The organism is Paenibacillus terrisolis, assembly GCF_056171975.1.
In genome coordinates, this window is the sequence record NZ_JBKFGG010000017.1 from 1 (window position 1) to 179,602 (window position 179,602).

The window sequence follows — 179,602 nt, forward strand, 5'->3', positions numbered from 1 at the left end:
GAAGGGATAACTCCGCTCGACTTGCATGTATTAGGCACGCCGCCAGCGTTCGTCCTGAGCCAGGATCAAACTCTCCAATAAAGATGGAAGGAGTCTCGTACCCGGAGGTATGAGGTGTTCCATCGAAAGTGTTTGTCTTGCTCATTTAGAAACTGACGAGAAATAAATTTCTCATTTTAATACTCACTCGTTGTTCAGTTTTCAAAGATCAACTTCGCTTTTCTTCGTCGCTGCGTTTCGTCAGCAACTCTTATAATATATCAGGTTTCATCAATTATTGCAAGAAGTTTTTTTCGAAATCTCTTTACAATCTTATTGAAACCCCGCCGCCTTGAGGCGACTTTTATACTATACCAAGCCCGGAGAATAAAAGCAAATTGAAATACATGGAAATTAAGAGGGGAGAAGTACACTTCTAAGTATTATGAATGCATATATTATAGTAGAATTTTCTTTTTAATAGGCCGCGCTGATACAACCCGGTTGCAAAAAAAGCCCGCAGGCTCCTATCAAAAGGAAGCTGCGGGCTTTATAAATGACTGCGAACCATTTCTTTATTAAGAAAAGAAGTTTGTCCGGTTAACCCTGGCTGCCCAGGAAAATATAACGAAGAATGATCAGTACGAACAGGATCCACATTAACCAGTGGATCTTGTATTTTTTCTTGCCCACCAGATTAGCTGCGCTGGCAAGCACAACGTAGAACACGATACCGAAGGAAATACCATTAGCGATGTTGTAGGTGAACGGCATCATTACGATTGTCAAGAAGGCCGGAATCGCAACAACCATGTCTTGGAAGTCGATTTCGCGAACCGATTGCACCATCAGTACGCCGACCACGATCAAAGCTGCCGCTGTTGCAGAACCAGGAATCAATGCAGCTACCGGAGCCAGGAACAATGCAAGCAGGAAGCAAACGCCGGTAGTAACGGCCGTCAAACCTGTACGTCCGCCTTCAGCAACACCAGCCGCACTCTCTACATAAGCCGTCGTCGTGGATGTACCAAGCATTGCGCCGCCGGTTACGGCAAGAGCGTCAACGATCATGGCTTTACCGACGCGTTTTTTACCTTCCTCAGGGTTCTTCATAATTCCGGCGCGGGAAGCCGTACCCACAAGGGTGCCAAACGTATCGAACAATTCAACAAAGGTAAAGGTAGCAATGGCGGAAATAATCCCCGTATGAACGATGCCCGCCCAGTCGAATTTCATGAAGTTGATTTGCGTGAAATCAGGAGCCCATGGCGTTTGCGGACTCGATAAAGTGCCGAAATCAACGACGCCCATCAGCATAGCAATGACCGTCGTGCCCAAAATCCCGAACAAAATCGCGCCGCGAACATTCAGCACCATAAGAACGCCGATCAAGAGCAGGCCGATGATAGCAAGTTGAACGTCAGTGCTCTCCAGGCTTCCGAGGTGAATAACTGTTTCAAACCCCAGCACGTCGGTAAACTGGTTGGCGGCGATGTCTTTTCCGGCTTCTACGCCGATTGTCATCAAGCCGCTGTTTTTGAGGCCGATGATCGTAATGAACAACCCGATCCCCACAGTAATAGCGTGCTTCAAGGAATCCGGAATAGCGTCAAGCAGCATTTGCCGAACACGAGTTAAGGTAAGAACGATAAAAATCAGACCGGAAATAAATACGGCGGTGAGGCCCATTTCCCAAGTAAAAGCATGATCGGTTGTAGCCGAAGATAGAATAACGGAAGCAAAGTAAGCGTTCAGACCCATACCTGGCGCAAGCGCAACAGGAAAGTTGATAAACAAGCCCATGGCAATCGTAAAAATACCGGCGGCAAGCGCGGTGGCCAAGAAAACAGAGTACCAGCCCATGTCGATCTGACCGAAAGCCGTAAGCGTATTAGGGTTGACCGTCAGGATGTACGCCATGGCCATAAACGTGGTGAGACCGGCCATTATTTCCGTGCGCACTGTCGTACCGTTCTGTTTCAGCTTAAAAAAACGATCCATGTAAAACTACTCCCCCTTATTATGAGTCGGAAACGACAAAAAGCCCGAGGTAAATTGATCCCCGGGTACCGTCTATCCAGAAGAGGTCTGGAAAAAGCATAAGACGCCCTAAAAGGCGGCAAACGCAAATTTCCTAACAGTGGCTTGTTCCTCTTCTCTTCGTAGCCAGATCATTTACGGTGACCTCGTAGAGACTTCCGGGCCAATTCCCGGAATTATACGAAAAGGATGAAATTGTGATTTGTCGAATATCCGTTCAAGTCCTGCAACGAGGACTTTTCCCATGACTTATTCTAGGCGCCGATGTCAGGTTTGTCAACAGAAAAAACGAATATTCGGAAATAAATACCCGGTTATTGTTCGCGATTTGTATAAATTTCTAAAAATCACTACTTGATCCACCTCAGTATTCTCTACATAAGCCGCTATTATTCGACACTTTTCTTGCAAAAAAAGACCGCCAGAGCTCTTACAGCTGATCTGGCGGTTCATTTATTAAGTCTATCGCATTAATCCCGAATGGTCCATTCCGGGCTCTTTACTCCCATTCGATCGTAGCCGGCGGCTTCGACGTAATGTCGTAGACCACGCGGTTTACGTTTTCCACTTCGTTGACGATACGCACCGAAATTTTCTCGAGCACATCCCATGGAATGCGGGCCCAGTCGGCGGTCATCCCGTCGATCGAGGTAACGGCGCGAATGCCGACCGTATAGGAATAAGTGCGTTCATCGCCCATAACGCCGACGCTTTTCATGTTCGGCAAAGCGGTGAAATACTGCCAGATTTCGCGATCCAGTCCGGCTTTGGCGATTTCGTCACGCAAAATGTAGTCTGAATCCCGAACAATCTTCAGTTTGTCATCCGTAACTTCACCAAGAACACGAATGGCCAGGCCCGGTCCCGGGAAAGGTTGTCTCCAGACAATTTCTTTCGGTAGGCCGCATTCTTCGCCGACTTTACGCACCTCGTCCTTGAAAAGGGTTTTGAGCGGTTCGACCAGCTCAAACTTAATGTCTTCCGGCAAACCGCCCACGTTATGGTGGGATTTGATGGTTTGCGCCGTTGCGGTGCCGCTTTCTACAATGTCCGTATACAGTGTGCCTTGCGCCAGGAATTTGAAGTTGTCAAATTTGGCGGATTCTTCATCAAACACATAAATAAACTCGTTGCCGATGATTTTCCGCTTTTGTTCGGGATCGTCAACGCCCGCCAATTTGGACACGAAGCGTTCGCTCGCATCGATTTTAATAACCTTCATATCGAATTTGCCTACGAACGTCTCCATAACGCTTTCGGCTTCGCCTTTACGCAGCAAGCCATGGTCGATGAACATGCAGGTTAACTGATCGCCGATGGCCTTGTGAATCAGCATGGCCACGACCGAGGAATCCACACCGCCGCTCAGCGCGCACAGCACTTTATTGTCGCCAACTTGAGCGCGGATATCCCGAACCGTGTCCTCGATAAACGTCTCCATGCTCCAGTTGCCTTCGCAATCGCAAACTTCATACAGGAAGTTGCGGATCATTTCGTTCCCGTGAACGGAATGGCGCACTTCAGGATGGAACTGCACGCCGTACATTTGACGCGCCAAATTCGCAAAACCCGCGATCGGAGCATGAGCCGTCGATGCGTCAACGACAAATCCGTCGGGCAGCTCAGTAACGTGATCCCCGTGGCTCATCCATACCGTTTGCTTTGCATCCAAACCTTTGGTCAATGCCGAATGTTCGGCAAAATCAACATCGGCTTTACCGTACTCGCGTTTTTCCGCACGTTCCACTTTACCGCCAAGCTGATGGGCCATCAGCTGCATGCCGTAGCAAATGCCGAAAATCGGCACGCCGATATCATAAACGGCCGGATCGATATGCGGCGCATTTTCAGCATATACGCTGGAAGGTCCGCCGGAGAACACAATCCCCTTAGGAGCTAAAGCCTTCAGCCGCTCAACCGGGGTATTGTAGGGCAGCAATTCGCTGTAGACGCCCAAATCGCGAATTCTTCTTGCAATCAGTTGATTGTATTGTCCTCCAAAATCCAGAACCACAATCATTTCATTTGGCTTATTCATACCTGGCCTCCCTCAATTACTGACACTAATTATACGAACGACATAAGGGGTCGTCAAGGAAGTCCATCCTTAGACTCTAGCGGCTCCGCAACGCCAAATTCCGGCATTTATTCAGGAAATGAACGCTCTCTTTCCGGTCCGGCCGCAAACCTCCGTAATAGAGAACTTCCCAAGTGCGGATAAACTCTTCCAAAGTCTTGGATATTCCAGGGTCATTCTTCTTTACGATCGACAAATATTCTCTTGCCGTCATAGCCGCCGGTTTGGGGCCATGGTTCAAATAAAGCTCCCGCCATACCCGGTCGGCAGCTGCCAGCAATTCGGATGATCCGGGGAAATTCCGCCGACGGCGGTTCAAAAACAGCCATAGCCCGATTAAATTTCCATTTCGTGCAATCTCCCGGCTAATCATTGCAGCAAATCCTGCGCCGAGCAAAATCGAAACTGCCAAAAACGGCCTCGAACGCAAGACATCCCACCAATCCGAAACGATCCGCACCGCTTGGGAATTGATCTGTTTCAAAACATCCAAAGCGCCACGAAACTTGGTAAAATCAAAACCCGCTCCGGTTGCATCCCGGGGTACGGCGTTTTCGTTCAAGGAAAGCGCCGCGCCAAAACCAGGGGTAGGATCAAACGGAACCCAACCCGTCTCCGGAAAATAAACCTCGACCCAGGCATGGGCATCGGCGTAAGTCACAGTGTAATGCTGCAGGCCGTCCCCGCTTGCGCTCCCTTCCGCATTTGAACCCCCGGGCGTAAAGCCTTTAACCCAGCGGGCCGGTATCCCGCCGCTGCGAAGCAAAACGGCCATGGCCGTGGAGAAATGATCGCAGTACCCCATCCGGTCCACGAACAGAAACCGGTCCACGAAATCGGCCCCTGGCGGCGGATATTTCGATTCCAGGCTGTAGGTATAATGGCTTTTCAGATAATCCATTACGGCCACCACCGCATCGTACCGGGTGTTTTTTCCGCCAACAAGCTGCTTGCCGAGCTCGCTTACCCGATCGGGCAGCGTACCCGGGAGCTGAAGATAACGCTCTGTAATTTCCGCCGGGTCTTCCCCTTCGTTATTCCGCAAAGATAATCCGGGCGCCGCTTGCAGAGCGGACGTCAATTCATATCCGAAAACCTGCTGCGACGCTGTGGCACGGTCGATGACAAACGCGTCGGCAGCCGTGTCGAAGCGAGGCTTCGGCTTGACCTGCTCATCCCGGTTGCCCGCATAAATTTTGCCGGTTTCTAAAGGAATGCCGCCGGAAAGGAGTGTCACTTTCCCCGTCAGCGGTTCATTGAAAATGAGCGTCTGTTTGATCTCTCCCAGAGAAGCGGTATCTTCCGAATCCCCTCTTACGCCCTCCGATTCGGGAGGATTCGTCCAGCCGCTCCCTGTATACACGCTTTTGCTCTCGCCACGGAAATACGTCCGCCGCGGAGAAATCGCCGTGAAATAAGGATCATGCCGAAGGCGAAGCGGCGCTCCAAGCTGCGTATCATCCTGGCTGTACCCCGAGACGCTAAAGGCCGGGGAGGTTTCGGGCTCCTCGGAAAAAACATGACCGCTCCACTCGGTCAGCGCTTCGGAGATCTGCTCCCAAGAAACCGGACGCGCCTGCTGAACCGGAAGCACGGAACTCAGACCCGCGGCGCCCAATACGCAAGCAAGAGCCACGGCCCCCCCGACGAATGAAGTCAGACTATACCCATTGCGGGATTCGGACTTATTTAGAATAAGTACCTGCAGGAGCAGGCCCAAACCCGCCGAACGGGCGATACCAAGATACAAATCGACTCCTCCCGCAGTTTCCAGGACAACCAAATACACAAGCGTTGCCGCAAAAAAAAGCAGGATGCCATGTTTGCCAAACGCCAGCATTTGCACTGAAACGACAAGCAGCGTCCAACCGACGAGCAGCAGGAGCATCCTGGATTCGGTGCTTAGCCCGGACAGCATTCCCGTATCGGCCAGCCCCGACAAATCGGAGCCCAGCAGTTGCATATACCCGCCGAACCAAGACAAACCCGTCTGCTGTGCAAAAAAATAATACATCGAGCCGGCGATCATCAAAACAACAATAGGAGTTACAATTCCAGCAGGCAACCGGAAACAGCCAACGAGCAGCAAACACCCCGTCAGCACGAAAAAAAGCCCGATCATCTTCGTTTGTCCCTCAGCGGCAAAAGAATACAACGGATAAAGCCACTCCGCAAACAAACCGAACAGCAGCAGCGACAAAATAATCCGCATACCGGCAGACGTTGCGGCTACTCTTTGGGGTTCGAGATCAGTGGAACGAAGCTCGGAAAAAACCTCCGCAGATCGCACGGATCCTTCGGTGCCCAGATTAGGCGCTGACATAACCAGCCCCCTCCTTTCCAAGTTGCTCCTTAATCGCCGTGGAAAGGTTCACCACTCTTATTCCCCGTTCCCACAGCATAGCCGTCATTGTTCCCGCATCGGAAGCCACACCGTCTTCTTCGGCGCCGGCTCGGGCGCACCAAATCTCCGAAAGGATTCCGGTTTCCGCAAGCCGCAGGACATGCCCCGCCAAATCCGGCGTTAACCGTCCGGTAATCAGCGTCAAGCGCGTGCCTGGTGATACTCCGGATGATGATCGAACCAGCTTAATCAGGTTTTCGGCGCCGATTCCCTTACCTTCCCGGACAGCCGCCAATTGCTCCAGACCGTCATAAAGACCTTGATGTCCCGAGATGGAGATGAATTCCTGCCCTTTCAGTTCACCATGGCTAAAGCGCAGTTCGCCCGCTTGTTCGGCTTCCCGGCGCAACCATGAAGCGGCAGCGGAAACCGCCAGCTCGAACGCGTCTTCCCCCGAAGCGGAAAGCGCTAAATAGGAAGCTGCTCCGCTCGCAAACCCAGCGCTGCGTCCCGTATAAGCAGCTAATTCCGTATCAAGCAGCAGAAACCGGCCGTTCTCCTTTCTTTCCTCCGGAACTCGCGTGAGCAGCGTCCCCTGCTTCGCCGAGCTTTTCCAATGGATTCGCCTCAGCGGATCTCCCGCTTCGTAAGCCCTTAACCTGCCGAAAGAAACGGAATCGTTCGCGACCGCTGCCGGCCGGTCATCCGCCCCCGTCGGCTCCTCGGAATCCCGCAGCCTCCATCTGTCCGGATCGGACGGCAATTCGGCCAGCGGCGCCGGAAAAACTACCGGTCCCGAAGCTATGATCCGGGAACTCCTCTTAAACCATCCGAAGGGGTCTCCCCAGGTTAAGCGCACGGCCTCATTATCATATACGCCGCGATTGATTTCCTTTATATAGTAGGTTCCTGTAAAATTTCTTTTCATGCCGGAGAAAATCAATCCCCCGATTTTGACGCCGGAATGATCTCCGGAGACATCCCTGGCGGAATAAGCAAGTTCGTCCTGTACCTTCAGCCATAACGGCGAAATTCCTCCCTTGCAGGTTATCGTAAGGGTCACGCCTAAGGGTTTGCCCGCAACCGGAAAAACGGAGTCCCAGGTGCGCTCGACCCGTATTTTTCGAGGCCCGAACGCCTGAAACAGAAATCCCTGAAGCATGATAAGCAGCATAAGCAGCGCCAGAAAAAAGGATGAAGTCCCGCCTCGCCAAAAATACCACGCGGCAAAAAGTCCCTCCGCGGCAATCGCCAGCACCCAGCTCCACGCCACGCTTTTCATGACGAGGCCCCCGAAGCGCGGGTAAATACCGGCACCACAGCCCGGTTTAGCAGGTCCGCTACGACCGCGGCACCGCTCATCCCCCCGAGCTTTGCTTCGGTTTTCAGTACGAGCCGGTGGGACAACACCGCTTCCGCAACTGCCTTGACATCGTCGGGCGTGGTAAAAGTCCTCCCCTTGAAATAGGCCATGGCTTGGGAAGCCCCCATCCAGGCAAGCGTACCCCGCGGGCTGATGCCAAGCGCAATTTGGGGATGCCGCCTTGAATTATCGGCTACCGATACCAAATACCGCTTGATGGTATCGTCGACCATCACGTTTCTGACCTGGCGCTGCATCGCCTGGATTTCTTCAGGCATGAGCACCGGTTTCACTTCCGAAAGCGAAGGCTGCTCCCGCAGGCGTTCCAGCATCTCGACCTCCTGCTCCGGCTGCGGATACCCCAGCGTCAGCCGCATCAAGAACCGGTCAAGCTGCGCCTCGGGAAGACGATAGGTGCCTTCGTACTCCAAAGGATTTTGCGTCGCAAGCAGCAGGAACGGCCGCGGCAGTGCCCGGGATTCCCCGTCGACCGTGACCTTCCGCTCCTCCATCGCCTCAAGCAGCGCCGATTGCGTACGGGGTGCAGCCCGGTTAATCTCATCGGCGAGCACGATATTGGCAAACACCGGGCCGGGGCGAAACTCAAAATGGCCGCTCTGCGGGTGGTAGACCGTAACCCCGGTCACGTCGGACGGCATTAAATCCGAAGTGAACTGAATTCGGCCAAAGGAACCTCCCAGGCAGGCAGCCAAAGTGCGAACGAGCATAGTTTTCCCGACGCCGGGTACGTCCTCCAGTAATACATGGCCTCCGTACAGCATCGAAACAACCGACAGCTCGATTTCTTTTCTTTTTCCGACAATTACACGATCCACGCGGCTGACAAGTCTCTCGAGCAGATCATGCGCTTGATCCTGATTCATTGCGTTTCCTCCATTCCCAGAGAAAAAATAGCTAATCTATCTAGCATTTTCTCCAGAAACTAGCGGAAATAGACATGAAAGAGAGAATAAATATATTGAAAAGCCTGACGTCAGCTCGCTTTTACCCGGCGTTCCCCGCCCTCCGAGGTCACCGTGATGACCGGATGACCCGTCGACTCCAGCAGTGTCCGCAGGGGGATCCATAGCGACTGGTTTCTGCGTTCGAAAACAGCGGGATACTCCGGATACTCCCATTCGGTTCCGTCCTGAAGATCAGCGGTGACCGTAACGGTTCCCTGTTCATCAGACACGGTGACCCGGCAGTTTCCCCAAATGATGACGGCGGTTTGATCTTCTCCATTCCACCCTACTTCAGCGCCGAGACGCTCCATCGTCATCCGCAGCGGCACCATGTATTGCCCGTCCCGCATTTCGTATTCCCCGGCCGCAAGCTTGGTCTGAACGCCGCCGGCTTCCACGAACAGCGGCTCGCCGGGGCCAAATAGGGCTGCGTTTGGAGTGATGTTCGCTTCCACCCAAGCTAACGACGGGGCCGGTCTGGATGTCTTTTTCTCAGCCGGATCAAGTCTGAATTGAACGGGCGGCTGATCGGGCGACAATGAGCGAAACTCGTAGCCTTTTTGCTTGTAGAACCGGATGATCTCAGGAAGAGCCTTCACCGTCTCGGAATGGCCCGTGCCGTCATGCATCAGCAGCACAACCTGGTTGCTTTGCTTGGCGGAAGTCACGTTGCCGATGATTTCGGAAGCCGGCACATTTTTACGTTTCGAGTCGCCGCTGTCGATGTTCCAGTCGAACACCTCATACCCCGCCCGTTCCAGCAGTTTGAAGTAGGTCTCGTCAAAATGGCCGTACGTTCCCCCGGGAGCGCGCACAAGCGGAGTGCGGGTTCCGGTAATTTCCCTCAGCACTTCTTCCGTGCTTTTGATCTGATTCCAAAAATGGTCAAAGCGGTCGTATAACTGGTCATACTCATGATTATAGGAATGATTGCCGATGGCATGTCCGGCCTCCGCGATCCGCCGGATCACTTCCGGAGACTGTTTGGCATGCTCCCCTACTACAAAAAAAGTCGCGGTTACCTGCTCTCTCTTTAATATATCAAGCACCTGATCGGTTAGTTTACTGGGTCCGTCGTCGAACGTTAGATAGACGATCTTGCCCGAAACATCCGGCTTCTTCCCGGAAGCGGGAGCCGACGAAGCAGACGCTGCAGGTTTGACTGCCGTTGATTTCACCGATGCCGGTTCGGCAGGGGCGGCAGACAACAAGGAAGCCGTATTTGATGCCGCTTGGGAGGATACCGTTTCGCCGGTTTTCGGGACGCCGGCCAAAGGCTCTTCGGGAACATGCGCGGATACTTCGGGCAAAATAATCTGCCGTATGCCAAACGGAAAGCTGATCAACACGATCAGCGCAATGAATAATGAAACAATCCGAACCGTGGCGTAACCTTGAATCCATTTTCTCTTCATCTTCTTTTCTACCTCCGCAGCTAGATACATCCGTTTATATGAATCATTTTGCTTTCTGGTAGATTGTATGAAGCTAGAAAAGAAAATAGACTCGAGAAACGCAAAAAGATCGTCCGCCTTTCTTGTCCTCCCGGGCAATAAGGCGGCGATCTTTAGACCACCGAAAAAATAGCTGCCTATAACGTAACGATCTTCGCTTAACCGAGGGCTTTGACCGCCTCCAGGACCGCCTCCACATGTCCCTTTACCTTCACCCCGCGCCATTCCTTCCGCAGCTTTCCCTCTTCATCGATCAGGAACGTGGAGCGAACGATGCCTTCGTATTCTCGTCCATACAGCTTCTTAAGCTGCCAGACGCCAAACAAGCGGCTGACTTCATGATCCGCGTCAGACAGGAGCGGAAACGTCAGCCCCTTTTTCTCCGTAAACCGGTCGTGGGCGGAAACCGGATCGCCGCTGATGCCGATTACTGATGCGCCGTATTTAGCCATTTCTCCGTTTAAGTCGCGGAAATCGCAAGCTTCCTGAGTGCAGGCGGGCGTCATATCCTTCGGGTAAAAATAAATTACTACCCTGTGCCCCCGTAAATCATGAAGCGCTATCTCCCCCCCGCCGCTTGCGGGGAGCGTAAAATCAGGGACGGGTTGTCCGACCTGAACTAGCTGTTCTGCCATGGAATATTACCTCCTATATTAACTTCTCGTAAAATCGAAAATTGATTGTGTTTACAAAAGAAATTATAATGTAATGATGTGTAGTATATCTATATAATAACCGAATTTATCGCTTTTTCTGAAAGGAACGAACCTAATGACGAAACGCACAAAACGAGCGATCCTTTGGTCCGTCGTCGGAGTCGTGGTCGCAATTGCCGCCGTAGTGGCCTATTACTTCATCTCCATCTATAACCAGGTTGATAATTTTCAAAAATCGGGAGAAGCCTCTCCCTTTTATAATGTTCAGCCTACCGAGACGAAAGTGGAGGAGCCTCCTAAATGGGAGGGCAAAGAGCGGGTTAACATTCTGCTGATGGGCGTCGATGCCCGCGGTTTGAAGAAAGGGGAAGTCCCGCGCTCGGACACGATGCTGGTCGCCTCTATCGACCCCGTGACCAAAAAAGCTTACCTCTTCTCCATCATGCGCGATACGTACACGAAAATTCCGGAGCATGGCGAAGATCGCATCAACACGGCGATCACCCACGGTCCCAACGTCGCGATGCAGGCGGTTTCCGACCTGCTGGGCATCCCGATCCAATACTATGTGTATACCGACTTCCAGGGCTTCATCGAGCTGGTTGACGCGGTGGGCGGCGTTGATTTTTACGTTGAAAAAGACATGCATTACACCAGCAACGCCGACGATCACCAATACGACATCGATTTGAAAAAAGGACAGCAGCACCTGGACGGCAAAACCGCGCTGCAGTACGTACGGTTCCGCCACGACGCGCTGTCCGACTATTCCCGGACGGAACGCCAGCGCAACTTCCTGAAGGCCGTGGCCGACAAGCTGAAATCGACCACTTCGATCATGAAGCTGCCTTCGATTTTGGATAAGGTGAATCCGTACATCGATACGAATCTGTCTGTGCAGGATATGTGGAAGCTAGCCACCGTAGGCTATGACAGCCAAATGACCGCAAGCGAACAGATTCCGCCGATGGAGCTGCTCAAGGAAGAAACGATCGGCGGTTCCTCCGTGCTTGGCGTCAAGAGCGATGAAGAATTGAAGCAATACGTACAGGATGTGTTCAACAAGACCGAAGAGACCGGTACCGATGAAAACGGCCAGAACTCTTCTAACGATAGCGGAAATGCCGGAAACGCATCCGGCGGCGATAATGACGGCTCGGGGACGACCGGAAACGACGGGAACGGTTCTTCCGGGCCATGACCCGGAAAGAGCCCAAAACCATTGGTTTTCGGAAAGAGGCTAGTCCCGAACCTTAATTATCGAAAGGGAGTTATGATTCATGAAACGTAAGAAATCCGAATTATTGTACGAGGAAGCTCTCCAGCATATCGTTGGCGGCGTCAACAGCCCCTCCCGCTCATTCAAAGCGGTGGGCGGCGGGGCGCCCGTTTTCATGAAAAAAGCGGAAGGCGCGTATTTCTGGGACGTTGACGGCAACCGCTACGTCGATTATTTGGCGGCTTACGGTCCGATCATTACCGGACATGCCCATCCGCATGTCACTAAAGCGATTCAAAAAGCGGCGGCAAACGGTACGCTGTACGGCACGCCAACCGAGCTCGAAATCCAGCTTGCCGTCCTGCTGAAGGAAGCGATTCCTTCCATGGATAAAGTCCGCTTCGTCAACTCCGGCACGGAAGCCGTCATGACGACGATCCGCGTGGCCCGCGCTTATACGAAACGAAACAAAATCATTAAGTTCGCCGGGTGCTACCATGGCCACTCCGACCTTGTGCTGGTCGCGGCCGGTTCCGGCCCGTCCACGCTGGGTATTCCCGACAGCGCCGGAATTCCGACGAGCATCGCGCACGAAGTCATCACCGTGCCGTTTAACGATGCCGCGGCGCTGAAGGAAGCGCTGGACAAGTGGGGCGACGACGTCGCCGCCGTCATGGTCGAGCCGATCGTCGGCAACTTCGGCATGGTGATGCCGAAGCCGGGCTTCCTTGAAGATCTCTGCCGGCTGGCTCGGCAGTACGGCGCCCTCGTCATCTATGACGAGGTCATTACGGCCTTTCGCTTCCACTACGGTTCGGCGCAAACGTACGCCGGGCTGGACAATCACGAAGCGATCCGGCCCGATCTGACCGCGCTCGGCAAAATCATCGGCGGCGGCCTGCCGATCGGCGCTTACGGCGGCAGCAAGGAAATCATGGAGCAGGTGGCTCCGCTGGGCCCGGCTTATCAAGCCGGAACGATGGCCGGCAACCCGGCCTCCATTTCCGCGGGGATCGCCTGCCTGGAAGTGCTGCAGGATGCCCATGTCTACGAAGAGATGAACCGTCTTGCGGTGAAGCTGACCGACGGACTGGCCGAATCGGCCTCCCGCCACGGCGTGCCGTTGACCATCAACCGCATCCGCGGATCGTTCTCCACCCACTTCTGCGATCATCCGGTCACGAACTACACGGAAGCGCAGGAAACCGACGGCGAAGTATTTGCCGCCTTCTTCCGCGCCATGCTGAACCGCGGCGTCAATCTCGCTCCGTCGAAATACGAAGCCTGGTTCCTGACGACGGCTCATACGGACGAAGACATCGACTTCACGCTGGAAGCCGCCGAGGCTTCGTTTAAGGAAATTGCGAAATAATTTAACTCATAGAGCGGCCAAACCACCAATTCCCGAAGTATTGGGAAATTGGTGGTTTTCTTTTGTTTCCTGTCCATTTACGATTCCGGCGATGCGGTCTATACTACAAGAAGCTGAACGTAAAGGAAGTATCTTAAGTATGCTGCAATCCTTAAATCGGCGGTTGAACAAAATGATGCCTCTGATTACCCCGACCAGCTTCTTGATCGGTGTATTATGCGGCAGCCGCCTGTCCGGATTTACCTATTTGTCGCCGTGGCTGTTCGCTTTCATGACCTTCGCCGGAAGCATCAGCCTCGGATTCAAGGATTTTTTGAACGTGCTCAAGAAGCCGGTTCCTTTGATCACCTGCCTGTTCATCCTGCACCTGGCGATGCCGGTGATTGCCCTCTCCGCCGGAAAGCTTGCCTTCCCCGGGGACGCATACACGCTGACCGGACTCATTCTGGCCGCCGTCATTCCCACGGGCGTAAGCAGCTTCGTCTGGGTCAGCATCTATAAAGGGAATATCGCGCTGACGCTGTCGATCATCCTGATCGATACGATGCTTGCGCCCTTTGTCGTGCCCGGCGTCCTCTCGCTGCTTATCGGCACAAGCGTGAAGCTCGACGCGGCGTCCATGATGGGAAGCCTGTTCTGGATGATCGTCGTCCCGTCTCTGATCGGAATGGCATTAAACGCCTGGACCCGGGGAGCGATCGTACCCAGATGGGGCCCGAAGTTAAATCCGTTCTCCAAACTGGCCATGGCCGCCGTTGTGTCCATTAACGGCTCGGTCGTTGCGCCGTACCTTACGAATTTCAATTTGCGGCTGGCTGAAGTGGCCGCCGTTATAATCGCGCTGGCTTCAATCGGTTATCTGCTGTGCTTCGGCTTCGCGAGACTGACTCGGCTAAACGATGCCGATAAAGTTGCGCTTGTGTTTAACGGCGGCATGCGCAACATCAGTGCGGGCGCCGTGCTGGCTGTCACGTACTTTCCGGCCCCGGTTGCGTTTCCCGTCGTGCTGGGCATGGTGTTCCAGCAAATGATGGCGTCTCTGATCGGATATTTGCTCGGCCGGCAATCCCGCGATCAAGAGCATTCCCGGGGCGATGATTTCAAAGCCTGACCAAATGACGACGGTAGGTTCTCAGCTTAATAGGCTCTTGGATGACCTGTCCCGGCAATATAAAAAAGCAGCCGGCCCGTGCTTCGGGCCGGCTGCTTTTCTTAGAAACGCTCCTTAGTTCTTCGGAGCCTTGTCAAAGTAGTTTTCTTGTACATATTGCGCGGCTACATCCAATTGTTTCTTGGAATCGGTGCCTTTCTTGGAGAAGGATTCCTGAACAACGTTGGACATTGTCGCATAGTAGTCTTGCGTACCGAACTGAGCTTCCGGCTTGCCTTCCAGCAGGCTGAACAGCTGCGGATCGTATTTGTACACGTTGTCGTACTTGTCGTAAATGGCTTTTACTTTCGATGCATATTCCGAATCGTCGCTGAAGTATTCCAGAGGCGTCGGAACAAAGTATTTGCCTTCGGCTTTACGGGCTTTGATCGTATCTTCCACGGATTTCAAAGCATCATCGGTGAAGTAGTCAAATGTAATATAGCGGAACGCCATTTCTTGTTCATCTTTCGTAGCGTTCGGATTGATAACGAGATAGTTGCCGCCCAGGATACCGTAGTGTTTGCCGCCTTGTTCAGCCGCAGGCATCGGATATGCAACGACATCCTCCGGTTTCATTCCGCCTTCGTTCAGAGCCGCGTTGATGACGTCAAACGCACCGGCAACAACCATGGCCGTCCGGCCTTGTTTGAAGGAGCTGATGGCGTCGCCCCAGCCCAGCGCCCAGTCTTGCGGAATGGCATTAGCATCCCATCTTAATTTTTTGTAGAAGTCAAGCGCTTTAACCCCGGCATCGGAGTTGAAGGTAGCCGTCAACTTGCCGCCTTCATTGCTTTGGATGTCGCCGCCGGCTTCAAACAGGAAGTTGGTCCAGTTCCAGCCTGCTTCGTTGCCTTTACCCATTGGAGCGATCCCGGAGATCCCTTTCTTCGGATCGGCTGCTCCTTTGGCCGTATTGTACATGTCGTCCCAAGTCCAATCCAGTGCCGGTATGGCTACACCTTTGTCGGTAAGCAGTTTTTTGTTGATAACGGTCGAAGTTACATAACCGTTTTGCGTTATCCCGTACACTTTGCCGTCAACGATAAATTGGTTCTGGAGAACCGGGTTGATTTGATCTTTGTACTCCCAGTTATTCCACAAATCCGTGATATCGGCAACCCATCCGCGCTCAACAAGCATTTGTGCTTCGGTAGCCCAAGTATTGAAGAACGTCGGCGCTTCGTTGGAAGCCATTTTCGCGCCAATCTCGTTCACGTCATAATCCCAGTCGTCTTTGATAATCGTAACGTTTGGATATTTTGCTTGGAACCGGGCGATTTTATCGTCTTCCTGCTTGCGCAGCGTCGTTTCGTCCGGCAACGGATAGTGAAGCTTAAGCGTTACTTTCCGCTGCGTGATATCGTCCGCTTCTCCGGAGGATTGAGTGGTGTTTCCGCTATTGCCGCTGTTACCGCTATTGGTAACGGCTCCGTTATTGCTCGTGTTTTCCGCATTGTTCTTGCCTCCGCCGCATGCCGAAAGCAGTGTACCGAACAACATCAGGCACAACAGAATTGTTGTAAACTTGCGCATTGAAACTCCCCTTTTCGTAAAATGTTGTTGTATCTTACATAATCATCATAAAAGAGAATTTTTTAGCAAACGATGTGTAATCGTATTCCTTTCATGTGCAGGCCTACGATAGTCATATTACGTGTTCAAAAAGTCAGGTTTACAGGACCGAGAAGCTTGGATGAAGCTAGGGACTGAGTAGCGGAACATAGGCAGACCTACGTGAGCAACGGAAGGCCCGGATGAATTCAAGCTTCGACGTCGAATCTACTTCATGTACTGCTTCGTTATGGGAAGATGACTTTTTGAACAACCTCTAAACGCTATCCTTTGACTGCGGACAGGCTGACACTGCGCATGATGAACTTCTGGAAGACCAGGAATACGAAGATCGGCGGAATCATCGCCATGAACAGGATCGTGAATTTAACGTTGGTATCCAGGCTTCGGGCGGCGATGACGTATTTGTAAATCGCCGTTGCCAGCGTGTACTTGTCTTCGGTCTGCATAACCAGGGACGGCCAGAACCAATCGTTCCACGCCGAAGAGAAGATAAAGATGGCCAGCGTCGCAAAAATCGGAACCGACAGCGGCAGCGCAATCCGAATGTAGCTGGTCCATTCCGAAGCTCCGTCAATCCGGGCCGCTTCGAAAATCTCCGGGTGGATGCCGTCGAAGAAATTTTTAATAAGCAGGAAATAATACGCGCTTGCTCCGGCCGGAAGCCAGAAAGCCCAATAGGAGTTCAACAGCCCAAGCTCCTTCAGGTTGACGAAGTTCGGAATCATGTAGCTGGACGCCGGAATGAACAAGGTCATCAGAATGAAAAAATATATCCCCTTGCCAAAAGGAACGCGAATTCGCGAAATGCTGAAGGCCGCAAGACCCAGCACCAAAATCGTAATAATCAGATTGCCGACGAAAATCAGCATCGTATTTTTCAGATACGTAGGCAAATCGATGAAATCCCAGCCGCGGGAGAAGTTCTCCCAATGCCATTCCTTCGGGAAAAAATGCGGCGGAAACGAGTTGACCTCCGGATTGCTTTTCAAACCGTTAAACAGCGTCATCGCGATCGGATACAGCATGGTGAAAGCCATGACCGCGATGCACAGCACCATAAATCCGTACACCACTTTATTAAACGGCTTCCGCAAATCGGAAGGCGACAAGATCCCTCTTTCTTTCATGCTAGTATTCCTCCCTGTTCAGCTTGTATTGGACGATGCCAAGGGCGCCGAGCACGATAAACATCAGCACGCCCAGCGCGGTGCCGGCTCCGTAATCGAGCTGCGTGAACGCGTATTTTACCGTCAAGAGAGCATAAGTAAGCGTCGCTTTGTTCGGGCCGCCGTCCAGCATGGCGAGTTGGGATTGGTAGGCCTGCGAGGTCCCGATCAGCTGCAGGATCAGCATGAGCACGATCAAACTGCGCATCGAAGGCAGCGTAATATACCGGATCCGCGCCCATACGCCCGCCCCGTCGATTTCCGCCGCTTCGTACCAGTCCCGCGGAATGCTAAGTACCCCGGCCAAATAAATCAGCATGGCTGAACCAAACTGCTGCCATGTTTCCATGACGACCAGCGACAGCATGGACCACCTGCCGTCGGATACGAACGAAACCGGGTCGCCGCCAAAATAACCGATCACCGCGTTGATCGGGCCGACCGGATCGTACATCCATCTCCACAGTCCGTACAACACGATGCCCGGAACGACGTAAGGCAGGTAAGCCGCGATCCGCGCGAATCCCTGGAAGAACTTTAATTCCGAAATGGCAATGGAAGCCGCGATCGGCACCCAAAACCCGATAACCAGACACAAAAGCATATAATACAAAGTATTTCGCAGCGAGAGCAAAACGTCAGGATTCTTAAGTACTTCAACGTAGTTATCGAAACCGACGAATGTGTTTCCCTTTACGAAATCGATATTATAAAAGCTGTATACCATTCCTTTGATGATCGGAACCCATAAAAAAACAATAAAAATGGCGATGGCCGGAACAAGAAACAAATACCCCATCATGTATTTTTTCCAGTTCGAGCCCCGCCGCAGATTCTTTCGGGTTGGTGTCATCATTTCCGGTTCTTCCTGCATGCTGCCCGGCGAAAAAGCCGTTTCCCCCATCTGTCTCCCTCATTTCTTTAGTAGTGTCTACTCCTAATTGTAGAAAACAGGCTGGAATGCGAACATGTCTAAAACTATGTGAAGTATGGTCGTTCTTACTTCTTCAACTCACTTGGGCTGACGCCGAAAAATTTTTTGAAAATCTTGCTGAAATGCTCCGGCGATTCGTACCCGACCCGCTCGGCGATTTCGTAGCGGCGAAGATCCGTGTTCTGGATCAGCGCCTTGCTTTCTTCCATCCGCAGTTTGATAACGTATTCCCACAGGTTATAACCGGTGTTCTTCTTGAACAGATAGCTCAAGTAATTGGGGCTTACGTGATTTTTCTTGGCGACCTCGTGAATCGTCAGCCCTTTCTGGCTGTAATTTTCTTCGATATACTGCTTCGCATTTTCGACGATACGGTTGTTTTGGGTATTAAGCTCCTCTTGCGAGGGGTCCTGGGCGTAATTATGCCAGTTGAAATCGCCGTAGTAGAACACATGGTAGTCCCCGTGCTCCCCGCTCCACAGCATTGCTTTATCCGCCTGGCGGCTGAGCACGTCAAGAAACTGGATGCCCTTTAAAATCTGGCTGATCCCAACGGTGCACAATATGCCAAGGTATTTGTGGACATGGTGGTGCAGGCTGCGCCCGATCATTTCGAGCTGGTTGATTTTGTTAACGCTGGGCTCCGCATACTCCGTTTCGTTCCACTGCAGGATGATGGCGATCTCCAGGTCCCTCGTATAAAAGGATACGGCATTCCATTCCTGATGCAGCAGCTCCTTGACGATATTCAGCGCCGCATACTGAAACAGCCGCACGTCCCTGTTGTTGTATTTTCCCTTTTCATTCTCTCCGGGAAGCGCAAGCTTCATCTTGATCACGGAAAAATAAGGCCCGTGCAGCCCCAGCCGCTTCATCTCGGGGTCTTCGCCGTCCAGCCCGCTTTCCGCCATTTCGGAGGACTCGGTCAGCAGCCGATTCAGCTGTTCGTGGCTTCCGGGAAGAGGTTCTTCCATTCGAAAGTGCTCCTGATTTTCCTGGGTCAGCCATTCATCCATCTGCGGAACGGGTTTCTCCATCTTAAGCAGGGTATTGCGCACGGAATCGAGGAACTGCTCGCTGTTGAGCGGTTTGATCAAATAATCCTTGGCTCCGAGCCGGATGGCCATCTGGGCGTACTGAAATGTCTCATGAGCGGAAATGATGATGGTCTGCACCCAAGGCTTGAGCATTTTGGCCTGATGCATCAGTTCGATTCCGTTCATCTCTCCCATCTGAATATCGGTTACGACAAGATCGATATTTTCCATTCTTACGTAATCCAAAGCTTCATGCCCGTTATGAGCCGTAATAATCTGATCAATTTCAAGTCCCGAAGACGTTAGTAACCCGGCCAATCCTTTGCAAATGAGCGGTTCATCGTCTACGACCAGGATGTTGTACATGCCCTAATCCCCCTCTTCGTTATAGGCCTGAATTTACGGATTTGGGAAGCGTAATCGTTACGACGGTGCCGCCTTCCGGGCGGCCCGTGTATTTCAAGCCGAATTCCGGTCCAAAATGAAGCCGGAGCCGCTGATGGATATTCCGAATCCCGTATCCGACGGACGGACTTGGGCTTTCGTCATTCAGCAGCTTGTCAATGGCGGCAAAATCCACTGTTTTATAACCGTTATCCTCAATCGTAATTTGCATCCAATCGTCGTATTCCGTAGCGCGGATGGCAATTTCGCCGTCCTCGCCCATATTTTTTACGCCATGGATGATAGCGTTCTCAATTAGAGGCTGCAGCGTGATCTTCGGAATGATGTAAGGAAGCAGCGATTCCGGAATATCCCAAGTAACACGGAACCCGTATTCATAACGGTGCTCCTGGAGCTTGATGTAAGCGGAGGCGTGCTCCAGCTCTTCCCCCAGTGTGATCAGCTCTCTCCCGCGACTTAAACTGATCTTCATCAGTTTGGACAGCTCTTTGATCATTTCCGCGGAAACCGTGTTGCCTTCCATCGTGCTTTTCCAATATATGCTCTCCAGCGTGTTGTAGAGCAAATGCGGATTAATCTGCTGGTACAGGATTTGCAGTTGAGCTTCCTTTTGCTTGATATCCATTTGATATTTGTAATGGATGAGTCCATTCAGGCGTCGGGCCATCTCATAGATCGTCGAGACAAGCACACTGATTTCGTCGTTTCTCCGCCATTTCGGCGTTTCCGGCACCACTTTGCCCGGCTCGTACCTTCTGACGAAATAAACCAGCTTCTGCAGCGGCGTCATCAGCGAGCGCCAGAAATACAAAATCATGCCGAGCCCGACCGCAAAATAAGCTACGGAGATAAAAAGAATAATTCGCTTGATTTCGTTTTGCTGCTGAAGAAGCGCCTTGACCGGCACTTTATAAATCAATTTTTGCTGAAGAACAAAGTTGTAATTAATGACATAAATAAAGTCATCGGTAATGACATCCTTTACCCCGATCAACGAATTTCCGACATCGGCTTCCGGCGGCAAATCGATATCTTCACCGGCCTCCGGAGGCGTCGCATTCAGAATCCGGTTGTTCCAATCGGTAAAATAAAGCTCCCCCTCCGGCACCGACACGGTTTGCATCGAATCGCTGAGCCGCGCGTCAACATTGGAAACGACCAGTACCCCAATCGTACCGCCCTTCGAGATGTTATTGATTGCCCGTATATAAGCGAGCGTTTTTTGGTCCTTTTGCCCGCGAATCGGAGGCGACAAGTGGTTGATCAGCCGCAAATAGCCGTTTCCTTTCTTGGAGACGGCCTCGTCGAACCATTCCGGCTTCTCATGCTCAAGGAAGAAGTACACCCCCGCTTTTCTGGACTCGGGATAATAAGGGGCAAAAAAATAAGAATTGGTCGGATCGTACACATAAAGCGAGTAGTACAAGGGTTCCTGCTGATCCGTTTCTTCGGAATAATAGTTCAGCAGATCCTCCAGCTTCTCATAGTTTTTCACCCGTTCGAGTACCGAAATGTTATCATTCAAGTTCAACTGCTGTACCAGCGGATGTTGAAACACCGTGGAGGCCACTTTGTTAATCGATTCGATATCCCGGCTGATCAGCTTGAAATTTTGCTTGTTCAGCTCGAGGTAGGCGTTGGTTACGGAACGCTTCAAAATTTGGTCGGCCCTATAGTTCCCGTACGTATTCAATGCGAAAAGAGGAACGACCAACACCAGAAATACCAGGATCATTCGCTGCTTCAAACTCATTTGGATCAAGGGGTTCTTGAATCCTGATTTCACTTGCCATGCACCTCCGGCAATTTAACTATAACAATAATAAAAACCCGCAAGTATGCGCGTTTCTACGTAAATCGTGACGGTTCCTAAGATATGGCGCTTAGCCGTCTTACTGCCGATTAAGCATGTTGCCCGCATTATGTAAGCGCTTGTAAGTTTCCGGGTTAACTGGCTGCCCGGTCACTGGCTTGGTGTTTGGTTGCTAATTTGGGATTCCCCGGTTGAGCCCAACAAGAGTCCCCAACAAGAGTCCCCTTCGCTATTAGTTTATAGTATTTCATGTCACTTGCCAGCAAGGAATTTTAGAATTCCCCCGGCTAACGAATCTGAGAGTCGTTATTTTGGACTTTTGGCTTGTTTCATGACTCTAACGGACTCAGGAGCGCTTATCGGGTACAGAAGGCTTGCTTAGGGCAGGTTTTGGGCTAAATAAGAGCATCTGAGTCCGTTAGACTGGCAAAAGGCCCGATTTAACGAAAATAACGACGCTGGAGTCCGTTAAAATTAATGGGCGGAGTGGACGAAGTGGGCGGGGTGTACCAACTGCACAATCAAGCCGTACGTCAAACGGGTGGTTTGCTTGAAGCCTGTTAGGCTCTTTTGCTAGGTTTGCGTCGTAATCTCATATTCCTCGACAAGAAGCTTGAGCTAGTGCCATATTGTAACTTTCCTGCTGTTAAATCGATGTTTCTCGGATCGGGTCGCTTACGTGCAATTGCAAAAAGTCCAACTATTTAGGGTGAATTTCCAAGTCACCGCTATTTAATTGCATAACCTACAGTTAAAATTGCACATTCGGCAGAGCTTGGCCAATATCGATCACTTTAGCTGTAAGTTATGCAACTATTCACTGGACCCTGTTATTTTTGTGCGAAATAATTGTACTCCATGCAGCTACCTGAAGCCACAAGGACCCCGATCATTAAGATCGGAGTCCTTGTGTTCAAAAAGTCACGCGGCCTTTTACCGAACCAACTCGTGCAGTCCGCCGACGACCCGATCGGCCGCCGCCAAAATGTCGGGGCTGCCGATGCCCACGACCCGGCAGCCGGCGGCTTTGCCGGCCTGGACGCCCGCTTCCGCGTCTTCGAAAACGACGCATTCGGAAGGCGGAAGTTCAAGTGCCAACGCCGCGGCCAGGAACACTTCGGGATCCGGCTTAGCTTTGGATACCTTCGTACCGTCGATGACCGCGTCGAACAGATCGGCAATCTCAAGGCGGGATAAAATGAATCCCGCGTTTTTGCTTGCCGAGCCAAGGGCCACCTTCACGCCCCGATTTCGCAGGGCCAGCAGATATTCCCGCGCTCCCGGCAAAATTTCCTCCGGCTGCAGCTTCGAAATGTAATCGACGTACTCTTTGTTCTTATCCTCGGCCATTTGCAGCCGCTCCGCTTCCGACACTTCGATCCCGCCGACCTCCAGCAGAATCCGCAGCGACTCCATGCGGCTGACGCCTTTCAACCGTTCATTGTGCGCTTTGGTGAACTCAAAACCGAGCCTTTGCGCCAGCGCCCGCCAAGCGAGGTAATGGTATTTGGCCGTATCGACAATCACGCCGTCGAGATCGAAGATCGCACCTTTCATCGTGTCCAGCATGGTGAATTTCTCTCCTCTATCAAAATATGCGTATTAGTATGTGGCAGCGGATTCCGTACCGGGTTTCACGTGCATCTCCCGCACATTTCCTCTGGCGTCCGCAATTAGAAACGTTATTTCCTCGCAGTTCGCAGCCGCCGGGATAATCGTGACACTGTCTTTGCCGACCCGGACCCGATATGCGTTCGAGCGAATCCTTACCGGAAATTCCACCGCCTTCCATGACACCGGAAGCGCCGGCCGGATCGTGACCGTATCCCCTCCTCCATAGCGGAGTCCCGCAAAACCAAGCACCGCGGCCATCCATGCGCCTCCGTTTGCGGCCGGATGCGTGCCCCCGATATACAAATCCCCTACGTATTGCTTGGAGTCGCCCGTCAGGTCGATGGTCGCCGTCCGCATAAAGTAAGGATATGCCCAGTCCGGGGAACCGACATCCGAGGCAACCAGCGCGTAAATGCAGGAGCTTAGGCTCGAACCATGCTCAGTGCGCGGCTCGTAATATTCCCAATTAGCCTTTTTTACTGCCTGGTCATAACGGTCCTTGAATAAATGCAGCATCAGCACCACGTCGGCCTGCTTCAGAATTTGCGTTGTCGTGGCCAGCCCGTTGCCTCCGCCGAGATATTCGTGCGGATTCAGAACTCTCGTCTTGAGCTCCGTGAGCGATACGTCTTCCAGCGCATAATACCGGTCAAACTGCTCAATCAACGAGTTATCCGCATCAGGCTGCGGAACATACAATCGATCATGCATATCTTGGATATGCTCCGGCCTGATCTCGCCGGCGGACACGAGCGCCTCGTATTTTGCCGAATCGCGGCTTGACAGAACCTTCATCGATTCCAAAGCGATGCAAAGCGCCTCTTTTACCATCATGTTCGTGAAGGCGTTGTTGTTCACCCGCTCATGGTATTCGTCCGGCCCGGTAACATCGAGAATCTCGTACCGCTGCTTGCTGGCATTGAAATACGCATACGAGTAGAAGAATCGCGCACATTCCCAAGCGACCTCCGCTCCGCCTTCCAACAAGATGCTCTCATCGCCGGTAAAGCTGTAATACTGCCAAATGCCGTACGCTACATCCGCGCTGATATGCACCTGCTTGTCGCGGAAATAAGTACGCATCGGCCGCCCGGTAAATACGTCGTTTACGTTAAACAGCGTACAGGCGTCATCGCCCGTCTCCTGGCTCTCCCAGGCGTAATAAGCGCCCTCAAAGCCGTATTCAGCCGCTTTTCTCCGCGCTCCGTCCAAAGTGTGCACGCGGTACATCATCAGATTTTTCGCGACTTCCGGCTGCGTGTACAGGAAAAACGGCAGCATAAACATTTCCGTATCCCAGAACACCGCTCCTTTGTAAACCTGTCCGGACAATCCCCGAGCCGGAATCGAAACCTTCTCCGACCGGTCCGGAGCGATGATATGCAGCTGATACATGCTGTACCGCAGGGCTAGCTGCGCTTCCTCATCGCCTTCGATCACAATGTCGGACTGGCTCCATTTGCGTTCCCACTGCGCCTTCTGCTCCCGGAGAAGCTCCACGTATCCTGCTTCCCGGGCCTCCCGGCTGAGCCGCGCCGCTTCGGCGCCGGTATCCTTCGCTTCGTCCAATCCGGTGACCACCGATACGTATTTCACGATCGTGCAGGTTACTCCGGCTTGACATGCCAGCCGGATCTCACGGTATGCGGATTTTTCCCCGAGGGTGATCGTCTGCTCCCCCAACCCGCTCCCGTTTTCGGCTGTCGCTTCTACCGTCTCCGCCACAGAAACCGGCACGTTCAATTCATGCGTCCAGCCGGTTACGATCAGGCTTTCGTCCCGCTCCCCAATTTCCAGCCGCTCCAGATGCGGCCCGTTGATATCCCATACGTCTCCGTCGATTCCCGTGCGGATCGTAATCTCACCGTCCGCCCCGCTCCGCACGGAAATCCGGCTGACAATCAGGTTCAGCCGCTCCGCGCTGCAGAAGCGTTCCGCCGTGATCGTCACCACGTTGTCTCCCGCCGTGCCGAACTTCGTCACCCGCCGGTGGACCGCATGGCGGATGTCCAGCTCCTGCACATGCTCCAGCGGCTGCTGCTCCAGAACGCTCAGCGGTGCCCCTTCCCAATACACCGTCGCGGAAAGGCCGTTAGGCGCATTAACCGGTTCGCGCCATTTATCCCCGACTTTGTCGTACAAACCTGCCAGTGTCGTGGCCGTCAATTCCTGCTTCGCAAACTCCTCCATCGTACCCCGGTACCCCAAATGCCCGTTGCCGATCATGAATTTGTTGCCGTTCGTGGCGCTCCGTCCGGAATCGAACCCTTTCTCCGCGATCGTCCAGCTCATTGCAATACCGCCTTTTGCAAAGGCACCGAGATGCCTTCCCCGCCTATGCGGCAAGTCTGTCCGTATACCGCGATTTCCACTTCGTCCCCGGATACGGCTCGGATCAAGGCGCGCTCTTTGTCAACCTCCACGGCCAGCTTCGTGCCGCGAAAGGAAATCGGGAAGCTATAGCTGTCCCAGCGGTCCGGAATACTTGGACTAAGTACGAGCTTTTCCCCATCCGAACGCATGCCGCCAAACCCGTAGACGATGTTCATCCAGGCGGCCGCGATGGAAGTCGTGTGCAAACCCTCACGCGTATTCCGGTTGTAATTGTCCAGATCAAGACGAGTCGCAAACTCGAAAAACTTGTACGCCTCATCCGCTTTGCCGATTTCCGCGGCCAGAATCGAGTGGATCGACGGCGACAGGGACGATTCGTGGATGCAGCGCGGCTCGTAGTAGTTGTAATTGGCCCGTTTTTCTGCAAGCGTGAACTCGCCGCTGTACAGGAACATGAACATCAGCACGTCGGGCTGCTTGATCATGTCGTAACGGTACAGCCGGTCATAAGACCAGTGCGAGTAAAGCGGGAACTCCGTAACCGGAATCGCATGGATATCGAGATGCGGCAGATCGAAAAATCCGTCATGCTCCTCATAAATGCCGCTCGCCGCATCTTTTGGAATCTTCATGCGGTCGGCTTTGTTTTTCCAGTCGGCCCGCTCCGCTTCCGTCAAAGCCAGGCGCTCCGTCAGCTTACAGAAATCCGTTTCGGCATCCTTTTGCATTTCGGCGATGGTCTGAAGCGTGTATTCGAACATTTTTTTCGCCATAAGGTTGATATAGCAGTTGTTGTTGACCATCAGTTGGAACTCGTCAGGGCCCATAACGCCAAAATAACCGTATTCTCCGGTCTTTTGGCCCCATTGTCCCCGGGTGGCGTAAAAACGGCTGATCTGGATCAGCATTTCGAGCCCCTTCTCGTACAGAAAGGCCTTATCGCCCGTGATATTCACGTAATGGCGCAAGCCGTAAGCCACGGCCGTGCCGACGTGAAGCTGCAGATTGGAATGCTGCCACAGATCGCAGCTTTCCGTGCCGTCGATAGTCGCGATCGGGTAAAACGCGCCTTCGCAGTCCAGCTCTTTCGCCCTTTTTAGGGCTTCCGGCAGCGATTTGTAACGGAATTCCAGCAGGCTTTTGGCCGCTTTCGGATTGTTGAAAATATAAAACGGCAAACAGTACGACTCCGTATCCCAGAACGCCAGCCCCCGGTAAGCCTCCCCGGTCAAGCCCTTCGCGCCAATGTTGAAGCCCGGGTTGTCTCCGTGATAGGTCTGATACATTTGAAAAATACAGAAGCGAATACCCTGCTGATTTTCCGGATCGCCTTCGATCGCGATGTCTGAATCGGCCCACACCCGGCTCCAGTATTTCTCCTGCGCCGCGGCGGCCTCGTCGTAACCGACCGACGTATGCTCCACCGCCAGCTTCATTCCGTAATCCCACAAGTCATCATGCCCGCGTTCAAGATCTTTTTCCGCGTAATTTACGGACAACTTATGGAATAATGTCTGTTTCCTCTGCTCCAGCTTCAGCACCAACTCCCGGCCGATAAACCGTTCGTCTTCGAACGGCTTGCTCTCAATCGCCTCTGGCGCATCGATTTTGAACCCGGAGAACAGACGGTTTTTCGTATTCGCCGTTTGCCCGAGAATTCCCGTGATGCCACTTACTTCCCCTTGCTTCAGCGCATCCCAATAACGGCGCTGCTGATCCTCGTGCAGCACCGAGAAATCCAGCCCCGACCGCACATTCACCGTGCCGGAGAAATTCAGCGGTTCGAACGTGATCCGTTGAGCCCCCAAATTCGACACTTTCATGCTGACAAAGCGCTCAAACGTGATTTTGACATCTTTTCCGTTTGCCAAGTGCCATACCAGCTCCCGGCGATAAATGCCGGTTCTGAAATCAAGCTCCCGGCGAAAACCGGAGAACCGGCTTTCCGCCAAATCCAGCGTCTCCCCGTCCAGCGTGATCCGCGTATATAGCCAATCGACCGCGTTTACCATGAACCGCAGCGATTTAATGATTCCTTTATAATGAGCCGTTACCGGGCTCTCTTCGAACAAGCCGTTGAAATAACTGCCCAACAGCGTGTCGCCGCCATAACCTTCCTCCGGATATCCCCGGACCCCCATATATTCGTTCCCCAGCGAAAAAATAGACTCTGAAACCCGGTTGCGCGCGGGGTCGAATCCTTCCTCCACAACCTTCCAAGGATCAACTGACAAATATTTGTCCGCGATTTTCGGCATGCTCCGCCCTCTCCCTATGTGTATGTTTTGGCAAATCCGTTAAGCAGCGATAAGCTGTTCTTATCCAGATTAGCCAAACCCGCGCGGGAACCAAATGTCCATGTCTCAGCACCTTATGTGCATTTATACGGAATTTGGAATGCGGAACGATCCGTGATTGGGGATGCGGCACTAGGGAGTTCTAGCCTTTCGTCGTTGCCGGCCTCTATGGAGTGGTATCCATAGTGAACTCCTCGACCTTTCGCTTGATTTTATTAAATAAATACTTATAATTATGTTTAAGCGATTAAACTAATGAACGTAAAGGACGGATCGTATGAGTCAGCAAACCGAGTATGTTCTGCAACAATTTAAAAAGTGCATCCCTCTATTCGAAGTGCTCACCGATCAAAACCGTCAAGCTATTATTATGCTGCTGGCACAGAACAAATCCGGACTTCATGTTAATGCGATATCTGGCCAAATAAATTTGTCCAGACCGGCTGTCTCTCATCATTTGAAGGTGTTGAAACAGTCCGGTTTTATTAAATCGGAAAAAAAAGGTGTAGAGAATTATTATGTTTTAACGGTCCGCGAACCGCTTGAACAAATCAAATCATTAATTGCCGACGTTGAAGCCGAGTGCAATGGATCTCAGTAATTACAGAAGACTTAAAGAGAGTACCGAAAAGAAAACTTATCATGCGCGATTGGTCGATTAGTTTAAACGAATAATCAAAATAGGAGTGAATTTAGATGAAGGCTATGATCATTGAGAAATACGGAAAAAAAGTTCCATTAGTGTTGACAGAACAACCAATACCTCATATCGGAGAACATGATGTGCTAGTGGAAATTCATGCCGCCAGCTTAAATCCTATTGATTTTAAAATCAAGGAAGGAAAAATGAAATTTCTGTTGAATTACAAGTTTCCTCTTATCTTAGGAAATGATTTCTCCGGAGTTGTAGTCAAGGTTGGCGAACGGGTGAAAACATTTAAACCCGGAGATGAAGTTTACGGGAGACCCCGCAAAAACCGAATTGGAACCTTAGCCGAATTGATTGCTGTCCATGAGGAAGATATTTGGACGAAGCCGCAGAATCTAACCTTTGAAGAGGCGGCATCGATACCGTTGATTGGACTTACGACTTACCAGGCTTTTGCTGACATATTAAATCTTCAAAAAGGTCAAAAAATATTGATCCATGCAGGTTCGGGAGGCGTAGGAACATTTGCCATCCAAATGGCCAAGCTGATGGGCGCTTTTGTTGCCACAACGGCAAGCGACAAAGGCTATGAATTGGTCAAATCGTTGGGGGCCGATCTAATTATTAATTACAAAAAGGAGAATTTTGAAGAAATGCTTGCCGGATATGACGCTGTTTTTGATACTTTGGGTGGAGCAGCCTTGGAAAAATCGTTCCGGATACTAAAACCAGGGGGACAAATCGTATCCATCTCCGGCACGCCGAACGCCAGATTTGGAAAAGAAGCAAACTTGGGTTGGATGAAAACAACCATTTTATCTATCGCTAGCCATAAGATCAAGGGTTTAGAGAAGAAGAGCCAAACGAAATATCATTTTCTTTTTATGAAACCGAGCGGAGCGCAATTGAGGGTTTTAAAGGAATTTATTGAGGAAGGTCGCCTTAAGCCCGTTATTGATAAGGTATTTCACTTGAATGATACCGGGCAAGCCTTTCAATACCTCGAAAGCGGTAGAGCCAAAGGAAAGGTAGTCATCAGGATAAAGTAATGCATCCGGATAAAATTTCAGCTCCGCTGCGCTGCGTAAAAACAAAACCCTGCCGAAAGCTCCCTTTCGGCAGGGTTTGATTCAACATCAGCCGGGTTCCAACTCCCGGTTTACATTTCGTTGATAAACACCGTCTTCGTTTTCCCGCTGTACTGCACGTCAAGCCCCAAACCTTGCACCAGCAGCGCCAAAGGAACGTAGGTTTTGGTCTCCTTGCCCACCTTGCTCAGAAAAGCCGGAGTTGCCGTGGTGCCAGCCACGCCGTCCACCGTAATTTTCTTAGAGCCAACCGGAATGGCGACGGTACGGCCTTTGTAGGTAATCGTCGCGGTGCTTGCCTTGCTGTTCCATTTGCTGTCCGCTCCGACGGCGTCCGTAATGTCTTTGATCGCAACAAAGGTCTGGCCGTTTTTCAGGATCGGCGGGTAAGGCGTTTTAAGTTCCTGTCCCTTCACTACGATAGAGACCGGAACCTTTCCCGTTTTTGCAGCCGTCTCCAGGTAGCTTCCCCATACGACTTTGGCGAACACCCCGGCAATTTCCTCGTATCCCGATTGGTTCGGGTGAATGTCACGGTCCGATAGGATATGGGTCAGGGACATTTCCCTCCCCGCAAAAGCCGAGGCAACGTGGGCCGCTTTTACATGCTTCGATTGAGCGGAGAACTCCGCCGTCAAATCGTCGACCGACTTGGTGAAAGCAGCCGCTACTTGCTGCAGTTCGGCGTACACGGCGGCTCCGGCGATTTGCGGAACCGGCTGGTACTGGTCCGCAAGGACGATTTGCGCGTCCGGATTGATCTCGGTCAGAATGCGGAGAACTTCACGCACATTGTCTCCGTAGCTTTTTAAAACATCGGCCGAACCCGCCTTCAAATCCTCCACGCTTACGTGTGCCACGTCCGGCAGCAGCTTCAGCAGATCGTTTCCGCCGATCGTGATCGTAATCAAATCCGCCTGCTCCAGCGCCGTTTTGGCTTTGCTCGTCTCCGAAGCAAACGAGGCGATTCGCGGATCCCGCAGGCCCTTCTGAATATCGTCCGGGTTCACGGATTTTCCCGCTTCAATGGCGGTTGCGTAGTTTTTCAAACCCTCGCTCGTTAGTCCCAAAATACCATAATTCGCCGCCTGGGTCCGGCCATGAAACAAACCCTGCTCCTTAAGCCGCTCTACGAACCCGTAAGGCACGCTGCTTTCGGTCATCCCCGGCTCGTAACCCGCGCTGATCGAGTCGCCGAGCGCGACGATGACATATCCCTCGGTATCTTTTTGTCCCTCGGCGGCAACATTTCCGCTAAGTCCGATAACAAGCAATAAGACCAGCATGCCAGAAACAATGGCAGCCAAATTAAACCTCAATTTCAACCTTGCCAAGCGATACCGACTCCTCTCTCCATAAAACACACAATTTTAAATAATATTATAACGTGATTATGATCTTTTTCCAGGTTTACGGGTAAAAAAAACGGGACGATTCACCTTCGCCCCATGTCTTTTGTGCTTAAAACTATGTTGTTTGCGCCGGCAGCAGCGAGAATGGCCGCGACAGCTTTAGTCCGAGTCCTTCTCCTTGCGCTCGGCCCTTTTCATGTAGTCATCGTACCGGCCGTCGATTTCCTTTGCCATGCTTCGATAGGAACGGGTTTCCTTCACGATCGGATCAAGCGTCGTTTGAATTCTGACCTCGTATCTGGGAGACAAACGCCGCTGCTCCTCTTTTCGCCGATCTTCCTCATTGCGGTATTCCCCATCGGTTCCTTCCGTCAGCATCTCACTGAGTTCACGTTCCAAATCCTTGCTGTCACTCATTTCTTGACACTCCTTCCGGCCATCGGATTATTGTTTATTGTATTCCCGTTGCATCGGCACGCTTCAGCACGCCAAGCAGTTCGTTATGAATACGACCATTGGTTGCAGCGAGATGGCGTACGCCGATTGTATAAGGGTTGCCCGCAGTATCGGTCACTATTCCTCCCGATTCCTCTACGATCAGGGCTCCTGCGGCCACATCCCAAGCGTTGAGCCCGACTTCATAATATCCGCTAAGTCGGCCTACGGCTACATATGCCAGATGGAGCGCCGCCGATCCGCCGGCGCGAATGCTGCGAACCTCGCCGGCCAACGCCGTCAGGCCCTTCATGTTCACCGGAAGCGCAAATTCCCGGTCCGGATTAAAACCAACCGCCACGATGCTGCCGGCCAAATCCTTTTCCGCGGAAACCTGCCCTTTTTTGCCGTGCAAATAAGCGCCCTTGCCTTTTTCCGCCACGAACATTTCATCCCGGATCGGATCATAAATCACGCCAATGATCACTTCGCCCTTATACGCCAGCGCAATCGATACACAGAAAAACGGGAAGCCGTGTACAAAATTCGTCGTTCCGTCGAGCGGATCCACAATCCACAGGTATTCGGAGGATCTCGCCTTCTCCAGCGCAGCGGTGGAAGCCGCCGCCCCGGGAGCCACCCCTTCCTCCCCGAGGATTTCATGATCCGGAAAGTGAGTCAATATCAGCTTGCGGATCATCGCCTCCGCGCCCTTGTCCACATCGGTCACCAAATCGTGAGGGGATACCTTGGTATTCAGTTCCGCATAAGCGCCTAGCCGGCTTTTGATCCATTCCCCCGCTTTGGACGCGCTGTTAATCGCTACGGCCGTCGGGCTTTTACTGCCTACCACATAAGGGATTTTCAAGTTCGGGTCCAATGATCTCACACTACCTTCTTATATTAATCTTGTAATGATTCTCTTTAAAAACTATACGCCCCGGAAAAAGCAAAGTTGCGTCCTTTTTCCCTATTTTCGTGCACTTAGACTCTTGATGACTATATAAATTGAACTAAGGATTATGCGTATGGAGGCAATCGTATGAAATACTCTTTCGATCGCTGTTGTTCCCGGACTTTTTTGACTCATTAAATTCGAATGGAGTAGAAATCCGGTCACAAAGGCGAACGCAAGCATATGCTCCCGATGCAGCTTTCTTTCAGAAAGCTTTTAGCTTCTGCCAGAACATTTCCCACTTTTGCCATGTTACTTTCTTTTGTTCAATTTATATAGTTTGTCCCAAATAAGCGAAAAGTTCGCGTCCGAAGCGGGAAATCCCCGCCGGATACGAACTTCTCTTTTCAAAAAACAATGGATCAGGCACCGACGATATTGTACCCGCCGTCCACGTAAATGATTTCCCCTGTAATGCCCCGGGACAAATGACTCATCAGGAACATCGCGGTGTCCCCAACCTCCGCAACCTCCGTTGTTCTGCGCAGCGGAGCTTTCTCTTCGACCTGCTTCAGGATCGAGTTGAAGTCGCTGATGCCTTTAGCGGCAAGCGTACGGATCGGTCCGGCGGAAATCGCATTGACGCGAATGTTTTGCGGCCCCAGATCGTTGGCCAAATAACGAACGGCCGATTCCAGGCCCGCTTTGGCGATGCCCATCATATTGTAATTGCGCATGACTCGCACGGAACCCATGTACGTCATCGTTGCGATACTGCCGCCTTTGGTCATGAGCGGAGAAAGACGTTTCGCTACCGCCACGAGCGAATACACGCTGATATCGTTGGCCAGCGCAAAACCATCGCGGGACGTATCGACAAAAGCTCCGGCCAAATCCTCGCCTTTGGCAAACGCGATGCTGTGCACTACGCCATGCAGCACACCAAATTCTCCGCGAAGCGTATCGGCCAGCTTGTCGATCTCTTCATCCACCGTCACGTTGCAGGGCAATACGAGCGAATTCGGAATCGTTTCCGCCAGCTTGCGCACGCGCCCTTCGACGCGCTCGCTTTCATATGTAAATGCGAGGCGCGCGCCTTGCTCCGCCAGACTTTGAGCAATTGCCCAAGCGATGCTGCGCTCGTTGGCGACGCCCATAACAATCATATTTTTTCCTGCCAAAAATTCACCCATTCAAGTACCTCCTCAAAATTACACCCTCATTTTGTACAACTTACCTTATTTTTTACCCTTTTTCAAGGGCGGGATCGATTCAGGATTTAATCCGAGCGCTTGCGCCGTCCAGAATTTCCACGCCTTCGCCGCTGTATTTCGTTAAGTCCTCCATGAGCGCAAACAGCGCTCCGTCCTTCAGCTTAGCCTCCAGCATGACATCGACCCGTTCCGTCAATCCGGCGATTTCCCGCAGGAAAGCGAGCAGCGGCCCGGCAAGAACGTGATCTGCGTGTCCGCGAGGATCGGATTCGCTCTTCGGGCTCGACGCATGGATCTTCGGCGGCAGCGGATCGTCCGCCGGAGAATCGGCTTGGGCGAAGCTTGTCCGCCAAGTGTCCAGGATCCGGGGCCACAGTTCCGCCGGCTTCTCCCCCTCGTTATTCACCCATTGGTGGTGGATGTCCAGAACCATAGGAATGCCCAGCTTCTCGCACAACGCCAGCGTTTCGGGAGCGTTGAAGGTTTTGTCGTCGTTTTCGAAGGTCAGCCGCCGTTTGATGCGATCCGGCAAAGCTTCTACATTCGCGCTGAACCGTTCCGCCGCCGAAGGCTTGTCCCCGTATGCCCCGCCGACATGGATGTTGTTTTTGGCCCGGGCGTCCAGCCCCATGGCTTCAAACATCGCGATATGATGCTCCAAATCACGCAGCGACGACTCCAGCACCTCCGGCCGTGGCGTGCTGAGCACCGTGAAATGATCGGGATGGAACGAGACGCGAACGCCGTGCTTTTTGACGTAATTCCCGACTTCGGCAAACGGCTCCCTCAGCGCTTGATAGGAATTCCATTCTCTAAGCAGTTCGTGAGTCGCAAGCGGAACCAGCTTGGACGAAAACCGGTAGACCCGGATATCGTTGCCGACGTTATGCTTCAGCAGCCGCAGCGTGTTGTGCAAGTTTTGCTCCGCGATTGTCTCCAGTCTACGAACCGCGGCGTCGCGGTCGGGCAGACTCATGAATGTCTTCAGCGTCATCGTCTTGGAAGGCGACGCGTCCGCGATCAGCGCCGACATCGCCACATAACCGAATCGTACGATCACTTAAGCATCCGCTTCCCCAAAAAACATCTCGTATGCCAGCGCGGTCTGCACCGCGGATTCCTCTTCGGTCAGCTTGCGCACCAGATCCAGCTCCACCGAGGTAACTTCTTCCCCGTTAAAGTTGATTTCGGCCACGCACGCCGTGATTTTCACGATCGCCACCGCCTTGTTATCCGGAGTATAGGCGATCACCTTCTGGCCTGTAGGAAAGACGCGTAGTCCTTCCTTCCGCATTTTCCCCCGGCCGTATTCCAAGAGCTCGAACAGTTCCTGTTCCTTTTTGAATTTGCATACCGAATTAAATTCCGTTTGAAAACCCATGACTTTTCTTCCCCCTTCAAGGTTGTTCCAATAGTTGAATAATGGATCAAGACGCCAAATCACGGGCCTCGGCGGATTAATTCACGCTATTTTCGAAATCAAGGCTTTGGCGGGCTTCATACCGTTCAAGAGCCAGTCCGATCAGCCGATCCAGCAGCGATTCATAGCTCAAACCGGTTTCGCGCCACAAGAGCGGATACATGCTGAACGGGGTAAATCCCGGCATCGTATTGACTTCATTGATCCAGATCTTATGATCGGATTTGCGCACAAAAAAATCGGCGCGGCATAATCCGCTGCCATCGATCGCCTTAAAAGCCTTCACCGCTAACTCCCGAATCTCGTCGGCAAGCTCCGCGTCGATCGGCGCCGGAATCAGCATTTGCGATTTACCGTCGAGGTATTTGGCTTGGTAGTCGTAGTATTCTCCGGAAGATACGATTTCTCCCGGTACCGAAGCTTGCGGTTCGTCATTGCCAAGCACGCCGACCTCCACTTCGCGGGCGTCGACGAACTCCTCGACGATAACCTTCACATCGAAACGGAGAGCGAAAGCTACCGAATTCAAAAGCTCATCGCGGTTTCTCGCTTTGGAGATGCCGACGCTGGATCCCAGATTCGCCGGTTTGACGAAACAGGGGTAACCCAGAATTTCTTCAACATTCTGAATCAAAGCGTGGTTGTCCCGCTCCCACTCCGAAGCCGTAAAGTAACTGTATTTGCATTGCTCAAGTCCGGCTTCATCGAACAGCTTCTTCATGATGACTTTATCCATTCCGCCCGCAGAGGCGAGTACTCCCGCCCCAACATAAGGAAGATCGGCCATTTCGAACAAACCCTGGATCGTACCGTCCTCCCCGTTTGTACCGTGCAGCAGCGGGAAAGCAACGTCAATCGCCGAAACTCCGTTCGAAAGCTTGCCGAACAAAAGGGAGATCGCTTCGGAGGTTTCCCCCGCCGCTTTCGCGAGCTTCAGTTCTTCCAAGTCGCCGAACGGAGCCGTCAGCTTGCCGCCAACTCTCCATTTCCCCTGCTTCGTAATATAAAAAGGAAGCAGTTCATATTTATCAAAGTCAAACGCTTGCGATACGGCGAAAGCCGTTTGCAGCGAAATTTCGTGTTCTCCCGATTTGCCCCCATAAATGAGCCCAACGGTTAATTTGTCCTGTCCCATGAGTAACCTCTTTTCTGTAATTTGCAAGCAACGAAGTCTGGGCCGGCTTGTCAGAACCGATCCGGAATGTGGAGAAAACGGTACACGGTTCTATCCGTCCAGGCATAAGAATCCTTGTAATCCCAGTACCGGTGTTTGCTGGGGACCGTATGGGCGTTTACCAGCGGCATGCCTCCGGCGTCAAACGCCGTTACGATGGTGCTGTGCTCAAAGGCTCCGTTTCCGTCCCAGTCATAGATGATGACGTCTCCCAACTGCAGCTGCTCAGCCCGGTCCAATAACTCCGCCCGAAGTCCCAAACGGCTCGAACTCAAATGATTCTGCAGCGCATTGGCTACCGACCAACTGTAGCTCCAGGACTCGCGCCCGCTGACATATCCCTTGTACCACCAGCCCGATTCCCTTTTTCCAGTATAGTTTATCGGGGCACCGCCTGCAAAGAGACTTTGGGAGATATAATTGGTGCAATCGACTTCAAATTCGGCGAATTCCGGATTGAATCCGTCCCACCAGCGATCCGCGTACAAAGCGGCTTCTTCCCGGCGGTAAGCGGTCCTGCGGACGGCTCCGCCGCCCAGTACTTCGCGGTTAAGGTACGGAAGCGGCGTGGTGCGTATCCGGCCGCCGTCAGCGGCAGACTCCAGAGTCGGAAGCACCAGGGCAGGGTGCCGTTCCGGCACGGGCTGAACAACCCTCGAAATGGTCCAACCCGCTCCGTCCCGCTCCAGTGTAAGCCGCTGCTTGTCGATCCGCTCCTCCTGATGCCGCGCCCCGCCTTTTTCATAGTAAATTTTTCGCAAAAGCTGAAGATCCACTTCGATTTCGCCTTCGCGGCTTTCGATCTCACGTATCAGCTTGGCCCGAGTTTCGCAGCGCAGCGGAACCGCTCCCCTGACTCGGTACCATTTCTCGAGCTTTTCTTTTCGTGCGCTGCGAATAAGCTTATACTCCAAATCCGTGACAACAGTCCCATCGTTTCGGGAACGGTAATCGACTTCGTCCTGATTTTGCTCGTTCACGTATATCGACAAAGTTTTTCTCCACTCTTCGGACATATGACCAAACCTCCTTATATGATCCTTACAAATTTATATGAGCGCCGCAGATGGAGTATGAACCAGCCGAAAACGGCGTGGAAAAGATGAGTCGCAAGCCTGCGCTGAAAGCCTATTCATCCGCGTGACAGAGCCGTGAGCGACAATTTTTAGGCGCAAAAAGTTCTTTACTCGCCGCGTCAGGAACGCTATACTTAACGTAATCGATATTTTGAAATTGTGTTTCATACAGTGAAACTAATCAAATGAGGAGGTCCTTTCATGTCTACGAACGATTTTTGGTCCGCGGCGCGCAAGCTGGAAGTCGGCGGCAAGAGCTACCGTTATTTCAGCCTGCAATCCCTGGAGGACCAAGGGCTCGGCAGCATTTCAAAGCTTCCGTTTTCCATTAAGGTGCTGCTTGAAGCCGCTGTCCGCCAATATGACGGAAGAGCCATCACCCAGGAGCATGTCAAGCAGATCGCCGGCTGGAGCGAAGGACGGGACGAAAACAAGGAGATTCCGTTTATCCCGGCGCGGATCGTTCTGCAGGATTTTACCGGCGTTCCTGTTGTGGTTGATCTGGCCGCCATGCGCGATACGGTGAAAAAAGCCGGTGGCGACCCGAAGCAAATCAATCCGCTGGTACCCGTCGATCTCGTGATCGACCACTCGGTCATGGTTGACGCTTTCGGCACGCCGGAAGCGCTCGAATACAACATGGAGGTTGAATTCGAACGCAATGAAGAACGTTACCGGTTCCTGCGCTGGGCACAAACCGCCTTCAATAATTTCCGGGCCGTGCCCCCGGCTACGGGCATCGTTCACCAGGTCAACCTCGAATATCTGGCCTCGGTAGCGGCTACAAAAACGGTGGATGGCGAAACGATCGTCTTCCCGGATTCCCTCGTCGGCACGGATTCCCATACGACGATGATCAACGGCCTTGGCGTCGTTGGCTGGGGCGTGGGCGGCATTGAGGCCGAAGCCGGCATGCTGGGGCAGCCGCTTTATTTTGTCGCACCGGAAGTCATCGGCTTCAAACTGACCGGCTGCCTGAGCGAGGGAGCAACGGCTACCGACCTTGCCCTCACGGTAACGCAAATGCTGCGCAAAAAAGGCGTCGTCGGCAAATTTGTGGAATTCTACGGTCCGGGTCTTTCGAACATCAGCTTGGCCGACCGGGCGACCGTCGCCAACATGGCGCCGGAATACGGCGCTACGGTCGGATATTTCCCGGTTGACCAAGAAACGCTGGCCTACCTGCGCAGCACGGGACGCTCCGACGAGCAGATTGCGCTTGTCGAGGCTTATTTCAAAGCTCAGGGCTTGTTCCGGGCGAACGACACGGAAGACCCGGTATTCTCCGACCTCATCGAGCTGGATCTCGCCACGGTGGTGCCAAGCCTTGCCGGACCGAAACGTCCGCAGGACCGCATTGAGCTGACCGCCATGAAGGAAAGCTTCAACAGCATCGTCCGTACGCCGGTGGACAAAGGCGGTTACGGCCTCAGCGAAGAAAAGCTCGCACAATCCGTGCCGGTAAAGCATCCGGACGGCTCGGCCAGCGAGCTCAAGGCCGGCGCCGTGGTCATCGCGGCGATTACGAGCTGCACGAACACGTCCAATCCTAGCGTGATGGTGGGCGCAGGCCTGCTCGCCAAAAAAGCGGTGGAACGCGGCCTGACGAAGCCGGGCTATGTGAAAAGCAGCTTGACGCCGGGTTCCCTCGTCGTCACCGAATATCTGCAAAAAGCCGGCCTTATCGAGCCGCTGGAGGCGCTGGGCTTCCATGTCGCCGGTTACGGCTGCGCCACCTGCATCGGCAACTCCGGCCCGCTGCCGGACGAGGTCGGCGCGGCGATCGCCGAGAACGATCTCACCGTTGCGGCCGTCCTGTCCGGCAATCGCAACTTCGAAGGACGCGTGCACGCGCAGGTCAAAGCCAACTATCTGGCTTCCCCGCCGCTTGTCGTCGCCTATGCGCTGGCCGGCACGGTCAACATCGATCTGCAAAACGATCCGATCGGATATGATCCAAACGAGCAGCCCGTCTTTTTGAAGGACATTTGGCCTTCTTCCGCGGAAATCAAGGAAGCGATCGCCGCGTCGATCAGTCCGGAAATGTTCCGCAGCAAATACGAGCATGTCTTCACGCAAAACGAGCGCTGGAACTCCATTCCGGTGCCGCAAGGCGAATTGTACGAATGGGATGAGAAATCCACATATATCCAAAATCCGCCGTTCTTCGAAAAGCTGGGCGAAGGCCTGACCGATATCGCCGATATTCGCGGCGCTCGCGTACTTGCCCTGCTTGGCGACTCCGTCACGACGGACCATATTTCGCCGGCGGGAAATATTTCGCCGAGCAGTCCGGGAGGAAAATATTTGAGCGACCATGGCGTGGAGCGCAAGGACTTCAACTCCTACGGCTCGCGCCGCGGCAACCACGAGGTGATGATGCGCGGCACGTTCGCGAACATCCGCATCCGGAATCAAGTGGCGCCCGGCACGGAGGGCGGCGTGACGAAGTACCTGCCAACGGGTGAAGTGATGTCCATCTACGACGCCTCAATGCAGTACCAAGCGAACGGGCAAAACCTCGTCGTGATCGCCGGCAAAGAGTACGGCACCGGCAGCTCCCGCGACTGGGCAGCCAAAGGTACCTACCTGCTAGGTGTCAAAGCGGTCATCGCCGAGAGCTTCGAGCGGATTCACCGCAGCAATCTCGTCGGCATGGGGGTTCTTCCGCTGCAGTTCGGCGCCGGCGGCAGTTGGAAAGTGCTTGGCATCGACGGAACCGAAACGTTCGACATCGATGGACTCAGCAATGACGTGAAGCCGGGGCAAGAGCTAACCGTAACGGCAACTCGTCAGGACGGCAGTACGTTCGAGTTCACGACGATCGCCCGTCTCGACAGCATGGTCGACGTCGATTACTACCATAACGGCGGCATTCTGCAGACTGTGCTGCGTCAGATGATTCAAGCGCACGTTTAATATTCACTTCACTCGCCTGAACAAATTGAAGAGCTGTCCCACATACGGATTCGTTCTTTCCCGGATCCGCTTGGGATAGCTCTTTTTGCGTTTGCTCCGAGTTAACGCCGATCGGTGAAACGTGCAGAAACGGGATCGTACTTCTTGCCGATCGCCATACATCTACACTCAAAAGAAGTTCCTATTGCCTGAGACACACTTTTTTAACGGGAAAAACTCCCACTATTTTGGCGCTTTACCAATTCCTCACCTCACTTAACTGGAAATCCTCCCTTTATTATCGATGAAATTTCGAGTTAACCCTTTATACGGCCAAATTAGCGGGAAAAATTCCAGTTAACTGTTTCGTTTGCAGCAAATTATTATATTTAACTGGAGGAATTCCAGCTAATTTACTACGTGCGTGATTTTATGTGTGGTCCCAGAAAGTCGAACACGACTGCATATAATTTGCGAGTGAACACGTGTCGCCCCATCGCCGCCATACAACGCTGCATCATGCATCGGGGATCTACTCGCGGTGCGAAAAGCCTGGTCTTATAAACCTCCTTCGTTTTCTACTCACACTTTACTTCGTTGAATTTATCTGTTATATTTCATGTATAACAGTTATAACAAGGAGGTGTCTTTTGGTTGATCATCAAGCTCGACATGCAGTCCGACATTCCCATTTACACGCAGTTGGTCAATCAAATCATCGAAGGTATAGCCGGTGGTCTGCTGGAACCCGGCGAACCGCTGCCCTCAGTGCGAAGCCTCGCCTCGGATATCGGTGTAAATTTGCATACAGTGAACAAAGCGTACACACTCTTGAAGCAGGACGGCTTCATTCAAGTGCACCGCCAAAGGGGAGTCGTCGTCAACCCGGACGGCATGCCGTCGGTATCGGATGAATACCTCGACAAGCAACGTAGAGAACTCAAACCGATCGTCGCCGAGGCGATCTGCCGGGGAATGGGCAAAGAAGAACTGCTCCAGGCAGTAACACGTATTTACCAGGAAATTACACAGACCGAAGGGGAGTAAAATTCTTATGCAATGGATCCTTGCCACGACGCTTGTTTTGATGTTTTTACCCGTTGCCGCTATCCTCGCGTTCATCCCTTATTTAACGAGGGAGACAGTCAGCTTCGGAGTTTCCGTCAGCGAAGAGCATTACCGCAGCGAGCCGCTTCGTAAAATGCGCAGAACCTACGCGACTGTAAGTTTGACGATATACGTGCTGCTTCTGATTCCCTGCCTCTACGCCCTTCTTCAATGGAAAACGGAGGCACAGGCGCATATCGTCGGTGCTTACGTTATCGCCATCGTGGTCGTATCATTCATCCTGAACCTGACCTTCTACTTCAGAATGAAGAAGCTTCGTTCCGGTTTGCCCGTTGCTTCGCCAGGCCAAGACGTTCTGGCCGTGGATACCAAGTTCCACCGCCAGAAACTCGTGATTTCGAACAAATGGTTCCTGATCCATTTCGCCATCATCATCGTCAGCACGGTGTTTGTGCTGGTGAATTATGATAAAATTCCCGATCCGATCGCCTTGAAGTTCGACGTTCAAGGCCATGTTGTGAGAAGCGCGGCCAAATCGTACCGGAACGTTTTGTTCCCCGGCGTAATGCAATTGATCATGACGCTGCTGTTTCTTTCCATCAACTGGAGCATCCAGAGAAGCAAGCAGCAGATCCATTCCGGAGATCCGGAGCGGTCGCTTCGGCAAAACGCCGTTTTCCGCCGGAGATGGTCCCTGTTCACCCTGCTGTCCGGGCTGGCGTTGGTTTTGATGCTTACGTTCATTCAATTCAATATGATTTATCCGCAGCGCTCGGAGATCATTTTGCTCGTCAGCGTCATCATGCCCGCTTTTGTGGTTCTTTTCGCCGCGATTTTGTCGTTCTCTACGGGGCAAGGCGGCAGTCGTATTATTCGGCCGGGCGCAGCTTCACCCGCGAGCCCGGTTAAGGACGACGCATACTGGAAGCTGGGAATGTTTTATTTCAATCCGCAGGATCCTTCCATCTTCGTGGAAAAAAGAATGGGCGTCGGCTGGACCGTTAATTTCGCCCATCCGCTGGGCTGGATCCTTCTGATCGGCATCATCGCCGTTGTTGGCGGCGCCAGTTTATTCGGACATTCATGAGTTTTTCGCATACATGAATTTATTTTTAAGGAGGAGTGAAACATGTCAAAACGCAATAAAGTCCTGTGTGCCGCGGCATCTCTATCTCTGACGCTCAGCCTTGCCCTTCCGTCCGCCTCGGCATCCGCCGCAGTCGGTGAGCAAGGCGGAAGCAATCTGGAGCCGGTCCGCGATGCCGCTCAGAAGCTCGGAGCCAGAGTTGACTGGGATCCGGTGAAGCGTACGATTACCATTACCAAAAACAGTGATACGCTGATCCTAAAGCTCGGAGATAAAGAGGCGGTCTTCAACGGAAAAAACCTGGTTCTCAGCCAGCCCGTCAGCGCCGAAGCGGGCCAGGCCATGACGGCCCCCGGCTTGATGGCCAAACTGTTTGCGGCGGCGACCCAAAGCGAAGACACCGCAGATCTGTTCATGCAGCAGCTTCGCTCCGGGAGCGGTGCCAAAGCGGCGGAATTCGTCAGCGATTCCTCGGCCTACGCATTTCCCGCCGCTCTTCTGGATCAACTCTGGAGCAACTATGAAGCCGCGTTTGGCCAAGTCACCGAACAAGTCGGAAAGGTCGAGGGTACCGACGCTCTTCACCGGAACGTGACGTATTCCTTCAAAACCTCCGGCGTACCGTTCGATATTACCGTGAGACTGAATTCCTCCGGAAAAATCGATGACCTGTATGTTGCGGCGGCCTCTTCATCCAAATACCAAAAACCGGTCTACGACAACCCGTCCGCCTACAGCGAAAAAGAGGTCGTCGTAGGGGAAGGTCCGATGGCTCTTCCGGGCACGCTCACCCTTCCCGCCGGCAAGGGTCCCTTCCCGGCCGTCGTTCTTGTGCACGGCTCCGGACCGAACGACCGCGATGAAAGCATCGAAGGCGCGAAGCCATTCCGCGATCTGGCCGTTGGCCTTGCCGCTCAAGGCATCGCCGTGCTTCGCTACGACAAGATCACCTACGAGCATTCATTCAAGGTCGCGGCCGACCCCAAGTTTACGCTGAAACGGGAAACCGTGGATGACGCGATATCCGCCGTGAAGCTGCTGAAAGAAACGGCAAATATCGATCCGTCTCGAATCTTTGTCGCCGGACATAGCCAGGGCGGGTACGCCATGCCGTTGATTGTGGACGAGGACAAAGCCGGAGATATCGCCGGAACGGTTATTATTTCCGGACCCAGCGGCAAGTTCGTCGACATTTTGTCCGAGCAATTGGATGAGCTCATCACACGCATGAAGCAGTTGGGGATTGATACCACGCCGTACGAACCGCAGGTCGCGCAATACAAGGCCATCGTCGCTATAGTGAACGATCCGCAGTATACGGTGGATCATATGCCGCCGCAGTTCCCGCTTCAACCTGCCTATTGGTGGTTCGAGCAAAAGAATTACGTCCCGGCGGAGCTGGCGAAAACACAAAAAGGCCCGCTGCTCATCCTGCAAGGCGAAAATGACTACCAAGTGCCGTTCGACCAGTTTGAAGGCTGGAAATCGGCTTTAAAAAGTCGCACGGATGTAGCTTTCAAATCGTATCCGAAGGTCAACCATTTGCTTGAAGAATACGACGGGCTTTCCGTCGGAGCGGAGTACGCCCAGCCGGCCAATGTCTCCCAAACAATCATCAACGACTTGGCAAGCTGGATCAAAAAAGCAAAATAAAAACCGTTCATGCCATTATCCATGCTTAATAAAAAACAGGCTGTTCCCTCGAGCGGATTCGAAACGCTCTTGGGTGCAGCCTGCTTATTTTCTTCAAGCGTTCATCATCATGCCCATCTCCCGGGCCGCTTCAATCAGCACCGGCCCGTATTCCTCCAGTTTCTGCCTGGTCATGCGGCTGACCGGCCCGGATACGGACAACGCGGCGGCAATTTTACCGCTATGGCCGAAAATCGGCGCAGACACGGCGGAGACCCCGGGTTCGCGCTCCTCGTAACTCGTGGCGTATCCGAACTGGCGAATTTGCTTCAGCTGAGCCGAATAAACTTCCCGGTCGACGAAGGCCGGCCATTCGGGATCGTCAAGCACGGCCTGCACAACCGCCTCGTCGGCATAAGCGACCAGCACCTTGCTCGACGCGCCGACGGACAGCGGCAGCCTTGCCCCGATCGGAGCCACCCGCCGGATCGGCTGATTGCTCTGCACGGCCTGAATGCGCAGCCGCTCGATGCCGTCGCGCAAATACAGGCTCACCGTTTCGCCAAGCCGGTCGCGCAGCCGTTCCATGAGCGGAAGGAGCAATACCGCCGGATCATCATTATGGGACAGGTGCGCCGACAACTCCCAAATTTTCAGCCCGAGACGGTATTTCTCCGTCGCCGCGTCGCGAATGACGAACCCCCGCTCCTCGAGGGTCGTCATCAGTCGGTGAACCGTGCTTTTGTGCAGCCCGATTTCGACGGCGATCTCCGTAAGTCCCAGATCGCTTCCTTTCGTAAAGCACATTAATATATCGAGGGCCCGTTCAACTGCACGGACCGTTAATTTTCGGTCTTCCATCCGGCATCACCTTTCATGGTTTCACCATACGAAACGAAGTTACAATAAATTATAGGTAAGCCGCCGATTTTCGTCAATGAAAACGCCGCTCCTCCAGCGAGAGTTTTTCCAGTTGTATTTCCATTTGACTTTGCCAACGCCCCGTCATACGATAATTTTAGGAGAATCGTCTTATTTCGACATAATCCGATATAGTTCAAGTGGAAGCAAAGATCATATAATCTAATATCCGCTTTAATCTTTTTATAGGAGGGGAGAGCATGAGCCAAGCAGGCCGAAGTGAACTTCCCTTGTCTTCCGGTTTCCAAGGCACCGAAGTTCCCTCGCTCTCGACCAGACGGATCAGTCTTAAAAACATCTTGGTCGCTTTAATGCTGTCCGTCCTTTTCTTTCTTTTGTTCTGCTTCGTTTCTTTGCACGGCTATATTGCCTGGGTGTTGTCCAATCCGACGGTGGCGCCGCTTTATTCCAACCCGAAGCTGTCCAAAAACCTGGAATACGAGAACATTGCTTTTCCTGCGGCCGACGGCAGCCGAATGATGCAGGGATGGTATATTCCCGCGGAAGATTCGGTCAAGACGATCGTGTTCAGCCATGGCTATGGCGCAAACCGGGAAGAATCCTGGATTCCGATGTACGACCTGGCCAACTTCGCGCACCGCCTCAACTTTAACGTCGTGATGTTTGACTACGGTTTCGCCGCACAGAACAGCAAAGAAGTAGCCACCGGGGGCAAAAAGGAAGCCCAGCAATTGCTCGGCGCGATCCAGGTAGCGAAACAGCGCGGCGGTCAGGAGATCGTCGTGTGGGGCTTCTCCATGGGGGCCGGCACGGCGCTGCAGGCTGCCTTGACAAGCAAAGACATCGACGGCATGATTCTCGACAGCACCTTTCTGCTGGAGCCGGATACGATGTACCACAATATCCGGCAGCACATCGATTTGCCGCGGCATCCGTCGCTGGAGATCATCGGCTTATTGCTGCCCGTGCTGAACGGCACAAGCCTGCGGCAAATTCCATACACGCAGGTCAAATCGGAGGACTATCCTTTTCCGACGCTGTTTATTCACGGCACCCAGGATGAAAAGGCGCCTTATCCGATCGCGGAGAAGCTTGCCGCCAATCAGACGAACCCTTATTCGGGAGTCTGGATCGTCAAGGGCTCCCATCATGAACTGATTTTCCGGGAGCACCCCAAAGAATATCTGCGCAAAGTCTCTCTTTTTCTCAGCAACATTAAAATAGCTTCACAAGGCACGTCCAACTGATATAAGGTCCATATCCGGAATAGCCAGGCATAAGCCAAACCTCCTCTCGAATAAGCTGTTAATAATGATTAATGAAGCCGGAGGAGGTTAACCCATGCTGTTCGATTACGGGCCTTATTTGCCTGTGCGCATTTTGGAAGAAATCCGTTTCTGGAAGCAGCAGGAGGCGGAGCATACCGAGGTTATCAAGGCGATCATACCCGGGCTTGAACCCCAATACGTCAAGGTGCTGGATGAGTGGAAGCAGGTGTTTGCGGAAACCGAAAAGGCAGCCGATCAATTGCTGCAATACGGGCTGTCCTCCAAGGAGGCCGCGGCGAACCCCGCCTTTATCCGGCAAACGGAGCAGTTGCTGCAGACGGCTTTCCGGCAGTCCTCCGAATTCGTCCGCCAACTCCAGTTCCTTCTGGATTACAGTCCGGCGGTCAAAGCCGTTCCATTAGCCCCGGTTGTGCTGAAGCACATCATGCGCGAATCCGAATACTTCCTTCATGTTCTAGAGAAGCTTAACCGGCCCGGGGAAATAGCCAGCCGTCTCGCGGACGAAGGCGAGTTTCACGCCTATGACCACACCCTCGACATCCTCGGCAGCGAGGATCGCTCCGATTCCGCCGAACCAAACCTGGAGGGCGAGGAATCGATCTCGCCGGAACTTGCCGAAACCCGGGTCTTCGACCATCCCGTCCCGATCGGCGGACATTCGCTTCCTCCCCTGCCCTACCCCTATAACGCCTTGGAGCCCTATATCGACGAGAAAACGATGCGCATCCATCATGACAAGCACCACAAAACTTATGTAGACGATTTGAACAAAGCGGAGAAAAAACTTCAGGAGGCGCGTAAATCCGGAGATTTCGATCTGGTGAAGCATTGGGAACGGGAACTGGCTTTCAACGGCGCGGGCCATTATCTGCACACGATTTTCTGGAATATTATGAATCCGAAGGGCGGCGGAAAACCGGAAGGCGAACTGCTGGAACAAATCAACCGGGATTTTGGAAGCTACGAGGCGTTTCACCACCAATTCTCTCAAGCGGCCGCCAAGGTCGAAGGCGGAGGTTGGGCCATTCTGGTCTGGGGCCCGCGCAGCCACCGGCTGGAAATTCTCACTGCGGAGAAGCACCAGAACCTATCTCAGTGGGATGTCGTTCCGCTGCTGCCGCTGGACGTATGGGAGCACGCTTACTATCTGAAGCATCAAAACGAGCGCCCGAAATATATCGCCGACTGGTGGAACGTCGTATATTGGCCGGCCGTGGCCGAACGTTTCCAAGCAGCGAAGAAACTAAAATGGCAGCCGTATTGATACGGCTGCTTTTCTTTTTGCCTGGTACGCGAGAAAGGAAAAGAGTCGAAAATAAACCTGCTTTCTCTGCTCGAATAAAACAAGCGGTTCGAAGTTCGCATGAACGCGACTTCGAACCGCTTGTTTGTTTATTCCAAAAATCCGGTATCGGCTGTGGACTATTCCTTGATCAAAGACAAAAATTCCGCCCTGGAGGCGGCATCTTTGCGGAAGCTTCCGCGTACGGCGGAAGTGACCGTCTTGCTGCCCGGCTTCTTGACCCCGCGGGCGCACATGCATAAATGCTCCCCTTCAACGACAACCATGACGCCTTGCGGCTGAAGAACTTCCTCCATGATGTCGGCAATTTGCGAGGTGATGCGCTCCTGTACCTGCAGGCGGCGGGTAACCGCCTCCACCAGGCGGGCCAGCTTGCTGAGGCCGGCGATTCTGCCGCTTGGAATATAACCGATATGCACTTTCCCGAAGAAAGGCGCCATATGATGCTCACACTGGCTGTAATAAACGATATCTTTTACAATAACAAGTTCTTCGTGATTCTCTTCGAACGTAACCCCCAGCACATCCCGGGGATCCACTTCATATCCGGCAAAAATCTCCTCATACATCCGGGTAACCCGCGCCGGGGTCTCAAGTAAGCCTTCCCGCTCCACGTCTTCCCCAATCAGCTTCAATATCTCGCGAACATGATGTTCGATTTGCTCCCGATTGCTGCCAACCTGCTTGTTCACATAATCCTTAACTCCAGCCATTCTTAGCGCCTCCTCCTTTCACAAAAGCATGGCGAACAGAGACGCTTTCAACAAACGACGCCTATGATGTTGTGGACCATACTTTCAAGCTCCTATTAGAGCGTAAAATTATTTTTTCTTACGAGACTTCTGTCCGGTAACTCCCGGAATCTGGCCTTGATTTTTCATCATTTGCTGCGCGCGCTGCATTTGCTTGCCGTTCAAATTGTAACCCATTTGCTTGGCCATCTTTTGCAGCATTTCCGGATTGCTTTGCATTTTCGTCATCTGTCTGCGCAAATAATACACACCGATCAAAAAGCCGCCGATCAGACCGACGATCAAAGTAATAATTGGAATTGCGATTTCCATGATTCAGCCACCCCTGCGATAATCTCCATGCATCTCCCTCATAAAGCTAAGGCGCACTCAGATAATAATAGCATTGACGATGCTGCGATTCAAGCGAGTACGGCCTCGATAAATACGGTTGTCTCAAAGGCCAAATCCACTTCGGTAACATCCAGTTCTTCGCCCGATCCGCGAACGATGCGAATTACGGGCCGACCAGGCAGCCCGCGGTGCTGACGAACGACGACGCCGGTCTCTTTTGTGGATAACCTAACCGCGGTGCCGTTCGGATAAACGGATACGATTCGGGTAAACTCCACTAACACGTCGTGGTCAAGCTCCTGTTCGGAATAAGCCATCAACTGTTCGCATGCCACGTGCGGGAGCACCGGGCGGCGAACATTGCCTCCGCCGCCTCCGATCATATTATCGTACATGTTCGCTACGGCCACGATTTTAGGAAAAAGGTGAATCTCGTCACCTTCCAGACCACGCGGAAGACCGGTTCCGTTCAGCCGTTCGTGATGCTGCAGCGCCGTATGGGCGATCAGCAAATTAAACTCCCGCTTATGCCGGAGCAATTCATATCCTCGCCAGGTGTGATGCGTTTTGCTGCCGTCCAACGATCCCCCCTCAGGCAAAGGAATCGACTTGCCGATGTCATGCAATAGCGCTCCAATGGACAAATCTTTAAGCTGCGAATAATTAAGACCCATATTTAACCCGATCATGGAGGACAAAAGACATACATTCATCGCATGCAAATACGAAGCATTATCGGAGGTTCTGATTTCGGTTAACTGCAGCAGGACCTCTTTATTGTTCAACACATCGTTCAAAAGGGCATCCACGCTTCCGCTGATTTTACGGGTGCTCCACTCCTTGCCCGAACGAACGGCCTCCAGCGTCTCGTTCATCTCCCGGAATACCGCTTGTTTGGTCGATTCTCTAAGGATATCCTCCGGTTCGACATCTTCAAATCCGGGGTCTTTGATGTAGAGCATGGTGACACCGATCCGTTTCAGCGTGTTGATCATGTAAACGGTCAGCTGGATCCCCGACGACAACAGCACGGTCCCGTTGGCCGAATACACCGTTTTACCCAAATATTGCCCCGGTTCGATATCCTCGACATTGATGAATCTCATGATTTAGTCCCCCTTGACGGAATTCGCGCCGTCATACTTCTCTTATATTCGAATTGTAAGTTATTCTGTATATTCGCCCTGGGAAGACCTTAATTTTCGTTCGGCGGCTTGAAGCCTTTCAAGCACTTCCCTATCTTCTTCGGCATCAAGGGCGCGGAGTACTGCCTGCAGCGCCTCAGCCCCGCCTATCCGACTTATTGCCCACGCTGCCGTCCCCCGAATTACCGGTCTCGGGTCATGAGTCATTATATCTATTAATTTCGGTATCGAGGTCTTGTCTTTGAAGTTCCCCAGAGCAATTACCGCATTTCTTTGGATCGGTTTTTTCCCTCTCCACGCCGCGGCGCTGTCGCCGAAGCGTTCTTTGAATTCACGGTTGCTAAGATCCAGCAAAGGCAGCAATAGCGGCTTGACCGTCTCTGGGTCCGGCTGAAGCTCAGGCCGGTGGTTCCAGGACTTTCCCTTGTTTTTGGGGCAGACCACTTGGCACGTATCGCATCCATACAGACGGTTGCCGATTTTGAGCATGAACTCCTCTTCAATGAAGCCTTTGGTCTGGGTTAAAAAGGAGATACAGCGCTGCGCGTTTAAAACCCCCGGACCCACCAAGGCACCGGTCGGACAAGCATCCAGGCATTTCGTACATTCACCGCAATCTTCCGTTACCGGAGTATCTGGGGGAATCGGGAGATTCGTGATAAGCTCGCCAAGGTAGATCCACGACCCCCATTCTGGAGATATGATCGCGCAGTTTTTCCCTTTAAATCCGATTCCCGCCCGCTCCGCTACCGCACGGTCCACAAGAGCCCCAGTATCCACCATGCTCTCGATTCTGGCTTCAGGCACCCGTTCCCGGATAAACGCTTCCAGTTGTGCCATCGCTTCGCGAAGCACCTCATGGTAATCCCGTCCCCACGCCGATCTCGCCAGAATTCCGCGCCGGTTCCCAGGCTCGGACTTCGGCGGGTCCTCCATTTTGGACGGGTACGCCACGGCGATGGAAATCAGCGAAGCCGGCTGATCCAACGATAGCTCCGGATAAATTCGCTTATTCAGATCAGGCTCTTCGAACCCCGATTCGTAGCCTTTCTCTCGCCGATCCATCAGCACGGATTTTAGCGAAAAAAACGGATCCGCGGTCGCAAACCCGATATCGTCAATTCCCAGCGATGGCGCCGCTTCCTGAATTTCACGCTTCAAATCCGCCCAAAACCCGGCTCCGGCACGATATGCCGTTGCGCCGGTCATCGCCATCTCTTTTCCCTCCTTGATCAGGACAAACGCTTGATAGCCTCCCGCGCGAGCAGGTCGCAATGATTGTTGAGCTCATTGTCGCTATGGCCTTTGACCTTCACGTATTCTACTTGATGTATTCCCATCAACCGCCATAGTTCCTGCCACAGCTCCTTGTTTTCGACAGGCTGGTTTTTACTGTTCTTCCAGCCGTTTTTGAGCCAGTTTCTGATCCAGCCTTGCTGAAAGCAGTTCACGACATAGGCGGAATCACTGTATACTTTAGCCCGGCAGGGCTCTTTAAGCTGGCTCAGCGCGGCAATGACGGCTTGTATCTCCATTCGGTTGTTGGTAGTAAGCTTCTCGCCCCCGGACAGTTCCTTCCGATGTCCGTTATATAAAAGAACGACGCCCCATCCCCCGGGTCCGGGGTTTCCCGAACAGGCTCCGTCCGTATAAATCGTAATTTCCTTCACCGCTACTCCTCCAGATTGCTATCCAAAAAGTAGGCCATCGGCCCCAACGAAAAATCGGCCTCTATAATAGAAAAGCATATCCAGCACCCATTTGCAACGGGTGGAAGATATGCTCAGGATTTTCCCCATATTTTTTTCTACAGGATTCGTTTCTTTACGACAAAGATTGAACAGCAGCAATCCCCAATTTCTGGAAAGCCTCCAAAAACTTGCTTGCGCCGTATCCCATCGCTTCATATAACGGCAGAAGCGCTTTGTTATGTTCATCCCCTGCAATCATAATACGGCGGACATTACGCAGCTGGAATCGCTGTTCCATGGCGGCGACAAGGCCCTTCCCAACACCGCGGCGGCGATATTCCGGATGAACCGCCATACGGTAAATGCAGCCCGTATTTTGATCGATCGTTCCGATCAGAACGCCCATGATCTCTCCCTCTACATCCGCAACCATAATTAGCTCCGAATCCCAAGACAGCTGTCTGGCAAACGCCCGCTTCGTGTCTTCGTAGCAATCCTCCGACAAGGCCACTTGCAAAAGCTCCATGACTTGACTCGCATCGCTCAACTGAAAGGAACGAATAAGCATGCTATGATCTCCCTTTTCTCTACGCATGATAGATCGATGTAAAATGTGCAGACCATGTTTACATCAACCGAATAAATTGAAACCAGACAAAAAACGAGAAAAAATCTGTTTCCTTGTCCATTAAACCACACTTATCTCACGAATACACCATTTTTCTTCTGAAAGCGCTTTATATTAAGCGGTTACATTTTTTATATTTCTTAAAATCTCCTAAATTTGGTCGGATGAATTCAAAAAAATAATTTACATTCCAATCACTGGTATATTAACGCTCGGTTAACAAAATTCCGTCTTTACAATTCTTTCGACTTTTAGAAACGGATGTTCTGAATATATTGCCTCATTCCGGAACATCATTAATTAGGATAAGCAAACAAGGAGGCATCATCATGGACAACCACAACGAGTCCCACAAATCAACGAGTGATCCGCAAGAGCTGCTCAAGCTAAAACACGAAGCCGATGAGCAAAAAGCGCAATTTACGAGCTTCGCCCGCAGCGTCAGTGGCGGAACTCCACCGGACCAAGGGCAGGTTGCCGGCGAGGACCACCATGAGCCTGATCAGCAAAATAATATGAAAACGACGGAAAATAGAAAGATGGAATAAATCAGATTGACTAACGCATGGAAAATTCAAAAGACCGGTCTTCTCCATATATAGAGAAGCTCCGGTCTTTTAATCTGATTGCGAACAAACGAGGAGATATAAAATTAGGCCGTGAAATATTCGTTTAAAATGCGCAAAAAGACATTCGGGAAAGCCAATTTGTCCATATCGGCCTTGCCGATCCAGCGATAAATCTCCCCGGTGTCCCCAGCCGAAGCCGGTCCGGCCTCATATGCCGCTCCGGCTTCCGCCGCATTTAACCCGGCAGCTCCGCCGGTCTGCGTCAAAGAAGGATCCATCTCGTTAAACCGGAATATGCGGAGGTTCCAGTGAATATGGCTGAACGTATGTTCCGCGTTCATCCATGCTTCCTCCGGCCGGGCAGGCACACCCGCCTCCGCAAGCGCCAGGGCCAGGCGGTCCATCGCCGGACCGTCCGGCAGTCCGGCGCCTTCGCCGGGCACGGCGTCCGCCGGGATGTGGGGCAGCTCCCACATCCGCGCGAGCAGCCCGGCGTCCGGCCGCCGGCGGACGAGCACGCGCCCGACCCGTTCCCCGCCGCCCTCGACTAAGGCGGCAAGCCGGTATTCCGGCCGCGGCGGCTTCGCCTTGCTCTTCACCGGCAGCCGCTCCTCGGCGCCTTCCAGGCGTCCGGCGCAGCGGGCCATGACGGGGCAAATCAGGCATTGCGGAGATTTCGGGGTGCAGACCAACGCCCCCAGCTCCATCAGCGCCTGATTGAAGTCCGAGGCCCGCCCCTCGGGGATGAGCTCGGCGGCCAGCTCCTCCATCCGTGTGCGGGTGCCGAGCTTCATGATATCCTCCTCGATGAGGAAATATCGCGACAGCACCCGCATCACGTTGCCGTCCACCGCCGGTTCCGGGCGGTTGAAGGCAATGCTGAGGATGGCCCCGGTCGTATACGGGCCAACCCCCTTTAAGGCGGACACCTCCGCCTTATTGTCCGGCACGGCGCCGCCGTGGAGCTCAACAACCTGACGCGCCGCCGCCTGCAGATTGCGGCCCCGGGAATAGTAGCCGAGCCCTTCCCAGCATTTCAGCACATCTTCCTCCGGCGCGGCCGCCAAATCCGATACCGTGGGAAATCGCTCGATAAAACGGTGAAAATACGGAATTACCGTATCCACCCGCGTCTGCTGCAGCATAATTTCCGAGACCCAGATGTAATACGGATCGCGGTGCCTGCGCCAGGGCAAATCCCTTTTTGAACGCTCATACCAAGCAAGCAGCTCGGTACTGAAGTAATGTTTGCTTCCGTTGTCTCCGCTTCCCAGCATGATGTCCTATGTTCTCCTTTACTTTATGAAATGACTCGTTCGACTACGGCAAAAGCGGACGCAAGATGCCGCTCGTGCGTGATGCTGAGATGTACTGCGTACTGGTCCGGTTCCGCAATTCCGAGTCTTTTCCAAGCCTTGGGCGCCAATAAAACCGACGGTTTCCCGTTAAGGTCAGGCATGATCTCCATATCCGCAAACCCGAGAACCTTGCCGATTCCGCAACCAAAAGCCTTGCTGACCGCTTCCTTGGCGGCAAAACGTCCCGAAACAAACTCGGCGGGTCTTGCGATTCTCCCGGGCAAATCCCATTCGGACGGCGTCAAAATACGAAGCATCAGCCTTTCGCCGATCTTGCTTTCGAGCATCCGGAGCACACGTTCAATTTCCACCACGTCATGTCCAATCCCGTATATCAACGTCGTTCCCTTCTTCCTTTTCCGCCTAACAGCGAGCGTCCAGTTAGCTAACATTCACATTGTAACAGGGAAGATCGCGGGAAGCGAGTCCGAAGGATGTGAACGTTGGAACGTTGCCTAGCCCTGCCGTTCACGTCCTCGCACCCCCCTGACATTTTTTTGCTTCAACCGCTAACGGATCTGAGAAACGTTATTTCCCGTTTTTGCGGCCCCTGGCAAATCTAACGGACTCCAGTGACGTTATTGAATTACTTTAACGCAAAAACAGGCTTAAAAACCCAAAATAAGGGCTCCTCGATCCGTTAGAATTATTGAATGTTTGGTTTGGGACAAATAACGTCTCTCAGATCCGTTAGACATTAGTTCTGGTTCAGTATCCAGATCCATTTTGTTTTGCTCAGTATCGTCCTGCTCTCTCCGTTCGGACCTGCTCTTCTTCCCGCTCTGATCTATTCCATACCGCCTTTCCGTTCATTTTCGCTCTCCACTTTTTCGCTCTCCACTTTTTCGCTCCGGTTCTGCTCTACTCCGCTCTTCCAGCGCTGTAAGTCCTCCGTTCCACTCCTTCAGTTCCGCCCTTCTAGGATTTCCCTTCTCACGCGCAAATCCGCTCCTTCTCTATGGTATATTTATTAATAACCAACATCGGAATCGGAAAGGAAGGATAACTAATGCCAAGCGATTTTCAAATTTCTCCGGAAGGCGGATATCTGCTGCGCTGCACGCGGTATCCCGCGGCCCAACCAGTCCCTTCCGCTCTCGTTATCATCGCGCATGGATACAAAGGATTCAAAGACTGGGGCATGTTTCCCTATGCCGCCGAGCAGCTCAGCCGCTCTCACGAGGTCGTGACCTTCAATTTTTCACACAACGGCATCGGCGAAAACCCGCTCGAATTTACCGAACTCGAAAAATTCGCGGTCAATACCTATGACCGGGAGCTGGCCGATCTGAAAGCCTTAATCGCCTATCTCCGCTTGGACGAGCGGCTCTCGAAGCTTCCGCTGTTCCTGATCGGCCACAGCCGGGGAGCCGGCGTGTGTCTTGTGCACGCGCTTGATCATCCGGGCACCGTCAACGGCGTAATTTCCTGGAACGGAGTGACCCGCCTGGATCTCTTTACCGATCAGCAAAAAGAGGAAATGCGCGCCTCCGGCCGCAGTTATGTGATGAACGGACGAACCGGGCAGCAAATGCCCCTGGACGCCATCATTCTCGAGGACCTGGAGCATCAGCGGGAGCGCTATGATGTTTTGGAGCGAATGGCCTCTTCCCCCGCCGAAGCCCGCTTTCCCGTCGCCTTGGTCCAAGGGACGGAAGACGGCGCCCATCTGCGTCAAGGCTCGGCCAAGCTGGCTCAGCTCAGACCCGGTATTTCGCGGATTCACATTCCCGGAGGGAACCACACCTTCAACACGGTTCATCCCTTCCGCGGCACCACGCGTCAGTTGGAAGAGGCGCTCCAGGCTACTTTTGCTTTTATTTCGGAACATTTACCCGGATAATACCTCTGCGCCGAAAACCGACAGCAAGAATGATCAAGAATTACCCCCGATGCTCAACTATACTTGCCTTATATATAAGTTGAGCTAATGACTAGACGTTTACGGACTGCCGTGTGAATCTTCCTCCCGGTCGACTTCACTTCCGGAACAATCCCCACGCTTCCCCGTATTGTTTTTCCTTCGCTCAGCTTGTATAGACCGGTCTGGAGGAAGTTCATGAACAATATCCGCATGATTCAGCAAAGCATCGATTATATCGAGGAGCGGCTTGACGAGGATTTATCGTTAAGCGGGATCGCCAAAGCGATGTTTTATTCGGAGTACCATTTTCACCGCACTTTTCTATATTTTGTCGGGGACACCGTTACTTCTTACGTGCGCAAACGCCGGTTGTCCAAAGCGGCGGAGCTGTTGACCGAAACCGACATGAAGGTGCTGGATATCGCGCTCTTGTGCGGGTTCGGATCACATGAGGCCTTTACGCGCGCTTTCCGGAAAATGTACGGCATCCTTCCGACGGACTGCCGCAAGCTGGGCTCTCCGCCTTTTCTCGTAGCCAGAGCCGAGCCGCTTCTCGCTATCGGTGCCCAAACCAATTTTGAATGGGGAGATTATGAAATGGAACATCGGATCGAAACGCTTCCGGCAATGAGGATTTTGGGGTATGCGCTGCAAACGACCAATGTCGATGGTCAGAACAACAATGAGATTCCCGCCTTTTGGCAAAAGTACATCAAGGAAGGATGGGGCGCACGCGTTCCGGGAAAACAACGGCCCAATGTCGAACTTGGCGTCTGCACTCCATCCGAAGAAGACGGCTCTTTCCGCTATATCATCGGCTTTGAGGTTGACAATGAAACTCCTGTTTCGGACGGACTGACAGAGTATCACATTCCTCCTGCCACCTATGCTGTCTTTACGACGCCTGCAGTCAAGGAAGAACAGTTCTCTGCCTCGATCCAGCAAACGTGGAATGAGATTTTCACCAGTTGGTTTCCTAAATCGGGGTATGAGCAAACCTATTCTCCGGACTTCGAATGGTACGATGAACGGTGCTGGCCGAAGGAGAACTGTCGGATGGATATCTACATTCCCGTTCAGCCTGCAGCAGCAATCAATCCGCAGCCGCGTCCATAAGCGAACAACCAAATCAAAAAGGCCCGTCTCTCCATTCACCGGAGAAACGGGCCTTGCTCGTAATCGTTGCTTTCGCCTTAGATACCCGGAATCGGGCTGCGTTTATGCTCTGTCTTCAAATAGAAGGATTCCAGCCGTTCCTTGGTGGCCGGATCAATCTCTTTGCCTTCCAAATAGTCGCTGTTGTCGTTGTAGCTGATGCCCAGTTCTTTCTCGTCGGTTTGGCCTTCCCACAATCCGGCGGTCGGCGCTTTATCGAGAATCGCTTGCGGCACGCCCAGATGAGCGGCAAGCAAGCGAACCTGACGTTTATTCAGAGAGCTCATCGGAGTGATATCCACAGCCCCGTCGCCCCATTTCGTGTAGAAGCCGGTAATCGCTTCGGAAGCGTGATCGGTTCCTACCACAAGCAGATTCAATTCAAAAGAAAGCGCATATTGCACGACCATCCGCGTCCGCGCTTTGACGTTTCCTTTACCCTGCGGGCTGATATGCCGGGATTGTCCGATATTTTTAAGCCCATGCTCCACCTCAAGCGCAATTTCGTCCACGGCTTCTTCGATATTCGTCTCGACGGTATGCTTCAATCCAAAGGCCTTGGCCACTTCATAGCTGTGCTCGATGTCCTCCTGCTCGCCGTAAGGCTGGAACACGCCCAGCGTGATATACTCCTTGCCCGTTTCCTGCGACAGCTCATCCGTCGCTTTTTTGCACAGCGCCGTCGTCACCGCGCTATCGATGCCGCCGCTGATAGCGATCAATAGTCCCGTTGTCCGCGAGCTTTTTACATGTTCTTTCAAAAAATCGACGCGCCGGCGAACTTCCGCTTCGGCGTCGATAGCTGGCTTCACGCCGAGGCGCGCAATGATCTCCTCCTGCAAACTCATTGTCTCATCCCTCCGTTTTAATTTTTGTATACAAGTTTATGTAAAACGCCCCCGCAGCACCGGCATGCACCGAACTTTAGGGGCGCCCTGCGATTCGCCGCCGCCCTAAAGGGAGCCGCACGAGCGCTTACCGGCAATAACGATCAAAAACGCTGGTTAATTCCGAAGCAATCTCTTCGGCTGAACGATCCTCAATTTGATGGCGTTCGATAAAATGAACCAGTTCGCCATCCTTCATCAGAGCGATCGAAGGCGATGACGGAGGATAAGGCGCAAAATACTCGCGGGCTTTGGCCGTCGCTTCCTTGTCTTGCCCGGCAAACACGGTAAACAAGTGATCAGGAGTCAAGTCATGCTGCAGCGCCTTGGCTACGCCAGGGCGGCATTGTCCGGCCGCACATCCGCAGACCGAATTGATTACGACGAGGGCTGTGCCCTTCGAAGCCGGCACGCTCGCCGCCACTTCTTCCGGCGTACGCAACTCCTGAATCCCCAGAGAAGTAAGTTCGTCTCTCATCGGTTGAATCATGTCTTTCATATACTGGTCAAATGACATCGACATTCCTTTCACCCCTTATGTCAACTATTCGGCTCAAGGCCTCAAGCGGCCTTGGTCCGAATTCTATTTTATTATACATTCGGAAGGAAGGAAAGCAACCGGTTGACCGCTACCCGGCGCTCCGGTCTTCACCGGGGCCAAGAGTCTTGTTATCGTTCAGCGGAAAAAACACCGTGAAGGTGGTTCCCTTCCCCTCTTCGGATTGAACCGTGATCTTCCCGCGATGCCGTTCGACAATGCTTAAACAAAGCGCCAATCCAAGACCGGTGCCCTTGGCTTTCGTGGTATAAAACGGCTCAAACAGCTTCTCCTGCTGTTTCTGGGAGATGCCCGGTCCCATATCGGATACCAGAATCTCGACGCCTCGTTCGCTGAGTCTCGTCTCCAGCGTCAACTGCCCCTTCTCTCCCATCGCTTCCATCCCGTTGCGCGCCAGGTTAAGAATGACCTGCTTGATCTCTTTGGCGTTCAGGTGAAGCTCAGGGATATTGTCTCCTTCCCGCACTTCGATGCTTTGGCCGCGCAGATTGGCATCCGCCCAAAGCAGTGGGGTCAGTTCCCCGATAATGTCGTGCAAACGGCATTCTTCGCTCTGGACGACCCGATTCTGGGCCAGTGACAAAAAATCGTTAATGATGCTGTTGGCCCGGTCCAACTCCTCCATGACGATCCTGTAATAATTGTCCAGGGAAACCGGGCTTTTCTCCCGCATCAGCTGCAAAAAACCGCGAACAACCGCCATCGGATTGCGGATTTCATGGGTGATGCCGGCCGCCATCTGCCCGACGAGACTCAGCCTCTCGACATGGCTAAGCTCCGTTCGCAGCGTCTCCAGCTCGGTGATGTCCTGAATGATCAATACGGCCCCGATCATCTCATTGGTTTCGCTTTTATTGATCGGAGATGTGCTGGTAAAATAAATATGGTCTTCGCTTTTGAGAAGCTCCGTGGTTTTTAGATTGCCTTCAATCGTTTGCTGCACCCGCGATGACATCGTTTCGATCAGGATGCCGCTCATGGCGTCGCTCAGCTTGCGCCGGATCAAATCCTTCCGGGTCGCTTCAGCACGTTCTTTCCGGTAAAATTGAAGAAACGTCTCATTAATGGAAACGATGTATCCCTGTTGATCGAGCAGGATGACACTAACCGGAGCCGCGTCCATCATTTGCTGCAGCTTCTCGGCTTCGCCGAAATATTTATGCGAGAGATTCGTGACCTGTTCACGCAGCTTTTCTTTTTCCAGGGTTATTTCCGTGATGTATACGAATAGGCTTCCGGCCAGCAGCGCAATAAAAGAATTGGCGAACAAAGCCATAAAAGCGCTTAAATTTTCGGTTAAAGTCATGCTCCCCGTCAGAAAAGGCAAGGATGCGATCATAAGCTCCCCGGTCATAAAAAATCCGGACAAGATCACCACTTTGCCGTGGCGCCCGACCTTTTTGAAAAGAGGGGACGTCAGGAGAACAAACGGATACAGCATAACTCCCGTTTCTAAAAGGAATTCAAGGAAAGTGTAGTTTACTGCAAATAAGGGATATAAGAGCAATTGCAGAACGGCTAACATAAAACCATGCCGAATTCTGCCGTACATCATGAACGCAAACAAGGGTAAAATTCCGAAATCAAGCGGGATAACGTCCCATAACCGAACGGCAAACAAGGAACAAAGGACCATGCTGAGGATGCAAGTATATAATAGCCCTGTGGTGTTGGTTTCCCTGTGACCGGCACGGCTTTTTCGTTGAGAATGGGCGTCAACTTTCTCATAAGTCAACGGAAACAGAAATGCCGGCAGACTGGCGATAAGGACCTGTAGCAGGATTTCTTTTACAGCATCCACAATCTCCCTCCTTAAACGGAAGAGTACACTCTGTTTCGATTAAAGCATAGGCGACAAAGTTTTACAATGTTTCTTATTAAGGTTTAAATAACCTGCACTATCCAGTTAAATAGATAACGCCCCTGGAAATTATTGCTTCCAGCCCTCGTGAGCTATAGTGAGAAAAGTACAAATAAGAAAGGGAACCCAAATGGAAAAATACGACATTATTGTTATAGGAGGCGGGCCCTCGGGCCTGATGGCCTCAATCGCCGCCGCTGAACGCGGAGCCTCCGTCACTCTTCTCGACAAAGGGGATAAGCTCGGCCGCAAGCTGGGGATTTCCGGCGGAGGCCGCTGCAACGTAACCAACGCCAAAGAAATCGACGAGTTAATCACGTATATTCCAGGAGGCGGAAGATTTCTCTACAGCGCCTTCTCGGTTTTCAGCAACCGGGATATCATCGCGTTTTTCGAAAATTTGGGGATTAAGCTAAAAGAAGAGGATAACGGGCGGATGTTTCCCGTTTCGGACAAAGCCAAGTCCGTTGTGGACGCGTTGATCGGCAAGGCCCGGGCGCTTGGCGTTCAACTGCTGGTGAACCATCCCGTTCAGGAAATCGTCTATGGGCCGGAACGGGTTCAAGGCGTATTGCTCGCTTCAGGCACGCGGCTGCTCGCCCACTCGGTTATCGTGGCGACGGGCGGAAAATCCGTTCCGCACACCGGTTCCACCGGTGACGGTTATCCGTGGGCCCAGGCGGCCGGACATACGATCACGGAGCTTTACCCGACGGAGGTGCCTATCGTGTCCAAGGAGCCTTTTATTCAAAACCGGGAGCTTCAAGGGTTATCGCTGCGGGGCGTTAAGCTGTCCGTGCTGAACCCCAAAGGCAAACCCGTTGTCTCCCATCAGGGCGATATGTTGTTTACCCATTTTGGACTTTCCGGGCCAATTGCCTTGCGCTGCAGCGGATTCATCCGCGGCATCAAACAAAAAAACGGCCGCTCGCCCGTCACCATGGAGATCGATCTGTTTCCCGAGTTCACAGGCGGCGAGTTGGAAGGGCAACTGCGCCGACTGGCTGCGGATGAGCCCAAAAAAGCATTAAAAAACGTGCTCAAAGGCACGATTCCCGAAAGGCTGTTGCCGCTTTTATTCGAACGGGCGGGGCTTTCCGGCGACACAACGTACGAGCACTTGCCCAAAGAACCTTGGCTTGCCTTTGTTTCCGTGCTGAAGCGTTTTGCGTTGTCGGTCACTGGGACACGCCCGTTCGAGGAAGCCTTCGTCACAGGCGGAGGCGTGCATTTAAAGGAGATCGATCCGCGAACCATGGAGTCCAAACTGATGCCGGGTCTTTATTTTTGCGGCGAAATTCTGGACATCCACGGCTATACCGGAGGGTACAACATCACCGCCGCTTTTGCCACCGGCTACACGGCGGGAGCCCACGCGGGACAGGCTGCCTCCGATAGCTGATTGCCCGAAAACTACTATTGAGGCGGCGGATTAACACCTGATCGTCCAGCGCAATTTGAATCGGGCCAGAAGCAGAGCCATTAACGCGCCAAGCGGAACGGCCGCAAGCAGTCCCAACCAGACGGGCAGCACCTTTACCATCAGTCCTGCGGTCAGCAGAACGGTTCCCGGCAGGAGCAGCATCGTCATGGCAGGATTGGCGCTGCGGTATTTCGTCCCCTCATCCAGCGGCAGAATCGACATTAACTCCCGCTCGAAAAAAGCCAGCCGATGTCCGCTGAGCCAATAGACGATCAACAGCAATATGAGCACGTACACGAGCGCGCTGATTTGGTACGGGGGAAGCAGAGTCGCGGTGAAACCGGCCAACGTCAATTGAAGATACAGCTTCAATTCGCTGCCGCGGAAGAAGGATTTAACCAGAATTTCCGCGATTCTGGCCTCCGGACTCCGCGAAGGCAGCAGCCGGTTGGACTTGCGGAACAGCCATGGCCGGGGGTTGCGTGCCGACGATTTCGGGCGGTCAACGGCAGACGACAGCAGCATAGCCGTCAATCTCGTTTTATTCCGGTCATCCTCGCGAAGCTCGGCTTCGAAACGGCCACTGAGCCGCAATCTGAACCAGGCCAGAGCGCCGATGAGCACCGCGCATGCCAAAACAGCCGCCGCTCCGGCACCCGGATTTCTCACGCTGCCGAGGGAAGCCCAGGCTCCGTAGCCGAAAGCCAGCAGACCGAAGGCGATGTACCGCATCGCAATCCGCTTCCAGCCCCTCAGAGTCACGCCAAGCAAATTGGACAGAAACAAATGAAGGATTTTAACGCCAAGCGTAACGAAATACAGCAAAAGAATACTGCCGGCGTCCATTTCAAACACACGAATCAAAACGGGCAGAAGAATCGTCATGGCAACGGCGAAGAAAACGGCCTGCGCAGCCGCAGCGGCGATAGAGCCTCGCAGAATTAATCCCTTCACCCAGCGCGGGTGCTGACGCAGGAACAAGACGTCGGCCGCTTCAATACATAGCACCAGCCCTCCGCTGATGTATACCAGGAGCATTAGCAGCGTTGGCACCACGCCAAACGGCAGGCCGGTTAACCATCCCGGGAGGGCTTCGCGCCATAATCCGTAATAAGTCCGCCCGCCGAGCAGAAGCGCGGGAATTCCGAGATAAAGCAACACGATCCAATCGAAGGTGGAGCGCAAAATGCCGATCTGCCCCCGCATATAATCGCTCCATCGTCTTGCAAACAGCTTGTTTACGGTATCCAAACGGATACTCGAATTCATGCCGATTCCTCCTTCATTACGGTCAGGTCAAGGCGTCGAAGCAGTCGAACAACGTCGCTCCCGGCAGCGAAGCCGCCTGGCGAATATCCTCCAGCGTGCCGCGTGCCGCCACCTTCCCGCCCGAAATCAGAATAAAATCGTCGCAAATCCGTTCCGCGGTATCGAGTACATGCGTGGACATCAGCACCCCCGCGCCCCGCCGCCGCTCTTCTTCCAGCAGGCCGAGAAAATCCTTCGTCGCCCGCGGATCCAGGCCAACGAAGGGCTCGTCCACGATATACACGTCAGGCCGGGTAAGGAAGCCGATCATCAGCATCATCTTCTGCCGCATGCCTTTGGAGAATCCGCCCGGAAGATGATGCTTCTCTTCGGTCATGCGGAATTTCTCCAGCAGATTGTTTCCTTCCCGCTCAAAATCCTTTTCTTCCATGCCGTACACGGCCGCTGCCAGTCCTAGATGCTCCCAAAGCGTTAAGGTCTCATAAAAAACAGGCTGCTCCGGCACATACGTGTATTTGTCCGAAGAGCCCGTAAATTGAACGGACGCGTCCGAAAACGGAAGCAGTCCGAGTATTGTTTTGATCGTCGTGCTTTTTCCGGCGCCGTTTGGCCCGATCAGTCCGGTCAGTTTGCCGGACTTAACCGCAAGCGACACCTGCTCAATCGCAGGTTGTCCCGCAGCATAACCGGCTTGTTTGATTTCTACCTGCAGCAGTGTTTCTTCCACATTAATTCGCCCCGCTATTTGTTAGTCTCTCTCTTATACGCATCTATCTCCAGAACGTTGCATCCTCATCTTCTATTTAAGTGGAACTTGTATAAGCTCCAAGGGCCGCTTCGGTTACATTCGAGTCGAGCTTCAAGATCCGGCGTTTGAAGATCAAGAGCAAAAGACCGATAACGGCCATAAGTCCCCCCGACAGCATAAAAGCGGGAGCCGGACCGAAAACGGTCACCAAATATCCTCCGCAAAGCGGACCGATGACGGAAGATACGGAAGTGAGACTGGTAACCGTACCAAAGACGCGTCCCGTAAAAGCTTCCGGGGTTCGCTGCTGCAGCGTGACCTGGAACGGAATGAACGACATCCCGGCTCCAAGCCCGGCGGTAAAAAAGATCGCCATCAGCAGGGCATATCCCCAACCGTTAAACGGACCGTGTGTCGCGACGATGCCGGCCAGCGCAAACACCGTGCCCAGCACGGCGCCTCCGGCACCCATTTTGACAAGCGGAGACCACCCCTTCAGCGCCTGGGAAAGTCCGATCGCCGCCAATGTTCCACAGCCGCTGAGACCAACGCACCAGCCGAGAATTTCAACGGAAATGCCGGGAATTTCCCGGAAAAGCACCACACTTTGCGAATCGGCAATTTGCAGAACCAGAAGCACCATGCATAACGTTAATGTTCCATAAGCGAGCATGGGAATTCCGGCAATCATCTTGACTCCGGCGGCCAGTTCCTTCCAGAACCCTTGCTTACGGCTCTCATGGCCATTCTCCGATGAGTTTGAAGCCAAACGGGCTAATGCGCGTTTACCCGGAACCCCGAGTAATATCACGGCGGAGAGCAAGAACGACAGGGAATCCAGCAAAAAACAGGCGGAAACCCCAAAAGCCGCGGTCAGCATGCCACCCAGGGCAGGACCGATAATTTTGGTGCCGTGTTCGATGATTGCACTGTAGGAAACCGCCTTCTCCATCTGCTCCGCCGGCACGATCTCTTTGATTTTGCCGCTTTTGGCCGGAGAGAAAACGACATCGAAAATCCCTTTGAGCACCATCAGCCCATAGACTTGCCACATAGATGAAACGAAGATCAGCCCCAGTACGATAAAGACGCGAGCCAAGTCGGCTATAATCATCAAGCGTTTTCGTTCCACGTGATCCGCCAGCATTCCGGCCAACGGACCACCAAACAGCATCGGAAGCAGCATGCAGAGCATCAATGCCGTGATTTGCCATGGGGTCGCATTCCATTTAAGTCCGACCATCGTGAGCAGTGCCAGCAAATGCAGCCAATCCCCCAGGTTGGAAATCAACTGCGATACCAGAAGAGCCAGATAGGAACGGTTTTGCAGCAGCCCCGTCTCGGTCTCCGCCTTCGGAATATCCGCGGTTTGGTTCATGATAACATCTCCTAAAAGTTTTGTGAGCATAGCATCATTGAATTTGCATCGAACAAAACTCGCTTCGTAAAGATTCGCTTGGTTTTGTGAGCGTAAAGCATCATCGAAATTGCTTCGAACAAAACTTGCTTCGTAAGCATTTGCTCGCTCCGCAAGGATCACACCGTTATCATAAAAAATTCGGCCGCGCAAACCATCCGTCCGGAGAATGATTCCATCTCCGTCCCAGGGGATGAATTTCCCTCCGGTCTTGGGGAGGAATCAAAAAATTGGAATGAAACTTTAAAATAGAAAAGCCGAAAATTGTGATAAATTATATTTTTAAAAATTCGCGAGTGTTCTAAGATAGCACTAATTCATATCCATGTAAATTCGTTCACAAACTATAAAATAAGGCGGGATGAATATGTTGAAAACCGAGGAACGCGGCACTGACTTGTCTTTGCATCTGTATCGGGTATTCGCCAAATCCTTCAAAAGCGTCAACGAACACGCTGTAACGGGAAGCAAAATCCAAGGCTTCAATCCGACGGCCTTTGCGGTGCTGGAAGTACTTTATTACAAAGGCTCGCAACCCATTCAGCAAATCGGCGCGAAGCTGCTTTTGCAAAGCGGAAACGTGACCTATGTCATCGATAAGCTCGAGTCGGCCGGTTTGCTTCACCGCACGCCATGCCCGCGTGACCGCCGTGTGATTTATGCCGAGCTTACGCCAAAAGGCAAGGAAATGATGGATCAGCTGTACCCTGAATTTACCGACCGGATTGACCACGCGCTCAGCGGGTTGAACGACGAAGAAAAACAAGTCATGATCGATCTGCTCAAAAAAATGGGCCGGGAAGCCGAAAAACTGGCTCCGCTGCTTCGCAAGTAATACCGGCAGGAAGGTAGAGCTTTTATGAGCCCTCCTTGTTCTCCACCGCCGAGGCCAAATTAAAAGCCTGCACCCTTTTATTTCAGGTGCAGGCTTTTTGTCTTGTTTAGGGCGTTCCGGCTCCAGTGCCGGCACCGACTAATGCGATGGATCCATGTCCGTTTCTTTATGATGATGGTGGACATCCCGGTGTCTTTGGTCATTGGCCGTCTGCTGCATCTGCTGCGCTTCGTGGCTGTTGGCCGGCGACCGGTCCAAATCCCGGACCACATTGTTCAAGTTTTTATCCGTTCCCGCTTTGGCTCGCGTCATCGGCTGGTCCTCGCTTTCTCAAGATGGGTTGGTAATCTCCGCAAGGGCTTGGGCACACTCGTGAATATGACGAACATAATCGCCGGTCAATTCCTGGATCTGCTCGCTGTGCTCGTCTATCGTCTGCCCGTCGCGCTCGACATCGACCAGTTCCACCCGTACCTCCCTCGGATCCATATAAGAGCACTGAAAATCAAAAGAAAAAAACTGATGCCCTTCCGCATTGATATGAAGCCGAAGCCCTTTGGGATCTCCCAGATCGGCCTCCACAACCGCCGTATCCCCCGGGTTCAAATATTCCGGAAGCCGCTGCTGCCAGGCATCGACCAGCGAGCTTTGGTCAAGGTTCATTTCCTCATTCATGGTAACACCTCCCCTTAGCCGTTAAGGTGTGGAGATGCGGGCTTTTTTATACCATTTCTTTGCGAAATCGCCGGGGAGACAAAATCAGACCTTTGCAGAACCGGAAGCCGTTTTTTCCCCGGCTCCTTGCCCGCTTTCGCTTGGCGCTTTGGTTCCAAGCCCGAATGCGGAGGCCACGCCAACTGCCGCGATCACCGCCATCACGATAAATAATAAATGAAGGCTGCCGCTTAAAACATGCTTCAAATCGTTCCATAGCTCCGCCGGGAGCAGACTCACTTTTTCCGGAGAGAGCATATGATTGATATCCTCTTGACTGACCGTATGGCCGGATAGGGTTCCCGCCTTGGTTTGGGAGGCGATATGCAAATTGATCAAGGTTCCGAACGCGGATACGCCAAGCGTCTGGCCGATCGACTTGACGAATGTATTCAGCGCCGTGGAGGAACCGCGCAAGCTATAGCCGACGGAGGATTGGGCAATAATCGTAAACACCGTAAACGAGAACCCGAATCCCAATCCGTAAAGCGCGTTAAAAACCATAAGCACGAGCAGCGGAGTCCCTTCGCGCATCAGCGCCATGCCGCAGGCGCCAATCGTGATGATCAGCATACCGATCAGGGATGTATACCGCGACCCGCGGGTAAGGAGCCAGCGGCTGCCAAGCACCGAACCCAGCATCCAGCAGAGCGACATCGGCGCCAGTACCAGGCCGGAGATGGTCGCATTTTCGCCCAGCACCCCTTGAATCCAGAGCGGCAGATAAGAGGTTAAGCCGATCAATAGAGCACTGGCCAGCAGGCTGGTCAAATTGGAAAAAGCGATGTCGCGGATTTTGAACAGTTTGAGCGGAACTAATGGCTCGGCCGCTCTTTTCTCGATCCAGAAGAACAGAATCAGCGAAAAGACGGCCACGGCCATGATGCCGATCAGTCCCGGAGAAGCCCAAGGCAGCTGCTGGCCGCCCAAGGTTAATCCGAACAATAAAGCCGCTACCCCGACCGCAAAAGCCGCCGCACCGTAAACGTCGATTTTGACCCGCCGTTTCGAGATATTTTCGTGTAAATATTTCATTATAAACCATAAGGCCAGCAGGCCGAACGGCAGGTTGAAATAAAATACCCAGCGCCAATTGAGCGCGTCGACGACGTACCCTCCGAAAAGCGGTCCGATAAGCGAGGAGATGCCCCATACGGAGCTGATATACCCCTGGATTTTGGAGCGTTCTTCCATCGTGTACACGTCGCCGATAATCGTAAACGTGACGGGCACAAGGCCGCCGGCCCCCAGTCCCTGCAGCGCGCGGAAAGCGATCAGCTGGCCCATGGACTGGGAAATCCCCGATAACATCGAACCGCCTAAGAACAACAGCAAACCGATGACAAACACCGGCTTTCTCCCGAACAAGTCGCTGATTTTCCCGAAAATAGGCGTCGAGATCGACATAGTCAGCAAATAGGCGGTGAACACCCAGCTCAGCAGACTGACTCCGCCCAACTCGCCGACGATTCTCGGGCCGGCCGGGCCGATCACGGTTCCCTCAATCGCGGCCAAAAATGTTGCCAGCATGAGCCCCGCCAATATGTATTTGCGTTTTGGTGCGGTTTTCCCCATAATGACTTCCTTCCTTTTCATGTCACATGCTTGTTACACTCGTAAACAACAATTATAGTTGAAGGTTTTGCAAAAAGAAAGACAGACAAGCTCTGCGAAGAGCGGGGTTCCCCGCCGCAATCGCCGGCTTGCCTGTCCTATTGCCGGGCAGTCTTTTCCTTGACCTGCCCTTCCTCCATATGCCATTGCCCGGTCGCGTCTTCCGCAAACAGCTCGGGTTCATGGGTGATCATGAGCAGCGACGCTCCGCCTTCAACCGCCTCCCGGCACAATGCCGTCAGCATCCGCACGCCGGCATAATCGATGCCGGCCGTAGGCTCGTCAAGAATGTACAGCTTCTTGGGACATATCATGGCGGCGGCGATGCTGAGAAGGCGTTTTTCTCCGCCGCTCAGGAAATACGGCGAGCTTCCTGCCTTATTCGCAAGGCCGATCTTTTCGAGAAGTTCAAGGGCTCGGCGGAGTGTCGGTTCGGGAACAACATCCCGCTTGCGCAGGCGCAGCATGGCCCGAGGGCTATACAGCATTTCGTCCAGCACGGTTGCGGCCACAAACTGCTGCTCCGGCTGCTGAAAAACATAGCCGGCTTCGGCGGCGACATCGTAAAGCGACAAGCGCGAGATATCCCGCCCCTGCCAAAAGACCGTCCCTTTGGGAGAGGGCGTCAAGTTCATGAGCAGGCGGGAAAGCGTTGTTTTGCCGGAACCGTTCTCGCCGGTCAACAGGCGCCATTCCCCGGGACGCAGCTCCAGACTGACGTCCCGGAGCACCTGCCTGTCCTTCATGCCGTAGGCAAAGGACAAGCCGCGCACTTCCAGCAGCAAGGCCTTGGCTGCTGCAGGGCTGGCGGCGGGCTCGCGCCGCCGGGCTCCTTGAGCGGCGGGCGGCAGCAGCCCCAGCCGCTCAAGGCGGTGGTGCTGGGTGCGGATGATCTCGCCGGGTGGTCCGTCCAGGACCACCGCTCCCGCATCCAGCACCACCAGGCGATGAGCTGCCGCGGCCAGCTCATCCATGCGGCCGGACACGGTGAGCAGTGTCCGGCCCTCAAGGTTCAGGCGGCGCAGCAGCGCCAGGAACCGGGCCCTGGCCTCGGCGTCGAGACTGGCCAACGGCTCGTCAAAGACAAGGATCGGCGGCTCCAGCGACAGCGCCGCCGCAATGGCGGTCCGCTGGCGGCCGCCGCCGGACAAGGCGCGGACGTTGTCCATGCGCCGGTCCGCTAGCTTCACCGCCTGCAGCGCCTCGTCCACCCGCCGCTCGATGCCGGCGGCGGGAACACGCATATTTTCCGGCCCGAAGGCAACCTCGTCCTCAACCCTTCCGAGGACGAGTTGGGCGTCCGGGTCCTGAAACACGATCCCTATTCGCCCGGCAACCTCGGCGATTTCCGATTCGGCGGGGTCAATGCCGTCCACGAGCAGACTGCCTTCCCGGACGCCGCCGCCAGATCTCGGCAAGTAGCCGCTCAGCAGTTGAACCAGCGTGGATTTTCCGCTTCCTCCCGCTCCAGCTACCGCCACCCACTCACCGGGGGCGACCGTAAGCGAGAGTTCGCTGATGACCGGGTCGCCATCCTGCTCGTAAGCATAGGACACCTTTTGCAAACCAAGAGCCGGAACCCTCATTTCTAGGCTTCCGCCTTACGGCTGGCGGCAAACCGCCGCAGCAGACCCAAGCGCACCAATGCGTCTCCGATCAGTTTGGTCAAAAGGCCGCACAGCACGATTCCGCTGATGATGCGGACAACCAGCGCGACGAGCAGGACATCCATTCCCCATTTTGTATAACCGTACATTTGGGCGGCAAAGAAAAACCAGATCGGTACCATGGCTCCCCCCGTGATCAGCAGCACGGGCAAACTCCATTTCTTGTAGCGGACTGCCGCAAACACTGCCTCGGCAACGACCAAATAACAGGCCGCCGCCACGAAGCACGAGGCGATTCCGTAAGCCGTGCCCATAAAGGCCTGCACCACGGCCCCGATTCCGTATGTAATCAGCGCGGTTCCCGGTTTGCGAATGATGTAATATGCCAGAAGACCATAAATCATATAAACTCCCGTGATAGTGGATGTAGCGATGGGGCCGCCGATTCCGTTCAACGCCTGGTTGACGGGAGACAAATAGACGGTCATAACTGCATTGGCAGCTGCCAGCAGCGCCATCAGAACGATATCCAGTGTGGTAAACCTCATGAAAATCCCTTTTCTCGTACCCTGATTCATATTCAGGTCCATCCTCTCGATTGTAATTGTTAACCTGCATATACGAATTTAGGTTAACAATCAGAAAACGTCAAGACTTTTTTTCAAACATGGCTCTCATTTGAGCATCAATTAAACCTTCATCCCTCTACAGAAACCACAGCCCAAACGCAAGGACAAAACTGAAACCCATCAGCCAGTACCCGGCGGCACCGATCCCCGCTTCTCTCAAAAAGGTTCGGTCCCGGTAAGCCCCGAAGCCTTTGGCGTCCATAGACCCGGCAATTTGTTCGACGCGGCGGATCGCTCCGGCAAATACGGCCACCAGCATGCCGCGCACATGTCCCAGCTTTTCCCCGATTCCTTTTGGCGCACGGCCCAAACGCAATTTTCGCGCCTCTCCCGCAGCCTTGGCTTCGGCTTCGAGCAGAGGAACAAAGGCAAGGGCTATGGACACGCCAAAAACAAACCGGTATGGAAGCTTTAGCCGGGTCGTCATGACTACGACGAAATCCTTGGGATCCGTCGTTTCGATGTAAATCAGTGAAGACAGGAACAAGCAGAACAACCGAACCGTCACGGCCGCCGCGGCAGCCAAAGCCCCTAAAGACATCTCGATCCCGCCCGCCGGAAGTTCTATCGCCGCTCCTTCCCTCGGAACCGCCAATGCGGTGACCACAAATAAAGGAAGGCCAAAGCCGGCGATAAATTTCATTCTGCCCGCGAGTCTCCTCCAGCTTGTTCCGCCGCCATAATGGGCGATCAAGAGCAGCATAAGAAGCATGGCAGCGAGTAGCGCCACCTTGTCCCAATGGATCGCCAGCAGGGCCGCGCATAGCAGAGCCATCAGCTTGCTCAGCGGGTCAAGCGCTTGCAGCGGCCGGCGGTGCGACAACTTCGTATCCATCACCAAACATTCCCTTCCGTGTAGAATTCTCTTTTTAACAGCGAGTACATCAGCAAGTCGACAAAACCGGTTTCCGTTTTCTGATATTCCCGAAGCAGCCCTTCCTCCCGGAAATGAAATGCCGTCAGCAGCTTGCGCGAAGCCTCATTCCGCGGATCCACCAAAGCTTCTATGCGGTTAAGCCCCATCGTTTCATATCCGTAGGCGAGCAGCATTCGAAGCGCTTCCGACATGTAGCCGCGCCCCCAATAAGCCCGGCCCAGATCATAACCGATTTCTCCGCGGTATGCTCCGGACAACTCCCAAACATTAAAGCCGCAGCTCCCGATCAGGCTCTTGTCTTCCTTAAGTTCAATACCGAAACGGAGGGTATCCTCACTCTCCGATAGACCGTTCAGCAGGTTAATCATTTCAAGCGTATCCGCGCTGGACGCAAACGGAGGCATGTTCAAATATTTTACGACCTCCGGATCGCTCCAATACTCGAACATCTTGTCCGCATCGACCCATTCCATCCGCCGCAGACGCAACCTTTCGCTTTCCAGCACAGGGATATTTCCGCCGCATTTGTACAATTGCTATTCCCCCTCTAAAATGGCCAGCCAAAGAGTCCGATCATGATAATAGCTAATCACATTGAAGTTGGCGAGTCAAAGGGCCTTCTTCTGCGGCTCTTACGATTGCAGGGGTCAAAATCCTCCGAGAACGATTTTCTTGCCAGCTTTTAGGTGATAATATAGGTGTGTTCTATTTGTCATCAGGAAGGAGGTCATCCAGGATGGTATTCACCATAGTGCTTGCCATCGTTCTTGCCGTCGTGCTGCTTATTGTGCTGATTGCGACCGGCATGACCGGCTACGCATTCCGCCAAATCACGCAAATGAGGGTTCAGCCTGACGAAAGCATGTACGAGTATCTGGAGAGAACCGGAGTGTTTACGAAGGAGCGCTTTGAGGAGTTGGATAAACGGGAAGTCGAGGTTGCCTCCAGAGACGGATTAAAACTCAGCGGTTATGTCCTGGAGTGGTTTCCGGATTCAAAAAAATGGGTAATCATCGTACACGGCTACACGGTATCTTTGCATATATCCACGCAATACATCGATATGTTTCGGGAGGAAGGGTTTAATATTCTTCTTGTCGACCAAAGGCGGCACGGCGGCAGTGAGGGAAAGTATACGACCTATGGGTACGAGGAAAAATACGATGTCGATACATGGGTTCGGTGGATTTTGAAGCAATACGGGGAAGACCGGATTATCGGTTTGCACGGGCAGTCCCTCGGCGGCGGAACTGTCCTGGAGTATTTGGCGATCGCTCATCCGCAAGTCAAATTCGTGATCGCGGACTGTCCTTATTCGGATTTGTCCAAGCTGCTGCGCCATCAAATGACCGTGCTGAACAGAATTCCCGCCTTTCCGCTGCTCGCGCTCGTTAATCTGCGCATGAAGCGTAAAGCCGGCTTCCGGATGGAGCAGGTCAGCCCGCTGAAAGCGGTGGAACAAAGCAAACTGCCGGTTATGTTTATTCACGGCACGGAAGATGATTATGTGCCGACCTCTATGAGTAAAGAGTTATATGCACGCAAGCCCGAACCAAAAAGGCTGCTTCTGATCGAAGGTGCCGTTCATGCCAACGCTTACGGGGTAGATCCGAAAAAGTACGCGCACGAGGTTCATTCTTTTCTCTCGGAAGCGCTTGGTACCGGATCAAAAGAGGAAGCTTAAGCTTATTTGCCAAGCATCTGATTTTGGGCTAACACAATGTACTTGTCCAGGCGCTGACTGAGCTCCAGGATTGCACCGCTGCTGAAGTTGTCTTCCCGAGCGGCATTCATCAATTCCAGTCGCAAGTGCTCAATCGCATCCATCAGGTCTCTGTTCACTTTTCTATGATTTTGACGAATTTTCCCGAAGGCCTGGTAAGCCATAAAATCACCTTCTCTCTTATCTTAAGCCTTATGATAACGCATGATGCCAAAAAACATATTTTGCAAATTTAAAAAAATTTTAGCACCTCTTGTCGGAGTTTGTATATTGCCGTTATCGACTCCCTCCCTATACCTCAGAGCAAAATGACACTATAATATCCTTATCGCTGCCAAATGCGGACAGCGCACGAAGGAGGGAACCCTGCCATGTTTGAAACAAGCACATATACGGGCTCCCGCGAGGAACGGCAAACATCACTGCTGTCGCAATTGCGGGCCCTGATTTATGAAGAGAGCAGCAATGTCGCCAATCTGGCGAACGCTGCCGCTCTGCTCAATTTTTACTTGGATGAAATCAACTGGGTCGGTTTTTACTTATACGACGGGAAAGAGCTTGTGCTCGGACCGTTTCAAGGACTTCCGGCGTGCATCCGGATTCCCCTTGGCAAAGGCGTCTGCGGCACCAGTGCTGAGCGCCGGGAAACGCTGCGGATTGATGACGTTCACGAGTTCCCGGGCCATATCGCTTGCGATGCCGCCTCGAATAGTGAAATCGTTGTTCCCGTGGTAAAAGACGGCGTCCTGATCGGCGTGCTTGATATCGACAGCCCGGTCAAAAGCCGGTTCAACGAGGAAGATCAGACTTTCCTGGAACAGTTTGTGCAAACCCTGAGCGGGCAGCTAACCGTTCATTAATTAACGCTGGTTTGCCCGGAGTTTAGCGGTAAAATTGGGCGCTATTGCCCTATTTTTAAGCGCAAGCCGAAAAATAAGGGAACAATATGGCGTTATTTTCGGTTTTTTTGAGTAAAACATTGGATTTTACCCAAATCGACCGTTGATAAGACCCTATTTGTCCCTTATTTTGGTTAAATGAGCTGAAATGCGTCCAATAGCGCCCTTTTGTACCGCTATTTTGGGGAAGGTGCTACTCTTCCCCCGGCCGCTTGATAATCTCCAGCCCTTCCATATGCCGTTTTCCCATCAGTTTGCGCTTTTTGCGGTTCTCCTTCGTATCGAACACGATATCGAAATCGTAATCGTCCGGATACAACTCCTCTTTTTTGATATATGGTTTTAACCTTTTCCGGTTTACTTTGATTCGCTGCTTCCGGATCATGACCTCAACCATCCCTCGGGCATCTTCAGCTTCGCTGACGATGCCGATTTTGCCGAAGGCTGTGACATATACCGCGTCGCCGACCTCAAACACCGTCTTCCATGGCTTTGACTCTCCTTGGAGGAGGTCGTCCTCCCGGTTCTGCATCGGACTTTCCGTCGGAAGCTCGCTTCGACGCTGCACTTGATCCGGTTCTTGGCCGCCATGTGCATGGGCGCCCTCTTCCCCGCGGACATCTTGCGCCGCATTATCAAATTTACGCTTTTCGTTTACGGCCTGCCCCTCATGTCTATACTCATGCCGGTGACTCATTTCTTGTTCTTTACGCCTTGCATTTTCTCTCTCCGCCATCGGTGCCGCCGGAAGCAAGATGTCTTCCCACACCCGGGCGGCCGCATTTGCGCCGCCGGACAGCTGCCGGCTCACGATATGCTGCGAGCGTTCGACGATCCCCGGGCCGATCCCCAGCTTGCGGGCAATCTCAATCGCATAGCTTCGGCCCGCTTGCCCGATCGTAAGCCGGTACAGCGGCCGCAGCGTCTCCGCGTCAAATTCCATGCGAGCGTTTTGGAACCCCTCGGCTTTGGAGGCAAACGTCTTGAGTTCGTTGAAATGAGTCGTGACCAGCACCGTTGCCCCTTTGCGGCTGAATTCCTCCAAAATAGCGATCGATAACCCGATGCCTTCACCGGGGTCGGTGCCTGCGGCCAGTTCGTCGATGAGCAGCAGCGTGGACGGCTCCGCTGTTTTCAGCATCCCGACAATCGCTTGAATTTGGGCCGAAAAGGTACTGAGCGACTGTTCCAGGTTTTGTCCGTCGCCAATGACCGCCATCACGCCCCGATACACCGCAAAACGGCTCTCCGGCTGCACCGGCACGAGCAGGCCGGATTGAACCATCAGGGATAATAGCCCGAATGTCTTCAGCACAACGGTTTTCCCCCCGGTATTTGGCCCGGTGATGATGAGCGTCCGGTACGAGGAGCCGATTTCCAAATCCAGCGGAACCATTGTTTTCAGCAGTTTGGGATGCTTCGCCCCGCGGAACACCGTCTCGCCATGCTCGCTTAATTTAACCGGAACGCCCCCTATGGACGCCGCGTATTTCGCTTTGGCAAAGATGAAGTCACAGGCGCCCGTGATATCGATATTCCGGGCGATGTCATCGGTTTCCCGCTCCACCAGTTCCGACAGGTATCCGAGCACCTTGGCCTCTTCCCTGGCTTCGTCCGCTTGCAGAAGTTCCAGCTCACTCTGCAGGCCGGACACCTCCTGCGGTTCGATAAACGCCGTTTGCCCGCTCGTAGACTGGTCAAGCATCCGTCCCGGCACCTGCTTGTAAAACTCTTTTTTCACCGGAATGACATATCTTCCTCCGCGAACGCCGACTAAATTCTCCTGCAAAATCGCGGCATGGCGGACCATTACCGATTGAATTCTCTTGCCGATCCTGTCCTTGACCAGCGTGATTTTTTTACGGATCTTCCCAAGCTCCTTACTGGCTTCGTCCGCTACCGCGCCGTGCCGGATGCAACGCAGGATCTCCTGCTGCAGGTTTGGCAAATCCCTCAGATCGGTCGCATACGCGCCGAGCCGCCAGGCTAGTTCTCCCTTGGAAGCGATATATTTCTTAAGCTGTCCGCAGCTGCGCAAAAAGGTTTGAACCGCCGTCAAATCCTGCTCGGAAAATAAATAACCTGTTCCGAGCAGCGATACCACCAATTCAATGCCGTCCAGGGACGGAAGTGGGACGCTTGCGCCTTTCCCGATCAGTTCCAAGGCTTCTGCGGTTTCCGCAATCGCCCGTTCAACCCTTCTTCTTTCCTCCATCGGCAACAGGTCGGCCACCCGGTTCTTCCCTGCATAAGAAACGGCGAATTCGGCCAATTCCTGTTTGATGCTCTCATATTCCAGCATGTTCAAAGAAAACTTTTCCATGTTCATTAAACCTCCCTATTTTTTATCAGACGCACTAAAAACACACTGCCTTCCGGCTATCTTTCATGATCCTCGCGTCCGGATAACGCAAAAAGGGCAAAGAATGCACGTATGCATCCTTTGCCCTTACTTCCTCCGCTTGTTTTGCCTTTGCTCCGTAATCAAAAGAACCGTGCTGAAAAACAGCACGGCCCGAAATGGTCCCGAAGAAAACAAACAGCGATTAGGCGCCGTATGATGTCCCGCGTGTTCTTAACTAAATTCGTTAGAGCCGAAAACCGGTGCAAGAAACTACGGGCGCGCTTCAAAGATCACGAAACGGCCCTTCCAGGTTTAACGACCCGTATGAAATTGATTAGTTAAGAACGCTCACCAACATCAAAATCTCTCCTTAATAGCGAGGATAGCTCTAATTTATCAAAAAACGGAGCTATGAGTCAATAACGCCCAATTTTGCTCCAAATCATGCGTTTCCTGGTTCAAAATTGGAATTTGCTGCTAAAAGAGTGAATTCATTTATTTTCATCTTTCCCCGATTTCATGTATTATATTAGAGGCATTGAATTGTAAAGTACGTGTTAATTATTTGATCGCGCTTTTTGCGGAAAGGAAGGAAAAGAAAGTGTCTCAACTTAAACGCATCCGGCTCGCCAATACCAAGCCGTTTGTCTTCTTCACCGTCATTATGATCTTAAAAACGTATCTTGCCTGGATTTCCATCTTTGACGGCGTGCCTCCATGGGGACCTTTGCTGAAGGAAATTCCGTTTATCTGGGTCTTATTTTGCCTGATCGAATGGTTCTCCTCCAAGCGGAAAATCGGCGTATATCTGGTGGCAAACCTGTTCGTTACCGGCATCTTCTTCGCAGCCATTATGTATCATAAATATTATGGCGTTATCGTCACCTATCACGCCCTTCAACAAGTAAACCAAGTTACGGCGGTCAGCAACAGCGTCTTTTCCCTGCTTGCGCCCTATTACCTGCTGATCTTCCTGGATATCATCATTATCGGATTTTGGCTGATCCGCAAAAAAAGAGCCGAAAAGCTGAAGGCTTTTTTCAATATGAAAAAAGCAAGCAAAGGCCTCGTCGCCGGCATTTTCGGCCTGTCTCTGGTTCTTTGCATTTTCAATGTGTGGCCGAACCGCGCAAGCATGAACGAAATCAAGCAAGCCGAGCAAATGGGCATTCTTAATTATGAAACCTACTCTATTCTTTCGAGCAAAAAAGAAGATTTGGTAGATAACAGCCAAATCACGCAAGCCAAAATCGATCAATTAAAAGGCATTCAGCCGGTCGCCGATCCTAAATACGCCGGCGTTGCCAAAGGCAAAAACGTCATTATCATCCAACTCGAGTCCTTCCAGAATTTCCTGGTCAATCTGAAGGTTGACGGACAGGAAGTCACTCCGAATATAAATCAGCTTGTCAAAGACAATATCTACTTCAAGCATTTCTACCAAATGGTAGGGCAAGGAAATACGTCGGACGCGGAATTCGTCGTGAATACCTCCTTCTACATTCCGCATAACGAAGCGGCAACGCAGAACTACCCGGACAAAGAGCTGCCGAGCTTGCCGAAATTGATGCAGTCGCAAGGCTACGATACCGCGACCTTCCACACCAATGTCGTGGAATTCTGGAACCGCGGCGAACTGTATAAAGCGCTTGGATGGAACCGGTACTACGACCAGAAGTTCTTCGGAACCGACGATTCGGTATTTTTCGGCGCCGATGATGAAGTGCTCTACAAAAAAACCGGCGAAGAGCTCGATAAAATGCAGCAAGCCGGCAAACCGTTCTATAGCCAGGTCATTTCCATGACCGCGCACCATCCGTTTACGACGCCGCATGAGCTCGATAAGATTGATCTGCCCGAACGTTACCAAGGCAACATGGTCGGCGATTATCTCCGGGCGCAAAGCTACGCCGATTACGCACTGGGGCAATTCGTGAACGATTTGAAGCAAAAAGGCATTTGGGATAACAGCGTCGTGATCATCTACGGCGACCATCTTGGACTGCCGATGTATTCGCTCGACAAGCAGGGCCTTGAATTGATGAAAGAAATCTACGGCCGGGATTACGGCTACATCGATATGATCAATATTCCGCTGATCGTGCACGTTCCGGGACAATCACCGGCCGTCATGGACAACGTTGGCGGTCAAGTGGACATTTTGCCTACGGTTGCCAATCTGGTTGGAGCGCCGCTCGGCGATCATATTCACTTCGGTGAAGATATCCTGAATCAAACGGAATACAACCTGATTCCGGAACGTTATTATTTGCCTTCGGGTTCATTCCTGAACAACAAAGCGTTGTTCATGCCGGGGGTTTGGTATAACGACGGAACCCAGTACCCGTTCGCAGAAGACGGAGTGAAGCAAGCGCTGACCACCGAGGACGAATATAACCGGGCTCTTGAGCTCCTCAAGCTGTCCGACAGTTACGTTCAGCAGCTTCCGGATCGGGTCAAGAAAGACGAATAGAGTGTAATTCGAAAAGCCGCAAGCCTCCATCCGGAGCGCCTGCGGCTTTTTGCTTTATGCGATTAAGCTTTCTTGGTAATCCGCTTTAAATGGCCTGCCCTGCTAAACCCTCAAGCCGGTGGCCGTTCTCCTGCAGCAAATCCGCTTCCCTCATCCGCAGGAATTTACGATTCCTCCAGCGTAAGAACGAAAACAACCCGCGGGCGTATTCATCGGCGATCATGCAGGCATAAATCGCGATGATCCCGAATCCCAGCGAAACGCCAAGAAAATAAGAGAAACCGGTTGCGATCAGCCACATGGATACCAGTGAAATATTCATAGTGTAACGGGTATCGCCAACCGCATTTAGCGCATTCCCGAGCGCCATATTGACCATTTTGCCGGGCTGAAGCAGCAGGTTCAGCCACAGCAGCGACGCGCACAGCGTCAAGATGTCGCCGTCTTTCGTAAACAGCCCCAGAACCTGTTGTCCGAACAGCACGAGAACAAAAGCATTGACGATCACCAAAGGGAGCCCTACCGCCAGCACCCTGTAAACGGCCTTGTAGGCCTTCTTGGTTTCACCCGCTCCATACAGATGGGCAATCTGAATTTGCCCCGCCATCGCCAGGGAGAAGCCCAACATGAAGCAGTACTGCTCAAGTGTATTCATATAAGTCTTGGCCGCCAGATCGACGGAACCCAAAATCGCCAGGAAAGAGAAGATGGCAAGCTGCGAGAACACCCAGTTTGCGGAGTTCACGCCAAGCGGCCAACCGATAACCATTATTTCCTTGAACAGCTTGCGATCGAAAATGGAGAAGTCCCGGATCCCGATTTTGCGCCGGAATGTGCCGACAAAGATAATAAAGAGGACAATCACCGCGATCGAGCGGCTGGTGACGGTTGAAATGGACACACCGGCCAATCCCCATTGCGGAAAACCGAATTTACCAAAAATAAATCCATAGTTCATGATGATATGGATCACATTCATCCCCACGGCCGTCAACATCGGTCCTTTGGTATTTCCCGTATTGCGTATCGCGGTTCCGAGCGTAGAGATCAGTGCGGTAAGAATCATGCTTCCGCCCACCGTGGAAATATAAATCTTCGCCAGCGGCAACAGCTCATTCGGCAGCTGTAAAATCACCGCGATTTGCTCCGGCACCGCGATCAGCAGCAAGCTGATTGCCAGCCCGATTCCCGCCGTTACTTTGACGGCGATAATCGCCACCGTCCGGGCATCCTCTTCCCGGTTGGAACCGAGTTTTTGAGCAATGACTATCCCCGCCCCGCTCGCCACGGTAGCAAACAAGGTCGTAAGCGCGTTAAACAGCTGATTGGAGAAACCGACGACCGCGACCGCATTGTCGGAGATCCGGCTAACCATCAGCGTGTCGACCGTACCGAGCAAAATTTGCAGAAACAGCTCGACAAAAATCGGCCATGCGAGCAGCCAAAGCGAGTATTTGTTTCTTTCGCCGCCCTTATTTTTCATCATTATTACAACCTCCTGGAGAAAAGCGGAAACCCTTCTTGGCCCCTCTTATAACTTAGTAGTCTGAAACACATTATAGATGGTATATTGTAACTGATGTATCAAATAAACAACTCAATCTTTCAATATTCCAACTTAAGAGGAGCCCCAAAAACATGCCTCCCATCATTGAATTCACCGCTCCGCCCTTGCCCCACTACATTGTAAGCGGTCCCACGCTTCTGCCGGTAGGAGGCAAACATCCGAGCCGGCAAAATATAGGCGTGTTCGATTTGCTCGTCGTGGCTCATGGCTGCCTTTATGTCGGTGAGGAAGGAAGGAACTACGAGATCACGGACGGGCATGCGATGATTTTGCGTCCGGACAGCCACCACTACGCTTTTGCCGGCTGCCGGGAAGAAACGCTGCACCACTGGCTGCATTTTCAGATATTAGGGGATTGGAATGTCATTGAGGAAGAGGACTACCGTCAAAGCCAGAGGAACTTTGCCGAGGACGACTCGCAGGGACATATGCCCCTTTCGCCGTTTACCGCGACGTCTTACACCGTTCCGCTTCCGCAGTTCACCAAGCTGGCACAGCCCCAAAAAATGATTGATATTTTGACCGAACTTTGGCAGATGAACCGCAATATTCATTTGGCCGGCATGCGCCTGAAACAGCAGGCGTTGTTCCAGGAGGTCATCCTCCAGCTTTCCGCCATGGCAAGAGGAGACGGCCCTTCTCCCCAATCGGCCTGCGCCGAGCAGGCGGCCTCTTATTTGCGGGAGCACTACAAGGAGCCCTTTTCGGCCAAAAAGCTGGGCGAGAGCATCAACTTTCATCCCGTTTATATCGCCCGCTGCATGCAAAAGGTATTCGGTTGCTCGCCGGCCGTATACCTTCTGCGGCTTCGCGTCGAGCATTCCAAGCTGCTGCTGCTCCAGACGGATCTTCCCGTCGAGCGGATCGCCGAGGAAGTCGGCTTTAACCACGCGGCTTATTTTACGGCCTGCTTTACCCGGATCGAAGGGTTGTCCCCACGCAAATACCGCCAGCGGTTTGCCTGGAATCAGAAATAACAAAAGCCGCCTTGCGCTCAAGTTTAGCGCGAAGCGGCTCCGCTATTTTTAATTTCCCTGCTTATTAGTACTTCCCGAATTCGCGGTCACTCAGCGCAATCCGGCTCGGACGGCTTGCTTGCGGCAACCGCTCCGTTTCCGAGGCTGCCGCCGCTTCCCGATTGCCTTTGTTTCTTTCGGCCATTTGCTCCAGCATCCGAAGCACTTCGGGATGAACTTCTTCCGAGTTCTTCAGCGGATAATGGAAATTCCCTTTACGCAGGGTAAACCGATCCACCTGCTCCCGCAGCAATTCCGCCTGGCTGGACAACTCCTCGCTTGCCGCAGCGCCTTCCTCGGACGTAGCCGAGTTCGCCTGGATGACCTGGGACACTTGCAAAATCCCCTGGTTGACCTGATTTACGCCAACCGACTGTTCTTCGGAAGCCATATTTCGTCCGGGTTTTCTGGCGATATTAGAGATAAAAATCACAGGGTAAAAATAACTAGGCGGCAAGACTCAGTTTTGTCGAATTTCATTCAAATTATAGGAAATATATCCCGAGAGATTCATTTTTTCCCTGGGTCAATATCCTGCGGGCGCAGCCCTTCCCAAATGTTCGGAATATCGACCTGTTCCGGATGATCGAATACGAGAAAAGCAGTCGGCAAATAACGTTCTCCATACTCGGAAGACGGTTTGTTGACGATATCACCGCCCTGCTTCACCAGTACGGTTGACGATCCACCGTCCAAATTGGCGGCGATGACCGCGCCGTGGTCCAGCATAATTTGTTGAACATCGTAAAGGCTTGCCCCGATGCTGTACCCTGGCTGACGCCCATCGATCACCACGAATAAAATCGCTCCGTCCGCTCTTTGCCCCATGGCCGTCCGGGGCGCGATGCCCCATCCTTCTTTTTGGCTGCGGATCAATCCTTTACCGTTTACGATAATCCGCGGCTGGAATGAAACGGCCTCCTGAATGCCCATATCCTTCAATTCATCGATGGAATAATTGCCGGCGATCATTTTGCCGTTTTTGTCCAGGCCTACGATCTGGGTTGAGCTCTTGGAGCCGAGTCCGTTATAAAAAAGCTTGCCTTGAGAAATGACTAGGCCAATCGGCTTAAATCCGTTGCCTTTCCAATTGGGATCGGCAAATCCCCCGCCGTTGACCCCGGCAATGGCGCCGGTACGTTCGACCATGCTGGACACCTTCTCGCCTTTGCCTCGTTTAGCCGGGACGCCAAGCCGAATTTTGGTCGGATCGTTCACCGTAAGCACATAGCCATGGTATCCTTTGCCCGAAACTTCTTCGATTTCGGTTAACGGCTTGTCCTCCTCATCCGGCGCGTCCTTCGGAGGGGCCGTGATCGTATGCGTGTCTTTTTCCGCACCCATTTGATCAAACTGAGCCTGATAAGCGGCGACCCGTTTATCCAGCTCCGCTTGCCCGATGATATATTTCGCCCATTTCCGGTGCTGCGTCGTGATCAGCGTATCAGCCATTAAATATCGCATTTCGTTACCCGATGGGGTAAAAAACAGCCAGATTCCAGTTGCCAATCCTAAAAATATCATTAAAAGGCAAAACCGGCCCAAAAAGAAAAAGAATCCGCGTTTCCGCCTTTTTTGCGTCTTCTTGCGTTGTTTCGCTCCTTTGCCCCGCTTGACAGTAGAACGGCTGGGCAGCGATGCTGTTGGCATGTCGGCTTCTCCTTACCTTTTCTATTTCTGTATTTCTTCTATTGTAAACGATCCGGAAACGGAGAAAGTTTCAAAAAACAGTTTCCACGCGAGTGAATTACTTACAATTTTGACTTCATTCAAAAAGGACCTCGCACGCATTCGCTGCGGCAAGGTCCCTTCCAAGTTCTATAGGGCTATTGTTCGATAGGCTCGATAGGCTTCGCAAGAAAAGCTGCCTGGTTATTGCTCGCAGGAGTCAGGTAAAAGATATCACTTTTCCCGTACCCGATGAACTTGTTTCTAAGCGCCTCCATCGTAACCGCATCTTCGGCTAGTTCATTCCCCTTTTGATCCAAGAAATACTGTATGCCGCGCTCCGAATCCACGAACAGCAGCCGGTGGTTCACATAGGCCGTTTTCCAATTGGAATCGAGCGCCGAGAACGAGCGAGTCGCTTTAACCGATGGAAGCCCGGTTTTTAAATCGTACCGTGCATAAAGAATATATTCCTTGTCAGGAATAATTCCGAGCGGCTGGCCAATGATGCTTGATGTGTTAACGACCAACTCGTTTCCCTCTACCGTAAATTGCGAGTTTACATTCCAGGCCATGGAGATCGTTTGCGCTTGCTTGGTTTGAAGGTTAATGATTCTGTACATTCCCTGCGACTGCATCAAGCTTTCTCCTCTTAATTGAACGACCGCATAGGGGAAATTCAGCCCAATGTCCAGCAGTCTTACGCCTTCAAATCCGGCATCGCTCGAAATGCTGTAAGGCACGGTGTATAAGGGACTCGTCCAAGGATTCTGGTACACCTTCACCTTGCCGTCCGCCGCGATCGCAAGTTGCTCTTTTGCTTGGTTCAGAGCCGGCAGCCAGTTCAGCTTCTGCTCTCCCGCCAGATTGATTCTGGCATACACCTGCTGCGACAAAACCTTTCCGTCAACCGACAGCGTGATTTTCTTCGGATGATGGTTCTCCTCGGTAAGAACCACCAGCTTGGCAGGGTTCGTTAATATATCGATGTCGTAAATTGCCGTGAACTTTTGGCTCCAGACCGTCTTCTGCGCAGCCAAATCCAGCGCGTACAACCTGTTGTCGGTCCGATCCACAAGCAGAGATTGATCAGCGGAAAGTGAATATACCTGTGTGTTGTCATATAGCAGGCTTTCCGGATATCCCTCTGCAGAGTCTTCGGCTTGCGCAATGGAATAAGCCGGGGTTAATAGTAATAATAAAGCCGTGAACAAACCTATAAGCTTTTTCAAAATAACCCTCCCCTAAAATAACATGTGTACACCTTCCGGGCATATTAACAGATTACACCAGTCCAAAATTTCATACCAGTTAACCATTTGTCATATTTTAACGAAACGAAAAAAGCGAAAAGCCGAAGGGGAACCCGGCTTTTCGCTTTTGCTTTGTGTACCTGACGTAAGGGTTAGCCGGCTTGTGCTTCCGACTCGACTTCGACAGCTTGCTTGCGCTGGTTGGCCGATTTGCGGAAATACAGCAGTTCGTAGATCACCGGCACGACGATCAGCGTCAGCACCGTGGCCGCCGCCAGTCCGCCGATGACCACGATAGCCAAGCTTTGGGAGACGATGCTGCCCGTTTCCGGATGGCCGAATACGAGCGGCAGCATCGCGCAGATCGTGGCGATCGCCGTCATCAGGATCGGGCGCATCCGCACGCCGGCCGCTTCGATGATCGCTTCGCGGATGGACATATGCTCCTCGTTATGTTTGATACGGTCGATGAGCACAACTGCATTCGTGACGACGATGCCGATCAGCATCAACGCGCCGAACATGGCGGTGAAGTCCGGGGTTACGCCGGAAACGAGCAGCCCGACAATGGCTCCGATGGCCGCCAGCGGCAGCGAGAACATGATGGCGAGCGGCGCGCGCAGCGTTTTGAATGTCAGTACCATGATCAGGTATACGAGGCCGATGGATATGAGCGCGGTCAAGCCCAGATCGCTAAAATCGCCGGCCTGGTCGGCGGAGGCACCGCCCGCGAACAGTTCAACTCCGTCCGGCAGCTTGATTTTGTCGGTTTCTTTCTTCATATTTGCGCCGATTTCGGACACTTTTTTCGGATCGACCTCGGCCGAAATGCGCAGGTAGTTTTTCCCGTCTTTGTGGTACAGCATCGCCGGTTCATCATGCACCGACAAGGTCGTCAACCGGCTCAGCGGCACCGGTCCCGCCGGCGTCATCAACGGAATGGACTTCAGATCCTGCTCCGTTTTGGGCTGAACCGCGGGCTGCAGTACGACAGAGGTCGTTCCCGTCCCGTTGATATCCGTTTGACCGAGCGGGATCGGATTCAGCATGGCGCCGATCTGCATGGCAAGCTGCTGGGCATTGGCTTGAGAAGGGTCCACATTAAAGTCATATACCGGCTTGGTGTCGTCGAGGCTGCTGGACACTTTCTCCACTCCATCCACAGTCCCTGCTTTATCCATGACCTGTTTGGCGACCGAACGAACCGCTTCCATGTCGTCCCCTACGATATCGACATATTCGATCGTAGAGCCGGTCCCGCCTATTAAGCTCATTTCATCGGCGGTTAAAGTGGCTCCTTCATAGGCGCTTTTTTGCTCGCGGACGTGATCCAGGAATTTTTTCGCATCGGCGCCTTCCTTCATCACGACGGTGAAATCCACCTGGGTCAGCGAGGAAACATTCCCCCACTTGGCCCCGTCCGTACTGTTGCCGGATTGCATCAGAACGTTCTCGGCTTGATCCTGCTTGATCAAATCCTGCTCCAATTGCTTCCCTTTTTGAATAACCTCATCTACAGGCACGTCGTTCGGGTATTTCAATTCGACAACGACGTACTCCGCGTCCGAAGCGTCCAGGGCGCCCTTGGGCATATAAATGTAAGTTCCGACCGAGGCGGCGAACAACAGGAATGCCAGCGTGAGCGTTACCCATTTATGGGCAAGATTCCAACGCAGGAATCCGGCAAAACGTTTGGAAGGTTCGCCTTCCTTAAGCTTCGAGCGACGCAGCACCCAAGAACTCAGCAGCGGTACTACGGTCAGAGCCACGACAAGCGAAGTCAGCAAGGAATAGGTCACCGTTAACGCAAACGGCAGCAGGAATGCCTGCAGTCCGCCGCGCAGCAGACCCATCGGCAAAAATACGGCTACCGTCGTAATCGTCGAGGCGGTAATCGCCCTTGCCACTTCCTTCGTAGCGCCGATGATCATGTCAAAGGAGAAGGGCTCCTTTTGCAGCCTGCGGTAAATGTTTTCGATCACGACAATGCTATCGTCGACCAGCCGTCCGACCGCCACGGCTACGCCGCCAAGCGTGATAACGTTCAAGGTCACGCCGGACGATTTCAGCAAATACAACGTTGCGGCGAGAGATAACGGAATGGATACGATGGTAACCAGCGTGGCCCGGAAGCTGCGCAGGAACAGCAGGATGATGATTGTTGCGAATAAAGCGCCCATCAATACTTCCCTCATCATGCTATTGACGGAGTTCACGACCATGTCCGAAGTGCTTACAACCATGGAAATATCGACATTGTCCACGGTTTTATTGATTGAATCAACTGCATCCTTTACTTTGTTGCCAACGTCAACCGCATTGGCGTTCGCTTCCTTCGTAATGTCGACAAACAGGACGTCCTTGCCGTTGGATCGGCTGATGCTTTCCTGGTCCTGCTTGAAGTCGACGGCCGCGACATCTTTAAGCGTAACGCCTTCCGCAACCTGGAGCTTTTTCAACGTATCCAGGCTGTCGATTTTCGAGGTCACGTTAATGCTGCCGGTCTGACCGTCCAGCGTTTGTTCTCCGATGGAGGCCGACACGTTGCGGCCCTGCAGCAGCCCTGTCAACTGCGTGTATGTAATTCCGTGCTGAGCCAATTTGGCTTGATCGGCGGTCACCGTAATTTGCGGTGCCGGTTTTCCGTATATGGCTACATTGCCTATGCCTTTGATTTTTTGCAGCTCGGGTATGATCTCATTGTTGACAACTTTCATATTTGCATCGGTTAATCCTTCTTTGAAGGATATCGATACCTCCGCCACCGGAATCATCGAGGTGTTGAGCTGAAGCACGAACGGCTTCATCACGCCCTCCGGATACTGCAGCGGGTCAATGGATTTCTCGATATCTTGAGTCGCCTGCTTCATATCCGTTTTGCCGTCAAAATAGATGTCGACCTTCGCGTACCCGTCACCGGAGGTCGACAGGATTTCGGTTTTCCCTTTGACCGTGGTCACCGCATCCTCGATCGGTTTCGTTACGTTTTTTTCCATGGATTTGGCGTTTTGCCCCGGACCGATCACGGTAATGGTCACCTGCGGGTTATCCGCCTCCGGCATAAACTCCATCGGCAGCGTGGTATAGCTGATCGCTCCGATTACAAGCGCCATGACAATCAGCAGCCCCACTGCGGCCTTGTTTGAAAAGGCCCATTTTGTTAACCAGCTCATTTTTTACTCCTCCCAATCCTCTTGCTTTTTATCCTGTGGTTCAACTTTCCAGCTTCATTGTAGTGGTTTGCCATCCATCCCAAAACGGGCGCCAGGCGGAAATCGCTCCCCGACCTCGGTCGGGGCATTTCACCGCCCAAAGATCAGGAAGTCCATGTCAGGCAAGGGATAATTGGCGCACATCGTTTCCCCGTCCATAAATTGCGCCAAAAAGCCCTTCCCTTAAAGTGCTGAGCAACTGCATTTTAAGGAAGAGCCTTTTTATGAGAAAAGGGATATGGAGTTTCATTCGTTAAGAAAAAGCGATTATTTCAGGGTAATCTTTTTCTCCCAGCTTATCTCGCTGCCTTGATCGTTCTTGAACTTGAAAATAACGCGGCCTTCCTCGCCCTTCATGGTATCCGGATAAAAGAACCCGGAGAATTGGCCGTCGCCGCTGATGTAGAAGCCGTCTTCTCCGTTTCCGCCATGCTCGATCGCTTCCTTCAGCGTGTTGACGATTTTGCTGTCGCCGGAAATCCACTGCATTTCGTTAAGCATATAACCTTCAGGCAGCTCTTTTACGAAAAAGTCGAAACTGTTCCCCTCAATCGGTTTGGGCGTCTGGTCGATGATCATCAGAATGTCCTCGCTCGAGGCATTCGAACCATTCTCGCCGGCGGCATTGCCCGAATTGGCATTCGCCGTGTTTTCCGAATCGGAAGCCTGGTCCTGCTGAGAGTCCGCGGTATCCGGCGTGCTCGCGTTGTCCGCAGCGTCCGCCAAGTCGGTACCGTTAGCGGTATTCGAAGCCGCCTCCGTGTCCGCAGCCGACGGCTGGGAGCCTGTGGCGTTCGGCGCTCCGGCGTTCAACTTGGCGCCGCAGGCGCTGGTCAGCAAAAGCAAGGTCAGTGCGGCAATAACAAAAGAAATTCTCTTTTTATTCATTTTAATGTTCATGTTCTTCTCCTCGGCTTTCATCTAATGTAAAGTAAAAGGCTACGCCCCGGCCCGTATTTTCCGCGCCAAACTCGCTTCCATGGAGCTCAAGGATGTGCTTGACGATGGCAAGTCCCAAGCCGGTTCCCCCGGATTTGCGGTCCCGGGAACGTTCGGCCCGGTAAAAATGGTCCCAAATCCGACCCAAATCCTCCTCGGCGATCGGCGTCCCGGCGTTTTCAATGATCGTCTTAACCTTCCCTGAAGCGGTCAGACCGGTTCGAACGGCGACCATGCTATTGTCCTTGGCGTGCCGAATGGCGTTGCTTAGCAAATTCAGTACGACCTGCTCGATCCGTCTGGGATCCGCCTGAACCCAAGGCGTTTTTGTCCCATCCGTTTCAAAATCAATCGTTAACCCTTTATTCTCAAGCTGCTGCGCAAAAGAATCGGCAACCCTGCTAAGCAAAGCGGTCAAAGAAAAGCTTTGGGGCTGCAACCGGACGGCGTTGACCTCGTATTTGGACAGCTCCAGCATATCCATAATCAAGGCGTTCATCCGGTCGGTCTCGTTTACGATCAGCGCGAGGTAGCGGTCTCTTTTGTCATCGGCGACCCCGTCCTGAAGCCCTTCCGCAAAGCCTTTCACGATCCCGAGCGGCGTTTTCAGCTCATGCGAGATATTGGCGATCAGCTCTTTGCGCAACTGCTCGGAACGCCGTTTTTCCTCCACGTCCTCCTGCAGCTGCTCATTGGCCAGTGTCAGTTCATTTAGCGCGGCGTCCAAATTCCGGGACATCTCGGTCAAATGGCGAGATAGCTCTCCGAACTCGTCCCGGGAGCGAATTTCCCGCTGCTCGGAGAAATCGAGCTTGGCCAGCCGAGCCGCCGACCGGTTCAACGTCACCAGCGGTTTGGAAACGATCCGGGAATAGACCAGCGATAAGAGCATGACCAGAACGAGCAAAATCGGAGCCAAATAAATGAAATACCGTTTCAGAATATGCACGGCTTCTCCTACCGGCTGGAGGGAAGTCATGGCGAACAAGTAACGGCCCTTGCCTCCTCCTTCTGTAAGTGGATGCATCAAGGTCGTATACGCGACCCCGCTCCACGGATCCTTCCATTCCATTTGAACCGACTCGTTGTTCAGCAGGCGGGATCGGTAGGGCTCCGATTGCGTAATCCAGTCGCGAAGCGAATCATCCACTAATGCGTCCTGATAAAGAGGGTTGAACGACCGCTGCTCGGGCAGCATAAAATCGGCAACCTCCCCTTTTACCCGTACCAAGCCCTCCTCCAGCTTCCCGCCGGTCCGCGCGACGACAACGGGGTTCATGATCGTATCGCGCTGATCCATGAACATCCCGTCCACCGTCAATGGCTCGCCGTTATGGATTCCTTGCGGCAGGGCTTTGGCCATCATGCCCTCCGTGGGAATCAGAACGGTAACGGTTTTGCCGTCCCCGGTACGCAGCTTCAAATAATACGGATTGATATCCACGCGCTCAAACCGGTCATTCAGAATCGCAGTACTGGTATCGTTTTCGTTCATAAAAGCCCCAAGCAGCCGAGAAACCTGCAGTTCGCTGTCCGCCTGCTTGTATTCCAGCGCGAATCGATTCATGCTTTGCCCCAGTTCGTGAACGCGGGAGGCGCGATAGAACTTCTCGAAAAACATTCCCTCCGCCAGCATCACAAGAGAGAACACGATTAAGATCATGGCCGACGTGACGATAAACAACTTAAGAACTACGCCATGCCGTCTCATGATTCCGCTTCGAATTTATAGCCCGAACGAATCACGGTCACGATATATCGTCCTTCGTCTCCCAGTTTGGCTCTTAATTTTTTGATGTGCGTGTCCACGGCGCGCAAATCCCCCAAATAATCGTACCCCCATACCGCATCCAAAATCGCTTCGCGGGACAATACCTTCCCGCCGTGCTTGATCAAATACAGCAGCAGGTCATACTCTTTAGGCGTGAGATTCACCGGGCTCCCCAGGGCGGTTACGGTGTGGGCCATCCGGTTCACGCGCAAATCCCCGTAAACAAGAATCTCCCCTTCTCGTCCGACCGTGCCTTCCTTTCGTTTCATCAATGCGTTCGCCCGGGCAACCAGCACCCTGGGGCTTAGCGGCTTGGTGACGTATTCGTCGGCGCCAAGCTCAAACCCCATGACCTGGTCGTCATCCTCGGACCGGGCCGTAATCATGATGATCGGAACATCCGATTTTTCACGTATCCGCCGGCAGACGGACCAGCCGTCCATTTCCGGCATCATGATATCCAGCACCACGAGATCGACGGAGTTCTGCCCGAACATCTCCAGCGCCACTTTCCCGTTCTCCGCCTCCAACACATCCCACTGTTCTTTTTTGAAATAATCAACTATGAATTCTCGCATCAGCATATCGTCCTCGACGAGCAATATACTTCGTTTCATATGCCATCACCTGTGGTCGTATTTTTGCCTTAACGGTACCTTTGTATGAATAGGAACAACACCCCCGTCTTCGTTTTCAAGACTTAGTATAAAAGACGGCTGTGTACATCATGTGTATTCGGAATGGACTTTTGAACGCTTTGAATACAAAAAAAGAAGCCTGCCAGGAAAGATTACTTTCCTTATTAAGCCGGCCCCCTCTTCAAACCCTGGTCGTTCACTGCCCTAAAAGACGTTGGCAGCTTTTTATTGCCTCCGCTTTTTCCTTTAATTTATCCATCAATTTGTAGTTGCCGGGATCATCATAAAAGGCAATTTTATCGTCGATCAGCTCAATGTAGTTTCGCAGTTCCTCCATTTGCTTCAAAACCGAAGCGCGATGCTCCTTCAGCAATTTTTTGCGCTCCTCTCCCGAAGCTCTGCCTTCCTTGCTCAAATCGCAATACTGCTTGATTTCTTTGATTTGCATTCCCGTATCTTTGAGGCAGCAGATCAATTGGACCCAGTCCAGATCTTCCTCGTTGAATTCGCGGTTTCCCGATTTGTTCCTCGAAACATAGGGAAGCAGTCCTTCCTTATCGTAATATCGCAGAGTATACGCCGTAAGATTGAAGCGCTTTGCGACCTCATTAATGGTGTAACTCATTTATTTTGTCTCCCCCTTGACTTAGAGTTAACTCGAAGTATTACTATCACTGTAAACCACCGGATTCCGATAATCAAGTGGCAAAAAAAGATGCAGAGGAGAGATTCAAGATGAGCAATACTCGCAAAATCGCTTTAGTTACGGGCGGAAGCCGCGGTCTCGGCAAGAATTCGGCCATGGCCTTATCCCGAAAAGGAATTGATGTTATTCTTACTTATCACTCGCAGCAGGAACAAGCGGAGCAGGTGGTCCGGGAAATCGAAAATAACGGCGGCAAGGCGGCCGCGCTTCAGCTCGATGCCGGTCTCGTTTCTTCATTCGACGAATTCGCATCCCGTCTCTCCGCCGTGCTGAAGGAAAAATGGAATCGCAGCAGCTTCGATTTTCTTGTGAACAACGCGGGAACCGGCGAATACGCCTCGCTCGCAGACACTACGGAAGCGCAATTCGACAGTTTGCTGAACGTGCATTTTAAGGGAGTCTATTTTCTAACCCAAAAATTGCTGCCGCTTCTCGCCGATCAGGGTGGAATCGTTAATGTGTCCACGGGGCTGGCCCGGTTTGTGACGGAAGGCTACAGTGCTTACGCATCCATGAAAGGCGCCATTGAAATCCTGACCAAATATATGGCCAAGGAGTTCGGCCCTCGAGGGATTCGCGTCAATGCCGTCGCTCCCGGACCGATCCTCACCGATTTTGCCGGAGGCGCTATAAAGAAAAATCAGGAAATGAAAGATTATCTCGGCTCCGTTACCGCCCTGGGAAGAGTCGGCGAACCCGATGATATCGGCGGTGTCGTTGCTGCCCTTTGCACGCCGGATCTCGCTTGGGTCAACGCGCAGCGGATCGAAGCTTCGGGCGGAACGTTCCTATAACCCGTTCGGAATTCCAAGAACATCATTGATCATCGATTTATACGACTGCAGTTCGCGGCAGCCGTTGTAGATCCGGTTCACCGCGGCCTTGCCGTTGCCGAAGAAAAAACGTTCAAACTGGCTCTGTCTGCCGCCGAATGGTCCGGCGCCAAGCTCCCAGGCCAGGCGCATCAGCGCAATCCGGTCCCTGGCCGTAGAATCGATCCCCTTGAGATATATTTCGAGGGGATCTTTGATGTCCGATTGCAAATCCGCTTCGAAGGGGTTCATGATCAGATTGCTGGCACTCAGAAGCTGAATCGTACGGATCATCTCCGAATGATGATCGGGAAATTGCAGGATGGCGGCATTCAGCGGACCGCCGCCCGGAACGCAGTATCCGAAGCGGGTGTATTCGCATGTTTCTTCAGCGGCGAGGCGGAGCGCCTTGAGATTCTCAAGAACCATTACCGCTCGTGCGACCTGGCTTATTACTTCCGGATTCACTTCAACGTTTTGTTCTTCCGCCAGGGCCTGAATCAAACCTAAGTAAAATTCCGTTTTTGCGATATATCGGGAGATGATTTGATGGCCCGCATAAGGATAGAAATTCCCTTCGTTAAACAACTGTTCATCCATTTGCTCGTCCCCGAAGTAAAACACCCGCTCATGAGGCACGCAAACGCGGTCAAATATAACCATCGTATCCATCTCTTCGTAACGGCTGCTCAGCGGATGGTCAAACGGGTTATCATGGGCGCAGCTCTCGCGGCAAATAAACGTGATTCCCTCGACATCGTTCGGCACGGCAAACGCAAAGGCGGTGGGATTCCGCTCCTCCGAGAAAGCGAGAGAGGCTGAGGGGAACACTAAAATCTCCTCACTCGTCGCTCCTTGGGTCGCCATCATGAAGGCGCCGCTGACGATCAGCCCTTCCGGTCCTGCCTGAACGACCTTGGCCGCGATGGTTTCTTGGATCGAGTCGGTCATTCCCGACCATTTGCTGGCCGTCGGCTGGATAAAAGCGTGGGAAAGCGTGATGTCGTTCTCCCGGCAGTATTCGTAATAATGCTTCAGGTTTCCGGCATACTCCGAATTCGAAGCATCTTGATCAAGGATCGCCGAAGCCGTATAAAAAGCCATCAGCGTCGTGTTCATATAGTCGGGAGAACGGCCGAGAAAACCGTGATGCCGGCTCGACCAAAGCTCGGTCATCCGTCTTCTTCGCACCAGATCCTCCTTGGTCGCCGGCGGCAAAAAAGACAGCCCCACCCGGTCCCCGGTGAGCGGAGAAACGTAGCTCATCTCGTCGGTATATTTCTCGTCGCACTGCATGTCGTATAAATCGGCCTGCGTCCGGATCAGTCCGCGGAAAGCGGGATGTCCGGACAAAGGACCGGCCACACGCTCACCGTTATACCAAAGATTGATTTTTTGGCGATCGATTCGCTCAATATACTTCTTACCGTTTTTGATGGGCATGCCATTTCCCCCATATACACAAATTCGAAAACAAGCATCGGACAAATGCTTAGTCGCTTTTACAGTGTACTGAGGACCGGGAGCGCGGGTGAGTTGTCCGGGTAAATTCGGAGCACGGCGGCCGTCAAATATCTTCATCGGCAAAGGGTGAAAGATTGCAAGGTTTGCCCCGGCTAACGCTAACGAATCTGAGACACGTTATTCGAGCATGATTGCACGCCAAGAGAATCTAACGGAATCAGGATTCCTTATTTGCTCCCTTTCATCACTTTCCGGCCCCTTATTACCCAAATAAGGTTTCCGGAGTCCCTTAGAACGGTAAAAACCTCTCAATGAGTGAAATTGCGTCTCTCATATCCGTTACAGCCCTGAACGCGCGTTACTTCTACTTTCAATCAGCAAAAGCAGCCGAACTTATCGCTCGGCTGCCCATTTGCGCGCATAGATTTATTTTCAATTTTAAAATAAGCCGTTCTTACTGCGGCCCAACGACCGGATGCGGAACATAAGGCTCTTCCAAGAACGTTATCTCTTCAGGCGTTAACTTAATCGAAAGAGCGGATAACCCGTCTTCAAGATGGGACATTTTGGTGACCCCGATAATTGGAGAAGTCACGGGCGCCTTATGCAGCAGCCAGGCAAGCGCGATCTGAGCGCGAGGAACTCCGCGATTTTCCGCAACGGAAGCCACGCGCTCCACAACCAATCGGTCGGCATTTTCCATCGCGCTGTATTTCGATTTTTGAACTTGATCCGTTTCGGAGCGATGCGTTGCCTCGGCCCAGTCTCGGGTCAATCTCCCCGATGCAAGCGGACTGTATGGAATGACGCCGATTTTTTCCTCCTTGCAAAGCGGCAGCATCTCTCTCTCCTCTTCGCGATAAATGAGGTTGTAATGATTTTGCATCGATACGAATTTACTCCAACCCTGGTTCTCCGCGGTGTGATTCGCCTTTAAAAACTGCCAGGCGAACATGGCGGAAGCTCCAATATATCTGGCCTTTCCGGCCTTTACCACATCGTTCAGCGCTTCCATGGTTTCTTCGACGGGGGTGTGATAATCCCACCGATGAATTTGGTACAGATCCACATAATCCGTTCCAAGGCGTTTGAGGCTTTTGTCGATTTCGCCCATGATCGACTTTCGGGATAGTCCCGCCCCGTTCGGACCCTCGTGCATACGAAAAAAAACCTTCGTCGCGATGACGATCTCATCCCGATTTGCATAATCCTTGAGCGCCCTCCCGACGATTTCCTCGCTCGTTCCGTCAGAATACACATTTGCCGTATCAAAAAAGTTAATGCCTGCGTCAAGAGCTGCTTTAATAATTGGCCGGCTCCGCTCCTCGTCAAGCACCCAAGGATGAACCCAACGCTCAGCGACACCGAAACTCATGCAGCCCATGCAAAGACGGGACACATCCAACCCGGTATTGCCCAGCTTTACATAGTCCATTTTCCGCTCACTCTCCTCAACTAAAAGATACCTTGTAGTCTATCACTTACAGTTCACTTTAAGTCAAGTCAAACGATTCGGATGGCCTATCCGAATTCTTCATAGTTCTGCCGGGAATCAGCCAGCTAGAATAAGCCACCCAGCGCTTTGAACATGGCCCCCTCGCTTGACCAACATCGAAGTTCCTTCAATCCAATGCACTTACGATCACATCCGCCCCTCCGGCAAATAAATGATGAACCGGCTTCCTTTTCCAAGCTCGCTTTCTACTTCAATCGTTCCTTTGCAAAGTTCGACGATCCGTTTTACAATAGCCAGCCCCAGCCCGTTTCCGGCTTTGGCATGGGAAGTATCTCCTTGATAAAACTTATCGAAAATGCGGTCTTTCGTCTGCGCATCCATCCCGGGACCGTGATCTTCAATGGCAAACCGGATCTCTTCGTTCATTTGAACAAGACTAAGATTGATCCTTCCCCCGGGCTCCGCGAATTTGATGGCGTTGTCCAGAAGATTAAGCCAGATTTGCTGGGTCAAATCCTCATTCCCTCTAAAAAGCACCTTATCCAGCTCCACATTGACGTCAACCTCTTTAAAAGACCATTTCGGCTCCGTAATCACAACGGCCATCCGGATTTGCTCATCCAGCCGGTACAAGGCTTTGTCCGTAATGATTTCAATATTTTCGTACTTCGACATATTGAGAACATTGGTGGAAAGCTCGGCCAGGCGTTCGGATTCGGCAATGATGATATCCAAATATTCATGCCGTTCTTCTTCGCTCACCTTTCCTTTAAGCAGCTTGGCGAATCCGCGAATGGATACGATCGGCGTTTTGAATTCGTGGGAAAAGTTGTTGACGAAATCGCTGCGCAGCGTTTCGATGGAAGACAAATCATGCGCCATTTTATTGAAACTTTGTGAAAGCTCTTCCAGTTCGCCGATGCCTTTAATGTCGACCCGGACGTCAAAATCGCCTCCGGCAATCCTTTGCGTGGCGTCAATCACTTTGCGGATCGGATTCAGCGCCTTTTTACTGAAAAAAATGGTTAATGCCGTTCCGAGCAAAATGCACAGCACAATCAAAGAGAATAAAAAGCCGTAAGGACCTCCCTCATGTCTGCCGCCGTGCTCCTGATTGGCAAACGACAGCAAGCCCAGCTTATAGAAAACCACGACGATCGTTCCACCCAGCAAGAATGCTCCCAACATAACGGCAAAAACAAACAAAACCAGCGAGATGGTCAGGCTTAATCTTTTTTGGAATCGTTTCTGGGAGAACCGGTTTTTGGACTTCATATTTTCTTCACCGCTTTATATCCGACTCCTCGCACCGTTACAATTTCAAACTCCTGCCAGTCCCAAAACCGGTCCCTCAATCGGTTAATATGCACATTCAGCGTATGGTCGTTCGTTTCAGACTCCATTCCCCAGATTTCATCCATGAGCTGCAGCCGGGTGAAAATCATGTTGGGGTAGGATAGAAGCTTGAACAATAGATGAAATTCCTTTTGCGGCAGCGTAATCGTCTCATGCTGGCGGGACACGGTGAGCGCGTCATAATCAAGCGAAACGTCGCCAAGGTTCAGTTTGTGGTCGCTTGCGACTTGCGCCCTGCGCAGCAGGGCCTTGACGCGAAGCACCATTTCCTGCTCATCGACGGGTTTCGTCATATAATCGTCCGTACCGGCAAGGAAACCCTGCCTTTTATCTTTCGCTTCCTGCTTGGCCGTTACCATCAGAATCGGTATATTCTCCCAAGCAAGCCGGAGTTGTCTGGTCAGCTCGTACCCGTCCATGTTCGGCATCATGACATCCGCAACGACCAGGTCCACATGCTGTTTGTCCATCAGTTCAAGCGCAGCGGCGCCATCCTCCGCTTGCAGCGTTTCAAACCCGTTTTGCTTAAAAACGGCGCTCATCAGCTTTCTGGTGTTTATATCATCTTCCACGATCAATATTCTAAACATGATACATGCCTCCGCCTGGTTGAAAACAACCCCATATCGTTTTGTTTAACCTTAGTATCAACTGAATTTTAACAGAAAATCGTATTCCGGTTTGTTGATATTCGGTTGATCTTGTCCTGCTAACCTTAAGGCACACAAATAGAAATGGAGGCCATACCCGTGTTAAAGCTTAGACTAGACCATATTCAAAAAACCTATGGAAACGGAGAAAATATTACGGTTCTGAAAGGAGTATCGCTGGGATTCAGGGAAAGTGAATTCGTCTCCATTCTGGGCCAGTCCGGCTGCGGCAAAACGACCCTGCTTAATATTATCGGAGGCCTTGACCGTTATGACAGCGGAGACTTGATTATAAACGGCCAATCGACCAAAGCATTTAAAGATGCGGATTGGGATGCGTACCGCAACCGGTCCATCGGCTTTGTGTTTCAGAGCTATAATCTGATCGGGCACCAGACTATTTTGGAAAATGTTGAAATAGCCCTTACTTTATCGGGCGTCTCTCCCGCGGAAAGAAAACGCCGCGCCAAACAAGCGCTGGCCGAAGTTGGGCTTACGGACAAGCTGAAGAAAAAGCCCAACCAGCTGTCCGGCGGTCAAATGCAGCGTGTGGCCATCGCCAGAGCGCTAGTGAACGATCCCGACATCATTTTGGCGGATGAGCCCACCGGAGCTCTAGACAGTCAAACCAGCATCCAGGTCATGGATATTTTGAAAAAAATAGCAGGCACGCGCCTCGTCATCATGGTCACGCACAACGGGGAGCTGGCGGAGCGGTATTCGGACCGGATTATCCGCCTTTTGGACGGCGTCGTCCAATCGGACAGCAATCCTCCTGCATCGGACGAGGAAACGAACAGCTTCACCTCCGGGCAAACTCCTAAACCGCAAAAGTTAAAGAATACTTCCATGTCCCTTAAAACGGCTATGCAGCTTTCCTTTAAGAACCTCCTGACCAAACGGGGACGAACGATTACGACGGCTTTTGCCGGAAGCATCGGCATTATTGGCGTTGCGCTTGTGCTGGCGTTGTCGAGCGGCCTGTCTTCTTATATGGATTCCATGCAATCCGATACGATGTCCGGGTTCCCGATTACCGTCAGCACCTCGGAGCAAAGCTTTGATTTTTCAAGAGGGCCTCAGAACAATGATGCCTCATCGTATCAGGAGTTCCCTGACGGCAGCACGATTTATCGTTACGACAAAGAGCAAAATATGAAGAGACATACAAACGTCCTTACTGATGATTACCTGCAGTACATTCAGAACCTGGAGCCTGCGCTTCCGGGAGCCGTCAACAACATCACCTACCAGCGGGGCACAACTATGAATTTGCTGGCAAAAGCCGGGGATTCCGTCGTCAAGTTTGATACTTCTCCCGGAGCACCAGGCATGCAAATGCCGGGCTCGGGCAGCACCTATTGGCAGGAAATGCCCGGCAACAAGGATTTCGTTCTGTCCATGTATGACCTGATCGGCCAAGACAGCAGGCTTCCAAGCGCCAAAAACGAAGTGGCCATCGTGGTGGACGAATATAACCGCCTGGATGAAGCCTTTTTCGAAAAGATTGGCATGCCTTCAGATTCGAAATCGTACAATGCAAACGATCTGATCGGCAAAACGCTGCTTAAAGTAATCAATAACAACGACTATTATACGAACAACGGGGCATTGTTCACGGCGGCAAATCCAGGCGATTACTCAGCGCTATTTGAAAAAGACAGCAGTCTGCCGCTTACGGTGGTTGGTGTCCTTCGCGTGAAGCAGGACGTAAGCAGCTCTTATTTTTCGGAAGGGTTCGTATATACCACCGCATTAACCGATTATGTACTGGATCATGCCAAAAATTCCGAAATTGCCAAAGCCCAATCGGGCAGTGACAAGGACGTATTGACGGGCGCGCCTTTTGCGAACGATACGGCGAAACAAGCCAACTTGCTGAGTTTGGGCGCGGATACCACGCCGACGGGCATCAGTATTTATCCGGCCAACTTCGATGTCAAAGATGACATCAAGCAATACCTCGACGATTATAACCAAGGAAAATCGGAAGCGGATCAAGTCACATACACGGATATGGCCGAGACCATTTCCAAAATAACGGGGACTTTGCTTAATACGATTTCTTATGTGCTTATCGGCTTTGCCGCCATTTCTTTGATCGTCTCCACCATCATGATTGCCATCATCACGTATGTTTCGGTCATCGAGCGCACCAAGGAAATCGGCATTCTCCGCAGCGTTGGCGCGCGCAAAAAGGATATTTCCAGGGTGTTTAATGCGGAAGCCCTGATTATTGGATTTACGGCAGGCGTCATCGGTGTGGCGCTCTCTTATCTCTTGTCGATCGTGATCGACATTGTCATCGCCCGGCTCACCGACATTAGCCATATCGCTTCGCTGAGTCCGCTTCACGCCGTCATCCTGATTGCGGGCAGCATGGCCCTCACCTTGATTGCAGGCTTCTTCCCGTCGCGAATGGCGGCCAAGAAAGATCCGGTTATTGCGCTTAGAACCGAATAAAGATATTTCGTCCATAGGACATACAAAAAAGGATGAGCGGCTAAGCTCATCCTTTTTTTCTTCCTTCCACCCTTAAATCTTGTAAGCCTTCATCGCTTTGCGAAGCTCTTTGATTGATGGGCGTTTGCCATAAAGTAGGACGCCCGTGCGGTAGATCTTGGCCGACAGCCATCCGAACAGGACGATAAACACGGCCAGCACGACAAGCGACAGGATGGTTTCCCAAATCGGGGGATTGCCGACACCGATCCGGACGATCATCGAAACCGGCGAAACAAACGGAATGTAGGAGCACACCTTAAGCAGCAAGGAGTTAGGTGCATTTATGCTGAAAATCCCGATGTAGAAAGAAGCCAAAGAGAGCATCGTAATCGGCATAATCGCCTGACCCAAATCTTCCGTGCGGCTTACGAGCGAGCCGATAGCGGCAAACAGTGTCGCGTAGAGGAAATAACCCAGCACATAGAAGATCAGGCCGAACACGAGAACCTCCACATTCATTTGCGATAAATCCAGGTTCAAATCGGCGTACAACGCCTGATTGTACGGCAGCGAGAGGTTAGCCGCGACAACCGCGCCTAAAATGACAATCTGCAGCAGTCCGATAAAAAACATGCCGATGATCTTGCCGAACATTTGAGCGAGCGGCGATACGCTGGTGATGAGAATCTCCATGATGCGTGAGCTTTTCTCCGAGGTTACTTCGGCCGCGATCATGTTCCCCGTCATCATATTGGTCATGAAGAAAAGAATGATAAGCACGTATGCGAGCGCATAGTTGATAAAGAGGGCCTGGTTATTTTTATCCGAATCGTCGGCCGCCGCATTATCCGCTCCATTTTGTTCCGCTTGAACCGGCTGGATCAGGACCGGAGCATTCAGCGCCGCGATCTGCGCTTCGCTTAGCGTGCCTTTGGTGATGTACTGCGCCTTTACGTTTTGCAGCGCCGCCTGCAGGGCCGTTTGCAAGCTCACGGGCAAGCTGTCTTTTTTCGAGGTATACGTTACGGCAGGAAAATCGCCACCCTCTCCTTTTGCAAACTCCAGGTATCCGTCGATTTTGCCGGCATCCAAATCGCTGGCCAGCTGCTGCGTATCGGCCTGCTTATATTCGGTCAGCGTATAGCCGGGCGTTGTCTGCTTATCGGTATACGTTTTAAAGGATTCGGCCAGCTCGGGTTGACTGTCGTAGACAATCCCGATGGCAGCCGGACTGTCGTCGCTTCCGGAAAATTTGTCGATGAAATAAGGAACATGGAGGCCTACGGAAACCAAAATAGCGATGACCAGCGTCGTTACGACAAAAGATTTGGTTCTGACTTTATTCAGAAAAGTAAATCCGATAACCGTGCCCATTTTATTCATTCGACTCACCCACCTCTTTAATGAAAATTTGATTCAGCGTAGGTTCCAGGATCTCGAAGTGCTCCACCTGTCCATGCTCCATTGCTCTTCGCAAAATCGCCTGCGCGGCGTCCACCTTGGAAATCCGAATTCGATACCCGCGTTCCTTGCGCTCCACACGAACTACGCCGTCCAGTTGTTCAAGCCCCGGCACTTCTCCCGGCGTATAAAGAACAACTTCCTCGCGCGGGTAGCGGCTTTTGATTTCTCGCAAGCTGCCCTGAAGAACCGTCTTGGAACGGTCGAGGATCGTGATATTCCGGCAAAGCTCTTCCACATGCTCCATCCGGTGCGTCGAGAACAAAATGCTGGTTCCGGCATCGCGGAGCTCTTTTACCGTTGCTTTCAACAATTCCACGTTGACGGGGTCCAAACCGCTAAAGGCTTCGTCCAATATCACCAGCTTTGGTTTATGAACGACGGCGGCGATAAAACCCATCTTTTGCTGATTCCCTTTGGACAACTCCTCAATTTTCTTATCGTAGTATTCCGGCACTTCAAACCGGTCCAGCCAGTAGCGCAGACTTTTGTCCGCCTCGGCCGCCGACATTCCGCGCAGCTTTGCCAGATAAATGATCTGGTCGCTGATTTTCACCTTCGGATACAAGCCGCGTTCCTCGGGCAAGTAGCCCATCTGCGACTGCAGCTCTTTTCCGTACGGTTTGCCGTTGTACGAAATGGTCCCGCCATCCGGGTAGATCAGGCCCAGCACCATCCGCATCGTCGTTGTCTTGCCGGCTCCGTTGGCTCCCAGCAGGCCGTAGATTTCGCCTTCCTCCACCTGCAGCGAAATTTCGCTGACCGCGGTTTTCTCCCCAAACTGCTTCACAACTTTCTCCAAAACTAATGGATGCGCCATAACTCTACTCCCTCTTTTCCAAAAAGTAAGTAAATGCTCTTACACGATTGATACGGACGACCGCATAAGCTGTTTCAAAACGGTCTCAAGCGCCTCACATGACAGGTTTGTGTCCTTCAAGCCACAGTCCCAGAGTTTCTTCGAGATCCAAGGCTCTGCTGTTCATCACCTGCAGCCCGTTTGCGACACATTGCCGCTCGAGGCCATCGCTGTCACGAACGACGAATTTGCTGATGGAGGGGCCATCTTCGCGGCGAATCACCTCGCCTGGAACAAGCGCTGTCGAAATTCCGTCTCCTTTTACCCAGATTTCCTTCCAGCTTCCGAGAAGCATGTCTTTTTCCACCATGCCCAGTATCTGGCCGCGGGAAACCAGCGCAACAAAATCCGCCAGTCTTTTCACTTCTTCAACCACGTGCGTACAAATGACGATGGTGACATCTTCTTTATCCATGCAGCCTCTTAAATCGTCAATCATGCTTTTCCACGCAAACGGATCCAGCCCGGACGAAGGCTCGTCAAGCAGCAGCAGTTTCGGTCTGGCCGCTAACGCGGCCGCGATTTCGAATTTTCGGCGCTCCCCCTTCGACATTCGGTTCAGCCGCTCCCGCCGCGGCACCTCAAAGCGGGTCATTAATGCTTCAAAGTACTCGTCTTCCCAACTCGGATACCAGTGGGCTCGAAACCGGGCGGCCTCTTCCGCGGTCATATAATTTTCTTCCAATGCCGGAGTCTCGGGCACATACCCAATCCGCTGCCTGATTTCCGTAGGCAGCAGCCCATCCGAAGCTATGCCGTACCACTCGATGTTTCCTTCGTCCGGCACCAGTCCCTGCATCATAAACTGAAGGATGGTGCTTTTACCCGAACCGTTAGGACCGACCAGAGCCACAATGTACCCTTCCGGGATCTTCAGATCAATCGGACCGATATCTTTTCTTCGTCTTCGCTTTCTTACTCCGGCCAGCTCCACCGCCAGCTTCTGTTCCATCAGCTCCGCTCTCCCTTCCCCGTTTCCTTATCTTCAGGTCCACGATACTTTTGCCGCAGTATTTGCAAAAACAGCTCCTTCAGCTCCTCCTCGCCGTATTGGACCGATTTTCCTTTGTCCACGGCTTCTTCAACCGCAGTCTGTACAACCGCTCTCCGGTAGTTATCCCGCTCGCCCGCTTCGACTTTGGCTACAAAGGTGCCGGTCCCTTGTCTCGTTCGCAGCAGCCCTTCGTTCTCCAAATCCTGATATACCCGGCGCACGGTGATCACACTGCAGTTCAGGCTTCCGGCAAATTCCCGGATGGAGGGCAGCAGCGTTCCCTCTGCCACTTGTCCGCTTACGATCAGGGATCTAAGCTGCGTTTCTATTTGATGATAAAGCGGTTCCGCACTGTTTTCATTGATTTGAATGGGAATCCACACCTTTCCATGCTCACCTCCGGTCTTACGGTGTTCAACCCGCTCATTTTCCTACGACAAATCCCTTTTGGCCAGCTTGCGTTCCGTAATCGCTGCGGACAATATCAAGAGAACGGCTCCTGCGGCCAATGATCCCCACATCACCGGTGACAACAAAGAGTAGCTCTTGGCCATCTTCACCGTATATGTCAGCAAATTGCCGTGACTCCAGCTGACGATGAAAGTCAACATACCTGCGCCAAGCATCGAAGCAACCGTGATCCAGAAATAGGTTCTTCCTTTTTTTAATAATTCATAATAGATGTACACCGCGTTAACCATCAGTGAAAAACCGCTCCAGGTTAAGACGAAAGCGATAAACTGCGCAAAATTCAGCTCGTGCCTGAACGAACCCGTAATAAGATACACGCCGGCGTAAAAGATCACCCCATTAAAAATCATAGCCGTTCCGAGCTGGATCAGCCGGCTTCGCATGATTGTGGAAACCGGAATGGGAAGTGTCCGATAGTAGCGCAGCATCAATGTGTACAAATCTTCTTTGATATAATTAAAGGATCGGCGCGAGAAATAAAAACCGGTCAAAGGCATTGTCAGCAGCAGCAAAAAATCGGCCGTCGGGTTCGTGACAACCTTTACCTCGCTCGTCACTCTCGTCATGTACATCATGCTTACCATGCCGGCCGTATACACCATGAAAAGGACGTTCCAGATCAGATATACACGATCCAGGCGCAGGTCTTTCATAAAAATGATCCATGCATCTTTCCACCTGTTCAACCCAATCAACCTTTCTTCGCCTCTTCTCGTTCTCTCAGGCTTACTTCCTAAGTAAGCTAAAATCGTTTAAACACTGTGTATACTGTTTATATCTTTATACACAGTATATACGGCAGCGATTTTGTCGTCAACCCTAATTTTGTAAAAAGGCACTGCAAGTGTGGTCTGATCCGATGACCTTTTATATTGGCTGGAGCGTTCTCACATGGTTGAGTTCATGTTCGCTGTAACTGCAAGGCGCCCCGACGGGAACACAACCTCCCCCGGCCATGCGGTACGAATCCCGACACTAACTAAACAGTCACTCGCCAATACTGCGGGATATGACGTAGTATTCCGACAAGTCGGGTAGCGGGAGGCCGGATATTCAGCCTCTCACCTGAGCTATTGCGGAATCTGGTGCAGGATTTGACAGAACGGAGCGGGAGGTCGGATATTTAGTTTGTCACCTAAGCAAATGTTGTATAAAATGCAATATTTAGAGCCGTATCGGGGCTTAAAGTGTATTTTGTTGTATAAAGTGCAAAATTTTCTGGGCATATCGGCAAAAAGTAGCGACTACAGGCCAAATTGCTGCATAAAGTACAACATTTGTACCTCATTGCTTGTTCCCTGCCGCAAATTGTTGCATGAAATACAACATTCCTGACTCGAGCCGTGCAACCTCCGCAATTTTCAAAGTGCCGCCCCCTATTATGGCTTAATCCTGCCGATTGAGGACCCGCTTAAACAACTCACTCCAAACTAAAAAAACCCTGGCCACCGCCAACCGTGTACCCACAGTTGCCAATAGCCAAAGGCTTTTTAGATGCATTCTTAATTCATATTATAGCTCGTTTGTTCCGCTTAAAATCCCAAAATAACGTCCCATACCGGTTTCGTATGTCCGCCCGGGTACATCAGGTAAAGCAGTACATAAACCGCTACGCCCGTGATCGCCGTAAAAAACCAGATGACCGAAGTCACCCGTCCCCACTTCCGGTGCTTGGCATACTTCTCTTTAAACCCAAGGAATAGCGTCGTCAAACCAAACACCGCCGCCACTGTGGCAAGCACGATGTGAAAAACGAGGAACGTCTGATAGTAACCCTTCAGATTATCGGGCCCGCCCCAGGAGGTGTTTCCGACGAATGCCGTCCGCGAAATGTATATCAGAAAAAAGAGCACCGCCGCCACTGCCGCGGCAATCATCGTTTTCTTGTGCGCTTCCCGTCTGCCCTTGATGATCAGTCCCCAACCGATCGCCACCAGCACCGCGCTAATAACGATAAACGCCGTGCTCAGCGTCGGGAACAATGTAAAAATATCCATTCCTAATCCTCCTAAAAGTTTTGTGAGCGTTGCTGCGTTGAATTACTTCGAACAAAACTAGCTTCGTAAGCCCATGCTTAGTTTTGTGAGCGTTGCTGCGTTGAATTACTTCGAACAAAACTAGCTTCGTAAGCCCATGCTTAGTTTTGTGAGCGTTGTTGCGTTGAATTACTTCGAACAAAACTGGCTTCGTAAGCCCATGCTTAGTTTTGTGAGCGTTGCTGCCTTGAATTAATTCGAGCAAAACTCGCTTCGTAAGCATGCTTAGTTTCGTGCAAGTTTGGCCATTAATGCCGCCCTTTATCTTCCGCTAGGTTTACGGCCCGTTCCCGACCGCCTTGATCTCCTCGCCGCTCTCGCCGCCATCCCGGTTCTCTTGCTTGTACCATTGGAAAAACACGTACGCGAGCATCGAAGCAAAAATAAATTCCTGGATGAACTTCATCAAAATGCCGCCCACCTGCTGATCGACCGTCGGCTGCAAATAGCCGAAAAATTGCGGCCCTCCGAATTTAAGGAGCAGTGCCGAAGGATCGCCGGACACGCAGTATCCCATCGCTTTGGCCCATGCGGACGGATCGCTGTAGGTGGCATATAAAGGTTTACCCGCAAAAATAATCAACCCGCACGCTGGGGTAAGCAGCACCATATTGAGAAAAATAAAGCCGATTTTTCGAAGTCCCTGCAGCCCCGCCTTCTCCGGCAGCGGATTGACGAGCGTCCACCACATCAAGCCCGAAGCCAGAAACAGAGCCAAATAGTACGCCCGATGCACGCTAAAATGCAGCATGACATAGTCATGAACTGCCGGGATATGATAAAAGGAAAATAATCCGTTAAAAACGACCGCAGCCGCTACCGGTCTCGCCAAAAAACGAAAATGGCGCAGCGGACCGCCGCCAAGCCATGAAACGATTTTACGCCAGACCCATGGCGGCAAGCCCAGCATCAGCAGCGGCGGAGCGATGAGATACGACAAGGCCATACTCAGCATGTGAAAGCTGAACATCATGTGGCCGAGCAGCTCGAAAGGCCCTCCTTGTGCCGCATATAAGCATAACATCCCCAACACGAACAGCGCTTTTTTGCCTGCAGAGACGCTTTCTCCAGAGGCAAACCTCTCCGCGACCGGCCCGATAAGCACGAAATACCCCGCCGTCGCCAGCAACAGGCATGCCAGAAAAACCGGGCTCCAAACATCTTTAAAATTAAAGTATTCTAATCCAAGCACGGCAAAACCTCCCTTCGCCGCCACCAATTCTGTCTAAATTGTGAACACTCCCCTAAATGCAAGCAGAAACGGCGCTCATCCCGTAATGGAACGATACCCGTTTCTGAAATGTATCCGCTATGCAGCTGTTAACCCCCAAATTTTGTTTACCACCATACCCAATATAATGCCGCGACAACGGCCGTACCGGCCACGAAAAATCCGCCGGCCATGAATACGATCGGGATCAAATGGCCTTTGTCCTTCATGTGCATCCAGTAAGCCAATTGCACAAGGACCTGCAGAACCGCCATCACCAGCAGCAGAATGACCGTAAATGCCGTGTTCACTCCACCGGCGGCCACCGCCGCAAATGCGATCAGGGTCAGCGCTATGGAGAAGATAAAAGCAACGACATGCTTTTGCGGACCTTCCTGCCGATGGCGGCGTTTAACCGCCGAATCGCCGGCAGATTCCCGATTCGTCATCTTATCCTACCACCTTTCCAAGGAGGTAAACGACCGTAAAGATAAATACCCACACCACATCGATAAAATGCCAGTAAATGGCCGCCACATACACTTTCGGCGCCGTAACGACCGTTAAGCCCTTATAAAACAATTGTCCGATCAGCAGGGAAATCCAGAGAATCCCGAACAAAACGTGTGCCCCGTGGAATCCGACCAAAGTATAAAACGCCGAGCTGAATGCGCTCGTTGTCATGCCGTAATTTTCATGATTGATGTATTCGGCAAACTCGTAAATCTCAAGAACCAGAAACGCTAGGCCCAGCAATACCGTGACCGCTAGCCAAATCGATAAGGATTTCCTGTTCGCGCGGTGCATCGCCTGAATCGCGAATACGCTCGTTAAGCTGCTGACGAGCAGGATGAGCGTCGCGGCCGCGGTCATCGGAAGATTAAACAACTCGCTGGCTGAAGGGCCGTCGGCTATTTGATTGCGCAGTGCCAGGAAAGTGGCGAACAACGTGCCAAACAACACTGACTCCCCGCCGAGAAACAGCCAGAAGCCAAGGACTTTGTTGCGGCCTTCCAGCGTTGCCTTTTCCGGTTCGTGCGGCAGCGTGCCTGCGGTCTGCGCTCCGGCTGCATGTTGCGGCGTCGTCATGCTCCGACCTCCTTCCCAGTCAGTTCCTCCGGATCGATGTGCCAGCCATGATCGTCATACAGCGAACGGATCAGCATCGATCCCAGCGTAACGGCCAAACCGAGTCCTACGATAATGTAATTGTTAAAAAGGAAATTCAAAAACCCGCTGCCGAAATCATCGTTTGTGAACATAAAGCCAAGCCCGGCAATAAACAGCCCTACCGACATCACAAACGGAAGGATCGTCGGAGACGGCATATGTATCGGCCCGATTGGTTCGGCCGGGGACATTTCAGTGTGGCCGGCCACTTTTTCCTTCCAGAAAGCGTCAATGCCGCGCACAAGCGGGATTTGCTCAAAGTTGTATTCCGGAGGCGGCGAAGCGATGGACCACTCCAGCGTTCGGCCATCCTCCCAAGCGTCGCTTGCCGCGTCGGCAGGCTTTCTCGCCGTAATGCCGATGTTCACCAAAAATACGATAACGCCAACTCCCATCAGGAACGCTCCAACCGTGCTGACCAAATTCAGCGTGTCAAATCCCTGGTTCGGGAGATAAGTAAAGACGCGGCGCTGCATTCCGATAAGCCCGAGGAAATGCTGTACGAAAAAAGTCAGATGAAAGCCGATAATAAAAGTCCAAAATTCCCATTTTCCAAGTCTTTCGTTCAGCATGCGTCCGAACATTTTCGGCCACCAGTAGTGAAGACCGGCAAACAGGCCCAGCACCAAACCGCCGACGATGACATAGTGGAAATGTGCAACGACGAAATAAGTATCATGATACTGATAATCCGCTGCCGCCGAAGCCAGCATCACCCCGGTCACTCCGCCCATGACAAACGTCGGGATAAAGCCTGCGGCGAACAGGTTTGCCGTCGTGAAGCGGATTTGTCCGCCCCACATTGTGAACAGCCAGTTGAATATTTTGATCCCCGTCGGAACGGCAATCAGCATCGTCGAGATGGAGAACAGCGCGTTGGCCACGGGCCCCATCCCCGTCGTAAACATATGGTGCGCCCATACCATGAAGCCAAGGAAGGCGATCAGGATCGTTGCGAACACCATCGAGCTGTAACCGAACAGGCGTTTACGGGAGAAGGTGCTGATAACCTCGGAAATGACGCCGAAGGCCGGCAGAATCAGAATATATACCTCGGGGTGGCCGAAAATCCAGAAAATGTGCTGCCACAATACCGGATTTCCGCCTTTGCCCACTTCGAAAAAGTTGGCTCCCAAAATCCGGTCGAAGGTGAGCAGCACAAGCCCAACCGTAATCGCCGGAAACGCGAACAAAATGATCGCCGACGTTACGAATGACGTCCAAGTGAACATCGGCATGCGCATGAATGACATGCCCGGCGCCCGCATCGTAATGATCGTGGCCAGGAAATTAATCCCCCCGATCAGCGTGCCAAGCCCGGCGATCTGCAGGCCGAGCGTATAAAAGTCCACCCCATGCGTAAGGCTGTACGTCGAGGTTGAGAGCGGCGTATACGAGGTCCATCCGGCATCCGGAGCTCCCCCCAGCATCCAGCTGAGGTTCAGCAGCAGCCCGCCGAACAGAAAGGTCCAGAACCCCAAAGCGTTCAGGAAGGGGAACGCCACGTCCCGCGCTCCGATTTGCAGCGGAATCACCGCGTTCATGAGGGCGAAAATCACCGGCATAACCCCGAGGAAAATCATTGTCGTGCCGTGCATCGTGATTAATTCGTTAAACTGCTGGGCCGAAACGAAATCATTCATCGGCTTAGCCAATTGAATCCGGATCAACAGTGCTTCAATCCCGCCGATTCCGAAGAAAAAACCGCCCGCCACCAAGTACAAAACGGCGATTTTCTTATGGTCGACCGTCGTTAACCAATCCATCAACCCTTTGTGCCTCTTGACACTGTGAGCATGAGCCAAGGCTTGTAACCCCCTTTAAATTCCTTATACACGCATGCCGACAAGGCGCCAAAGATCAATACGACAATTTGCTGCCCGCCAAATAATCGGCAATGGCGTCGATTTGCTCATCCGTAAGCCCCAAATCCTGTTTTGGGGACGGCATTTTGTTGCCCGGCTTCACCGCTTGCGGATCACTGAGCCATTCGATCAGATTGTCTTTGACGGGTTTGCCGTCCACCGGTTTTTCCGCGCCTTCCGCATTATGCAAAATGCTGGCTACCGTCTCGCGGCTGCCGATCCCCGTCAAGTTCGGTCCTAAAGCCCCTCCCTGGTCGCCCACGGCATGGCATGTGAGGCACTGGCTTTTGAACACTTCGGCAACCTGCGGGTCCGCGATTGTCTGAACCGGTGCCTTCATGGACTGAACCCATTGATCGAAGGATTCCTGGCTGACCGCCTTTACTTTAAACTCCATAAAAGCGTGGGAAGGACCGCAAAGCTCCGCGCATTTCCCGAGATATACGCCTTCCTTGGACGCTTCCAGCCAGGCGTTGTTCACGGTTCCGTCCGTATTCGTATCCGTTTTTCCCGCCAGGGACGGTACCCAGAAGGAATGAAGAACATCGGCCGTTTTTAATTGAAGCGCTATCTTTTTGCCCTTAGGGATAACCAGGTCTTGAGCCGTCGTGATTCCGTAGTCCGGATAACTGAACTCCCACCAGAACAAATGCGACGTCACCTTGACCTTGATCGCGTCCTTATCGGCGGAATGATCCTCCCCGAAAGCGAATACCTTCTGCACGGTCGCAACAGCCAAAATGAGTACGAGAACAAGCGGAATTGCCGTCCAGAGGACCTCAAGCTTAAAGTTTCCTTCCACCTGCTCGGGAATATCGGTCTGCCCCGGTCTGCGCCGGAACCGGATCCAGACGAAAGCCGCAATGCCAAACACGATCAGCATGACGACAATCATAATCGTGATCGACAGCTTGATTAATCCAAGCTGCCCTTCCGCTACGGGCCCCTGAGGTCTTAATACAGACAAGTCCTCGCGGCCGCATGCCGAGAGCAGGAGCGAAAGGCCGATAAATAAAGGAACCAGACGCTTTACAGTCTTCCACGGTTTTATCATTGATCTCCCCCACTTTACGTTTTCTCCCGGTCTTACAAGTTCATTTCCAGTTTAGCGTGCAAAAGAAATAACCATTTATCACAAAATATGTACTATTGTCAATTACAATAATCACCTATTAAATATATGATCGAACCCCTTTTTTGTCAATGAGGATAGGTCGATTTACAATTTATCAAAAAACAAAAAAATCGCTCCACCTAAGCATTTGTCAACGTTTTCACATTTTGGGCTTGAGCGTTTCAAGAGATGATCGTCCTCTTCCGCATTTGATTTTTAAGCACTCTTCGAGCCATCTCTACATTTGACATTTCTCCAAACTTTTCTGTCCGAATGCAAAAAAAAGAGAGCAGCGCTCTCTTTTAGTTTGTTAATATGACCGGTCCATCTTCCATAATTGCCAATGTATGTTCATAATGCGCTCCAAGGCTGCCGTCGGCCGACCGGATCGTCCAGCCGTCATCGTCCCACAAAACCGCCCCTGTATCTCCCCCGGTGAAGATCGGCTCGATCGTGATCACCATCCCGGGCTTAAGCAAAAGGCCGCTGTTCGGACGGCCAAAATTCGGCACATCCGGCGGCTCGTGCATATGGCGGCCGATTCCATGGCCGATGAGCGGCTTGACAATGCCGACTTTGGCCTCGTGAGCCGTCCGCTGAACGGCATAGCCGATGTCCCCGATCTTTTTCCCCGGAACCGCCTGAGCGATCCCCGCATGCAGAGCTTTTTCCGTCGTTCGCAGCAGCATCTCCGCTTCGGAGCCTACTTCCCCGATCCGGTAGGACCATCCCGAATCCGCCAGCCAGCCGTTTTTGTTCACGACGATATCGATCGTAACGATATCCCCGTTTTGCAGCTTGCCGTCCGTCGGAAATCCATGGCATACCACATCATTGATCGAAGCGCATGTGGCATACGGAAAGCCGCGGTATCCTTTTTGCTCGGGACTGGCCCCCTTTCCGGCCAAAAACGACTCCACAAAGCCGTCGATTTCCCTTGTCGTGATCCCGGGGCCGATAAGTTTGGCGATCTCGCGGTGGCACTCGGCAAGAATGCTGCCGGCCTCGCGGATTCGGGCAATCTCTTCTTTCGTTTTCAAGGTAACTTTCACGCCCGTTCTCTCCTCTCGGTGTTTTTTTACATACTGCACAATAACCGATGATATAATTGATTTAATATATGTAAGAACAAATGAAAAAAAACGTCCCGGGCGCAATTCGCGCCGGAACGGTCGTTGTAATTAGGATACCGACGAATCCAGTTTCCCCAGTTCATGTTCTACAAGATGGGTTAATTCTTCTTCGTATCCGCCCATTATGCGGTATTTTCGGACATATTCCTTAACGAATTTCTTAGGATCTTTCGGTTTGAAAATTCGGGTCATTTCCCGCAAACTTTCTTTAACTTCATCATGACCTTTCGTTGCCATACAAATTCCCTCCCAGAACGCTAAGGTTAATGCTCCGATTACGAGAACGCCGAAAAAGCTTAAGCAGAATCATGAGGCAGTATAAATCTTATGTTTGGAAAAAGACCTCCTATCCTCCATATTGTAACATATTCAGCTTCACGTTACAGCTTTCTTCCAAACATCCAATATTAACCGGGCGTTGGCGGGGCAACATATTGGTTAAATATAGTTTGGCGGCTTAGGAATTGCCCGGTAATGTATTTTATATGATATAGGGAGGACTTGCATGAATCTTCAGGCGATGAGCCCCGAGGGGAACGGACTCCACTTGAACAGGAGAGATGAGCTTATGATATCGAAGTCGCCGAAAATCATGATTCTGTACGCCAGCTACGGAGACGGTCATTACCAGGCCTCCAAAGCGATTGAATCCTGCTTTCACAGTAAGGGAATTTCCGACGTGATTTTGTTCGATCTAATGGCCAAAGCCCATCCGCTGCTCAACGAGTTGACGAAATTCGTATATTTGAGCAGTTTCAAGGCGCTGCCATCGGTATATGGCTGGGTATACAATTTGACCAAAGAAATGCAACCTGAAGCTTCGCTGCTGGGAGCGATCAATTCGATCGGCATGGGCAAGCTGCAGCAAATCATCGCCAAAGCCCAGCCGGATCTGGTCATTCACACGTTCCCCCAACTCGCCCTGCCAAGGCTGCTCAAGAAAACCGGCAAAACGCTTCCGCTCGTCAACGTCGTCACCGATTTTGATCTGCACGGCCGCTGGATTCATCCCGGCGTCGACCGCTATTATGTAGCGACCGAAGACATGAAGCGTGAAATGGCGGAACGCGGCATTCCCGGCGAACGCGTCAAAGTAAGCGGAATTCCGCTGAAGTCCGATTTCAGCGGTGCGGTAAGCTCGGCCGGCAGCGGGGAGTGGCAGAGCCGTTTGGATCCCCGCAAAAAGACGGTTTTGCTCATGGCAGGCGCTTATGGCGTCATGCAAGGGATCCGCGATGTCTGCGTTAAGCTGACGGCTACCGGGCGATATCAAATTTTAGCCGTTTGCGGCCGCAATAAAGAGTTGTATCGCGGTCTCAAAGAGCATTTCGGGTCCAATCCGGACTTCCATGTATTCGGTTACGTGAGCGAGGTCGCGCAAATGATGCAGGCCAGCGATTGCATTATTACGAAACCGGGCGGAATTACCCTGTCGGAGTCGCTCGCCTGCCGTCTCCCGATGTTTATCTACCGGCCGGTGCCCGGGCAAGAGCTCAACAATGCGCTTTATTTGCAGAGCAAAGGCATCGCCAGCATCGCCTACAGCGCCAAATCGCTGACCCGGCAGATCGAGTCCTTGTTCGAGGACCATCCGCGGCTGGCCGATTTGCGGCAGGAAATTGAAAACCTCCGCAAGCCGGACGCCGCGGAGGTTATTGTGGATGATATTCTGGAACGCTGGTTCCTTCCGGCTTCGCCTTCCAATCTGGTTCTTACGGCGGAGGGCTCGTCATATATTGGATATTGAACATATCCGCCGGAGGAAAGAAGGTACCGCCCGTGTCCCCTTTCAAATCGTCCACAGGTCTGTACGAAAATGTTGCCGGATTTCTCTGCTATCTATTCGCCTTCGTTGGGGGCGTCGTGTTTCTCGCCGTTGAACGAAGAAGCCGGTTTGTTCTGTTCCATGCTCTGCAATCGGTCATGCTGTTTGCCGGTCTGATGGTCGCTCATGTGATCTCAGGCCTTTTGCCGCTGATCGGCGTTGTCGTCGGCCTGCTGCTGACGCTGCTCGGCGTAACGCTCTGGATCATTCTCATGGCGGCCTCGCTGCAGGGCAAATGGCTTAAGCTGCCATGGATCGGGGACTTGGCCGAAAGACAGCTGCACCGGATGTGAATCGAAAAGTCCGGTTATTGCCGGGCTTCGGCGGCGGGAGCCGCTTCGGCCATCATGATCGAATCCGCGGCAGCGGCTCTTGGGCTCTCTTCGTCGGAGGCCGAGGCCGAAAAAGATCCACGGTTCCCGTGAAGCCCGTTAAACAGCAGGTTCAGCACAATTGCCGTAAAGCTGCCGGCAACAATGCCGTTATCGACCAGAATTTGCAGCCACGACGGCAATTGGTCGAACAGTTCCGGCATAACCGTCACGCCCAGCCCCATTCCGACGGAGCAGGCGATAATGAGCAGGTTCTCATGACGGTTCAAATCAACCTGATCTCCCAGCATCCGAATTCCGGAGGACAACACAAGCCCAAACAAGGCAATCATCGCTCCGCCGAGAACGGATGTTGGCACAAGCTGGGTGAGCGCGGCGATCTTAGGCACGAATCCGATCAAAATCAGCAGCGAGCCGGCAACGAACAATACGTCGCGGGTCTTTACGCGGCTCATTTGGACGAGTCCGACATTCTGCGAATAGGTCGTATACGGGAAGGAGTTGAAAACCCCGCCCAGCATAATCGCCAAACCTTCCGCACGATAACCGCGAGCCAAATCCTTGGACGTAATTTCTTTACCCACGATTTTCCCCAAAGCCAGAAACACCCCGGTCGACTCCGCCACACTGACGATCGCCACCAGAATCATCGTAAGAATTGCCGATACGTGGAACGTCGGTCTCCCGAAATAAAACGGCTGTACCGCATGGAACCAGCTCGCTTCCCGCAGCGGCGTCAAATCCACTTGTCCGGCCAGCGCGGCCGCCAAAGTTCCGGCAATCAGCCCAAGCAGCACAGAGATTGAACGCATAAAACCTTTGGCGAAGCGGTTCATCAAAATAATGAAGATGAGAACTCCAAACCCCAGCGCCAGATTCAGCGGACTGCCGAAGTCGGGATTATCCCCGGGGCTGCCGCCCCCAAAATCGGAAACGGCCACCGGAATCAGCGTCACACCGATCACCGTAACCACCGAACCGGTTACGACCGGAGGGAAGAAGGCGATCAGCTTGCTGAACACCCCGGACAGCAAAAAGACAAACAGCCCGGAAGCGATAATGGCTCCGTATATAGCGCCGACGCCCATTCCATCCTTCGTTCCGATCGCGATCATCGGCGATACGGCCTGAAAAGCGCAGCCGAGCATAACCGGAAGCCCGATCCCGAAGAAGCGGTTGCCCCATACCTGCAGCAGCGTAGCAACCCCGCAGGCCAGCAAATCGATGGCGATGAGATACGTAAGCTTCGTCTGGTCAAAGCCAAGCGCCCCGCCGACAATCAGCGGAACGATGACCGCACCGGCATACATGGCCAGCACGTGCTGAATCCCTAAAGAAAACGTCTTTAGCGGATGTCTGTTTTTTTGAAAAATACGTTCGCGTTCCATAATGATATAAAATCCTCCCAAAGTTAAATTACGCTGCTATTCTTTAACGAAAGTAACCGTGTTGTTCTCGAGAGACGCGATGCGCACAAGCGAATCCACCCGGTATCCGGCTTCCTTCAAACGAGCCGCTCCGGGCTGAAACGATTTCTCGATGACGATGCCGATACCCGCCACGCTTGCCCCTACCTGTTCCACGATCCGGGCCAGTCCGAAAGCGGCTTCCCCGTTCGCCAAAAAATCGTCGATGATCAGGACGCGGTCGTCCGAGGAGAGAAACTTCTTGGAGACGGTGATTTCATTGCTCTCTTGTTTGGTGAACGAATACACCTTTTCTACCAAAATGTCGTCTTTCAGCGTGAGTGATTTGTGTTTGCGGGCAAAGATCATCGGAACGCCCAGCTCCAGCGATGTCATGATCGCCGGCGCGATTCCGGAAGATTCGATCGTCAGCACTTTCGTAATGCCCTCATCCGCAAAATGCCGGGCAAACTCGCCGCCAACCTCTTTCATGAGCACCGGATCCATCTGATGATTCAGGAACGAATCCACCTTCAGCACCTGGTTTCCCAGCACGATTCCCTCCGCCTTCACTTTCTCCTCAAGCAATTTCAAACTCGTTTCCCCCTTATCCAAATTCCATGCACAAAAAAAGTCCACTTCCCGGTAGGAAATGGACTTAAACAGACAGAAATCACCCTATTTCACGTTTCGCGGTTTTCGAGCACAAACGGCAAAAGCCGCGTACGAACAAGCCTCGCGCCCGGACGAAATAGAGTTCTTCCCGTAGTCCGATCATTTCCGGTGATCAGGTAGAGACATGCAGGCCCATTCCTGCACTTATACGAGAAAAGCTACGAAAGTTTCATGCAATGTTAGAAGTATACCTTATAGCGTCCGGGGAAATAAAGAGGTATTTCGTGGTTTTCATATTTTCGCCTATAAAGGCTTGGATTCTTTCGGGATCAAATTCGTCAGCACCGATTTGAGTTCCTGATCATCCTGAAACTTTTTCTCGCCCGTATCCATGCTCTTTACGCGGATCTGGCTGTAATCGGTCCCGGCCTCCACCGGCTTGAAAATCAGATTGTTCCGATCCTCCAGCCGCAGCCTGTAGCCCATTTCTTCAAACATATTCAAAAAGTCGCTTTCACTCGGGACTTTTCCTTCATCGAGCAGGATCAGCCCTCTTAATTCCTTGACGCCATCCTTGTGCGCCACTTCAAAATGAACGATACATTCCACCTGCAGGTTCACTCCCGATTTTCGTAATAATGGCTAGGATACCCTGGAAGGGCTCCTTATATTTGCTCCGAGCCGCAATGAGGACACCACTTGGTACCTTTCACGAGCGGAGTCGAACAAATCTGGCAGCTGACTGTAGCAACTTTCGTTTCCAGACTTGAGGAAACCTCATCCTTCAACTGCACGTTTTCTTTCCAGGTCCGAATGCGCCGGTCCAGCTCCTCCTGACGAATCCGTTCCTCTTCCATATGCCGCTTGCGCCGTGCCTCTTCCTCGGGGTCAACCGGTTCCGGTTGCTCCTCCATCGCCGGGGTTTCCTTGACGGTCCTGGCAGAAAGCAACTTCTCCAGTTCTCCGTCTATCTTCGCCGTATCCGCCGTTCTTTCCTGCTCCGGAGCGGCTTTCGCCGGCGCGGATTCCACCGGAGCGCTTGCCGCAGCCGGTTTCACCTTAATCAGCTTATTTCCGCAATGCTGGCAGAATAGCGCATCTTCCGAAACCGCCTTCCCGCAGACGCCGCAGATCCGCTCGTTTTTAAGCTCCGCGATTTTGAGACGGATTTCGTCCCGTTCCTCCGTAAGCAGGTCGCAGGTTTTGGCCAGCTCAAGCATCTCTTTCTCCGCCTGGGACATGTCCTTGGAACGGTAGCCGTCATAGAAAACCTCGCCCATTTTTTGAAAATACAATCCCATTTCACGCTCGATATTTGAAATTTGCGTATTCAATCTCCCGATTTCCACGACGTTTTGCGCGCGGTCGGTTACCTTGCCCGCACCATCTTTTATTCGCTGTAAAAAATTCATGGCAAATCTTCCTCCCCATCCACTGCTTCCAAAGCAGCTGCTTAATTAGGCCCTCTGCCCGGTCAATGTCAATCGCTTTTGCTACTCTTATTCTATTCGTGAAACTTCACTTATCATACCAGATTTCCCTTACGGGGGAAAACCAAGCCGGCGCCTCAAAGGGAGATTCCTACCAGGGACCCAAATGCGGTCATTTTTGATTTTGCCGGCCCGAAAAAGGTACAATGGAGAAGAAGAAATGATTATTTCATAGGAGTAGATTGCCCTGACTACATCAAATGCGAGTTCCAACGATCTCTTGTTCAAGCATCTGGATTTAAGGGAAATATATCAGTGGGAAGCCGGCGAAGACGAGCTTCGCAAGCTGGAGGAGTGGAAGAAGCTTCCTTTCCTGTATCAGCTCGCGCTGGATGAATTGCAAAATAAAATCAAGCTGATTCAAACCGAGTGGAAAATCCATAACGGATACAGTCCGATCGAGCATATCAAAACCCGGATCAAGGAGCCCAAAAGCATTCTGGATAAGCTTGCCCGCAAAGGGCTGGAGATGACCGTCGACAGCATGGTGAACCATATTCACGACATCGCCGGCATGCGGATCGTGTTCTCCTTCGTCAAGGATATTTACAGCCTGCTCGACCATCTGCGGCACCGGGAAGACATCACCGTGCTGGAAATCAAGGATTATATCGCTAACCCGAAGCCAAACGGTTACCAAAGCCTGCACGTCATCGTCGCCGTGCCGCTTACGCTGTTTGAGGGACAGCGTTGGATGAAAGTCGAAATCCAGATGCGGACGCTTGCGATGGATTTCTGGGCCAGCATGGAACATATTCTGTTCTATAAATACGACAAACAGGTGCCTCCTCATGTCGTGAAGGAGCTGTCCGAAGCCGCCAAGGCGGCCGACGCTCTCGACAAGAAGATGCACGGCCTGCGCAAGGAAATCATGGGCGTGTCCGCCGCGGAACTTCCTCGGGGAGACGCCTCGCCTTCCAAAGAATGAATAAAAGCACGGCCCCGCCGATTCGAGCCGGCGGGGCCGTGCTTTTGTTTGGACAGCCGCGCTGCGCATGGTCCGGCGTCAAGCGCGGCTTTTCAGCGCGGCGGCGGTTTCCTCCGCCCGCTGCATGACCCGGGCGGCGACGAGCGCAAGCCCCTTCGCCGCGCCCGGCACGCCGGGCAGCAGCGCCGCCCACGGGGCCGGGTCCGGCCCGGCCTCTGCGATGTGGAGATGTCCGATCTCCACATCGTGGAACTGCGGCCCGGGCAGGTGCAGCCGGCCCTGCTCCGCCGCCTCGGCGAGCCACTCGGCCATGCCGGCGCCGCCCGGCGCTGCGGCCTGCGGCTCGCCCTGCGGCGGCCCGGCGGCTTGGCGCAGCGCCGCAGCGGCGTCCGCCAACGGAGCCGCGGCCGCCCAGGCCGCCCACACGGCGGCCGTCAGCGCCTCGCGCGTCCAGCCGAGCAGGCTGAGCCGCAGCTCGGCGTCGCTCGCCCAGGCGGCTGCGCCGAAGGCGGCCGCCTGCGCGATTCGGCCGCACGCGGGATCGCCGCACGAGCACGCGGCGCCGGGGGGCGCCGGCGCGGCCGGGCCGCCCTCGCTCCGCCAGGGCGGCAGCGTCGGCAGCAGCTCCAGGAGCGCGCCGTTCCCATGCTCCAGCAGCCCGGCCAGCACGAGCGGCCGACGCTGCAGATCCCGGAGCACAGCAGCCCTTTGCTCCTTCACGGCCTCGCCGTCCACCGGCAGAAGCACGGTATGACCTGACAGGGAGACAAGCATCCCGCCTTCGCTTACGCTGATTCCGATCCCTTTCGGAACGGATTTTTTGCGGCTCATTCGTCTCCCTCCCCGATGCTGCCGGCCTGCAGCGCAATCAGCTTCTTCAACTCGTCGTTGGTCATTTCCGTCAACCACTGCTCTCCGGAGCCGACAACCTGCTCCGAAAGCGATTTTTTCCGTTCAATCAACTCGTCGATCCGCTCTTCCAACGTGCCTTGGCAGATCAGCTTGTGTACCTCGACGTTCCGCTGCTGTCCGATCCGGAAGACCCGGTCGGTCGCCTGATTTTCCACCGCGGGGTTCCACCACCGGTCATAATGGACGACATGGTTGGCCCTCGTCAGATTAAGGCCTACTCCGCCCGCTTTCAGCGACAGAACGAAAACCGGGGATCCGACCCCTTCCTGAAAAGCCGCAACCATGCTGTCGCGATCCGGCTTCGGCACGCCTCCGTGCAGGAAAAACGGCTCTTGTCCATAACGCTGAGCCAGCTTTTCCCTTAGCAGCTCTCCCATCTGGACATACTGCGTAAAGATGAGGGCTGCCTCTCCATTATCCAGGATCAGGTCGAGCAGCTCCGTCAGCCGTTCCATTTTGCCGGATCGGCCTAAGCCGCCGGGATCCCCTCCGCGGAGTCGGCCCCCCGCCAGCTCCGGATGGTCGCAAATCTGCTTGAGCCGGGTCAGCGAGGAGAGCACCAGACCTTTGCGGGCGATGCCGCGCTGTTCGCCGATCCGGCCCATCAGATCCTCGGTGACGGTCCGGTACATCCGGGCCTGCTCGCCCGTCAGCGTGCAGTACGATTTCAGTTCGATTTTCTCCGGAAGATCCTTGCGGATATCGGGATCGCTTTTCAGTCTGCGCAGCAGAAACGGCGCAACCAGGCTGCGCAGCTTCAGCAGTTCCGAGGTCTGGTTCTCCCCGGCCCCGCCATAACGAGACCGGAAGGAAGCATGCGAGCCCAGGTATCCGGGATTGAGAAACTGAAATATGGACCACAATTCACTGAGCCGGTTTTCGACCGGCGTTCCCGTCATGGCGATGCGATGCGGAGCGGTCAGCCTCATAACGCTCTGCGCCTGCTTAGTCCCGAAGTTTTTGATGTACTGCGCTTCATCCAGCACGACCGTGTCCCAATCCACCGAGCGCAGCTCCTTGGAATCCCGTCCGGCAAGCTGATACGTCGTCAGGATGACATCGCAGCCGAGGCAAGCCTCCCGGAAACGGTTATCGCGGAAGCGGTCGCTCCCATGATGGACGTACAGCCGAAGGCCAGGCGCAAACCGGTTCAGCTCCCGCTGCCAGTTACCCAGCAAAGAAGTCGGGCAAATGATCAGGTATTTTCCTTTAGAGGAAGCCAGGCCTTCCAGCAGCACGGTAATGACCTGCACGGTTTTGCCAAGTCCCATATCATCGGCGAGCAATGCTCCGAATCCCAGCTCGCGCATCATGGAGAGCCAGTGGTAGCCGCGCTCCTGATAGGGGCGCAGAGTGCCGCATAAAGCGGACGGAATCTGACGCTGCCTTGCCCCTCTTTCCACGGCGCCCTCCATCAGCATGGAGAGCAGCCCGGCGCTTTCGATTTCCTCGACCATCACTCCGTCCAGATACCCGTCCTCATCGCCTGCCTTCAGATGCATCAATTCCCGGAACGTCAGCATTCCTTGTTCATGGCGTTTCATGAACTTCAGCATCTGGCGGATTTCTTTCACGTCAATCTCAATCCATTCCCCGCGAAAAAAAACAAGCGAAAACTTGGAGGAAGCCAGCTCGGTCAGTTCCTCAAGCGAAATTTCGTTCCCGCCGAGCATGGCGGCAGGTTCGAACGAAACAAGCTGATCCACGCCAAGCTTAGGCTCTTCCGCCACAGCGTCTTGAGTTTGCGTCCAGGTGCCCACTTTGATTTTGACACCTGCGGTCCGGCGCCCTTCCTTGGTCCAACGCGAAGGTGTCTGAATCGCTACTCCGTTTTTGCGCAGCAGCGCCACCGACTTGCCGAGGAAAGAATAGACCTCCTCCGGCCGGAGCAGCGCCCCTTCCGGCCGCGCCGATTCCATGGCTTCGGCTACCTCCGGCGAAATTTCCGCCGCTTTGGCCAGGCGCAGCAGCATAGCTTCCTGCACGTTCCGGTATACCCGCCCCCGGATTTCCATATCCCGCTGCGGATAACTCCAAATCAGCTTGGCCGGAAGCAGCACCGAAGCGTCTTCGGCTCCTTCCCCCAAGAACGTCATCCGCCATAAAGGACGGCCGCCCGGCTCAAACTCATATGGCCCCTGAGACTGCTCGGCCGGTTCAATTCTGATCAATAACCTTAGGCTGCCCGGACCCGGACCGGCGACCGGCTCGTCAGGCGCCTTGGGCTGTCCGCCTCCGGCAGCATCGATATCCGACGAAAGCTGCTCCAGTTCAAGCGGACTGCCCTGGATTTCTGGCGGCGGCCCTCCCGTAAGACTTGCATTCCACCAAAGCTCGGACAAGGGAGAAGTTCCGCGCCGGTAATCGGCACGGCACGGGTTGAGCTGCCGCCCGAGCTCGCGAACCGCCCCCCGCGCCTCGAGGTCGATCATCGCCGTAAGGAACGAGTACAGTAACGAAAGCTGCCGGTTTTCGATCGAGGTCTCGTCCGGCTCCGTTCCGGATTGAATTCCGGAGAGTCCCAGCGGAGGCATAGACCCGGCCAACTGTCTGAACCGCTCCTCATCCCTTGGGTCGGTAAGCAGCGGTCCCCAAGCGGAGCGGAGCTGGGCTTGCGAACTTCGCCGTCTGCTGTGTGCGGCAGGCTGACGGACGCCCGGCGCAATCCGTCCACGCTGCAGAAGCTCCAGCGCAAACCGGGCCGCCTTGCTCCAATAAGCCATTTCCGCCCCCGGCTTAATCCCGTGCTCTTCCCATAACGCCTCGTTCCAGTGAAGCAGCAGCGGCCAGGCGTCCGCAGCCGGCAGCGCCAGACCTTCGATCGTTCTTCCGATCAAACCCCTGCGCTCTCCGGGCCTGAACGCTCTCCGCACGGAAGAGACCGGAAACCGCACCTCGGCCAGCCGCAGCGCCGCATGCTGGAACGGACGATGCCCCGGCTCGGTTTCCATAAGGCGAACGATCGCCGTCCACGCATCCACTTTGGATTCTGATATTTCGCCCGAAAAGCAAAACAGCACATCTCCGAGCCAGATTGCATAAAAACGCCCCGTCATGTTGATCTCCCGTCGTATCCTCATTCTATTTAATCTCTAATCGCTTATTAAACGCATTAATAATATCTTATACGAAATCCGTCCCGTATAAAACCGGAACCGCACTTCTCAAGCTCCCGATCGGATCGTGCGGATAAGGATGAACAGAAAAAAGCCGGGCTTAAGAAAGAACGGCACTCTTCGGGTTCTTCCTCAGGCTCCGGCTGCCTGCAATCATCGTATTATTATTGCATATAGGAGCACGCTAATTTCTATTTCAGCGCGATGACCTCAATCTCCACCAGTCCGTCTTTCGGCAATCGAGCAACCTCTACGGCGCTGCGGGCCGGATAAGGCTCGGCAAAAAACGAGCCGTATACTCCGTTGACCTTGGCAAAATCGTTCATGTCCTTGAGAAAAACCGTCGTCTTCACGACTTTGTCCAGTCCGCTTCCGGCGGCTTCCAAAATGGCTTTGACATTGTTCAGCGATTGAGCGGCTTGCGCTTCAACGCCCTCCGCCAATTCTCCGCTCTCCGGAATAAGGCCAAGCTGCCCGGAAGTGAAGATGACCCCCCCAATTTCCACGCCTTGCGAATAAGGACCGATTGCCCCGGGCGCAGAGGTCGTTGCGATAATTTGTTTTGCCATGCGGCATCCCAACCTTCCAAATGATTTTCTTCATTGTAACTATTATGGACGAGTGTAGGCAACCTTCTCTTCTTCGTGGATCCGTTCTGCGGCAGCGGGAAGGAAAAACGAAAACCTGCTTCCTTCTCCTGTTTTGCTCTGCATCCGGATGAACCCGCCCAGAAGGCTGGCCAGATTGCTGCTTATCGGCAGCCCAAGCCCCGTTCCCCCGTATTTGCGGCTGATCGAACCGTCAGCTTGCTGAAACGCTTCAAAGATGGCGGTGTGCTTGTCCTCGGAAATACCAATCCCCGTATCCGTTACGGCAAAGACGATCCAGCCGCCCGAAGGGGCTTCTCCCGCCTTTGCCCTGCGGATCTCCAAATCAACTTGGCCTTCATGGGTAAATTTGAAGGCGTTGGACAGCAGATTGCGCAAAATTTGCCCGATTCTCTGCGGGTCGGAAACGACCGTATCCGGCAGCCCCTCTTCCCTTGCAATCCGAAACGATATCCCTTTTTGAGCCGCCAACCGATCGAATTGGAGCTGCATCAGCTCCGCGATTTCTGACAAGCTGACTTGCTCGCTCATGATTTCCAGCCTGCCGGCCTCAACCTTGGACATATCAAGGACATCATTAATCAGTTGGAGCAAATCATGACCGGATTTATGGATGATCCGGCCGTAATCCGGAATCTCCTCGCCGGAAGCTTCGTTTTCCGAAATAATCTCGGCCAGATTAATAATACTGTTCAGCGGCGTTCGCAGTTCATGCGACATGTTCGCCAAAAATTCCGATTTATACTTCGACGCCAGAGCGAGCTGATTTGCCCGCTCTTCCAGCACGATTTTGGCCTTGTGCAGCTCATCCGTCTGCTTTCGCAGCAAATTGTTGGCGGCTTTAAGCTCTAGGTTCTGGCGGCGTTCCAACTGAAAGTCCCTCAAGATGAGGGCAAAAATGAAGCTAAGCGCAATGTTGAGCGGAAGGGTCACAGGCATGATACCGGCAACATACTCCTTGAACGGTATAACACCGAAAACGGCGATGTTCAAAGCATTGGCAAGGTTGACGACGAACAGCGTGACGATCCCTTTTATTGCAAAACGATAATCGCTTTGTCTCATCCATATGTTCAGCCCCCCGCACACCAGCCCCAGAATCAGCATATTGACCAGTCCGGCGATCGCCGCGTCGTTAATTCCGAAGGTCAGTCTCGAAAGCCCGATGCCCGCGCCTATCACAAACAAAGTATACGGTTCCGCGTAGACCATCGAAGCGATAATCAAAGGAACGAAGCGGAGATCGAAAATGACGCTGTCAGCCAGTTGAAAGCCAAATTTCATGCAGATCCATCCGGAAAAGATAAACAGCCCGACGGATAAAAAGTAATTGGTTCGCGGCGATGTTTTGGAAAACGCGTATTTATATGAAACATTCGCCAAATAAGCTACCGTAATGAGCATTCCGAGATTCAGCAGGAATACGTTCCCATAATCCATAGGCTCACTCCCGTCTGTCAGTCGAGTCGAAGCCGCGGCTTCATCCTTCCTATTTACATCATATTAACATGTCAGGAGTTTGCCGAACATCCGAACTTCTTCTTGATTTGGACAATTCTTTTGCAATAAATGATCTAAACAACCCCGGGCTGATGCCGATAAATTAATAGGAAGAAACCGGACTCAAGATTGCACCTCTCTAAAAAATAAATATTTTAAGTTTGAGGTAATCGCTTTCAAACCCTTCGCCCCATAGAGGACGCCGGATTGGCCGTTTTTGGAGGATACTTTATATCACACCATAAGTGATTTTTTTCACATTAACGCGTTTTTTTATATGCTAAAATTCCAACGAACAAAGCTTTTAGGGCTCCCGAAAACGCTTATAAAACAAGAAGTATCCCCCCTCTTCCGCCACCTTCTTTCGTTATTAAAATGTCTTCACATTTTAATATATATTTCATTAACGGAGGTCTTTTATCATGAAAAAAGCATCCATCATTCTTAGCAGTGCCCTTCTGCTAGGTCTTCTGGCTGGTTGCGGATCGAACAATGACGCCAATAACGCGCCTGCGGCCAATGCGCCCACGGGCTCGGAGAACAGCTCGAGCAATAATGCGGGCAACAGCGCAAATGCTACGGCCGACCAAGGCAAGTACCAAGATGGCGTTTATTTTGCACAAGGCGAACCCGACAAAGATACCGGCTGGCAATCTTTCGTTACGGTCACCGTTTCCGGCGGTAAAATCACCGATGCAAAATGGAACGGCACCAATGCTACCGTGGGCGTAGATAAAGTGACTTATTCCAAAGAAGGCAAATACGGTATGAAAGCCGGCGGCGCTTCTTCCGAATGGCACGAGCAAGCTGAAAAAGCCGAGCAATTCCTGCTCGAAAAACAGGATACCACAGCAGCTACGATCGACTCCGAAGGCAAAACCGACGCAATCTCCGGTGTCTCCATCCATGTTGGCGAGTTCTTCCAACTGGTTGACAAGGCTTTGTCCGCTGGAGCGGTTGAAGCAGGGGCGTACAAAGATGGTACCTATCATGCAGAAGGCGATCAGTTCGATCCGGAATCCGGATGGAAAGACACCGTTGATGTTGTAGTCGCCGCAGGAAAAATCCTTAAAGTCAACTTCAGCGGCGTAAACGATAAAGGTGAAGACAAGAAGCAATACTCGATCGACGGTAAATACGGTATGAAAGCCGGCGGCGCTCAAGCCGAATGGCATGAAGAAGCTGCGAAAGCGGAACAATATATCGTAGACAATCAAGATACCTCTTCGTTGACCTTTGACGCGGACGGCAAAACCGACGCAATCTCCGGCGCAACGATCAGCCTGAAATCGTATTTCGATCTTGTTAACAAAGCATTGGAAAGCGCTAAGTAATCGGTCATCATGTTTTGTTCAAAAAGCCGGCAAGCGGATGTCAGTGCGTCAGGGAGAAACAGTTTCGGCAGCAAATTTCTAAAGATCAAGTAACTCCCAGCGCAACCAGACTTAGAGGGTATACTTTGGGCGTTTTTGCTGATATGCTTATACCGGCTTTTTGAATGAGTACCTTGTGTCAAAGTTTTTGCTTCATGATTACACCCTAAAATGAGAAGGTGAATTTCTTGAAAAAAATAGTCGTTCTCGGTGGCGGTTATGGCGGTGTCGTTACTTCCAAACATCTGGCCAAACTGTTCAAGAAAGAAAAAGACGTAGAAATCAAATTGATCGACCGCAATCCCTATCACACACTGCTTACGGAATTGCACGAAGTTGCGGCTAACCGCGCTCCGGAAGATTCAGTTAAAATCGAACTCAAGAAAATTTTCGCAGGACAAAAGGTTGACGTTGTCCTCGATTCGATCGATAACATCGATTTTGCAGCCAAAGAACTTCGTTCCGAGAAAGATACTTACAAGTACGATTACCTCGTAATCGGTACCGGTTGTAAACCGACTTTCTTCGGAATTCCCGGCGCTGAAGAGCATTCCCTGACTCTTTGGTCCTATGAAGACGCGGTGCGTCTCAAAGAACAAATCCGCCGCAAATTCAGCGAAGCCGCAAAAGTGAACAACCCGGCCAAACGCCGCAAAATGCTGTCCTTCGTTGTTGTAGGCGCCGGTTTTACGGGCGTTGAACTCGTAGGCGAGCTTGCCGAATTCCGCGATGAGCTTTGCAAGGAGTTCTTCATTGATCGCAGCGAAGTTCGTCTGGTTGTTGCGGATATGGCTCCGAAAATTTTGCCGATCCTGCCTGACAAACTGATTCAAAAAGCCGTGAAACGCCTTGAAAAGATGAACGTAGAAATTATTACGAGCGCTAAAATCACCGGCGTTAAACCTTCGAGCGTAACCTTGGGCGATAAAGAGCTTGAAGCCGACACCATCGTATGGACCGCCGGCGTTGAAGGCTCCGATCTTGTCGGTAAACTCGATGTGAAACAAGAAGGCCGCAAACGGATCGTAACAAACGACAAGCTGCAAAGCGTTGACCATGAAGATGTTTATATCGTTGGCGACAACATCTTCTTTATTCCGGAAGGCGAAACCCGTCCGGTACCGCAAATGGTTGAAAATGCCGAGCAAGCAGGTCCTGTTATCGCTCATAATATTCATGCGGACATTCACAACAAACCGAAAAAATCCTACAAACCGGGATTCCACGGAACGATGGTATGTATCGGCAGCCGTTACGGCGTAGCCAATGTCGGTTTGCCGAATAAAATGTTCATGCTCACCGGCTTTATGGCCATGTTCAGCAAACACTTAATCAACATGTACTACCTGTTCACCGTAGCGGGCTTCAATAAAGTTTGGACTTACATGATGCACGAGTTCTTCCATGTGAACAACCGGAGAAGTTTTGTCGGAGGATATTTCTCCAAACGTTCGCCTAACTTCTGGCTCGTTCCGCTGCGTATGTTCGTAGGCTATAAATGGCTTGCGGAAGGTATCGACAAATTGCCGAAGATCTTCAAAGATCCGAACAACATTTTCCTGATTCCGGCTTCCCCAAATGCCTCCGATGCCGTTTCGGCAGCAAGTGAAGTCGCAGGATCTGCGGGATCGACAGGAGACGCCGCGGCAACAGCAGTTACAGCTCTTCCAGTGCCTGGTTTCATCAAAAGCATTGTAGGCTGGTTCATGGATGTCTTCTTCTATACGTCAGACGGCGGTTACACCGCTCTGGCAACCGTGTTCCAATTCTTTATGGTATTTGCCGAGCTTGCCATCGGCGTCATGCTTATCGTTGGTCTCTTCTCGGCAATCGCTTCGGCGGCCACCGTGGCCCTCGGTGTGATGATCTGGTCGTCCAGCATGGCTTCCTCGGAAATGTTGTGGTACATGGTTGCGGGCGTGGCTCTGATCGGCGGATCGGGCAGCACGTTTGGTCTTGATTACTATGTTCTTCCTTGGCTCAAGAAACATTGGAAGAGAATTCCGCTTGTGCGAAGATGGTACCTTTACACAGAATAATCTTAAAGTCTTAGCTTCATAGATGTAGCCTTGATACAGAGTAATGTGCGCCTTGCGCACATTACTCTAATTTTTACTTGCATTATAGCGGTAAATCGGTCATCGGTGTCAGGGTCCCTGCAAGCCTACTGCTTTTAAGGAGTGTGTATCCTTATGAAACTTAAGCTCTTTCAAGACGCTTGTCACTTATTGCAGGGCGAAATATCGCCCGAGACCGGCATACGTATCGACCTGCTTGAAGAAGATGTAACCCCGTTCGCTAATCTTCTGGAGCAATATGAAATGTCTGCGGTGCGTCAGTGCCGACTGCTCTCCATTTATATCGCAATCAAGCTCGCCCTTCTGCGCCACGCCGAATGCGAAAGTTTACCGGCCGGCGAGGAGCTCACCCGCAAGGTGCTGGACGGCGACTATCTATACAGCTTTTATATTCAATTGTGCCTGAAATGGGAGGAGTATGACTTGCTTGCCCATTTGGCGCCGATCGTCAAACAAATTCAAATCAAGCGGGCCGAGGGCAAACCCGAGGACGAACGCCTGATTAGTGGCTGGGAGCTGTTCCTGACGCTCGAAAGCAGCCGCATCGCCGCCTGCCAAGCCATTTAACAAGCCATTAACGACGAGGAGGGTTCTCGATGAGACTCGATGAAACGCTGAAGATCTCCCTGAAAACGGTGGATCGGGAAATTGAGAATATGGTCAAATACGACCGGGATGTTCCCCGTTCCTCCACCCTCGCCAAGGGGATCGTCCAGCTCGTTCGATCCGGCGGCAAGCGGTTGCGGCCGTTAATGGTCATTGTCGGCGGCCGGTTCGGCCCTTCGCCCGATTTGAAGAAAATATGGCGCCTTGCGGCGGCGGCGGAATTTATCCATGCGGCTTCTCTGATACATGACGATATTATCGACGATTCTCCCGTTCGCCGCGGCGAGCGGGCCATGCACGTGAAGCTTGGCGTCAGCGGCGCGCTCCACGTCGGCAATTACATGTCGGCAAGAGTTATAGAACTGATCTCCGATTATTCCGCCGAGCGCGAAAAATTCGTGTATGACCTCTCCTCCCTTGCGACAACGCAGCTCTGCCTGGGAGAATATCAGCAATTATCCCATCTTTATGATTATGATGTTACGGTTGAAGAGTACCTGGAGAAATCACGGAACAAAACGGCCCAGTTGATGGCCACCTGCCTCCAGATCGGCTCCAAAGCCGCCGGAGCGGACGAGGAGACCTCCAAGCTGCTCTACAGCTTCGGGGAAAAACTCGGCATGTCGTTTCAAATCCGCGACGATCTGCTCGATTTCACCCAGTCCTCCGAGAAGCTGGGAAAACCCGCCGGCAGCGATCTGCGCAGCGGCCAGGTGACGCTTCCCGTTTTGTTCGCCCTCCGGGATGATGAAACGTTAGCTCCTGTCATACGCTCCATATCGCCTTCTACGCCGCCTGGGCAGGTGGATAAGGTCATTGCCGCCATTCAGGCCAGCGGCGCGCTGAACGCGGCTGAACGCCTCAGTCAGCGCTATCTGGACGAAGCTCAGGATATCATCGATCGGCTCAGCTCGTATCCGGCACATGAGGATCTTCAATCGTTGTTGAACTATTTTGCCGGACGTGAGAGCTGACGCGAAAATTAATGGGATGAACAAAGCCGCATGGTTCCCCCTTCAATACAAAAAGCACATTCGCATCGAAGAAATCACTTCGAGACGAATGTGCTTTTTTATTTTTCTTATATTGATTGATTACAGCAGGAAGTAGTCGCAAAGCGCGCAGAACAAAATCACCATGCTGATAACCTGATTAAGATTGTAGGACGCCACGTTCATCCGTTTCCGGCTTGAAGGTTTGATGATTTTGTGCTCGGTCATCAGCAGCAGAATGGCGATGATGATTCCCAAACTGTAAATCCAGCCCAGATGCCGGAACGGAATGAGCCCAATCAGCAGCAGAACCATGATGGAGTGCAGTCCGGCGGCAATTCTCAGCCCGTTTTTTAGGCCAAAGATGCTCGGAATCGACCAAAGACCATGGTTGCGGTCGAATTCAATATCCTGCGAACCGTAGATGATGTCAAACCCGGCAATCCACAGCATCACCACGGTGCCGAGGACAAACGGCGTAAAGGCGAAGTGTCCGGTTACGGCGAACCAGGCGCCGATGGGGGCCGAGGCGATTGTGAATCCAAGATACAAATGGGCGAGGTAAGTGAACCGCTTCGTATAAGAGTAAGAGGAAATCAGGAATATCGCCACCGGCGACAACACCAGGCATAGCAAGTTCAGCATGCCTGCCGCAAAAATAAAGATCGCATAGTTCACGACGACGAAAAGCAGCACCTCCTTCGACTCCAGCAGCTTCTGCGGCAAATGACGGTGCGCGGTGCGCGGATTTTGCTCGTCAAACGTGCGGTCGACGACGCGGTTGAAGGCGTTGGCTCCGTTCCGGGCCCCGATCAGGGCGATCAGTCCCCAGAGCATCACGTGCCAGGATGGCACCCCTCCGGCCGCCCAGACCATCGATATAATCGCAAACGGCAGTGAAAACAAGGTATGCGAGAACATGACCAGTTCGCCGTAAAGTCTGATTTTATTGCCGATTTTTCTGACGTATTCCATAAGTTGCCTCACTCTCCTATCCCTTGTAAAGCGGGTTGTTGCTGTGGCCTGGCTGGCTGAATGCCGGCGGTTAATGATGCGCAGCGCCCTGCGCGGTGTCTCCCTGTATACGGCGGTCGGCCGCCTATAAACGGCACGCCGCCTTGGAACTCATCTTCATCTTCCGCCCACTTTCATGTTCTGCTTGCTTGCTGCCCCGCATGCGGGTCCCGATAACGGTATTTTGGGGCGCTATTTACCCGATTATTATTGTTTAACCGAAAATAGCGGTACAAATTGGCCCTATTTCCGAAAAGACTATGCTCAAAATGGCGGTTTTCGGCTTAATTGGAACAAATAGCGCCCTTTTATGCCCTTATTGGGATGATCGACGACCCAAATCGCGGAATAAGGCCTTTTTGTACCGCTATTACCGAATGAGATGCCGATCTCTGCCCAAGCTTGGATCAACTCGGTTCCGGCTCATTCCAGCCCATTCTAACTCATTTAAGCCCATCAAGTTCGGCCCAAACTCAATCCAAGCTCGATCCAACCTCAGTTCAACCTCGGTTCAAGCTCATTTCAAACTCATTTAAGCTTCAGTCCAAGCTCAGCTCAAATTCGCGTTTCTGCGATCTCCGCAAAAGTTGCTTCCATAGCATTCAGCATGCCTGCGACGTCATCTTCCGTGATGACAAGCGGCGGCTGGAAGGCGAGGACGTTGCGGCCAACGCCGTTTTTGCCGATGATGAAGCCGCGGTCCTTCATCGCTTCCAGCACGTCGTCGACGAGTTTCGCGCCGCGATCCGAATCATCGGCGCACAGCTCGGCGCCGAGCATCAGGCCCGCGCCTCGCACGTCGGAGACGAGCTGCGGATAGCGCGAGGCGAGGCCTTCAAGGCCGCCCCGCAGCAGCGCGCCGAGGCGTTCGGCCCGTTCCGGCAGACGGTGCGCCTCGATATAATCGAGCACCGCGAGCGCGGTCGCGGCCGAAACCGGGTTGCCGCCGAACGTGGAGGCCGAAGGCCGCGAGAAGCTGGCAGCGATCTCATCGGTGGAAGCGAAGCCTGCCACCGGGATGCCGCTGCCGAGCGCTTTGGCCATCGTGACGATGTCCGGCGTCACCCCATAACGGTCCATGGCGAACATCCGGCCCGTGCGGCCAAACCCGGTCTGAATTTCATCGGCGATCAGCAGAACGCCTTGCTGCTCCAGGAGCCGCTTCACTTCAGGGTAATACCAGTCCGGCGGCGCCACGATGCCGCCGTTCCCCTGGATCGGCTCCGCGATCATCGCGGCGAACTCGCCGCCCCGCTCCGCCAGCACAACCTTCAGCGCCTCGATCGATCGCCGGCCCGCTTCGTCGAGACTCATTCCCCGTTCATACGGACGGGGAATGAACGTTACGTCCGTATCCTTTTCCAGCTCCGGATCGGTCCGCCACATCCGCAAGCCGGTAACGCTCATCGTCAGATAGGTGCGACCATGCAGGCTTTGCTCCAGTGACAGAAAACGGCGGCGGCCCGTATGGAGACGCGCCAGCAGCAGCGCCCCTTCGTTAGCTTCCGAGCCGCTGTTCACGAAAAAGGTGCGGCTCAGGTTCCCGGGCAGCACCGCCGCGAGCCGCTCCGCCAAATCCACGTTGGGCTGCGTCAAATAAATGGTGCAGGTATGCTGCAGCTCCCGCAGCTGCTCCACGGTACGCTCAGCGATTTCGGGGTTGCAGTGCCCGCTGGCGACAACGGAAACTCCGGCGAAGAAATCGGTATACTTCGTGCCGTCATGGCCGTACAAATACTGCAATTCTCCCTTCACGAGCTGAGGCGGATTCCGATAAAAATGGCTGGTGCAAGGATAAAAATACTGCTGGCGCTTTTGCAGCACCTTTTCCGGTCCAATATAGTTCTGCATATTCCCGCTTCCTTCCAAATGAACTTTTTCCCATCATGGCAGAGAGGGCACAAGGCTATACCGCCCGCACCCTCCGATCCCAATTCCGTTATTTTGCGCTAGCTACCGTCTCGGCTTCTTCTTTACCTGCGGTGGTCTCACTATTCTCCTCATCGCCGGCTGCTGCTTTTGCCAGTTCCTCCGGCGCCCCGGCAGCGCCGCTGGCTTTTCCGCCGTTAAACTGCAGGGCGCCAAGCGTATACCCTGCATAAACCGGAGCGAGATGCTCGAACAGCTCTCCCGCCGACTCAGGATGAGCCAGCGCCGCTTTGTAAGCCCGGACGATCGTCTGAAGCTGCTCCGGACGATAGGTTGCGCCTTCGATGCGGAATACGGTAAGCCCTGCTTCTTTAAGCTCCTTGACCGCCGAGAGCAGGCACAGTTCCTTGGCCATCATCAAATGGTTTCGGCCATGTACATCACGGTATACCGGGTTTTCGCCTTTATCCGTCATCAGCACAAGAACGTTGTTATCAACGTATTTATTATCTTCCTCGGCAATCGCTTGGAACGTTTCCGCATTTTCGTACAAATCATGCTCCATGTACATAATCGCCGGCGATCCGTGAACGATAACCTCAAGCGGCGCCGGTGTATTCGCGAGCAGGTCGGCCAAATCGTATAAAGGCAGTTCCATGGACGCCGTTAACCGCTGTACGCCAAGCTCCCGGTACAATCCGGCTGAAAGCTGGTTGTAGACGTTCAGATTAAAATCTCCCACCATCGGGTATCCTTTGGAGGCAAACTTGCGAACCGCTCCAAGATTGGTGACCATCAGGCCGTCGATCGGCAGGCGTTCTCCGGATAACAAACCGTCGTATATTTCAAAATGCAGCTCGGTCATCATTCGTGGCAGGCAGAGATACACGTTTGCCGTTCCTTTCAGCGATGCCAGCTCAATCAGATTTTCTTTGGTAAACGGACGATCCGGCTCAAATACGTCCCCGGACAAGTAGATATGGTCCGCCCCGGCCTCCAGCGCCGCTTTGGCTTGTGCCATATTGTTCACGTGCACCGAAATTTCCCCGCCGATGGAATGAACGCTGCCCGCAAGGCCGCTCATTGTTCCGGCTCCGCCTTCGGATTGAACAGCTTCTCTGCGGCCCGCTTTAGCCAAGCCTTCTTTGATGGCATCCATCCGTTTGGCGCTAAGCTCCCGCTCTTCGGTTGGCGTGCTGAATACTTTGCCGGTGCTGTAGAACTTGCCGGTGCCTTCATACCGCCGATTGATGTTGGACAAGCCCGGGCGGCCAAACGCGTAGCCGGTCGAGAAATCGCGCTTGCGGTTATCGTAAAGTTCCTTTGTATCCCGGCTGCGTTCAAAGCCGACCGGATCGTAAATGTAACGGTCGATCGCGTCGCCGTATGCGTTGACCAGCATCAGCACGAAGCTTGCGTCGCGCATGCGCCCTTCAATTTTGAAGGAAGTGATCCCGCCGTGGATCAGCTCCGGAATGTGCTCATACATGAACATATCTTTAACGGCGAGAGGATATTCGGTCGGATAGACGTTGCCGTCTTTTTTCACGCGGTAATCCCAGCGGCATGGCTTGAGGCATTTGCCCCGGTTGCTGCTCATGCCGAATACCAGCGAACTGAAATAGCAGTTTGCGCCGTGCACCGAACACATATCCCCATGCACGAAATATTCCAGCTCCATGCCGGTTTCCGCTTGCAGATAGCGGGTGGTCATCAGATCCATCTCGCGCGACGTCACAACGCGGGTTACGCCCATTTCCTGCAGCGCTCGAACCATCTCCACGTTGTGCACGTTCATCATCACCGAGGAGTGGACTTTAAGCTTAAGCCCCATTTCCCTAATCAAAGCCAGCACGGCAAAATCCTGAACGATCAGCGCATCGGGGCCGGCGCTTTCGAGAAATTCCAGGTATTCTCCGGCCTCGTCCAGTTCGCCTTCGTTCAGCAAATTGTTAACCGTGATGTATACTTTCTTGCCAAGTCCATGAGCGATCTTGACCGCTTCCGTAATTTCTTCGTAGCTGAAATTATACCCTTTGCGCATCATGCGCATGTTGAGACTGGGACCGCCGAAATAAACCGCGTCACAGTTCGCCTCAATCACTTGCTTGAAAATTTCGAATGTTCCCGCCGGTGCAAGCAGCTCGACTTCTTTTCCATTAAAATAGCGCGCCACAGCGTTTCCCCCTCGTCGTCCAATGATGTTTGCCAATTATCCACCTAAGTCTATCCATCCAATTCCGGGTCTGAAAACAAACCCAACCTATCTATATAAATCTATAAAAGACAACTGCTGCAGCCAGTAAGATATAGGACAATACAAACCATGTATCCTTCGACCTCCAGGTCAGCAGATGATACTCCGTGCGCGGCGCGCCCATCGTATATCCCCTGGATTCCATGGATAACACCAGCTCCTCCGCGCGCCGGAACGCGCTGACGGTTACGGGCACGAGCAAAGACACCAGCATCTTGCCTTTTTCCTTCCAGGGCAGCTCTTTAAGATCCGCACCGCGAGCCGCTTGGGCTTTCAGAATCTTCTGCGTCTCATCGAGAATCGTCGGAATGAACCGAAGCGAAATGCTCATCATGAGCGTCAGGCGCTCGGAGGATATTCCGACGCGCTTCAGCGGCTTCAGCACGCCGCTGAGCCCCTGATTCAGCAACCCCGGCGTGGTTGTAAACGTCAGGATCGCTGTAAAAGACACGAGCAAGCCCATTCGAGCCGCCGCGATCAGTCCGCTGCTGAGTCCCCCGGAGTACAGGGTCCATGAGCCGATCTTCCACAGCTCCGCTCCACCCTGAACCGTCAGGCACTGAACGACAAAGATAAACGCCATCAGTACCCATAGCGGTCTTGCCGCCTTGATATAATATTTGATCGGAATGCGGGTCGCCGCCATATAAGCCAGCGAGAATACGACCGCAAGTCCAAGCGCGGCCCAGGAGCCTACGGCCACGATCGCCACCAGATAAAGCATCATTCCGGTCAGCTTGGCCCGCGGATCCACGCCGTGCACCCATGAACCGGTATCGATGCTTCGTCCGAACAGCAGTTTATTGCGCATCGTCAACCGCTCCCCTCTCTCGCCAATGTAACCGGCACTTGCTTCGCTGCCGATGCCAACGTTACGAGTCGCTCCGCCACTGCTTCCGCCGTCAGGCAGGGAGCTTCAGCTTTCAGTCCGAAGCGGACGGAAACCGCCTTCCAGCAGCGAATGGAGGCCGGAAGCGTCAATCCCTCTTCCTCCAAGCGTCCCGCTTCCCGCACCAGATCCGAGGCGGAACCCTGAAACGTTACGCTTCCGTCCTTCATTACGATCCACTGCTCTACAAAGGGGAGCATCTCTTCCATCCGATGGGTCACCACAATGACCGTCTTACCCTCTTCCCGGTGCAGCCGGGACAGCATCTCCGCAAGTTCCGCACGGCTCTGCGGGTCGAGCGTTGCCGTAGGCTCATCCAGAGCGATGATGTCCGGATCCATGGCCAGAGTCGAGGCGATCGCCACCTTGCGCATTTGACCGCCGCTTAGATGAAACGGATTGCGGGGCAGGAACGAATCATCGAGCCCTACCATGGCCAGCGCACGGCTTGCCGATTTTTTCGCTTCCTCCGGAGTACTGCCGAAATTCAGCGGACCGAAGCAGAGATCCTTCTCCACCGTATCCTCGAACAACTGCTGCTCGGGAAACTGAAATACGAGACCCACGCGGCGCCGCAGCTCACGCATGGCCGGCATTTTGGCTTCCGCCTCCATCGTGACGTCCAAAACCCGAACCTTGCCGCTGCTGGGTTTTAAAATACCGTTGAAGTGCTGCATCAACGTGGATTTTCCTGAGCCTGAAGCCCCGGCAATTGCGGCGAATACGCCTCCAGCCAGATCCAGATTGACATTTTCCAGCGCGCTGTGCCGCCATAAGCTCTTATCGTCATAAGCAAAGCTTACTTGCTCGAAATGAATTGCCATAGGACTTCATCCACCTCCTCGTCGCTGCGAAACGGCGGAATCCGAATTCCCTGCCGCTCAAGCTCCTGATGCAGCCGTATCCGGTAAGGGGCCACCAGCCGGCAGGAGCTTAGCATAACCTCGTCCTGGAATAAATCCCAAGGCTTCATATCGGCGGCCACCTTGCCATCTCTCAGCACGATCGCCCGTTCCGAAGCCAAAATCTCCTCGGCGTCATGAGTGATTGAAATGATCGTATATTTTCCTTCACGATGCATATCCAGCAAAATGGACAACAGCTCCCCGCGGGCCTTTTCGTCCAGCATGGAGGACGCCTCGTCGAAAATGACGATTTGGGGCTCCATCGCCAAAATCGAAGCGACGGCCACCCGCTGTTTTTGCCCCCCCGAGAGCTCAGCAGGGTGTTTGGACAGCAGATGGCCGATTTGAAGCTTTTCGGCGTATTTCCGGATTCGGTTTACCATTTCTTCCCGAGGCAGGCACCGCCCCTCAAGCCCAAAGGCGATATCTTCCTCGACGGTTGCGCCGATAAACTGATTGTCCGGATTTTGAAATACCATCCCGATTCGGGGACGAATGCATGAAATCGTTTCCTTGGTAAGTCCAAGGCCTTCCACGTAAATAGCTCCATCGTTTGCTCCGAGCAACCCGCCGAGCAGCTTGGCTAACGTCGATTTTCCGCAGCCGTTGGGGCCCACCAGCGACACCCAGCTGCCCAAGGAAATGTTTAGTGTCACATCGCCAAGCACCGGATACGCCGGCTCATAGGCGAAAGATACATGCTGCAGTTCATAAGCGAGTCCGGCTTCTCCCATGTTACTCTACCCCTTTCGGCAAACGTTCCCGGCTAATTCCCGCAGGGAAGCCCGCCTTCTTCATGCGGTTTCCGCCAGGAATCCGTCGAACAGCGACAGCTTCGATAGCGACGGCACCAAATATCTTACCGCGATGCCCACCGCGATACCGGTCAGCACGCCCATAATAAGTAGCATCGGCAGATAATAGAAGATTTTCGAGGTATTGAAATAAATAGCCGCCGCCGTCAACTGGCCAAAATTGTGGGCAATCCCGCCCACGATGCTGATGCCGATCAAACTCAGACGATTGCGGCCCACCAGAAGCAGAAACCACATCGCTACAAAGCTGAACAACGCCCCCATGATGCTGAACAGAAAGCTTGAGAACGTACCGAAAATAAAGGCGGTTAAGAGCGTCTTCAGCAGGACCATCATAAATGCGTCTCTGGCTCTCAGAAAATAAAGGCAGGTCAAGACCATGATATTGGCGAGTCCGAGCTTTGCTCCCGGAACGCTCATATTAACGGGAATCCAAGATTCCACAAGACTCAGTACAACGGCAACCGCAGCAAATATCGCCACGATCACCGTTCTTTTTAAAGCTAGACTGGATTGTTCATTTAACGATGACATCGACATCGTCCCCTTCCCCGGCTGTATCCGCAACAACTTCAACCATTAATTTATGTGGAAGACAAACGATCGTGCCGCCATTGCGGTCCACAAACCCGAACGTCAAGCATATTTTATCCGGGCAATCGGCATCGACCATTTCTATACCATGATTATGGACTTTCAATATGTTGTAACCATATTTCGTTTTTATATCCACGCTTTGCTCTTCCTGGCTTAAACTGACGGTTTTGAACAGCTTTCCGTCGACCGAAATTTTTGCCACTCGCGGACTTTCGTTGTGATTGTTTTCACTTGTTCTCCCATCCAACCACCTTGGCACCAAAAAAGCCAATGCGATGGCAACGATGAGCCCGATCAACAGGACATCTCCGCGCTTCATGGCAAACTCCCTTATTTTTTGATTATATAAATCTTAGATGAACCTATTATACATGTTGCTTTCCATTCCTAAGTGTGACAAAAGTCTCATTATGATATGCATGTAATGTATTTCACAAAATCATCACTTTGGAAGGAATATAATGGAATGATAATTATAATGAAAAGTATATATTGCATTTTTTAACTATTAAAAGTATAATAAATAATTAGGTTGTCAAACCTCTATTGTAGTTCCTCACAAGATTATAACTCTCCTTGTACCTGATCGGTATGAAATTCCTATTTGAATGACCCAATAAAAGTAAGAATTTTGCGTTTTTCTGATTCACGCTGGCGCGGTCACCGGAGCCGCAAGGACAAATGAGAGGTAGGGCTTTTGTTGTTTTGGAAATGATGTAACAGACGGTTGTAGTCTGAGCGGGAACACATGCCCCCCTTCATTGTATACGGAAGGCCGGGGATACAATACATTTAGAAAACAAGCTGCAGTGCGAATTTAGCATTCGTCCTGCAGCTTGTTTTTTTAACTTTCGCGCATAGATGCTCCGGTTATAAAACCGGGTCGAACTTCGCTCAATACTGAAGCCGTATGGAGGTTAGCTCGTCATTTCCGATATCGGTATTTTTCAGTTGAGGAATGCTGGCGTTCCCTTGGAATGTTTTTCCTCTATAATCGGAGTCCTTGTACAGCGTAAATGCGTGATTGCCGACAACCCGGACCGAGCTGACCTTATCGTTACCGATCGGGGTGAAGCCCAGATTCGGCGTATCCTGGCTAATTTTAATCCAATTTCCGTTATAATCGATATGCTCGAACAAATAGACCCCGTCAAGCTCGGATTCCGGAATTCTGCGGATAATGGCCGAGGAAATATTGTCGTCAAAGGATTCGTCCTTCGTATAAACATCGCTGAAGCGGTACGTATGGGAGCGTCCGCCGTAATTGACGTGCTCATACACCGTGACTTCAAACGGACCGTTGATCTTGATCGAGGAAATCAGGTCATTGCCTACGAAGTAATCTCCAAAGTAAGAAATATACACCGTATCCCCTGAAAATTCGTTCACTCTCCCCGTAAAGTTCGGATCGGCATAAAATTGCACATTGTACGGAGCCGGTTCGAATTTCGGATTAAACGCTCCACCCTCAATCCCATTCTTAACCGGAACAGACCACAGGGAGTATCCTTGATTTAACGCGTCTTCGGGGAGCGTAACCGCCAGGCTCGAGGAATTCGGAGGCAAGCTTTGGATCAGTGTCGGATTATAAGCGTTCCCCGTCTTCAAATAGACGCGGTAACCGTCCTCGTAATCACAGTTGTCCTGCCATCTGAGTTCAACGGCGCGCACATCCGATGTTTTCACCACGGAGAAATTCGAGGCGAAAAATTGCGACGGGTTATAAAAGGCCGGAAAACGGCTGCTGTCATAGTATCCGGAGCCGGGGATGTTCCAGTAGGGAGCCAGTTCTCTCCCAAACACGTAGTATTCGCCTTGTCCATTGCGTATGCCGTTGTAATAATCGGCAAACTCCCGGACTTTCGCATCCAGCTTCTCACGGGTGTCAACGATATCATTGGTGCTGAGCCGATCATTGGTACATTGGCTAAAGCCGCTGATTCTGACTTTTCTGAGCGTGCTTTCCGAGCTTTCCAGTTCCTGAGCCGAGACGCTGGCGCCAACCAGACTTTTGTACTTGATTTCAAGCGCCGCCTTAACCTCCGATTTCGTAACCTTTGACGAATCCGTGATTTCGGCTATGTAAGTCATGTACAGCAAACCGCCGTAGTAGCTCTTTTTCACAAAGGAATTACCATAGAATCTCTGGAAGGCATCCATCTGCCCTTGCTCGATCAACCCCGCGGCTTCCGGCGTGAAAGAAGCGCCGTTCAATACAGCTTGTCCTCCGTCAAACTTATACATAATTGCTATGGCCAATTTGTTGCTGCTGAAACTGCTGTTTCTCTCAATGGAATTTTCAAAACTCGCATCTGCCGTAATGTCAAAAAAGGAGCCATTCAACGAAGAGGAAATTGCCCTTCTATAGAAGTTTGTGAACTGCTCTTCCGTTTCGATCAGCTCATAAGACGCCGTCGTGCTGGCAGTGCCGGCTTGCCTCAAAGCTTGGACATTTTCAACCGCGCTTCCCAAAAAGCTGCCCGACAGAGAGTCATAAGCATCTCCCACATACCCGGCCAATTCCGGAGCCGGAACGGCCATAATCCCAAATGCGGCTTCCGGCCGAATTTCATCGGCGTAGCCGGGTGTCCCCGGCGAAATAAACATCGCAATCGAGGCTGCCGTCGCTGCGGCCCCGCGCAGTGCCCTTAACAGTACTTTTTTTGTCATCAAATATTCCCCCTGGCTTTGTGGAATTCAATTGGATTCCGTTTTGTCGACAGATTATTCAAAAACGATGAATCCGACTATACTCTCCCAAAATAAGCGCGGATTCCAAGATAATCTATCATTTTACATTATAATCCATATGAATGTCGTATTTTGTCATTTTGTGGCGGCAAGTTTAAATTTTGCGAACGTCCAATGTGCGGGAGGCCAACAGCCCTTGTCCAGATGCATGTTTTTGTGTCCGCAGTGCATAAAAAATCCCTGCCAAAACCAGAATAACGGTGTCTTTCCAAACAAATCCAAAGGGGTGTTACGAATGCGCGAAGGTTTGATTCCTACCGTTCTCGGAGCTGTTGTCACCGCTTCAGCCGCATCACTGCTTGGAAGCAAGTATAAGCTTGCCGCTACCGGCGTTCTTGGCTTTGGTTTGGCCCACCTTGTTCTTGGCACCATCGACCTGATCGAGCATCGCTAGCTTACGTTTGGAGGATCCCGGGCGAGATGCTCTCCCCGGGTTATTTCTATCCGGATCATTTTCCGGCAGCCCTTGAGTCTTATTGGAAGGCGGTATCCCATGCATTTATTGGATCAATTCATAGCCCGTCTTAAAGAGGACGACGATTTTTTCGCACAGAAAACGACCCTGGCCGATCACCCTGTTCTCTTGATGGGGTATACTTCGCTAATCGATCTCTCCAAAACCGTGTCCAATCTTGAAATGGTAGGGAGACAAGCCTTGTCCGCCAACAAGCCGATTTCGTCTTTCCTCGGGGGTCTCGGCACGGCTATAGAACTTGGCGATGACAAAGCCTTGGTCCAAGCGATGGTTGGGGGCGGCTTGATTATCATATCCGAGACGGAAGACATCTGTTTGAACGTCCAGCCCTTTCCGACTACCTTAAACCGAACGATTGAAGCACCTGTCAATGAAAGCATCCTGCAGGGGTCCGCCATCTCGTTCATCGAAGAACTTGATACGAATATCGGGATCATCAAGCAATATGTTAGCTCGGAGCGAATGCTGACGCGGGTCTATACCGTCGGCAAGGAAAGTCCCTCGCGTCTGGCCTTACTCTACGATAAGGATCGGGTTTCCCCCGCGCTCTTAAAGGCGATTATGCAAAGAATCGAGTCTCAGCTTAATTTCAGGCTGAAAAATCTGCAGCAGTTGGCCGGTATGCTGGGCCTATTTCCCTGGACGCTTATTCCCAGATTCCACACAACCGAACTTCCGCAGGAAGCTGCGGAGGCCATCCGAAAGGGCAAAGTGCTGTTGTTTCTGGATCGGCTTCCGCTGGCTTTGCTTCTTCCCAACAACATTGAGGATATATTCTCCATGGCGAACGACCGGAATTATCCCCGGGTGTTCATGTTGATACTGCGTTTTTTGCGGATTGCGGGAGCCTTGGCCGCTATGATCGCTCCGGGTTTATATGTGGCGCTGGTATCCGTAAACCCGGAGGTGCTGCGCATTGAGTTAGCCTTGTCCGTCGCCGAGAGCCGGGCCAACGTCCCTTATCCGGCATTAATCGAGACGCTTCAGCTTCTCTTTATCCTGGAGCTCGCCATCGAGGCCAGCGTGAGACTGCCCAAAAGCGTCGGACCAACGATCACGATGGTCGGCGGAATTATTCTGGGGCAAGCGGTTGTCGCCGCGGCGCTCGTCAGCAATCTGCTGATCATTATTCTCTCTGCGACCACCATCGCGAACTCAACGCTGGTCGGGTTTCAGAACTCCCTGTCGATCCGTTTTTTCAAATATATCATTCTTGTCCTCTCCGCTTTTTACGGCGTACTTGGGCTGTTTGCCGGAATCATGATCGTTTGCGCCTACATATCCGGTATCACTACCTTTGGAGTTCCCTATCTTCACATTCCAAGGCTAAAGGATGATTCCCATGGATAAAAGCCTGCAAGTGGTGAACGTGCATATCCTCACCCATTTAGGCCTGATCTTTTTTATTTTCCCCACCAATATTATCGGAAGCGTCAAGGTCGGTCATTGGCTTGCCATTCTGATCGGCTTTTCCATTCACATGATACTTATCGCTATTTATACGAAAGGGCTTGGCTTCTCCGCCGGCAAAGATATCATTGATATTTATAGCGATTTCGGAAAGGCCACGGCCGCGATCCTCCTCATCCCCGTCATGGTCTATCTGCTGATGGTCGTTATTATTAACGTACGTGCCTATTCGGAAATGATCACTCTCGTATTTCTGTCCAATACTCCGCTATGGGCCATTATGGTGCTAACGATGGCCATTCCCGCATATATCGCCGCCTTGGGGGTCGAAACCATTTTCCGCACCGGCATCCTGACGGCCCTTCTCTTCCTGCCGCTGATCTTTTTTGTCCTCTGCATGTCCTTTCAGAACACCGACTGGCACTATGTCTTTCCTCTGCTGGAGCAGCGGTTCTCGTTCCTGATAGAACGAAACTATTGGCAGAGCTCGTTTGCGTTTATTGGGGGATTTATGTATTTGGGTTTTATCCAGCCCTTTCTTCCTTATCAGCGCAAGCAGATTATTTGGGGAAGTTTGGCGCTGCTGCCGTTATTTTTATTTTCCGTTTATATTCCGATCCTAACGTTTGGCGAAGATACGGCGTCCATGTTTCAATTCCCGTTCATCATGACTGTTGATACGATCGACAGCAATTGGCTGATGTTTGACCGGGTGACGATGTTTTTTCTGCTAAGTATCGTCACCTTCATCATGCTGTTCACCGCGCTCGTTTTGTGGTCGGCAACCCGGATTATTCATCGCAGTTTGCCTTGGGCCAAGCCCATGCATCTCGTCATCGTTATCTCCGCTATTCTCTTTATCGTTTGTCTCCGAATACCGGATTGGGCCGATGTTGAGCGCTGGTATTGGTGGAATACGCTGCTGCGTTTATACGTTTACATCACGATCCCCCTCTCCACCTACTTTTTGGCCAAACGCGCTCGCCGGAAGGCGAGGGATTATTCATGAGCCGAGCGAAAATCCCGCTGCTGACGCTGCTCATCCCGGTATGCGCCCTGCTGCTTGGCGGCTGCTGGGACATCAAGGATATTGACCACCGCGCTTTGCCCGTCGTCATGGGGATTGCCAGAATCGACAGCGGCAGCTACAAAGTGTATTTGGAAATACCGGGCGCCGGCCAGGAAAAAACGCGAATCGTATTCGCCAGCGGTGAAACAATCAACGAAATCGTGGACAGCATCAGCAGCAATATGGAAGATCAGGTCGATTTGCTTCATTTGAAAATCATTATGTTCGAAAAGGATTACGCCCGCGAAGGTCTGAAGGACAGCATCTCCAGCTTTATGCGTTCCCGTGAAATTTCTCCCAAAGCAATGGTCGCTATCTGCGACGAAACCCTCGACCAATTTTTTGATAAAACGAAAGCCTCCTTGGATACGGACGGTACGGTAATGTACGATTTCTTCGACAAAAATGCCGGATGGAATCCGCAAATCGCACAGGCGCGAATTTGGCAAATTTTTCGCAGCATCAATTCCTTTACGCGGGATGCCGCCGTCCCCATCATCAGATCGGGAAACAGCACTCCTATAGAGATCGCGGGTTCCGCCGTGATTCGTAACGGAAAAATGGTGGACCGTCTCACCAACAACGAAACCTTGCTCTATAACGCCTTAAACGGGGTAAGCACCCACGGAAAGATCGAAGTGATGGATCACGCCAGCGTGCTGATCGTCAGCAATAGCATGGCCCACCGCGCCTCGCTTTCGAATGGCCAGCCATACCTTAAAAGCTCGCTGACTTTGAAAGTCAGCATCCTGGAAACCCGGGGCGCCCCGTCTACCGCCCTGATTAAAAAAGAGCTGGAAAGCATGCTTTCCCGCCGTTACGATATCATGTTCAGCAAGTTAAAAGCGGATCATGCCGACATTTTAGGCGTCGGTCAATATTTCCGCACCAAAATCTCCCGGGAGCGTCTGGCTGATTGGAGGACCGAGTTTTTTCCCCGCCTGAAAGCGGAAATCAAAGTAAATGCGATCATTCAAAACGAAGGAAATCTGAAGACGATTAAGTGAAGATACCGGGATCCAGACGTCCCCAGAAGAAGTTGGGATTTTGAGCGAATTCGTTGCTTATGCCAACTTGAATCTCGGAGTTCTCGCAAGGACTGTCAAAGGAGATCTGTTCCCACTTTTTCGAGGACGCAGCCCCGAAACACACCTGAACCCCGATCTCCGTCGCGTCAAAAACCATGGCGTGCAGCGTCCCCAAACCGTCTTTATAATAAGGGCAGCTTACTCCGCCGGGCACTTTCTCCTCAAGTATTCTCTTTATGGATTCTACCGAGATAGACCCTCTCTCTTTTGATAAATGATCTTCAATTGTTCCGTATCGAATCGTTGAATGTCTTCTGCGGTTATTATCATAAGGCAGCATGTCAGCGTTCTGATAATGGTTCGTCGCGATTAGATAATCCCCGCCGTTTCTGAACGATATTTTTCTGTCGCTTCCGAAGCAGGCGGTTTCAGCTATTGTGGCATTTCCGTTCGTATCCGCGATCAAAATATTTACATTGCTTCGGACAGGCATATTTTTCAAAAGATAGACGGCCTCTTGAGCGGAAGAACAGTTATCCAGTAATGACCGCAGAACCAACGGAAACCAAAGTCCCTCTCCAAACGGGCGTTGTCCGAACTCGCAAGATGACATGGTTACGGTTAGTCCATGCTCGTTGATCCCGTCAAATCTCCCGAACAATAAAAGCGAAAATCCGATTTGTTTCGGTTTTCCTTCCGCCCTCGTTACGCACAAGCACAGCTCATCCTCCGTTGAATATTCATAGCTTCTGCCGATTAAAGTGTGCTTATCGGACGTAACGCTTGGGAGAGCGGCAAATTGACTGCATGCTCCGGCCTCTATGACACCATCAGCAAATACGGCCAGCTTTCCCGGCGGAATTTTCAGACGGTCCGAGAGCCCCATAATTTCCTCGTTCACTCCGGGGCAAAACTCATCTAATAAAGACTGTTTCTTTTTTAATAAAGATCTGTCGATGCACTCGCTTTGTATATTGATGTCTGTAAGTTCCGGGCTGTTTACAAGAGTTTGGGCCAGCATAGCGCCAATTTCGTAATGACTCCCTTCCGAGACAAACCTTGAGAATCGGACGGACTGATTTGACAACTCTAACGCCTTCTTTCCTATATTGTTGCGCGTTTTTCTAGGCTGCCAAGGTTTTCTTTCTTTTTCCAAATATCCACTGAATAATCATTCCTATAGATATCATTAGCAAAAGAAGAAAGAAAATCAAGCCCACGATAGGAATGTTGATGAAGGCGGTTAACAGGGATGTGCCGATAAGAACTTTTATCCAATCCGGCGCAGGCGCAGGCAAGTTGATCATCCCCCCTATTCTGAATCCCACTATCGTTATCCCTATGAATAGAACAATGATCACAAGCAGCAGGATCAGGATGATGATTGGGATACCGATCACGGTGATCACCAGCAACGAGCATATGGCGGCTATAATCAAACTAGCGAAGAAACCGATATTGAGCGATTGTTTAAAAGAGCCGATCGGATAACGGTCCGTAAATGCGGCAATTTTGTTCCTGCCCAGAACCCGGATCAGCACAGGTATGATGATCATTAACAGGCTGCCGAGGATCTGCAGCACCCATAGGCCCAAGACAAGTCCCCCGCCGATCAAGAGACTGTTCTGGGTTGCTTCGTCCATAGAGATGTTATAGATCGTATCCTGGAGCACGGCACCCGAATCCTGCCGAACATGGCCGCCGATCACCACAACCGCTCCTCTGACTTGGGCTGTGCCGCCCAGATGAAGATCGCCGTTTACTACAACCACCGCTCCCGTAACATTACCAAACACGGCGGCGTCGCCTCCTACAACATAAACATCATGCACGGTTTGCCCCGCGGGGACAGACGTGTCCTGATGCTCGAATATGCTTTTTGCCGACGCCATGCCCGGAACCAGGAGCATCAGGAGAACAATACAACCGAACGTGTACCAAATCCTTCTCAAAGTTTTCAACCCTTTCAGCTTGTCGAGGTTTGAAGCAGTCGTTTCAGAGAATAAACAGACGCCGAAATAACAAGCATCGACAATACAACCGTCATTCCGGATAAAACAGGCAGACCCGAGATGAAATGCGAAGCCGCGTAAACCAAAACGATCGAAAGTTTAAAGAAAGCATGAATGATTCTTCCGAAGAAAACGCCTGATAAATACCAAAGTGATCCGAGTGCCAGAAGAAATCCAACGGAGAAGTACAACCGGCCTTTCCAAGGGGCGGCAGTTACCGGATTTTCGGCCAGGGCCTGAATCACCCGGATTTCCATATCAGCCGGTGCTTGAATGGCTTCAAAGACATGAAAAACACGATTTTGCAAAATCCGCAGCTCTTCCAAAAGAATCCGACAAGGCTCGCAGCTCTCAAGATGAGCCTCAACCCGCCGTCTTTCCTCCTCGTTTAATTCATCGTCCATATAAGCCGACAGCTGATCTTCCATTTGGCAGGTCATTCCTGTCCCTCCTTTGTCATTTCTTTGCGGAGCGCCATTCTTGCCGCAAATAACCGAGATTTCACCGTTCCGACGGGAACGCTCAGCATACTGGCCATTTCTTCATATCTAAAGCCCTGCACATCATGCAGCAGAAGAACTTCCCGATGCTCGACGGAGAGTTTGCCTAGGCCTTCTTCAATAGACAGTTTTTCCAAGGGATCGAAGAACGTTTTATCGATCCATGTCTCCTTGGCTTCATTCATAAAAACCTGCTCTTTTGCCCTTTTTTTCAGGCGGTCCCTGCATAAATTGGATACAATCGTGATCAGCCACGAGGAGAATGCATATTCGTTTTCCAGATTGGATAATGAATAAAATGCCTTTACGAAAGCCTCTTGAGAAACGTCCTCCGCATCCATTTGATTGCTTAGCATAACAACGGCATAACGGAATACCTGGCTTTTATAACGACGGACTAGCTCGGTAAACGCGTCTTGATTGCCGCTTTTGGCTTTATGAATGATCTGATAAAGCTCATCGTTTACCACTTGCGTCAACTCCTGCCGAAGAGGAAGCTTCTTCACATGTCATATATCATACTCGCGTCATTACCACAAATAATGCAGAAGAATGCTGACTATCGTTCCGAAAAAAGCGCCGGCTATCACTTCGATCGGCTGGTGGCCGAGCAACTCCTTCAATGCCTTTGCGGGTTTCACCCCTCCAGCCACGGAAGCTTCCTTCACCAAACGGTTAATGATGGATGCGTGAATACCCGCGTGTCTCCGAATTCCTGCCGCATCGAACATTGTAATGGCGCTTACGATAACGGCTATGGCAAAAGAGGCGGACGAAATTCCTTCATCTATACCGATGGCTGCCGTTAAAGAGCAAACCGCCGCCGAATGGGAGCTGGGCATGCCGCCCGTACTAAAGCCTATTTTGTAATTCCAGGTATTGTGGGTCAGCAAATACAGAGGAACTTTGATGATCTGGGCCAAAACGATGGACAGCAGTGCAGCGGTTAACGGAAAGTTATATAAATTGGAATGCAATGACAGTATCCTCCTCAAATCGTTTAAAATCAATGTTTGAACGACTTCTCCAATCGTTCGGCCGGTTTAAAAAGATAGATGGCGCACATGATAAGAAAAATCATGGAACTGCCTGTAAAAACTGCGGTATCACCGTAATGAGTCGCTACCCATCCCCCAATCAAAGGTCCGATAATGATCCCTACTCCTTCAATAGTCGAAAATAGCCCCCAAGACAATCCCTTTTGATCCTCCGGAACATGTCTGGCCAGCAACGAATTCCACGAAGGCAGGATCGCCGCGTAAGAAATGCCCAGCAGACCGGAAACAACCAGGGCAACCTTAAACGAAGATACGGAAGTAATCGAATACAGCGCTAAGGCAAATATCCCGCAGCCGCAAACAAGAATCCATTTGCTTCCCTGCTCATCGGATAATTTCCCCATCGGAATCAACAGTAATACCGCAAGTGTTCCGCCTGCGATCAATACGAAGGAATATTCGGACGGGCTGAGCCCCATGGGACCCGTGGCATAACCGGATAAGACCGGTATAAGCATTCCGGCGGCGGTTGTTTGAAGCACCATGCCGGGGATAAGAAAGCTCATGTTTTTCATTTTTCTCTTCAATAATAATAGCTGTGTTTTTAACGGGATGGCGTTAATGGGAGAAATCTGCCCCCGATCCATTCCCCATGCCAGCGTCCAGCCCAGAACCCATAAAATAACGAGCAAAGCGAAAGAAGCCTTGTAGCTAAAGCCAATAAGAAAATTAATAACGACCGGACCGAACCCAAGTCCCAATAACCAAAAAATATAAATAACACCCATTTGTGAAGCCTGTTTGTCCTCTTCAATCTGGCTAAGGCAAACGATCCACAGCGGCGACCCTCCGATTCCAAGCAATGAGGAAGCCAATAACAACATCCACAAGTTGTGGGCGCTGACTATGATGAGCATCCCAATCAAGGCAAGAAATAATCCTGCGTTCACGATCAGCCGAACCGAAAGCTTATCTATGAGGTATCCGATCAAAGATTTGAACAAATTATCCGCCAAATAATGAACGGAAATGGCCGCCCCGATCACCGATAACGAAAGACCTAAATCCTTGACTCCATATGCGGGGTAAAAAGAAATCAAAAATGCGCTGCGTACAAATTCCAGTAAGAATAAAATGATTGCATTTCTGAATAGCGTGCTTTTAAACCCCATGGGACCGAGGCCTCCTTTTTATCCCAACCTCCGGCATATCCCATTGACGTACCAAGCGTTGTTCAATAAATTTTAGAACTTCCTCAATTACGGCTTCTCCTGCACTGGATTCATTCCATGACGGGCGTTCTCCATTCGGGAATCCCCGGCGCTGGTTCCGAAACACTTGCTCGACGCCTACTTTCAAATCATTCGTACTATTGGCAATTAACGCCGCTCCTTTATCCGCAAGGAATTCGGCATTCTCTTTCTCTTGCCCCGGCAGAGGCCGATAAATAACGGCAGGCAATCCCATCGACAGCGATTCCGAAAGAGTGATTCCGCCCGCTTTCGTTACGATACAAGATGATACAGCCATCATCTCTTGCACCTGCTCGACAAAACCGAATATCCGAACGTTCGGCAGATCCGGGAACAACGACTCCATCTTTCTCCTTACGGCTCGATTTCTGCCGCAAACGATGAGGATAACCGCATCTTCAATAGTCAGCAAGGCTTCGACTATTTTCTTGAGATCGGAGAGTACACCGGATGCTCCGGCCATGACGAGCACATGTTGTTGATCGGCCCGAAGTCCGTAGCGGTCATAGACATCCTCCTGATTAATCGGTTTATGAAAAGACTCGCGGATAGGAATACCGCTAACCATGATCTGATTCTCCCGGAGACCGCTTCTAACCATCTTTTCTTTCAACTCCTCGTTCGCGACAAAATAAAGGTCGGTTTCGGGGTGAACCCATTGCCTGTGAAATACAAAATCCGTAACGACCGTAAAAGTCGGAATATAAGTGCTTGTACCCTGGCGCAACTGTGACATCACGAGCATCGGAAAGGTATGGATAACGGCATCGGGCTGCTCCTCGTTAATGATCTGCCGAAGCTTTCTGGCACCTACCTTATGAACCCACCGCCATATCCCTACTCGATTCGTCAAGTCGTAACACCAACCATAGAGCCGCGGATAATAAACCATACTTTTCAAATAAGCGAACCGAACCGCCGCGTTTAGCAGCGGATGGGACTCTGCCATCAAATCCTTGGTTGCAATCCGGGTTATCCCTTTCTGCTGCAGTTGATTCTGCAAAGCTCTTGTTACTTGCAAATGCCCGTCTCCGTATGTTGAATAAAGAATTAACACTTTAGGATTATCAACCAACACAATCTACCTCCTTACGCCTGAATGGTTCCACTGGTTCGAAGCTTCCTCAGAACCTCAAGCAGGATGACGTTTAAACTGATCCAAACACCGCCGAAGACATAACCGGCGACCACATCGCTGGGGAATTGCACTTTGAAATAAATCCGGCTCACTCCAACCAGAAGGCACACCAAAACGGCTGCCGCAATCGTTGATATCCGGATCCAACTATTGCTGTAATGTCTCAAAATCAAAAACGCGGAGAATCCGCAAACGATGAACGAAGTCAAAGTTTCCTCACTAGGAAAGGTGTTAAGGAATTGAATTCCTGTGGAAACCGGCCCCGGTCGATGGAAAAGCAGCCTCAAGCCTTCATCCAGTCCCTCCCCGCCAATAACGACCCAAAACAAGAAAGAGATCTCCAGCAGCTTCTCGTGAGCATATATGACGATCCAAATCGCGGTAATAGATAACAAAGGCCCATAAAGGTAGAAAGAGCCCAATTGGGAAAATCGCATCATGGGATGATGCCACTGCGGCCCAAATATAGAAAGCACGATGTACGAGGCAACCTCGTCGAATTGGTCAAATTCATGCGCCAGGAAATCCTGAATCAATCCGAGCATCAAAGATACGAAGATCACAAAAGCGGTAAACGAAAACAGCACCAGGAATCTGAGCTTGCCAAACGATTTAAAATGGCGCACGCCTTTGGCAAGAAGATCCCAAAGAAAGACAAGCAGGCGCTGTCTATACTTTTTAAAAACGTATATCATCAGGATCAACAAGGCGGATGCAAGCCCAAAGATCAACATATAACGGTTCACCGCCCGGTGATAAACCTCCCATTTGGGTCCCAGAACTCTGCCGAGCAAAATGAACACGGTGACCCAAAAAACACCTCCCGAATAGCCATATTTCGCATATTTAGGAAAGGGCATACGGCTTATGCCGCTGAAGTATCCCGCTATATGTCTGACCCCAGGTATAAAATAAGCGAAAAACAACAGCTTGTTCCCGAATTTATCAAACCAAGTGTTCATTTTAGCAAGCTGATTTTCTCCCAAATGCACGCGATGTCCATACTTCTGAACAAATGGCTGGCCAAGCCGGTAGCCGATCCAGTAAGAGAGCGTTATGCCCGCCGTCACCCCGGCGCTTGCGAAAAGGAGGCTAAGCGGCAAACTCATCTTTCCTTCAAAAACGAGCAGCCCCGTATAGCTCATCATCATTTCCCCGGGAAGAGGCAAAGCGAGCATTTCAAGGAATAGAGCTATAAATATAATTCCGTATCCGTATTGCTCAAGCCACGCAGTTAATGTATCCATGAAATCTCTCCTCTTCCATGTAGTCTTTGCTTATAATTACACAACTACTCTGCTTCCATTACAGGGCGTAAACCTGCTTCCGCCCCCTCCTGGTCCATATAAAGAAAAGACTTCAAGGCAGACGCTTTTGTTCATTTAAGCTGAAAACTTTTTTTAAGCGTGAAGAACACCAACGAAAGGATACCCATGTTTCAAATTCCTATTGAAGCTATACAAACAAACCGTCTAATTCGCGATGAATAAAACAACAAAAAAACAGTCTCGGTTCGGGAAAAGATCCCGGTCGAGGCTGTTTTTGATTTCAGGAACGGAGAAAAACGCGACTCCCGACCCCCTCGGAAGTCGCGCTTTATCTGTCTTTAAGCGTCATGCCATTGAATCAAGGTGTAATATCGTCAAAATTTTGCTGAAGGCGCTGCTCCAGCTCATTAAGTTTCTGAATGGTCGAGTTGCTCGTATCGCTATTGGGGTTGTATTTATGGCCCCAGCGAATAATGTCAATGAGGGTCGGAAGCAGTTCAAGGGCCTTTTGTGTTGGTTTGTACATCGTTTGTGCGCGGTTTGTTTCGCCTTCTATCTTGATGAGCAGGCCTGCTTCAACGAGGGATTGGAGCCGTGCACTCAAAATATTGGTTGCGATCCGCTCATCTGAAGCAAGAAACTCACGATAATGCCGCTTGTTATGGATTAAAACGTCGCGAAGTATGACTAGGCTCCATGGATCACCGAAAATATCAAGTGAATATACGACAGGACAATCAGAGGAAGTTCGCTTTTTCATGAGCATGATTATACTCTCCGTACGTGCAACTTGCAAGTGGCGATCAAAGTGGCGATTATAGATAACGCCTGTACTTGCATTTCGCAAGTACAGGCGTTATACTAAGATTGTTGGTCAGTAATTAGTGATAAACTACATTTGAAAGGATGTATACAAATGAACGGAAGTAATTTCAGCGTTGTGGAAGCAGGTTCTTTTAGCAGTCTGTCGAATGACCATAACGGTAAGTTTTTTCTGAAGGACAAGCTCGGACTAACCGGTATGGAGGCTTCACTGAACCATATTCCGGAGGGAGGAACTTTCCCGTTTCACGCACATCGAGAAAATGAGGAGTTATACGTCTTCATTGGCGGCCAAGGACAGTTCCAGGTGGATGGACAAATTTTTGATGTCAAGGAAGGTACGACGGTTCGCGTTGCCCCTGAAGGCGAACGCACCATTCGCAATAACGGTACTGGCGATTTGTATTTCGTTGTAGTTCAAGTACAGGCAGGTAGTCTCCGCCAATGGTGGAGAACGGATGCCGTCCTAGTCGATAAACCAGTGACGTGGCAGGAATAAGATTGTAAGGACAACCCTAAGATTTAGATTAAAATGAACGTAGACGCTAGGTCGATAAACCACCTTCTTGAAAGAAGGTGGTTTATTTGATTTGGGTCTGCTCTTCTTCCTATTGAGTAGAAAAAGATCCGGTCGTCTGGGACCGGATCCACGATGGATTATTCAATTCAATTAAACCAATTCAGCAAAGTATTTGATTGTTCTAACCATCTGGCTGGTAAATGAATTCTCATTGTCATACCAGGAAACAACCTTAACTAAGGACTTGCCGTTTTCCATGTCCAAGATCTTTGTCTGAGTTGCATCGAATAAGGAGCCGTAAGTAATACCGATGATATCGGAAGATACGATCTCATCCTCTGTATAACCGAAGGAAGCAGAACCTGCTGCTTTCATAGCTGCATTCACTTCATCCTTGGTGACCTTACCGTTAACGACTGCTGCTAATTCAGTTAAAGAACCTGTAGGAACAGGAACTCTCTGTGCAGCGCCATCCAGCTTGCCGCTTAACTCAGGAATAACAAGACCGATGGCTTTAGCAGCCCCTGTGGAGTTAGGAACAATATTAACAGCTGCAGCACGTGATCTTCTTAAGTCACCTTTGCTGTGAGGACCGTCTAATGTCATCTGAGCGGTAGTGTAAGCATGAATGGTAGTCATGAAACCTTTTTCGATCGGAACTAAATTATTTAATGTATATGCCATAGGAGCTAAGCAGTTTGTTGTACAAGAAGCTGCGGAAATAATTGTATCACTGGCTTTTAATGTTTTCTCGTTTACGCTGAATACAATGGTAGGAAGATCGTTACCAGCCGGAGCAGAGATAACAACTTTCTTTGCTCCTGCATCAATATGTGCCTGTGATTTCGCTTTGGATGCAAAGAAGCCTGTGCACTCAAGTACTACGTCAACGCCAAGCTTACCCCAAGGCAAAGCAGCAGGATTCTTCTCTGCATAAATCTGGATTTCATGACCATCAACTACGATTGAATCCTCCTTTGCTTCTACCGTATCAGCTTTTGCATATCTACCCTGTGTGGAATCGTATTTTAATAAGTAAGCTAACATTTTAGCATCTGTTAAGTCGTTGATTGCTACGATCTCATAACCTTCTGCTCCGAACATCTGTCTGAATGCAAGCCGGCCGATACGTCCAAAACCATTAATTGCTACTTTTACTGCCATGATTAATCTCTCCTAATGTTCAAATTTTTAGTTGAATAATTACTCTACTTCTAAACTAGGCACATCAATACGTTCTTCTGATTTCGATTTCGATTTTGCATGTAAAATAAGAAATAATCCAAGTATTAAAGCAATCCCAAAGGAAATATTAAAAATTCTAAATGTAAAGCCTAACGATTCAATCAATCTGTCTTTGATTTGCAGGTTGGTCGAATCTCCAATTCCTACTATGGCTTTAGTGATAACTGCAGCCGGTATGCTGGCTTCCAAAAACAAAATGACCAAGGTTTGACTTACTGCTTTTGAAATATTTTGAACAGTAAAGAACATACCTGACGCAGAACCGGCTTGTGATTTTGGCGCTGCCGATAGCGCAATTTTAGACAATGATGGATAAGCTGCACTAGCTGCTACCGAAATTATGAGTAACGGTATTACTACTCCAGGCAGAGAGAGAGATGTTTTGATATTCGCTCCAAGTATAAATAGACCAATAATAGCGAGTGAAACACTAAACACGAATGTACGTAAGGCTCCAAAATGATCTGCAAGCTTACCCCCTAACGCTCCCAAAATAAGATGAGGTACTGACAGAGAAATCATGATGAGAGCAGCTTTTATAGGTGTTAGTTGAAGGGCACTCTGCAAATATACACTTAACAATAGCGGCAATGAAAAATAAGCAACGCAATATCCTAAATTAATGAATAAACCCACGATAAAGTTTTTATTTGTGAGTAGGCTAAAGTTCAATAAGGGCTCTTTTGCGTGTAGCTCAATCGCTATAAATATGATCCACATTACAATTGAGGCTATAAATAAGGCGATTGTTGATATAGATGTCCATCCCCATGTTTGACCTTCCGAGAGTAAAACCATTACTCCTACCAGTCCAAGAGCAAAGGTCACTATTCCCGCCCAGTCTGTGCTTGCTTTGATATGATTCGAGTTTTTTTCCATCACTATAAAAGCGCCAATTGCACATAATATCAAAAATGGCAAAGTGACAAAGAAAAGCGATCTCCAGCCAAATTGACTGATCAAAACTCCACCAACTACAGGTCCGGCGACGGCTCCAATGATAAACGAGGTAGCATTAATACCTAAAGCCAGACCGAGCTGCTTACTTGGAAATGCCCTTATAATAGAAGGGGTTCCAGATGCGGAAGCTAGTGCTGCACCTGCTCCTTGGATTACCCTGTAAATGATCAACGAGATTCCAGAGTTTGATATTCCGCATAAAATTGTGCTAATCGTGAAAATGGTAATACCTAAAATGAAAATAGGCTTTGTGCCTATTGTATCTGCCCATTTTCCGGCAGGTAATATTAATACGGTGTTTGCAATTATATAGGCTGTGATAACTAGCAGCCCAGAAGTCATTGTAAGGCTAAGACCCCGCATGATCTGAGGTAACCCAATAATTACAATAGAAGCATCAAGGTTACTGATAAATGTAGCTAATGTAGCCACAAGCAGAATGCTCCATTTGTGTGGGTGTGAATGTGAACTCTCCATGTAAATTCTCCTTTTCGCAGAATGATGTAGGCCTCGAAGCGTATATTCATTAATTTGCCCGGCTCAAATTAATTCCTTCTACGGAGTTTAATTTACAGGAAAATATATATCATGTAAAATGATTGTATGTGAATCGTTAATTCATATATAATGATATTATGTTGTAAGGGGGGAAGACTTATGGAAATGAATGAATTGAGAATTTTTAGAACCGTTGCTCGAACAGGCAGTATTACAAAGGCGGCTCAAGACCTGGGGTATGTCCAATCTAATGTAACGGCGAGAATTCAACAGTTAGAAACAGAGCTTAAAACTCAGTTATTCTATAGACAACGCGGGATGGTATTAACTCCAACAGGCGAAAAATTGCTTTCTTATGCTGAAAAAGTGATTCATCTAATGGAGGAAGCGACAAAGGCACTCGATGATTCTGTAGAACCAACCGGGAGCCTCGCCATCGGAGCTATCCATACCATGTCTTCCGGAAAACTTCCTAAGGTATTAGCTCAATATCATAAGTCTTATCCAAAGGTTGATTTGTCTCTCCTAACAAGTCAATCAGATGAGCTGATCTACAAGGTAAAGCATTTTCAATTAGATGGCGCATTTGTAAATTCAGGAACATTGATCGATGAGAATATTGCCATAGAACTTGCTAACGATGAAAAGTTAGCGATTATTTCCAGCCCAGAGTTTGACAGTATCAAGGAACTGTATTCTAAACCTTTTTTATTAAACAGCGAAGGATGCCTTTACAGAAACCAGCTTGAAAGCTGGCTTAAATCAGAGGGCGTTGGCAATATACGATATATGGAATTCAATACTCTAGGTTCAATCGTAGAGGGAGTCAAAGCGGGTCTTGGTGCGTCTTGTGTTCCTGAGTCTTACATTAAAGAACATGAAAAAAGCGGTCTCATAAAATCATTTCCGGTACCAGAGAAATATTGTATAGCAAGAACCTACTTTATTAGACGTAAGGATTCCTTGTTGACCAGTGCAGTAGCTGAATTCATCGAGACTATGAAATTAAACACTAATTTTAGAGCCACCCAAAACATGAACCACTTAGCTTCCAGGGAAAATGCTGTCTAAATCACCTCTAAAGCGGAAAAATAGTTTGTACATTCTACACACAAAAACGCGGCTTCCGAAAACCTTGGAAGCCGCGTTTTGTTTAAGATATTTAGATTGCTTTTGGTTAGGGGAACTTTTCACTGCAGTTTATATAAGCCATTTAACTTTTTGCTGAAAGAGCTGGAAGAAAGTAATATCATTCATAGGGAACAATATAATCAAATTCCCCCGAAAGTGGAGTATTCCTTGACCGAAAAAGGCAAAACACTAATTCCAATCCTTAATCTTATGTCTCAATGGGGAGAGCTAAACAAAGCTGATGAATCTACCGATAGATCCTGATTCTATGGAGGTTAATAGGATATGAGCATAAAATTCAATAAAGTGAGTGACTTTAATCGCGGGAAGCTCTATGAATTATTGATAGATGCTTATTCATTTGATTATAGATTCGTAAAGAGCTGTAATTCTGATTGGCGAGCTTTTGATAACTTTTTCTTTGACAATTTGGAAATAGCAGATAAATATGGGTTTGTCACGACTCTACATGACGAAGCCATCGGGTTTGTCTCATGGGATCCAAGAAATATGCCAGAGTATGCGGAAATTGGTCATAATTGTATTGCTTCAAAACATAAAGGCCATCGTTATGGCAAAATACAACTTCAAGAAGCGGTCGATAGAATCATGCAAAATGACGTAAGAAAAATCATGGTATCTACGAACGATGCCTTAATTCCTGCTCAACGGATGTACGAAAGTATTGGGTTTAAAGCTCATCAAAAAAGCAAGAACCAGAATTTTACGGATTTCGCCGGCGATATGATAAATTATGTGTTGATCCGTTGAAAGTTTTTCTTGAGCTTCAAATCCCGCAACACCTAGAAAGCGACAGGATTCATGGAATCAAATAATCATGGTAAAATTGGGAATCTTATATTGAATCATGTTATTCTCAGTCGTGCGATACTAATCGCTTTAAACAAGAGCTTCTAAACCTTGAACGATTGGAGCTAGACGAAATGTTTGATTATCAAGCCCTTTATGACCAATATCGCACGTTGCTTTTCTCTATCGCCTACAGGATGCTCGGATCGTCTCAGGACGCCGAAGATATCGTTCAGGACGTGTTTGTAGCATTACAACAGCAGAATACTGGTGAAGTCACTAATATAAAAGCTTATCTTTGTAAACTTGTCACCAATCGCTGCCTGAACGAGCTCAAATCATCGCGCAAGGCAAAAACCACTTATATCGGCCCGTGGCTGCCTGAGCCGATCGTAACTGCGGCAGAAGGTAATCCCGAGGAGGCGTTTGGCCTAAAGGATGACATCGCCTACGCCTATCTGGTCGTGATGCAGCGACTGACGCCGATGGAAAGAGCCGTCTTTGTACTGAGGGAAACACTCGACTTTACTTTCGAGGAAATTGGAGAATGGATCGGTAAAACTGAGGTTAACTGTCGACAGTTGTTTAGTCGAGGAAAGCGCAAGCTGGGCACTAAGATAAGCGACGCGGGGGTACCGATTTCGCCATTAAAACCTGAATTGCAGGCACTTAGCGCATCGTTCAGCGCGGCTTTTCGCGCTGGAGATATCACAGCCATTGTTGAATTACTGAGTGAAGACGCCATCTTGCTTACAGACGGCGGCGGCAAAGTAAGAGCTGCCATTAACCCGATTTTTGGCCGGGATCGCGTACAGGCTTTGCTGACCTATTCCATTTCTAACTATCTCCGGGAGGGGACTTTTAAGAAGGTGGTCGTTAACGGCCATGACAGTTTTATGGTGATGTTTGACGGCAAGCCTTTCGCCGTTTACTCCCTTGCTTTTAATCCTGACGGTTCAGCTATTTCTCGTGTATATGTCATGATGAATCCGGACAAACTTCAAGGCGCTGTCCGTTTGTTCGAAGGGCAATCCTAAATTTTTATTGATCTTTGTCACAAATATGTTCCTTCAGTTGTCTTCTTTGATGTACAAACTAAAAACAAAGTGGAGGAATCATCCAATGAGCAAACTGCTAGTCATTAATGCACACCCGGAAGTGGATTCTACTTCTTCATTCAGTCTAAATGTTTTAAATTACTTTTTGAAAATCTATAAAGAGCGTCATTCTAATGACGAGGTCATTGAACACATTAACTTATACAATGACGTTATACCCATGGTGGACCAAACGGTTTTAACCGCCTGGGAAAAACAAAAAAATGGAGAAGAATTAACGAGCGAAGAGCTAAAAATAACCGGGCATATGAACAAGATATTGCAACAGTTCAAAAGCGCGCGCAAATATGTAATTGCATACCCATTGCATAACTTTAACATCTCGTCGAAATTAAAAGATTATATGGATAATATTATGATTGCAAGGGAAACATTCAAGTACACCGAAACCGGATCGGTTGGTCTTCTTAAGGATGGACGCAGTATGATTGTAATCCAAGGAAGCGGGGCAATTTATACCAATAATGACTGGTATACCGAAGTCGAATACTCCCATAAGTACTTGAAGTCGATGTTTCATTTTCTTGGTATTGAAGATTATGAAATACTTCGGGTTCAAGGAACCTCTATATTAGATAAAAATGAAGTCTTGCAGAAAGCATATAAAGAAGCCGAAGAAGCAGCCTCAAATTTTGCAATAAAATGACAAAGGGGAAAGTTGTCGATGACGAATTTAATCGTTGATATAAAGATTCCGGATAGTAAACTAGCTCTTGAAGCAGCTGAATTATTGCGTGAGCATGGTGACGACCTTCTGTGGAACCACTCGAACCGTGTATTTCTGTTCGCAGCTTTAAGGGGTAAGCTGAATCAAATGAAATACGATTCCGAATTGCTGTATATCAGTTCGCTGTTCCACGACATCGGCCTTACTCCCGCATTCCGAAGCACGGACAAACGCTTTGAGGTCGACGGGGCTAATGCTGCCCGCGATTTTCTTAAAAGTCGCGGTATTCCGGAAGATTCCATTCGGCTTGTATGGGATGCGGTTGCCCTGCATACAACCATCGGAATCGTCGAATATAAGGAAACCGAAGTGGCGCTTATGAATTTTGGCGTCGGTTATGATGTCGTTGGAAAGAACTTTGATCTCATCTCAGCAGAAGCGCGGCAGCAAATCGTCGAGGCTTTTCCTCGCAACCGGTTCAAACACGACATCTTACATGCCTTCTTGGAAGGCTTCAAGCATAAACCGGAAACGACATACGGCACGATTAACGCCGACGTGTGCGAAATGCTTCTTCCGGGATATAAGCGACCTAACTTTTGCCATCATGTCCTTCATTCCAAATGGGAAGAGTAATTTTCGTCAAATGAACCAGGGTTAGAAGGATGTTAGAAGTTTAAACTTACTGCACAAAAAAACGCGCCTTCCGAAAACCTCGGAAGGCGCGTTTTGCTTGCTTTTAGGATGCTGGTGAAGGGATTCGAACCCCCGACCTACGCATTACGAATGCGTTGCTCTACCAGCTGAGCTACACCAGCACATCTGTTTTTAGCGTGAAACAAAATTTATTATACCGCTTTTGAAAAATAAAGCAAGCGTAAATTTCCGGAATGCGGACGCTCTCCATCCCTTTTTCACGCCGCTTCGGCGGCGGGGGAGCCTAAAGCTTCTCCCGCACCGAGCGCAGCTTCTGCTCCGAAGAGCCGGCTTTGTCGCGGCGGTCGTCGATTTTGATCGACGTGGACACCCGCTGGGCGCCGGACTGGAACGGCGCTTCGTGAATCGCCCGTATGGCGGCAAACACGTCGTCCAGTGCCCCTTCGATGATGGTGCCCATCGAGGTCAGCGTGCAAACTACTCCCTCCTGCTGCTCCAAAACCCGCTGCAAATCCGCAACATAAGCGCTAAGGCTGGTGCTCCCCGTTCCGATCGGAATCACCGTCACTTCTGCAATGGCCATCTTAATCCCCTCTTTTCATGGTTTGTCACTTCTAAGATTACTAGATATTGGGTCAAACCCTTCATCCCTTTATTATAAACCATTTAATCTCCACTGGAAAAAATCCCATCATCGCCCATAAAAAGTTCACAAACTCCCGTGTCCCTCACGGGACTAGCGATTGGGGGATCAGCCCTCTTTTATCAGCAATCGATTCTATAAATCCACCGTTTACAAACACAACATATTGAGTTAATCTTAGAACATGACAACCAAATATAGTATAAATAGGTGATTCGGAAGACCTAGTCCTCCGGACCTTAAAAGGGAAGTGCGGTGCAATTCCGCTGCGGTCCCGCCACTGTAAACGGTAGCTTTGGTGACGCTCTCAACTGGGAGAAGCCAATAGCGGTTCGCCGACATTCATGCCACTGTATATTGTGATAGGGCAAATACGGGAAGGCGCCGGCGGATATACCGTAAGCCAGGAGACCTGCCTATTTGACGACACCGCTGTATATGATCCTGCGAGGAACAGGAGAGGTGTCCGCTTGCTGCTTATACATAAGTTTCACGATATAACGTGAATGTTTTAAGTTCCATTGTAGCGCATTCGGGCATTTTCAGCCTTGTCGGGTTGGAGATGCTTTTTATATGCAGTCAATGCTTAGTTTTTGGGGAGGAGAACTTTGTTATGGCATTGTTGAACCAAGTATATACTGACCAAGATGAAATGCTGGATGAAGTCATTCAATTAGGCGAGGAGATCGTTCACAGCCGTAATCTCGAGGTTTTGCGGGAAAACGCCAATTTGAACGGTGAGAGCTTCTCCGGCAAAATGAGCAAATTCGGCAGCGAATATGCCAAATGGTATGCGAATCATTTTGTCATGCCGAAACGGGTGGTTCAGGCGATCCGCGACAACATTCTCTATGTCCATGATCTTGATCAATATGCGATCGGCACGACCAACTGCATTTTTATCCCTTTCGAGAAATTGCTGCGGGAAGGCTTTAACACTGGCAACGGCAGCGTGCGTCCGCCCACCTCGATCATGACGGCGATGGCGCTCGTCGCAATTATTTTTCAATCCCAGCAGAACTCCCAATACGGAGGAGTATCCGCCAACAAGCTGGATTTCGACCTGGCTCCTTATGTGGGCAAGTCGTTCCGCAAGTATTTCCTGAAAGGTCTGGAGTATTTTGAGGAAGGAGAATCCGCTGGAGATTACGGAGACATTGCGATGAGCCGCGGCGACCTCCGGGAGCGTTTCCCGAAAACGTTCAAATACGCTTTAAAAGAAACCGAAAGCGAAACCATGCAGGCCTCGGAAAGCCTCATTCACAATCTGAACACGATGTCGAGCCGGGCCGGCGGGCAAATTCCGTTCACCAGCATCAACTACGGAACCTGCACTTCGCCGGAAGGACAATTAGTCATCAGCTCCCTGCTGAACGCGACGATGCGCGGACTTGGCAGCGGAGAAACGCCGATTTTCCCGATTCAAATCTTTAAATGCAAACAGGGTACCAACCAAAATCCGGGCGAACCCAACTATCCGCTATTCCTGAAAGCGGCGGAATGTTCGGCCAAACGGCTGTATCCGAACTTCGCCAATCTGGACGCGCCGCTGAATCTGCAGTATTACGATCCGGCCGATCCGGATACGGAGTTCGCCACAATGGGCTGCCGCACCCGGGTGCTGGCCGACCGGTTTGGCCGCAATCATTTATCCGGCAAAGGCAATCTGTCGTTCAACACGTTGAATCTGGTCAAACTAGGACTGGAACACGGCATTGCGCTGGGACGCCGAAAGAAAGCCGATGAACGCGGCTTCTACCACGAGCTTGAGCATTATATGGATATTGCTCTCGAAGGACTGCTCCACCGCTTTGAAATCCAATCTTCCCAAAAAGCCAAAGCCTCCGATTTCATGATGCGCGAGGGCGTATGGGAAGGCGGCGAATATCTCGCTCCTGACGAGCCGGTTCGGGATCTTCTGAAACATGGCAGCTTGTCCATCGGATTCATCGGGCTGGCGGAATGCATGAAGGCGATGTACGGCAAACATCATGCCGAAGACGAAACGGTATACGAAAAAGCCTTGGAGCTGATCTCTTTCATGCGCGCTTATTGCGATCGCCAAAGCGAACGCTGCAATTTGAACATTACGCTTTTCGCCACACCGGCGGAAGGCTTGTCCGGGAAATTTACCAAACGCGACAAGGTCACCTACGGTACCGTACCGGAAGTGGTCGACCGCGAATACTATACCAATTCTTTTCACGTTCCGGTGTATTACGACATCAGCGCGGCGAGAAAAATCGAGCTGGAAGCGAAGTTCCACGATCTGTGCAACGCCGGGGCGATCTCGTATATTGAACTCAACGGCAATGCCCGGAGCAACCCTGCGGCATTCCTGAAAATCGTTCAATACGCTCTTAAACAGCAAGTCAGCTATTTCAGCATCAACCACCCGATTGACCGCTGCTCCGCTTGCGGATATGAAGGCATCATCGGGGCGAATTGCCCTTCTTGCGGCAAAAGCGAAAACGAGGTTCATATCCGCCGTCTCCGCCGGGTAACCGGGTATCTGACCGGGGATTTCCAAACCCGCTTCAACGCGGCCAAGCAAGCGGAAGTCCGCGACCGGGTTAAACATGACGCATGAATATTTGCGGCTATTATCCCGAAACGATCAATGAAGGCGAAGGCCTCAGGGCCGCTATTTTCATCAGCGGCTGCCGGCATTACTGCAAGGGCTGCTTCAGCCCGGAGACATGGAATTTCAATCACGGCGACCTATTTACCCCGGAGCGGGAAGCCGAAATCATTCGTGATATTAAAAATAATCCCCTGCTGAGCGGACTTACGATTCTCGGCGGGGACCCCTTCTTCTCGGCTGCCGAGGTCTGCACGTTCATCGACCGGCTGGTAGCCGAGACGGGGCCGATATCCATTTGGATCTACAGCGGATATACCTATGAAGAACTGGTTGCCCGTCCGGACTCCCCGGAATACGAGCTGCTCCGCCGCTGCGAAGTGCTTGTGGACGGTCGTTTCATACTAGAGAAACGCGACCCCTCCCTGCGCTATCGCGGCAGCTCCAACCAGCGGCTGATAGACATACAATCCAGCCTTAGAGCAGATACATCGATTCTGTGGGAGCCGGCTTTTTCATTCTAGATTTCCGGTTTCAATTCTGCCGGATTCTAGTATAATTAATATCCTGTAATATTTATCACACTAATTTATTCAGCGAGGCGTGTGCTTATTTAAGCACCCCTTTTTTTCACCCCTTATCTACAATTTGAGAATTAAATTTTTGTGACAATGTTGTGACATTTCGCACAACCCCACTCCAGGAAAGCGAGGAATTATCATGCCAACACTTGTGACCAAACCAAACAACCGCCAACTAGCCTTCGATCTTGAGCGCCTCGGCGTTTACGCCGACCGCATTCTGGAGGGTTTAAATAAGCTTGATAAAGAGCGCCTTCTGCGCGGCGTAAGCGGCAAGCTGCGGCGCGACGCAGTGACGGGCGACGAAATCAGCAGCGCCTTCACAATGTCCGCTCTGGAGCTTGTAACGAAGGAAGAACCGGATTGGAAATTCGCCGCCGCCCGCTCCCTGCTCACCTCCTTATACAAAAAAGCGGCCGTAAACCGCCGTTACAAAGCTTACCCCGAAGAACCCTACGGTTCGTTTTACCATCTGATCTCCGATCTGGTGAAGCTGGGCATTTACCGGGAAGAGCTGCTTGAAGCCTACACGAAAGAGCAAATCGAAGAGCTGGGCCGGACGTTAGATCCTTCCTGCGACTTGCTGTTCGATTACATCGGGCTTTTGACTTTGGCCGAGCGTTATCTCGCGACCGATTTTGACGGCCGGACGATGGAGCTGCCGCAGGAGCGTTACATGGTTATCGCCATGTACCTGATGCACAAGGAACCGGAAGACAGACGGCTAGAGCTCGTTAAGGAAGCGTACTGGGCGATGAGCAACATCTACATGACCGCCGCGACGCCAACGATGTCCAATGCCGGTAAAAAGGTCGCCGGACAGCTCTCCAGCTGCTTCATCGACACGGTGGACGATTCGCTTGAGGGAATCTTCGATTCCAACACCGATGTGGCGCGATTGAGCAAAATGGGCGGCGGCATCGGCGTCTACCTCGGCAAAGTCCGCGCCCGCGGTTCGGATATCCGCGGCCACAAAAACACCAGTTCCGGCGTCATCCCCTGGATTCGCCAACTGAACAATACCGCCGTCAGCGTCGATCAGCTCGGCACGCGCAAAGGCGCAATCGCCGTTTACCTGGACGTTTTTCATAAAGATATTCTCGCCTTCCTCGACCTGAAGCTGAACAACGGCGACGAACGGATGCGCGCCCATGACGTGTTCCACGGCGTATGTCTTCCGGACTTGTTCATGGAGGCGGTCGACACACGCGGCGAATGGAACCTGTTCTGTCCGCACGAAGTGAAGAAAACGATGGGCTGGAAAGACGAAAACGGCCGCGCGCTGGGGCTGGAGGATTTTTACGACGAAGAATTCGGCAAGGGCAACTTCCGCGAGAAATATCAGGAGGCGGTGAACCACCCAACTCTGTCCCGCATCACGATGCCGGCAATTGACATCATGAAACGGATCATGAAATCGCAGCTAGAGACGGGTACGCCTTATATGTTTTACCGCGACACAGTTAACCGGGCCAACCCAAACCGGGCGAATGGCATGGTTTACTCGTCCAACCTGTGCACCGAAATCATGCAAAACCAGTCCCCGACCGTTGTTGAACAAGAAGAACTGGTGACTAAGGACGGACAGACCCGGATCGTCGTTTCCAAAATCCCCGGCGACTTCGTCGTCTGCAATTTGAACTCGATCCACCTGGCCCGCGCTGTGCCGGCCGGCGTCCTGGAGCGGCTGGTGCCGATCCAGACTCGGATGCTCGACAACGTGATCGACATCAATAATATCGAAGTGCTGCAAGCGCAGTACACCAACAGCCAATACCGGGCCATCGGGCTGGGCACCTTTGGGCTGCACCATCTGCTGGCGCTGGAAGGCATCCGCTGGGAATCGGAAGAAGCCGTCGCTTATAACGATGCTTTGTATGAAAAAATCAATTACCTGCTTGTCCGTTCCAGCATGGAGCTGGCCAAGGAAAAAGGCCGCTATCCGAAGTTTGCCGGCTCCGATTGGGAAACCGGTCATTACTTTGAGCTTCGCGGCTATACCGACGGCTCCCGCGAAGGCAAGTTCGTAACCGCGGAACAGTGGCGAGAACTGCAAAAGGAAGTCGCCAAAAACGGCGTCCGCAACGCTTGGATGTTCGCGATCGCGCCAAACGGTTCGACCTCGATTATCGCCGGCTCCACCGCCAGCATCGATCCGCTGTATGAGCTTCTCTCCTATGAAGAGAAAACAACGTACAAAATCGCCAACCCGGCGCCGGATCTGTCCGAAAAAACGATCTGGTACTATAAGACGGCCTTCCTGATCGATCAGCACTGGTCGATCGACATGGCGGGCGCCCGCCAGCGCCACGTGGACCAGGGACAAAGCTTCAACCTGTACGTGCGGCCGGACATCAAGGCCACGGAATTCCTGTCCCTGCACCTGCATGCCTGGAAAGCCGGTTTGAAATCGACGTATTACGTCCGCAGCCGGGCATTGACGATTGAGGAGTGCGAGTCGTGCGCATCATGATTTTCTCAACCCTCCCAAACCCTCCCTTACCGTAAGGGAGGGCTCCAAGGGCCTGCTGCCCTCTGGACTCCCGCAAACTGCGGGAACGTTGGAGTGACAGAAGCGCTCCTGCCGCTGTCCCCTGCGGGGATGCGCTTGGGCTGTGTGCTGAGAACGCTTTTCCCCCTTCGGGTACGTCTTACTTTGGAGCACCCGGGTGACCTGGTAAACCGTGCTGCTCATCACTACTGCTTACGGCGCACCCGGGTCAGATAGGCGGATCAAGCCGCTTGTCGCCCTGACGGGCACGCTCTGCTTCAGCGCTCCTGCGAGGGCGAAAGCTGCCACTATGCTGGGATATCAGAGTTACTTACAATCAACTAGGCGCTGTCCCTTCGGGAATCGCTTACTGTTGGTGCAAAGATTAGTTAGTTAAAAAGCGAATGAGCAGTAACTGCGTTTCAGTGTATTTACGTGCCAGGAGGCGCTGTCCCCTTCGGGGATGCGCTCAGTACTTGCTAATACTAAAAAGAATGCGGGTCGGGCAAAAGGGTGAAATGATTCCGAAGAAGTGAAGCGTTCGCCTTTGTTCGCGGATTTCTACAACTTCTGAACCTGGTTAATCAGAGAAATCCGCGAACAACAGCGATCGTAGGAAACATTTCACACGGCTGCCCTCAAAAACGCATTCTATCCCCACCCATCTAAGGAGCTGTGATATCCATGAAGCTACAAACGATTTTCAACACGGAAGCGCCGAACAAATCGACTCGGATTATCGGCGGTGAAAATTCCGGCATCCTCAACTGGAACGACATCCGCATGCCGCATATGTACAAGCTCTACAAAGTGCTGCTGCTTAACCACTGGATCGCTGACGAGATCCCGATGGCGAAGGATGCGCAGCAGTTCCGGCTGCTGGATGCGGAAGAGCAGCGCACGTTCAAGATCAACATCTCGCTGCTTGCGGTGCTGGACTCGATGCAGACGATGTTCGTCGGCGACGTGAAGCGTTACTTCACCGACTCGTCGCTGGAGGCGATTTCGGCGATCATCGGGCAGCAGGAAGTGGTGCACAACCAGTCGTATTCGTACGTGCTTTCCTCGATCGTTTCGGAGCAGGAGCAAAAGGACATTTTCGAGTACTGGAAGCATGATCCGGTACTGCTTGACCGCAACACGTTCATCTCGGACATTTATCAAAGCTTCCGCAACGAAGCGACGCCGCAATCGTTTTTCGAGGCGTTGGTCGCGGACCTGATTCTCGAGGGGATTTTCTTCTACAGCACGTTCGCCTTCTTCTACAACTTGGCGCGCGATCAGAAAATGATGGGCACGAGCCAAATGATCTCTTATATTCAACGGGACGAGAACCAGCACTGCTATTTCTTCGCCGAAGTGTTCAAGCAGCTGCTGGTTGATTATCCGGAGCTAAACACGGAGGAAAACATCGACTACGCCTACCGCACGATCAACCGTGCCGTGGAGCTGGAAACGAACTGGGCGCATTATACGTTAAAAGAAGTCCGGGGCATCGATCTCGGCGAGTTGTCCGACTACATCAAATACATCGCCAACAAACGCCTGACCCTGATGGGTCTGGAAAAAGCCTACGAAGGCGTCGACATTAACTGCATGCCTTGGATCAAGCCGTTTTCCGACGAAGCGCTCAACGCGACAAAAACCGATTTCTTCGAAGCCAAATCCCGCAACTACGGCAAGGTTGGCGACGACAACGGTTTTGATGATTTGTAATCCGCGAAACAACAAAGGATCGGCCCATTTCCGGGAACCGATCCTTTGTTGTGTTCTTAATGAATTATTTTTCTTTTTTCCGCGCCAAAAATAAAGTGCATAGGAAGCTCAGCGTGATCGTTCCGCCATTATTAGAGAAAATTGGCTCCAATTCTTCGATCAACTGACTTTGCTCCCGCTCCGATAAAGCGAGAAAGCCGTTTCCCGTCTTCAGGAAGCCGATAAACTGCTCCATGCTGTACATCTGCTTCCACGGGAAACGGTGGACGGCGGGTTCGTCGAAATAACCGCTGCCTGCGATTTCGGCGGCAATGCCTTGAATTCGTCGTTCGATTTCGTCTTTGCTTTGAAAAGGGACCACTTGGTGCTCGCTGCATACCGTTATGTACCGCTGATCCGCCGCATCGCTTTCGTTCGAGTACATATTCCAGAACAAGGCGAGGCGGCGGCCGGACTTCAGCGCGTTTGCGCTTTTTTCATAGCCGATGGGCTTCGGTACCCAGTGAAAGGCTTGTGCCGAAAACGCCAAGTCAAAACAGGCAAGGGGCTCTTTCCAATCCTCAAACCGCGCAACCACGAACTCTACCTTTCGATCCCCGTATTTTTTCATGCCGAGTTCAGCCAGCTTGGGACCGGGTTCAATGCATACCAAATCGTATCCTCGTCGCAAAAAAAACTCCGATGCCTTTCCGCTGCCGGCGCCGATCTCAAGAATTTTCGACTCCGGTGTGAGTCCGGCCGCCCGCTCGATCAAGTCCACTAATTCCACAGGATAACCGGGCCGGTAAATATCGTAATAATCCGCAGCCTCGTTGAAACGCTTGCTCTCCTCTTCCCAATTGACGATTCTCATCACAAGGTCACCTCGAACGGTTTTATCTTTAATACGCCGCTAGGCCATGCGGGTTTCAAAGACTAAATTTTCAATTAGACCTAGTCGCAGCTCTTTTTTGTGATAAATTAGGAATAAAGCCTTTCCGCCATAGAGACCAAGGCTCAACAGATAGGAGTCATACGCATATGAAATTATGGGGAGTGCCGTTCCGGGCAACACCTGAAGAACAGGCCTTGCTTCGCGTCAGCATGTTCAAAGAAAATATCCGCAGAGGCAAGCTGTTTTCCATAGTGGTGATCGGATTGGAGCTATTATTGGCGGCGGCAAGTATAACCACCTCGCAAACGAATGTAAACAATCAGTTCCATTTCGGTTTCTATTTCGTTATGTATATTGCGATGGTTTTTTTGAATGCGGGATTTCTGGGTTTCGTGAAATTTTATGAAAGCAGGAAAGAAAAGGCCGCCCCGCAAATCAAAAAATACGAAGCGATATTTATAGGTTATATGGTTTTGTTTATGCTATGGGGAACGGTCATCGCTCTGGCCGACCAGCACCTTTACGGCGAGCTGATGGCCTTCGTCATCAATATTACAAGCGCCTCCGTGATGTTCTACTTTTCCGGCAGACAGCTGCTGATCCCCTACGGCATCTCTTCGATTACTCTTCTGATTGCCTTGCCTTTTTTTCAGCCCTCAACCAACGTGCTGATTGGCGATTATCTCAATCTTTCCATTTTCCTCTTTTTTCTGTGGATTGCTTCAAGAATTCTCTATAAGACCTATTTAAGCAATTTCCACGGTAAAGTTCTGCTCAAACAATCCAATGAGCTGCTGGAACAGGAGATATTGGAAAACAGAGTAACCCACTTTCAGTTGGAGCAGGCGAACAAGGAATTGAAGCGTCTCGCCCAAATCGATGAGCTTACCGGCATTCCCAACCGACGGGCATTCTACCAATATGCCGCCCAAATGGTCGAAGAGATGCCCCGGAGCACGGAGACTGCCCTGTTGATGATCGATATTGACTTTTTCAAGGAGTTTAACGACGAGTACGGACATGCCGCCGGAGACCGTATTATTCGTAAAATCGGACGGTTTTTGCACGAAACGGTGGGGAGCAAAACGGAATTGGTCGCCAGAATCGGCGGTGAGGAATTTGTATATATCGCATTTGGGGCCGGCCTTAATGAAGCCAGGACATTGGCCGAGTCCATCCGCAGCGGTGTCGAATCGCTAAAAATCCCGCATATTCGCTCCTCTGCCGGGAGTTGCGTAACGATAAGTCTCGGAATAACAACCGGGATGGCAGAAAAGCAGAAGGATATTGAATGTCTGATGAAAAAAGCCGATGACGCGTTATATTCAGCCAAATCGCGGGGACGGAACCGCGTTGAGGAAAAAGAAAAAGTCATTAGCGGCGTCTCTTCCTAGCGCTTTCTTTTTTGCGGGCTTTCATATGTAAAAAATGATCGATTCCTGTTGACATGCACTTCTTTATCAAGCATTATTTAGAAATGTCGGCCTTGCAGGCGATAAAAAATAACACACATAATAACGAGGTGCTATTCGTGGGAAACAACGTAAAGATTGCAGATCCGGGACCACTCGGACTTGCAGGGTTTGGCATTACAACATGCCTGCTCAGCTTGATTAACGCAGGAGTTCTTACTTCGGGAGCTATGGGAGTGGTGCTCGGGCTGGCCATCGCTTATGGCGGCTTGGCGCAGCTGCTTGCCGGAATGTGGGAATTCCGCAAGGGCAATACTTTTGGGGCAACAGCTTTCACGTCCTATGGCGCTTTTTGGATTTCGTTTTACTTTATCATCAAAGCCGCGCCTACCGAAGGGGTTTCCTGGTACCTTCTATTCTTCGGCATTTTGACCTTCTTGCTGTGGATCGGCAGCTTTTTCACGAATCGCGCGCTTTTCCTGGTCTTCTTGACCTTAACGATCACCTTCTTTCTGCTTGCGATCGGTGACTTCGGGGTGGACGGATTTACGAAAATCGGAGGCTGGGTTGGCGAATTGACCGGTTTAATCGCCCTCTATACCTCTGCCGCCGTCGTGATCAACGATACCGCCGGGAGGAAGATTCTGCCGATTGGGGGCCCGGTAATAGCCCCGAACAAGAACAATTAAACTTTTTGCATCATACGGACAATCTTGCTGATTTGCAGCCGTTCCTTGGGGGAGCGGCTGCATTTTCTATATTCAGTCAAGCTGGAGCAAGTCCGGGTCATTGCAAAGTTTTCCGGCGCCCGTTTCCGTGATCAGAATAAGCCAAATCCGTATTTCAGCAGCAAATAAATGCCCAGCCCGCCGAATACGATTAAAGTCCCGATCGCCCTTCCGATAAAAAATCGGCTCATGTTCTTTTCACCTCGATTCTTCGAACGAAACAGCAAAACCCAAACGATGGCTATCATGACTATGGAGATAAACATCGGCACAATGCTTGGCGATATCCCTTGTTTGACGACAAGACCCAAGGCAGCGCCTATCATCAATAATGCCGACATCAGGATAAACAGCTTTTTCTTAATGGAATAAAGCACTTTCCGGTCATCTACTTCATGCTTCGGGGGCCTGAACTCTCTCTCAAACTCCGACCTGCAGCTTTCGCAGCTTTTCAAGTGCTCCTCGACCAGACTTTGGCTCTCCCCGCTGGCCACCCCATCCTTTACAAGAGGGATTAAATCCAAAATCACTTCGCAAGACGCTTTCACATCAGACCCTCCTTTTCTAAAGTCGATTTTAGCCATTTTTTCGTTCTGCAATCGATGACCCGCGCGGAATTCTCCGATAGTCCAAGCTGCGCGGAAATTTCGTAATAACTGATTCCGTTAATGCGCATATCGACAATGGTTTGCGTACGCTCGTCTTTTGTATGCAACAGCTCGCTGACGCGATCGGCGGTTTCCTTCGAGATCAGAGCGTCCAGTGGATGCTCTACCACATAGAGCCCGATAAGATCGCTGTATTCCACGTTCCTCTTCTCTTTCCGCAAGGACTGCAGCCATTGGTGACGGGCGATGCCAAGCAGCCAGGTTTTTATCGAGGACCTCCCCTGAAAATTCCCGATGGAGTATATCGCCTTTACAAAAGTTTCCGACAGCAGATCTTCCGAAAGGGTCGGATCTCTGGTCAGGCTCAGCAAATAAACGTAAATATCCTGCCGATATTCGAAGTACAGTTTTTCGATCCGCTTCACTCTGATCCCCCTTTCATAAATGAGTCGCATAAAGACTGATTTTATTACATCCGTTTGAGAAAAATATCGGTACCCGAATCGGAACAAATCCATGAAGTGAAGGACGTTTTGAACGGATACTTCGGCCTGGTCTGCTTCGCGCAGGGAAGCAGGGGCAGCGAGATGTCCGACTGGGAGGTGTGCCGGGAACGAAGCATGAAGGGCGGGCTTGGATTCACGGAGGAAAAAATCAAAACGCTCTTCAAAGACTTTGAAGCTGTAGGGTTCCGGCGGATGCACCAAAAGGAACAACCCGGACCGGTATTCGGCGAGTCGTTCCTGTGGACCGCTTTATTCCGTAAAAAGTAACACCGCCGAATGGAGGCCCCTCACTCTTCGTCCATCAGTTCCTTCAGCATCGCCTTGCGGTTGTTGACGAACTCTTTCATAATGACGAAGTGGTCGGTCTCCTCCAGCGTGGTTTCCCGAATGCCATCCGGCGTAAGCTGGTAAATCAGGCTATCGGGGTATGCCATGAGGATCGGCGAGTGGGTCGAAATGATGAATTGCGAATGCTTTCCGATCAGTTCATGCATCCGGGACAGCATCGCCATCTGGCGATACGGCGACAGCGCCGCCTCCGGCTCGTCCATGATGTACAACCCGCGCCCGCCGAAACGGTTCATGAAAGCGGCGAAAAAGGACTCCCCGTGGGACATCAAATGCAGCGATTTGCCGCCGTAGGAAGCGATGATGGGAGGACCGAAACTGGGCTGCGCATCCAAAGCGTCGATTTCCGTCGCCAGATTATAGTAGCTCTCCGCACGGAAGAAGAACCCGTCCCGAGGTTTGTTTACGCCTCGCACCGGCCGAAAATACCGATGAAGCTCCGAGTGAGTCGCGGCCGTCGAGAACGTAAAGTTCAGCGTCCCGCCTTCGGGATTAAAACCCAGCGCGACGGCCAACGCTTCCAGCAGCGTGGACTTGCCCATACCGTTCTCGCCGACGATATAGGTCACCTTCGGGTGAAAATCCAGCTTCTCCAACGTGGCGACGGCAGCCAGCGTAAATGGATATTCCTTAAAAGACGGGACTTGCTCCCGCTGCAAAATGACGCTCCGCAAGTATGCGTTCATGTTATCCGCAAAAAACATGGGCCTTCCCTCCAGAACATTTTCAGAATCTCGACTCACATTACTCTTAGGTTCGAACCTACAGTTCTTCCACGCTTAGTCCGCCGAGTTGCAGGTTGTAGTAAAAGCCCCGCAGACGCAAAAGCGCTTCATGAGAGCCACGCTCGATCAACCGGCCTTCCTTCAGGACGAGAATCTGGTCGGCCTGCCGGATCGTGTTCAGCCGGTGGGCGATCACGAAGCTGGTACGGCCCGACATGAGCCGCTGCAGCCCCTCCTGGATTTTGATCTCCGTAACGGTGTCGATGCTGCTTGTCGCTTCATCCAGCACAAGAATCGACGGGTTGGCAAGGATCGCCCGTGCAATGGCCAGCAACTGCTTCTGTCCCTGGCTGATGCCGCTGCCGCCGGCATCCAGCATTTTGTCGTAGCCGCCCGCCATGCGGACGATAAAAGAGTGGGCATTCGCCAGCCTCGCGGCCTCCTCCACCTCTTCGTCCGTGGCGTCCAAACGCCCGAATCGAATATTTTCCCGAATCGTTCCCTGGAACAGGAACGAATCCTGCAGCACAAACGCCATATGGGAGCGCAGACTTTCGCGGCGAATCGAACTAATATCTCGTCCGTCGACCGTGATCTTCCCCTTTGCCGGATCGTAAAACCGGGACAGCAGCTGGATCAGCGTCGTTTTGCCGGCGCCCGTCGGCCCGACCAGGGCAATCGTCTCGCCGGGCTTGGCCGTAAAGCTGATATCCTCCAGCGTATCCCCGTTCTCTTCTCCATGCTCCTCATAGGAAAAAAACACCCGGTCAAAAACGACCTCCCCATTTATTCCGCCGAGTGACACCGCACCGCCTTCATCCTTAAATTCTGCTTCCTCGTCCATAATTTCAAATACCCGTTCCGCTCCGGCAATGGCGGACAGCAACGTGTTCCATTGGTTCGCCAGATCGTTCAGCGGCCGGGTGAACTGTCTCGCATATTCCACGAATACGATAATGACGCCGACCGTGATCTGCCCGTGGATGGCCAGAACCCCGCCGATCCCGGCTACAAGGGCAAAGCTCAGGTTGTTGAGGCCGTTCATCAGCTTCGGAATGAACCCGGAAATCGTCTGGGCCCAAAAACCGGATACCGGATGGCGCTATTGCGCTCCCGGAATTCGCGGATGACCCTCTGCTCCTGAGAAAACGCCTTGATGATCCGCTGTCCGGAGAGGGTTTCTTCAATAAAGCCGTTCAAATGGCCCATGTCTTGCTGGCGCTGCTTGTAAAGCGGGCCTGTCCGCCGGGTGATCCAACGCATGCCAAGCGTCATAAGCGGCACGACCAGAAAGGTCAAAAGCGTCAGCAGTGGGCTAAGATACAGCATGACCGCCACGGTTCCGACGAGCGTCAGAACACTGGAGAAAATCTGGATCGCCGAGCTGTTCAGCGTAGTGCTGACGTTGTCCATGTCATTGGTAAGCCGGCTCATGATCTCCCCCTGCTGTCTTTTGCCGTAAAAAGGAATCGGCAGACGGTGAAGCTGGGCAAACAGCTCGGAACGCAAGCGGTACACGGTCTCCTGGGCGATTTCGATCATCCAGATATTCTGCAGCCAGGAGGTGAGCGAAGACAGAGCATACACCAAACCCAGTCCGGTCAAAAAAAGCGCCCAAGCTCGGCCGCCGCCGCCCTCGAGAAAATCATCCACGGCCATCCCCACCAGATAAGGCCCCAGCAGCCCAAACGCCGAACTGAGAATCACCATGAGCAGTACCAACGCCAGTCTGGTTTTATGCCGGGCGAGATATTTCCAAATCCGGACGAGCGTACCGGACCAGTTTTTAGCCCCGGCTTTGGTCCGCGGATCGTTTTTGCCTACGGAACCGCCCTTCCGCTTGCCGGACCCGGCTCCTTTGGACTCGCGCCCATACGCTTCCGGCTGGGGATATGGCTGCCGAAAGGACTCAGTGAAGGTCTTCAGCATAGCTTGGCTCCGCCTCCTTCCCGTACTGGGAATCAAAGATGCGCCGGTACAGCCCCGATGTCCGCAGCAGTTCCTCATGCGTGCCGCTTGCGATCAGGCGGCCTTCGTCGAGCAGCAGGATCAAATCGGCCGAAACGGTCGAACTTATCTTTTGAGTAATCAGAAACGTCGTGCAGGACAATCGGCCGATTTCTTCCAGCAAAGCCGCCTCCGTTCGCATATCAAGCGCGCTTGTGCTGTCGTCCAGGATCAGGATCGCCGGATGGCGTACCAGCGCTCTGGCGATCGACAGCCGCTGTTTCTGCCCGCCGGATAAATTCACGCCGCGTTGTCCCAGCATCGTATCGTAGCCCTGCGGCAAATGCTCGATCGTCTCGTGAATCTGCGCTTTGAGCGCAGCCTCCCGAATCTCCTCGCGGCCGGCTTCTTCCCGCCCCCAGGCGATGTTGTCGCGGATCGAACCGGTAAACAGCAGCGCTTCCTGAGGCACATAACCGATCGCCTTGCGCAAATGCTCGGGATTCATCTCCCGGATATCGACGCCGTCGATCCGGATGCTCCCCTCCGTCCGGTCATACAGGCTGGGAATCAGTTGAACCAGCGAAGTTTTCCCGGAACCCGTCGCCCCCAGAATTGCGATTCGCTGCCCCGGACGAGCGGTAAACGAAATATCTTCCAGCACTGGCTGCTCCCGCCCCGGATAACGGAAGCCGACGCGATCAAATTCTACTTGGCCGCGAACCGGAAAATTTCCGCTCTCGCCGGAGCAAGGCGTTAGAGACGATGCACAGCCTCTGTTCCGAGGAACATCTCCAACCTCTAATCCCTTCTCCCGCGCCGTCTCTTCCGCTTCCGTCTCCAGCACCTCCTGAACGCGGCCGGCGGAAGCCATGGCCCGGGAAAACGCGCTCATGATCCAGGACAGCTGCGACAGGGCGCCAATCGAACGCAGCGAGTAGTTCATGACAGCCACGACTTGGCCCACCGAAGCGCTGCCCGCAGAAATTTCCACCCGCCCGAACCACAACACGGCCAGGATGCCCAGATTCATCATAAACAAAATAAACGGCATCGTTGTCTCGGTTAACCGAAGAGCCGATACCGTGCCTTTCCGAAGTTCCTGATTGCGCTTTTCAAACCGTCCGATTTCATGCGGCATGCGCACGAAAACGCGGATCAGCCTCATCCCGGTCAGGTTTTCCTGGATCAGTCCGTTCACGTTGTCCGTCCGGCGCTGGACGGTGCGGAACAAAGCGGAGGCTTTTTTCATCATCCGGAGAATAAACACGAGCAGCACCGGCAAGGTCAAGGTGAGCAGCAGCCCAAGCCGGAAATCGACGATCAGCGCCATAATGACGCTGCCTGCGAAAACCAAAGGCACGCGGGTCGCAAACCGCAAGCTCATGAAGATCATATCCTGGAGCTGCGTGATATCTCCCGTCAGCCGGGTGATTAACGACGAGGCGGCAAACCGCCCGAACACCGCGTACGAGAACGACTGCACCTTCTCGTACAGCTTGTCGCGCAGGTCATGCGCAAACCCCTGGCTGGCGTATGAAGCGAAAAAAGAGCTGGCGATCCCCCCCAGAAAAGCGAGAATCGCGCTTCCCACGAGCACTCCGCCCCACAGCCAGGCGACCGACAGATTATGCGGCCGGATGCCCTCGTCGATGATCCGCGACATGAGCAGCGGCTGAATCAATTCTACCGCCAGCTCGATCAGCATCATGCATAATGCCGAAATCGCCGCCACCCGGTATCTTTTCAGATATGTAAAAACGGTCGCCATTCCAATTCCTCCGGCTTTAAGAGATTCCCCCATACTATTTTTGAAAAGACGCTTATGGGCTTACGACGTCCTCCGACTGAATGAACCGGTATACGCTTTCGATCTTCTCCTCCGTCAAATCCCCGCTATTGTCGAACACGAGGATCGAACCTGCCGGGATATCCCAAGCGATCTTCGGCATAAATTGCACGCAGTCTTTGAACTCGTCCCAATGCTCAAGCTTCCATGTGTCGCGTTCCGTCCGTCTGCCGACGATGCGGTCCTTTTGAACGTCCATATCCTTCAAAGTGACGACAACCACCTTGACGTCCACATCCCGTTTCGCAAGTCCTGCCGCTCCAATGACTTCCTCAATCCAAGCCGTGTTTTTTAGCTCCGCCGTAAACGGGGAGATCATGAACACGTTTTGCCCCACGGCCAAATTTTCAATGCAAATGTCCTTGGTGGTGTCATACTCCAAATCGCGGAGGTGCTGTTTGTAGAAGTCGGAATCTCTATCGTTGACGTCCAGCCCGTTCATTTCCAGCATCTTTTCCACAAAGCGGCCGCCCACGGTATCCCGGTCCAAAAACGCCACCGGCATAAGCTTCGCCAATTTTTTGGCCACCGTCGTTTTGCCCGTCCCGGCAACCCCCACAAAAAACACCAGCTTCAACATCGTTCGTAATCCCCCTTGGTTGTTCAACCTAAAGCTTCTACCATTGTACTATCCGTTTTCGCGGATTCCAACCGAAGAACGTAAAACCGGATGCCCGGAAAAGGGGGCGCAGCCGATCGGATCAGAACACGGCAGGCCTTTTGCATAATGCTCAAGCAGGCTCGTCTTTTCTTCCTTCCGGCAAAATAACATAAGCCTGCTTCCCTGAAATTAACCGGCATTTTTCCAGTTAATTCGGTCCGGCTATTGTGTTAATTAGCTAAGTATCGGCTTGTCTTCGGCAGTCGCTTCGGCGTTGGCCACAAATAAAGGCTTCCGGGGAGAACCAGATCCCGGAAGCCTTTCGGATTGTCGAGGGAAACGGGCGCCTTGGCGATCCGCTTCCCTCCCTTGACGACGATTCATTATTCAAATCGGTTCAGTACTCGGACAACGCGTTTTGACTCATGCGCAGCCGGATTTCCCGGGCGAATTCTCCGACATTTTCCTCCAGTCTCGTTTTCAGCTCATCGGTGATCTCGAAGCCGCCCTCCCCGGTCTTGAGCACCTGGGAATCCACGGCGTATACCCCGCCAAGCATATGGCGAGCGCCAAGCGCGGACAGCACCGGCTTCAGCGAGTAGTCGATCGCCAGCAGATGGGCCATCGTACCGCCCATGAACAGCGGCAGAACGATTTTGCCGGCCAGACCTTTTTGCGGGATCAAATCCAGGAACGTCTTCAGTACGCCCGTATAGGACGCCTTGTAGACCGGGCTTGCCACAACGACGGCGTCCGCCTCGGCGACGATCGCATTTGCGTTTACGATCGCTTCGCTGTCGAATTTGGTATGGATCAGATCCTCCGGTGGAAGCTCGCCTACATTAATATGCCGAACTTCAAATCCTTCCTTAACCAGCAGATCCGTTGCCAGCGCAATAAGCGCGGTCAACCGGGAGCCCGGCGTTGGCATGCCGTTAATCAATGCTATCTTTCCCATGACGGTTACCTCTCCTTTTATCTATGAAATAATTCCGACAATCGCAGTGTACTTTGAAATGATGTTATCAATATTTTAGATAAATTTCAATATATAATCAGAAGACTCTCCCGGCAAAGAAACGGCCTGCCGTTCATTTGGAATCGCTTCTAAGAAATAAAACGGCCCAAAAAATGAGAAATATAAGAGCTATTGATAAAGTAAGCTCCCGCTTCTTCAGCGAGAGCCTAAAGTTGGTATGATGTTTCGACGAGTCGCTGAGTGAGAACGGGCATACCTATCCATCCCGGTCCCCTGTCCGCCAAGGCCGAGGGCCTAAAGCGCCTCGACGATGTCTCCGGCGAGCAGTGACGCCGGATTCCCGCGCCGGGCAGCGGCCTGTTCGCCGGCCATGCCGTGCAGGTAGACGCCCAGCGTCGCCGCCGGCACGGCGTCAAGCCCCTGCGCCAGCAGACCGGCAATCAGTCCGGTCAGCACGTCGCCGGACCCGCCCGTCGCCATCCCCGGATGGCCGGTGACGTTGACGAACACGCGGCCGTCCGGCGCAGCCACGACGGTCCGCGCGCCCTTCAGCACGAGCGTCACGCCGTGCTGCGCGGCAAACCGGCGCGCGACCCCGAGGCGGTCGCGCTGCACCTCGGCTGTCGGCAAGCCCGACAGCCGGGCCATCTCGCCGGG

Annotated in this window: 157 protein-coding genes, 1 tRNA gene, 1 rRNA gene, 2 pseudogenes and 3 riboswitches; of the genes and pseudogenes, 48 read left to right on the top strand and 113 right to left on the bottom strand. The window is 51.9% G+C overall.

All coding sequences use genetic code 11. The features are described 5' to 3' along the window. The 8 genes from ACI48K_RS15580 to bcp all read right to left on the bottom strand — a co-directional run. Positions 1-81, bottom strand: a 16S ribosomal RNA gene (locus ACI48K_RS15580); the annotation flags it as partial. Positions 82-579: 498 nt separating this feature from the next. Further along, the gene (locus ACI48K_RS15585) at positions 580-1,980 is read right to left on the bottom strand and encodes an NCS2 family permease (RefSeq protein ID WP_475028536.1); all 1,401 of its coding nucleotides are present in this window, start codon (positions 1,978-1,980) and stop codon (positions 580-582) included. 142 nt (positions 1,981-2,122) lie between these two features. Next, positions 2,123-2,223: riboswitch (purine riboswitch) on the bottom strand. Positions 2,224-2,518: 295 nt separating this feature from the next. Beyond that, complete coding sequence (gene guaA, locus ACI48K_RS15590; protein WP_475028537.1) at positions 2,519-4,057, bottom strand: glutamine-hydrolyzing GMP synthase; 1,539 nt, start codon at positions 4,055-4,057, stop codon at positions 2,519-2,521. Between the two features lie 76 nt (positions 4,058-4,133). Beyond that, the gene (locus ACI48K_RS15595) at positions 4,134-6,419 is read right to left on the bottom strand and encodes a DUF4129 domain-containing transglutaminase family protein (protein ID WP_475028538.1); all 2,286 of its coding nucleotides are present in this window, start codon (positions 6,417-6,419) and stop codon (positions 4,134-4,136) included. After that, entirely contained in the window at positions 6,406-7,722 is a 1,317-nt protein-coding gene (locus ACI48K_RS15600; protein WP_475028539.1) for a DUF58 domain-containing protein, read from the bottom strand. The genes ACI48K_RS15595 and ACI48K_RS15600 overlap by 14 nt, the downstream gene beginning before the upstream one ends. Next, a complete protein-coding gene (locus ACI48K_RS15605) occupies positions 7,719-8,687 on the bottom strand; it encodes an AAA family ATPase (RefSeq protein ID WP_475028540.1) in 969 nt (322 codons plus the stop codon). The genes ACI48K_RS15600 and ACI48K_RS15605 overlap by 4 nt, the downstream gene beginning before the upstream one ends. Positions 8,688-8,797: 110 nt before the next feature. Continuing rightward, positions 8,798-10,183, bottom strand: a complete 1,386-nt coding sequence (locus ACI48K_RS15610) for a polysaccharide deacetylase family protein (protein ID WP_475028541.1) — start codon at positions 10,181-10,183, stop codon at positions 8,798-8,800. A gap of 197 nt (positions 10,184-10,380) precedes the next feature. Beyond that, complete coding sequence (bcp, locus tag ACI48K_RS15615; protein WP_475028542.1) at positions 10,381-10,857, bottom strand: thioredoxin-dependent thiol peroxidase; 477 nt, start codon at positions 10,855-10,857, stop codon at positions 10,381-10,383. Positions 10,858-10,993: 136 nt separating this feature from the next. Between bcp and ACI48K_RS15620 the strand changes: the two genes are divergently transcribed. The 3 genes from ACI48K_RS15620 to ACI48K_RS15630 all read left to right on the top strand — a co-directional run bounded on the left by ACI48K_RS15620 (position 10,994) and on the right by ACI48K_RS15630 (position 14,580). Continuing rightward, positions 10,994-12,079: an LCP family protein gene (locus ACI48K_RS15620; protein WP_475028543.1), complete on the top strand. Its 1,086-nt coding sequence runs from the start codon at positions 10,994-10,996 to the stop codon at positions 12,077-12,079. 79 nt (positions 12,080-12,158) lie between these two features. After that, entirely contained in the window at positions 12,159-13,469 is a 1,311-nt protein-coding gene (locus tag ACI48K_RS15625) for a glutamate-1-semialdehyde 2,1-aminomutase (protein ID WP_475028544.1), read from the top strand. A gap of 139 nt (positions 13,470-13,608) precedes the next feature. Next, positions 13,609-14,580: a bile acid:sodium symporter family protein gene (locus ACI48K_RS15630; RefSeq protein WP_475028545.1), complete on the top strand. Its 972-nt coding sequence runs from the start codon at positions 13,609-13,611 to the stop codon at positions 14,578-14,580. Between the two features lie 114 nt (positions 14,581-14,694). Here ACI48K_RS15630 and ACI48K_RS15635 read toward each other — a convergent pair whose 3' ends face one another. The 8 genes from ACI48K_RS15635 to ACI48K_RS15670 form a co-directional block, all read right to left on the bottom strand. Then, positions 14,695-16,155 (bottom strand): ABC transporter substrate-binding protein, encoded by a 1,461-nt coding sequence (locus ACI48K_RS15635; protein ID WP_475028546.1) that lies wholly within the window; start codon positions 16,153-16,155, stop codon positions 14,695-14,697. A 302-nt stretch (positions 16,156-16,457) separates the two neighbouring features. Next, positions 16,458-17,324 (bottom strand): carbohydrate ABC transporter permease, encoded by an 867-nt coding sequence (locus tag ACI48K_RS15640; protein ID WP_475028547.1) that lies wholly within the window; start codon positions 17,322-17,324, stop codon positions 16,458-16,460. A gap of 1 nt (position 17,325) precedes the next feature. Continuing rightward, entirely contained in the window at positions 17,326-18,219 is an 894-nt protein-coding gene (locus ACI48K_RS15645) for a carbohydrate ABC transporter permease (protein ID WP_475028687.1), read from the bottom strand. Positions 18,220-18,362: 143 nt separating this feature from the next. Next, positions 18,363-19,700 carry a response regulator transcription factor gene (locus ACI48K_RS15650; protein ID WP_475028548.1) on the bottom strand — a complete coding sequence of 446 codons (1,338 nt, stop codon included), beginning with the start codon at positions 19,698-19,700 and terminating at the stop codon, positions 18,363-18,365. Positions 19,701-19,719: 19 nt separating this feature from the next. Then, positions 19,720-21,525, bottom strand: coding sequence for a sensor histidine kinase (locus ACI48K_RS15655; RefSeq protein ID WP_475028549.1), 1,806 nt, complete (start codon positions 21,523-21,525; stop codon positions 19,720-19,722). Between the two features lie 960 nt (positions 21,526-22,485). Further along, positions 22,486-23,121: a beta-phosphoglucomutase gene (pgmB, locus tag ACI48K_RS15660; RefSeq protein WP_475028550.1), complete on the bottom strand. Its 636-nt coding sequence runs from the start codon at positions 23,119-23,121 to the stop codon at positions 22,486-22,488. Positions 23,122-23,154: 33 nt separating this feature from the next. Further along, positions 23,155-25,458 carry a glycoside hydrolase family 65 protein gene (locus tag ACI48K_RS15665; RefSeq protein ID WP_475028551.1) on the bottom strand — a complete coding sequence of 768 codons (2,304 nt, stop codon included), beginning with the start codon at positions 25,456-25,458 and terminating at the stop codon, positions 23,155-23,157. After that, positions 25,455-27,758, bottom strand: a complete 2,304-nt coding sequence (locus ACI48K_RS15670) for a glycoside hydrolase family 65 protein (protein WP_475028552.1) — start codon at positions 27,756-27,758, stop codon at positions 25,455-25,457. The genes ACI48K_RS15665 and ACI48K_RS15670 overlap by 4 nt, the downstream gene beginning before the upstream one ends. A 316-nt stretch (positions 27,759-28,074) precedes the next feature. Between ACI48K_RS15670 and ACI48K_RS15675 the strand changes: the two genes are divergently transcribed. Together ACI48K_RS15675 and ACI48K_RS15680 are read left to right on the top strand one after the other, a co-directional pair. Continuing rightward, positions 28,075-28,398, top strand: a complete 324-nt coding sequence (locus ACI48K_RS15675; protein ID WP_475028553.1) for an ArsR/SmtB family transcription factor — start codon at positions 28,075-28,077, stop codon at positions 28,396-28,398. A gap of 95 nt (positions 28,399-28,493) precedes the next feature. Continuing rightward, complete coding sequence (locus ACI48K_RS15680; protein WP_475028554.1) at positions 28,494-29,495, top strand: NADP-dependent oxidoreductase; 1,002 nt, start codon at positions 28,494-28,496, stop codon at positions 29,493-29,495. 110 nt (positions 29,496-29,605) lie between these two features. Here ACI48K_RS15680 and ACI48K_RS15685 read toward each other — a convergent pair whose 3' ends face one another. The 8 genes from ACI48K_RS15685 to ACI48K_RS15720 form a co-directional block, all read right to left on the bottom strand. Next, positions 29,606-30,868, bottom strand: a complete 1,263-nt coding sequence (locus tag ACI48K_RS15685; protein WP_475028555.1) for a stalk domain-containing protein — start codon at positions 30,866-30,868, stop codon at positions 29,606-29,608. Between the two features lie 177 nt (positions 30,869-31,045). Next, on the bottom strand, positions 31,046-31,303 hold the full coding sequence (locus tag ACI48K_RS15690; RefSeq protein WP_475028556.1) for a hypothetical protein: 258 nt from the start codon (positions 31,301-31,303) through the stop codon (positions 31,046-31,048). 34 nt (positions 31,304-31,337) lie between these two features. Then, positions 31,338-32,210, bottom strand: coding sequence for an inositol monophosphatase family protein (locus ACI48K_RS15695; RefSeq protein WP_475028557.1), 873 nt, complete (start codon positions 32,208-32,210; stop codon positions 31,338-31,340). A 428-nt stretch (positions 32,211-32,638) separates the two neighbouring features. Next, entirely contained in the window at positions 32,639-33,409 is a 771-nt protein-coding gene (locus ACI48K_RS15700; protein ID WP_475028558.1) for an enoyl-ACP reductase FabI, read from the bottom strand. 79 nt (positions 33,410-33,488) lie between these two features. After that, positions 33,489-34,490: a UV DNA damage repair endonuclease UvsE gene (gene uvsE / locus ACI48K_RS15705; protein ID WP_475028559.1), complete on the bottom strand. Its 1,002-nt coding sequence runs from the start codon at positions 34,488-34,490 to the stop codon at positions 33,489-33,491. Then, complete coding sequence (locus ACI48K_RS15710) at positions 34,491-34,811, bottom strand: hypothetical protein (protein WP_475028560.1); 321 nt, start codon at positions 34,809-34,811, stop codon at positions 34,491-34,493. 76 nt (positions 34,812-34,887) lie between these two features. Then, positions 34,888-35,985, bottom strand: coding sequence for a D-alanine--D-alanine ligase (locus ACI48K_RS15715; RefSeq protein ID WP_475028561.1), 1,098 nt, complete (start codon positions 35,983-35,985; stop codon positions 34,888-34,890). Positions 35,986-36,035: 50 nt separating this feature from the next. Next, positions 36,036-37,040 carry an amidase domain-containing protein gene (locus ACI48K_RS15720; RefSeq protein ID WP_475028562.1) on the bottom strand — a complete coding sequence of 335 codons (1,005 nt, stop codon included), beginning with the start codon at positions 37,038-37,040 and terminating at the stop codon, positions 36,036-36,038. 261 nt (positions 37,041-37,301) lie between these two features. Here ACI48K_RS15720 and acnA point away from each other — a divergent pair, with 261 nt between their 5' ends. The 4 genes from acnA to ACI48K_RS15740 all read left to right on the top strand — a co-directional run bounded on the left by acnA (position 37,302) and on the right by ACI48K_RS15740 (position 43,806). Continuing rightward, entirely contained in the window at positions 37,302-40,019 is a 2,718-nt protein-coding gene (gene acnA, locus ACI48K_RS15725) for an aconitate hydratase AcnA (RefSeq protein WP_475028563.1), read from the top strand. Between the two features lie 633 nt (positions 40,020-40,652). Beyond that, positions 40,653-41,045, top strand: coding sequence for a GntR family transcriptional regulator (locus ACI48K_RS15730; protein ID WP_475028564.1), 393 nt, complete (start codon positions 40,653-40,655; stop codon positions 41,043-41,045). A gap of 7 nt (positions 41,046-41,052) precedes the next feature. After that, on the top strand, positions 41,053-42,153 hold the full coding sequence (locus tag ACI48K_RS15735; RefSeq protein WP_475028565.1) for a DUF1648 domain-containing protein: 1,101 nt from the start codon (positions 41,053-41,055) through the stop codon (positions 42,151-42,153). 42 nt (positions 42,154-42,195) lie between these two features. Further along, on the top strand, positions 42,196-43,806 hold the full coding sequence (locus tag ACI48K_RS15740) for an alpha/beta hydrolase family protein (RefSeq protein WP_475028566.1): 1,611 nt from the start codon (positions 42,196-42,198) through the stop codon (positions 43,804-43,806). A gap of 93 nt (positions 43,807-43,899) precedes the next feature. Here the strand turns inward: ACI48K_RS15740 and ACI48K_RS15745 are convergent, their stop codons facing one another. Further along, positions 43,900-44,646: an IclR family transcriptional regulator gene (locus ACI48K_RS15745; protein ID WP_475028567.1), complete on the bottom strand. Its 747-nt coding sequence runs from the start codon at positions 44,644-44,646 to the stop codon at positions 43,900-43,902. Between the two features lie 260 nt (positions 44,647-44,906). Here ACI48K_RS15745 and ACI48K_RS15750 point away from each other — a divergent pair, with 260 nt between their 5' ends. Together ACI48K_RS15750 and ACI48K_RS15755 are read left to right on the top strand one after the other, a co-directional pair. Beyond that, positions 44,907-45,914, top strand: a complete 1,008-nt coding sequence (locus tag ACI48K_RS15750) for an alpha/beta hydrolase (protein WP_475028568.1) — start codon at positions 44,907-44,909, stop codon at positions 45,912-45,914. Positions 45,915-46,008: 94 nt separating this feature from the next. Next, a complete protein-coding gene (locus ACI48K_RS15755) occupies positions 46,009-47,220 on the top strand; it encodes a Fe-Mn family superoxide dismutase (protein ID WP_475028569.1) in 1,212 nt (403 codons plus the stop codon). 158 nt (positions 47,221-47,378) lie between these two features. Here the strand turns inward: ACI48K_RS15755 and folE are convergent, their stop codons facing one another. The 6 genes and pseudogenes from folE to ACI48K_RS15785 form a co-directional block, all read right to left on the bottom strand. After that, the gene (gene folE / locus ACI48K_RS15760) at positions 47,379-47,972 is read right to left on the bottom strand and encodes a GTP cyclohydrolase I FolE (protein ID WP_475028570.1); all 594 of its coding nucleotides are present in this window, start codon (positions 47,970-47,972) and stop codon (positions 47,379-47,381) included. A gap of 108 nt (positions 47,973-48,080) precedes the next feature. Then, positions 48,081-48,323, bottom strand: coding sequence for a YneF family protein (locus ACI48K_RS15765; protein ID WP_475028571.1), 243 nt, complete (start codon positions 48,321-48,323; stop codon positions 48,081-48,083). A gap of 89 nt (positions 48,324-48,412) precedes the next feature. Next, on the bottom strand, positions 48,413-49,450 hold the full coding sequence (locus tag ACI48K_RS15770) for an HD-GYP domain-containing protein (protein WP_475028572.1): 1,038 nt from the start codon (positions 49,448-49,450) through the stop codon (positions 48,413-48,415). A 170-nt stretch (positions 49,451-49,620) separates the two neighbouring features. Next, positions 49,621-50,698, bottom strand: a pseudogene (gene queG, locus ACI48K_RS15775) (tRNA epoxyqueuosine(34) reductase QueG); the annotation flags it as partial. Between the two features lie 23 nt (positions 50,699-50,721). Next, positions 50,722-51,159 (bottom strand): ribonuclease HI, encoded by a 438-nt coding sequence (rnhA, locus tag ACI48K_RS15780; RefSeq protein ID WP_475028573.1) that lies wholly within the window; start codon positions 51,157-51,159, stop codon positions 50,722-50,724. 154 nt (positions 51,160-51,313) lie between these two features. Then, positions 51,314-51,748 (bottom strand): GNAT family N-acetyltransferase, encoded by a 435-nt coding sequence (locus ACI48K_RS15785; protein WP_475028574.1) that lies wholly within the window; start codon positions 51,746-51,748, stop codon positions 51,314-51,316. A gap of 389 nt (positions 51,749-52,137) precedes the next feature. Between ACI48K_RS15785 and ACI48K_RS15790 the strand changes: the two genes are divergently transcribed. Further along, a complete protein-coding gene (locus tag ACI48K_RS15790) occupies positions 52,138-52,356 on the top strand; it encodes a hypothetical protein (protein WP_475028575.1) in 219 nt (72 codons plus the stop codon). Between the two features lie 104 nt (positions 52,357-52,460). Here the strand turns inward: ACI48K_RS15790 and mutY are convergent, their stop codons facing one another. Together mutY and acpS are read right to left on the bottom strand one after the other, a co-directional pair. After that, a complete protein-coding gene (gene mutY / locus ACI48K_RS15795; RefSeq protein WP_475028576.1) occupies positions 52,461-53,654 on the bottom strand; it encodes an A/G-specific adenine glycosylase in 1,194 nt (397 codons plus the stop codon). 23 nt (positions 53,655-53,677) lie between these two features. Further along, a complete protein-coding gene (acpS, locus tag ACI48K_RS15800; protein WP_475028577.1) occupies positions 53,678-54,073 on the bottom strand; it encodes a holo-ACP synthase in 396 nt (131 codons plus the stop codon). A 671-nt stretch (positions 54,074-54,744) separates the two neighbouring features. On the opposite strand from acpS, the gene ACI48K_RS15805 reads away from it, so the two are divergent. Together ACI48K_RS15805 and ACI48K_RS15810 are read left to right on the top strand one after the other, a co-directional pair. Further along, positions 54,745-55,578 (top strand): alpha/beta hydrolase, encoded by an 834-nt coding sequence (locus ACI48K_RS15805; RefSeq protein ID WP_475028578.1) that lies wholly within the window; start codon positions 54,745-54,747, stop codon positions 55,576-55,578. 216 nt (positions 55,579-55,794) lie between these two features. Beyond that, positions 55,795-56,715: an AraC family transcriptional regulator gene (locus ACI48K_RS15810; protein ID WP_475028579.1), complete on the top strand. Its 921-nt coding sequence runs from the start codon at positions 55,795-55,797 to the stop codon at positions 56,713-56,715. A 77-nt stretch (positions 56,716-56,792) separates the two neighbouring features. Here the strand turns inward: ACI48K_RS15810 and nadE are convergent, their stop codons facing one another. The 3 genes from nadE to ACI48K_RS15825 form a co-directional block, all read right to left on the bottom strand. Continuing rightward, positions 56,793-57,602 (bottom strand): ammonia-dependent NAD(+) synthetase, encoded by an 810-nt coding sequence (gene nadE, locus ACI48K_RS15815; protein WP_475028580.1) that lies wholly within the window; start codon positions 57,600-57,602, stop codon positions 56,793-56,795. A 127-nt stretch (positions 57,603-57,729) separates the two neighbouring features. Beyond that, entirely contained in the window at positions 57,730-58,164 is a 435-nt protein-coding gene (locus ACI48K_RS15820; RefSeq protein ID WP_475028581.1) for a BrxA/BrxB family bacilliredoxin, read from the bottom strand. A gap of 106 nt (positions 58,165-58,270) precedes the next feature. Further along, on the bottom strand, positions 58,271-60,001 hold the full coding sequence (locus tag ACI48K_RS15825; RefSeq protein ID WP_475028582.1) for a two-component system sensor histidine kinase NtrB: 1,731 nt from the start codon (positions 59,999-60,001) through the stop codon (positions 58,271-58,273). A 190-nt stretch (positions 60,002-60,191) separates the two neighbouring features. On the opposite strand from ACI48K_RS15825, the gene ACI48K_RS15830 reads away from it, so the two are divergent. Continuing rightward, complete coding sequence (locus tag ACI48K_RS15830) at positions 60,192-61,463, top strand: BaiN/RdsA family NAD(P)/FAD-dependent oxidoreductase (protein ID WP_475028583.1); 1,272 nt, start codon at positions 60,192-60,194, stop codon at positions 61,461-61,463. Positions 61,464-61,493: 30 nt separating this feature from the next. Here ACI48K_RS15830 and ACI48K_RS15835 read toward each other — a convergent pair whose 3' ends face one another. From ACI48K_RS15835 to ACI48K_RS15845, 3 genes are all read right to left on the bottom strand, one after another. Next, on the bottom strand, positions 61,494-62,753 hold the full coding sequence (locus tag ACI48K_RS15835; RefSeq protein ID WP_475028584.1) for an ABC transporter permease: 1,260 nt from the start codon (positions 62,751-62,753) through the stop codon (positions 61,494-61,496). Positions 62,754-62,775: 22 nt separating this feature from the next. Further along, complete coding sequence (locus ACI48K_RS15840; protein WP_475028585.1) at positions 62,776-63,480, bottom strand: ABC transporter ATP-binding protein; 705 nt, start codon at positions 63,478-63,480, stop codon at positions 62,776-62,778. 76 nt (positions 63,481-63,556) lie between these two features. Next, complete coding sequence (locus ACI48K_RS15845; RefSeq protein ID WP_475028586.1) at positions 63,557-64,879, bottom strand: MFS transporter; 1,323 nt, start codon at positions 64,877-64,879, stop codon at positions 63,557-63,559. Between the two features lie 406 nt (positions 64,880-65,285). Between ACI48K_RS15845 and ACI48K_RS15850 the strand changes: the two genes are divergently transcribed. After that, on the top strand, positions 65,286-65,753 hold the full coding sequence (locus tag ACI48K_RS15850) for a MarR family winged helix-turn-helix transcriptional regulator (RefSeq protein ID WP_475028587.1): 468 nt from the start codon (positions 65,286-65,288) through the stop codon (positions 65,751-65,753). Between the two features lie 138 nt (positions 65,754-65,891). On the opposite strand, the gene ACI48K_RS15855 is transcribed toward ACI48K_RS15850, so the two are convergent. The 7 genes from ACI48K_RS15855 to ACI48K_RS15885 all read right to left on the bottom strand — a co-directional run bounded on the left by ACI48K_RS15855 (position 65,892) and on the right by ACI48K_RS15885 (position 71,727). Then, positions 65,892-66,065 carry a hypothetical protein gene (locus ACI48K_RS15855; RefSeq protein ID WP_475028588.1) on the bottom strand — a complete coding sequence of 58 codons (174 nt, stop codon included), beginning with the start codon at positions 66,063-66,065 and terminating at the stop codon, positions 65,892-65,894. An 18-nt stretch (positions 66,066-66,083) separates the two neighbouring features. Next, on the bottom strand, positions 66,084-66,428 hold the full coding sequence (locus ACI48K_RS15860) for a hypothetical protein (RefSeq protein WP_475028589.1): 345 nt from the start codon (positions 66,426-66,428) through the stop codon (positions 66,084-66,086). Between the two features lie 84 nt (positions 66,429-66,512). Then, positions 66,513-68,042: an MDR family MFS transporter gene (locus ACI48K_RS15865; RefSeq protein ID WP_475028590.1), complete on the bottom strand. Its 1,530-nt coding sequence runs from the start codon at positions 68,040-68,042 to the stop codon at positions 66,513-66,515. A 137-nt stretch (positions 68,043-68,179) separates the two neighbouring features. After that, positions 68,180-69,667, bottom strand: a complete 1,488-nt coding sequence (locus tag ACI48K_RS15870; RefSeq protein ID WP_475028591.1) for an ABC transporter ATP-binding protein — start codon at positions 69,665-69,667, stop codon at positions 68,180-68,182. 2 nt (positions 69,668-69,669) lie between these two features. Next, complete coding sequence (locus ACI48K_RS15875) at positions 69,670-70,266, bottom strand: ECF transporter S component (RefSeq protein ID WP_475028592.1); 597 nt, start codon at positions 70,264-70,266, stop codon at positions 69,670-69,672. Positions 70,267-70,393: 127 nt separating this feature from the next. Beyond that, positions 70,394-71,152, bottom strand: a complete 759-nt coding sequence (locus tag ACI48K_RS15880; protein WP_475028688.1) for an energy-coupling factor transporter transmembrane component T family protein — start codon at positions 71,150-71,152, stop codon at positions 70,394-70,396. Then, the gene (locus tag ACI48K_RS15885; protein ID WP_475028593.1) at positions 71,152-71,727 is read right to left on the bottom strand and encodes a GNAT family N-acetyltransferase; all 576 of its coding nucleotides are present in this window, start codon (positions 71,725-71,727) and stop codon (positions 71,152-71,154) included. The genes ACI48K_RS15880 and ACI48K_RS15885 overlap by 1 nt, the downstream gene beginning before the upstream one ends. A 203-nt stretch (positions 71,728-71,930) precedes the next feature. On the opposite strand from ACI48K_RS15885, the gene ACI48K_RS15890 reads away from it, so the two are divergent. Continuing rightward, positions 71,931-72,878, top strand: coding sequence for an alpha/beta hydrolase (locus tag ACI48K_RS15890; protein WP_475028594.1), 948 nt, complete (start codon positions 71,931-71,933; stop codon positions 72,876-72,878). Positions 72,879-72,880: 2 nt separating this feature from the next. Here ACI48K_RS15890 and ACI48K_RS15895 read toward each other — a convergent pair whose 3' ends face one another. Beyond that, on the bottom strand, positions 72,881-73,081 hold the full coding sequence (locus ACI48K_RS15895) for a Spo0E family sporulation regulatory protein-aspartic acid phosphatase (protein ID WP_475028595.1): 201 nt from the start codon (positions 73,079-73,081) through the stop codon (positions 72,881-72,883). Positions 73,082-73,288: 207 nt separating this feature from the next. Between ACI48K_RS15895 and ACI48K_RS15900 the strand changes: the two genes are divergently transcribed. Continuing rightward, positions 73,289-73,777 (top strand): GAF domain-containing protein, encoded by a 489-nt coding sequence (locus tag ACI48K_RS15900; protein ID WP_475028596.1) that lies wholly within the window; start codon positions 73,289-73,291, stop codon positions 73,775-73,777. A 232-nt stretch (positions 73,778-74,009) separates the two neighbouring features. Here the strand turns inward: ACI48K_RS15900 and ACI48K_RS15905 are convergent, their stop codons facing one another. Beyond that, positions 74,010-76,139 (bottom strand): endonuclease MutS2, encoded by a 2,130-nt coding sequence (locus tag ACI48K_RS15905; protein WP_475028597.1) that lies wholly within the window; start codon positions 76,137-76,139, stop codon positions 74,010-74,012. Positions 76,140-76,761: 622 nt separating this feature from the next. Between ACI48K_RS15905 and ACI48K_RS15910 the strand changes: the two genes are divergently transcribed. Further along, on the top strand, positions 76,762-78,633 hold the full coding sequence (locus tag ACI48K_RS15910; RefSeq protein ID WP_475028598.1) for an LTA synthase family protein: 1,872 nt from the start codon (positions 76,762-76,764) through the stop codon (positions 78,631-78,633). 85 nt (positions 78,634-78,718) lie between these two features. Here ACI48K_RS15910 and ACI48K_RS15915 read toward each other — a convergent pair whose 3' ends face one another. Continuing rightward, positions 78,719-80,119: an MATE family efflux transporter gene (locus ACI48K_RS15915; RefSeq protein ID WP_475028599.1), complete on the bottom strand. Its 1,401-nt coding sequence runs from the start codon at positions 80,117-80,119 to the stop codon at positions 78,719-78,721. Positions 80,120-80,271: 152 nt separating this feature from the next. Between ACI48K_RS15915 and ACI48K_RS15920 the strand changes: the two genes are divergently transcribed. Continuing rightward, positions 80,272-81,177 carry a helix-turn-helix domain-containing protein gene (locus ACI48K_RS15920; RefSeq protein WP_475028600.1) on the top strand — a complete coding sequence of 302 codons (906 nt, stop codon included), beginning with the start codon at positions 80,272-80,274 and terminating at the stop codon, positions 81,175-81,177. Positions 81,178-81,241: 64 nt separating this feature from the next. Here the strand turns inward: ACI48K_RS15920 and ACI48K_RS15925 are convergent, their stop codons facing one another. Beyond that, the gene (locus ACI48K_RS15925) at positions 81,242-81,607 is read right to left on the bottom strand and encodes a hypothetical protein (RefSeq protein WP_475028601.1); all 366 of its coding nucleotides are present in this window, start codon (positions 81,605-81,607) and stop codon (positions 81,242-81,244) included. 119 nt (positions 81,608-81,726) lie between these two features. Continuing rightward, positions 81,727-82,668, bottom strand: a complete 942-nt coding sequence (locus ACI48K_RS15930) for a phosphodiester glycosidase family protein (RefSeq protein WP_475028602.1) — start codon at positions 82,666-82,668, stop codon at positions 81,727-81,729. On the opposite strand from ACI48K_RS15930, the gene ACI48K_RS15935 reads away from it, so the two are divergent. Beyond that, on the top strand, positions 82,649-83,056 hold the full coding sequence (locus ACI48K_RS15935) for a hypothetical protein (protein WP_475028603.1): 408 nt from the start codon (positions 82,649-82,651) through the stop codon (positions 83,054-83,056). The genes ACI48K_RS15930 and ACI48K_RS15935 overlap by 20 nt on opposite strands. On the opposite strand, the gene ACI48K_RS15940 is transcribed toward ACI48K_RS15935, so the two are convergent. The 6 genes from ACI48K_RS15940 to ACI48K_RS15965 form a co-directional block, all read right to left on the bottom strand. Beyond that, entirely contained in the window at positions 83,043-84,116 is a 1,074-nt protein-coding gene (locus ACI48K_RS15940) for a hypothetical protein (protein WP_475028604.1), read from the bottom strand. The two genes, ACI48K_RS15935 and ACI48K_RS15940, sit on opposite strands and share 14 nt — an antisense overlap. Before the next feature lie 173 nt (positions 84,117-84,289). Further along, positions 84,290-87,310: an efflux RND transporter permease subunit gene (locus tag ACI48K_RS15945; RefSeq protein WP_475028605.1), complete on the bottom strand. Its 3,021-nt coding sequence runs from the start codon at positions 87,308-87,310 to the stop codon at positions 84,290-84,292. 306 nt (positions 87,311-87,616) lie between these two features. Continuing rightward, positions 87,617-88,249: a hypothetical protein gene (locus ACI48K_RS15950; RefSeq protein WP_475028606.1), complete on the bottom strand. Its 633-nt coding sequence runs from the start codon at positions 88,247-88,249 to the stop codon at positions 87,617-87,619. Then, a complete protein-coding gene (locus tag ACI48K_RS15955) occupies positions 88,239-89,999 on the bottom strand; it encodes a sensor histidine kinase (RefSeq protein WP_475028607.1) in 1,761 nt (586 codons plus the stop codon). Before ACI48K_RS15955 ends, ACI48K_RS15950 begins: the two co-directional genes overlap by 11 nt. Further along, positions 89,996-90,676: a response regulator transcription factor gene (locus ACI48K_RS15960; RefSeq protein WP_475028608.1), complete on the bottom strand. Its 681-nt coding sequence runs from the start codon at positions 90,674-90,676 to the stop codon at positions 89,996-89,998. The genes ACI48K_RS15955 and ACI48K_RS15960 overlap by 4 nt, the downstream gene beginning before the upstream one ends. 217 nt (positions 90,677-90,893) lie before the next feature. Next, a complete protein-coding gene (locus ACI48K_RS15965; protein ID WP_475028609.1) occupies positions 90,894-91,322 on the bottom strand; it encodes a MerR family transcriptional regulator in 429 nt (142 codons plus the stop codon). A gap of 110 nt (positions 91,323-91,432) precedes the next feature. On the opposite strand from ACI48K_RS15965, the gene ACI48K_RS15970 reads away from it, so the two are divergent. Further along, entirely contained in the window at positions 91,433-92,197 is a 765-nt protein-coding gene (locus ACI48K_RS15970) for an SDR family NAD(P)-dependent oxidoreductase (protein ID WP_475028610.1), read from the top strand. On the opposite strand, the gene ACI48K_RS15975 is transcribed toward ACI48K_RS15970, so the two are convergent. From ACI48K_RS15975 to ACI48K_RS15990, 4 genes are all read right to left on the bottom strand, one after another. Then, the gene (locus tag ACI48K_RS15975) at positions 92,192-93,658 is read right to left on the bottom strand and encodes a 4-hydroxyphenylacetate 3-hydroxylase family protein (RefSeq protein WP_475028611.1); all 1,467 of its coding nucleotides are present in this window, start codon (positions 93,656-93,658) and stop codon (positions 92,192-92,194) included. The genes ACI48K_RS15970 and ACI48K_RS15975 overlap by 6 nt on opposite strands. 475 nt (positions 93,659-94,133) lie before the next feature. After that, on the bottom strand, positions 94,134-95,114 hold the full coding sequence (locus ACI48K_RS15980) for an aldo/keto reductase (protein ID WP_475028612.1): 981 nt from the start codon (positions 95,112-95,114) through the stop codon (positions 94,134-94,136). Between the two features lie 207 nt (positions 95,115-95,321). Continuing rightward, positions 95,322-96,410, bottom strand: coding sequence for a HAMP domain-containing sensor histidine kinase (locus tag ACI48K_RS15985; protein WP_475028613.1), 1,089 nt, complete (start codon positions 96,408-96,410; stop codon positions 95,322-95,324). After that, positions 96,407-97,081 carry a response regulator transcription factor gene (locus tag ACI48K_RS15990; RefSeq protein ID WP_475028614.1) on the bottom strand — a complete coding sequence of 225 codons (675 nt, stop codon included), beginning with the start codon at positions 97,079-97,081 and terminating at the stop codon, positions 96,407-96,409. The genes ACI48K_RS15985 and ACI48K_RS15990 overlap by 4 nt, the downstream gene beginning before the upstream one ends. Positions 97,082-97,240: 159 nt before the next feature. On the opposite strand from ACI48K_RS15990, the gene ACI48K_RS15995 reads away from it, so the two are divergent. Further along, positions 97,241-99,604: an ABC transporter ATP-binding protein/permease gene (locus ACI48K_RS15995; RefSeq protein ID WP_475028615.1), complete on the top strand. Its 2,364-nt coding sequence runs from the start codon at positions 97,241-97,243 to the stop codon at positions 99,602-99,604. 72 nt (positions 99,605-99,676) lie between these two features. Here ACI48K_RS15995 and ACI48K_RS16000 read toward each other — a convergent pair whose 3' ends face one another. The 13 genes from ACI48K_RS16000 to ACI48K_RS16060 all read right to left on the bottom strand — a co-directional run bounded on the left by ACI48K_RS16000 (position 99,677) and on the right by ACI48K_RS16060 (position 112,136). After that, positions 99,677-100,969, bottom strand: coding sequence for an ABC transporter permease (locus ACI48K_RS16000; protein WP_475028616.1), 1,293 nt, complete (start codon positions 100,967-100,969; stop codon positions 99,677-99,679). Next, positions 100,962-101,867: an ABC transporter ATP-binding protein gene (locus tag ACI48K_RS16005; protein ID WP_475028617.1), complete on the bottom strand. Its 906-nt coding sequence runs from the start codon at positions 101,865-101,867 to the stop codon at positions 100,962-100,964. Before ACI48K_RS16005 ends, ACI48K_RS16000 begins: the two co-directional genes overlap by 8 nt. 94 nt (positions 101,868-101,961) lie before the next feature. Next, the gene (locus ACI48K_RS16010) at positions 101,962-102,858 is read right to left on the bottom strand and encodes an ATP-binding cassette domain-containing protein (protein ID WP_475028618.1); all 897 of its coding nucleotides are present in this window, start codon (positions 102,856-102,858) and stop codon (positions 101,962-101,964) included. Then, positions 102,858-103,283, bottom strand: a complete 426-nt coding sequence (locus ACI48K_RS16015; protein WP_475028619.1) for a GntR family transcriptional regulator — start codon at positions 103,281-103,283, stop codon at positions 102,858-102,860. The genes ACI48K_RS16010 and ACI48K_RS16015 overlap by 1 nt, the downstream gene beginning before the upstream one ends. Before the next feature lie 48 nt (positions 103,284-103,331). Beyond that, positions 103,332-104,057, bottom strand: coding sequence for a hypothetical protein (locus tag ACI48K_RS16020; protein WP_475028620.1), 726 nt, complete (start codon positions 104,055-104,057; stop codon positions 103,332-103,334). 846 nt (positions 104,058-104,903) lie between these two features. Beyond that, positions 104,904-105,368: a DUF420 domain-containing protein gene (locus ACI48K_RS16025; protein ID WP_475028621.1), complete on the bottom strand. Its 465-nt coding sequence runs from the start codon at positions 105,366-105,368 to the stop codon at positions 104,904-104,906. A gap of 316 nt (positions 105,369-105,684) precedes the next feature. Next, a complete protein-coding gene (gene ctaG, locus ACI48K_RS16030; RefSeq protein WP_475028622.1) occupies positions 105,685-106,599 on the bottom strand; it encodes a cytochrome c oxidase assembly factor CtaG in 915 nt (304 codons plus the stop codon). Between the two features lie 146 nt (positions 106,600-106,745). Continuing rightward, complete coding sequence (locus ACI48K_RS16035) at positions 106,746-107,066, bottom strand: cytochrome C oxidase subunit IV family protein (RefSeq protein ID WP_475028623.1); 321 nt, start codon at positions 107,064-107,066, stop codon at positions 106,746-106,748. 1 nt (position 107,067) lies between these two features. After that, the gene (locus tag ACI48K_RS16040) at positions 107,068-107,706 is read right to left on the bottom strand and encodes a cytochrome (ubi)quinol oxidase subunit III (RefSeq protein WP_475028624.1); all 639 of its coding nucleotides are present in this window, start codon (positions 107,704-107,706) and stop codon (positions 107,068-107,070) included. Next, positions 107,703-109,553: a cytochrome c oxidase subunit I gene (gene ctaD, locus ACI48K_RS16045; protein WP_475028689.1), complete on the bottom strand. Its 1,851-nt coding sequence runs from the start codon at positions 109,551-109,553 to the stop codon at positions 107,703-107,705. The genes ACI48K_RS16040 and ctaD overlap by 4 nt, the downstream gene beginning before the upstream one ends. A 94-nt stretch (positions 109,554-109,647) precedes the next feature. Next, positions 109,648-110,706 (bottom strand): cytochrome c oxidase subunit II, encoded by a 1,059-nt coding sequence (gene coxB / locus ACI48K_RS16050; RefSeq protein ID WP_475028625.1) that lies wholly within the window; start codon positions 110,704-110,706, stop codon positions 109,648-109,650. A gap of 362 nt (positions 110,707-111,068) precedes the next feature. Beyond that, positions 111,069-111,818: a type I methionyl aminopeptidase gene (gene map, locus ACI48K_RS16055; RefSeq protein ID WP_475028626.1), complete on the bottom strand. Its 750-nt coding sequence runs from the start codon at positions 111,816-111,818 to the stop codon at positions 111,069-111,071. A gap of 129 nt (positions 111,819-111,947) precedes the next feature. Then, positions 111,948-112,136, bottom strand: a complete 189-nt coding sequence (locus ACI48K_RS16060) for a hypothetical protein (protein ID WP_059042463.1) — start codon at positions 112,134-112,136, stop codon at positions 111,948-111,950. A gap of 331 nt (positions 112,137-112,467) precedes the next feature. Here ACI48K_RS16060 and ACI48K_RS16065 point away from each other — a divergent pair, with 331 nt between their 5' ends. After that, positions 112,468-113,646: an MGDG synthase family glycosyltransferase gene (locus ACI48K_RS16065; RefSeq protein WP_475028690.1), complete on the top strand. Its 1,179-nt coding sequence runs from the start codon at positions 112,468-112,470 to the stop codon at positions 113,644-113,646. Between the two features lie 32 nt (positions 113,647-113,678). Then, positions 113,679-114,017, top strand: coding sequence for a DUF4870 domain-containing protein (locus tag ACI48K_RS16070; protein WP_475028627.1), 339 nt, complete (start codon positions 113,679-113,681; stop codon positions 114,015-114,017). Positions 114,018-114,031: 14 nt separating this feature from the next. Here the strand turns inward: ACI48K_RS16070 and ACI48K_RS16075 are convergent, their stop codons facing one another. The 4 genes from ACI48K_RS16075 to ACI48K_RS16090 all read right to left on the bottom strand — a co-directional run bounded on the left by ACI48K_RS16075 (position 114,032) and on the right by ACI48K_RS16090 (position 117,489). Then, entirely contained in the window at positions 114,032-115,444 is a 1,413-nt protein-coding gene (locus ACI48K_RS16075; RefSeq protein ID WP_475028628.1) for a nucleobase:cation symporter-2 family protein, read from the bottom strand. A gap of 36 nt (positions 115,445-115,480) precedes the next feature. After that, positions 115,481-116,056 (bottom strand): xanthine phosphoribosyltransferase, encoded by a 576-nt coding sequence (locus ACI48K_RS16080; protein ID WP_475028629.1) that lies wholly within the window; start codon positions 116,054-116,056, stop codon positions 115,481-115,483. 152 nt (positions 116,057-116,208) lie between these two features. After that, positions 116,209-116,309, bottom strand: a riboswitch (purine riboswitch). A gap of 71 nt (positions 116,310-116,380) precedes the next feature. Next, positions 116,381-116,686 carry a hypothetical protein gene (locus tag ACI48K_RS16085; RefSeq protein WP_475028630.1) on the bottom strand — a complete coding sequence of 102 codons (306 nt, stop codon included), beginning with the start codon at positions 116,684-116,686 and terminating at the stop codon, positions 116,381-116,383. 56 nt (positions 116,687-116,742) lie between these two features. Beyond that, positions 116,743-117,489 carry a zinc ribbon domain-containing protein gene (locus tag ACI48K_RS16090; protein ID WP_475028631.1) on the bottom strand — a complete coding sequence of 249 codons (747 nt, stop codon included), beginning with the start codon at positions 117,487-117,489 and terminating at the stop codon, positions 116,743-116,745. A 298-nt stretch (positions 117,490-117,787) separates the two neighbouring features. Here ACI48K_RS16090 and ACI48K_RS16095 point away from each other — a divergent pair, with 298 nt between their 5' ends. Next, on the top strand, positions 117,788-118,495 hold the full coding sequence (locus ACI48K_RS16095; protein ID WP_475028632.1) for a GTP pyrophosphokinase: 708 nt from the start codon (positions 117,788-117,790) through the stop codon (positions 118,493-118,495). 78 nt (positions 118,496-118,573) lie between these two features. Here ACI48K_RS16095 and ACI48K_RS16100 read toward each other — a convergent pair whose 3' ends face one another. The 4 genes from ACI48K_RS16100 to ACI48K_RS16115 all read right to left on the bottom strand — a co-directional run bounded on the left by ACI48K_RS16100 (position 118,574) and on the right by ACI48K_RS16115 (position 124,571). Beyond that, on the bottom strand, positions 118,574-119,326 hold the full coding sequence (locus ACI48K_RS16100) for a hypothetical protein (RefSeq protein WP_475028633.1): 753 nt from the start codon (positions 119,324-119,326) through the stop codon (positions 118,574-118,576). Next, the gene (locus ACI48K_RS16105) at positions 119,323-122,463 is read right to left on the bottom strand and encodes a DEAD/DEAH box helicase (RefSeq protein WP_475028634.1); all 3,141 of its coding nucleotides are present in this window, start codon (positions 122,461-122,463) and stop codon (positions 119,323-119,325) included. Before ACI48K_RS16105 ends, ACI48K_RS16100 begins: the two co-directional genes overlap by 4 nt. 251 nt (positions 122,464-122,714) lie before the next feature. Beyond that, positions 122,715-123,092, bottom strand: coding sequence for a RidA family protein (locus ACI48K_RS16110; protein WP_475028635.1), 378 nt, complete (start codon positions 123,090-123,092; stop codon positions 122,715-122,717). A gap of 42 nt (positions 123,093-123,134) precedes the next feature. Next, positions 123,135-124,571 carry an ATP-binding protein gene (locus ACI48K_RS16115; RefSeq protein WP_475028636.1) on the bottom strand — a complete coding sequence of 479 codons (1,437 nt, stop codon included), beginning with the start codon at positions 124,569-124,571 and terminating at the stop codon, positions 123,135-123,137. Between the two features lie 482 nt (positions 124,572-125,053). Here ACI48K_RS16115 and ACI48K_RS16120 point away from each other — a divergent pair, with 482 nt between their 5' ends. The 4 genes from ACI48K_RS16120 to ACI48K_RS16135 all read left to right on the top strand — a co-directional run bounded on the left by ACI48K_RS16120 (position 125,054) and on the right by ACI48K_RS16135 (position 129,662). Then, positions 125,054-125,965 (top strand): FMN-binding protein, encoded by a 912-nt coding sequence (locus ACI48K_RS16120; RefSeq protein WP_475028637.1) that lies wholly within the window; start codon positions 125,054-125,056, stop codon positions 125,963-125,965. A gap of 227 nt (positions 125,966-126,192) precedes the next feature. Further along, positions 126,193-128,043 (top strand): FAD-dependent oxidoreductase, encoded by a 1,851-nt coding sequence (locus ACI48K_RS16125; protein WP_475028638.1) that lies wholly within the window; start codon positions 126,193-126,195, stop codon positions 128,041-128,043. A 153-nt stretch (positions 128,044-128,196) separates the two neighbouring features. Next, positions 128,197-128,649: a hypothetical protein gene (locus tag ACI48K_RS16130; RefSeq protein ID WP_475028639.1), complete on the top strand. Its 453-nt coding sequence runs from the start codon at positions 128,197-128,199 to the stop codon at positions 128,647-128,649. A 29-nt stretch (positions 128,650-128,678) separates the two neighbouring features. After that, a complete protein-coding gene (locus ACI48K_RS16135; RefSeq protein ID WP_475028640.1) occupies positions 128,679-129,662 on the top strand; it encodes a polyprenyl synthetase family protein in 984 nt (327 codons plus the stop codon). Between the two features lie 120 nt (positions 129,663-129,782). Here the strand turns inward: ACI48K_RS16135 and ACI48K_RS16140 are convergent, their stop codons facing one another. The 9 genes from ACI48K_RS16140 to ACI48K_RS16180 all read right to left on the bottom strand — a co-directional run bounded on the left by ACI48K_RS16140 (position 129,783) and on the right by ACI48K_RS16180 (position 140,696). After that, positions 129,783-130,655: a UbiA-like polyprenyltransferase gene (locus tag ACI48K_RS16140; RefSeq protein ID WP_475028641.1), complete on the bottom strand. Its 873-nt coding sequence runs from the start codon at positions 130,653-130,655 to the stop codon at positions 129,783-129,785. A 594-nt stretch (positions 130,656-131,249) separates the two neighbouring features. Then, a complete protein-coding gene (locus ACI48K_RS16145) occupies positions 131,250-132,545 on the bottom strand; it encodes an aspartate aminotransferase family protein (RefSeq protein ID WP_475028642.1) in 1,296 nt (431 codons plus the stop codon). A gap of 88 nt (positions 132,546-132,633) precedes the next feature. Then, a complete protein-coding gene (locus ACI48K_RS16150; RefSeq protein ID WP_475028643.1) occupies positions 132,634-134,739 on the bottom strand; it encodes a peptidase U32 family protein in 2,106 nt (701 codons plus the stop codon). A 91-nt stretch (positions 134,740-134,830) separates the two neighbouring features. Beyond that, complete coding sequence (locus tag ACI48K_RS16155) at positions 134,831-135,631, bottom strand: energy-coupling factor transporter transmembrane component T family protein (protein WP_475028644.1); 801 nt, start codon at positions 135,629-135,631, stop codon at positions 134,831-134,833. 2 nt (positions 135,632-135,633) lie between these two features. Beyond that, entirely contained in the window at positions 135,634-136,533 is a 900-nt protein-coding gene (locus ACI48K_RS16160; RefSeq protein WP_475028645.1) for an ATP-binding cassette domain-containing protein, read from the bottom strand. Continuing rightward, a complete protein-coding gene (locus tag ACI48K_RS16165) occupies positions 136,509-137,348 on the bottom strand; it encodes an ATP-binding cassette domain-containing protein (RefSeq protein ID WP_475028646.1) in 840 nt (279 codons plus the stop codon). The genes ACI48K_RS16160 and ACI48K_RS16165 overlap by 25 nt, the downstream gene beginning before the upstream one ends. Positions 137,349-137,408: 60 nt before the next feature. Next, on the bottom strand, positions 137,409-137,963 hold the full coding sequence (locus tag ACI48K_RS16170; RefSeq protein ID WP_475028647.1) for a Gx transporter family protein: 555 nt from the start codon (positions 137,961-137,963) through the stop codon (positions 137,409-137,411). Next, complete coding sequence (locus ACI48K_RS16175; RefSeq protein ID WP_475028648.1) at positions 137,947-138,345, bottom strand: NusG domain II-containing protein; 399 nt, start codon at positions 138,343-138,345, stop codon at positions 137,947-137,949. The genes ACI48K_RS16170 and ACI48K_RS16175 overlap by 17 nt, the downstream gene beginning before the upstream one ends. A gap of 575 nt (positions 138,346-138,920) precedes the next feature. Beyond that, a complete protein-coding gene (locus ACI48K_RS16180; protein WP_475028649.1) occupies positions 138,921-140,696 on the bottom strand; it encodes a beta/gamma crystallin-related protein in 1,776 nt (591 codons plus the stop codon). A gap of 316 nt (positions 140,697-141,012) precedes the next feature. Here ACI48K_RS16180 and ACI48K_RS16185 point away from each other — a divergent pair, with 316 nt between their 5' ends. The 4 genes from ACI48K_RS16185 to ACI48K_RS16200 all read left to right on the top strand — a co-directional run bounded on the left by ACI48K_RS16185 (position 141,013) and on the right by ACI48K_RS16200 (position 144,738). Further along, positions 141,013-141,171 (top strand): asparagine synthase, encoded by a 159-nt coding sequence (locus ACI48K_RS16185; protein ID WP_475028650.1) that lies wholly within the window; start codon positions 141,013-141,015, stop codon positions 141,169-141,171. Between the two features lie 99 nt (positions 141,172-141,270). Beyond that, complete coding sequence (locus tag ACI48K_RS16190; protein ID WP_475028651.1) at positions 141,271-142,602, top strand: spore germination protein; 1,332 nt, start codon at positions 141,271-141,273, stop codon at positions 142,600-142,602. After that, a complete protein-coding gene (locus ACI48K_RS16195) occupies positions 142,595-143,671 on the top strand; it encodes a GerAB/ArcD/ProY family transporter (RefSeq protein WP_475028652.1) in 1,077 nt (358 codons plus the stop codon). Before ACI48K_RS16190 ends, ACI48K_RS16195 begins: the two co-directional genes overlap by 8 nt. Then, positions 143,668-144,738 (top strand): Ger(x)C family spore germination protein, encoded by a 1,071-nt coding sequence (locus ACI48K_RS16200; protein ID WP_475028653.1) that lies wholly within the window; start codon positions 143,668-143,670, stop codon positions 144,736-144,738. Before ACI48K_RS16195 ends, ACI48K_RS16200 begins: the two co-directional genes overlap by 4 nt. Here the strand turns inward: ACI48K_RS16200 and ACI48K_RS16205 are convergent. From ACI48K_RS16205 to ACI48K_RS16245, 9 genes are all read right to left on the bottom strand, one after another. Next, on the bottom strand, positions 144,731-145,915 hold the full coding sequence (locus tag ACI48K_RS16205) for a C45 family autoproteolytic acyltransferase/hydolase (RefSeq protein WP_475028654.1): 1,185 nt from the start codon (positions 145,913-145,915) through the stop codon (positions 144,731-144,733). The two genes, ACI48K_RS16200 and ACI48K_RS16205, sit on opposite strands and share 8 nt — an antisense overlap. Then, positions 145,884-146,711 carry a hypothetical protein gene (locus ACI48K_RS16210; RefSeq protein WP_475028655.1) on the bottom strand — a complete coding sequence of 276 codons (828 nt, stop codon included), beginning with the start codon at positions 146,709-146,711 and terminating at the stop codon, positions 145,884-145,886. The genes ACI48K_RS16205 and ACI48K_RS16210 overlap by 32 nt, the downstream gene beginning before the upstream one ends. Positions 146,712-146,725: 14 nt before the next feature. Further along, positions 146,726-147,211, bottom strand: a complete 486-nt coding sequence (locus tag ACI48K_RS16215) for an anti-sigma factor family protein (protein ID WP_475028656.1) — start codon at positions 147,209-147,211, stop codon at positions 146,726-146,728. Continuing rightward, positions 147,208-147,741 (bottom strand): RNA polymerase sigma factor, encoded by a 534-nt coding sequence (locus ACI48K_RS16220; protein ID WP_475028657.1) that lies wholly within the window; start codon positions 147,739-147,741, stop codon positions 147,208-147,210. The genes ACI48K_RS16215 and ACI48K_RS16220 overlap by 4 nt, the downstream gene beginning before the upstream one ends. Positions 147,742-147,801: 60 nt before the next feature. Then, on the bottom strand, positions 147,802-148,248 hold the full coding sequence (locus tag ACI48K_RS16225) for a divergent PAP2 family protein (RefSeq protein ID WP_475028658.1): 447 nt from the start codon (positions 148,246-148,248) through the stop codon (positions 147,802-147,804). 29 nt (positions 148,249-148,277) lie between these two features. After that, entirely contained in the window at positions 148,278-149,441 is a 1,164-nt protein-coding gene (locus ACI48K_RS16230; RefSeq protein ID WP_475028659.1) for an MFS transporter, read from the bottom strand. Continuing rightward, positions 149,431-150,543, bottom strand: coding sequence for an MGDG synthase family glycosyltransferase (locus ACI48K_RS16235; protein WP_475028660.1), 1,113 nt, complete (start codon positions 150,541-150,543; stop codon positions 149,431-149,433). The genes ACI48K_RS16230 and ACI48K_RS16235 overlap by 11 nt, the downstream gene beginning before the upstream one ends. Before the next feature lie 68 nt (positions 150,544-150,611). After that, positions 150,612-151,907, bottom strand: a complete 1,296-nt coding sequence (locus ACI48K_RS16240; protein WP_475028661.1) for a bifunctional DedA family/phosphatase PAP2 family protein — start codon at positions 151,905-151,907, stop codon at positions 150,612-150,614. A gap of 379 nt (positions 151,908-152,286) precedes the next feature. After that, the gene (locus ACI48K_RS16245) at positions 152,287-152,694 is read right to left on the bottom strand and encodes a winged helix-turn-helix transcriptional regulator (RefSeq protein ID WP_475028662.1); all 408 of its coding nucleotides are present in this window, start codon (positions 152,692-152,694) and stop codon (positions 152,287-152,289) included. A gap of 150 nt (positions 152,695-152,844) precedes the next feature. Between ACI48K_RS16245 and ACI48K_RS16250 the strand changes: the two genes are divergently transcribed. Next, the gene (locus ACI48K_RS16250; protein WP_475028663.1) at positions 152,845-153,249 is read left to right on the top strand and encodes a cupin domain-containing protein; all 405 of its coding nucleotides are present in this window, start codon (positions 152,845-152,847) and stop codon (positions 153,247-153,249) included. A 171-nt stretch (positions 153,250-153,420) separates the two neighbouring features. Here ACI48K_RS16250 and gap read toward each other — a convergent pair whose 3' ends face one another. Both gap and ACI48K_RS16260 read right to left on the bottom strand, forming a co-directional pair. Continuing rightward, positions 153,421-154,434: a type I glyceraldehyde-3-phosphate dehydrogenase gene (gap, locus tag ACI48K_RS16255; RefSeq protein ID WP_475028664.1), complete on the bottom strand. Its 1,014-nt coding sequence runs from the start codon at positions 154,432-154,434 to the stop codon at positions 153,421-153,423. A 39-nt stretch (positions 154,435-154,473) separates the two neighbouring features. Further along, positions 154,474-155,952 carry an MFS transporter gene (locus ACI48K_RS16260; RefSeq protein ID WP_475028665.1) on the bottom strand — a complete coding sequence of 493 codons (1,479 nt, stop codon included), beginning with the start codon at positions 155,950-155,952 and terminating at the stop codon, positions 154,474-154,476. Between the two features lie 180 nt (positions 155,953-156,132). Between ACI48K_RS16260 and ACI48K_RS16265 the strand changes: the two genes are divergently transcribed. The 6 genes from ACI48K_RS16265 (at position 156,133) to ACI48K_RS16290 (ending at position 160,335) form a co-directional block, all read left to right on the top strand. Continuing rightward, positions 156,133-157,044 carry a LysR family transcriptional regulator gene (locus tag ACI48K_RS16265; protein WP_475028666.1) on the top strand — a complete coding sequence of 304 codons (912 nt, stop codon included), beginning with the start codon at positions 156,133-156,135 and terminating at the stop codon, positions 157,042-157,044. Between the two features lie 150 nt (positions 157,045-157,194). After that, positions 157,195-157,368 carry a winged helix-turn-helix transcriptional regulator gene (locus ACI48K_RS16270; protein WP_475028691.1) on the top strand — a complete coding sequence of 58 codons (174 nt, stop codon included), beginning with the start codon at positions 157,195-157,197 and terminating at the stop codon, positions 157,366-157,368. A 21-nt stretch (positions 157,369-157,389) separates the two neighbouring features. Further along, entirely contained in the window at positions 157,390-157,875 is a 486-nt protein-coding gene (locus ACI48K_RS16275; protein WP_475028667.1) for a GNAT family N-acetyltransferase, read from the top strand. Between the two features lie 173 nt (positions 157,876-158,048). Beyond that, positions 158,049-158,951, top strand: a complete 903-nt coding sequence (gene sigJ / locus ACI48K_RS16280) for an RNA polymerase sigma factor SigJ (RefSeq protein ID WP_475028668.1) — start codon at positions 158,049-158,051, stop codon at positions 158,949-158,951. 85 nt (positions 158,952-159,036) lie between these two features. Next, positions 159,037-159,678, top strand: coding sequence for an FMN-dependent NADH-azoreductase (locus tag ACI48K_RS16285; RefSeq protein ID WP_475028669.1), 642 nt, complete (start codon positions 159,037-159,039; stop codon positions 159,676-159,678). Positions 159,679-159,696: 18 nt separating this feature from the next. Next, on the top strand, positions 159,697-160,335 hold the full coding sequence (locus tag ACI48K_RS16290) for an HD domain-containing protein (protein WP_475028670.1): 639 nt from the start codon (positions 159,697-159,699) through the stop codon (positions 160,333-160,335). A gap of 109 nt (positions 160,336-160,444) precedes the next feature. Here the strand turns inward: ACI48K_RS16290 and ACI48K_RS16295 are convergent. Both ACI48K_RS16295 and ACI48K_RS16300 read right to left on the bottom strand, forming a co-directional pair. Next, a tRNA-Thr gene (locus ACI48K_RS16295) sits at positions 160,445-160,517 on the bottom strand. A gap of 122 nt (positions 160,518-160,639) precedes the next feature. Further along, entirely contained in the window at positions 160,640-160,939 is a 300-nt protein-coding gene (locus ACI48K_RS16300; protein ID WP_475028671.1) for an MTH1187 family thiamine-binding protein, read from the bottom strand. Between the two features lie 251 nt (positions 160,940-161,190). After that, a riboswitch (cobalamin riboswitch) is annotated at positions 161,191-161,433 on the top strand. A 179-nt stretch (positions 161,434-161,612) separates the two neighbouring features. Between ACI48K_RS16300 and ACI48K_RS16305 the strand changes: the two genes are divergently transcribed. From ACI48K_RS16305 to ACI48K_RS16320, 4 genes are all read left to right on the top strand, one after another. Then, positions 161,613-163,589 (top strand): anaerobic ribonucleoside triphosphate reductase, encoded by a 1,977-nt coding sequence (locus tag ACI48K_RS16305; protein ID WP_475028672.1) that lies wholly within the window; start codon positions 161,613-161,615, stop codon positions 163,587-163,589. Then, positions 163,586-164,104 carry an anaerobic ribonucleoside-triphosphate reductase activating protein gene (gene nrdG, locus ACI48K_RS16310; RefSeq protein ID WP_475028673.1) on the top strand — a complete coding sequence of 173 codons (519 nt, stop codon included), beginning with the start codon at positions 163,586-163,588 and terminating at the stop codon, positions 164,102-164,104. The genes ACI48K_RS16305 and nrdG overlap by 4 nt, the downstream gene beginning before the upstream one ends. A 196-nt stretch (positions 164,105-164,300) precedes the next feature. Beyond that, positions 164,301-166,634, top strand: a complete 2,334-nt coding sequence (locus tag ACI48K_RS16315) for a ribonucleoside-diphosphate reductase subunit alpha (RefSeq protein ID WP_475028674.1) — start codon at positions 164,301-164,303, stop codon at positions 166,632-166,634. Positions 166,635-167,336: 702 nt separating this feature from the next. Continuing rightward, positions 167,337-168,368: a ribonucleotide-diphosphate reductase subunit beta gene (locus ACI48K_RS16320; protein WP_475028675.1), complete on the top strand. Its 1,032-nt coding sequence runs from the start codon at positions 167,337-167,339 to the stop codon at positions 168,366-168,368. A 64-nt stretch (positions 168,369-168,432) separates the two neighbouring features. On the opposite strand, the gene ACI48K_RS16325 is transcribed toward ACI48K_RS16320, so the two are convergent. Continuing rightward, complete coding sequence (locus ACI48K_RS16325) at positions 168,433-169,221, bottom strand: methyltransferase domain-containing protein (RefSeq protein ID WP_475028676.1); 789 nt, start codon at positions 169,219-169,221, stop codon at positions 168,433-168,435. Positions 169,222-169,388: 167 nt separating this feature from the next. Here ACI48K_RS16325 and ACI48K_RS16330 point away from each other — a divergent pair, with 167 nt between their 5' ends. Continuing rightward, positions 169,389-170,636 carry a GGDEF domain-containing protein gene (locus ACI48K_RS16330; RefSeq protein ID WP_475028677.1) on the top strand — a complete coding sequence of 416 codons (1,248 nt, stop codon included), beginning with the start codon at positions 169,389-169,391 and terminating at the stop codon, positions 170,634-170,636. A gap of 137 nt (positions 170,637-170,773) precedes the next feature. Beyond that, positions 170,774-171,343, top strand: coding sequence for an acetate uptake transporter (locus ACI48K_RS16335; RefSeq protein WP_475028678.1), 570 nt, complete (start codon positions 170,774-170,776; stop codon positions 171,341-171,343). 131 nt (positions 171,344-171,474) lie between these two features. On the opposite strand, the gene ACI48K_RS16340 is transcribed toward ACI48K_RS16335, so the two are convergent. Then, complete coding sequence (locus ACI48K_RS16340; RefSeq protein ID WP_475028679.1) at positions 171,475-171,930, bottom strand: zf-HC2 domain-containing protein; 456 nt, start codon at positions 171,928-171,930, stop codon at positions 171,475-171,477. Continuing rightward, positions 171,927-172,415 carry an RNA polymerase sigma factor gene (locus tag ACI48K_RS16345; RefSeq protein ID WP_475028680.1) on the bottom strand — a complete coding sequence of 163 codons (489 nt, stop codon included), beginning with the start codon at positions 172,413-172,415 and terminating at the stop codon, positions 171,927-171,929. Before ACI48K_RS16345 ends, ACI48K_RS16340 begins: the two co-directional genes overlap by 4 nt. A 96-nt stretch (positions 172,416-172,511) precedes the next feature. Here ACI48K_RS16345 and ACI48K_RS16350 point away from each other — a divergent pair, with 96 nt between their 5' ends. Continuing rightward, on the top strand, positions 172,512-172,763 hold the full coding sequence (locus tag ACI48K_RS16350) for a hypothetical protein (RefSeq protein WP_475028681.1): 252 nt from the start codon (positions 172,512-172,514) through the stop codon (positions 172,761-172,763). A 20-nt stretch (positions 172,764-172,783) separates the two neighbouring features. Here ACI48K_RS16350 and ACI48K_RS16355 read toward each other — a convergent pair whose 3' ends face one another. The 6 genes and pseudogenes from ACI48K_RS16355 to ACI48K_RS16380 all read right to left on the bottom strand — a co-directional run. Continuing rightward, positions 172,784-173,548: an AAA family ATPase gene (locus ACI48K_RS16355; RefSeq protein WP_475028682.1), complete on the bottom strand. Its 765-nt coding sequence runs from the start codon at positions 173,546-173,548 to the stop codon at positions 172,784-172,786. 58 nt (positions 173,549-173,606) lie between these two features. Continuing rightward, a pseudogene (locus ACI48K_RS16360) lies at positions 173,607-175,498 on the bottom strand (ABC transporter ATP-binding protein). Continuing rightward, the gene (locus ACI48K_RS16365; protein ID WP_475028683.1) at positions 175,479-177,287 is read right to left on the bottom strand and encodes an ABC transporter ATP-binding protein; all 1,809 of its coding nucleotides are present in this window, start codon (positions 177,285-177,287) and stop codon (positions 175,479-175,481) included. The pseudogene ACI48K_RS16360 and the gene ACI48K_RS16365 overlap by 20 nt, the downstream one beginning before the upstream one ends. A gap of 52 nt (positions 177,288-177,339) precedes the next feature. Then, positions 177,340-177,945: a P-loop nucleotide/nucleoside kinase family protein gene (locus tag ACI48K_RS16370; RefSeq protein ID WP_475028684.1), complete on the bottom strand. Its 606-nt coding sequence runs from the start codon at positions 177,943-177,945 to the stop codon at positions 177,340-177,342. 418 nt (positions 177,946-178,363) lie between these two features. Next, positions 178,364-178,924, bottom strand: coding sequence for an NADPH-dependent FMN reductase (gene ssuE / locus ACI48K_RS16375; protein WP_475028685.1), 561 nt, complete (start codon positions 178,922-178,924; stop codon positions 178,364-178,366). 315 nt (positions 178,925-179,239) lie between these two features. After that, positions 179,240-179,602 (bottom strand): ADP-dependent NAD(P)H-hydrate dehydratase (locus tag ACI48K_RS16380; protein WP_475028686.1); only part of this gene is annotated, 363 nt, incomplete at its 5' end.

Bases quoted from the DNA above. Each gene is read 5' to 3' on its own strand.
- ACI48K_RS15585 (WP_475028536.1), bottom strand. From the start codon at position 1,980: ATGGATCGTTTTTTTAAGCTGAAACAGAACGGTACGACAGTGCGCACG.
- guaA (WP_475028537.1), bottom strand. From the start codon at position 4,057: ATGAATAAGCCAAATGAAATGATTGTGGTTCTGGATTTTGGAGGACAA.
- ACI48K_RS15595 (WP_475028538.1), bottom strand. From the start codon at position 6,419: ATGTCAGCGCCTAATCTGGGCACCGAAGGATCCGTGCGATCTGCGGAG.
- ACI48K_RS15600 (WP_475028539.1), bottom strand. From the start codon at position 7,722: ATGAAAAGCGTGGCGTGGAGCTGGGTGCTGGCGATTGCCGCGGAGGGA.
- ACI48K_RS15605 (WP_475028540.1), bottom strand. From the start codon at position 8,687: ATGAATCAGGATCAAGCGCATGATCTGCTCGAGAGACTTGTCAGCCGC.
- ACI48K_RS15610 (WP_475028541.1), bottom strand. From the start codon at position 10,183: ATGAAGAGAAAATGGATTCAAGGTTACGCCACGGTTCGGATTGTTTCA.
- bcp (WP_475028542.1), bottom strand. From the start codon at position 10,857: ATGGCAGAACAGCTAGTTCAGGTCGGACAACCCGTCCCTGATTTTACG.
- ACI48K_RS15620 (WP_475028543.1), top strand. From the start codon at position 10,994: ATGACGAAACGCACAAAACGAGCGATCCTTTGGTCCGTCGTCGGAGTC.
- ACI48K_RS15625 (WP_475028544.1), top strand. From the start codon at position 12,159: ATGAAACGTAAGAAATCCGAATTATTGTACGAGGAAGCTCTCCAGCAT.
- ACI48K_RS15630 (WP_475028545.1), top strand. From the start codon at position 13,609: ATGCTGCAATCCTTAAATCGGCGGTTGAACAAAATGATGCCTCTGATT.
- ACI48K_RS15635 (WP_475028546.1), bottom strand. From the start codon at position 16,155: ATGCGCAAGTTTACAACAATTCTGTTGTGCCTGATGTTGTTCGGTACA.
- ACI48K_RS15640 (WP_475028547.1), bottom strand. From the start codon at position 17,324: ATGAAAGAAAGAGGGATCTTGTCGCCTTCCGATTTGCGGAAGCCGTTT.
- ACI48K_RS15645 (WP_475028687.1), bottom strand. From the start codon at position 18,219: ATGATGACACCAACCCGAAAGAATCTGCGGCGGGGCTCGAACTGGAAA.
- ACI48K_RS15650 (WP_475028548.1), bottom strand. From the start codon at position 19,700: ATGTACAACATCCTGGTCGTAGACGATGAACCGCTCATTTGCAAAGGA.
- pgmB (WP_475028550.1), bottom strand. From the start codon at position 23,121: ATGCTGGACACGATGAAAGGTGCGATCTTCGATCTCGACGGCGTGATT.
- ACI48K_RS15665 (WP_475028551.1), bottom strand. From the start codon at position 25,458: ATGAGCTGGACGATCGCGGAGAAAGGGTTCGATTCCGGACGGAGCGCC.
- ACI48K_RS15670 (WP_475028552.1), bottom strand. From the start codon at position 27,758: ATGCCGAAAATCGCGGACAAATATTTGTCAGTTGATCCTTGGAAGGTT.
- ACI48K_RS15675 (WP_475028553.1), top strand. From the start codon at position 28,075: ATGAGTCAGCAAACCGAGTATGTTCTGCAACAATTTAAAAAGTGCATC.
- ACI48K_RS15680 (WP_475028554.1), top strand. From the start codon at position 28,494: ATGAAGGCTATGATCATTGAGAAATACGGAAAAAAAGTTCCATTAGTG.
- ACI48K_RS15690 (WP_475028556.1), bottom strand. From the start codon at position 31,303: ATGAGTGACAGCAAGGATTTGGAACGTGAACTCAGTGAGATGCTGACG.
- ACI48K_RS15700 (WP_475028558.1), bottom strand. From the start codon at position 33,409: ATGGGTGAATTTTTGGCAGGAAAAAATATGATTGTTATGGGCGTCGCC.
- ACI48K_RS15710 (WP_475028560.1), bottom strand. From the start codon at position 34,811: ATGGGTTTTCAAACGGAATTTAATTCGGTATGCAAATTCAAAAAGGAA.
- ACI48K_RS15715 (WP_475028561.1), bottom strand. From the start codon at position 35,985: ATGGGACAGGACAAATTAACCGTTGGGCTCATTTATGGGGGCAAATCG.
- ACI48K_RS15720 (WP_475028562.1), bottom strand. From the start codon at position 37,040: ATGTCCGAAGAGTGGAGAAAAACTTTGTCGATATACGTGAACGAGCAA.
- acnA (WP_475028563.1), top strand. From the start codon at position 37,302: ATGTCTACGAACGATTTTTGGTCCGCGGCGCGCAAGCTGGAAGTCGGC.
- ACI48K_RS15735 (WP_475028565.1), top strand. From the start codon at position 41,053: ATGCAATGGATCCTTGCCACGACGCTTGTTTTGATGTTTTTACCCGTT.
- ACI48K_RS15740 (WP_475028566.1), top strand. From the start codon at position 42,196: ATGTCAAAACGCAATAAAGTCCTGTGTGCCGCGGCATCTCTATCTCTG.
- ACI48K_RS15745 (WP_475028567.1), bottom strand. From the start codon at position 44,646: ATGGAAGACCGAAAATTAACGGTCCGTGCAGTTGAACGGGCCCTCGAT.
- ACI48K_RS15750 (WP_475028568.1), top strand. From the start codon at position 44,907: ATGAGCCAAGCAGGCCGAAGTGAACTTCCCTTGTCTTCCGGTTTCCAA.
- ACI48K_RS15755 (WP_475028569.1), top strand. From the start codon at position 46,009: ATGCTGTTCGATTACGGGCCTTATTTGCCTGTGCGCATTTTGGAAGAA.
- folE (WP_475028570.1), bottom strand. From the start codon at position 47,972: ATGGCTGGAGTTAAGGATTATGTGAACAAGCAGGTTGGCAGCAATCGG.
- ACI48K_RS15765 (WP_475028571.1), bottom strand. From the start codon at position 48,323: ATGGAAATCGCAATTCCAATTATTACTTTGATCGTCGGTCTGATCGGC.
- ACI48K_RS15770 (WP_475028572.1), bottom strand. From the start codon at position 49,450: ATGAGATTCATCAATGTCGAGGATATCGAACCGGGGCAATATTTGGGT.
- ACI48K_RS15785 (WP_475028574.1), bottom strand. From the start codon at position 51,748: ATGCTTATTCGTTCCTTTCAGTTGAGCGATGCGAGTCAAGTCATGGAG.
- ACI48K_RS15790 (WP_475028575.1), top strand. From the start codon at position 52,138: ATGGACAACCACAACGAGTCCCACAAATCAACGAGTGATCCGCAAGAG.
- mutY (WP_475028576.1), bottom strand. From the start codon at position 53,654: ATGCTGGGAAGCGGAGACAACGGAAGCAAACATTACTTCAGTACCGAG.
- ACI48K_RS15805 (WP_475028578.1), top strand. From the start codon at position 54,745: ATGCCAAGCGATTTTCAAATTTCTCCGGAAGGCGGATATCTGCTGCGC.
- ACI48K_RS15810 (WP_475028579.1), top strand. From the start codon at position 55,795: ATGAACAATATCCGCATGATTCAGCAAAGCATCGATTATATCGAGGAG.
- nadE (WP_475028580.1), bottom strand. From the start codon at position 57,602: ATGAGTTTGCAGGAGGAGATCATTGCGCGCCTCGGCGTGAAGCCAGCT.
- ACI48K_RS15820 (WP_475028581.1), bottom strand. From the start codon at position 58,164: ATGTCGATGTCATTTGACCAGTATATGAAAGACATGATTCAACCGATG.
- ACI48K_RS15830 (WP_475028583.1), top strand. From the start codon at position 60,192: ATGGAAAAATACGACATTATTGTTATAGGAGGCGGGCCCTCGGGCCTG.
- ACI48K_RS15835 (WP_475028584.1), bottom strand. From the start codon at position 62,753: ATGAATTCGAGTATCCGTTTGGATACCGTAAACAAGCTGTTTGCAAGA.
- ACI48K_RS15845 (WP_475028586.1), bottom strand. From the start codon at position 64,879: ATGAACCAAACCGCGGATATTCCGAAGGCGGAGACCGAGACGGGGCTG.
- ACI48K_RS15850 (WP_475028587.1), top strand. From the start codon at position 65,286: ATGTTGAAAACCGAGGAACGCGGCACTGACTTGTCTTTGCATCTGTAT.
- ACI48K_RS15855 (WP_475028588.1), bottom strand. From the start codon at position 66,065: ATGACGCGAGCCAAAGCGGGAACGGATAAAAACTTGAACAATGTGGTC.
- ACI48K_RS15860 (WP_475028589.1), bottom strand. From the start codon at position 66,428: ATGAATGAGGAAATGAACCTTGACCAAAGCTCGCTGGTCGATGCCTGG.
- ACI48K_RS15865 (WP_475028590.1), bottom strand. From the start codon at position 68,042: ATGGGGAAAACCGCACCAAAACGCAAATACATATTGGCGGGGCTCATG.
- ACI48K_RS15870 (WP_475028591.1), bottom strand. From the start codon at position 69,667: ATGAGGGTTCCGGCTCTTGGTTTGCAAAAGGTGTCCTATGCTTACGAG.
- ACI48K_RS15875 (WP_475028592.1), bottom strand. From the start codon at position 70,266: ATGAATCAGGGTACGAGAAAAGGGATTTTCATGAGGTTTACCACACTG.
- ACI48K_RS15880 (WP_475028688.1), bottom strand. From the start codon at position 71,152: ATGGATACGAAGTTGTCGCACCGCCGGCCGCTGCAAGCGCTTGACCCG.
- ACI48K_RS15890 (WP_475028594.1), top strand. From the start codon at position 71,931: ATGGTATTCACCATAGTGCTTGCCATCGTTCTTGCCGTCGTGCTGCTT.
- ACI48K_RS15895 (WP_475028595.1), bottom strand. From the start codon at position 73,081: ATGGCTTACCAGGCCTTCGGGAAAATTCGTCAAAATCATAGAAAAGTG.
- ACI48K_RS15900 (WP_475028596.1), top strand. From the start codon at position 73,289: ATGTTTGAAACAAGCACATATACGGGCTCCCGCGAGGAACGGCAAACA.
- ACI48K_RS15905 (WP_475028597.1), bottom strand. From the start codon at position 76,139: ATGGAAAAGTTTTCTTTGAACATGCTGGAATATGAGAGCATCAAACAG.
- ACI48K_RS15915 (WP_475028599.1), bottom strand. From the start codon at position 80,119: ATGATGAAAAATAAGGGCGGCGAAAGAAACAAATACTCGCTTTGGCTG.
- ACI48K_RS15920 (WP_475028600.1), top strand. From the start codon at position 80,272: ATGCCTCCCATCATTGAATTCACCGCTCCGCCCTTGCCCCACTACATT.
- ACI48K_RS15925 (WP_475028601.1), bottom strand. From the start codon at position 81,607: ATGGCTTCCGAAGAACAGTCGGTTGGCGTAAATCAGGTCAACCAGGGG.
- ACI48K_RS15930 (WP_475028602.1), bottom strand. From the start codon at position 82,668: ATGGCTGATACGCTGATCACGACGCAGCACCGGAAATGGGCGAAATAT.
- ACI48K_RS15945 (WP_475028605.1), bottom strand. From the start codon at position 87,310: ATGAGCTGGTTAACAAAATGGGCCTTTTCAAACAAGGCCGCAGTGGGG.
- ACI48K_RS15950 (WP_475028606.1), bottom strand. From the start codon at position 88,249: ATGAACATTAAAATGAATAAAAAGAGAATTTCTTTTGTTATTGCCGCA.
- ACI48K_RS15955 (WP_475028607.1), bottom strand. From the start codon at position 89,999: ATGAGACGGCATGGCGTAGTTCTTAAGTTGTTTATCGTCACGTCGGCC.
- ACI48K_RS15960 (WP_475028608.1), bottom strand. From the start codon at position 90,676: ATGAAACGAAGTATATTGCTCGTCGAGGACGATATGCTGATGCGAGAA.
- ACI48K_RS15965 (WP_475028609.1), bottom strand. From the start codon at position 91,322: ATGAGTTACACCATTAATGAGGTCGCAAAGCGCTTCAATCTTACGGCG.
- ACI48K_RS15970 (WP_475028610.1), top strand. From the start codon at position 91,433: ATGAGCAATACTCGCAAAATCGCTTTAGTTACGGGCGGAAGCCGCGGT.
- ACI48K_RS15975 (WP_475028611.1), bottom strand. From the start codon at position 93,658: ATGCCCATCAAAAACGGTAAGAAGTATATTGAGCGAATCGATCGCCAA.
- ACI48K_RS15980 (WP_475028612.1), bottom strand. From the start codon at position 95,114: ATGGACTATGTAAAGCTGGGCAATACCGGGTTGGATGTGTCCCGTCTT.
- ACI48K_RS15985 (WP_475028613.1), bottom strand. From the start codon at position 96,410: ATGAAGTCCAAAAACCGGTTCTCCCAGAAACGATTCCAAAAAAGATTA.
- ACI48K_RS15990 (WP_475028614.1), bottom strand. From the start codon at position 97,081: ATGTTTAGAATATTGATCGTGGAAGATGATATAAACACCAGAAAGCTG.
- ACI48K_RS16000 (WP_475028616.1), bottom strand. From the start codon at position 100,969: ATGAATAAAATGGGCACGGTTATCGGATTTACTTTTCTGAATAAAGTC.
- ACI48K_RS16005 (WP_475028617.1), bottom strand. From the start codon at position 101,867: ATGGCGCATCCATTAGTTTTGGAGAAAGTTGTGAAGCAGTTTGGGGAG.
- ACI48K_RS16010 (WP_475028618.1), bottom strand. From the start codon at position 102,858: ATGGAACAGAAGCTGGCGGTGGAGCTGGCCGGAGTAAGAAAGCGAAGA.
- ACI48K_RS16025 (WP_475028621.1), bottom strand. From the start codon at position 105,368: ATGGATATTTTTACATTGTTCCCGACGCTGAGCACGGCGTTTATCGTT.
- ACI48K_RS16035 (WP_475028623.1), bottom strand. From the start codon at position 107,066: ATGACGAATCGGGAATCTGCCGGCGATTCGGCGGTTAAACGCCGCCAT.
- ACI48K_RS16040 (WP_475028624.1), bottom strand. From the start codon at position 107,706: ATGACGACGCCGCAACATGCAGCCGGAGCGCAGACCGCAGGCACGCTG.
- ctaD (WP_475028689.1), bottom strand. From the start codon at position 109,553: ATGGATTGGTTAACGACGGTCGACCATAAGAAAATCGCCGTTTTGTAC.
- coxB (WP_475028625.1), bottom strand. From the start codon at position 110,706: ATGATAAAACCGTGGAAGACTGTAAAGCGTCTGGTTCCTTTATTTATC.
- ACI48K_RS16060 (WP_059042463.1), bottom strand. From the start codon at position 112,136: ATGGCAACGAAAGGTCATGATGAAGTTAAAGAAAGTTTGCGGGAAATG.
- ACI48K_RS16065 (WP_475028690.1), top strand. From the start codon at position 112,468: ATGATATCGAAGTCGCCGAAAATCATGATTCTGTACGCCAGCTACGGA.
- ACI48K_RS16075 (WP_475028628.1), bottom strand. From the start codon at position 115,444: ATGGAACGCGAACGTATTTTTCAAAAAAACAGACATCCGCTAAAGACG.
- ACI48K_RS16090 (WP_475028631.1), bottom strand. From the start codon at position 117,489: ATGAATTTTTTACAGCGAATAAAAGATGGTGCGGGCAAGGTAACCGAC.
- ACI48K_RS16100 (WP_475028633.1), bottom strand. From the start codon at position 119,326: ATGAGCCGCAAAAAATCCGTTCCGAAAGGGATCGGAATCAGCGTAAGC.
- ACI48K_RS16105 (WP_475028634.1), bottom strand. From the start codon at position 122,463: ATGACGGGGCGTTTTTATGCAATCTGGCTCGGAGATGTGCTGTTTTGC.
- ACI48K_RS16110 (WP_475028635.1), bottom strand. From the start codon at position 123,092: ATGGCAAAACAAATTATCGCAACGACCTCTGCGCCCGGGGCAATCGGT.
- ACI48K_RS16115 (WP_475028636.1), bottom strand. From the start codon at position 124,571: ATGGATTATGGGAACGTATTCCTGCTGAATCTCGGAATGCTCATTACG.
- ACI48K_RS16120 (WP_475028637.1), top strand. From the start codon at position 125,054: ATGAAAAAAGCATCCATCATTCTTAGCAGTGCCCTTCTGCTAGGTCTT.
- ACI48K_RS16130 (WP_475028639.1), top strand. From the start codon at position 128,197: ATGAAACTTAAGCTCTTTCAAGACGCTTGTCACTTATTGCAGGGCGAA.
- ACI48K_RS16135 (WP_475028640.1), top strand. From the start codon at position 128,679: ATGAGACTCGATGAAACGCTGAAGATCTCCCTGAAAACGGTGGATCGG.
- ACI48K_RS16140 (WP_475028641.1), bottom strand. From the start codon at position 130,655: ATGGAATACGTCAGAAAAATCGGCAATAAAATCAGACTTTACGGCGAA.
- ACI48K_RS16145 (WP_475028642.1), bottom strand. From the start codon at position 132,545: ATGCAGAACTATATTGGACCGGAAAAGGTGCTGCAAAAGCGCCAGCAG.
- ACI48K_RS16155 (WP_475028644.1), bottom strand. From the start codon at position 135,631: ATGCGCAATAAACTGCTGTTCGGACGAAGCATCGATACCGGTTCATGG.
- ACI48K_RS16160 (WP_475028645.1), bottom strand. From the start codon at position 136,533: ATGGCAATTCATTTCGAGCAAGTAAGCTTTGCTTATGACGATAAGAGC.
- ACI48K_RS16165 (WP_475028646.1), bottom strand. From the start codon at position 137,348: ATGGGAGAAGCCGGACTCGCTTATGAACTGCAGCATGTATCTTTCGCC.
- ACI48K_RS16170 (WP_475028647.1), bottom strand. From the start codon at position 137,963: ATGTCATCGTTAAATGAACAATCCAGTCTAGCTTTAAAAAGAACGGTG.
- ACI48K_RS16175 (WP_475028648.1), bottom strand. From the start codon at position 138,345: ATGAAGCGCGGAGATGTCCTGTTGATCGGGCTCATCGTTGCCATCGCA.
- ACI48K_RS16180 (WP_475028649.1), bottom strand. From the start codon at position 140,696: ATGACAAAAAAAGTACTGTTAAGGGCACTGCGCGGGGCCGCAGCGACG.
- ACI48K_RS16185 (WP_475028650.1), top strand. From the start codon at position 141,013: ATGCGCGAAGGTTTGATTCCTACCGTTCTCGGAGCTGTTGTCACCGCT.
- ACI48K_RS16190 (WP_475028651.1), top strand. From the start codon at position 141,271: ATGCATTTATTGGATCAATTCATAGCCCGTCTTAAAGAGGACGACGAT.
- ACI48K_RS16195 (WP_475028652.1), top strand. From the start codon at position 142,595: ATGGATAAAAGCCTGCAAGTGGTGAACGTGCATATCCTCACCCATTTA.
- ACI48K_RS16200 (WP_475028653.1), top strand. From the start codon at position 143,668: ATGAGCCGAGCGAAAATCCCGCTGCTGACGCTGCTCATCCCGGTATGC.
- ACI48K_RS16215 (WP_475028656.1), bottom strand. From the start codon at position 147,211: ATGACCTGCCAAATGGAAGATCAGCTGTCGGCTTATATGGACGATGAA.
- ACI48K_RS16230 (WP_475028659.1), bottom strand. From the start codon at position 149,441: ATGGGGTTTAAAAGCACGCTATTCAGAAATGCAATCATTTTATTCTTA.
- ACI48K_RS16240 (WP_475028661.1), bottom strand. From the start codon at position 151,907: ATGGATACATTAACTGCGTGGCTTGAGCAATACGGATACGGAATTATA.
- ACI48K_RS16245 (WP_475028662.1), bottom strand. From the start codon at position 152,694: ATGCTCATGAAAAAGCGAACTTCCTCTGATTGTCCTGTCGTATATTCA.
- ACI48K_RS16250 (WP_475028663.1), top strand. From the start codon at position 152,845: ATGAACGGAAGTAATTTCAGCGTTGTGGAAGCAGGTTCTTTTAGCAGT.
- gap (WP_475028664.1), bottom strand. From the start codon at position 154,434: ATGGCAGTAAAAGTAGCAATTAATGGTTTTGGACGTATCGGCCGGCTT.
- ACI48K_RS16260 (WP_475028665.1), bottom strand. From the start codon at position 155,952: ATGGAGAGTTCACATTCACACCCACACAAATGGAGCATTCTGCTTGTG.
- ACI48K_RS16265 (WP_475028666.1), top strand. From the start codon at position 156,133: ATGGAAATGAATGAATTGAGAATTTTTAGAACCGTTGCTCGAACAGGC.
- ACI48K_RS16275 (WP_475028667.1), top strand. From the start codon at position 157,390: ATGAGCATAAAATTCAATAAAGTGAGTGACTTTAATCGCGGGAAGCTC.
- sigJ (WP_475028668.1), top strand. From the start codon at position 158,049: ATGTTTGATTATCAAGCCCTTTATGACCAATATCGCACGTTGCTTTTC.
- ACI48K_RS16285 (WP_475028669.1), top strand. From the start codon at position 159,037: ATGAGCAAACTGCTAGTCATTAATGCACACCCGGAAGTGGATTCTACT.
- ACI48K_RS16290 (WP_475028670.1), top strand. From the start codon at position 159,697: ATGACGAATTTAATCGTTGATATAAAGATTCCGGATAGTAAACTAGCT.
- ACI48K_RS16300 (WP_475028671.1), bottom strand. From the start codon at position 160,939: ATGGCCATTGCAGAAGTGACGGTGATTCCGATCGGAACGGGGAGCACC.
- ACI48K_RS16305 (WP_475028672.1), top strand. From the start codon at position 161,613: ATGGCATTGTTGAACCAAGTATATACTGACCAAGATGAAATGCTGGAT.
- nrdG (WP_475028673.1), top strand. From the start codon at position 163,586: ATGAATATTTGCGGCTATTATCCCGAAACGATCAATGAAGGCGAAGGC.
- ACI48K_RS16315 (WP_475028674.1), top strand. From the start codon at position 164,301: ATGCCAACACTTGTGACCAAACCAAACAACCGCCAACTAGCCTTCGAT.
- ACI48K_RS16320 (WP_475028675.1), top strand. From the start codon at position 167,337: ATGAAGCTACAAACGATTTTCAACACGGAAGCGCCGAACAAATCGACT.
- ACI48K_RS16325 (WP_475028676.1), bottom strand. From the start codon at position 169,221: ATGAGAATCGTCAATTGGGAAGAGGAGAGCAAGCGTTTCAACGAGGCT.
- ACI48K_RS16330 (WP_475028677.1), top strand. From the start codon at position 169,389: ATGAAATTATGGGGAGTGCCGTTCCGGGCAACACCTGAAGAACAGGCC.
- ACI48K_RS16355 (WP_475028682.1), bottom strand. From the start codon at position 173,548: ATGTTTTTTGCGGATAACATGAACGCATACTTGCGGAGCGTCATTTTG.
- ACI48K_RS16365 (WP_475028683.1), bottom strand. From the start codon at position 177,287: ATGGCGACCGTTTTTACATATCTGAAAAGATACCGGGTGGCGGCGATT.
- ACI48K_RS16370 (WP_475028684.1), bottom strand. From the start codon at position 177,945: ATGTTGAAGCTGGTGTTTTTTGTGGGGGTTGCCGGGACGGGCAAAACG.
- ssuE (WP_475028685.1), bottom strand. From the start codon at position 178,924: ATGGGAAAGATAGCATTGATTAACGGCATGCCAACGCCGGGCTCCCGG.